190 protein-coding genes and 4 CRISPR repeat arrays (1 of these 194 cut by a window edge) are annotated in these 230,686 nt (G+C 53.3%); of the genes, 86 read left to right on the top strand and 104 right to left on the bottom strand.

Annotated features, from left to right (window positions below; translation table 11 throughout):
- From glpD to AAC086_RS02970, 9 genes are all read left to right on the top strand, one after another.
- Positions 1-1,486, top strand: the 3' portion of a protein-coding gene (glpD, locus tag AAC086_RS03010) for a glycerol-3-phosphate dehydrogenase (protein WP_339775115.1). It extends 56 nt beyond the left edge of the window; the window shows 1,486 of its 1,542 coding nt (coding positions 57-1,542); its start codon lies off the left edge, out of view; it ends in the stop codon at positions 1,484-1,486.
- Positions 1,483-2,583, top strand: coding sequence for an ABC transporter ATP-binding protein (locus AAC086_RS03005; protein ID WP_339775113.1), 1,101 nt, complete (start codon positions 1,483-1,485; stop codon positions 2,581-2,583). Before glpD ends, AAC086_RS03005 begins: the two co-directional genes overlap by 4 nt.
- A gap of 15 nt (positions 2,584-2,598) precedes the next feature.
- The gene (locus AAC086_RS03000; protein WP_339775110.1) at positions 2,599-3,693 is read left to right on the top strand and encodes an ABC transporter ATP-binding protein; all 1,095 of its coding nucleotides are present in this window, start codon (positions 2,599-2,601) and stop codon (positions 3,691-3,693) included.
- A 14-nt stretch (positions 3,694-3,707) separates the two neighbouring features.
- Complete coding sequence (locus AAC086_RS02995; protein WP_339775107.1) at positions 3,708-4,580, top strand: sugar ABC transporter permease; 873 nt, start codon at positions 3,708-3,710, stop codon at positions 4,578-4,580.
- Position 4,581: 1 nt separating this feature from the next.
- Positions 4,582-5,385 (top strand): carbohydrate ABC transporter permease, encoded by an 804-nt coding sequence (locus AAC086_RS02990; RefSeq protein WP_339775104.1) that lies wholly within the window; start codon positions 4,582-4,584, stop codon positions 5,383-5,385.
- 24 nt (positions 5,386-5,409) lie between these two features.
- Entirely contained in the window at positions 5,410-5,682 is a 273-nt protein-coding gene (locus tag AAC086_RS02985) for a DUF2160 domain-containing protein (protein ID WP_339775101.1), read from the top strand.
- A gap of 142 nt (positions 5,683-5,824) precedes the next feature.
- Positions 5,825-7,579, top strand: coding sequence for an ABC transporter substrate-binding protein (locus tag AAC086_RS02980; protein WP_339775097.1), 1,755 nt, complete (start codon positions 5,825-5,827; stop codon positions 7,577-7,579).
- 241 nt (positions 7,580-7,820) lie between these two features.
- Complete coding sequence (locus AAC086_RS02975) at positions 7,821-10,067, top strand: methyl-accepting chemotaxis protein (protein ID WP_339775095.1); 2,247 nt, start codon at positions 7,821-7,823, stop codon at positions 10,065-10,067.
- Between the two features lie 77 nt (positions 10,068-10,144).
- Complete coding sequence (locus AAC086_RS02970; RefSeq protein WP_339775093.1) at positions 10,145-10,999, top strand: sel1 repeat family protein; 855 nt, start codon at positions 10,145-10,147, stop codon at positions 10,997-10,999.
- A gap of 26 nt (positions 11,000-11,025) precedes the next feature.
- On the opposite strand, the gene AAC086_RS02965 is transcribed toward AAC086_RS02970, so the two are convergent.
- Positions 11,026-11,964, bottom strand: a complete 939-nt coding sequence (locus tag AAC086_RS02965; RefSeq protein ID WP_339775091.1) for a LysR family transcriptional regulator — start codon at positions 11,962-11,964, stop codon at positions 11,026-11,028.
- Positions 11,965-12,097: 133 nt separating this feature from the next.
- Between AAC086_RS02965 and AAC086_RS02960 the strand changes: the two genes are divergently transcribed.
- Entirely contained in the window at positions 12,098-12,826 is a 729-nt protein-coding gene (locus AAC086_RS02960; protein WP_339775088.1) for an SDR family NAD(P)-dependent oxidoreductase, read from the top strand.
- An 8-nt stretch (positions 12,827-12,834) separates the two neighbouring features.
- Here the strand turns inward: AAC086_RS02960 and AAC086_RS02955 are convergent, their stop codons facing one another.
- The 4 genes from AAC086_RS02955 to hutG form a co-directional block, all read right to left on the bottom strand.
- Positions 12,835-13,860: a GSU2403 family nucleotidyltransferase fold protein gene (locus AAC086_RS02955; protein WP_339775085.1), complete on the bottom strand. Its 1,026-nt coding sequence runs from the start codon at positions 13,858-13,860 to the stop codon at positions 12,835-12,837.
- A 108-nt stretch (positions 13,861-13,968) separates the two neighbouring features.
- Positions 13,969-14,571 carry a HutD family protein gene (locus AAC086_RS02950; protein WP_339775083.1) on the bottom strand — a complete coding sequence of 201 codons (603 nt, stop codon included), beginning with the start codon at positions 14,569-14,571 and terminating at the stop codon, positions 13,969-13,971.
- Between the two features lie 2 nt (positions 14,572-14,573).
- Positions 14,574-16,247, bottom strand: coding sequence for a urocanate hydratase (gene hutU / locus AAC086_RS02945; RefSeq protein WP_339775080.1), 1,674 nt, complete (start codon positions 16,245-16,247; stop codon positions 14,574-14,576).
- Between the two features lie 3 nt (positions 16,248-16,250).
- Positions 16,251-17,057, bottom strand: coding sequence for an N-formylglutamate deformylase (gene hutG / locus AAC086_RS02940; RefSeq protein WP_339775078.1), 807 nt, complete (start codon positions 17,055-17,057; stop codon positions 16,251-16,253).
- 209 nt (positions 17,058-17,266) lie between these two features.
- Between hutG and AAC086_RS02935 the strand changes: the two genes are divergently transcribed.
- Positions 17,267-18,625, top strand: coding sequence for a formimidoylglutamate deiminase (locus AAC086_RS02935; protein WP_339775075.1), 1,359 nt, complete (start codon positions 17,267-17,269; stop codon positions 18,623-18,625).
- Between the two features lie 96 nt (positions 18,626-18,721).
- A complete protein-coding gene (hutC, locus tag AAC086_RS02930; protein ID WP_339775072.1) occupies positions 18,722-19,465 on the top strand; it encodes a histidine utilization repressor in 744 nt (247 codons plus the stop codon).
- A gap of 36 nt (positions 19,466-19,501) precedes the next feature.
- Here the strand turns inward: hutC (AAC086_RS02930) and hutC (AAC086_RS02925) are convergent, their stop codons facing one another.
- The gene (gene hutC / locus AAC086_RS02925; protein WP_339775070.1) at positions 19,502-20,302 is read right to left on the bottom strand and encodes a histidine utilization repressor; all 801 of its coding nucleotides are present in this window, start codon (positions 20,300-20,302) and stop codon (positions 19,502-19,504) included.
- Positions 20,303-20,514: 212 nt separating this feature from the next.
- Between hutC (AAC086_RS02925) and AAC086_RS02920 the strand changes: the two genes are divergently transcribed.
- The 6 genes from AAC086_RS02920 (at position 20,515) to solA (ending at position 26,574) form a co-directional block, all read left to right on the top strand.
- On the top strand, positions 20,515-21,360 hold the full coding sequence (locus AAC086_RS02920; RefSeq protein WP_339775069.1) for a transporter substrate-binding domain-containing protein: 846 nt from the start codon (positions 20,515-20,517) through the stop codon (positions 21,358-21,360).
- A 148-nt stretch (positions 21,361-21,508) separates the two neighbouring features.
- A complete protein-coding gene (locus tag AAC086_RS02915; protein ID WP_339775066.1) occupies positions 21,509-22,231 on the top strand; it encodes an ABC transporter permease subunit in 723 nt (240 codons plus the stop codon).
- Positions 22,232-22,240: 9 nt separating this feature from the next.
- Entirely contained in the window at positions 22,241-22,975 is a 735-nt protein-coding gene (locus AAC086_RS02910) for an ABC transporter permease subunit (RefSeq protein WP_339775064.1), read from the top strand.
- A gap of 54 nt (positions 22,976-23,029) precedes the next feature.
- The gene (locus AAC086_RS02905; RefSeq protein ID WP_339775061.1) at positions 23,030-23,815 is read left to right on the top strand and encodes an ATP-binding cassette domain-containing protein; all 786 of its coding nucleotides are present in this window, start codon (positions 23,030-23,032) and stop codon (positions 23,813-23,815) included.
- Positions 23,802-25,325: a histidine ammonia-lyase gene (gene hutH / locus AAC086_RS02900; protein WP_339775057.1), complete on the top strand. Its 1,524-nt coding sequence runs from the start codon at positions 23,802-23,804 to the stop codon at positions 25,323-25,325. The genes AAC086_RS02905 and hutH overlap by 14 nt, the downstream gene beginning before the upstream one ends.
- Positions 25,326-25,419: 94 nt before the next feature.
- Positions 25,420-26,574: an N-methyl-L-tryptophan oxidase gene (solA, locus tag AAC086_RS02895; RefSeq protein ID WP_339775055.1), complete on the top strand. Its 1,155-nt coding sequence runs from the start codon at positions 25,420-25,422 to the stop codon at positions 26,572-26,574.
- 171 nt (positions 26,575-26,745) lie between these two features.
- On the opposite strand, the gene AAC086_RS02890 is transcribed toward solA, so the two are convergent.
- Positions 26,746-27,654, bottom strand: coding sequence for a LysR family transcriptional regulator (locus tag AAC086_RS02890; RefSeq protein WP_339775053.1), 909 nt, complete (start codon positions 27,652-27,654; stop codon positions 26,746-26,748).
- Between the two features lie 92 nt (positions 27,655-27,746).
- Between AAC086_RS02890 and AAC086_RS02885 the strand changes: the two genes are divergently transcribed.
- From AAC086_RS02885 to AAC086_RS02870, 4 genes are all read left to right on the top strand, one after another.
- Entirely contained in the window at positions 27,747-28,214 is a 468-nt protein-coding gene (locus AAC086_RS02885; RefSeq protein ID WP_339775051.1) for an ester cyclase, read from the top strand.
- The gene (locus tag AAC086_RS02880) at positions 28,214-29,137 is read left to right on the top strand and encodes an NADP-dependent oxidoreductase (RefSeq protein WP_339775049.1); all 924 of its coding nucleotides are present in this window, start codon (positions 28,214-28,216) and stop codon (positions 29,135-29,137) included. Before AAC086_RS02885 ends, AAC086_RS02880 begins: the two co-directional genes overlap by 1 nt.
- Before the next feature lie 271 nt (positions 29,138-29,408).
- Positions 29,409-29,984, top strand: coding sequence for a UbiX family flavin prenyltransferase (locus tag AAC086_RS02875; RefSeq protein ID WP_339775047.1), 576 nt, complete (start codon positions 29,409-29,411; stop codon positions 29,982-29,984).
- 204 nt (positions 29,985-30,188) lie between these two features.
- Complete coding sequence (locus AAC086_RS02870; protein WP_339775504.1) at positions 30,189-30,434, top strand: aldo/keto reductase; 246 nt, start codon at positions 30,189-30,191, stop codon at positions 30,432-30,434.
- Here AAC086_RS02870 and AAC086_RS02865 read toward each other — a convergent pair.
- From AAC086_RS02865 to AAC086_RS02830, 8 genes are all read right to left on the bottom strand, one after another.
- On the bottom strand, positions 30,385-31,686 hold the full coding sequence (locus AAC086_RS02865) for a mechanosensitive ion channel domain-containing protein (RefSeq protein ID WP_339775044.1): 1,302 nt from the start codon (positions 31,684-31,686) through the stop codon (positions 30,385-30,387). The genes AAC086_RS02870 and AAC086_RS02865 overlap by 50 nt on opposite strands.
- Positions 31,687-31,791: 105 nt before the next feature.
- A complete protein-coding gene (locus AAC086_RS02860) occupies positions 31,792-32,694 on the bottom strand; it encodes an AraC family transcriptional regulator (RefSeq protein ID WP_339775042.1) in 903 nt (300 codons plus the stop codon).
- Between the two features lie 162 nt (positions 32,695-32,856).
- Complete coding sequence (locus AAC086_RS02855) at positions 32,857-34,362, bottom strand: tripartite tricarboxylate transporter permease (protein ID WP_339775039.1); 1,506 nt, start codon at positions 34,360-34,362, stop codon at positions 32,857-32,859.
- Between the two features lie 15 nt (positions 34,363-34,377).
- The gene (locus AAC086_RS02850; RefSeq protein WP_339775038.1) at positions 34,378-34,833 is read right to left on the bottom strand and encodes a tripartite tricarboxylate transporter TctB family protein; all 456 of its coding nucleotides are present in this window, start codon (positions 34,831-34,833) and stop codon (positions 34,378-34,380) included.
- A gap of 197 nt (positions 34,834-35,030) precedes the next feature.
- Entirely contained in the window at positions 35,031-35,981 is a 951-nt protein-coding gene (locus AAC086_RS02845; RefSeq protein WP_339775036.1) for a tripartite tricarboxylate transporter substrate binding protein, read from the bottom strand.
- Between the two features lie 93 nt (positions 35,982-36,074).
- A complete protein-coding gene (locus AAC086_RS02840) occupies positions 36,075-37,301 on the bottom strand; it encodes an MFS transporter (RefSeq protein ID WP_339775034.1) in 1,227 nt (408 codons plus the stop codon).
- On the bottom strand, positions 37,298-37,978 hold the full coding sequence (locus AAC086_RS02835) for an RraA family protein (RefSeq protein WP_339775031.1): 681 nt from the start codon (positions 37,976-37,978) through the stop codon (positions 37,298-37,300). The genes AAC086_RS02840 and AAC086_RS02835 overlap by 4 nt, the downstream gene beginning before the upstream one ends.
- A gap of 26 nt (positions 37,979-38,004) precedes the next feature.
- Positions 38,005-39,027 (bottom strand): hydroxyacid dehydrogenase, encoded by a 1,023-nt coding sequence (locus AAC086_RS02830; protein WP_339775029.1) that lies wholly within the window; start codon positions 39,025-39,027, stop codon positions 38,005-38,007.
- A 173-nt stretch (positions 39,028-39,200) separates the two neighbouring features.
- Here AAC086_RS02830 and AAC086_RS02825 point away from each other — a divergent pair, with 173 nt between their 5' ends.
- On the top strand, positions 39,201-40,106 hold the full coding sequence (locus tag AAC086_RS02825) for a LysR substrate-binding domain-containing protein (RefSeq protein ID WP_339775026.1): 906 nt from the start codon (positions 39,201-39,203) through the stop codon (positions 40,104-40,106).
- A gap of 49 nt (positions 40,107-40,155) precedes the next feature.
- On the opposite strand, the gene AAC086_RS02820 is transcribed toward AAC086_RS02825, so the two are convergent.
- The 6 genes from AAC086_RS02820 to AAC086_RS02795 form a co-directional block, all read right to left on the bottom strand.
- Positions 40,156-41,433, bottom strand: coding sequence for a Gfo/Idh/MocA family oxidoreductase (locus AAC086_RS02820; protein ID WP_339775024.1), 1,278 nt, complete (start codon positions 41,431-41,433; stop codon positions 40,156-40,158).
- A 157-nt stretch (positions 41,434-41,590) separates the two neighbouring features.
- The gene (locus AAC086_RS02815) at positions 41,591-42,433 is read right to left on the bottom strand and encodes a sugar phosphate isomerase/epimerase family protein (RefSeq protein ID WP_339775023.1); all 843 of its coding nucleotides are present in this window, start codon (positions 42,431-42,433) and stop codon (positions 41,591-41,593) included.
- Between the two features lie 44 nt (positions 42,434-42,477).
- Positions 42,478-43,905 carry a mandelate racemase gene (locus AAC086_RS02810; protein ID WP_339775021.1) on the bottom strand — a complete coding sequence of 476 codons (1,428 nt, stop codon included), beginning with the start codon at positions 43,903-43,905 and terminating at the stop codon, positions 42,478-42,480.
- Between the two features lie 8 nt (positions 43,906-43,913).
- A complete protein-coding gene (locus AAC086_RS02805; RefSeq protein ID WP_339775019.1) occupies positions 43,914-45,086 on the bottom strand; it encodes a dihydrodipicolinate synthase family protein in 1,173 nt (390 codons plus the stop codon).
- 3 nt (positions 45,087-45,089) lie between these two features.
- Positions 45,090-46,238, bottom strand: coding sequence for a Gfo/Idh/MocA family oxidoreductase (locus AAC086_RS02800; protein WP_339775016.1), 1,149 nt, complete (start codon positions 46,236-46,238; stop codon positions 45,090-45,092).
- Positions 46,239-46,372: 134 nt separating this feature from the next.
- Positions 46,373-47,041 carry a TetR/AcrR family transcriptional regulator gene (locus AAC086_RS02795; RefSeq protein WP_339775013.1) on the bottom strand — a complete coding sequence of 223 codons (669 nt, stop codon included), beginning with the start codon at positions 47,039-47,041 and terminating at the stop codon, positions 46,373-46,375.
- Positions 47,042-47,764: 723 nt separating this feature from the next.
- Between AAC086_RS02795 and AAC086_RS02790 the strand changes: the two genes are divergently transcribed.
- From AAC086_RS02790 to ugpC, 6 genes are read left to right on the top strand one after another with little or no spacing between them, the layout of a single operon-like run.
- On the top strand, positions 47,765-49,060 hold the full coding sequence (locus tag AAC086_RS02790) for a sugar ABC transporter substrate-binding protein (protein ID WP_339775010.1): 1,296 nt from the start codon (positions 47,765-47,767) through the stop codon (positions 49,058-49,060).
- A 5-nt stretch (positions 49,061-49,065) separates the two neighbouring features.
- Positions 49,066-50,061: a sugar ABC transporter permease gene (locus AAC086_RS02785; RefSeq protein WP_339775007.1), complete on the top strand. Its 996-nt coding sequence runs from the start codon at positions 49,066-49,068 to the stop codon at positions 50,059-50,061.
- A complete protein-coding gene (locus AAC086_RS02780; protein ID WP_339775005.1) occupies positions 50,054-50,932 on the top strand; it encodes a carbohydrate ABC transporter permease in 879 nt (292 codons plus the stop codon). The genes AAC086_RS02785 and AAC086_RS02780 overlap by 8 nt, the downstream gene beginning before the upstream one ends.
- A 45-nt stretch (positions 50,933-50,977) precedes the next feature.
- A complete protein-coding gene (locus AAC086_RS02775) occupies positions 50,978-52,000 on the top strand; it encodes a Gfo/Idh/MocA family oxidoreductase (RefSeq protein ID WP_339775003.1) in 1,023 nt (340 codons plus the stop codon).
- Between the two features lies 1 nt (position 52,001).
- Positions 52,002-53,075, top strand: a complete 1,074-nt coding sequence (locus AAC086_RS02770) for a Gfo/Idh/MocA family oxidoreductase (RefSeq protein ID WP_339775000.1) — start codon at positions 52,002-52,004, stop codon at positions 53,073-53,075.
- Positions 53,076-53,119: 44 nt separating this feature from the next.
- Positions 53,120-54,202 carry a sn-glycerol-3-phosphate ABC transporter ATP-binding protein UgpC gene (ugpC, locus tag AAC086_RS02765; protein ID WP_339774997.1) on the top strand — a complete coding sequence of 361 codons (1,083 nt, stop codon included), beginning with the start codon at positions 53,120-53,122 and terminating at the stop codon, positions 54,200-54,202.
- 82 nt (positions 54,203-54,284) lie between these two features.
- Here ugpC and AAC086_RS02760 read toward each other — a convergent pair whose 3' ends face one another.
- From AAC086_RS02760 to uxuA, 5 genes are all read right to left on the bottom strand, one after another.
- Entirely contained in the window at positions 54,285-55,607 is a 1,323-nt protein-coding gene (locus AAC086_RS02760; RefSeq protein ID WP_339774995.1) for a DUF445 domain-containing protein, read from the bottom strand.
- A 125-nt stretch (positions 55,608-55,732) separates the two neighbouring features.
- A complete protein-coding gene (locus AAC086_RS02755) occupies positions 55,733-56,857 on the bottom strand; it encodes an alanine/ornithine racemase family PLP-dependent enzyme (RefSeq protein ID WP_339774994.1) in 1,125 nt (374 codons plus the stop codon).
- Positions 56,854-58,053 (bottom strand): DUF1611 domain-containing protein, encoded by a 1,200-nt coding sequence (locus tag AAC086_RS02750; RefSeq protein WP_339774992.1) that lies wholly within the window; start codon positions 58,051-58,053, stop codon positions 56,854-56,856. Before AAC086_RS02750 ends, AAC086_RS02755 begins: the two co-directional genes overlap by 4 nt.
- A gap of 415 nt (positions 58,054-58,468) precedes the next feature.
- Positions 58,469-59,920, bottom strand: a complete 1,452-nt coding sequence (locus AAC086_RS02745) for a mannitol dehydrogenase family protein (RefSeq protein WP_339774990.1) — start codon at positions 59,918-59,920, stop codon at positions 58,469-58,471.
- 2 nt (positions 59,921-59,922) lie between these two features.
- On the bottom strand, positions 59,923-61,143 hold the full coding sequence (gene uxuA / locus AAC086_RS02740; RefSeq protein WP_339774987.1) for a mannonate dehydratase: 1,221 nt from the start codon (positions 61,141-61,143) through the stop codon (positions 59,923-59,925).
- 129 nt (positions 61,144-61,272) lie between these two features.
- Here uxuA and AAC086_RS02735 point away from each other — a divergent pair, with 129 nt between their 5' ends.
- From AAC086_RS02735 to AAC086_RS02715, 5 genes are read left to right on the top strand one after another with little or no spacing between them, the layout of a single operon-like run.
- The gene (locus AAC086_RS02735) at positions 61,273-61,983 is read left to right on the top strand and encodes a GntR family transcriptional regulator (protein ID WP_339774985.1); all 711 of its coding nucleotides are present in this window, start codon (positions 61,273-61,275) and stop codon (positions 61,981-61,983) included.
- 26 nt (positions 61,984-62,009) lie between these two features.
- Positions 62,010-62,996 (top strand): TRAP transporter substrate-binding protein, encoded by a 987-nt coding sequence (locus AAC086_RS02730; protein WP_339774983.1) that lies wholly within the window; start codon positions 62,010-62,012, stop codon positions 62,994-62,996.
- Between the two features lie 58 nt (positions 62,997-63,054).
- The gene (locus AAC086_RS02725; RefSeq protein WP_339774980.1) at positions 63,055-63,564 is read left to right on the top strand and encodes a TRAP transporter small permease subunit; all 510 of its coding nucleotides are present in this window, start codon (positions 63,055-63,057) and stop codon (positions 63,562-63,564) included.
- Positions 63,561-64,835 carry a TRAP transporter large permease gene (locus tag AAC086_RS02720; RefSeq protein WP_339774977.1) on the top strand — a complete coding sequence of 425 codons (1,275 nt, stop codon included), beginning with the start codon at positions 63,561-63,563 and terminating at the stop codon, positions 64,833-64,835. The genes AAC086_RS02725 and AAC086_RS02720 overlap by 4 nt, the downstream gene beginning before the upstream one ends.
- 7 nt (positions 64,836-64,842) lie before the next feature.
- Positions 64,843-65,886 (top strand): L-idonate 5-dehydrogenase, encoded by a 1,044-nt coding sequence (locus AAC086_RS02715; RefSeq protein WP_339774975.1) that lies wholly within the window; start codon positions 64,843-64,845, stop codon positions 65,884-65,886.
- A gap of 100 nt (positions 65,887-65,986) precedes the next feature.
- Here AAC086_RS02715 and rhaI read toward each other — a convergent pair whose 3' ends face one another.
- Together rhaI and AAC086_RS02705 are read right to left on the bottom strand one after the other, a co-directional pair.
- On the bottom strand, positions 65,987-67,282 hold the full coding sequence (gene rhaI / locus AAC086_RS02710; RefSeq protein WP_339774972.1) for an L-rhamnose catabolism isomerase: 1,296 nt from the start codon (positions 67,280-67,282) through the stop codon (positions 65,987-65,989).
- Positions 67,283-67,332: 50 nt separating this feature from the next.
- Positions 67,333-69,435 (bottom strand): bifunctional rhamnulose-1-phosphate aldolase/short-chain dehydrogenase, encoded by a 2,103-nt coding sequence (locus tag AAC086_RS02705; protein ID WP_339774970.1) that lies wholly within the window; start codon positions 69,433-69,435, stop codon positions 67,333-67,335.
- A 210-nt stretch (positions 69,436-69,645) separates the two neighbouring features.
- On the opposite strand from AAC086_RS02705, the gene AAC086_RS02700 reads away from it, so the two are divergent.
- The 8 genes from AAC086_RS02700 (at position 69,646) to AAC086_RS02665 (ending at position 77,732) form a co-directional block, all read left to right on the top strand.
- On the top strand, positions 69,646-70,452 hold the full coding sequence (locus AAC086_RS02700) for a DeoR/GlpR family DNA-binding transcription regulator (RefSeq protein ID WP_339774966.1): 807 nt from the start codon (positions 69,646-69,648) through the stop codon (positions 70,450-70,452).
- Between the two features lie 70 nt (positions 70,453-70,522).
- A complete protein-coding gene (gene rhaS, locus AAC086_RS02695; protein WP_339774963.1) occupies positions 70,523-71,512 on the top strand; it encodes a rhamnose ABC transporter substrate-binding protein in 990 nt (329 codons plus the stop codon).
- A 132-nt stretch (positions 71,513-71,644) separates the two neighbouring features.
- The gene (locus AAC086_RS02690; protein ID WP_339774960.1) at positions 71,645-73,135 is read left to right on the top strand and encodes a sugar ABC transporter ATP-binding protein; all 1,491 of its coding nucleotides are present in this window, start codon (positions 71,645-71,647) and stop codon (positions 73,133-73,135) included.
- A complete protein-coding gene (locus AAC086_RS02685) occupies positions 73,136-74,131 on the top strand; it encodes an ABC transporter permease (protein WP_339774957.1) in 996 nt (331 codons plus the stop codon).
- Entirely contained in the window at positions 74,128-75,192 is a 1,065-nt protein-coding gene (locus AAC086_RS02680) for an ABC transporter permease (RefSeq protein ID WP_339774954.1), read from the top strand. Before AAC086_RS02685 ends, AAC086_RS02680 begins: the two co-directional genes overlap by 4 nt.
- 1 nt (position 75,193) lies before the next feature.
- Positions 75,194-75,508 (top strand): L-rhamnose mutarotase, encoded by a 315-nt coding sequence (rhaM, locus tag AAC086_RS02675; protein WP_339774951.1) that lies wholly within the window; start codon positions 75,194-75,196, stop codon positions 75,506-75,508.
- Between the two features lie 5 nt (positions 75,509-75,513).
- Positions 75,514-76,911 carry an FGGY family carbohydrate kinase gene (locus AAC086_RS02670; protein WP_339774948.1) on the top strand — a complete coding sequence of 466 codons (1,398 nt, stop codon included), beginning with the start codon at positions 75,514-75,516 and terminating at the stop codon, positions 76,909-76,911.
- Positions 76,912-76,979: 68 nt separating this feature from the next.
- Positions 76,980-77,732 carry a metallophosphoesterase family protein gene (locus AAC086_RS02665; protein ID WP_339774946.1) on the top strand — a complete coding sequence of 251 codons (753 nt, stop codon included), beginning with the start codon at positions 76,980-76,982 and terminating at the stop codon, positions 77,730-77,732.
- Here the strand turns inward: AAC086_RS02665 and AAC086_RS02660 are convergent.
- Positions 77,729-78,298 carry a peroxiredoxin gene (locus AAC086_RS02660; protein ID WP_339774944.1) on the bottom strand — a complete coding sequence of 190 codons (570 nt, stop codon included), beginning with the start codon at positions 78,296-78,298 and terminating at the stop codon, positions 77,729-77,731. The genes AAC086_RS02665 and AAC086_RS02660 overlap by 4 nt on opposite strands.
- Before the next feature lie 91 nt (positions 78,299-78,389).
- Positions 78,390-79,169 carry an IclR family transcriptional regulator gene (locus AAC086_RS02655; protein ID WP_339774942.1) on the bottom strand — a complete coding sequence of 260 codons (780 nt, stop codon included), beginning with the start codon at positions 79,167-79,169 and terminating at the stop codon, positions 78,390-78,392.
- A 96-nt stretch (positions 79,170-79,265) separates the two neighbouring features.
- Here AAC086_RS02655 and AAC086_RS02650 point away from each other — a divergent pair, with 96 nt between their 5' ends.
- The 3 genes from AAC086_RS02650 (at position 79,266) to attM (ending at position 82,783) form a co-directional block, all read left to right on the top strand.
- Complete coding sequence (locus AAC086_RS02650) at positions 79,266-80,720, top strand: NAD-dependent succinate-semialdehyde dehydrogenase (protein WP_339774940.1); 1,455 nt, start codon at positions 79,266-79,268, stop codon at positions 80,718-80,720.
- A 38-nt stretch (positions 80,721-80,758) separates the two neighbouring features.
- Complete coding sequence (locus tag AAC086_RS02645; protein ID WP_339774939.1) at positions 80,759-81,919, top strand: iron-containing alcohol dehydrogenase; 1,161 nt, start codon at positions 80,759-80,761, stop codon at positions 81,917-81,919.
- Positions 81,920-81,991: 72 nt separating this feature from the next.
- Entirely contained in the window at positions 81,992-82,783 is a 792-nt protein-coding gene (gene attM / locus AAC086_RS02640; protein WP_339774937.1) for an N-acyl homoserine lactonase AttM, read from the top strand.
- Positions 82,784-82,830: 47 nt separating this feature from the next.
- On the opposite strand, the gene eutC is transcribed toward attM, so the two are convergent.
- The 7 genes from eutC to AAC086_RS02605 form a co-directional block, all read right to left on the bottom strand.
- On the bottom strand, positions 82,831-83,622 hold the full coding sequence (gene eutC / locus AAC086_RS02635; protein ID WP_339774935.1) for an ethanolamine ammonia-lyase subunit EutC: 792 nt from the start codon (positions 83,620-83,622) through the stop codon (positions 82,831-82,833).
- Positions 83,622-85,013 (bottom strand): ethanolamine ammonia-lyase subunit EutB, encoded by a 1,392-nt coding sequence (locus AAC086_RS02630; RefSeq protein WP_339774932.1) that lies wholly within the window; start codon positions 85,011-85,013, stop codon positions 83,622-83,624. Before AAC086_RS02630 ends, eutC begins: the two co-directional genes overlap by 1 nt.
- A 252-nt stretch (positions 85,014-85,265) precedes the next feature.
- Positions 85,266-86,249, bottom strand: a complete 984-nt coding sequence (locus AAC086_RS02625) for a TRAP transporter substrate-binding protein (protein ID WP_339774930.1) — start codon at positions 86,247-86,249, stop codon at positions 85,266-85,268.
- 19 nt (positions 86,250-86,268) lie between these two features.
- Positions 86,269-87,609 carry a TRAP transporter large permease subunit gene (locus AAC086_RS02620; protein WP_339774928.1) on the bottom strand — a complete coding sequence of 447 codons (1,341 nt, stop codon included), beginning with the start codon at positions 87,607-87,609 and terminating at the stop codon, positions 86,269-86,271.
- Between the two features lie 28 nt (positions 87,610-87,637).
- The gene (locus tag AAC086_RS02615; protein WP_339774926.1) at positions 87,638-88,153 is read right to left on the bottom strand and encodes a TRAP transporter small permease; all 516 of its coding nucleotides are present in this window, start codon (positions 88,151-88,153) and stop codon (positions 87,638-87,640) included.
- The gene (locus tag AAC086_RS02610; RefSeq protein ID WP_339774925.1) at positions 88,150-88,887 is read right to left on the bottom strand and encodes an aldolase/citrate lyase family protein; all 738 of its coding nucleotides are present in this window, start codon (positions 88,885-88,887) and stop codon (positions 88,150-88,152) included. Before AAC086_RS02610 ends, AAC086_RS02615 begins: the two co-directional genes overlap by 4 nt.
- Before the next feature lie 89 nt (positions 88,888-88,976).
- A complete protein-coding gene (locus tag AAC086_RS02605; protein WP_339774922.1) occupies positions 88,977-89,798 on the bottom strand; it encodes a carbon-nitrogen hydrolase family protein in 822 nt (273 codons plus the stop codon).
- A gap of 128 nt (positions 89,799-89,926) precedes the next feature.
- Between AAC086_RS02605 and AAC086_RS02600 the strand changes: the two genes are divergently transcribed.
- Positions 89,927-90,604, top strand: a complete 678-nt coding sequence (locus AAC086_RS02600) for a GntR family transcriptional regulator (protein WP_339774920.1) — start codon at positions 89,927-89,929, stop codon at positions 90,602-90,604.
- A gap of 163 nt (positions 90,605-90,767) precedes the next feature.
- On the opposite strand, the gene rbsK is transcribed toward AAC086_RS02600, so the two are convergent.
- From rbsK to deoC, 7 genes are all read right to left on the bottom strand, one after another.
- The gene (gene rbsK, locus AAC086_RS02595) at positions 90,768-91,694 is read right to left on the bottom strand and encodes a ribokinase (RefSeq protein ID WP_339774917.1); all 927 of its coding nucleotides are present in this window, start codon (positions 91,692-91,694) and stop codon (positions 90,768-90,770) included.
- Positions 91,695-91,709: 15 nt separating this feature from the next.
- A complete protein-coding gene (locus AAC086_RS02590; RefSeq protein ID WP_339774914.1) occupies positions 91,710-92,795 on the bottom strand; it encodes an aldose 1-epimerase family protein in 1,086 nt (361 codons plus the stop codon).
- 14 nt (positions 92,796-92,809) lie between these two features.
- The gene (locus tag AAC086_RS02585) at positions 92,810-93,802 is read right to left on the bottom strand and encodes an ABC transporter permease (protein WP_339774912.1); all 993 of its coding nucleotides are present in this window, start codon (positions 93,800-93,802) and stop codon (positions 92,810-92,812) included.
- Between the two features lie 10 nt (positions 93,803-93,812).
- On the bottom strand, positions 93,813-94,790 hold the full coding sequence (locus AAC086_RS02580) for an ABC transporter permease (protein WP_339774911.1): 978 nt from the start codon (positions 94,788-94,790) through the stop codon (positions 93,813-93,815).
- Between the two features lie 11 nt (positions 94,791-94,801).
- Positions 94,802-96,304 (bottom strand): sugar ABC transporter ATP-binding protein, encoded by a 1,503-nt coding sequence (locus AAC086_RS02575; RefSeq protein WP_339774909.1) that lies wholly within the window; start codon positions 96,302-96,304, stop codon positions 94,802-94,804.
- A gap of 86 nt (positions 96,305-96,390) precedes the next feature.
- A complete protein-coding gene (locus AAC086_RS02570) occupies positions 96,391-97,437 on the bottom strand; it encodes an autoinducer 2 ABC transporter substrate-binding protein (RefSeq protein WP_339774907.1) in 1,047 nt (348 codons plus the stop codon).
- Positions 97,438-97,602: 165 nt separating this feature from the next.
- Positions 97,603-98,274 carry a deoxyribose-phosphate aldolase gene (gene deoC / locus AAC086_RS02565; RefSeq protein ID WP_339774905.1) on the bottom strand — a complete coding sequence of 224 codons (672 nt, stop codon included), beginning with the start codon at positions 98,272-98,274 and terminating at the stop codon, positions 97,603-97,605.
- 279 nt (positions 98,275-98,553) lie between these two features.
- On the opposite strand from deoC, the gene AAC086_RS02560 reads away from it, so the two are divergent.
- From AAC086_RS02560 to AAC086_RS02545, 4 genes are all read left to right on the top strand, one after another.
- Positions 98,554-99,312, top strand: a complete 759-nt coding sequence (locus AAC086_RS02560; RefSeq protein ID WP_339774903.1) for a DeoR/GlpR family DNA-binding transcription regulator — start codon at positions 98,554-98,556, stop codon at positions 99,310-99,312.
- Between the two features lie 160 nt (positions 99,313-99,472).
- Positions 99,473-100,096, top strand: a complete 624-nt coding sequence (locus AAC086_RS02555) for a hypothetical protein (protein ID WP_339774902.1) — start codon at positions 99,473-99,475, stop codon at positions 100,094-100,096.
- 1,004 nt (positions 100,097-101,100) lie between these two features.
- Positions 101,101-102,375: an aromatic ring-hydroxylating dioxygenase subunit alpha gene (locus AAC086_RS02550; RefSeq protein ID WP_339774900.1), complete on the top strand. Its 1,275-nt coding sequence runs from the start codon at positions 101,101-101,103 to the stop codon at positions 102,373-102,375.
- The gene (locus tag AAC086_RS02545; protein WP_339774898.1) at positions 102,372-103,505 is read left to right on the top strand and encodes a hybrid-cluster NAD(P)-dependent oxidoreductase; all 1,134 of its coding nucleotides are present in this window, start codon (positions 102,372-102,374) and stop codon (positions 103,503-103,505) included. The genes AAC086_RS02550 and AAC086_RS02545 overlap by 4 nt, the downstream gene beginning before the upstream one ends.
- A gap of 66 nt (positions 103,506-103,571) precedes the next feature.
- Here AAC086_RS02545 and AAC086_RS02540 read toward each other — a convergent pair whose 3' ends face one another.
- A complete protein-coding gene (locus tag AAC086_RS02540; RefSeq protein WP_339774896.1) occupies positions 103,572-104,624 on the bottom strand; it encodes a GlxA family transcriptional regulator in 1,053 nt (350 codons plus the stop codon).
- A 283-nt stretch (positions 104,625-104,907) separates the two neighbouring features.
- Here AAC086_RS02540 and purU point away from each other — a divergent pair, with 283 nt between their 5' ends.
- Both purU and AAC086_RS02530 read left to right on the top strand, forming a co-directional pair.
- Positions 104,908-105,765, top strand: coding sequence for a formyltetrahydrofolate deformylase (purU, locus tag AAC086_RS02535; protein ID WP_339774894.1), 858 nt, complete (start codon positions 104,908-104,910; stop codon positions 105,763-105,765).
- A gap of 33 nt (positions 105,766-105,798) precedes the next feature.
- The gene (locus AAC086_RS02530) at positions 105,799-108,360 is read left to right on the top strand and encodes an FAD-dependent oxidoreductase (protein WP_339774892.1); all 2,562 of its coding nucleotides are present in this window, start codon (positions 105,799-105,801) and stop codon (positions 108,358-108,360) included.
- A gap of 87 nt (positions 108,361-108,447) precedes the next feature.
- Here AAC086_RS02530 and AAC086_RS02525 read toward each other — a convergent pair whose 3' ends face one another.
- From AAC086_RS02525 to AAC086_RS02465, 13 genes are all read right to left on the bottom strand, one after another.
- On the bottom strand, positions 108,448-108,999 hold the full coding sequence (locus AAC086_RS02525; protein ID WP_339774890.1) for a sarcosine oxidase subunit gamma: 552 nt from the start codon (positions 108,997-108,999) through the stop codon (positions 108,448-108,450).
- Positions 109,000-109,013: 14 nt separating this feature from the next.
- Complete coding sequence (locus AAC086_RS02520; protein ID WP_339774888.1) at positions 109,014-112,007, bottom strand: sarcosine oxidase subunit alpha; 2,994 nt, start codon at positions 112,005-112,007, stop codon at positions 109,014-109,016.
- A complete protein-coding gene (locus AAC086_RS02515) occupies positions 112,004-112,306 on the bottom strand; it encodes a sarcosine oxidase subunit delta (RefSeq protein WP_339774886.1) in 303 nt (100 codons plus the stop codon). The genes AAC086_RS02520 and AAC086_RS02515 overlap by 4 nt, the downstream gene beginning before the upstream one ends.
- Before the next feature lie 11 nt (positions 112,307-112,317).
- A complete protein-coding gene (locus AAC086_RS02510; RefSeq protein WP_339774883.1) occupies positions 112,318-113,571 on the bottom strand; it encodes a sarcosine oxidase subunit beta family protein in 1,254 nt (417 codons plus the stop codon).
- Between the two features lie 254 nt (positions 113,572-113,825).
- The gene (locus AAC086_RS02505) at positions 113,826-114,845 is read right to left on the bottom strand and encodes an FAD:protein FMN transferase (protein ID WP_339774881.1); all 1,020 of its coding nucleotides are present in this window, start codon (positions 114,843-114,845) and stop codon (positions 113,826-113,828) included.
- A complete protein-coding gene (locus tag AAC086_RS02500; protein WP_339774878.1) occupies positions 114,842-115,405 on the bottom strand; it encodes a nitrous oxide reductase accessory protein NosL in 564 nt (187 codons plus the stop codon). Before AAC086_RS02500 ends, AAC086_RS02505 begins: the two co-directional genes overlap by 4 nt.
- Positions 115,402-116,226 carry an ABC transporter permease subunit gene (locus AAC086_RS02495; protein WP_339774876.1) on the bottom strand — a complete coding sequence of 275 codons (825 nt, stop codon included), beginning with the start codon at positions 116,224-116,226 and terminating at the stop codon, positions 115,402-115,404. The genes AAC086_RS02500 and AAC086_RS02495 overlap by 4 nt, the downstream gene beginning before the upstream one ends.
- On the bottom strand, positions 116,223-117,152 hold the full coding sequence (locus AAC086_RS02490; protein ID WP_339774874.1) for an ABC transporter ATP-binding protein: 930 nt from the start codon (positions 117,150-117,152) through the stop codon (positions 116,223-116,225). Before AAC086_RS02490 ends, AAC086_RS02495 begins: the two co-directional genes overlap by 4 nt.
- The gene (locus AAC086_RS02485) at positions 117,142-118,440 is read right to left on the bottom strand and encodes a nitrous oxide reductase family maturation protein NosD (RefSeq protein ID WP_339774872.1); all 1,299 of its coding nucleotides are present in this window, start codon (positions 118,438-118,440) and stop codon (positions 117,142-117,144) included. Before AAC086_RS02485 ends, AAC086_RS02490 begins: the two co-directional genes overlap by 11 nt.
- Before the next feature lie 12 nt (positions 118,441-118,452).
- Positions 118,453-120,381 (bottom strand): TAT-dependent nitrous-oxide reductase, encoded by a 1,929-nt coding sequence (gene nosZ / locus AAC086_RS02480; RefSeq protein ID WP_339774870.1) that lies wholly within the window; start codon positions 120,379-120,381, stop codon positions 118,453-118,455.
- 23 nt (positions 120,382-120,404) lie between these two features.
- Positions 120,405-122,693 (bottom strand): 4Fe-4S binding protein, encoded by a 2,289-nt coding sequence (locus tag AAC086_RS02475; RefSeq protein WP_339774868.1) that lies wholly within the window; start codon positions 122,691-122,693, stop codon positions 120,405-120,407.
- Positions 122,694-122,989: 296 nt separating this feature from the next.
- Positions 122,990-123,697, bottom strand: a complete 708-nt coding sequence (locus AAC086_RS02470; RefSeq protein ID WP_339774867.1) for a Crp/Fnr family transcriptional regulator — start codon at positions 123,695-123,697, stop codon at positions 122,990-122,992.
- Positions 123,675-124,406, bottom strand: coding sequence for a Crp/Fnr family transcriptional regulator (locus tag AAC086_RS02465; protein ID WP_339774864.1), 732 nt, complete (start codon positions 124,404-124,406; stop codon positions 123,675-123,677). The genes AAC086_RS02470 and AAC086_RS02465 overlap by 23 nt, the downstream gene beginning before the upstream one ends.
- Before the next feature lie 580 nt (positions 124,407-124,986).
- Here AAC086_RS02465 and atpD point away from each other — a divergent pair.
- From atpD to AAC086_RS02360, 21 genes are all read left to right on the top strand, one after another.
- On the top strand, positions 124,987-126,471 hold the full coding sequence (gene atpD / locus AAC086_RS02460) for a F0F1 ATP synthase subunit beta (protein ID WP_339774862.1): 1,485 nt from the start codon (positions 124,987-124,989) through the stop codon (positions 126,469-126,471).
- The gene (locus AAC086_RS02455) at positions 126,468-126,878 is read left to right on the top strand and encodes a F0F1 ATP synthase subunit epsilon (protein WP_339774859.1); all 411 of its coding nucleotides are present in this window, start codon (positions 126,468-126,470) and stop codon (positions 126,876-126,878) included. The genes atpD and AAC086_RS02455 overlap by 4 nt, the downstream gene beginning before the upstream one ends.
- Positions 126,875-127,183: an AtpZ/AtpI family protein gene (locus AAC086_RS02450; protein WP_339774856.1), complete on the top strand. Its 309-nt coding sequence runs from the start codon at positions 126,875-126,877 to the stop codon at positions 127,181-127,183. The genes AAC086_RS02455 and AAC086_RS02450 overlap by 4 nt, the downstream gene beginning before the upstream one ends.
- Entirely contained in the window at positions 127,180-127,470 is a 291-nt protein-coding gene (locus tag AAC086_RS02445; RefSeq protein WP_339774854.1) for an ATP synthase subunit I, read from the top strand. Before AAC086_RS02450 ends, AAC086_RS02445 begins: the two co-directional genes overlap by 4 nt.
- Positions 127,467-128,183, top strand: a complete 717-nt coding sequence (locus AAC086_RS02440) for a F0F1 ATP synthase subunit A (RefSeq protein WP_339774851.1) — start codon at positions 127,467-127,469, stop codon at positions 128,181-128,183. The genes AAC086_RS02445 and AAC086_RS02440 overlap by 4 nt, the downstream gene beginning before the upstream one ends.
- Positions 128,180-128,428, top strand: coding sequence for a F0F1 ATP synthase subunit C (locus tag AAC086_RS02435; RefSeq protein ID WP_339774850.1), 249 nt, complete (start codon positions 128,180-128,182; stop codon positions 128,426-128,428). Before AAC086_RS02440 ends, AAC086_RS02435 begins: the two co-directional genes overlap by 4 nt.
- Before the next feature lie 4 nt (positions 128,429-128,432).
- Positions 128,433-129,170 carry a F0F1 ATP synthase subunit delta gene (locus AAC086_RS02430; RefSeq protein WP_339774847.1) on the top strand — a complete coding sequence of 246 codons (738 nt, stop codon included), beginning with the start codon at positions 128,433-128,435 and terminating at the stop codon, positions 129,168-129,170.
- A complete protein-coding gene (locus AAC086_RS02425; RefSeq protein ID WP_339774844.1) occupies positions 129,160-130,710 on the top strand; it encodes a F0F1 ATP synthase subunit alpha in 1,551 nt (516 codons plus the stop codon). The genes AAC086_RS02430 and AAC086_RS02425 overlap by 11 nt, the downstream gene beginning before the upstream one ends.
- Positions 130,707-131,558: a F0F1 ATP synthase subunit gamma gene (locus AAC086_RS02420; protein ID WP_339774842.1), complete on the top strand. Its 852-nt coding sequence runs from the start codon at positions 130,707-130,709 to the stop codon at positions 131,556-131,558. The genes AAC086_RS02425 and AAC086_RS02420 overlap by 4 nt, the downstream gene beginning before the upstream one ends.
- Positions 131,559-131,681: 123 nt before the next feature.
- A complete protein-coding gene (locus AAC086_RS02415) occupies positions 131,682-132,089 on the top strand; it encodes a hypothetical protein (protein WP_339774839.1) in 408 nt (135 codons plus the stop codon).
- Positions 132,090-132,149: 60 nt separating this feature from the next.
- A complete protein-coding gene (locus AAC086_RS02410) occupies positions 132,150-132,506 on the top strand; it encodes a hypothetical protein (protein ID WP_339774838.1) in 357 nt (118 codons plus the stop codon).
- Positions 132,507-132,630: 124 nt separating this feature from the next.
- Positions 132,631-132,798 (top strand): DUF3309 family protein, encoded by a 168-nt coding sequence (locus AAC086_RS02405; protein WP_339774836.1) that lies wholly within the window; start codon positions 132,631-132,633, stop codon positions 132,796-132,798.
- 124 nt (positions 132,799-132,922) lie between these two features.
- Positions 132,923-134,746, top strand: coding sequence for an alpha/beta fold hydrolase (locus AAC086_RS02400; protein ID WP_339774834.1), 1,824 nt, complete (start codon positions 132,923-132,925; stop codon positions 134,744-134,746).
- A gap of 333 nt (positions 134,747-135,079) precedes the next feature.
- Positions 135,080-137,386: an Orn/Lys/Arg decarboxylase N-terminal domain-containing protein gene (locus AAC086_RS02395; protein WP_339774832.1), complete on the top strand. Its 2,307-nt coding sequence runs from the start codon at positions 135,080-135,082 to the stop codon at positions 137,384-137,386.
- A gap of 69 nt (positions 137,387-137,455) precedes the next feature.
- Positions 137,456-138,913: an amino acid permease gene (locus tag AAC086_RS02390; protein WP_339774829.1), complete on the top strand. Its 1,458-nt coding sequence runs from the start codon at positions 137,456-137,458 to the stop codon at positions 138,911-138,913.
- 98 nt (positions 138,914-139,011) lie between these two features.
- Complete coding sequence (locus AAC086_RS02385) at positions 139,012-141,345, top strand: Orn/Lys/Arg decarboxylase N-terminal domain-containing protein (protein WP_339774826.1); 2,334 nt, start codon at positions 139,012-139,014, stop codon at positions 141,343-141,345.
- A gap of 60 nt (positions 141,346-141,405) precedes the next feature.
- Positions 141,406-142,626 (top strand): arginine deiminase, encoded by a 1,221-nt coding sequence (gene arcA, locus AAC086_RS02380; RefSeq protein WP_339774825.1) that lies wholly within the window; start codon positions 141,406-141,408, stop codon positions 142,624-142,626.
- Between the two features lie 23 nt (positions 142,627-142,649).
- A complete protein-coding gene (argF, locus tag AAC086_RS02375; protein WP_339774823.1) occupies positions 142,650-143,651 on the top strand; it encodes an ornithine carbamoyltransferase in 1,002 nt (333 codons plus the stop codon).
- Between the two features lie 5 nt (positions 143,652-143,656).
- Entirely contained in the window at positions 143,657-144,586 is a 930-nt protein-coding gene (gene arcC / locus AAC086_RS02370) for a carbamate kinase (RefSeq protein ID WP_339774821.1), read from the top strand.
- A gap of 598 nt (positions 144,587-145,184) precedes the next feature.
- Positions 145,185-145,313 carry a hypothetical protein gene (locus AAC086_RS02365; protein ID WP_339774817.1) on the top strand — a complete coding sequence of 43 codons (129 nt, stop codon included), beginning with the start codon at positions 145,185-145,187 and terminating at the stop codon, positions 145,311-145,313.
- 205 nt (positions 145,314-145,518) lie between these two features.
- Positions 145,519-154,122 (top strand): glucoamylase family protein, encoded by an 8,604-nt coding sequence (locus AAC086_RS02360; protein ID WP_339774815.1) that lies wholly within the window; start codon positions 145,519-145,521, stop codon positions 154,120-154,122.
- Positions 154,123-154,225: 103 nt separating this feature from the next.
- Here AAC086_RS02360 and AAC086_RS02355 read toward each other — a convergent pair whose 3' ends face one another.
- The 26 genes from AAC086_RS02355 to AAC086_RS02230 all read right to left on the bottom strand — a co-directional run bounded on the left by AAC086_RS02355 (position 154,226) and on the right by AAC086_RS02230 (position 181,128).
- Entirely contained in the window at positions 154,226-155,716 is a 1,491-nt protein-coding gene (locus AAC086_RS02355; protein ID WP_339774812.1) for a lipopolysaccharide kinase InaA family protein, read from the bottom strand.
- Positions 155,713-157,503 (bottom strand): PP2C family serine/threonine-protein phosphatase, encoded by a 1,791-nt coding sequence (locus AAC086_RS02350; RefSeq protein WP_339774809.1) that lies wholly within the window; start codon positions 157,501-157,503, stop codon positions 155,713-155,715. Before AAC086_RS02350 ends, AAC086_RS02355 begins: the two co-directional genes overlap by 4 nt.
- Entirely contained in the window at positions 157,500-158,561 is a 1,062-nt protein-coding gene (locus AAC086_RS02345; RefSeq protein WP_339774807.1) for a TerY-C metal binding domain-containing protein, read from the bottom strand. The genes AAC086_RS02350 and AAC086_RS02345 overlap by 4 nt, the downstream gene beginning before the upstream one ends.
- Positions 158,561-159,196 carry a VWA domain-containing protein gene (locus AAC086_RS02340; protein ID WP_339774804.1) on the bottom strand — a complete coding sequence of 212 codons (636 nt, stop codon included), beginning with the start codon at positions 159,194-159,196 and terminating at the stop codon, positions 158,561-158,563. The genes AAC086_RS02345 and AAC086_RS02340 overlap by 1 nt, the downstream gene beginning before the upstream one ends.
- Before the next feature lie 45 nt (positions 159,197-159,241).
- Positions 159,242-159,883, bottom strand: coding sequence for a VWA domain-containing protein (locus AAC086_RS02335; RefSeq protein ID WP_339774802.1), 642 nt, complete (start codon positions 159,881-159,883; stop codon positions 159,242-159,244).
- Positions 159,880-160,011 carry a hypothetical protein gene (locus AAC086_RS02330; RefSeq protein WP_339774799.1) on the bottom strand — a complete coding sequence of 44 codons (132 nt, stop codon included), beginning with the start codon at positions 160,009-160,011 and terminating at the stop codon, positions 159,880-159,882. The genes AAC086_RS02335 and AAC086_RS02330 overlap by 4 nt, the downstream gene beginning before the upstream one ends.
- Positions 159,990-161,147, bottom strand: a complete 1,158-nt coding sequence (locus AAC086_RS02325) for a TerD family protein (protein ID WP_339774796.1) — start codon at positions 161,145-161,147, stop codon at positions 159,990-159,992. The genes AAC086_RS02330 and AAC086_RS02325 overlap by 22 nt, the downstream gene beginning before the upstream one ends.
- Before the next feature lie 104 nt (positions 161,148-161,251).
- Positions 161,252-161,830 (bottom strand): TerD family protein, encoded by a 579-nt coding sequence (locus tag AAC086_RS02320; protein WP_339774794.1) that lies wholly within the window; start codon positions 161,828-161,830, stop codon positions 161,252-161,254.
- Between the two features lie 78 nt (positions 161,831-161,908).
- Positions 161,909-162,487: a TerD family protein gene (locus AAC086_RS02315; RefSeq protein ID WP_339774792.1), complete on the bottom strand. Its 579-nt coding sequence runs from the start codon at positions 162,485-162,487 to the stop codon at positions 161,909-161,911.
- A gap of 74 nt (positions 162,488-162,561) precedes the next feature.
- Positions 162,562-163,512 carry a calcium/sodium antiporter gene (locus AAC086_RS02310; protein ID WP_339774789.1) on the bottom strand — a complete coding sequence of 317 codons (951 nt, stop codon included), beginning with the start codon at positions 163,510-163,512 and terminating at the stop codon, positions 162,562-162,564.
- A 62-nt stretch (positions 163,513-163,574) separates the two neighbouring features.
- Positions 163,575-164,024, bottom strand: coding sequence for a tellurite resistance TerB family protein (locus AAC086_RS02305; protein ID WP_339774787.1), 450 nt, complete (start codon positions 164,022-164,024; stop codon positions 163,575-163,577).
- Positions 164,025-164,034: 10 nt separating this feature from the next.
- Positions 164,035-164,628 (bottom strand): TerD family protein, encoded by a 594-nt coding sequence (locus AAC086_RS02300; protein WP_339774785.1) that lies wholly within the window; start codon positions 164,626-164,628, stop codon positions 164,035-164,037.
- 307 nt (positions 164,629-164,935) lie between these two features.
- Positions 164,936-166,036, bottom strand: a complete 1,101-nt coding sequence (locus tag AAC086_RS02295) for a cysteine protease StiP domain-containing protein (protein WP_339774782.1) — start codon at positions 166,034-166,036, stop codon at positions 164,936-164,938.
- Positions 166,036-166,770 (bottom strand): HAD family hydrolase, encoded by a 735-nt coding sequence (locus AAC086_RS02290; protein WP_339774779.1) that lies wholly within the window; start codon positions 166,768-166,770, stop codon positions 166,036-166,038. Before AAC086_RS02290 ends, AAC086_RS02295 begins: the two co-directional genes overlap by 1 nt.
- Positions 166,770-167,975: a phosphoribosyltransferase domain-containing protein gene (locus tag AAC086_RS02285; RefSeq protein ID WP_339774778.1), complete on the bottom strand. Its 1,206-nt coding sequence runs from the start codon at positions 167,973-167,975 to the stop codon at positions 166,770-166,772. The genes AAC086_RS02290 and AAC086_RS02285 overlap by 1 nt, the downstream gene beginning before the upstream one ends.
- A 27-nt stretch (positions 167,976-168,002) precedes the next feature.
- A complete protein-coding gene (locus AAC086_RS02280) occupies positions 168,003-168,650 on the bottom strand; it encodes a DUF1523 family protein (RefSeq protein WP_339774777.1) in 648 nt (215 codons plus the stop codon).
- A 773-nt stretch (positions 168,651-169,423) separates the two neighbouring features.
- Entirely contained in the window at positions 169,424-169,708 is a 285-nt protein-coding gene (locus AAC086_RS02275) for a transposase (RefSeq protein WP_339774775.1), read from the bottom strand.
- A 182-nt stretch (positions 169,709-169,890) separates the two neighbouring features.
- Positions 169,891-170,031 (bottom strand): cytochrome bd-I oxidase subunit CydX, encoded by a 141-nt coding sequence (cydX, locus tag AAC086_RS02270; RefSeq protein ID WP_339774773.1) that lies wholly within the window; start codon positions 170,029-170,031, stop codon positions 169,891-169,893.
- A gap of 18 nt (positions 170,032-170,049) precedes the next feature.
- Positions 170,050-171,213 (bottom strand): cytochrome d ubiquinol oxidase subunit II, encoded by a 1,164-nt coding sequence (cydB, locus tag AAC086_RS02265; protein WP_339774770.1) that lies wholly within the window; start codon positions 171,211-171,213, stop codon positions 170,050-170,052.
- Between the two features lie 5 nt (positions 171,214-171,218).
- On the bottom strand, positions 171,219-172,829 hold the full coding sequence (locus AAC086_RS02260) for a cytochrome ubiquinol oxidase subunit I (RefSeq protein ID WP_339774767.1): 1,611 nt from the start codon (positions 172,827-172,829) through the stop codon (positions 171,219-171,221).
- 123 nt (positions 172,830-172,952) lie between these two features.
- On the bottom strand, positions 172,953-174,599 hold the full coding sequence (locus AAC086_RS02255; protein ID WP_339774765.1) for an ATP-binding cassette domain-containing protein: 1,647 nt from the start codon (positions 174,597-174,599) through the stop codon (positions 172,953-172,955).
- A complete protein-coding gene (cydD, locus tag AAC086_RS02250) occupies positions 174,596-176,257 on the bottom strand; it encodes a thiol reductant ABC exporter subunit CydD (RefSeq protein ID WP_339774762.1) in 1,662 nt (553 codons plus the stop codon). Before cydD ends, AAC086_RS02255 begins: the two co-directional genes overlap by 4 nt.
- A gap of 823 nt (positions 176,258-177,080) precedes the next feature.
- A complete protein-coding gene (locus AAC086_RS02245) occupies positions 177,081-178,178 on the bottom strand; it encodes a glycerol dehydrogenase (RefSeq protein WP_339774759.1) in 1,098 nt (365 codons plus the stop codon).
- Between the two features lie 95 nt (positions 178,179-178,273).
- The gene (gene dctP / locus AAC086_RS02240; RefSeq protein ID WP_339774756.1) at positions 178,274-179,302 is read right to left on the bottom strand and encodes a TRAP transporter substrate-binding protein DctP; all 1,029 of its coding nucleotides are present in this window, start codon (positions 179,300-179,302) and stop codon (positions 178,274-178,276) included.
- Between the two features lie 23 nt (positions 179,303-179,325).
- Entirely contained in the window at positions 179,326-180,615 is a 1,290-nt protein-coding gene (locus AAC086_RS02235; RefSeq protein ID WP_339774753.1) for a TRAP transporter large permease, read from the bottom strand.
- A gap of 3 nt (positions 180,616-180,618) precedes the next feature.
- Positions 180,619-181,128, bottom strand: coding sequence for a TRAP transporter small permease (locus AAC086_RS02230; protein ID WP_339774751.1), 510 nt, complete (start codon positions 181,126-181,128; stop codon positions 180,619-180,621).
- Positions 181,129-181,349: 221 nt separating this feature from the next.
- Between AAC086_RS02230 and AAC086_RS02225 the strand changes: the two genes are divergently transcribed.
- Genes AAC086_RS02225 through AAC086_RS02215 form a run of 3 tightly spaced genes read left to right on the top strand, consistent with a single transcriptional unit; the run spans position 181,350 to position 184,735 of the window.
- Positions 181,350-182,231 (top strand): PfkB family carbohydrate kinase, encoded by an 882-nt coding sequence (locus tag AAC086_RS02225; RefSeq protein WP_339774748.1) that lies wholly within the window; start codon positions 181,350-181,352, stop codon positions 182,229-182,231.
- Entirely contained in the window at positions 182,228-183,268 is a 1,041-nt protein-coding gene (locus tag AAC086_RS02220) for a tagatose 1,6-diphosphate aldolase (protein ID WP_339774745.1), read from the top strand. The genes AAC086_RS02225 and AAC086_RS02220 overlap by 4 nt, the downstream gene beginning before the upstream one ends.
- 21 nt (positions 183,269-183,289) lie before the next feature.
- Complete coding sequence (locus AAC086_RS02215) at positions 183,290-184,735, top strand: NAD-dependent succinate-semialdehyde dehydrogenase (protein WP_339774742.1); 1,446 nt, start codon at positions 183,290-183,292, stop codon at positions 184,733-184,735.
- Positions 184,736-184,774: 39 nt separating this feature from the next.
- Here AAC086_RS02215 and AAC086_RS02210 read toward each other — a convergent pair whose 3' ends face one another.
- A complete protein-coding gene (locus AAC086_RS02210) occupies positions 184,775-185,590 on the bottom strand; it encodes a GntR family transcriptional regulator (RefSeq protein WP_339774739.1) in 816 nt (271 codons plus the stop codon).
- A gap of 177 nt (positions 185,591-185,767) precedes the next feature.
- Positions 185,768-186,520, bottom strand: coding sequence for a sulfite exporter TauE/SafE family protein (locus tag AAC086_RS02205; protein ID WP_339774736.1), 753 nt, complete (start codon positions 186,518-186,520; stop codon positions 185,768-185,770).
- 290 nt (positions 186,521-186,810) lie between these two features.
- On the opposite strand from AAC086_RS02205, the gene AAC086_RS02200 reads away from it, so the two are divergent.
- The 3 genes from AAC086_RS02200 (at position 186,811) to traI (ending at position 192,148) form a co-directional block, all read left to right on the top strand.
- Complete coding sequence (locus AAC086_RS02200) at positions 186,811-188,541, top strand: zincin-like metallopeptidase domain-containing protein (protein ID WP_339774733.1); 1,731 nt, start codon at positions 186,811-186,813, stop codon at positions 188,539-188,541.
- A 77-nt stretch (positions 188,542-188,618) separates the two neighbouring features.
- Entirely contained in the window at positions 188,619-188,978 is a 360-nt protein-coding gene (locus tag AAC086_RS02195) for a ribbon-helix-helix protein, CopG family (RefSeq protein ID WP_339774730.1), read from the top strand.
- Positions 188,975-192,148: a TraI/MobA(P) family conjugative relaxase gene (gene traI / locus AAC086_RS02190; RefSeq protein ID WP_339774728.1), complete on the top strand. Its 3,174-nt coding sequence runs from the start codon at positions 188,975-188,977 to the stop codon at positions 192,146-192,148. The genes AAC086_RS02195 and traI overlap by 4 nt, the downstream gene beginning before the upstream one ends.
- Before the next feature lie 30 nt (positions 192,149-192,178).
- Here traI and AAC086_RS02185 read toward each other — a convergent pair whose 3' ends face one another.
- From AAC086_RS02185 to AAC086_RS02160, 6 genes are all read right to left on the bottom strand, one after another.
- Positions 192,179-192,463, bottom strand: a complete 285-nt coding sequence (locus AAC086_RS02185; RefSeq protein WP_339774726.1) for a type II toxin-antitoxin system RelE/ParE family toxin — start codon at positions 192,461-192,463, stop codon at positions 192,179-192,181.
- Positions 192,456-192,749: a type II toxin-antitoxin system RelB/DinJ family antitoxin gene (locus AAC086_RS02180; protein WP_339774723.1), complete on the bottom strand. Its 294-nt coding sequence runs from the start codon at positions 192,747-192,749 to the stop codon at positions 192,456-192,458. The genes AAC086_RS02185 and AAC086_RS02180 overlap by 8 nt, the downstream gene beginning before the upstream one ends.
- Before the next feature lie 401 nt (positions 192,750-193,150).
- A complete protein-coding gene (locus AAC086_RS02175) occupies positions 193,151-195,121 on the bottom strand; it encodes a TIGR03986 family CRISPR-associated RAMP protein (RefSeq protein WP_339774721.1) in 1,971 nt (656 codons plus the stop codon).
- The gene (locus AAC086_RS02170; RefSeq protein ID WP_339774719.1) at positions 195,118-196,479 is read right to left on the bottom strand and encodes an RAMP superfamily CRISPR-associated protein; all 1,362 of its coding nucleotides are present in this window, start codon (positions 196,477-196,479) and stop codon (positions 195,118-195,120) included. The genes AAC086_RS02175 and AAC086_RS02170 overlap by 4 nt, the downstream gene beginning before the upstream one ends.
- Entirely contained in the window at positions 196,479-198,392 is a 1,914-nt protein-coding gene (locus AAC086_RS02165; RefSeq protein WP_339774717.1) for a hypothetical protein, read from the bottom strand. The genes AAC086_RS02170 and AAC086_RS02165 overlap by 1 nt, the downstream gene beginning before the upstream one ends.
- Entirely contained in the window at positions 198,385-200,043 is a 1,659-nt protein-coding gene (locus AAC086_RS02160) for a hypothetical protein (protein ID WP_339774714.1), read from the bottom strand. Before AAC086_RS02160 ends, AAC086_RS02165 begins: the two co-directional genes overlap by 8 nt.
- 223 nt (positions 200,044-200,266) lie before the next feature.
- Here AAC086_RS02160 and AAC086_RS02155 point away from each other — a divergent pair, with 223 nt between their 5' ends.
- The 4 genes from AAC086_RS02155 (at position 200,267) to AAC086_RS02140 (ending at position 205,083) form a co-directional block, all read left to right on the top strand.
- Entirely contained in the window at positions 200,267-202,090 is a 1,824-nt protein-coding gene (locus AAC086_RS02155; protein WP_339774712.1) for a hypothetical protein, read from the top strand.
- A 137-nt stretch (positions 202,091-202,227) separates the two neighbouring features.
- Positions 202,228-202,827: a CRISPR direct-repeat array (repeat unit 37 nt; unit sequence GTCCGGACACGCTGCCCGCATCAATGCGGATTGAGAC).
- Positions 202,828-203,001: 174 nt separating this feature from the next.
- Positions 203,002-203,973: a DNA cytosine methyltransferase gene (locus AAC086_RS02150; RefSeq protein WP_339774710.1), complete on the top strand. Its 972-nt coding sequence runs from the start codon at positions 203,002-203,004 to the stop codon at positions 203,971-203,973.
- Positions 203,970-204,434, top strand: coding sequence for an NgoMIV family type II restriction endonuclease (locus AAC086_RS02145; RefSeq protein WP_339774708.1), 465 nt, complete (start codon positions 203,970-203,972; stop codon positions 204,432-204,434). Before AAC086_RS02150 ends, AAC086_RS02145 begins: the two co-directional genes overlap by 4 nt.
- A gap of 58 nt (positions 204,435-204,492) precedes the next feature.
- Positions 204,493-205,083 carry an NgoMIV family type II restriction endonuclease gene (locus tag AAC086_RS02140; RefSeq protein WP_339774705.1) on the top strand — a complete coding sequence of 197 codons (591 nt, stop codon included), beginning with the start codon at positions 204,493-204,495 and terminating at the stop codon, positions 205,081-205,083.
- 190 nt (positions 205,084-205,273) lie between these two features.
- Positions 205,274-205,662: a CRISPR direct-repeat array (repeat unit 23 nt; unit sequence TTGCCCGCATAAATGCGGATTGA).
- A 32-nt stretch (positions 205,663-205,694) separates the two neighbouring features.
- Here the strand turns inward: AAC086_RS02140 and cas2 are convergent.
- Positions 205,695-205,985: a CRISPR-associated endonuclease Cas2 gene (gene cas2, locus AAC086_RS02135; protein ID WP_339774703.1), complete on the bottom strand. Its 291-nt coding sequence runs from the start codon at positions 205,983-205,985 to the stop codon at positions 205,695-205,697.
- Positions 205,986-206,744: 759 nt separating this feature from the next.
- Complete coding sequence (gene cas1 / locus AAC086_RS02130) at positions 206,745-208,739, bottom strand: CRISPR-associated endonuclease Cas1 (RefSeq protein WP_339774700.1); 1,995 nt, start codon at positions 208,737-208,739, stop codon at positions 206,745-206,747.
- Between the two features lie 236 nt (positions 208,740-208,975).
- Positions 208,976-209,507: direct repeats of the CRISPR family, unit length 37 nt; unit sequence GTCCGGATAGCCTGCCCGCATGAATGCGGATTGAGAC.
- Between the two features lie 93 nt (positions 209,508-209,600).
- Here cas1 and AAC086_RS02125 point away from each other — a divergent pair.
- On the top strand, positions 209,601-210,221 hold the full coding sequence (locus tag AAC086_RS02125) for a hypothetical protein (protein WP_339774698.1): 621 nt from the start codon (positions 209,601-209,603) through the stop codon (positions 210,219-210,221).
- Between the two features lie 349 nt (positions 210,222-210,570).
- Positions 210,571-211,378: a CRISPR direct-repeat array (repeat unit 37 nt; unit sequence GTCCGGACGCCCTGCCCGCATGAATGCGGATTGAGAC).
- Positions 211,379-212,663: 1,285 nt separating this feature from the next.
- Here the strand turns inward: AAC086_RS02125 and cas6 are convergent.
- On the bottom strand, positions 212,664-213,548 hold the full coding sequence (gene cas6, locus AAC086_RS02120; protein WP_339774695.1) for a CRISPR system precrRNA processing endoribonuclease RAMP protein Cas6: 885 nt from the start codon (positions 213,546-213,548) through the stop codon (positions 212,664-212,666).
- Positions 213,549-214,063: 515 nt separating this feature from the next.
- Here cas6 and AAC086_RS02115 point away from each other — a divergent pair.
- Positions 214,064-214,738, top strand: coding sequence for a BRO family protein (locus AAC086_RS02115; protein ID WP_339774693.1), 675 nt, complete (start codon positions 214,064-214,066; stop codon positions 214,736-214,738).
- A gap of 29 nt (positions 214,739-214,767) precedes the next feature.
- The gene (locus AAC086_RS02110; RefSeq protein WP_339774690.1) at positions 214,768-216,390 is read left to right on the top strand and encodes a recombinase family protein; all 1,623 of its coding nucleotides are present in this window, start codon (positions 214,768-214,770) and stop codon (positions 216,388-216,390) included.
- A 165-nt stretch (positions 216,391-216,555) separates the two neighbouring features.
- Here AAC086_RS02110 and AAC086_RS02105 read toward each other — a convergent pair whose 3' ends face one another.
- From AAC086_RS02105 to AAC086_RS02065, 9 genes are all read right to left on the bottom strand, one after another.
- The gene (locus tag AAC086_RS02105; RefSeq protein ID WP_339774687.1) at positions 216,556-218,007 is read right to left on the bottom strand and encodes an HlyD family type I secretion periplasmic adaptor subunit; all 1,452 of its coding nucleotides are present in this window, start codon (positions 218,005-218,007) and stop codon (positions 216,556-216,558) included.
- Positions 217,991-220,192 (bottom strand): type I secretion system permease/ATPase, encoded by a 2,202-nt coding sequence (locus tag AAC086_RS02100; protein ID WP_339774685.1) that lies wholly within the window; start codon positions 220,190-220,192, stop codon positions 217,991-217,993. The genes AAC086_RS02105 and AAC086_RS02100 overlap by 17 nt, the downstream gene beginning before the upstream one ends.
- A 27-nt stretch (positions 220,193-220,219) precedes the next feature.
- Entirely contained in the window at positions 220,220-226,870 is a 6,651-nt protein-coding gene (locus AAC086_RS02095; RefSeq protein WP_339774682.1) for a S8 family serine peptidase, read from the bottom strand.
- 21 nt (positions 226,871-226,891) lie between these two features.
- Positions 226,892-227,917 (bottom strand): hypothetical protein, encoded by a 1,026-nt coding sequence (locus AAC086_RS02090; protein ID WP_339774680.1) that lies wholly within the window; start codon positions 227,915-227,917, stop codon positions 226,892-226,894.
- Positions 227,918-228,088, bottom strand: coding sequence for a hypothetical protein (locus AAC086_RS02085; protein WP_339774679.1), 171 nt, complete (start codon positions 228,086-228,088; stop codon positions 227,918-227,920). It abuts the gene before it with no gap.
- 29 nt (positions 228,089-228,117) lie between these two features.
- Entirely contained in the window at positions 228,118-228,600 is a 483-nt protein-coding gene (locus tag AAC086_RS02080; protein WP_339774678.1) for a hypothetical protein, read from the bottom strand.
- 745 nt (positions 228,601-229,345) lie between these two features.
- On the bottom strand, positions 229,346-229,537 hold the full coding sequence (locus AAC086_RS02075; RefSeq protein WP_339774675.1) for a hypothetical protein: 192 nt from the start codon (positions 229,535-229,537) through the stop codon (positions 229,346-229,348).
- A gap of 3 nt (positions 229,538-229,540) precedes the next feature.
- Positions 229,541-230,080, bottom strand: a complete 540-nt coding sequence (locus tag AAC086_RS02070) for a hypothetical protein (protein ID WP_339774674.1) — start codon at positions 230,078-230,080, stop codon at positions 229,541-229,543.
- Positions 230,073-230,686: hypothetical protein (locus AAC086_RS02065; protein ID WP_339774671.1), on the bottom strand; the 614-nt coding region annotated here is incomplete at its 5' end. The genes AAC086_RS02070 and AAC086_RS02065, both read right to left, overlap by 8 nt.

Below are 230,686 nucleotides of genomic sequence, written 5' to 3'. Positions count from 1 at the left end.
AGGCATTGCGCGGGACGCAGCCGGGCGCGGATTGGCAGTTTTTCTTTGTGAAAAGAACGACCTTGCCTCTGCGACCTCTTCGGCTAGTACCAAGCTTATTCATGGCGGTTTGCGGTATCTGGAATATTACGAATTCCGGCTGGTCCGCGAAGCCCTGATCGAACGCGAAGTCTTGATGGGGGCCGCCCCGCATATTATTTGGCCGCTTCGTTTCGTGCTGCCCCATGTCAAAGGCCTGCGTCCGGCATGGATGATCCGCCTTGGCCTGTTTTTGTATGATCATCTTGGCGGCCGTAAAAAACTGCCCGGGTCCGAAGGCGTGCGTTTGGCCGCCCATCCTGCGGGGGCCCCACTGGCACCGGGCATGGACAAGGCCTTTGTTTATTCCGATTGCTGGGTGCAGGATGCGCGACTTGTTGTTTTAAACGCGATGGACGCGCAAATGCGCGGTGCCGAAATTAATGTTGGTACCGAATGCCTGTCTGCCCGGCGTGACGGCGATTTGTGGCATGTCACCGTGCGCGAAAACGGGCAGGAACGGCACATCAAGGCTCGCTCGCTGGTCAATGCTGCCGGACCATGGTGCGCCGAGCTTCTCGAAAGCAAGGTCGATGCCCATAAAAAACAGGGCATTCGTCTGGTGCAGGGCAGTCACATTGTTGTGCCCAAGCTGTTTGACCACGATTATTGCTACATTTTCCAAAATCCCGATGGGCGCATTGTTTTTGCCATCCCCTATGAACAGGATTTTACCCTGATCGGCACCACGGATCACGATTACAAGGGCGATCCCGCGAAGGTTGCCATCAGCAATAACGAAATTTCCTATCTGTGCGAACTGTCCAACACCTATTTCGCCCACAAAATCACGCCTGCCGATGTGGTCTGGTCTTATTCCGGGGTGCGCCCGCTTTATGGCAATGCCGATGAAGACGCCTCGGCCGTCACCCGCGATTATGTGCTCGAGATCGACCAGAAAGATGCCGAAGCACCGCTGCTCAACATTTACGGTGGCAAAATAACCACCTATCGCAAACTTGCAGAATCGGCCCTCGCCCGCCTGTCGCCCTATCTGGGCAACACCAGGGAACCCTGGACCAGCGGTGCACCTTTGCCCGGCGGGGACATGCCAAATGGTAATTTCGACGATTATCTTGCCGCAATGCAGCAACGATTTTCCTGGCTTCCGGCAGCACAACTCTACCGCTACGTGCGAAATTACGGCACACTGATCGATAGAATAATGAATGATGCAACGGATACTGCCGGTTTGGGGCTGCATCTGGGGAACGACGTTTACGAAAACGAGCTGCGTTACCTTGTGCAACACGAATGGGCACGATGCGCGGAAGATGTTTTGTGGCGGCGTTCAAAACTGGGACTGCATGTTTCAAAGGACACAGCAACAGCCATCGCAAACTGGTTTGCCAATACCGCCCCCTCCATCCTAACCGCCCCGATGGGCGAAGGAAATGAAGACAAATGACCCTGACGCTTGAAAATATTACCAAAACCGTGGGAGGTGTCACCCATATCGACGATGTGTCGATGACGCTGGAGCCAGGTTCGTTCAATGTCCTTTTAGGCAGGACCCTGGCGGGGAAAACCACCCTGATGCGGATCATGGCCGGTTTGGAACCGCCAACCAGCGGACGTATTCTGGTCAATGGTACCAATGTGACCGGTCAGCGCGTTCAAAAACGCAACATCGCCATGGTGTATCAGCAATTCATCAATTACCCGTCGATGAATGTGTATGACAATATTGCCTCTCCGCTGAAACTTCAGGGGGCCGACAAGGCCGAAATTGACCGCCGCGTGCGCGAAACCGCCGAGTTGATGCATATCGAACATCTTTTGGACCGTCTGCCGCAGGAACTTTCGGGCGGACAGCAACAACGCACCGCCATGGCCCGCGCCATGATCAAGGATTGTACGTTGCTGTTGCTTGACGAACCGCTGGTCAATCTGGATTACAAATTGCGCGAAGAACTGCGCGAAGAAATCCCCAATCTGTTGGCACAGCGCGACACCATTGTTGTTTATGCCACAACCGAACCGATGGAAGCCCTGTTGCTGGGCGGTAAATGTGCCGTCATGCATGAGGGGCACGTCACCCAGTTTGGCCCCACGACCAATGTTTTTCATAACCCGGCAACGGTTGAAACCGGGCTGATCTTTTCCGATCCGCCGATCAATCTGATCCCCGCCCATGTCAAAGACGGTGCCTTTTCGCTGGCCAGTGGCCACAATATTCCGCTTTCCGGGCATTTGTCGGGCATTACGAACGGCAACTACACCGTCGGGGTACGGGCCAATCACTTATCGGTGGTCAATCCCGGCCCATCGGCCATTGCCATGCAGGGCAATGTCGAACTGGCCGAAATCACCGGGTCCGAAACGTTTGTTCATGTGCGTTTCAATGATGCCTCCTGGGTTATTCAGGAAGAAGGCGTTCATAATCCGCGCCTTGGCGAAACATCGACCTTCTATCTCGATCCGTCACGTCTGTTTGTTTTTGATGCCGATAACCGGCTGAAGGCCGCCCCACCTGTTGAAATCGCAAATGGCAAGGCCGCCTGAGCCCGGAGAGTTAAAATGGCACGTATCGATCTTAAAAATCTGGCCCATTCCTATTTCCCTGATCCCCGGGGCGACGAGGATTATGCTTTGCGCCGCATGGAACATGTCTGGGAAGATGGCGGGGCCTATGCCCTGCTTGGCCCGTCGGGCTGTGGTAAAACCACGCTGCTAAATATCATTTCCGGCCTGCTCACCCCGTCGCATGGGCGCGTTCTGTTTGATGGCAAGGATGTCACCCATCTGGCCCCGGAACAGCGCAATATTGCCCAGGTTTTCCAGTTTCCCGTCATTTACGACACCATGACGGTGTTTGATAACCTTGCTTTTCCGTTACGCAACCGTGGTATTGACGAAACACGGGTTAAAAACCGGGTTCACGAAATTGCCGATATGCTTGATTTAACCGGCAAACTGAAACAAAAGGCCCGGGGCCTGGGCGCAGATGAAAAACAAACCATTTCGCTGGGCCGGGGTTTGGTACGCGATGATGTTTCCGCCATCCTGTTTGACGAACCGCTTACGGTTATCGACCCGCATCTGAAATGGGTTTTGCGCCGCAAGCTCAAGGAAATACACAATAAACTGCGACCGACCATGGTTTATGTCACCCATGACCAGATCGAAGCCCTGACATTTGCCGACAAGGTTGTCGTCATGTATGGCGGCAAGGTTGTTCAACTCGGCACGCCGCAGGAACTGTTTGAAAACCCGGCCCACACCTTTGTTGGTTATTTCATCGGTAGCCCCGGCATGAACATCATGCCGTGCAATATCGATGCCGGTGCCGCCTGGATTGATGGGCAACGCATTGCCCTGTCCGATGCGCAAATGACTGCGCTTGGCACTGCAACAGGCAAACTTGAATTGGGTATTCGCCCCGAATTTGTCCGCCTTGAAAATGAAACCGCAGCGATCGGTGATGACGGCATTCCCGTCAATATCGTCAAGGTCGAGGATCTGGGGCAGTTTAAAATCGCCACCACCCGGTTTGGCAATGCCGAACTGAAAGTAAAGGTTGGCGAAGACCAGCAGATTAGCGGGCAAAGCGGCATCCTGCGGTTTCCGCAGGAATGGACCAAAATTTATGCCGACAGTCAGTTGGTCGCGTAAGGGGGGCCTGGAAAATGAACAAGATTACCAATAACAAGGCCTGGTTTCTGGTACTGCCGGTGTTTTTCATCGTTGCAATCAGCGCGATCATCCCGCTGATGACCGTGGTAAATTATTCCGTCCAGGATATTTTCGACCCGAACACCCGGTTCTTTGTTGGCACCGAATGGTTCCAGCAAGTCCTGAATGACAGTCGCCTTCACGAAGCCCTTCTGCGCCAGATCGGCTATACCTTTAGCGTGCTTTTGATCGAAATTCCGCTGGGCATTGGTGTCGCCCTTACACTGCCACGTAAAGGCTGGGGTGTTTCGGCCTGCATGGTTTTGCTGGCCCTGCCGTTGCTTATTCCCTGGAACGTGGTTGGCACCATCTGGCAAATTTTCGGTCGTGCCGATATTGGCCTGGGCGGCTATGTGCTCAACATGGTCGGGGTTGACTATAACTACACCCAAAGCTCGGTTGATGCCTGGCTGACGGTCCTGGTGATGGATGTCTGGCATTGGACCAGCCTGGTGGTGTTGTTGTGCTATGCCGGTTTGCGCTCTATCCCCGATGCCTATTACCAGGCCGCCAAAATTGATGGCGCGTCGCGCTGGGCCGTGTTCCGCTTTATTCAATTGCCCAAAATGCAGTCGGTTCTGGTCATTGGTGTGCTGCTGCGCTTTATGGACAGCTTCATGATCTACACCGAACCGTTCGTCTTAACGGGCGGCGGGCCGGGCAATGCCACCACTTTCCTGAGCCAGTATCTGACACGCATGGCAGTTGGCCAGTTTGACCTTGGCCCGGCGGCGGCGTTCTCACTGATCTATTTCCTGATCATTCTACTGGTTTGCTGGGTTTTCTATACCGTCGTTATGAACGCCGGACAGCGGGAGGAACACTAAAATGAAGTTCCAGAAACGTCATATCGCCCTTTTGGTTTACATCCTGTTCCTGTTGCTGCCCATTTATTGGCTGTTTAACATGTCGATCAAAACCAATACCGAAATTCTCGGGTCAATGACCCTGTTTCCCGATAACCCGACCCTGGCAAACTATGCCACCATCCTGACCGATCCGGCATGGTATTCGGGCTATATCAATTCCATGATCTATGTCGCGATCAACGTGGTGATCTCGTTAACCGTTGCTCTGCCAGCTGCCTATGCGTTCTCGCGCTATAACTTCACCGGTGACAAGCACCTGTTTTTCTGGCTGCTTACCAACCGCATGGCGCCGCCCGCCGTGTTCCTGTTGCCCTTCTTTCAGCTCTATTCATCGGTCGGGCTGTTTGACACCCATATTGCGGTGGCTTTGGCACATTGCCTGTTTAACGTCCCGCTTGCTGTCTGGATCCTTGAAGGTTTCATGTCCGGCATTCCCAAGGAAATCGATGAAACCGCCTATATTGACGGTTATTCCTTCCCGCGCTTTTTTGCCACCATCTTCATTCCGCTTATTCGTTCGGGCATCGGTGTGACGGCATTTTTCTGCTTCATGTTCAGCTGGGTCGAATTGCTGCTGGCCCGCACCCTGACCTCGGTCAATGCCAAGCCGATTGTCGCCACAATGACCCGGACAGTTTCCGCATCGGGGCTGGACTGGGGCGTTCTTGCCGCCGCAGGCGTGCTAACGATTGTGCCGGGGGCGCTGGTGATCTGGTTTGTGCGCAATTACATCGCCAAAGGCTTTGCGATGGGCCGGGTCTGATCGGAAAAGAAAGGAATTAAAACAATGTCATGGATGGCCTGGACACCGGTTACAGCAGTGTTCTTCACCTGCATCGCCTTGATGCTGATTGGGATGGGGATTTGGCAGGCAGTTTCGCCCACCATTCCGCGCCGGGGATTTTTCCCGCTGGTCACGACACGGGGCGACCGACTTTTTATCAGCCTGCTCGGGGCGGCCTATATTCATCTTGCCTGGCTTGCCGTTACCGACATGACCGTCCTGATCGCCTCCGGCATCGCCGCTATCTGGCTGCTTGTCGTCATGCGCTGGGGCTAAATTCATCGGTTGGTGGTGATGTGTCCTACACCATCCCTGCCATCTTTTCGTCCTTCGCCAAGACGGGCATCGGTCTTCCCCCGTTTTGGTGTGCCGGATTTAAAACTGGCAATTTAATGGAAGACCAACAGGGAGGAACGACATGATCGTTACAGCCAAAGGCTCCTCTGCCGTCATCAGGGGTAGCGCTGTTGCAATTGCATTGGGTTTGGCGGTTCTTGCCAACCCGGCAATGGCTGATCAGTATACTGACGCGGCAAAAAAGTGGGTCGATAGTGAATTTCAACCCTCTAGCCTCAGCAAAGAAGACCAGCTAAAGGAAATGGAATGGCTGATTAAAGCAGCCGAACCCTTTCGCGGTATGGAAATCAATGTGGTTTCGGAAACGCTAACCACGCATGAATATGAATCCAAGACCCTGGCCAAAGCCTTCTCGGAAATCACCGGGATCAAACTGACCCACGATCTGATCGGCGAAGGCGACGTCATTGAAAAATTGCAAACCCAGATGCAATCTGGCCGCAATATCTATGATGCCTATATCAATGACTCTGATCTGATTGGCACTCATTTCCGCTATGACGCGGTTGTGCCCCTGACCGATTTCATGGCTGGCGACGGCAAGGATGTTACGTCGCCGACATTGGACCTGAAAGACTTTATCGGCCTGTCCTTCACCACCGGCCCGGATGGCAAACTCTACCAGCTTCCCGACCAGCAGTTCGCCAACCTTTACTGGTTCCGCTATGACTGGTTCCAGCGCGCCGACCTGCAAAAGCAGTTCAAGGACAAATACGGTTACGATCTTGGCGTGCCGGTTAACTGGTCAGCCTATCAGGACATCGCCGAATTCTTTACCAATGATGTTAAGGAAATCGACGGTCACAAGGTCTATGGCCATATGGATTATGGTAAAAAAGACCCGTCCCTTGGCTGGCGCTTTACCGATGCGTGGTTGTCCATGGCTGGCGAAGGCGACAAGGGCCTGCCCAACGGCCTTCCGGTCGATGAATGGGGTATTCGTGTTGATGGTTGCGCACCGGTTGGCGCCAGTGTTACCCGTGGTGGTGCGACCAACAGCCCGGCTTCTGTCTATGCTTTGACCAAATATATCGACTGGCTTAAGGCCTATGCACCGCCCGAAGCTGCGGGCATGACCTTTGGCGAAGCCGGTCCGGTTCCCGCACAAGGCAACATCGCCCAGCAGATTTTCTGGTATACCACCTTTACCGCCGACATGGTGAAGGAAGGCATCCCCGTTGTGGACGAAAATGGTATGCCGAAATGGCGTATGGCCCCCTCGCCGCACGGCCCGTATTGGGAAGAAGGTATGAAACTGGGCTATCAGGATGTGGGTTCCTGGACACTGATGAAGTCCACCCCGCTTGAACGCCGCAAGGCAGCCTGGCTTTATGCCCAGTTCGTCACCTCAAAATCCGTGTCGCTGAAAAAAACCCTGACCGGCCTGACGCCGATCCGTCAGTCCGATCTTGATACCCAGGCCATGACCGACATCGCCCCGAAATGGGGTGGTCTGGTCGAGTTCTATCGCAGCCCGGCCCGTGTGGCCTGGTCGCCGACCGGGACCAACGTGCCTGACTATCCGAAACTGGCTCAATTGTGGTGGCAGAACGTAGCCGAAGCCGTTACCGGCGAACGGACCCCGCAGGAAGCCATGGACAATCTTGCCAATTCGATGGACCGGGTGATGGAACGTCTTGGTCGTGCCGGTATCGGTGGCGATTGCGCCCCGAAACTGAACGAAGAACGTGACGCCCAGTACTGGTTTGACCAGCCCGGTGCCCCGAAACCGAAAATCGCCAACGAAAAGCCCCAGGGCGAGACCGTCAAATATGACGATCTGATCCAGGCCTGGCGTGAAGGCCGGGCAAACTAACCGCCCGTAACATCTCCAGGGTCAGCCGAGGATGCACCTCATCTTTGGCTGACCCGCCTTGTTTTGTGCATAACAACACCACACCACCACGTCATAAAATTCTGAACTTATAATGCTGCCCCTGTTCTGACAGGCATCATCATCAAGACATCTGGCAAACCAGATGCAATCACACCCCGATTTCGGGGCATGTCGATCACCATGCAAATTTGCACCATGCGGGGACGACAGGGAGGAAACCATGAAGACCACTTCCGATACACGCCGCCCTTCGGGTGGGTCGACAACAAACGTGCCTGCCCGCTCTCCGGTTAAAATTCTACGCGGTGGCCCGCGTCGCGGTCTTCGCATCGGCATTCAGGGGCGGCTTATGGCGTCGTTTGCCATTATCCTTCTTCTGGCCGGTGTTTCCTCTGTCGTATCATGGCTGTCTTTTGGCAATACCCGGCAATTGGTGGGCGAAATTGCCACCGAAAGCCTGCCTTCCATCATCGGGCAAATGGAACTGGCAATGGATGGAACGGCTTTGGCCGCTCAGGCGCCGGTTCTGGCGGCTTCACGCAATGGCGCCGAACTCGCCGCCACCGAAGACCGGCTTGACAGCCTGATTGAAAGTGCGCGCAGCCGCCTTGCTCAAATCGCTAGCAACAGCACAAATGATGCCGCGTTTGATGACCTGAGCGCTCGGCTTGACGACATTGTTGCCCGCCGCAAAACCCTGCAAGAATTGACCGAGGCCCGCCTGGCGTTGGAAAAACAGCGCGGCGATTTAACCCTCGACATGGTCTATGCCTATGCCGACCTGTCAGATTATCTAAGCCCGCTGATTGAAGTCATTGATATTGATGTTTCGCGCGGCATCAGCCGGGTCGCCGGGGGCAATGGCGATGCTGCGGGCCCGTTAAAAGAAACCATTGCCTTTTCGCAATTGCTGGCCGATATCCGCGCCAATGTGAACCTTGCCTTTGGTATGCTGACGGCCGCCATTGCCGTGCCGGAAGGCGACGCAATGGACGAAATTCGCAATAAATGGAACTGGGCCGAACTGCGCATTACCGATGCATTGGCCAAACTGCCCGACAATGACGATGGTACAAAAATTCGCGCTCTCGCCAAATCCTTGCTGGCTTATGGTGGTGGGGAGAACGGTGTTTTCGCCCTGCGCGAAACCGAATGGTCCAACCAGGCGCAAACGCAAAAAACCCTGAACGCTACGCTTGCCAGTTCCGAACAACTTGGCACCAGCATTGCCCAACTTGTTGGAACAAAGCGCACCGAAATCGGCGCAAAAGCCGACAATACCCTGCAACAGGTCGCCCGCGACCAGCAAATTATTGCCATCATCGGCGGTGCGGTGCTGGTTGTTTCGTTGCTGGTTCTGGTATTTTATGTGCGCGGCAATCTGATCAAACGTCTGTTGCGGGTCATTGCGGGTTTACGCAAAGTCGCCAATGGCGACCTTGATATCGAAGTTACCGATAACGGCCGCGATGAAATTGGCATCATGGCCGAAATTCTGCGGCAGTTCCGCACAACCGCGATTGCAGCCCGCGACGCCGAAGGCCAGCTCACCCGTGAACGCGAAATTGCCGAGGCCGACCGGCGTACCGCGATGCTGGCGCTGGCCGACGCGTTCGAAGCCTCGATCTCCACCGTTGCCCGCCACGTTTCCGACGAAGCCGAAAATATCCAGGCAACATCAAACCATGTGCGCGACCGTGCCGAAATTGCATCGGGAAATGCCACCGGGGTTGCCGGGGCATCCGAAGAAATTTCCATCAACATGGCTTCGGTTTCACACGCAACCCAGGCCCTGTCGGACCGCGTTCGCGACACCGGAGAACGGGCGCGCCAATCGTTAAATGCGGCGCAAAATGCCGTTGATGCGGCAATCAAAACTAACGAAACCATGCGCGAACTGGAAACAGGTGCCAACGAAATTGGTGAAATTCTCAGCCTGATCCAGGACATCGCCGCCCAAACCAACCTACTTGCACTCAACGCTACCATCGAGGCCGCCCGTGCTGGCGATGCTGGCAAGGGTTTTGCCGTTGTCGCAAGCGAGGTAAAAAATCTTGCCAATCAAACCGGCATTGCAACCGACCGCATTGCAAGGCGCGTTACCGGTATTCAAACGACAACCGGCGTTGCGGTTCAGGCCATTGCCACCATCGGACAAAGCATTTCCGGCATTCATGATACTGTCAACGAAATGTCGCAGGCCGTTGGTGAACAACAAAATTTTGTCACAGAAATCGCCTCGAACGTGGAACAATCCGCCGTTGCCGCGCAAGAAATGAACAGCACAATTTCCCAGGTCAGTTCATCGGCCGACGAGAACCTTTCCGCGATGGAGGACCTGCAACAGGCCACCAATCGCTTGCGCCATCAATCCGATGATCTATCTGCAAGGGTGCGCGAATTTTTAAATTCTATCCGCAACGACCACAGCGCAAATGCTAAAACATCACCAAACTCCGCATTATGAAACCGCCAACCTTTGTAACAATGCATGTTAGAATGCCGACAATGCACTCCAATTTGACTAAACAGGCAGGACATACCATGACACGCCCTTTCACACCGCCCTTTCGCAAAACTTTTGTCGCGGTGGCGTTTATCGTGGCCTTTCCCGGCATTGCCGCTGCGGCATCCTCGCTGGATGATGGGGTAAATGCCTATCGTCGGGGCGATTTTGAAAAATCGGCCAGCGTCTTGACCCCGCTTGCCACACAAGGCAACCCAACCGCGCAATATTTGCTATCCTGCCAAATGATCAATGGCATCGGCATCCCTGCCGATCAGGATGCGGGCTGGCAAATGCTGGACCATGCAGCGCAGGCAGGCAACCCCGATGCCAAAATATTACAGGCCCGCCGCCTTGAAGCAATTCAAGGCTCCCGTCAGGATATTTACACGCTTTATGAAAGTGCCGCCCGTCAAGGCAGTGCCCAGGCTTCGATGTGGCTGGCCCTTGATGATTTACAAAACGACCGCAAAGACGACGCCCGCCAACAACTGGATAACGCCTGGGCCGCAGGCGACCCGCGCGCTGCCACCATGATCGCAACCCGTTTCACCACCGACCCTGTGGAACGTCAAAAATGGCTTAATCAGGCCGCCGAACATGGCGAATTGCACGCCGCGGCCTATCTGGCACAGGATTACGAAAAATCAGACGACCGCGTCAAAGCCGTTGGCTGGTGTGCTGTTGCATCAGGCTTGCCCGGCCATAATGCCAATGTCGACTGGAAAAAAATTGGCGACGCAATTACCAAAAATTGTGCCCGTCTTGATGCCGATATGGAACCCGCCGCCCGCGCTGCCAACCGCGAAAAAGTCGATACATTCCTGCATAATTTCTTCGCCAATTATCAACCGTGGAAACCGTGGCGACCCTGTGTGGTCAAATCCGAATAATCACACCGGCTTTGCACCGATACCCCTTACCGTTGCAAATACGCGGCCCGGCATATATCCATCACCGTGTCGCGCAACCATTTATGCGCCGGGTCGGCATCTCTGCGCGGATGCCACATTGCCGATATCTTGAAGTCAGGTGTGGCAACCGGCAGATCAAAACTGGCAAGGCCCGACATCGCATCATGATCCGGGGTTTGATGATTGCCAACGCAAGATTGCGGCACCAGCGCCACCAGATCCGACTGCCGCGCAATCCGCATCGCATCGGGAAAACCAGGGACAACAACCTTTATCAACCGCTCCAGCCCCAGTGCGTGCAAAGCCGCGTCAATCGGCCCCACCGTATTGCCATCTTTTGATACGGCAATATGATGACATGCCGCATAGGTTTCCGGGCGGATCACGTCGCCCGCCGCCAACAGCCAATGCCCCGTTCGTACAAGCCCGACCAAACGATCATTAAACAAAAACCGGGTGCGAATTTCGGGTGCGGTTGTGCCGATCACTCCTATTTCAAGATCAATCACCCCGTCACGCAAGGGACCTGCATCCTTGTCGGGTTTGGGGGCAAAACGCAGGCACACACCTGGTGCGGTCTTGCTCACCGCAGCCACAACTACGGCTGAAAGAAACGCCATAAAGGCTTCGCTGACCCGTATCGTAAATGTCAGGTCAAGCGCATCGACATCGAGTTTGTTCATCTGCGGGCGCAACACGGCCTGCGCATCACGTGTCAGAATATGAACATGTTCACGCAATTCCTCGGCGCGCGGTGTCGGCACCATTCCCCGTCCCGCCCGCACCAGTATCGGGTCGCCGGTTGCGGCGCGCAACCGCGCAAGGGTGCGGCTCATTGCCGATATGCTCAGGCCAAGGCGCTGTGCCGCCGCCGTCACACTGCCTTCGGCCAGCAACACATCCAGTGCAACAAGAAGGTTCAAGTCAATATCAACATTCTTCATGCCCGCAGCCTATCTCATTCGCTACGCCTGACATAGCGTTTGATGCAACTATAATGTGATTTTGCTGCGTCTGGTGCCCATTATGGAATGATCTATATTTGCGTTAAACCTGACCCGAAAAGGACACCGACCCATGCCTGACACCCCCCCAAACACTCCTGTTCAAACAATTCTTCTCATTGGTGCCTCACGTGGCCTTGGCCATGCGATGGCGGCAGAATTTCTGAAAAAAGGCTGGAACGTCGTGGGCACAGTCCGTGACGGCAGCGGTCAGACCTTGCTGCACGATCTGCAATCGCACTATCAAAACCGGCTTGAAATCGAAATTCTCGATATTTGCAAACCCGACCAGCTTACCGCTTTGCATCAGCGCCTGTCAGATCGAAAATTCGACATTCTGTTTGTGAATGCTGGCACCGCCAACCCGGACCCCAACCAGACAATTGGCGAAATATCGACCAAAGACTTCACCGACCTCATGATCACCAATGCCCTAAGCCCGATGCGGGTGATTGAAAAACTGAAAGCCTGTGTCACCCCCACTGGCACCATCGGGGTTATGTCGTCGGGGCAAGGCAGCATCAGCAACAATGAAACCGGCCTGCGCGAGCTTTATCGCGGCACCAAGGCCGCACTTAATATGTTCATGCGCAGCTTTGCGGCGCGCGAAACCGCTAACGTCGATCCGTCGCGTGCCTTGGTCACTATGGCACCGGGCTGGGTCCGCACCGATCTTGGCGGGCCGGAAGGCCGCCTTTCGATTGACGAAAGCATCCCCTGCCTTGTCAAGGTTCTGCTGGAAAAACACGGTAAACCGGGGCTGGAATATCTTGATTATCTGGGGCGCACAGTTCCCTGGTGAACCATACCTTACAACCGGGCCAAAATGTCGGCAGTCACCGGCATTTTGACCAAGGTGCGCTCAATCCGGTGGCGCCATTTGGGGCCACGATCCTGCGCGTCCTCAAACGCTTCCTTTAAATCAAACGGCCGGTCCTGTGCCAGAACCTCAATCAGCAAGGCTGCCTGTCGCTGGTCCTTACGTTGTTTTAAGGCGGCCTCACTGCCATGGCGTCGGTCAGCGACGATCAGCTTGTGAATGGCAAACCGTTCCGGTCGCGGCACATTCACCAACAGGCCATTACGATACAAAACCGCCGACTTGATCGGATCGGCAATCAAATAATTCAAATGATGCAAGGACAACGCACTAACGCCAAGGGCCGGAAGGTTTTTAACCGTTTCGCGCTCGTCAAAGGACGGGCTTAAAAATTCAACCAGCGATCCATCCTGTTTTTGTTTCCAGCGCCAGAATGTGCGGCCTTCCTGCGCGGGTACTGCTTCAAATTTCAAATCGGCAAAAACCGCTGCCAGATCTTGATCAACATGGTCGCCAATCGCCAGCGACAACCGTTCGAAACTGGCAATATCAACATCCATGGTCATCGCCACATCATCCGCGCCTAACCGAATGCCCAATTCGCCCTCGTACAGGCGAAAGGCATTGGTGCCAACCAAAACACCCCCAAGGCGAAAAACCCCAACCCGCACCATCGCCGCCAGCAGGCTTCCCGTACCCCGATCCACCGGCAACAGGCCTTCGGCACGCAAAATGCGTAATAATCGCCCGCACTGTTTTTCACGGTTTTTCTGGTCGGCCTTGATCGCGGCAATCCGCGCAATACGTTCGCGAATATCGTCATTATTGGGGCCAATAAACCGCGCAATGGTATCTGTCCCCAGCCGATAGCGGTCATACCAGTATTCCCGGCCATTCAGAATGCGCAATTCCGGCGTGCCGCGCACATCCAAAACCTGCGCGTCTTTTAACAATCGCAACAGGTCACTATAGGTCGCAACCGCTGTCGCGCTTAAATTATGGTAAGTTCCAGCCATACCGCACCATACTGCACAAATTATTTGATGTGCAGTATGGTATCAGAAAAAGAAAATACTGCACAAATTATTTTATGTGCAGTACCTGCCGGGTTCCCGATAAATCTGTCAGTCTTGCGGTGTTAAAACAATCTCGTAAACAACGGATAAATCATTCCCTTTTATCACCATTGGCAGGGATTCTTCATCGCTGATCAGGGCGTCATAGGCTTCCATAACGTAATTACCACTCTCACTGCACGCGATGGTAACCGGGCTTTGACATAATAGTATGCGAATGCCGCTGGCAACCGTTTCAAGCTGGCATTTACCGGAAAATTCATGCCGGATCACACTATGATCGCATGTGCCGCGCCGGGTCATCACGTTTAAATCGGTAATCGCACCGTCCAGCAAAATCGCCGATGTCGGCACGTCGGCCGGGAACGCAAAGGGTGGTGTTGCCGGGGTCAGGGCAACCGGCCCGTCATCCCCGATGGTTAGCATCATGCCCGCCCCTTGCAAAATCGACAAGGTTCGGTCAATGCCGGAAAAGCTGGAAAAGGGTCCGTTTGCGGCAACAGTCGCCATACTGATCCGCCAGACAAAATCCTCCAGCCCGGCACTGGCGGGGAAAACGGCGATTTCCACCGTTTCCCCGCCACCGTTTTTCCACGGCATGCGGCGATAATCCTGTGCCTGTAAAATACGACTGGCAGAATGATCGGCCATCCCTAATTCCCCAAAATACCAGGCAGGCGCAGGCCATGTTCGCGCGCACAATCAATGGCAATGTCATAACCCGCATCGGCATGGCGCATCACCCCCGTTGCCGGGTCATTCCACAAAACACGTTCAAGGCGTCGCGCGGCATCTTCGCTGCCATCGGCACAAATCACCATGCCCGCATGCTGCGAAAAGCCCATGCCAACCCCGCCGCCATGATGCAAACTCACCCAGGTTGCACCCGACGCGGTATTGAGCAACGCGTTTAATAACGGCCAATCCGAAACCGCGTCCGATCCATCCTGCATCGCTTCGGTTTCGCGGTTTGGTGAGGCGACCGAACCACTATCAAGGTGGTCACGGCCAATCACAATCGGGGCTTTCAGTTCGCCCGAAGCCACCATTTCATTGAACGCCAGCGCCAGCCGATGACGATCCCCCAACCCGACCCAGCAAATACGCGCGGGCAAACCCTGAAACGAAATACGTTCACGCGCCATATCCAGCCAGTTATGCAAATGGTGGTTATCGGGTAAAATTTCTTTCACCTTGGCGTCGGTTTTATAAATGTCTTCCGGGTCGCCCGACAGGGCCACCCAACGAAACGGGCCAATACCCCGGCAAAATAAAGGACGAATACAGGCCGGGACAAACCCCGGAAAATCAAAGGCATTTTCAAGGCCTTCTTCCTTGGCCATCTGGCGAATATTATTGCCGTAATCGATGGTCGGAATGCCCTGCTCATGAAACTTCAGCATCGCTTCGACATGCACCCGCATTGATGCACGGGCTGCTTTTTCAACTGCCTTGGGGTCGCTTTCGCGTTTGGCTTTCCATTCGCCCATGGTCCATCCCTTGGGCAAATATCCGTTTATCGGGTCATGGGCCGATGTCTGGTCGGTCACCAAATCGGGCTTCTCCCCCCGGCGCACCAGTTCGGGCAATATATCCGCCGCATTGCCCAGCAACCCGACCGATTTTGCTTCACCGGCCTTGGTCCAGCGCGTGATCATCTCAAGGGCTTCATCAAGGTTGTCGGTTTTGGCATCGACATAGCCGGTGCGCAAACGAAAATCGATGCTATCGGGGTTGCATTCAACCGCCAAACAACAGGCCCCGGCCATCACGGCCGCAAGCGGCTGCGCGCCGCCCATGCCGCCAAGGCCCGCGGTTAAAACCCATTTGCCTTTCAAATCGCCATTGTAATGCTGGCGTCCGACCTCGACAAAGGTTTCATAGGTGCCCTGCACAATGCCCTGGCTGCCAATGTAAATCCATGATCCGGCGGTCATTTGCCCATACATCATCAAACCCTTTTTATCGAGTTCGTTGAAATGGTCCCAATTGGCCCAATGGGGCACGAGGTTTGAATTGGCGATCAACACCCGGGGGGCGTCTTTATGGGTGCGAAAAATCCCCACCGGTTTACCCGACTGCACAAGTAACGTTTCGTCATCTTCCAGCGATTTTAACGACGCAATGATCCGGTCATAATCTTCCCAGGTGCGGGCGGCCCGGCCAATGCCGCCATAAACCACCAGTTCATGCGGGTTTTCGGCAACATCGGGGTGCAAATTGTTCATCAACATGCGCATCGGCGCTTCGGTCAGCCAGGATTTGGCGGTAATTTCACTGCCATGCGGCGCGATAATTTCACGGATATTGTGGCGCGGATTGGTCATGGTTCAATTCCCCTTGGCAAGATCAAAGGCGATCTTTTCAATATTGTGCAAAATCTTTGAAAGGTGGCGGCGCAACGGGGCCGCATGGCTGGCGTCATAGTCAAAGGGTGGCGTTTCGCTTGCCAAATGGGATGACTGCGCCAGTTCCATTTGAATGGTGTGAATGTTGTTGGCAATGTCCGAATAATGCCGGGTGGTCCAGCCACCCCGAAACCGGCCATTTAACACCGATGTAAACCCGTCGGCATGTGCGCACACATCCACAACAGCCTGTTCAATGCGCGGGTCGCAGGTGGTGCCGTTATTGGTGCCGATGTTAAAATCAGGCAGCGTGCCCTCAAACAAAAATGAAATATGCGAGCGGATCGAGTGGCAATCATAAAGAACCGCCACACCATGCTGCGCTTTCACCCGGTCAATCTCGGCCTTTAAGGCCTGATGATAAGGCACATGAAACAGCGCATAGCGGCGTTTAATTTCGGCTTCATCGGGTTCTGCGCCGTCGTTCCAAATCGGTTTGCCGTCAAAATCGGTATCTGGCACCAGCCCGGTGGTGTTTTGCCCCGGATACAGGCTTTGCCCCGATGGGTCGCGGTTGGCATCAATGACATAACGATGAAACAGGGCGCGCACCAACGACGTATCTGGCAACAAATCGCCATACATTTTGTGGATATGCCAGTCGGTATCGGCAAGGATCTTGCCATTATCGTTCAGCTTTGCCCAAACATCCTCTGGCACATCGGTGCCGGTATGAGGGAAAGCCAGAATAACCGGTGATGTTCCGGTTTTAACGTCAAAAACACTCATGATGGAATGTCTCCCGCCTCGTTTGCGTGTTTTTCGCCCTTGGCAACAGGGCCTTTTGCAGGCCAGCCATCGTCGGGCTTAAAATTTGCGATCACCTGATTGGAATTGTATCTTTTCCTTGCTTGTTTTTATGTATATACATAACGGAAAGCAAAACAACATATTTCTTGCCGCCCACACAAATCGGGCGCGAAGAGGAGATCAGGGACATGGCAACAGGCACGGCAACGCTGCACGCAAAATCATTATTAGGCGAAAATGGCTGGCTAAAGGATGTCCGTCTGACATTGACGGATGGCACCATCACAAGCCTTGAAGCCGGCTGCAAAGCCCAACCCGGCGATGAATGCCACACGGTTATTGTCCCTGCGATGCCCAACCTGCACAGCCACGCCTTTCAGCGCGCCATGGCTGGCCTTGCCGAAATGCGCGGAACCGGCAGCGACAGCTTTTGGAGCTGGCGCACCAACATGTATCATTTTGCCCTGTCGATGACGCCCGATGATGTCGAGGTCGTCGCCAGCCAGCTTTACATCGAAATGCTCGAAGCCGGATTTTCCCGCGTTGGCGAATTTCATTATCTGCATCACGATAAAGATGGTGCGCCCTTTGCCAATATTGCCGAAATGGCCGACCGTGTTGCCAGTGCCAGCATTGCAACCGGCATTGATCTGACCTTGCTGCCCGTATTTTACGCCCATGCCGGTTTTGGCGGTACCGTCCCTACCGACGGGCAACGCCGTTTCATCAATTCCATCGATCAGTTTGAAAAGCTGATTGCGGCCTGCAACACCACGGCACAAAATCGTGATGGCATGGTCGTTGGTGTCGCTCCGCACAGTCTGCGCGCAGTCACCCCCGATGAATTGGCGGCGGTGTCACTTATGGTTGGCACCAACCCGGTCCATATTCACGTCGCTGAACAACTGCTCGAAGTTAAAGACTGCGTTGCATGGTCCGGTCAGCGCCCGGTTGAATGGCTTTTGGACCATGCCGATCTGTCCCCGCAATGGTGCCTGATCCACGCCACCCATATGACCGATGACGAAACCATTCGCATGGCGCAAACCGGTGCCATTGCCGGGCTGTGCCCGATCACCGAAGGCAATCTTGGCGATGGCACTTTTCCTGCTGCGCCCTTTTTATCAAATGGCGGCAAATTTGGCATCGGGTCTGATTCAAATGTGCAGATCAGCATCCCGTCCGAGTTGCGCCAGCTGGAATATTCCCAGCGCCTGCATCACAATTCGCGCAATGCCATCGCCAATATATCGTCCTCAACCGGGCGCACCCTGTTTGATCATGCCCTTGCGGGCGGGGCCACAGCACTGGCAACCGATAGCGGGCTGGCCGCCGGGAAACCGGCCAATTTCATCGCCCTTGACACGCGCGAAGCATCCTATCTGGCCGAGGATCATATTCTGGATGCCTGGATTTTTGCCGAAACCGTCAAGATTGGCGATGTTTGGGTGCGCGCAAAAAAGGTCGTAAAGGATGGTCGTCATATCGCCCGCGACCAGATTGCACCCCGTTTTCAAAAAACAATGCAAAACCTGCTTTCGCAATAAAAGGAAGATCGGTTTTTACGAGTTTGTTTTCCCTTGCCCTTTGCGATCAGCTAAAAGAACCGCACAGGCACACCAACCGGGACTGAAGCGTTACCCATGCGGGCAAAAAAAACACCCACCCTGCATCAGCAGATCATAAACGACATTGAGGGAAGTATTCTTTCCGGGCAGTGGCCGCCGGGCCATCGCATTGCCAATGAGTTGGATCTGGCCCAGCAATATGGCTGTTCACGCATGACGGTGAACAAGGCCTTAAGCCAGCTTGCCAAAGCCAGTTTGATCGAGCGACGCAAAAAGTCCGGCAGTTTTGTTACCCAGCCGCAGGCGCAATCGGCTGTCCTTGAAATTCACGACATCAAATCCGAGGTCCAGTCGCTGGGCCTGCCCTATGACTATCACCGTACCAGCCGCGAACAGCACCTGAGCACCGCAGCCGACATGAAAAATCTGGACCTGTCTGAAACCGGTAATGTCATTAAAGTGATCGGCAAACACTATGCCGGGCCACGGGTGTTCTGCCTGGAAGAACGCCTGATCAACCTTGCCGTCGTCCCCGATGCCGCCAATGAAGAGTTTATCGAGGCTGCCCCCGGCCCGTGGTTAACCGGGCATATCCCCTGGACCACAGCCGAACATCTGATCAAATCAGTCGGGGCCGACGATCATTATGGCGACGCCCTTGGGGTGAAAACAGGCACGTCCTGCCTTGTCATCGAGCGCCGAACCTGGAGCCATAACGGCCCCGTCACCCATGTGCGTCTGACCTATCCCGGGGATCGGCATGTGCTTGTCGCACGCTTCACCCCAACCGATCCCACCGGAAAATCATCGGATTTTTAGTTCCATATACAACTAAACGCCAATTTTGACCAAATATTAGCCTGGGGTTGTTTTTCCCTGCCGACTTTCAAGCCGATACCGCGTGCCGGGGTAAATAAGGCGGGCCGCAGAAACAATCCCGTTGGCCGACCATGTGCGCCGACGGATCATTAAACAGGGCTCGTTATGCAAAATAACCAGCAATTTTGCCTCCCATGGCTGAGCCAAAACCGACTCAACCACATGCTCCGATCCGGTCAACGGGGCCACCTGTGACAAATACACATTTGGCGTGATCACGGAAAAATCCTGCGATAAATAATCGGGCACCAAATCCGGGTTCACAAAGCGATCCTCGATCTGAACCGGAACGTCATTTTCATGATGCACAATCAGGGAATGCAACACCGGCGCCCCTATCGCAATATCAAGCGCATCGGCCACATCGGGCGATGCCGCCTGGTCGGCCAAAACCACGACCGATGCCGCATGAATATGGCCGCGCTCTGCGATTTCTTCGGCAATATTGCGTACTTCAAACAGGGCGGAATAACCCTTTTTCTGGGCGACAAAAGACCCCACCCCTTGCACCCGGACCAGTTCACCCTCGTGCGCCAGTTCACGCAACGCCCGGTTGGCGGTCATCTTGCTAATACCCAGTTCGGACACCAGTTCGTTTTCTGATGGGATACGATGATTGGGCGGCCATTCCCCGCGATGGATTCGGTCCAGAATCATCTGTTTGACCTCCAGATAAAGGGGGCCAGCCCCCTCCCGTTCCTCGCGCAATGTCTCGCCTGCAAACAATGACGTTGGCTTTTTTTGCCGGGTTGGCCGCTGAGCGTTGATTTTGGTCATTTTCACCCGTTCCTGCGTCGTTTTTGCACTGCACATATAATACACTTTTTATTTGATGCGCGTAAAAAAGTGTCATATGTTACCTATACAACTACTAACGAAAATGTTCCATCCCTTCTCCTGACGCAGACAAGCCGACATAAAAAATATATCAGGGTGTGGTGGAATTTATCAGGGTCAATTCGCTTCAGTCGTTCGCAGGAGATTTCTCTATGATGTTTAAGAAAGTTCTTATGGCAGCCGCTGCCCTTTGCGCGGTTGCCAGTGTTACGCCATCACAGGCAAAAGAATGGAAAAAAGTGACGATCACGCTGGAAGGGGCCTATGCGCCCTGGAACAGCACCAACCCCGACGGGTCGCTGGGCGGCTTTGAACCCGAACTGGCCGATTATCTGTGCGACCACATGAAAGTGGAATGCACCCTGGTCGCGTCGGACTGGGACAGCATGATTACCAGCCTTAATGCCGGTAAATTTGATGTGGTCATGGATGCTCTGTCGATTACGCCGGAGCGTGAAAAAGTCATCGCGTTTTCGATCCCCTATGCCAACACCCATGCCGCCTTTGCCGCCCCGGTCGAAAGCGAATATGCCAAGGCCATTGGCACCGGAGACATCGTAAAAATGGCGCCAGATTATTCCGGCGGCAAAGAACAGATCGAGGAAATGCGCAAAGCATTCAAGGGGGCCACCATCGGCATTCAGGCGGCAACGGTTTACGCCAAATTCATCTATGACAATTTCAAGGATGTCGCCACCATCCGCGAATATAAAACCGGCGCAGAACGCGATCTTGACCTGCAAACCGGCCGTATCGACCTTGGCTTTGATGACACCACCAATCTGTTGGCGTCGTTTAAAACCGCCGAAGAAGAAATGGCCATCACCGGGCCGGAAATTGCCGGCAATGTCTTTGGCACCGGCGAAGGCCTTGGTCTGCGCAAAGAAGACACCGACCTTAAAGCCATGTTTGACGATGCCATCAAAGCAGCCCTTGCCGATGGCACTGTGAAGAAACTGTCGATGAAATGGTTTGAAACGGACGTCAGCCCAGAATAATCGCGAAATACCCTAAGGCAGAAAGCGCGGTTTCACCGTTGCGCTAAAACTGTGCTTTCTGCCATCTTTCCTGCGCCGCTACTGTCGTGGCTTGTTTCATGCGTACAGTAAAGATCCCAAGCCGTCCTGGAACACGAAGGCCTGGCACATGGACATAATTAATCTACTCGGGTTTGGCACCAAAGGCTGGGGCGCACTTATCCTAACCGGTATGGCACTTACGCTTTGTGTCACTTTGGCATCCCTTGCCATCGGGGCGCTTATTGGTGCGATTGTTGCGACCGCCAAATTGTCCGATCGCTGGTGGTCCCGCGTGCTCGGCACGGCCTATACCACCGTTTTTCGCGGCGTCCCGGAACTGCTGATTATTTATCTGGTCTATTTTGGCGGCTCCACGGCGGTTACCGCCATTGGTCAGGCCATGGGCATCGAAGGGTTTCTTGGGATGCCGTCCTTTTTGGCCGGTGCGCTTGCCGTTGGCCTTATTTCAGGGGCCTATCAGGCCGAGGTGTATCGCGGTGCCTATCGCGCGATCCCCAAAGGCGAGATCGAGGCGGCGGCTTCCATTGGCATGCCGCCCATGCGCTGCCTGCGGCGTATCATCCTGCCGCAAATCCTGCGTTTTGCCATCCCGGGGCTGAACAATGTCTGGCAGTTATCACTTAAGGATTCCGCCCTTATTTCCGTTACCGGTCTGGCCGAACTGATGCGCACCACCCAGGTCGCGGCGGGGTCCACCCGGCAATATTTCCTGTTCTATATTGTCGGCGGCCTGCTTTATCTGGTGCTGACCAGCTTTTCCGAACGGGTGTTTAATTCCGCCGAACGCCGCAGCAACAAATCCATGCCGCGCGGCATGGGCCAGGTTTAGGGGCCGATCATGGATTTTCCATTTCTTCTTTCCACGATGAAGGCCCTGTTGGCCGCGACCCCCACCACACTGGGGCTGTTTTCGCTGTCAATTTTCTTTGGCGGTTTGCTGGCCTTGTTGATCGTCACCATGCGGGTTAGCAACAATATCGCCGCCCGCACATTTGCCAAGGGCTATATCTTTGTCTTTCGCGGCTCCCCGCTTTTGATCCAGATGTTTCTGGTGTTTTACGGCCTCGGCCAGTTTGGCGTCATACGTCACAGCTTTGTCTGGCCTGCCCTTCGCGAACCTTTTGTTTGTGCAGTTTTATCGCTGGCCCTTTGCACCGGTGGTTATTCCGCCGAAATTTTTCGCAGTGGTCTGCGCGCGGTTCCCCCGGGCGAAGTTGAAGCTGCGCGGGCGGCGGGTATGTCGGGCTTTTTGCTGTTACGCCGCATCATCGCCCCCATTGCCTTTCGCCATGCCCTGCCCGCCTATTCTACCGAAATCGTGTTGATGGTGAAATCAACCGCGCTGGCAAGTTTGGTTACGGTGTGGGAAATCACCGGTGTCGCCCAGCGGCTTATTTCGCAAACCTATCGCACCATGGAAGTTTTCATGTGTGCCGCCGCCCTCTATCTGGTGCTTAATTTCCTGATTTTACAGGTTCTGGCGCTGATCGAACACCGGTTAAACCGCCATAACCGCCGCCCGGCAGAACGTAAACCCTCCGTCATGTCGGCATTCTTTGGTGCGCGCCCCTAGCTGCGGCCTGCATTTATATTTCACATTCGGCCATTCTTTTAAAAGGATCGTCCCATGTCCGCCATTCCCAGGCTATCCGTTCGCAATATCCGCAAACGTTTTGGTGCCCACGAAGTATTGCGCGGTATCTCGCTTGATGCCCATGACGGCGATGTTATCAGTGTGCTGGGTGCCAGCGGATCGGGAAAATCGACCTTCCTGCGCTGCATCAACCTGCTTGAAACCGCCGACGAAGGCGACATCGTGGTCAATGGCGAAGAAATTGCCATGAAAACCACGCCGCGCGGTCGCGGTGCCGCCAGCCGCAAACAATTGGACCGTATCCGCAGCGATCTTGGCATGGTGTTTCAATCGTTTAATTTATGGTCGCACCTGACCATTCTTGAAAACATCATCGAAGGCCCGGTTCATGTGCAAAAACGCCCCCGTGTCGATTGCGTGGCCGAGGCCGAAGCCCTGTTGGAAAAGGTCGGCATTGCCGATCGCAAGGATTATTACCCGGCCCATCTGTCGGGCGGGCAAAAGCAACGTGCCGCGATTGCGCGTTCCCTTGCCATGAAACCCAAAGTCATTTTGTTTGACGAACCGACATCGGCCCTGGACCCGGAACTGGTTGGCGAAGTGCTCCATGTCATGCGCGATCTGGCGGCTGAAAAAATGACGATGCTGGTCGTCACCCACGAAATGGGCTTTGCCCGCAATGTATCGAACCGCGTTATTTTCATGCGCGATGGCCAGATCGATTGCGACGGCACCCCGCAAGACATGTTTGGCGGCAAAGGCTCGCCTTATTTTCAGCAATTCATCCGCCATATGGAAACCGAACATGACGCCGCATAATATTGTGCTTGATAACAGCCTGACCTGGCGCGAAATTTCGGCCATCGCACAAGGTGCAGCGCTTGAAATTGCCCCTGCCGCCACCGACCGTATCGCCAAAGGCCGCCTGATTGTCGATGCCCTGGTCAGCCGGGGTGTGCGTGCCTATGGCATTACAACAGGTGTGGGCGCGCTGGCCGATACCGTGGTGGACAAAACTGCACAAGCCCGGCTTTCGCGCAACATCATCCTTAGCCACGCGTGCGGCACCGGGCCATTATTATCCGCCCCGGCGGTGCGCGCCATCATTGCCGCACAAATCAACAATTTTGCCCATGGCTATTCCGGCATCAGCCCCGCCACCGTTCGCGCCCTTCAGGCCTTGCTGAAGCATAATTGTATTCCTGCGGTTCCGTCCAAGGGTTCTGCCGGGTATCTGGTTCATATGGCCCATATCGCGCTGGTTCTTATCGGCCAGGGCCGTGCCACGATAAATGGCGAAATGTTACCGGGTGCCGACGCACTGGCAAAAATCGGCGTGACCCCGCTTGTGTTGCAAGCCAAGGAAGGCCTAAGTCTGGTTAATGGCACGTCCTGTTCAGCGGGGTTGGGGTCGTTTGCGCTGGCACGCGCCTATCGGCTGGCCGATTGGGCCGATGCGGTTGCCGCCATCACACTGGAATCATCGGGCGCGCAAATGGCGGCCTTCGATGAAAATATCCTCGCCCTTCGTAAATCAACCGGCATCCAGCAGGTTGGCAAAACCCTGCGTGACCGGCTGGCCGACAGCCGCCGGATCAAGCTTGCCGTTGGTAAACGCACCCAGGATGCGCTCAGTTTGCGCGCCACCCCGCACGCCCATGGCGCGGTCCGCGATGTTTTTGCCAATACCGCCCAAATCGTTAATCAGGAACTGGCATCTGTCACCGACAACCCGATTGTTCACGGCACCCCTGACGACCCCGAAGTCGCCTCCGAGGCCCACGCCGTCGCCCCGGCACTGGCCCTCGCCCTTGACGGCCTCGCCATTGCCGTTTGCCAGCTTTCCATGGTGTCCGAACGCCGGTTGGATCGGCTGGTAAACCCGCTGGTCAGCGGCCTTCCGGCATTTCTGACCAACGATCCCGGTGTCGGCTCCGGTCTTATGATTGCGCAATATACCGCCGCTGCCCTTGCCGCCGAAAACCGCCGTTTGGGCGCGCCCGCCAGCCTGGATGGCGGCATTACATCGGCCCTTCAGGAAGATTACCTGGCCCACCCCACGGCGGCGGCCAACAAATTGCTTTTGGTGCTTGATAATACCGAACAGGTTCTGGCAATTGAATTGCTTGCTGCCGTTCAGGCCGCCGATCTGGTTGGGGCGGATGACAGCGACAGTGCCGCAATGCGTGCACCTGGCACCAACGTTATCTATCAACAAGTCCGCGATCTGTTGCCTGTCTATCGCGACGATCATGCCCTTGGCGACGACCTTGAAACCCTGCGCCATCTGATCGCCACCACCGAACCCGCCCCCATACCGGCCCCCTGAAAGACCATTTTTCAGCAAGCGGCTATTGCCTTTTACCGCCGGTATTGTATGCCAATGGCAAATCATAAACCGTCAGATAACAAGGATTTCCGTCATGTCGAACCCGTATGATGTTGCCGTTATCGGCCTTGGTGCGATGGGAAGTGCCGCTGTGTCCTTTTTGGCCGCACGCGGGGTCCGGGTTATCGGCTTTGAAGCCGCCAGCCCCGCCCATGGCCTTGGCTCCTCGCACGGCGACAGCCGCCTGATCCGGCTGGGATATTTCGAAGACCCCAGCTATGTGCCGCTTTTGCACCGCGCCTATGAAAACTGGCGCAGCCTTGAAACCCGCCTGCGCGACCGTATTTTAAACATCACGGGCGTTTTGCAAATCGGCAAACCCGACAGCAAAATCATCACCGGTACGCGCGCCTCTTGCAACATGCACAATTTATCCTGCGATGAACTTAGCGCGGCTCAAATGCGTAAACGATTTCCGGTTTTCGGGCTGGAAGACGATGAAATTGCTTTACTTGACCCACAAGGTGGCTGGTTAAAACCCGAAGCCGCCATCTGGGGTTATCTGCGCATGGCCGCTGCCGATGGTGCTGCCTTGCACATGGGCACAAAGGTTGATCAGATCGACCCGGATGATAATGGCGTTAACATTGTTGCGGGCGAGCATACCTTTCGTGCCGGCAAGGTCATTGTTGCCACCGGGTCGTGGATCTCGCAACTGATTCCAGCCTTGCAAAACATCGCCAATCCAATCCGTCAGGTGGTGGCGTGGTATCGGCCGGCCAACGGTTTTGCCACCGACCCGGTCCGTATGCCTGCATTCTTACGCGATGAAGGCAAAAACGGTTCGTTCTTCGGCTTTCCCGAAATCGGTCCGGATGGTGTAAAAATTGGCCGCCATGCCCATTTCATGGAAAGCATCAATCCCGATACCCCGAACCCTGCCGTCAATAACGCCGACCGTGCCCTTCTTGACACCTTTGCCGCCAAAAGCCTGCCCGGTATGGACGGACGTCGGGTAAACGAAACCACCTGCCGCTACACCATGCTCCCCGGCGAAGACTTCCTTTTGGACCATTTGCCGGGTGAAAACCGGGTAATCGTTGCCTCCCCCTGCTCGGGTCATGGCTTTAAATTCACCAGCGTCATCGGCGAAATTCTGGCAGACCTCGCGACCCAAGGCGGCACCGACCTGCCGATTGCGGCCTTCACCTTTGAGCGCCTGATGAAAGCCGCCAACAGCGCTGCTTGAACAAGTCGGCAATGCCGCATTTAAAATGTAAATATAACGGCAAATGCGCGCATCCCGGCATCAAACAGCAAAATCCGCAGCGCTGGCTACTTTCCTGATAACTGTGGTACGTGGCATGGCCATTCAGGCCCTGAGCATCTGGCCCTCGACATAACGGCTGTCAATTTCGCGTTAAAAATTTCCGCATAATGTTCCAATCACATCCCGGAACCAGCAATGTGCCGGGTGGGCATCGGTGCGGCGATGCCAAAGCAACTGATAGGATATGCTCGGCAATTCAAACGGTGGCTTAAAAACAGTGAGTTGGCCGGAAAATCCGCTTTCGCGCACAATACCGCTTAAAACGGTTGCCAGCATATCACTTTGCGCCACCAGCGATGGCACTGCATATGTATAACCCACAGTAACCCCAAGACGGCGTTTAAGCCCCTCTTTGGCAAGGGCCGCATCCACAAGACCGCGATCCTCGGCCTCGGGTGAAAACAGCACATGGCGACCTTCTGCATAGTCGCGTGTGGATTGGGCAAACCGTGAAACATCGGTTCCCTTGCGGGCAATGCCAACAAATTCCTCGGTCCATAAATGGCGCGATAAAATGCGCGCTTCGCTGCCCGGCGACACGCCAATTGCCAAATCAGCCTGCCCTTCATCGAGCATACGAATGGCTTCCTGGCGATTACGCAAAGCCCGAATACGCAAATCTACGCCAGGTGCGACGGCACGTAATGCCTTTTCCAGTGGCACCAGCAACACCTGCGTTGGATGCTCCGCCAATGCCAGCGAAAATACCTGTTGCGACAAGGCAGGTTCAAATTCGGTTTGCAAGGACAAGGCACCATCCACCGTTGCCAGTATGGTGCGAAAGGCCGGTGCCAGGTCCATCGCGCGGGGCGTGGGCATCAACCCTTTTGGTGCCCGAATAAAAAGCTCGTCGCCGGTGATATGACGTAACCGGTTCAGGGCAGCGCTAAGGGCGGGTTGCGTCAGTCCAATCCGCTGGGCGGCCCGTGTCACATGGCGTTCCGCCATCAAGGCATCAAACGCAACAATCAGGTTTAAATCAAATCCCGCGTAATTCATAAAATTGATAATTCCAAATAACTATTATTGATTTCAATTATGATAATTCATTCCCTACCTTCAGGTCATCACAATTTGAACCGGAGCCTGAAATGACCCTTCCAACCGTTCCCTCGTCCCAAGCAATGGCACTTACCAACGGCCAAAAACGCGCCCTGGAAAATCTGTATGCGGCCCTTGCAACCGACGATGTCGATCTTGTTGACCATGCCCTGACCGAAAACTGGGATGACATCCCGCTGGGCCCCGGCCAGCAACCGGGCCGCGACGGCATCAAACCCGTCTTTCGCATGTTTCGAACCGCCTTGCCCGACCTTGTTCTGACCATCGAAAACATCATCGCCGAGGCTGACCGTGCCGCTGTGCGCCTGCGCATGACCGGCACCCATACCGGCCCCCTTATGGGCATTACCCCCACCGGCAAGGCCATTAATATCGTTATTCATGAATTTCACGAATTTACCGGCGACCGTCTGTCGCAGACATGGCACCTCGAAGATTTGCTGGGCATGTTCACCCAAATCGGCACCTGGCCCGACCTCGCAAATGGGGGCGCGTGATGAAAGCCCTTCATATCACAGATTACCTGCCAACCCTCTCAGCCCACCTTGTTACCCTGCCGGACCCGGCACCGGACGATCGCGACATTGTTGTGCAGGTTGCAGCTGCTGCCTTCAACCCGCTTGACGCCAAATTGTCCCAAGGCGTCATGCAGGCCTTTTTCCCGCTTACCTTTCCCTATATTCCCGGCACCGATTTTGCTGGTGAAATTATCGCTATTGGCCGCTCGGTTAAAAATTTCGCCGTTGGTGATGCCGTTTTTGGTCGCACCGATCCGGTTGCTGGCGGGGCGCTGGCCGAAAAGGTCTGTGTCGACCAATCCCAAATCGCCCGTCGTCCATCCGGGCTTTCTGGCGCAACAGCGGCCTGCCTGCCTACCCCGGCTGGCGTTGCCCAACAGGCCCTCAATACGTTAAACGCCGGGCCAAACGCCCCCCTGCTTGTAACAGGCACCGGTGCTGTTGCCCGTGCGGCCATCTTGCTGGCACATCGTCAAAACCCGGGGTCTGTTTTTGTGCTAGGCGACGGCCTGGACCGCGTTGCAAATCTGGGTGCAACCCTGCTATCCCCGACCGATCCCGGCCTTGGCGATATCATGGCAAAAACCGCCCATGTCCTTGATACAACCGGCGGGCATCTGCAAGCTGTGGTCCTCGAACATGTTAAGCCCGGCACTCATATTGCCACCGTCGCCGTTCCGATTGACGAGGCCACAGCAACCGGCAAAGCTGTTAAAACGGCGTTTGTCTTCCTGCAAACAGACGCTGCCATTCTGGCAGACCTGATCAACCTGTCGCGGACCACGCCCCTTGCCGTGCCAAATTTTACAATATTCGATCTGGCCGACAGCGTTTCTGTCTTTAACGATTTCGTAAACGGCACGCTCAAAGGCAAACCGGTTATGGTTGCATCGCCGTCGTAATCTCCACGAAATTAACCTGTAACATCGGCGGATAAACAAACATCGCAGGCCGTCGCGCCACACCGGGCGGCGGCTTTGTAATGTTCGCCGTCCGTGACTTTTCTGGCCATAATATTTTTCATTTGTCAGGCAATTAATGGTTGCCGTTTTCAGATTGGGCAAGAAAATGGTTGAAACCAATGCCATCTGCGACAAGATTGCACGTAACAGGGATACCCCTGTTTACCGCACCTGTCGGCAAAAGCAGGATCACAATTGAAAAGAGCATCACATGAAACGGGTTATCATCGCCATTACCGGGGCATCGGGCGTTATTTATGGCATTCGCGCCCTTCAGTTGCTGCGCGATGTGCCCGATATTGAAACCCACGCCATCATTTCGCCCTCGGCCCTGCGCACCGCGCTTTCCGAAGTGGATATGGACCCCGATGAAATCCGGTCCTATGCCGATGTGGTTTATAATTATCGCGATATTGGCGCAGCGGTGTCATCTGGCTCGTTTCGCACCGCCGGGATGCTGGTGGCCCCCTGTTCGATCAAAACGCTAAGTGGTATCGCCAATTCCTATAACGATGAACTGATCGTGCGGGCCGCCGATGTTTGCCTGAAGGAACGCCGCCGCGTGGTGCTGATGCTGCGCGAAACCCCGCTTCATGCCGGGCACATCAATTTAATGCAACAGGCCACCCAAAACGGTGCCATCATCATGCCGCCGGTTCCGGCCTTTTACAGCCGCCCGCAATCGATTGACGAAATGGTAACCCAAACCACCGGGCGCGCACTGGACCTGCTCGACATTCACCTGCCCGTCGTCAAACGCTGGACCGAAGAAAATGATGATGCTTAAACACCGGCATGTGGCCAACACATCGCGGGCACATCGATATGTACAAAAAAAACATTACCCCCCTTGTGTAACCTGTCACGATAATGCCGTTTCAAGGCCGAACAAAACGAGGCCAACGGCGTAGATTATATCTTCGGCCTGCCCCCACGCCGCCTTGTTGATTGCTGTATTGATTATGGGGTTAATTTGTTTGATACCGCGAATATGTATTCAACCGGCTTGTCTGCGAAAATCCTCGGCGAGATTCTTGACGGTCGCCGCGATCAGGTTCTGGTGACATCCAAGGCCCGGATGCGGATTGGTGATGGCCGCATTGACGAAGCGGTTAGTCGCTATCATTTGATCCGTGAATGTGAAAAGACGCTGCAAAATTTGCGCACCGATCATATCAACATTTATTTTACGATCGTGAAGCCACCTCAGGTTCGGGGATCGCGGCCTGAGGGCTGAGCGCAGGATTGGCAAGCGCACGCATATCATAACCGTTGGGCGTTTGATGCACACGCAGGCCAAATTCCGGCAATATCGCCAGGATATGGTCAAAAATATCGGACTGGATGGCCTCGTATTCCAACCATTTAACCGTATTGGTAAAGGCATAAATTTCAAGCGGCACGCCGTCGGGCCCTGGTTGTAAATGCCGCACCATCAAGGTCATATCCTGGTTGATATTTGGGTGATCACGCAAATAAGCCACAAGATAGGCCCGCAAGGTGCCAAGATTGGTCAATCGCCGCCCATTGACCAGCGACGACAAATCAGCATTACGGGTGCTGTTATATTGTTTGATTTCCTTTATTTTTTCATCCAGATACGGGGCGAGCAACCGTCCGCGATGAAGGCGTTTAAGTTCCTGTTCGCTTAAAAACGCGACACTGGTTGCATCAAGATTAAGGCTGCGTTTAATCCGGCGCCCACCTGACTCACTCATGCCGCGCCAGTTTTTAAATGAATCCGAAATCAGGGCATAAGTCGGAATGGTGGTAATGGTATTGTCCCAGTTGCGCACCTTTACCGTCGTCAAACCGATATCAATAACATCGCCGTCCGCGCCATATTTCGGCATTTCAAGCCAGTCACCTACCGACAACATCCTGTTGGCCGAAAGCTGAATACCCGCGACAAGACCAAGGATCGGATCTTTGAATACCAGCATCAAAACCGCCGTCATGGCCCCCAGGCCACTGAGCAAAATAACCGGCGATTGCCCGATCAGGATCGAAATAATCAGCAATCCGGCAAGAATGGACGCGGCAAGTTTCATTCCCTGACATATTCCGCGCAGCGGCAGAATTCTTGCGATCAGGCTATAGCGCAACATCTCAAGCGTGGTATCAAGCAGGGAAAACAGCGACGTCAGCGCAAAGAAAATAATCCACAATTCTGAAAAGATATGAAGCAGCTCAAGAACAAAGGACCTGTCGCTGAGCCATAAACCGGCCTGAATGTGAACAATGATCCCCTGTACAACCAGCGCCAAACGTCCAAACAGGCCACGCCCGGTAACAATTTTTTGCCAGTTTCGTACATGTGCACCGCCAAGGCTTTCAAGCCAGGGCAAGAACCCGCGATGCAGCACCACATGGATCGCCAGTGAAATTGCAAAGATCAATAACAGAACGCTTAAAACCGCCAACGGTTGGGCGAAACTTCCCAAAGGGGGATAATAGCCAAGCAGCCATCCCGTTAAGCGTTCCTGCATTTAGATCTCCATCCCGTTTGATCTTTTGACCCGTCAATTAACCTGAAACGATTGTGCGGCGCAACCACGCGTATACAGGCATCATCAACCTTTACGGGGAAACGGCTAGCCGGTCACCGGGCGCAATTGTTCGGCCATATCGCGCGACGGCGACAAACCAAACAGACGGCTATATTCGCGGCTAAATTGCGACGGACTGTCATACCCCACCAGAAAACCGGCCATGCCGACATCCTGTTTTTCCACCAACATCAGGCGGCGTGCTTCGCGCAGGCGCAGTTGTTTCTGGTATTGCATCGGTGTCATGGCAGTGATTGTCTTGAAATGGTGATGCAATGACGATGTGCTCATCCCGACATGCTTTGCAAGGTCTTCGATGCGCAAGGATTGTTTATAATTTTCGCGTAACCATGCAACAGCCCCGGCAATACGGTTGGCCGGACTTTGCGCCGTGGCAATTTGCAGTAAGTCGCCGCCAAACGGCCCGCGCAGCAAATGATACAAAATTTCCTGTTCGATCAGACAGGCAAGACCGGCAACATCATCTGGTCGTTCAAGCAGGCGGATCAGGCGCAAAACCGCATCAAGCAATTCATCCGGGATTTTGTGCACAGCAATGCCAAAACCCGGGCTTTTATCGAGATGTCTTTTGTCAAAGGCGATCCGCGTCATAACGGTTTTAAGGGCGTCATGATTAATTGCCAGGCTCAAACCATACATCGGTTTTTCGGGGCTGGCCTGCACAACCCAGGACCGAACCGGCATGTCAAGCGACACCACCAGATAATCACCGGCCCCGTAAGACATTTTTTGTGTGCCGACAATTGCCTGCTTGGACCCCTGAACGATCATGGCAAAACAGGGCCATTGGGCTGTATGAACAGGTTGGGTGGTTTGGGTTTTACGACCAATAAAAAGATTATCGACCGCAGTGGGAATTTGGCCATCTTCATTGATGACCCCTTCAATGATACGGGCAATTTCTGCCAATGGTTCGGGTTGGTTCAAACAGTCCTCCGCCGATCAGGTTAGGCCGCAAGAATGCCCGAGACCGTGCAAAGCACAAAGCAAGAACTAACCTGCTTGCAGGATTGTGCATGGATTCCATAGAATCAGACCAAAGCCACATACCCCTTGAGGCGGCGGCATGCCGCCGCCTTAAGATCGAGGTCAGACCACCTTCCCCGCCTTTTTGGACCGAACAAGGCGCAAAATTATCGGGCCGACCACGACCGCAAAGGTAATGGCAATAATGACCTGGCTGGTGGTGTTCTGCCACAGAGCGGATGGGTCCCCCCGGCCAATGCGCAAGGCAAGACGCAGGTTTTCTTCGGCAAAACTGCCAAGAATAAGGCCCAGCACCACAGGCGGCAGTGGAAAGCGCAATTTATCCATGAAATAGCCAACCAGACCAAAGCCCAGTGTCAGATAAACATCAAACATGCGACCATTGATCGAATAGACCCCGATAAACACCAACGCGATGATAATGGCCCCCAATAAAGGCCGCGGAATGCGCAGAACCTGGGCAAAACTGTTGGTTGCCAGCGACCCGCCAAGGAAAACAAGCAAGATAGCCGCAAACAGAAATTGCCACATAAACCCGAAAACCAGATCGGGATTATCGCGGAACAAAAGCGGCCCGGGTTGCAGACCATGAATTAACAAACCGCCTAGCATAACGGCTGCCACAGACGTACCGGGAATACCCAATGTCAGGGCTGGAATCATCGCCGAGGCGGTATCGGCATTGTTGGCGGTTTCCGCCGCAGCAACGCCTTCAGGTTCGCCTTTGCCCCAATCATCGGGGTTTTTGGAAGCACGGCGGGCTTCGTTATAACTGAGAAAGGCCGCCATCGACCCACCGGCACCGGGCAGAATGCCGACCAGTACCCCGATGAAGCTGGACCGGACCCATGTTTTCCAGAACCGCAACATGCTGGGAAGGGCTTTCCAGATGCTGCCGGTGCCAAGGGTGAAGCGTTTGCCGGTTCCGTCAAAGGAAGGGTCTTCGAGCAGGTCCATGGCAGGCGGCAAGGCATAAAGCCCCACCAGTAAAACGACGATGTTGATACCATCAAGCAGTTCGAGGTGGCCAAATGTCAAACGGTCATAGCCAGTAATGGTATCCGATCCGATCAGCGAAACCGTCACGCCAAAGGCCGCACTGATCAGGCCCTTTAACGGGTCACCGCCAAGCAAAAAGACAATCGATGACAGACCAAATACCGCAACCCAGAATATTTCAGCCGGGCCAAACAGCAATGTCACCTTTGCCAGCGGCGGGGCCAGCAACATCAGCACGATGGCCGAAACAATGCCGCCAATGGCCGATGATACCACGGCAACCTGCAAGGCATAGCCCCCTCGCCCGGACTGCGCCATCGGGTAGCCGTCAAAACTGGTGGCGACGGCGGCCGGCGTACCTGGAATACGCAAAAGAACCGCCGGAATCGCCCCCCCATACATGGCACCATTATAAATACCAGCCATCATGCCAAGTGCCACCAGCGGATCCAGCCCGAATGTAAACGGTATTAACACCGAAATTGCCATGGTCGCACTTAACCCCGGCAATGCGCCGACACAAATACCTGCCAGAACGCCGACCACAACGGCGGCCATATTGGCCCAACCCAGAACACTGGGTAGAGCATCGACCAGATTTCCATACATCCATACTCTCCCGGGTTAGCTGGCGAAAAATTCAGGTGGCAGTTCCTGGTTCATTAGAACCATGAAAATAAGGGCAATACCGCCAACGAAAATGATCGTGGCAATGGCAAGCCCAAGCGGTTTGCGATAGCCAAAACAAAAGGCCACAGCAGGCACCATAATGGTGGTTGAGGTATAAAAGCCCAGTGTCGCCACACCAAATGCATAGGCAGCGATGACAAAAACAACCAGCAAGAAGCGCCGGGGGGCAACAAAAACCGGACCGGCCGATGCGGTTTGGGGGTTAAGAATAGTGCGCGCAATCAGGATGACACCCATCAGCGCCATCGCACACAGCATGGCAACAGGTAAAAGCGCGCTCATCGGGGGCATGTCGCGGGTTTCGGTCAGTAACCAGGCACTACATGCAACTATCACAAGACCGGCAATGTTATCGGCCTGCAAAATACGGGAACCGGCTGGGTTCTTCATATTGCGTGTCTTTCGGTTTGGGGAAAACGGCCCTGGCATCGCGGAGGTATTTACCGGCCAATAGATGGCCTGGTACCGTTTAACGGTATCATCGCGAGAATCCGTTGCCAGATCGGGCAAAGTCACTAACGGTTTTACCGGGTCACCGGATGAGTGACGCCGGAATAAAACGGGGCGCAAAGGCCCCGTTCACGTTCTTATTTCCAGGGGGTCGTTTCCCAAACATGCCTGGCAAATTCAAACTGTTCCTGGTTTAATGCCTTGAAGTCATCCCCGGCAGCCAGACTGACCGGGTTGCCCGAAGCGAGCATTGCCTTGGAAAACTCGGGGTCCTGATAGGCTTTTTTAAAAGCATTGACCAGTTTGGTTTCAACGTCTTTGGGCAGATTGGCCGGTGCTACAAATCCGCGCATCGACCCGCTAACGACCTTGAATCCCTGTTCGGTAAAAGTTGGAACATTCGGCGCCAGATCAGATCGTTCAGGACGTGCAACCCCGACAATATTCAAATCATCGCGAAAACCAAGAACTTCGGAAAGATTGAAAATACCCATGCTAACATGGCCGCCCATAACCGCAGTACGGGCCGGTGCAGAGCCCTTGAACGGCACAATGGTGTATTCGGCTTGTGATTCATTTTGCAGGCGGATCAGGAAAAAATGATCATCGCCGCCAAGGCTGGACATCCCAACGGTGATTGCGCCTGGTTCTTTACGTGCAGCTTCAACCAGTTTGTCCACTGTCGTAATCGGGCTGTCCTTCGCTGTGACAATCACGTTGGGATCATCAACAACATTGGCAAGATAGGTAAAACTATCGGCGGAATAACCGGCCTTGCGATCCAGGGTCCGTGCCATCATGCCAGGCAGATTGTAGGTACCGATGGTGTAGCCATCGGGTTTGGCATTGGCAACTTCGGTAACGCCGATCTGACCGCTGGCACCGGGCATGTTTTTAACCACAACCGTGGCACCATTTCCCAGATAACGTTCCAGAAATGGCGCGACAGTACGGGCCATGACATCGGTACCGCCGCCCGCAGAATAGCCAACGATAATCTCGATTTTCTTTTCCGGATATTCCGCCATCGCCGCCGAGGTAAAGCCAGCCACCAGGCATGCGGACAGGATGAGTGTTTTAAGTTTCATTTGTTTCCTCCCTTTTTTCAGGCATAAGCCTATAACAGCAGTTTTTATTTATGAAAGAGAATTAAAATTCATATTTAGATTAGAAATTCTTACTTATCCTCCATTCTCAGCCAAAGATTTCGGTTTTAGCCGTCCGACCACCAGTGTCATGACAAGCACAACCGGACAGCCGACAAGAAACAGTATGTGCAGTGAAACCGTGCTTGCCAGGACGCCCATAACCATCGCCCCAAGTGCCGGAACACCGCGAAAAATCATGGTATACAAGGACAGGACCCGACCACGGACGTGATCGGGCACACCCGTTTGCAAAACGATTTGTGTGACAATGCCGTTGGCAAGAATGGCCCCCGATAATAAAGCCAGGCAGGCCGCCGCCAAATACAAACTGTCAAACAACAAGAACAACAACATGCCGAGCAATGCCGCAGCACCACTGATGACAATCAGATATAACGGTGCGAACCTGGACAGCAGAAACGACACCAATATCGCCCCGGCCATAGCCCCGAAACCCAGGCAAAAAGTCAGAATTGAAAAACCATCCGCCGCACTGACACCTTGAACATCAAGCGTTTCGGCGAATGCAGGCAACAGTTCAAAAACCGGGCGAAAACACAGCGCAATCAGCAGGAAATACGCCAGCAGGTATTTATGACCCGGTGTCAGGGTGCGAAAAACCGCCGCCCAATTGGCCGCAACAATGTCACTGCCAGATATTGCTTTTGGCACGGTCATTAAACGCAACCGGGCCAGGATGGCAGCAAAACCAACATAGCTTAGGGCATTGAACAGAAAAAGCGGCCAGAACAGCTTTTCCGATATTGCCAACCCGCCAAAAACCGGCCCGATCATGCGGGCCAGATTGAACATCATTGAATTAAGGGCAACCGCCCCGCCGACACGCGCCCGTTCAACCAGACTGCCGACAATCACCATCCGCACCGGATGGTCAAAGCCATTGATAACCCCCGTTACAAAGGCAACCGCCACGATCCAGACAATACCAAGATGATCCGATAACGACAGCACCAGCAAAAGCATAGGGGGTGCCACCGAAACCCACTGTAACATCCTTGCCAGACGCAGCCGGTCGTAACGATCGGCGATGGTGCCAGCCAGCGGCGCAATGGCAACCGAGGGCAACAAATCAGCGATTGCCAGCACCCCCAGCACTGTCGTGGACTGGGTGAGTTCCCAGGCAATCCACAACAGCACAATACGCTGCGCCCATGTGCCAACAATGGAACCGGTATTCCCGGCCAGATACCAGGCAAAATTGGCATTTTTCAGCGGACGCAGCGTTTCGGGGCCCCTCACGCCGGGACGATCTCGCATCCCGTTGCTAACAGTGCCTTGTCTACCCAGCTACGATCGTTGGCGCGATTTTCGATCTGGGCCATCTGACGGTGTTCGGCGGCCTGTTTATCTTTTGTCGCCTGCAATACATCTGCTGTATCGTTATAGGACACGGCAACAATGCCATCGGCATCACCGACAATCAGGTCGCCTGCTTCAATCACCATGCCTTCAATGGCGATGGCGGTATTAATTTCGCCCGGGCCGTGTTTGTAGGGGCCTCGATGGGTAACACCCAGGGCATAGGTTGGCAGATTAACCCTGCGAAACGCATCAAGATCGCGCAAAGCCCCATAAAGAACAAACCCCGCCACCCCGCGATTGATGGCATGGGCCAACATCAGTTCGCCGATCAGGGCATTGGTGACATCGCCGCCAGCATCAACAACAATGACATCGCCGGGTTCGGCCAGATCAAGTGCCTTGTGCAGCATCAGATTATCGCCAGGGCGGCTGCGCACGGTTAAGGCAGGCCCGGCCAGCACGCCGTCGCGGTGCATGGGCCGCAGGCGGCTGCCCCCGGCAAAAACCCGCCCCATGCAATCGCTGATATTTGCGACGGGTAATTGCCGAAATTCGGCAACAATATGGTCGGCAACCTTCCGCGTCCGCGGTAAAATCCGATTTCCAACTGGCATGGTTCTTCCCTTTTTTACGTAATTATTTATTCGGCTGCCGCACTGCTGTGCAGACGGGCACTGCCGTTTTCCAAAATTTCAGGATTTACAATTCGGTCCGGTGCAATGTCGCCACCTGACAACAGCGTAATAACGCCTGAAACGGCGGCAATGCCCACTCGCCGCCCCGCCGCCGAAGTAACCCCGGCAATATGGGGGGTGGCAACAAGTGCACGATGTTGCAGCAGGGCATTATCCGCAGCAGGCGGTTCGTGCTCAAATGTATCCAGGCCCGCCCCGGCCAGATGCCCGGTTTGCAGGGCGTCAAGCAAGGCCGCTTCATCAATCAGCCCGCCGCGCGCGGTATTGATCAGGTAACTGCCCGGTCGCATTTGCGCCATGCTGTCGGCATTGATCAAATGCCGGGTGGCAGGCAGCAACGGGCAATGCAGACTGACGATATCGGACGATGGCAGCATTTCTTGCAAAGTTTGACAGCGGGCGACACCGGCCTTGAGGAACAGATCATCGCTGGCAAGCGGGTCATATGCCATAACATGCAGCCCAAAGCCCTGCGCCAGCCTTGCGGTATGCCGGGCAATGGCCCCAAACCCGACCAGACCAAGGTGCATTCCGGCAATTTCGCGGCCCAGAAAACCCGGTTTGTCCCAACGGTTGGCTCGAAGGCCGTGATCTAGCGGTATGATCTGTTTTACCACGGTCAGCATCAGGGTGACGGCATGTTCGGCCACCGACAGCGCATTGGCACCCGGCGCCCGCAAGACCAGAATGCCGCGTTCCGTTGCCGCGTTAATGTCGATATTGTCAATTCCGGCACCGTGTTTGGAAATCACTTGTAAACCGGGGGCGGCATCCATGGCGACATGGCTAAATTGCCCCATCCGGGAAATGACCCCTCCGGGTTTAAATTCCGTCATGAATTGCACCAGAACATCGTCTGACGGATAGGCGGGGGTATGGGCAATGTTAAACCCGGCCTGCGCGATCAGATCCGATGCGGCGGCATCAAGATCGGGGCCGGTGACAACAATCGTTTCGTTTTTGCTCATGAACGCACCCGTCCGTTTTGATGCGGTGTGAAAACTCCCGACATCGTTCCTCCCCGTATTTTATGTCTGATTGACATGTTGATTGTGTAATCTTCTGACCGGAGATTAGCGGTAGATAAATTTTATGAAAGCGAATAATATTTCCGAATAAATTAAGTATATCTGGAGTTACCATGGATACACGTCAACTTCGGACCCTGGTTGCGATTGCCGAACATGGCACATTTGCCCGTGCCGCAGATGCCGTTTATCTGACACCGTCTGCCGTTAGCCAGCAAATGCATGCGCTGGAAACCGAGCTGTCGGTTGCGCTTTTTAACCGGGAAACCCGGCCCCCGACGTTGAATACACACGGGCTTCAGCTTTTGGAAACAGCGCATTCCATTTTGCATATGGTGGAGGATACCAAAAGTGCGCTTTTAGGGCAGCGCAAGACCGGCACATTAAGCATTGGATCAGTGCGCACCAGCACAATTGGCCTGTTACCGCGTGCCATTGTGGCTTTGCGCAATAACTATCCGGGGTTACGAATTAACTTGCGGGTCGGCCTTTCAAGCTCGTTGATTGCAGATGTTCAGGCCGGGCGGCTTGACATGGCAATTGTTGCCGAACAACTGGGGATTCCGCAAAACCTGGTGTGGCGGCCTTTTATTCGCGAGCCACTGGTGGTAATTGCGCCACCCGGCACACCCGATATGTCAGCCCGTGATATGCTTGAAACGCTGCCGGTTGTGCGGTTTCGCAGCAACGTGCCGCTTGCACATCTGATTGACATGGAACTGGCCCGCATGGGAATTGTTACCAACGAAACCGCCGAAATTGATACAATTTCAGCGATTGTTGAATGCGTTGCCGCCGGGCTGGGCGCCACGATTGTTCCCAATATTGCGGTGCGTGAATACAGCGAAAAGTTTCTGATCCGCCCGTTTGGCGAACCGCAGGTTTTTCGTCAGGTCGGAATTGTTCAGCGGGTATCATCTGCCAAAATGGATTTGTTAGAAGAAATCCACGATCAGCTTGCTGTTCTTGCCAATGATTTTGGCGTGCCGCGTACCAGCGTTGAGCATTTACCCACATAATAGCGACCGTGCCCCATTCCTGGATCGTCACGCAAGGAGGTAATCGGTTTTACGTCCCAATATCGGGCATCAAGGCGTCAATTTTCACGATTTCGCCGGTTTGCGCACTTTTGAGCGCGGCGATACCGCAGAGCACGGAATAGGCACCGGCCTTGGCACCGGCGCGCTGATGCAGTTTATCGGTTTGGCCGGATTTAAAGATCATATCGCGCATAAGGTTATCGCCGCCGTAATGGCCGCCCTCGGCGTGCGGCACGATAATGCGTTCAAGTTTTTCTTCGCCCGGAGCGGGAAAATTGCGGATTAACAGGATTTCATCGTGATCGGGCATATCCCAGGGCTGGTTTTCGTGCTGGCGCAGTTCGATCCGGCCGTTGGTGCCGTTAAAGGCAATATGGTGCCCTTCAATCGGCTGGAATGTGTTTAGCGAATAGGAAACCTGAACATCATTGGCATAGCCGATGGTGGCGACCATGGTATCGGGAATATCGATATCTTCGCGAAAAACGCAGCGATCCCGGTAATATCCGTCTTCGGCTGCCGGGTCTTCATACAAGGCATCAAGGAACGGGTCCGTGGAAATATCAAAGAAATAGTCGCAATTGGCACTATGCGGGCAGGTTTGGCAGCGTTCGCCGCGAAACAAACCGTTTTTGCCGTAATTCAGCAATTTGCCAAAAGCAGACACCGTTTTGGGTGTGCTATCGAGATACCAGTTTAAAAGGTCAAAATGGTGGGTGGCCTTATGAACAAACAGGCTGCCGGAATGGCGGGTATAAGCATGCCAGCGCCGGAAATAATCCGCCCCGTGGGTGGTATCAAGATACCAGTGAAAATCAACCGAGGTTATCTTGCCGATCACCCCTTCCATCAGCAATTCCTTGATGCGGGCGGCGGTTGGCGAATAGCGGTAATTAAACGATACATCAATGCGTTTGCCGCTGCGGACCTCGGCATCCAGCATCCGGCGAATTTTGTCTACCGTGGTGGTCATCGGTTTTTCGGTAATGATGTCCGCCCCGGCATCCAGCATTTTCACCACAATATCGTCGTGGGTGTCATCAGGGGTGCAGACCATGGCAAGTTGTGGGGAAATACCCGCTTTTTGCATGTCTTCGACACTGGAAAATATCGGTGCGTTGCTTTTGATCATGCGGCGTGCGCGTTGGGCGCGTAGTTCGTTTGTGTCGATAATCGCCACCAGATCAACATGTTCGGACCAGCCCGCGAGCAAATCACGCCCCCACATGGTGGTGCCACGATTACCGGTGCCGATTAAAACGTAACTTCTTCTTTCTGTTTTTTGGGCGGTTGGGGTTTCAGCCATAACGTCGATCCTCTCTGACAGGTTGCCGCGCGTGCAGAACGAGCTGAAAACGCCCCCGTTACAACGTGATGCGATTCAGGTGCGGCTCGGGAATTGTGATTTTTCATCTTTCGCTGCGAGCAGCAGGATGAATTTCCATTGATGTTTGTTTTTAACCTTAGGCCGGGCTATTTGCCTGACAGCAGGCTTCATATCGTTCAATGCAGGTTTTCAAAACCACGTCACCGGGTTTTAGCCACCAGTTTTGCGCGGAGAAAATTTCGACTTCCTGTTTTGGGGTCACCCCGGCGGCTTCGATCATGCGGCGGATGGCGGGCAAATCAATCACACCATCGCCCATCATGCCACGATCCGTCAGCATGTCGCGGGTGGGCACCAGCCAGTCACAAATATGGTGGGCCAAAATGGCCTTCATTTTACCCGCCCGGGCAATTTGCGCGGCAAGGTCCGGGTCCCACCAGACATGATAAACATCAATGGCAACACCGATCCCGGCACCCAGCACCTCGCACATATCAAGCGCCTGCCCCAATGTGTTGACACAGGCACGATCCCCCGCATACATCGGATGCAACGGCTCAATCGCCAGGGGCACATTGCAGGCGCGCGCATGGGGCAACAATGCATCCAGCCCATCAGCCACCATGTGCCGGGCGGCAACAATATCGCGGGAATTTTCAGGCAGCCCGCCCACCACCAGCACCAGACAATCCGCCCCCAGTTCGGCAGCTTCGTCAACGGCACGGCGGTTATCGTCAAGCGCGGCGGTGCGTTTTTCTGCCGTGGCTGCCGGGAAAAAACCGCCCCGGCACAGCCCGGTAAGCTGTAAATTGTTTTGATGCACAATGCGCGAGGCCTCGGCCAGGCCGATTTTGGCAATTTGGTCGCGCCACGGAGCAATGGCCGTAATGCCATGGCGCAAACATCCGTCAACGGCCTCGGCAAAGCCCCATTGTTCGCGCACGGTCGCCAGATTGATCGACAATCCATCGACAGACATGGTGTTTATCCTCCCTGTTTCGCCCGGTATGGCCGGAACGTGCTTTAAACTGCCAATGGTGTCATTGCCGACCAGTCCGGCGTCACGGCACAGCCAAGGCCCATTGCCGCCGTTACCGTTGCCAATGAAACCTGCCCGTTTTGAATGTTCAGGCGCGCCTGCCCTGTATCACTGGCGTGATAAAGATCGCCATGCTGTGCTAAATAGGCATCCTGTTCGGCCTGTGGTGCCCCGGCCATACCGGCAACATAATGATGGCCGTTGCGTTCGATATGACGCGCGCCGATTAAACTGGCCAATATCAGGTCTTGCTGCAAGGCAAGGCCGCTTTGGGTGGTCAGGTCTTCGGCCGACATGAAAAAACGATTGTCGCCCGCATCGGCATTCCAATGGGCGACACGGGCACAATTTAACAGGGCGCGATAAAACCCCTTGCAGGATTTTGACGAAATACCACGATACCCCAGATCCTTTGCCGCCAGAAAAGCCCCGATGCTATCGTCGCTTTCATCAATTTCAAAGGGCACCCGTGCCCCAAGATCGCCCAGCGGGCGCATCAAGGCATTGGCCCGCGCAATGGGCTGTTCAAGAAACAAGGTGGATTGCCACAGATTTTTCAGGCGCGGTTCAGCCATAATCCGATCAATCAGGTCGGCCACCTGATCGGCATTTTCAAACTGTTCATTGCCATCGATGGTCAGCTGATATTGCCCCACCTTTTGGTCCAGTACCCCGGCAATAGCGATCAGGCGGTGAAGGTCAGCCGCCACATCGCCTGATGCCTTCAGTTTGAAAAAGGTATGACCATAGGCCATAATCACGTCTTGCAATGTTTGCGGCAGGCCATCGTTTAATCGGTCGGCATTGGCAAGGTCGCGGTTCCACAAAACATCGCCCAAACCAACGGTGTGGCGAATGGCAATTGTGGGCTGCGGGGCAAGGTTTGCCAAAAATCTGCTCAGATCAAAGCCGTGTAAATCAGGAGCGGTATCGGTGGTGATGCCAAGGGCATTGCTTTGCACAGCCTGGGTAATGGTCAGGCCGTGTAAACGGCAAAAGCCGTCGATAATGGCGCGATCCACCAGTGCCAAACCATAAGATGCAACCAAACCCGGCAACTGATGGCTGGCACAGGTTTTATGATGGTCGCCCTCAACCCGGGCATGAAGGCCAAACGGGCTGGATTGCCCGGCAGCCTCCATCGCCTGCATGGCAAGCTTAACCGACAGACGCAGCTGGTTGATGTTGTCATCAGTTGAAAGATTTGCCGATTTGTCGAACCATTTTGGCATCATCATTTCGGCGGCCTGCCCGGTGGCGCGGTGCCCCTGCCCGTCCTCTATCACCACGCGGACAAATAATTGCGGGGCCTGCGTAACCTTGGCCACGCCAAAGCGAAAGGGAAACCGAAAGGGTGTTGTGCGTTCAAAGGCGGCAATATCAACAATATGAATGGGTGAATTATCCATCATTTACGCCCCTAACGCCCATTACCAATGCCATGCATGGCAAGAACCGGTTTCATCCGCGCAACGGCCAAATCCGGGTCGGCCAGCACACGGGCCTGATCGGCCAGGCGGAACAGTTCCGCCAGATGCGAGATTGACCGCGTCGATTGCTGCCCGCCAATCATGGTAAAATGATCCTGCAAGCCATTGAGATAGGCCAGAAAGACCACACCGGTTTTGTAAAACCGCGTCGGCGCACGAAAGATATGGCGTGATAACGGCACGGTCGGATTTAGCAAATTATAGAATTGATCATGATTTCCCGCGCCCAGGGCTTCTAATGCGGCTGACGCGGCCGGGGCGATGGCATCAAAAATGCCCAGCAACGCATCGGAATGGCCGTGATCATCGCCCGCAATCAGTTCGGCATAGTTAAAATCATCGCCAGTATACATCCGCACGCCATCGGACAATTTGCGTCGCATGACGATTTCCTTTTCTTTCGACAGAAGGGAAATTTTGATGCCGTCAATGTTAGCAGCGTTATCATTAAGAATGGCAAGGCAGTTTTCCATCGCCACCATGTGGTCATCACTGCCCCAATATCCTTGCAAGGCAGGGTCGAACATTTCGCCCAGCCAATGGATAATCACCGGTTGGCGTACCTGCGAAAGGATACAGCCATACACACGGGCGTAATCATCTGGCCCTTGGGCAATCGCGGCAAGCGCACGGCTGGCCATTAAAATGATTTGCCCGTTATGGGCCTCAATCGCGTCGATCTGGTGTTCGTAAGCCGCGATCACATCGTCAATTGTGACATCGGGTGTTACCGCCAAATGATCGGTTCCTGCGCCGCAGGCGATAAGCGCGCCGGGGCGGTTTTTCGCTTCGGCCAATGACCGCACAATCAGTTCGCGGGCTTCGCTCCAGCCAAGACCCATGCCACGCTGTGCGGTATCCATCGATTCAGCAACCCCAAGGCCCAGATCCCACAAACGATGGCGAAAGGCCAATGTTCTTTCCCAGTCAATCGCCGGTTCCAGCCACGGATCATGTTCGGCCATGGGATCGGCAACAATATGGGCCGCGGCATAGGCAATACGGGGAAACGCCGATGATGTGCGCGGCTTAACAACGATAGGATCACCGGTAAGCTGATAGGAAACCAGTTTACCGTTTTGGGGCAAATCAAGCGCAAGCATGGCTTAAAACTCCAGATCGGGAACATCAAGCCAGCGGCGTTCTGCCCAGGATTTCAGGCCAAGTTCCGCAAGCTGCACGCCTTTGGCACCCGCTTCAAGGCCGTAGGGCCATGGGGCATCTTCGGCGACATGGCGCAGGAACATTTCCCATTGGGCTTTGAACCCGTTATCGAAATTCTGAGTGTCAGGAACTTCGTCCCAAGTTTTGTAAAAATCGATGGTTTGGGGCTGATCAGGGTTCCAAACCGGTTTGGGGGTATTCACCCGGTGCTGGCTCCAGCATTTGGTCAGTCCGGCCACGGCAGAACCGTGCGTTCCGTCAACCTGAAAGGTTACCAGATCGTCGCGGCGTACCCGCACTGCCCAGGACGAGTTGATTTGCGCGATAACCCCGCCTTCAAGTTCAAACGTGGCATAGGCGGCATCGTCGGTATCACAGACATAAGATTGACCGTTTTCGTCAACACGTTTGGGAATATGTGTCGCCCCGATACAAGACAGGGATTTGACGTTGCCAAACAGGTTATCAAGCACATAGCGCCAGTGACACAGCATATCAAGGATGATGCCGCCCCCATCGCCCTTGCGGTAATTCCACGATGGCCGCTGGGCAGGAACGCCCCAGTCCCCTTCAAACACCCAATAGCCAAATTCACCGCGCACCGACAGGATTTCGCCAAAGAAACCGGAATCGCGCAATAATGCCAGTTTACGCAAGCCTGGCAAAAACAGCTTATCCTGCACAACGCCATGTTTCAGGCCCGAATTGCGCGCCTTGCGGGCAAGATCAACGGCGACCTGCAAATCATCCGATATTGGTTTTTCACAATAAACATGCTTGCCCGCGTCAAGTGCCTTTGACAACAATTCGGCCCGCATCAAAGTGGTGCCCGCATCGAAAAAGATGCTGTCAGCAGGGTTGGCAAGGGCGGCATCAAGGTCGGTCGTCCAGCGTTCAATGCCATGTTTTCGGGCCAGCGCGGCAATTTTATCGCCATTGCGCCCCACAATGATCGGATCAACCTGAAGCCGTTTGCCCGAAGGCAGATCGATACCGCCCTGATCGCGAATTGCCAGAATAGATCGTACCAGATGCTGGTTATAGCCCATCCGCCCGGTTACACCGTGCAGGATAATCCCGATAGTTGTCATTTTTTCCTCCCGTCCGTTCGCCCGGTATCGAGATGCCGTTTTGTCGGCATCCTCGTTGCGACGTAACTAACTGGTTACAAGAAGGGCGTCAGAGCATCATCTTGTCAACAGAAAAAATAACAGGAAGGGATATTTTAGCCGATACGCACCGACGCCAGAGTAACCTGAACGATCTGGTGTTCCCACGCGCCCAGATTGTCGTCCGACATCAGATCGCGGCCAAAAATCGTTGAAAGGGTATAGTGATTATTCAGATAAAAACAGGTCATTGACGCCATCGTCAGATAAACATTTAGCGGATCAATACCAGGTGCAAAAACCCCCTCTTCCTCGCCCCGTTTTAAAACACGCGCAAGCTCGCTAATGAAATGAGAATGCATTTCAGGAATATAGGAAAGCTGCTTGAGATATTCGGCACGATGCAGGTTTTCAGTCCCTAAAAGACTGAGAAATTCAGGGTGATCTACAAAGTAATGCCATGTAAATAAAGCAAGTTCCCGAATGCCATCTTCGGGTGTGCGCCCGGCAAGATTGAGTTTCTTTTCGGCATTTCTGATCCCGGCATAGGCATTTCCCAGAACCGCAATATAAAGCTGATCCTTGTCGCCAAAATAGTGATAAAGCATGCGCTTGTTGGTTCCGGCACGGGCCGCTATGGCATCGACGCGCGCACCACCGATCCCTTTTTCGGAAAACTCGATGGTGGCGGCTTCAAGGATCAGGGCACGGGTGCGTTCCGGATCGCGCTGGTTGGTTTTTGGTTTGGCTTTGGCCGATTTCGGCACAGTCTGCGAGTCGGTCATTCATCCCCCGGTTGATTTCTTTCCACGCCAAAAAATGACACATGGAACCATTTTGAGTGCAAAAACGGCCTTACTTGTCAAAAATATCGACAATTCGCGTGCCGTTTGCAAACAACATATTGACAGCCGTTTGATGCACCCGCCTAATTGTAACCAATTGGTTATTTAATTCAAGCTCTACCAGAGGCCTCTCCCCCAAAACGGCAATTCAGGGAGGATAACTTATGAATTTAACCGTCAATCATCGGCTATTTCTTCCCGGATCGACATGCGCAACGGGGCAGGCACTTCATGGCCGGCACCTGGCCCTCGCCCGGATTAGCCGTCGGTATTGTCGATGGTGTGGCCCGGCTGCGCCAAGGGAAAATATGTTGAACTGCCATCGCAATTTCAGGATTGAGGCTGATATTGCAGAATAAACATACAATAAGATGGCAATTTAACAAAGCCGGAACACCGCGTTTATTTGCGCTGCAAAAAAATACCGCAGCGCAAAGACAGGAAAATGCCACCTGGACTATTACCGTCACAATGACAATTTGGCCTTTTCTGTTAACGCTGCCAAAACACAGACCTATACAAAAGCTTTGTTTGGTAAATTACTTGCAAGAAAGTGTTGACACCTGACAAGGCAATCGCCCTAATTGTAACTAAATAGTTATTTAGATCCATCGCACCACCAAAAAACGCCACTTGAATGGCGAACCATCAGGGAGGATAACAATGACGTTTTCAATCAACAGGCGTACATTTTTGGCAAGCGGGGCGGGTGCCCTTGCATTGGGTGTCCTTAATCCCCGTTTTGCCTTTGCCCAGGATGCGCGCCTGCGGCTTTTATGGTGGGGTTCGCAAGCCCGTTCGGAGCGGACCTACAAGGTGGTCGACCTTTTTAAAAAGGCGCATCCGGAAATTGAAGTGGATGGCGAAAGTGCCGGTTGGGACAATTACTGGTCCCGTCTGGCAACGCAAACATCGGGCGGGAATGCCCCCGATGTGATGCAAATGGATTATCGCTATATTTTCGAATATGCCCGGCGCGATGTGTTGCTGCCGCTTGATAAATACATGGCAGACGGCACGCTTGATGTATCAAATTTCAGCACGCAAAGTGTTGCTGGCGGCCAGATCAATGGCAAAACCTATGGCATCAGCCTGGGAGCCAATTCGGTTGCCATGATGATTAACAAAGCCGCCTGGGAAGAAGCCGGGATGGACACGCCCCAGCCCGGCCAAACCTGGGAAGAATTCGCCGATCATTGCGAAAAACTGACCAAAACCACCAAACGGGACCGTTTTTATGGTTGTGCCGACCAGGGCGGGCTTGAACCGGCGTTTGAAACCTGGTTGCGCCAGCGCGGCAAGGAACTTTATAGCGCCGAGGGTAAACTGGGTTTTGATGATAAAGACGCGGGTGAATGGTTTGCGTTTTGGGTTGATATGCGCAAGCGCGGGGCCTGCGTCCCTGCCGATGTGCAATCGCTTGATCAATTGACCATTGAAACCAGCCCCTTGTCTCAGCGCCGTGCCGCATCGTGTTTTGCCCATTCCAACCAGTTGGTCGGGTATCAGGCCATTAACAAGGACCCGCTGACCATGGGGCCTTATCCCGTCAAGGCTGGCAGTTCCAGGCCAGGGCAATACCGCAAACCGTCGATGCTGTTCAGCGTTGCGGGCGACACCAAAAACCCCGAGGCAGCGGCAAAGTTCATTGGCTTTTTCGTAAATGACCCCGATGCCGCGCGCGTGTTAGATGTAGAGCGCGGGGTGCCGGAATCCTCAAAAATGCGCGAGGTTCTTAAAAAAGAATCCAGCAACGCCGACCGCATCCAGATTGAATATATTGGATCGCTGGGCGACAAGTTTGCCGGCCCGTTGCCCCCACCCCCGCCCAAGGGTGCTGGTGAAATTCAGTTGATGATCAAACGCAAAAACGAAGAAGTCGGCTTTGAGACGACATCCCCCGAAGATGCCGGTGCGGCCTTTGTTTCCGAAGCTGCGGCGATCCTTGAGCGGAGCTAGGCACTATGGGTAACAAGATGACAGGTCAGGCTGCGGTGAATATCACCGCAGTCGGCCCGCCACGCCAGCAAACCCGCACCCTGCAGCCCCATCGCAAAGCGCAACCCAAAGGATGGTGGGGCAAGATGTGGCAACATAGCGGCCCTGGCTATATGTTTTTGCTGCCGTGGTTTATCGGCTTTTTCGGGCTGACCCTGGGACCGGCGATTGTCTCGCTTTATTTGTCCTTTACCGATTTTGATTTGTTGCGATCCCCGAACTGGGTCGGCATGGCGAACTATGTACGGATCGCAACGGCTGATCCGAAATTCGCCGCCTCCATGGCGGTGACCCTGTTTTTCGTGTTATTTTCTGTACCGTTAAAACTGGCCTTTGCCCTTGGCGTGGCCGTGGTGCTGAACCGTGGCATTCGCGGCCTGCCGGTCTATCGGGCGGTCTTTTACCTGCCATCGCTTTTGGGCACCAGCGTTGCCATTGCCGTTTTGTGGCGTCAGCTTTTTGCCAGCGACGGCTTGGTTAACAGCATATTGGCCGAATTTGGCATTCAGGGTCCCAGCTGGATCAGCCATCCGAGTTATTCGATCTGGACGCTGATTATTCTCAGCATCTGGCAGTTTGGCTCGCCCATGATCATTTTTCTGGCCGGTTTGCGCCAGATCCCGACCGACATGTACGAAGCCGCCAGCCTTGATGGGGCCTCAAAACTGCGTCAATTCATCAAAATCACCCTGCCTTTGTTAACGCCGGTGATTTTCTTTAACGCCGTTGTGCAAACGATTGATGCCTTCAAGGCCTTTACACCTGCTTTCATCATTTCGGGCGGTACGGGCGGCCCGATCAATTCGACGCTGTTTTATACCCTTTATCTGTATCAGGAAGCATTCGGGTTTTTCCGCATGGGATATGCCTCGGCCCTGGCATGGGTACTGGTGGTGATCATTGCGCTGTTCACGGCATTTTCCTTCCTGACCGCGCGTTTCTGGGTGCATTACGATGACTAGTCTGGCTATTTTCAGCAAGGATGACAGTATTTCACCGCGCCGGAACCGGTTTGTCAGCTTGCTTTTTCATACCCTGCTGATGGTGGTTTCCATCATCATGCTCTATCCGCTTTTATGGATGTTATCGGCATCGATCCGGCCTGAAGCCGAGATTTTCAGTTCGACCTCTCTTATACCGTCCAGCATCGATATTTCGTCCTACTGGAAAGGCTGGACCGGGTTGCGGGTTGAATTTGGCCAGTTTTTCTGGAATTCGCTGGTGATTTCGGTGTTATCGGTGGCGGGCAATGTTATTGCCTGTTCACTGGCGGCCTATGCCTTTGCCCGGCTTAAATTTTTCGGTCGTAATTTCTGGTTTGCCATCATGCTGGGCACGTTGATGATCCCGTATCATGTGACGCTGATCCCGCAATATGTGCTGTTTTTAAAGCTGGGCTGGGTCGATACGATTTTGCCGCTGGTGGTGCCAAAGTTTTTGGCCGTCGATGCGTTTTTCATTTTCCTGATGGTGCAGTTTTTTCGCGGCATCCCGCGCGAACTTGACGAAGCCGCCCGTATGGATGGCTGTAGCGCCTGGCGAATTTACTGGAAAATCATGTTGCCGCTTTCAACACCGGTTTTGGCAACAGCGGCCATTTTTTCCTTCCTGTGGACCTGGGACGACTTCTTTGGTCCGCTGATTTACCTGAATGACATGAACAATTACACGGTCCAGCTGGGCTTGCGGTCCTTTGTCGATAGTTCCGGATCATCGCAATGGGGCGGGCTGTTTGCCATGTCGACCCTGTCGCTGGTGCCGGTGTTTTTCTTCTTCCTGTTTTTCCAGCGTTTGCTGATTGAAGGCATTGCCACAACCGGCCTGAAACGCTGAGCCACCCATAGATTTTTGATGTGACCACATCGATGTGGAGTATCCATGACCGATCTTAAATTTGCCGCCATCGGCATCCAGCACGACCATATTTACGGGCAGTGCAACTGCCTGATGCGGGCGGGCGGAAAACTGGTTTCATTTTATGAAACCGACGAAGGTTTTGCCAAGGAATTTGGTGAAAAATACCCTGATGCCAAACGTGTTACCGACCCTGCCGCCATTTTAGAAGATAGCAGCATTGACGTCGTTGTGACCGCCGCCATTTCAGCACAACGGGCTGCAATTGCCGTTCAGGCGATGCAACACGGCAAAGATGTTTTAAGCGACAAACCCGGCATGACCAGTTTTGCCCAATTAGCCGAGGTGAAACGCGTACAGGCGGAAACCGGCCGGATATACAACATTTTATATTCCGAACATTTTGAAAACCGGGCCACGGTAAAGGCTGGCGAACTGGTTGCGAACGGGGCGATTGGGGATGTAATCCATACCGTTGGCTTAGGCCCGCACCGCTTGCGCAAACCCACACGGCCAGGCTGGTTTTTTGACCGATCCCTTTATGGCGGCATTTTAACCGACATTGCATCCCACCAATGCGAGCAGTTTCTGTTTTTTGCCAATCGCAACCGCGCCAAAATCCTGTCGGCCAGTGTCAGCAACCGCGCCAACCCGGACAATCCCGGCTTGCAAGATAGCGGCGATATTCACATGGCAACCGACAATGCCAATGGCCTGATCCATGTGGACTGGTTTACCCCCGAAGGATTGCCAAGTTGGGGCGATGGCCGGTTGATGATTACTGGCACGCATGGGGCAATTGAAATTCGCAAAAACATCGATATTGGCGGGCGCGAGGGGGCAAACCATTTGTTCCTGACCGATAAAAAGGGGATCACCCATATCGATTGCAACGATGTCGACCTGCCGTTTGGCAAACAGTTTTTGTCCGATATTCGCGACCGTACTGAAACCGCCATTCCGCAAGGCCGGGTTTTTAATGCCATGGAGCTGGCCTTAAGCGCGCAAGAAATGGCCGAAGACATTGCCAGTTCGGAGGATAAATAACATGACCCGCAAAAACGTTGCCGTTATTGGCTGTGGCATTGGCAGATCGCATATTATTGAAGGATATGTGCCCCACCCCGGCAAATTCAAAGTTGCTGCCATTTGCGATTTAAATGAAGACCGCCTAAACGCTGTTGCCGATGAATTTGACATTCCCGTTCGGACCACGTCGTTCGAGGAATGTTTGCAAAACGACGATATTGATATTATCGACATTTGCACCCCGCCAGGCATTCACCGCGAACAGGTGGTTGCGGCCCTTGCCTGTGGCAAACATGTGATTTGCGAAAAACCACTTACCGGGTCGCTGGCCGATGTGGATGCAATTATAGCAGCCGAGAAAACCGCCACAGGCACCCTGATGCCAATTTTTCAGTATCGCTATGGCGATGGCATTGAAAAAGCCAAGCGCATTATCGATGCCGGAATTGCCGGTAAAGCCTATATGGGTTCGGTTGAGACATTTTGGCTGCGCACAGCGGATTATTATGCCGTGCCATGGCGGGGCAAATGGGACACCGAACTTGGTGGTGTTTTGGTCACCCATGCCCTGCATCTCCACGACATGATGATGTATCTAATGGGGCCGATTACCAAGGTTTTTGGCCGGGTTGCGACCCGTGTAAACGACATTGAGGTTGAAGATTGCGCCAGTGCCAGCCTTGAAATGGCCAGTGGCGCGTTCGTTTCACTGTCGTGTACATTGGGGTCACAGGAACAAATCAGCCGCCTGCGCCTGCATTTCGAAAATGTCACGTTCGAGAGCAGCCACGAACCCTATGCGCCGGGCAAGGACCCGTGGAAAATTCTGGCGGCGAACGATGCCGTGCAACGTCAGATAGATGACATCATTGGCGACTGGCAACCGGTAAGCCCGCGTTTTACAACGCAGATGGACCATTTTCATCGTTATTTATGCGGAAATGGCCCCTTGCCCGTAACAAGCACCGATGCAAGACGGGCCCTGGAACTGGTGACCGCCATTTATCAATCGTCTGACAGTGGGGCGCAGGTCGCCTTGCCGATGAATGCCGATAGCCCAAAATACGCGTCCTGGCGTGCAAAAACCAAATAATAACACTGGTCATAACCGACCAGCCCTTCGGGAGGAGGCCTATCATGACGACCAGCGTTGTTCTGGAAAAGGTTGAAAAGCGTTACGGCGTGTTTGACGTGATCCACGGGATTGATTTGCAGATTGACCCGGGCGAATTTACCGTTTTTGTCGGTCCTTCGGGCTGTGGTAAATCCACCTTGTTGCGCATGATTGCCGGATTGGAGGAAATCAGCGGTGGTGCGTTAAAAATGGACGGCGAACGGATGAACGAGGTTGTGTCGTCTGAACGCGGTATTGCCATGGTTTTTCAGTCCTATGCGCTGTATCCGCATATGTCGGTTTATAAAAACCTGGCGTTTGGTTTGGAAACAGCGGGCTATAAAAAGGCCGAGATTGAACCCCGTGTGCAGCAAGCCGCCCGTGTATTGCAAATCGAACCTTTATTGCATCGCAAGCCAAAGGCCTTGTCGGGCGGGCAGCGCCAGCGCGTTGCCATTGGCCGCGCGATTGTACGTGAACCCAAACTGTTTTTGTTTGACGAACCACTCTCAAACCTGGATGCCGAATTGCGCGTGCAAATGCGGGTTGAAATTGCCCGCCTGCATCGCCAGCTTGGCAACACCATGATTTATGTTACCCACGACCAGGTGGAAGCCATGACCATGGCGGATAAAATTGTGGTTTTAAATGCCGGGCGCATTGAACAGGTGGGACGGCCACTTGATTTATACAATCATCCGGTCAACCGGTTTGTGGCCGGGTTTATCGGCAGCCCAAAAATGAACTTTTTAGAAGGGATTGTTGAAGCCACAAATGGCGAGACAACAACCATACGCGTATGCGGGGCATCTGTTACATTGCCACGCGCGCTACACAGTGTTGAAATTGACATGCCTATCACCTTGGGCATTCGCCCCGAACATCTGGACCGGGAAGAAAGCAGCGGGATCAAACTGGCAGACTTGACAATTGATCTGGTGGAAAATCTGGGCGATGAAACCCTGCTTTATACCCGCAGCCCCGACGGACAAACCATCAATATGTCACTGGCCGGACAGCAGATTATCTTTAACGGCAGCACCATTCCAGCCCATTTCGATATTGCGCACTGCCACGTCTTTGGCCCGGACGGGCGGGCGATATAACCCGTCAGAAACGGATATTCTAACGCCCGGAATGGACAAAATATCCGGGCGTTATTTTCAACCGATATCCATAAAGCATGTTTTACATTTGGCCAACCGCCCAGCCAATAAGCTGCATCACCCCGAATAACACACCGCCGATCAACGCCCCGACAAGGGTGCCGTTCAGGCGGATTGACTGCAAATCACTGCCCATGGCCAGTTCCAGTTGGGCGGTTAGTTCATCCGCACTCCAGGCTTTAACCCGCTGCATGATGAAATCGCGGATTTTTTCGCGATATTCATCAATATAAGGATCAATCGTTTCCATGATCCAGCGATTCAGCCAGTTTTTCATATCGGCGTCGGCGTCCAGCTTATGGCCAATATTGCGCGACGCCCCGGTTATGGCGCGGCGAATTTCTGATTGCGGGTTGGCGAAATCCTGCTTGATCCACACAAGCGCCTTGCGCCAGATATGAGCTATATATTCGGACAGTTCCTGATTTTCGAGCATACGATCGCGGAACTGGTCCAGCCTGATACGCAAGGCGGGGTCCGTATTAAGGCGATCAATGAAGGCCGGGATTTTACTTTCAAATCGCTGGCGTAATTCATGATCCTTGTTTTCAGCCAGATCCTGAATAAGTTCGCGCAGACCTACGGCCACCTTTTCGGTAATATTATCGGCCACAGCCTTATCAAGATTGACCCAACGCAGAACCGACCACAGTTCCCCCGCGATTTTATCAGCCAGCATATTGCGGGTTTCATCACTGTCGGTAAAATCGGCTATGTCATTTAACAGGCTGTCGACCATTTCATGATGGCGTCCATCCTGGGTCAGGATGGTTAGAAAACGGGCGGACAAGCGGCCAACATCCATATCGCGCAGTTTTTCGCGGGTGGTTGCGCGTACAAATTCCTGCAATTCGGCACTGTCGAGCAAATACATCAGACGCGGAGCGAATTTAACCACCAGATCGGCGATTTTTGCCGATGTTTCAGGCGAAGCGCAATGTTTGGCCAGCCGGTCTGCCGGGTCAAATTCGCGAATTTTTTCCAGAACATGATCCTTGCCCAGAAAATGATCACAGATAAAATCGGCAAGGTTGCGGGCGATTTTATCCTTGCTGCGCGGAATAATCGCGGTATGCGGAATTTTAAGCCCAAGTGGGCGCCGAAACAAGGCAACGATGGCAAACCAGTCGGCCAGCCCGCCAACCATTGCGGCCTCGGACATTGCAACAAGCAAAGCAACCCAGGGGATTTGATGGGACGGGTCATAGATGGTCAACCCGATGAAACAGGCACAAGCCAACAGCAAAGCCAACAATGCCAGCCTTTTCTTGCGCGCCAGTTTTTCCGCCCTGGCGGCGTTATCCAGGCCAATACGCGGTGCTGCCCGCATCGCTGGTTCTGCCATAAAATATATCCTGCCGTGTCACGATCTGCACAGGGCAACGATACCGCATCGCCCTGCCCTGATCGTGCAGATAGTCTTTTTCCGTTTCTGACGCAACGCAGCAACATGGCAGCCTGTTGACAAATTTATGCTGTGCCAGAATAGTATGATACTCGAAATTGCCCCACAGGTGGGGCAACGGCCATAACATTGCCCCTGAATGTTTGCGTCACATAGGGCGAGGTCATGGCGCGCAACAGCGCGCTATAATCTGGCTGAAACGAAACCTCGGTCCCCAAAACCAGCGGGCTGGCCCCGGTATTTAAAACCAAATGATCGCTGCTGGCCCCCAAAACAGTCACATTCGATAATGGATGCAACCCACAAGGGTCAATATCCTGCTGGCCGATGGCGAGAAGAGATTGAAAAATATTGCCATCATCGCAGGCAACAGGGGCCGGACCAAACGGTGCCAGGCCAATTTCGCCCCACGCTCTGGTTGGTTTTATTTTGCTTTCGATGACTTCTGCGACAAGTTTAATGGCATCGCTATAAAGGCCCGGAATATGACGACCGTGCAACGGATCGCAACCGCACAATATAGCTTCGCCAAGACGCAAATTGTTAATTCGACGCAGATGGCCGCCACCAAAAACCCAGGAAAGATTGCTGGAATTCCCACCCGACACAACAAAACCAACCGGGTCGCCACGATTGTGAACCTGATCGGCCAATGCAGAAAGTGTTTCCATATTGGTGTTATCGGGGGCAACGCCGCTCCGACAGGCAAGGTTAGCCCCTAGCCCCATCAACCTGATATTTGGTAAATGACGCACCGTTTGAACGGTTTTTGCCACATCACATGGCATGATACCTTCGCGAAGGTCGCCCAGTTCGACCATCAAAATAACACCGTGCCCTTTGCGGGCTTTTTGCGCTGATCTGGAAAGTTCCGCAATCACATCAAGTTCGGTATTGAAACTGACATCGGCGGCGGCCACAACCCTGTCTACCTGACTGATCATGGGGGACCGAACCAGTGTCATATGTCCATCAATTCCGCCCCGTCGCATACGTTCAATATTTTCGATCCGGGAATCTCCCAGCCCGGAAACACCGGCACGCTGCAATATCTGTGCAATCTGCGGCGCGCCACGAAAGGCTTTGGTGATCCCGGTAACCGAGATCCCCAGCCGTTTAAGCCGCCCTACAAGGGTTGAGGCATTATGATGGATTTTATCAAGATCAATCTCTAAGCGCGGGGTGATCATTGAAGGGTGACGGTCAGTTTTTTTTCAATCGTGGGAAAGGACGACAACACCATATCAACCAGCAGATCAACCGGGCGCGCCAGGGCATCGGTTACCGGGATACCAAGCTGTTTATGGTAATCGGTGATGCTGGACGCAATTTCGGCATCTGTCATATTTTCATGATTGATTGTCAAACCGATGACGCGGGTATCTGCAAAGGCTTCGATCAAGCGAATTTCAGCCTCGGGTGTCGGCATTGGCATTTGGTCAAAATCGCACCGATGCACACGTTTGGGGGCGTGCTGCAAAATCACACCATTGGGTGTACAGCCACGAAGAATAAAGGCCGATGTGCAAAACGCGGGATGACTTAACGCGCCCTGACCTTCGACAATAATAACATCGGGATGTTCGCCTTCATAGGCTTCGATCACGGTTGCTTCGAGTTCACCACAGCAAAATTGTGACGGAACCGCATCAAGCGCAACACCATATTTGGACCCCTGCATCATGCCGGTTTGCCCGGTTGTGACCATAACCGCTTTTATGCCCCGGGCAATCAAAGCGCGGGTTAGAATGCTGGCGGTTGTGCGTTTGCCAATCGCGCAATCGGTGCCAAGAACGGCAATGCGCGGGCACGGCATGGTGTTGATATTGCCGCTAAACAGGCGCAGATCGTTTTTGGGGCGCGGTTTGCGAATATCGGTAATTTCAACATTGTTGGCTTTGCTGGCGGCAACAAATTCGACGTCGTCATTTAAAAATTCGTGAAGCCCGTTCACGACATGCATCCCCCGGTTCAAGGCATCAAGAACAATATCGCGTTCATGAGCCGAAAGCATACCGGTCGCCGGTGCCATGCCATAAATGAAGTAATCCGGGATGCGCAGCCCTTTGGCAAAGGCCGCTTCAATATTACCCAGAACCGGAATGCCGTTGGTTTTTCCGTCGAGCACAACGCCGGTATCCCGCCCGGTTTGGGTGCTGTCGATCACGGAAAGAATTTCGTATTTTTCCGAATGCCGGACCAGACCGTTTGCAGTTTTGCCATCATCAAGGCCAAAATTGGCTTCGCAATAGACAATTGCCGTTGGCCGGGCCTTGCGGGCGGAAAGTGCTGTCGGCACCGCCGATGATTTGGCGGCCTTCGTGTTGAAGGGCAAATGGACAACATTTTCGTTATTCAAGGCTTTGTTAAATGAAGGGATCGTCATGCTGGCTCCGGGGTTAAACATTGGCACGCCATAGCGATGGGCAAAGTTACCCCATCCCCTCGGCGCCTGTTGCAGGACCACGCAAAGGCCAATATTAATGAAATTACAAATTGCAGCTTAGCCGCTGAGAAACCCCTCACGTCGGGTCAATGCACCGCACGAAGTTTGTCAGCCGGATATTGAATGGGATCTGGTTTGATCAGAAGGAATAGGCCAAATATATTTGGGTACTAATCCAAGTTCAGATCATGTACATCCTGTAAACCATTATCCATTACATCATGCGCCTAAATATACCAACATGCAACGGATAATAAATACTTCATTTATTCACGCAAATACGAAATAAAAATGCCCGTATCATTGTTTTGATCCGGGCATTTATCTTTGGTTACCGCAAAATAATTGCCGAAAATTAACTTAAATCAGCTTTTACGGCATCAAGGGCACTTTGGGTCAGAATACAGTCAAGCCGAGAGATAACGGCTTGCGCCCAGACGGGCGAGGATGTAAGAGCCTGCGGGAAAAGATCCGGCAATTGCGACAGGGCGTTATAAATGCCCTGTGCTGTGGTTTGGCCCGATAGGGCAGAAATAATTTCGACCTGCCGTGGGTCTGAAATATCGTTGCCGTTTTCCTGGGTCACCATTTTGTGCAAAAAGGCCATCCAGAAAGCAATTGCGATGGCGTAAGTTGCAATGTCCTTGCCATCTTTCAGAGCATCTTGCGCCGGGTGCAGCAAGCGTTGCGGTAATTTTTCGGTGCCATCCATAGCAATTTGCCGGGTTTCATGGGCTATGGCCGGGTTTTGAAACCGGGCAACCAGATCATTGGCATAGCTGGCAAAATCCAGTGCCGCGACCGGCACCAGGGTTTGTGCCGCTGCCAGCATGTGGGCATGAACCAGTTTTGCGCAATCGTCATCGGCCATCACATCGCGCACATATTTAAAACCGGCGAGTTGGCCCAAATAGGCAATCAGCGAATGACTGCCATTGAGCATCCGCAGCTTCATATGCTCGAACGGGCGCACATCATCGACCATCAACACCCCGGCCTGTTCCCATGCCGGGCGACCGGTTGGGAAATCGTCCTCGATCACCCATTGCGAAAAAGGTTCGGTTTCAACGGCACAGGTATCGTCATGGCCAGTCATGGCGCGCACGGTTTCATAGGTGTGCGCCGTTGATGCCGGTGTAATGCGGTCGACCATCGAGCTTGGGAAATGCACGTTCTGTTCGATCCAGCCCGCAAGGGCCGGGTCAATATGACGGGCGAAATCAGTAACCCCGGCGCGCAGGACAATACCGTTTTCCGGTAAATTGTCGCAACACAGGCATGTAAAAGGTGCCACACCAGCATCACGGCGGCAGCGCAGGGCCTCAGTCAACAGTCCCAAAACACCTGTCGGATGGCGGGGATCGGCAAGATCATGGGCGATGCCGACATGGTCCGGTGCAATTGTCATGGCGTGACGGTTAATGCCATAGGCCTTTTCGGTTACCGTCAAGGTGACAATGCGGGTTGCAGGGTCACACAGGGCGGCCATCACAGCATCGCCATCGCGTGCGGCAGCAATAACATGGGAAATGGCATGAATGGTTTGGCATTCGTCCCCGGCCGGGTTGCGCACGACGACACAATAGGCCCCGTCTTGCGCATTTAACTGATCGGCAATATCGGTACTGCGCGGTGACACGCCGATAATACGCCAATCGCCCCCCGCGACCAGCATCGCCTGCTGGGTATAAACCGCCTGATGTGCCCGGTGAAAAGCCCCCACCCCGATATGGACAATGCCGTTGCCCCGGTTAGAAAGCGGGTTTTCGGGCCAGTCAGCCGGTTGAATTTGCGAAGTAATTGTCATGATCAGGCTGCCGGTTTGCGGTTGGGGCGTGCCATAAGGGCCGTCATGATGCCGCGCAATTCAGCCAGACCTTTAAGGCGACCAATTGCCGGATAGCCCGGCTGACCTTGACGGTTAAGGTCATCTAGAATGTCATGCCCGTGATCGGGACGGAACGGAATGTTCCAGTCGGCACGACCTGCAGCCTTGCGGACGGTTTCTTCGCTCAAAATGGCTTCGATCAGATCCACCATATCGGTGTCGCCGCCCAGATGGTCGGCTTCATGGAACGAACATGGCAGGCCTTCGGTTTCGCGCAAGGTATTGCGCAAATGAATGAAATGCACACGATGGCCCAGGCGTTTCATCATGCCCGGCAAATCATTTTCAGCCCGCACACCTAGCGACCCTGAACACAGGGTAATGCCGTTTTCGGGCAAATCAACCGCATCGATGATGCGGCGATAGTCATCCTCGGTTGACATGATACGCGGCAGGCCCAGAAGTTCGAAGGGCGGATCATCGGGGTGGCAGCACATGCGAATGCCGACGTCACGGGCAACCGGCACCACTTCAGCCAGAAAATCGATCAGGTTACGGCGCAGGTGCTCGGCATCAATACCGGCATAGCTTGCCAGCAGAGTGCGCAAATCATCCAGTGTCAGTTTTTCGACCGATCCGGGCAGGCCAAAGGCCACGGTGCGGGTTAATTGTTCGCGGCGCGCATTATCCATATTGGCAAAGCGTTCTTCGGCCTGGGCCAGCAGGGCCGCGTCATAGCTTTCGTCCGCACCCGGGCGGGCCAGAATATAACGGTCAAAGGCAACAAAGTCGGTCAGATCAAACCGCATGCAGGTCGCGCCATTGGGCAAACGCCAGTTAAGGTGCGTGCGGGTCCAGTCCAGAACCGGCATAAAATTGTAACAAACAATGTCGATCCCGGCAGCGGCGAGGTGGCGCAAACTTTGTTTATACGCCTCGATATGATCGCGCCACGGGCCTTCCTGCTTTTTGATGGCTTCGGAAACCGGCAGACTTTCAACCACATCCCACGTCAAACCAGACACGGCACCGTCTTTCATGGTGGCGATTTCCGCCTGACGTTTGGTGATTTCGTCCGGGGTCCAGACGGCACCACTGGGAATATGATGCAAGGCGGAAACCACCCCTTCGGCCCCTCCCTGACAAATATCGTCAATGCTGACCAAATCGCGCGGGCCGAACCATCTCCAGGTTTGTTTCATGCTGTTCTCTCTGTGTTGGCGTGGTTGCATGTCCACAGTCTATAAGTCTGAGGGGACCATAACATGACAAAATATGGTTGACTAGTATGGTAGTATGCATCATAAGCAAAAAACGCATGGAGTAAGAATATGACCGATCCCGGCGAGTATAACTGGTCCGTTTCCCCGGATCAGGCGGTTGGCCCGCAGATCCATCGCATCATCCGCGAACGGATTGTCTGCGCCGATCTTTTGCCTGGCGTCCGTATTTCCGAAGCAGAACTGGCACGGTCCTATGACGTTAGCCGCCAGCCGGTGCGCGAAGCCTTTATCAAACTGGCCGACGAAGGATTGCTGGAAATTCGCCCGCAACGCGGCACTTATGTGCGCAAAATTTCGGTTTCTTCGGTGCTTGATGCACGGTTCGTCCGCGAGGCGATTGAAGCCGACATCGCCAGCTATGTTGCCAGCAATCCGGCTAACGGTGCGATTGCCCGCCTGCGCGACCTGATTACCGCCCAGCGCACGGCAATGAAGAACGATGCCAAATCATTTTTAAGCCTTGATCATGATTTCCACCGGTGCCTGGCTGAATCAGCGGGAAAAACCTATGCGTGGAAGATTGTCGAAGATGTGCGCGCCCAACTCGACCGGGTGCGTTTCCTAAGTTATTTCCAGTTTTCGATGGAAGACATTGTGGCCCAACACGAAGCCATCCTGGCCGCCATTGAAGCAGGAGACGCGGTGCAGGCCGGGGCCGCAATGCGCCGCCACACCCGCGAAATTCTACTGACCTTGCCCGATATTGCGCGGTCAAGATCCGAACTATTCGACGATGCCGATCCGGTATTGTCACCCTGAGGCATCACATTATCACGGGAGGAAACATGATGCTTACATTCAAGAAAACAAAAACCATACTTATGGCCGGGGCTGCCGCACTGCTGTTAACGCACAGTGCAAGTGCTGCCGAAATGACCCTGAAACTGGGGCACCTTGCCAACGAACAAAACGCATGGAACAAGGCCGCCCTTAAATTCGGCGAAGAATTGTCCAAACTGACCGATGGGCGCATTGACGTACAGGTTTTCCCCAACGAAACGCTGGGCAAGGAAATCGACCTGATCAACGGCATGCAGCTGGGGTCAGTCGATATGACCATTACCGGTGAAAGCCTGCAAAACTGGGCGCCGATGGCTGCCCTTTTGGCGGTACCTTATGCCTATTCCTCGCTTGAGGAAATGGACGAAGTTGCCAGCGGCGACATTGGCAAGAAAATTGAGGCACAGATTATTGAACGTGCGCGCATCCGCCCGATTGCCTATTTTGCCCGTGGCCCGCGTGACCTGACATCAAACCGCCCGATCAAAACACCGGCCGACCTCGATGGTTTGAAACTGCGCGTCCCGAACGTTCCGCTGTTTGTGGACGTATGGAAAACCCTTGGTGCCCGCCCGACCCCGATGGCATTCTCCGAAGTGTTCACATCTCTTCAGGCTGGTACCATTGATGCACAGGAAAACCCGCTGGCCCTTATTGAATCGGCCAGCTTTAACGAAGTGCAGAAATATGTGAACAAGACCGAACATGTCCGGTCCTGGATCTATCTGACCATTTCGGAAATCACCTGGCAGAAACTGTCTGATGAGGACAAAAAAGCCGTGATGGAAGCTGCCAGCCGGGCCCAGAAATTTGAACGTGGCCTGTTCCTGGAAGATGAAAAGCGCCTGACCAAGGAATTGCAGGACAAAGGCATGACCTTTGTTGATGTGGACCAGGCCGCCTTTGCCAAACAGGCCGAAGCAGCCGTTTTGAAAAACGTGTCTGACGACATTCGCCCGATTGTCGAAGAGCTGTTTGCCAAAAAGAAATAAGAGCCAGACAGCCCGGTTGCCCGCGCAACCGGGCTATTCCCGACATAGGGGAGTTATCGTGATCGCCACCCGTTTATATGCCCTTTTGATTGCCCTGTGCCGGATTTTGACCGGCGTTGCCTTTGGTTTGCTTTTTGTGACCGTGCTGGTTCAGGTTTTTGCCCGTACGTTCCTGCCTGAATCGCCGGTCTGGACCGAAGAATTTACCCGCCAGTGCCTGCTTTATATGGCAGCCTTTGGTGTTGGCTTGTCCTATCGCAATGGCGAACTGGTCAATGTGGAACTGGTAACCGACATTCTGCCAGGCCCGATCCAGAAAACACTCTTATTTGCATCCGCCATTCTGACCACTGTTTTTGCCGGGCTGCTGGTGATGCCCGCATGGCAGTTTGTGGCGATTGGCAAGTGGCAAACTTCCCCTGCTCTTGGGGTTCGCATGGATTTTGTTCATGCATCCGTTTTTGTTTTACTTGTTCTTTTGTCGCTATTTGCCCTGTTGCGTGTTGTGCGCATGATTGCCGGGGTGTCGAATGGCAAACCCGAAGGCCAGTCCGGAGAATTGCCATGAGCCTTGCTGTCTTGCTGGGTGTCTTTATTATTGGCCTGATAATCGGCCTGCCTGTAGCCATTACCCTCGGCCTGTCTTCGATGTGCTATCTGCTGATGCAGGGCATGCCGCTTGTGATCATTCCACAAAAAATGTTTGCCGGGATGGATGTGTTCGTTTTGCTGTGTATTCCCGGCTTTATTCTGGCGGGTAACCTGATGAATGGCGGAGGCATTACACCGCGCATTGTGCGGTTTGCCAATGCCATGGTCGGCTGGATGCGCGGCGGGCTTGGCCTGACCAACGTTGCCGGTTCCATGCTGTTTGGCGGCATTTCGGGCACCGCTGTTGCCGATGCCGCATCGATTGGCGGCATGATGATCCCCGGCATGAAACGTGCCGGATACCCGGCACCGTTTTCAGCCGCGGTCACCGCCGCGTCATCCACCGTTGGCCCCATTATTCCGCCCTCCATGCCCATGATCATTGTTGGCGCCCTTTCGGGCATTTCGGTGGGTAAAATGTTTATCGCCGGAGCCCTGCCCGGGATGATGATGGGCCTGGCGATGATGGTGACCACCTATATCATTGCGGTCAGAAACGATTTTCCCCACCAGCCATGGCAAGGTGTTGGCGAACTTGGTAAATCCTTTTTAGGGGCGTTCTGGGCACTTGCCATGACCGCGCTGATCATTGGTGGCTTGTTAAGCGGTCTTGCCACCCCGACCGAAACGGCAGTTATTGCCAGCCTGTATGCCTTTGTCGTTGGCGCTTTTGTCTATCGCGACCTGCCGATCCGCGCGGTTCCGGGTATTTTGATAGACAGTGCCATTACGGCAGCTGCGATTTTGGCCCTGGTTGGCTTTGCCAATGTCTTTGGCTGGATTTTGGTTTCCGAACGTATCCCGACCATGATTTCCGATGGCGTTCTTGCCATCACAGATAACAAATATGTTGTGATCTTGTTGATCAATCTGGTGTTGCTGATTGTCGGCATGTTCATGGAAACCATTGCCGCCTTGATCATTCTGTTCGTGCCGCTCCTGACACTGGCCCAGAATGTTGGCATTGACCCGATCCATTTTGCCGTATTTGCGGTGTTGAACCTTATGATCGGCCTGACAACCCCGCCAGTTGGTATCTGCCTGTTTATTTGCGCCAATATCGCCAAATCGCCACTCGGCCCAGTGATCAAGGCCCTTGTGCCCTATCTGATCACAAACATCATTATCCTGTTTTTGGTGTCCTATGTGCCGTTCTTCTCGACCTGGCTGCCGTCCTTGATGGAGTAATCAAATTATGGAAACCCGTGTTTGCCGCCTGTATGGGCAGCAAGATGTTCGTATTGAAACCGATACTGTCACACCCCCCGAAAGCGGACAGGTTACTGTGCGCGTGGGCGCAGGCGGCATTTGCGGTTCGGACATTCATTATTTTTATGAAGGCGGCATCGGCCAGATCCGCGTGCGTGAGCCGATTATCCTGGGTCACGAAGTGGCCGGAACCGTGATTGCCGTTGCCAACGGTGTTACCAACCTTGCCGTTGGTCAAAAGGTTGCGCTTAATCCCAGCCATCCGTGCGGCGACTGCGAATATTGTAAAAAAGATATGCAGCAACATTGCCTGAATATGCGGTTCTTTGGCTCTGCCATTCGGTTGCCGCACATGCAAGGTGCGTTTCGCGATGTGATTACGCTGGATGCCAAACAATGTGTGCCGGTCTCCGATGGCACCAGCCTGGCCCAGGCTGCCTGTGCTGAACCGTTGGCGGTTTGCCTTCATGCGGTTAGCCGGGCAGGTGATTTAACCGGCAAACGTGTTTTGGTAACCGGTGCCGGGCCGATCGGTGCGTTATGCGCAGCAGCAGCAAAACAGGCTGGTGCCAGCGAAATTATTGTGACCGATTTGCAAGATTACGCATTGGGTGTTGCCGCCCAAATGGGCGCGACCAAAACCGTAAATATTGCGACCCACGCCAGTGACCTTGCCGTATATGAAGACGGCAAAGGCCAGATTGATGTGTGCTTTGAATGCTCGGCGGCGGCCCCGGCCATTCAATCAGCGATTAAAATGCTGCGCCCGCAGGGTATTTTGGTGCAAGTGGGCGTTGCTGGCGATATTCCGGTTTCATTCAACCCGGTTGTTGCCAAGGAATTGATGATTATCGGCACCCATCGTTTCCATAGCGAATATGCAGATGCCGTTCATGCCATCGACAGCGGCAAAATCGATGTGCGGCCGATCATTACAACCAGTTTTGATTTGGAAGACGCCGTTGCCGCATTTGATATGGCACGGGATCGCAGCAAGGCCGTGAAGGTTCATTTTGCCTTTGCCAGCTAAGTCCGCCGTTAAAGCTTAGGCCCTGGTGCAAAACCGGTGCTGTCATTGAACGACCCCCGAAAGTTGGACATCAACCTTCGGGGGTTTTGTTATGGCAAAGCTAAACAATCCCGCCGCCACTGCCTTTGCTCGCCGGGCGTTGTTTGCCCACCTTTTCGCGGTACCCTGTGGCGCGATACGTTGCAATCGGGTCAATTGCGCCCCCCGCCCGGTGCCGTGCCATCGCCAGAATGGGCGACACATCGGTGATATAGGCTGATTTCAAGGTACGGTTTGCCATCATCACATCATTAGAATCCTGATAGTCCGCCAGCTTGGCGCGGTCCACCAGCAACGCCTGAACATAGGCGCGCTGCACTTCGATCGCGCTTATGATCAAGCTTTCGATCGGATCGGTGACATTGTGGGATTGATCAAGCATATAGGCCGGGTTAAACCCGGACGGATTTGAAAGCTCGGCATCAACCAGTTCGTTAAACACCAAAAACAACTGATACGGATTGATAGAACCTGCATCAAGATCGTCATCGCCGTATTTGCTGTCGTTAAAATGAAATCCCCCAAGTTTGCCAAACTGGAACAGACGGGCGACGATCATTTCAATATTCACACTGGGCGCATGGTGGCCCAAATCAACCAGGCATTGCGCCTTGTCACCCAATTCCTTTGCCGCCAGATAATTACTGCCCCAATCCTGAATTACGGTGGAATAAAAGGCCGGTTCATAGATTTTATGTTCGATGAAAACCCGCCAGTCATCGGGCAAGGCGGCATAAACCGCTTTCATCGCCGCAAGATAACGTTCAAAACTGCGGGTAAAACTTTGTTGACCAGGGAAGTTAGTGCCATCGCCGACCCAGACCGTCAGCGCCTTTGACCCCAGTTTTTGCCCGATTTCAATACAGTCAATATTATGCGCTATTGCCTGTTCGCGCACGGCCCCGTCAGCATGAGACAAGCTGCCATATTTGAACGACAATGGCATGTCGCCATGATCCTGAAAGGTATTGGAATTCATGGCATCAATGCCAAGCCCCCACGATGCCGCCATGTCGCGAAGCGCGGCCGGGTCATCGGGCCGATCCCACGGAATATGCAGTGATACCGTGGGGGTTGCCTGCGATAATTGGGCGATGACCGCGCAATCGGCGAGCTTTTCGTAAATATTGCGCGGTTCGCCAACGCCGGGGAACCGCGCAAAACGCGTGCCCCCGGTGCCAACACCCCATGACGGAATGGCCACGCCGAAATCAACCGCCTTTTGCGTTAATTTTTCAATATCAACATTCTGGCGGGCAAGTTTTGCGCCCAATGTATCGTAATCCGCCTGCATATCGCCAAGAGCATTTTGGTTGTGATCCGCAATCAGCGCCGGATCAATCTGTTTGGCAGCCATTTGTTTTTCCTCCCCGGCCCGTTATTATCTTTTTCGGGCCATGATATGGGTTAGCGCGTAAAGGATGGGGCGTGCCCGGCATCGACGTTCAAGATATTACCGGTCGATTTTGCCGCCATATCAGATGCCAGGAAATAGATGGCTTCGGCAATGTCTTCGGGCAGAACGTTGAGCTTTAACATGCTGCGCTTGCGATAATGTTCTTCAAGCTGATCGGGTTCCATATCATAGGCCTTGGCGCGCTGTTCGCGCCATTCGCCCGTCCATATTTTGGACCCGCGCAAAACCGCGTCGGGGTTAACAACGTTAACACGAATACCATAAGGCGCGCCTTCAAGGGCAAGGCAACGGGCCAGATGAATTTCCGATGCCTTTGCCGTGCAATAGGCCGACGCACCCGGCGAGGCCACCAGCCCGTTTTTGCTGGCAACAAACACCATGCTGGCCGCGCGGTCCTGCAATTTCATAATTTTAAAAGCTTCGCGCGATACCAGGAAATACCCGGTCGACAAAATATCCATATTGCGCTGCCACACTGCCAATGACGTTTCATCAATCGGTGCGGCAGATGAAATACCGGCATTGGAAACCAGAATATCAATACCGCCAAATTCGGTGCAGCTATCATGCATCAGTTTGATCACCGATTGTTCGTCGGTCACATTTACCGGCAAACCGCGCACGACATCCTTGCCAAAGGCCGATTGCAAATCTGAAACCGCCGTTTCAAGGCCGTCGGCATCAATATCGCAGGCAACAACACAGGCCCCTTCGCGCAATAACCGTGCACAGGTGGCCCGGCCAATGCCGCCTGCCCCGCCGGTGACCACGGCAATCTGCCCGGCCAGACTTTTGGGTTTGGGCATACGTTGCAATTTGGCTTCTTCTAACAACCAGTATTCAATATCGAAGGCTTCCTGTTCGTCCAGCCCCATATAGGTGCTGACGGTATCGGCACCGCGCATCACATTGATGGCATTGACATAAAATTCGCCCGCAATGCGCGCGGTTGCCTTATCCTTGGCAAACGACAACATGCCCACCCCCGGGATCAGATAAATAACCGGGTTGGGATCGCGCATGGCGGGGCTGTTGGGGCGCTTGCAGCGATCATAATAGCCTTTATAATCTTCGCGATAGGCGGCAAAGGCATCGGACAGGCCAGCGATAATGCCGTCCACATCGGGTTGGGCCGGGTCCAGATCAATGATAATCGGGCGAATTTTGGTGCGCAGGAAGTGATCCGGGCATGAGGTGCCAAGCGCGGCCAGGTCTTCGAGTTTTTGCGAATTAACGAATTCCAGCACCACCGGGTCATCGTTAAAATGGCCGATTTTACGTTCATCCCGGTCAATGAAGCTGCGGATACGGGGCATTAAGGTTGACGCAATGGCGCGGCGCTGCGAGGCGTCCAGACTGTGATATTTTGCCCCGCCAAACGCGGTTACCCCGTCGGTTTTGGCCGCAAACCAGGCAATGGCCTTGTTAATGATGTTAATGGTGGTGCTATAGCATTCCTGCGCACTGTCGCCCCAGGTGAACAGGCCGTGCGATTCAAGGACAACCCCCTTGGTATCGGGGTTATCGGTAAAGAATTTTTCCAGCATCAGGCCCAGCTCATAACCGGGGCGCTTCCACGGCAACCAGCCAATATCGCTGCCGAAAACTTCCTGCGTTATTGCTTTGCTGTCTTTCGAGGCCGCAATGGCAATAACCGCATCAGGATGCATATGGTCCACATGGGGTTTGTTGATATAGGCGTGAAGCGGGGTGTCGATGCTGGCCGCACGGGGATTGAGGTTAAAAGTGCAATGGGGCAGATAACCCACCATTTCATCTTCATGTTCCGGGCCGCGATACAGGTCCTTTAACGCGCGCAGTTTTTCCATATACAGGGTGGAAAAACCGTCAAGTTTCATGCTGCCAACATCGCCGCCAGAGCCTTTGACCCATAACACTTCAACCTCGGCTCCGGTCAGCGGGTCTTTTTGAAAGACCTTTGCCGATGTATTTCCGCCGCCAAAATTGGTAATCCTCAAATCGGAACCCAGCAGATTGGAACGGTATAAAAGCCGTTCGGGTTCGCTTAGTTTCGCCGCACGGGCGGCGTCCCATTTATTTGGAAGAAGCACATCAGACGAAACAGAAGCCATGACCTGATAACCTGTTGTTTGGACGTTACACCATGATGGCGCGCGTTAAAGGCCCGCCGATTTTTAAAAATGCCTACCGCCGTTTTCAGTCATAGTCAATCATTAACGATCATAATATTTCAATATTGCACCGCAATATGACTGATTGTGACAATTTTGCGATTGACAATGACTGGTTTTGCGGGAATATCAGGCTAATGGAGAAGCAAAATGCACGAACGTGAACGACACAGATTGATCTTGCGCGCCGTTAGCGAGCGCCCGGTGGTAACCGTGGCCCAGCTTGTTGACATGCTTGATGCGTCCGAGGCGACCATTCGTCGCGACATCAATGCGCTAGATCAGGATGGCAAGTTACGCCGTATTCGCGGCGGGGCAGAAGCCTTGCATCCGGTGTCGAACCAATCGTTGCTGGGACGACCGTTTTTCGTCAGCAAAACCATGAAGGTCATGCAAAAATCGGCCATTGCTGCCAAAGCTGTCGAAATGTGCAGTGCCGGTGACTCGATTATCATTCACGGCGGGTCAACCACCTATCAGATGGCCCCTTTGTTAAAATCGCGCAAAATGCAGATCTTGACCAATTCGTTTTTGCTGGCCGAATTTTTGGTCAAACACAGCGAAAACAATGTTGTGCTGCCCGGTGGCACCATCTACCGCGAGCAAAATATTATTTTAAGCCCGTTTGAAAGCGACGTGATCCACAATTTTTATGCGTCCAAGGCATTTGTCGGCGCGCAGGGGATCAACGCGATGGGCCTGATGGAAAGTGACCCGTTAATCATCCAGTCCGAGCAACGCCTGATTGAACAGGCTGAAGAGCTGGTGGTGATGATTGACAGTTCAAAATTCAGCCAGCGCAGCAATATGTTTTTGTGCCGGTTGGACCGCATTGACACTTTAATCACCGATGATGGCATTCGCGATGAAGATCGCACGATGCTGGATAAGGCAGGTGTGAATGTTGTGATTGCGGCGTGTGAAGAGGACGCCTCGAAGGAAACGGCCAGCGCATAATATAAGGGCCGCAAGAGCCTGTGCGTGATGCCGGACAATGAAAACAAACATCAATCATGGAGGAAACGCTATGAAATTCAGAAAGTCTCTTTTGGCGGCTGCGGCACTTGTTTTTGGCCTGGCAACCGTATCGGCACAGGCCGCGGACACTGTTCGCGTTGGTCTGGTTGTAAAATCGCTGGGGAATGGTTTTTTTGAAGCCGCACGCGATGGCGCGATGGAGGCCGCCAAGGAACTTGGCAATGCCGAGGTCATTTATACCGGCCCCACATCGACGACAGCAGAAGGACAGATCGAAAGCATTAATGCCCTGATGGCCCAGCATGTGGATGCGATCGCCGTATCAGCCAATGACCCCGACGCACTGGCGCCGATTTTAAAGCGTGCCATGCAGCGCGGTATCAAGGTCATTTCATGGGATAGCGGCGTTGCCCAGGATGCCCGCATTGTGCACCTTAACCCCTCAAGCAACGCATTGATCGGGGCAATGTGCATCAAGCTTGCCGCAGATGTCGCCGGGCAGGATGGCGGCAAACTGGCAATTTTGTCCGCGACACCAACGTCAAGCAACCAGAATATCTGGATTGACGAAATGAAGAAGGTTTTGCCGGATTATTCGCAACTTGATCTGATTGATACTGTGTATGGCGATGATCTTGCGGACAAGTCTTACCGCGAAACTGTCGCCCTGCTAAAAAAATATCCAGACCTTAAGGTCATTGTTGCCCCAACATCCGTTGGCATTGTCGCAGCCGCCCAGGCTGTCGAGGATCAGGGTCAGGTCGGCAAAGTATATGTTACGGGTCTGGGATTGCCTTCGGAACTTGCAGGGCATGTCGATGCGGGCTCTGTTAAAAGTTTCGCCATCTGGAACCCGATTGATCTGGGTTATTCTGCCATGATGATTGCTTATAAACTGACGCAGGACCCCAAAGAAACCCAGTTCATCGAAGTAGGACGGATGGGCCCGATCAGCTTTGATGCCGATGGCAATGGCGCAATGTCTGATCCGTTTATCTATGACGCTTCCAACGTGCATAAATTCGCGAAAATCTTCTGATTTCGCTGATGGAAACGGTGGAAACTTTTGCCAGTGCAGCAAGGGTTTCCCCATCCGCTTTATGTTCGGCAGTTGCAGGCCTTACGCCTGTTGGCAGCATTCCCTTCTTTATTCGGCAAAGGCTTGAAAGTTATGAACAGGCCGGTTCTTGAATTGCGCGACATTTCCAAAACATTCCCGGGTGTCAAAGCCCTTGATGGCGTTGGTCTGCAACTTTTCCCAGGTCAGGTCACGGCGCTGATTGGCGAAAACGGGGCCGGAAAATCTACCCTGGTCAAGGTCCTCACCGGTATTTACACCCCGGACGACGGGGAAATACGTGTGGGGGACAATGTGGTTGAATTTCATGCCGCCACCGATGCCGTAAAATCGGGTATTTCCGCCATTCATCAAGAAGCCGTGATGTTTGATGAGCTTAGCGTCACCGAAAACATTTTTATCAATAACCAGGATCGCAACTGGTTAGGCTTGTTAGATTGGCCGTTGATGCGCAAACGTGCCCGGCAATTGCTGGAATATCTTGATGTGCCGGTTGACCCGCAAACACCGCTTAAGAACCTGAGCGTTGCACACAAACATATGGTGTCATTTGCATCGGCCATTTCACACAACTCCAATATCGTGATCATGGATGAACCAACAGCGTCGCTGTCGCATCAGGAAATCAACGATCTTTATAAACTGGTGCGCCGCCTGAAAGAAGAAGGCAAGGCGATCTTGTTTATCAGCCATAAATTTGATGAAATTTTTGAAATCTGCGACCGTTATACCGTGTTTCGCGACGGGCAACTGGTGGGATCGGGCCTGATCGGCGATGTAACCCAGAATGACCTGGTGTCCATGATGGTTGGCCGCACGGTTGACCAGGTTTACCCCAAAACCGAAGCCAATATTGGCCCGGTTGTTATGACAGTTACGGGCCTGTCACACCCGACCGAATTTAACGATATTTCGTTTGATTTACGCGCGGGCGAAATTCTGGGTTTTTACGGGCTGGTGGGGGCCGGGCGCAGCGAAGTGATGCAGGCCCTGTTTGGGTTGACCAAAACCAGTGCTGGTTACATGACATTGCACGACAAACCCTATGCCCCGGCCAATACCAGCCAGGCCATTGCCAACGGGTTGGTCTATGTGCCCGAAGATCGCCAGCACCAGGGCGCGATCCTGAGCCTGCCGATTTTTCAAAACATCACCCTGCCCCGGTTAAGCGGCCTGTCGCGCTACGGCTTTATTGACATGGCACGTGAATATGACGTTGCCCGCCATTACGCGCAAAGCCTGAATTTAAAAGCCGCGAGCCTAAGCGAAAACGTTGAAAACCTGTCGGGCGGGAACCAGCAAAAGGTGGTGATTGGCAAATGGCTGGCGACCAACCCCAATGTCATTATTGTCGATGAACCAACCAAAGGCATTGATATTGGGTCAAAGGCCGCCGTTCATCAGTTTATGGGTGATCTGGTGGCGCAGGGATTATCGGTCATTATGGTGTCGTCCGAACTGCCCGAAATTATGGGCATGGCCGACCGTATCGTTGTGATGCATGAAGGTCGTATCGCCGCCCGGTTTGACCGCGACACGGCCAGTGCCGAAGCGATTGTGACGGCTGCGACGGGGGCGGCGTAAATGACAAAAACACATACCGCCATCGGCAAAATTCTCGCACATCGTGAATGGATCCTTGCTGCCATCATTGTGGTGATGACAGCGGGCATCGGCACGCAGGAACCGTTTTTTATCACTCCCAATAACCTTTCCGAACTGTTGGATGACACCGCCATTCTGATCATGCTGGCGATGGTGCAAATGCTGGTGATAGTCACGCGCTGCATTGATTTATCCGTCGCATCAAACCTGGCACTGACCGGAATGATTGTGGCCCTGGTGAATGTCGCCCACCCTGATACACCTGCCCTGGTTACGCTGGCGATGTCGATTGGCATTGGTGCTGTTTTAGGGGCGTTTAATGGTGTTCTGGTGTGGCTGGTAGGCATCCCCTCCATCGTTGTGACCCTTGGCACCATGAGCATCTATCGCGGTATGGTCTTTTTGCTCAGCGGCGGGGAATGGGTGAATGCCCATGAAATGACACCGCAATTTTTGGCCTTTCCACGTGAAGTAACATTGGGCCTGACAACGCTGTCGTGGCTGGCGATAATCATGATTGGGATCATCGCCCTATTTTGCCGCTATAGCGCTACCGGGCGGGCCATTTTTGCCATTGGCGGCAATCCCAAGGCGGCGGTGTATGCCGGGCTTAATGTGGGCAAATATCAGTTCATTACATTTTGCATTTCGGGGGCCATGGCCGGTTTGTGCGGCTATTTGTGGGTATCGCGGTTTGCCGTTGCCTATACCGAGGTGGCGTTAGCCTTTGAATTACAGGTGGTTGCCGCCTGCGTAATTGGCGGCATTTCCATTGCCGGGGGCATTGGATCTGTCTGGGGTGCGGTATTGGGCGCTCTATTTTTAGGGCTGATCAAAAACGCCCTGCCGGTTCTGGGAATATCGCCGTTCTGGCAAATGGCGATTTCGGGCGGGGTGATTGTGCTGGCTGTTATTGTTAATTCGCGCAGTGAAAAACAGGTTGGACGCCGCATTTTGCGAGAGGTGCATCAATGAACCGTCAAACCACCCAACAAACCGCCCGACAGGGCATAATGCCCAACACACAGCACGACCGCTATTTACCCAACACCCTGAACGGGGCATGGCGCGGCCGGGTGCTACGCTGGGAAACATTGTTAATGCTGTTTGTGGTGCTGGCATTTTTCGCCAACACCCAGCTTTCACCTTATTTTCTGGACCCGTGGAGCCTGTCAGACGCGACATTCAACTTTACCGAAAAAGCCATTATTGCCCTGCCGATGGCTTTGTTGATCATTGCGCGCGACATTGATTTATCGGTCGCATCGACCATTGCCCTGTCATCGGTCGCCATGGGGGCGGCCAACAGTGCGGGCATTGACACGGCTGGCATGGTGGCAATCGGCGCAGGCACCGGTTTGCTGGCCGGGCTGTTTAACGGATATATCATTACCCGGTTTGATATTCCCGCCATTGTGGTGACCATCGGCACCATGAGCCTGTATCGCGGCATTGCCTATATTGTATTGGGCGACGGGGTTTATCGTGATTACCCGCCCGCCTTTGCCTTTTTCGGACAGGGCTATGTTTACGGGGTAATCTCGTTTGAATTTACTTTGTTTTTGCTGCTATCGGCGGTTTTTGCCGTGGTTTTGCACAAAACAACTTTTGGCCGCCGCGTTTTCGCCATTGGCAATAATCCAACTGCCGCCCTTTTTTCCGGCATCAATGTTAAACGCCATCGTATGGCGCTGTTTACCCTGGTTGGGCTTTTTTCCGGAGTCGCGGCCATTTTGCTGACATCGCGTATCGGGTCCACCCGGCCCTCCATCGCCATGGGCTGGGAACTTGAGGTAATTACCATGGTGGTTTTGGGTGGGGTTAGCATCATGGGGGGTGCAGGCAGCATTGCCGGGGTGTTTATTGCCGTATTTCTGATGGGGCTGGTGACATTTGGCATGGGGCTTTTGAATGTACCCGGCATTGTTATGTCAATTTTTACCGGCATGTTGCTGATTGGGGTTATCGGCACGCCCATTATCTGGCGACGCATTCTACAGGCCCACAAAATACGTTCCAAAATGAAGAGCGGGTGACATGGAACAAATCGCCTTTAAAATGCAGCTAAATCCTGGCCAGGCAACCGAATATAAACGCCGCCATGATGCGATTTGGCCCGACCTTGTCGTGGCCCTGAAAGACGCAGGCATTTGCGATTACAGTATTTTTCTGGATGAAGAAACGCACATCCTGTTTGCGGTTTTAAGACGCACAGACAATCACGGTATGGATGCCCTGCCAAAAACCGACATCATGAAAAAATGGTGGGCGCATATGGGGGATATTATGGCGACCAACCCCGATAACAGCCCGGCCAGCCGCCCGCTATTACCATTATTCCATTTGCCGTAACTGCCATGACACAGACCAGACCCAATGCTATCGCCGTTTTTGATATTGGCAAAACCAATGCCAAAATCAGTATTCGTGATGCGCAAAACGCACGGTTGTTTTGCGAACAAAAACAGGCCAACACGCCCTTGCCCGGCCCTCCTTATCGCCATCATGACATTGACGGACTATGGCATTTTTGTTTAGCGCAGTTACAAAATGCGGCAGAAAAATTCAACATTATCCGCATTGTTGTCACCACGCATGGGGCGACAATTGTTGTGATGCAGGGCGATAGGGTTGCCCTGCCTGTGGTTGATTACGAAAATGAAATACCGGCAGTCATAAACACCCAATACAAAACCCTTCGCGACCCGTTTGCCCACAGCCTGAGCCCCGATTTACCCGCCGGGTTAAATATTGGTCGGCAACTTTACGCCTTAAGCCAAACCCATAAAGATGCCTTTCACAATACCAGCGACATTTTGCTGTATCCGCAATATTGGGCGTGGCGGTTATGCGGGGTAAAAGCCAGCGAATGCACATCACTGGGATGTCATAGTGATTTGTGGCAGCCAACAACCGGGCAATGGTCAGCATTAGCGCAAAAACAGGGCTGGGCCGCGAAATTTCCGCCGCTGCAAAAGGCGGATGCTGTGATTGGCACGCTTTTACCCGAAATCGCCGCACAAACCGGCATATCACCCAACTGCGAAATTCTGTGTGGCATTCACGACAGCAATGCCTCGCTCGTACCCTATATTCAAACAATGCCCAAACCCTTTACACTGGTTTCGACCGGCACATGGGTTATCTGCTTTGCCGTTGGCAGTTCGGCCACGCACAATTTGCGCGAAGACCGCGATACATTATGTAATGTCGATCTTGATGGCCATGCAGTCCCCAGTGCACGGTTTATGGGCGGGCGCGAATATGAAACCCTGTGCCCCAAGGCCGACACCCCCTTTACCATGGACGATATCGACCATGTCATTGACCAGGGAATTTATGCCATTCCGTCTTTCGCCACGGCGGGCGGGCCGTTTAGCGGACATACGGGCGCGGTTGAAAATCATGCCGGGCTTGCAACACCGGCCCGCCATAGCGCCCTTGCCACCCTTTACGGGGCGCTGATGATTGATTATTGCCTGGGTATGATTGGGGCGAGTGGCCCACTGATACTTGATGGTCCCTTTGCCCAAAACAGGCATTTATGCCAAATTCTGGCATTATTTCGGCCTGAACAGCCGCTACATATCGCATCGGGCAATGCCGGAACCAGCTATGGAGCGGCTTTACTGGCCTTAAGCCCGCAGAACAGGGAAATGCAAACCGGAATTTTGTATGAAATAGACCGTGAGTTAACCGGCCCGCACTATAAAAGTTATCGGCATCAATGGTTTTTACGCTTGCCACGATCCTGACGACTGCGCAAATTTAGGCGGCCCAGACATAGTCAGTCACCAAATTTGATTTTCAGACAAGTACATTGATGAAAATAGCCATTATCGCAGATATTCACGGCAATGCCTTGGCACTGGACGCCGTACTGGCCGACCTGAAACGCCGCGCGGGTGCTGACATGGTGGTTAATTTGGGTGATTGTGTATCGGGCCCGTTATGGCCGCGCGAAACCATGGGAATTTTGCATCAGCTTGGCGCCACTACCGTGCGCGGCAACCATGATCGGCAGGTTGCGACCCTGACACGCGAAACCATGAACGCATCAGACAGCTTTGCTGTGCAGGAAATAACAGCGGCGGACCGGGCGTGGCTGGCGGCACTGCCACAAACTGTGATGCTAACACCTGGCATTTTGGCCTGCCACGCCACACCGGACGATGACGCCACCTATTTGCTGGAACGAATTGAAAATGGCGGGCTGGTGCGCGATGACGAAGCCGCCATTTCAACGCGACTGGGGACCATTAACACAGCAAATATCGTGCTGACCGGGCATAGCCATCGCCCCGATATGCTGCGCACCCAAAACGGCATTACCATTATCAATCCCGGGTCTGTTGGCTGCCCGGCCTATGAAGATGATGCCCCGGCCCATGTTTCTGAAAGCGCTACACCCCATGCACGCTATGCCATAATTGACGTTGCCGAAGATGCCGACCTGCCCGATGTGCAATTTATTGCCGTTGCGTATGACCACGAAAAAGCTGCCAAACGAGCCGAAGAAAACAGGCGCAATGACTGGGCCTATGCCCTTCGAACCGGATACGCCACCCCGGCCTAAGTGGCATTTAGCACGTGGCGCAGGCACAAAAGACGCGATTCATGAATGATCCAGCCATGCCAAAATTTCATCGGCGTGGTTTTCGGGCTGTTCAATCGGACAAAAACCTGACGAATAATGCCGTCTTTAATTGCCAGCGTCAGGCGGCACAGTAATGTCATGCCATCCACCTGAAAAACCGGCAATCCCAATGCTGTTGCCAATTCCAGTTTTTCATCACTTAAAACCGGGAACGGTAAATGCAGGCGATTGACCATTTCGGTCTGATAATCGGTTGATTGGGTGCTAAGGCCAACAACATCGGCACGTTTTTGCTGCAAGTCACGGTAATGATCGCGAAAGGCGCAGCTTTGCGGCGTGCACCCGCGCGCACCGGGGATCACATCCCAGTCCTTCGGGGTTGGGGTGTTGGGCGAACTGGTGCGCGGGTAACAATACACAATCAGCCAGTCAGGCCTGGCTTTGCCAAGGTCAAAAACGCGACCATCGGTTGCAGGAAGTTGTATTTGGGGCATCGCCAAGCCGATTAAACGGTCGCGTTCGGTTATGGTCTTGTCCTGAGGCATCACGGGCACCGCATTTCTTTCATATCACAGCGTCACGAAGTCGGTCACTTTATGCGACGCACACCGCATCCTCAAGCGGGATCAGGCCCCGTTATGCGCCAAGGCGACGGGAAATTTCTATGCCCGCAAGAACAAGCTTGCCCCCCAAATCATCAATCGCTTTGGCGGTTGCCTCGCTGCGCGTTAATGAAATGGCCAGCCCGGCAACCGCGTCCCCCGTATGATTATGCAATGCCGTCCCAAGGCAGATCATCCCTTCACGCACCTGCCCGTCATCAATTGAAAACCCCCGTTGGCGGGTTTCTTCAAGATCGCTGTTGAGTTCGGTCAGGTTGCGCACACTACGCGAGGTTAACGGGGCAGGAAACCCATCTGAAAACAGGTCTTTGACGGTGATTGGGTCAAATTCCGACAACAAGGCCTTACCTGTTGCGGTAAAGGCCGCAGGCAGGCGCATGCCAATGCGAAATGTAACGCCCAGCGGTAAACTGGCATTGGAACAGGCAAGATAAACAACCTTGCAGCCATCGAGCACCGTCATCGTAATGGTGTAGCGGGTAAGGTCGCGAGTCTCCGCAAAGTAGGTTTTAAAAACCTCCACCAAATCATTTTGCGCCAAAAATCCGTTCGCCCAGCGCATCGGGTGTGGCCCGGCACTAAAGGTGCCATCTGAACCCCTGGTTAAAAGCCCCAGTTCAATCATCGCGAGCAAAAGCCCATGCAGAGTGCTTTTGGGCAACGACAAAACGCGCCCAATTTCGGCGGCATTTGGTTGTTTTGATGATCCTGACACAAAATCCATAATCGCAACCGCACGGCGCAACGCAGGCACAGCTGTTGCGCCGGCTTTGATCGTTTCACTCTCTGTCACGTCGTTTTTCCTTCTTGACTTCAAACAGGGTTTGGAGGCACCGTTGGTTCATCTAATTGATACAGGTTCAATATAATGAACCTTTCGGGAGGAACAATGCTAAACTTAAAAAATCCACAGCTTCTAAAAACAGCCTGCCTGATTGATGGCAAATGGGTAACCTCGCCAAAGGGCGCCGCCCTTGATGTGACCAACCCGTTTGATGGCAGCGTTGTCGCCCAGGTTCCGGTTTTGGGCGCTGTCGAAACAGAAACGGCCATCATTGCCGCCGAACGGGCGTTTGCCGACTGGTCAACCCGTGCCGCCAAGGAACGTGCCGCCATTTTACGGCGCTGGTTTGACCTGATTGTTGAAAACGCCGATGACCTTGGCGCCATGATGACCGCCGAACAGGGCAAACCGCTGGCAGAAGCCAAAGGCGAAGCAATGTATGCGGCATCATTTGTTGAATGGTTTGCCGAGGAAGCAAAACGGGTTTATGGCGACACCATCCCGTCACCAACAACCGATAAACGCCTTTTGGTATTAAAGCAGCCGATCGGTGTTTGTGCCGCCATCACGCCGTGGAACTTCCCGGCCGCCATGATCACCCGCAAGGCCGCCCCGGCACTGGCCGCAGGTTGCACCATGATCGTCAAACCGGCCGAACAAACGCCGCTGACCGCGTTGGCTCTTGCCTATCTTGCTGAACTTGCGGGCATTCCAAAAGGTGTGTTTCAGGTCATCACCGGCCCGGCACAGGAAATTGGCGGCGCCCTTACCGCGTCTGACAAAGTGCGTAAGCTGTCCTTTACCGGGTCGACCGAAGTTGGACGCCTGTTGATGGGCCAATGCGCCCCGACCATCAAGAAACTAAGCCTTGAGCTGGGCGGAAATGCCCCCTTCATCGTTTTTGACGATGCCGACATCGATGCTGCCATCGAAGGGGCAATGGTGTCAAAATACCGCAACGCCGGACAAACCTGCGTTTGCGCAAACCGCCTTTATATTCAGGCTGGTGTGTACGATGCCTTTGCCGCCAAACTGGCAGAACGGGTTAAATCGATGCCAGTGGGTGAAGGCACACAGCAAGGCGTTCTAATCGGCCCGCTGATTGATGAAGATGCCCTTGCCAAGGTCGAGGAACATGTTGCCGATGCCCTGTCAAAGGGGGCCAAGGTTGTGACAGGCGGCAAGCGCGGTTCTCAAGGCGGCACATTTTATGAACCAACCGTTCTGGCCGATGTGACACAGGCAATGAAAGTGGCCCGCGAAGAAACCTTTGGCCCGGTTGCCCCCTTATTCAAATTCGAAACCGAAGAAGAGGTCATTGCCATGGCAAATGACACCGAATTTGGTTTGGCGGCTTATTTCTATACCGAAAATGCCCGTCGCAGCTGGCGCGTCGCAGAAGCCCTTGATTACGGCATGGTTGGTCACAATACCGGCCTGATTTCAAATGAAGTAGCCCCCTTTGGCGGCGTAAAGCAGTCGGGTCTGGGCCGTGAAGGCTCCAAATATGGCATCGAGGAATATCTGGAAATCAAATATTTCTGCACTGCCATTCGCTAAACCGACCCAACAAATAACCGATATATACGGAGGAAACGATGACCCTCAATCCTTTCGGCTTTACAACAGCGGCCGATATTTTCGTTGAATGGGGCGGATCAAGCCGCCTTGGCGACCTGCTTGTCGAACGCTTTGCCGAGCGCAAGGCTTTATTGGTTACAGACCGTGGCCTGATTGATGCAGGCCTGATTGCACCGGTTAAAACGGCACTGGAAGCAGCTGGTTTTTCTGTTTCTGTATTTGACGATGTTGTCGCCGACCCGCCCGAAGCCATTGTTATGAAGTGCGTTGAGATGGCACGCGCGCAGAATATTGACATCGTGATCGGCCTTGGCGGCGGATCGTCGCTTGATATTGCCAAACTGGCGGCTGTCATCATCGGCAGTGACCAGCCGCTTGCGGAAATGTATGGCATTGGCAATGTCAAAGGCAAACGCCTGCCCCTCGCCCTGATCCCGACAACGGCGGGCACGGGGTCGGAAGTGACCAATATTTCCATTATTACCACCGGCGAAACCACCAAAATGGGTGTGGTTTCGCGCCAGCTTTATGCTGATTTTGTTCTTCTTGATGCCGAATTAACGGTGGGCCTGCCACAAATTCATACCGCAGCCACCGGCATTGACGCGATGGTTCATGCCATCGAAGCCTATACATCGAAATTCAAGAAAAACCCGCTATCCGATGCCCTTGCCCGCGAAGCCCTTCGCCTGTTGGGCAGCAACCTGCTTGCGGCGTGCAAAGATGGCACCAACCGCGAAGCACGTGAAAACATGCTGCTGGGTGCGATGCTGGCAGGCCAGGCCTTTTCCAACTCGCCGGTCGCAGCTGTTCATGCCCTGGCTTACCCGTTGGGCGGGCATTATCACCTGCCGCACGGGTTGACCAACGCCCTGATGCTAGGCCCGGTATTGCGCTACAACGCAAAGGTTGCCGCGCCGTTATATGCCGAACTGGCCGATGTGATGGGTGTTGACGGCACGGGGGATGCAAATACCCGTTCAGAGGCATTTGTTAATCACATGCTGGCTCTGATGGATGAAAGCGGGGCTCCGCGTCGTTTGCGCGACGTTAATGTCACCGATAACAGCCTGTCCATGCTGGCGAAAGATGCGATGAAACAATCGCGCCTTTTGGTGAACAACCCTGTTGAAGTGACCGAGGAAGATGCCTTGGCACTTTATCGCGAAGCCTATTAAGGCTTCGCATAATTCCCTGGCAATATATCTGGCACAGGCCAGAAGAAACGACCCAAAACGGGAGGTAAACCCATGACTGACATTCGCCTTTACATGTTTCAGACCGGTTCGCTGAAATGCAAAGTGCATAACATTAAAATGAACGAAGGTAACGGTGCCGATTATGAAATTCCGGTTCCGTTCTTTCTGATTACCCATCCTGAAGGTCATACCATTATTGATGGTGGCAACGCCGTCGAAGCCGCCACTGACCCGGTTGGACATTGGGGTGGTGTGACCGAGGTTTATTGGCCGGTAATGGACCCGTCCGAAGGCTGTGTGGCCCAGCTTGAAAAAATGGGTATCAAACCGGAAGATATTCGTTATGTGGTGCAGTCCCATTTGCATCTGGACCATACCGGTGCCATTGGCCGTTTCCCCAATGCAACCCACATCGTGCAGCGCAGCGAATATGAATATGCCTTTACCCCGGACTGGTTTGCCGCCGGTGGCTATATCCGCAAGGATTTCGACAAACCGGGCCTGAAATGGCAGTTCCTGAATGGCACCGACGATGATCATTATGACATCTATGGCGATGGAACGCTGACCACCGTTTTCACCCCGGGCCATGCGCCGGGCCACATGTCATTCAAAGTCAACCTGCCCAATACCGGACCGATGATTTTGACCATTGATGCGGCCTATACCACCGATCATTGGGAAGAGAAATCATTGCCGGGTTTCCTGGCATCAACTGTGGACACCGTGCGTTCGGTTAAAAAACTGCGTGCGTTGGCTGAAAAAACCAAAGCAACGGTCGTGACCGGTCACGACCCGGATGCCTGGGCAACCTTCAAACACGCCCCGGAATATTACGATTGATCAAAACCGTGGCCCCCGCCCGATAAATTTGGGCGGGGGCCACTATTTCAACGCGACGCATCCACCAAAGACGGGCTGAAATTGTCCTTGAGATTTACGCCCGAAATGCTGCTTTTGCAGGCGGCATTCATAAGATAAACAAGCTTTTGTGCCGCGTCATCTACCGGGAAACCGGCAGGGCGGATATTTGAAATGCAGTTGCGCTGTGCGTTGCTACAACCGGGTTTTGGCGCATAAGTCAGATAGGCACCAAGGGAATCCGCACTGGAAAGACCGGGGCGTTCGCCAATCAACATCACGCTGATTTTTGCCTGTAAGCGGCTGGCAATTTCGTCGCCCAATGCCACACGCGCCTGATGGGCCAAAACAATAGGGCCGATGGACCAGTCACGCCCCAACAACGCCAATGTCTGACGCACCATATCGGCACCATTTTCATGAATGGCACGCGCAGACAAGCCATCGGCCAGAATAAAGACGATATCGGGTGATGAGTTGGCACCTGCACTATTTGCCGCATCCAAAAGATCCGTTTCGCTTTGCGGGGCCAGTTTGCGGCCATAATCAGGGCGTTGTAAATATTCCGCCCGATTGGCCGCACGAGACTGAACCGTGATAACAGGCAAATCCAGATCGGCAATGCTGCCACCAACCATCGACGCATCAAATGGCATATGGACGGAATCACGCGCCCGGGCATGGGCCATTTGAAATTCCAGCAACTGGCAGGTTGGCAGGCCATCCCCCACCCGGCCAAGGCCGATCCGCGCACTGGTATGCACCCGCAGGCGCGACCAAGGGTCCAATCGCGGGATGTCGGGATTATCTGACAGGCTCATTACGCCGCCCCCGACCATGCCAGCAAATCCTGTGTCAGGCTGCTATCAAGTTTGGGGCGGGTACGCCCGCTTTGATCAAAAATTTCCATTTTACGTAACCACGCGGCAAATTCGGGGGCAGGCTGCAAATTAAGGGCAGATCGCAAATACATGGCATCATGAAAGCTGGTGCTTTGATAATTCAACATGATGTCGTCAGCCCCTGGCACACCAATAACAAAATTGGTCCCGGCAACGCCAAGCAGGGTGAGCAAATTATCCATGTCATCCTGATCGGCTTCGGCGTGGTTGGTGTAACAAACATCAACCCCCATCGGCACGCCCAGCAGCTTGGCACAAAAATGGTCTTCCAGACCGGCACGGGTGATTTGTTTGCCATCAAACAAATATTCCGGCCCAATAAAGCCAACCACGGTATTGACCAAAAGCGGCGAAAACGCACGGGCGACGGCATAGGCTCGTGTTTCAACGGTTTGCTGATCCAGCCCTTCGTGGGCATCGGCGGATAATGCCGCCCCCTGCCCGGTTTCAAAATACATTACATCTGTGCCAACCGTCCCCCGATTGAGCGACAACGCCGCCTGTTGGGCTTCGGCCAATATGGCCAGATTAATGCCAAAGCTGTCATTGGCAGCCTGGGTGCCGGCGATGGACTGAAACACCAGATCAACCGGAGCATTGCGGTTCATCGCTTCGATCGCGGTGGTAACATGGGATAAAACGCAAGATTGGGTGGGGATTAACAACCGTTCGCGCACATCATCGATCAGTTTTAAAAGTTCGATCATGGCATCAGGGCTATCCGTCGCCGGGTTAATGCCAATCACGGCATCACCGGCCCCGTGCATCAACCCGTCAAGAATAGAGGCGGCAACACCGGCGGGGTCATCGGTTGGGTGGTTGGGTTGCAACCGCACCCCCAAATGCCCTTCAAGGCCAATGGTATTACGAAAGGATGTTACCACCCGGCATTTGCGGGCAACCGCAATCAGATCCTGATTGCGCATCAGTTTGCTAACCGCCGCAACCATTTCCGGGGTGAGGCCCGGTGCCAGCGCCTTAAGGGCGGCGGGGGTGGCCTCGTCCGATAACAGCCAGTTGCGAAAATCGCCAACAGTCAGCGATGATACCGCCAGGAACGCACTGTAATCATGGCTATCCATAATCAGGCGGGTAACTTCATCGCGCTCATAAGGCACCAGGGCCTCGGATAAAAACCGCTTTAGCGGTATATCGGCCAGCGTATAACGGGCGGCAACCCGTTCCTCGTCAGACCCCGCAGCCAGCCCGGCCAATAAATCGCCCGAACGAAGCGGGCTTGCTTTGGCCAGCACCGTTTTCAAATCAGGAAATGTGAACCGGTTAAATCCGGTGACGGATGCAGAATGCAAGATTGCAGCCTCCTGATGATATCAGCCGATTTGCAGCATGGTTAACAATGCCGCAGACATAAGATTTTCAATTTTATCAAAAGAATGATGCCGAGATTTGCACTGCGACAGAATGAGCTATCTGGTTCAAACACTTGTGTTAAAATTTCAGCAGTTTCAAACAAACCCTTAAAAATGACCGTAAAACAGGCACGCCTTAAAAAAAGCAGTCCCGGTAATGGCGAGGCGTGCCATGCCGGGACCCTTCAGGTTTTATTCAGCCGCGAATTTGGCAAGAATTTCATCCGCACGCGAACCGGTTTTTGCTTTCCAGTCATCGATCACCGGCTGTGCGGCGTTCGACAATGTTTTGGCAAAACCGGCATCGACTTTTTCAACAACAGTCATCCCGTGCGACCGCAATTCATCGTATTTGGCGGCCTGATTCTGGCGAATTTGCGTGGCGCGCCATTCGGTTGCTTCTTCACCGGCCTGCATCACGGCTTTTTGCAGTTCCGGCGTCAGGGAATTATAAACATCCATGTTCATGTGAACAAAGGTCAGCGGCATGGCGTAATTGATCTGAGTGAAAACACTGGTGTAATCCCAGAAATTGGCAGCAGCCCCGCCATCTACCCCGGTCAACACGGCAGAGATAGAGCCGGTTGCCAACTGCGGCACCACATCGGACCATGAAATTTGCAGTGGCGACGCACCAAGCGCATTTAACACGCGGGTGCCGGTGGCGTCATAGGTGCGAATACGCAGGTTTTTCAAATCGGCCTGTGATTTGATTTCATTTTCCGCCCAGATGCCTGACGGATCAATCCAGCCTGCATGGATCAGTTTCTGGTCATATTTTTCGAATACTTTTTCGTAATAAGGCCGTGCGATATCCCACAATTTACGAACGTCATCAAAGTCCTTGGCGACGAACGGAAGCGAGCTTAGCAAAAAGATCGGATCAACACCGGCAAGTGTGCCGCTCACCGTGGTCGCAATCGGCAGTGCACCATCGGCAACCGCAAAAAGATGGTCTTTTTCGCGAAAGCCCAGTGCCGCACCGGAATGGATGGTGATGGCGATTTTACCATCCGAAAGTTCTTTAAGCCGGTCGGCAAAGAAAACGTCGGTTTTAGTATTAATCGAGTTGGGGCCATATTCGGTGGATTGGTCCCAGTTATATTCGGCGGCCTGTGCCTGCCCCAGACATAACGGGACAAACGCAACAGCAGCAAACAGCATTGATTTGATCATTTTTGAAGCCTCCATTTTTTTAGTTGAACAGTGTATTTGGTAGATACATAACGATTTCCGGGATGAAGTAGAAAATCGCAACGCACAGGCACATCAAGAAACAGAACGGCAGGGCATAAAGCGCCATGCGCGAAATAGGCACACCGGAAATTGAATGGATAATCATAAGGTTAAAGCCAACCGGTGGGGTAATTTGCCCAATCTCGACCATGATCACGAGGTAAATCCCAAACCAGATCGGATCAATGCCAAGCCCCTGCACGATGGAAAACAGAATGGGCAACGTCATCACGATGATGGAAACACCATCCAGGATCATGCCAAGAAACAGGAAGAAGACCGAGGTTAACAATATAAACTGGCCGGGCGAAATGTCTGATCCAACAATATAGTTGGCAAGCCCGATCGGAATATGCAGATAACCAAGGGCGGTTGAGATCAGCGATGCGGCAATCACCACGGTAAAAATCATGATGCTGGTGTGCAGGGTGCTCATCAAAGACGACTGAAACACATCCCATGTCAGCGCCCGGGTAACTGCCGTTAACACCAGCACAGACACCATGCCGATCCCGGCGGCTTCGGACGGGGTTGCCAAACCGGTATAGATCGAGCCCAACACCAGACCGACAATCAGCATGATCGGCGCAAGATCCTGAAGGCTGTTCCACAGGGTATAATGTTGGGCGGGTTCTTCGAGCGGGGCAACGGCGCGATATTGCGGCGAGCCTGGCGCATTTTGATCCCCCGAAATCAGGCAGCGAATAGCGACATAGACCGAAAACACAATCGCAATAAAAATACCTGGCAAAATTCCCGCCGCAAACAGACGGTCAATCGGCACCTCGGCCAGAACACCATAAACAATCATGACAATTGACGGCGGAATAAGCAGGCCCAGGCTGCCCGACCCCGCCAGCGAGCCCAGCACCAGACTTTCGCGGTAATTTTTATGGCCCAGTTCGGTGATGGTAATTTTACCCACCGTGGCCGTGGTCGCGGCACTGGACCCGCAAATGGCCGAAAACAGGGTGCAGCCAAAAACATTCGAATGGATCAACCCACCAGGAAGACGCCCGACAATGGGGGCCAACCCACGGAAAATGCGCATCGAAATATCGGTTTTCAGGATTAGTTCACCGATCCAGATAAATAACGGGATGGCGGAGAGTTCCCACGACCCGGCACTGCGCAAAATGATAGAGCCAAAAATATTCATCACCCGGTCAAGCGGCATATCACCCAGAAACATCAACGAACCTGCCGCGACCAGAATAAGGCCGACATAAATCCAGATGCCCGATGCAAGAACCAGTAGAATGGCGGCAAGAACAACCGCAGCAGATGTTAACGGGTCCAATTTAACCTCACCTGAAGCCTTGGCTTTTTTAAGCCTTTAATGATTTTTCGGCGTGCACCAGCACGTTGACCGCCAGACGCAGAATATAAAACCCCAGTCCAACAATGATCAGCGATTGCGGTATCCACAGGGGCGTTTCGGCAAAACTGGAACTGGTAATGCCAAAGCGCAAATTGCGGGTAAAAATGTTGTAAAGGGCACCAAACAACAAAAGACAGGCCCCCATTGCCGCCAGATTGGCAAAGGCATCGGCAATTTCGCGCCCGCGTGGACCCAGAAAATTTTTAAGCAAATTCACGCGGATCAGCCGGTCTTCGGTGTGGGTTGCGGCAAGGGCGAGAAAAATCATCGCCCCTAACGCATACCCGACAAATTCTTCCAAAACGAAGGTCGATGTGTCGAAAAAGGCGCGCAGCACAATTTCAAGCGCAATATGGCCCAGCATATATACAATCAATGCCACCGAAACCCACGACAACCAGCGCCCTGATCGCGTCATGGCCCCATCCAGATGCGCGATGAAAGAAATGTTTTTTCCCGTCATTTTCCAGATATCTCGTTCATGTCATTCATGGCAGATTTCAGCCCCTGAAATATCGCGCCGTGCTCCATTATCAACACGGAATAAGCGGCACCATTATTATGGGCAAACGTCTTTTCTTCCGGGCTCCATGCGGGCAATGCCCATACCTTGCCGCTGGCCTTGGCCGCCGCTGCAACCTTGGCAAGATCGTCAAAATCGCCTTGCTGGCGCGCATAGGCTCCCCGTTCGCGGCGTAGCGACAAATCCGACGGCCCGACAAAAACACCATCCACGGTCGGCAAGGACAGAATACCGTCGATTTCTTCAATCGCGCCGTGGTCTTCGATCATGGGATAACAACGGGTTTTGGTGTCCTGGGTGGCAACCCATTCGTCATTGAACCCGGCATAGGAAGATGTCCGGCCGCCCGCAAAGCTTCGATCCCCCAGCGGCGGAAATTTGGCAAAGGCACAAATTTCTTCGGCATGGGTTTTGCTTAAAATATGCGGAATGACAACAGCATCAGCGCCAAAATCCAGCGCCTGCTGGATCGGGCCGCGTTCGGGGCCAAGCACCTTTGCCAGCACTTCAAACCCAATGGCCTTTAAAAACGGAATCAACCGTTCAAGGTCCTGCAAGTCGAACGAACCATGTTCAATATCAAGAATAATAAACTCGTACCCGGCAAGCCGTGCCATTTCGGCAGCAGCAAAATTGGGCGATGACATCCAGAAACCGTATTTGGAAACGTTCATTGCAGAGACCTTTTATATATATATTCAATGCGTGGCGTAAGGGAATTCGAAAAGCATAACGGTGCGCTACACAGGCGCACCGGTGGGGATTACGCTGTTTTCAAATCGTAAATATCAGCGCGACGATTGCTTAAGGACGGCAATTCTTCGCGGGTTTTGGTCTGCATGGAAAAATCCAGATCAGCGATGGCATACCCGACCTTATCGGCCATACGGGTCAAAACATTGCCCCACGGATCGATAATGATGCTGCGGCCATTGCACGCCCCGGCAGGCGGATACGGGCCGAACTGCCCCGGTGCAATCACAAAGCACTGGTTTTCAATGGCGCGGGCGCGCAACAGCACGTCCCAGTGATCTCGCCCGGTATAAAGGGCAAAGGCCGCCGGAACGAACAGAATTTTCGCCCCCTGAAGGGCCTGCAAACGGAACAGTTCCGGGAAACGAACGTCGTAACAAATTGACAAGCCCGCCTTGTGGCCATCGACATCGCCCAAGACAACTTCCTGACCGGGCATGACAGTATCTGATTCGCGATAGGTAATGCGGCCCGGCAAATCGACATCATAAAGATGCAGCTTGTTATATTGCGCAACCACCTTGCCATCGCGCCCAAACAGGAAGCTACGGTTATTGCAGCGCGCAGCGTCTTCGGTCTGAATGCGGATCGAACCCAACAGAATATTGATACCCAGTTCAGCCGCAAGGGCGGAAAACCGCTGGGTGGTTGGGCCATTTTCAGGTTCGGCCGATGCCAGCGCACCTTCTTTGGGACCTTGATAATCGGTGTATTCCGGCAAAGCCACCAAATCGGCCTTATCCGCCGCCGCAGCGCGCACCAGCTTTTCAGCAGTCGCAAGGTTCTGTTCTTTATCATCCTGAGAGTTCAACTGGCAGATCGCGACACGCATTTTATGTCCTTTCGACAAACTTTATTCACCGTGTATACATGACATGTACAAAAAAAATATTTCGTTGTCTACCCCGTCTGTGTGGTGTAATTCTGCTTTGGGACAAAAACGAACCCGAACGAGGAAACATGACGCAAGCAGCCCGCAAGACAAAAAGCCCGGAAGACGGTCCTAAAAGACCCGCCAAAGAACTTGTCTATGACTATGTTCGGGGTAAAATTTTAAACGGCGAATGGCGCGGCGGTGATTTCATCGAAGAACAAATCGTATCTGATGCGGTTGGTGTTTCGCGAACGCCGGTGCGCGAAGCCCTGCATCGCTTGCAAAGCGACCATTATATCAGTCTGACGCCAAGGCGCGGTGCCGTTGTTCGGCAAATTACAGCACAGGAACTGATCGAAGTATATGAAAGCCGCCGCCTGATTGAAGCACACGCTATGCAGCGAATTTGTCAGGAACGCCTGCCAATACCCACCATTCTAAACGATTTATACGAAAAAATGTGCATCACCAGCAAAAGCCAGGATTTTGTTCAGCGTGCCGAATATGATCAGGAATTTCACCGCAACATCGTCGCCACGATCAACAATGCAGTTCTAGTTGAACTATACGGGTCCTTGCAGGTGCGCCAGCAACGGGTTGCCATTGCCGCCATGCGGGTCCAGCCTGCACGCGCCGAAACAATTGACCAGGAACATAAAGACCTGATCATTGCGCTGGAAAATTTTGATGAAGACGCCGCTATTGGCATCATTTCACGCCATCTACGCCCGATCCTTGACGTGGTTTCGCGCTTGCCAGTTTAAAACCCTTTGCCTGCGCTATTGGGCATGCGGTTACCAGCCTTGAATCGGTTATTATCGTAAATCGCCGGGATGTGGCAATTTGGCTGCCACAACAGGGCCCCCTCCAAACATTTCAGGCCCCGGCATTGCCGAGGCCTGTTGTTAACAGGTGATGGCGCCAGAATTAAAGCGCGTTGCAGAACTTTTCAAATTCTTCAACCGTTGCATAGGATTTCTGGGTGCCTGGCCGGGTGATGCTGTCGGCGGCATAGCGAACAGCCATGTTAAGGGCGGCTGTTACATCGTGGCTTTCAACGTAATAGCGGGCAAAGCTGCCGATAAAGGCATCGCCTGCCCCGGTGGTATCAACGGGTTTAACCGATACCGGGTCGATATGAACTGCAGCGTTTTTGCCATCAATCAAAAGTGCACCATCGCCGCCCAACGTCACGATCACGGTTTTAACACCACGCGCGATCAGGCTGCGGGCAGCGGCTTCGGCGCCAGCCAAAGAATTGACCGGCAAGCCCGAAATGGTGGCAAGTTCCGTTTGGTTGGGGACCAGGAAGGTGGCTTGTTCGATTTTGCTACTATCAAGATCCGCCGGGGCGGGGGCAGGGTTAACCAGGGTTTCAATACCGTGTTTCGCGCCAAAGGCAACGGTATGATAAATGGTTTCCAATGGCACTTCGAGCTGCATCAAAATAAGATCGCATTCCTTAAGGGCATCGGCAGCACGGTCCACATCCGCTGGCGACAATTCGGCATTGGCACCCTTGACGATCAGAATGCAATTTTCGCCTGATGCATCAACAAAAATGGGCGCAACACCGCTTGATGTGCCCGGAACACGGTCCACAAAACGCGTATCAATACCGGATGTCTCAAAGTTACGAATGGTATTGTCAGCGAAAATATCATCGCCAACCTTGGTTACCATCATTACATCACCACCAAGACGTGCCGCAGCAATGGCCTGATTGGCCCCCTTGCCACCACAGCCCATTTCAAAACGCGGGGCTTCGATGGTTTCGCCCGGCAACGGCATCCGATCGGTATAGGTGATCAGATCGACCATGTTGCTGCCGACAATGGCGATTTTGCCTGCCATGTTAGTTCTCCTGAATTACAGCGACTGGATCGCCTGTTCGGCCGCATCACTGTCGGCGCGTGTTACATAACCAAGCCGCACCGAATAATGCCGGCTTTCGCCACTTTGCAACGAAATCACATTGCCCTTGCCCTGTTCGGCGCTAAAGCCTTCAGGCTCGCAGGTCGATGGCAGGGCAAATGCGCAAACCTTCTGGTCCGGATTGGCCATAACCCAGCGCACCGTTTTAGGAAAATCGTTGATATTATAGGTAATGTGGAAGGCATCGCCTTCGATCCGGCGCATCATATAGGATGTGTCACCATTGGCATCGGCTTTGCCATTGCGAATGTAAAATACCTGTTCGGGGTCGTAACGGTGCGGTTCGCTCATGGTTTCCATTGCCGCCGGATTTTCGGCCAGGATATGCAAAAAGGCATCGTAATCGGGATTGCGCGGCACATGGGCCGGAACCTCGGTACGGACAATGGTTTCATCGGGCGTGAATTTTGCCGGTTGAATGATCCGGCCCCCTTCGCAGAAGGCGAAATTAACGTGGCACATATACATCAGGTCCATAGCCGCACCCGACAGGTTTTCAACATTCATCTGTATGTCGAAAAGGGTCGAATCCGGCCGCAAAACCACACGGGGCCGGGCAATGTAATGGGCACCAAAACCCATCACATATTCCCGCATACCGGTGATGGCCATATAGGCCCCTTCGTCATCGGAACCAAATTCGATAGCCGCCTTATCCATCGGGGCGCACGGCATTTCACCGTGCAACGGATGGGTATCACTCGGCCCGGGGCAGCCATTGGTCAACAAGCCGGAATGAAAGGCAAAACAGCCATAAGTGCCGACAATGACATCCGCCGGGCGCGGCATGCGAAACATGTTCTGCATGGTCAGATCAACGCCATCAAACACGGCATCCCAGATCATTTGCCCCATATAGGGCAAAATCACCAGGTGCCCGCGCCCGTTTTTCAAGCGGACGGCTTCGATACCGCTTTCATAACGAAACAGGCTGGCCGACATGTTGCCATGCGCCGCAATCACCTGTTCGGCATCGCCGAAATAGCTTTTGCGCAGATTGATTTGGGTCGCAACACTCATCTTTTCTGCATCCCTTAACGTGTACGGTTTTTATAGGCGTTAATGGCAATCACCAGTAACAAAAACGCGCCCCAGATGAAATCGATCAAATGGTTTGAAAACCGCAAAATCTGAAAGCCGCTCGACAGCAGCATCAATGCGGTAACCGCAATCGACACACCCAGAACCGTGCCCCGACCACCAGCCGGATTGGTGCCACCCAGAACCGCAATCAACACAGCCTGAAGCAGATAGGACGTCCCATAATCAGACTTCGCGGCATTGGTGCGACCCGACAGGATGATCCCGGCAATCGATGCCATAACCCCGGTCAGCATATAGCTCATCAGGACCATTTTTTCGCGTTTCAAACCGGCGAACAAAGCGGCTTTGGGGTTGGTTCCGATCAGCATCAGATTGATGCCAAAGGTGGTGCGGCGCAAAATAAAGGCGATCAGGCAGGCCAACACGATAAACAGCACAAACGGCGTTGCCAGACCCAGAATTTTGCCATTGCCAATAAATGCCCAGGCATTGGGAAAACCGACAATGGCAGGGCCGCCGGTCATGACAATGGCAAGGCCGGTAAAGATTTGCCCGGTGCCAAGGGTTGCCAGAATTGGCGTAATTTTAAGCCGGGTAATTAACAACCCGTTTAGCGCCCCGGCAACAAGCCCGGTGCCCAGCGCAATGACTGCACCCAAAAGCACAATGCCAAAACCGGTATCGGCAACACCGGCATCGGTGGCGAATTTTTTAAACATCACCCCGGCAAAAATACCCGACAGATTGGCAATGCCAATGACCGACAAATCGATACCGCCGGTCAACATTGCGATCATCATCGCAATCGACAACAGGCCCAGTTCGGGAAAAATATAGGTGATGGATTCAAAGTTGTAATACCGCAGGAACTTGTCCGGGCTAAGCGCTGTCATGACAACAAAGATCAGGATCGTCATCGCAATCAGCTGAACAATGTTATTGTCCCGGTTGAGCAGGCTGCGAAAATCCATTTGACGTTTCATATCGGCCTCCTCACGCGTTCGCACGGCGGTCACGCCATGCCGTAATGGCTGTGGCAATGACGATGATGACACCGACAACAACCCGCTGCCAGGTGGTGTCGATTTTCATAATGATCAGGCTGTTTTTAACCATCACCAGCATAAACACGCCCAGCATGGTTCCCAGAACCGAACCACGCCCGCCAAAAATGGAGGCCCCGCCCAGAACGACAGCCGCGATCACGTCAAGTTCCAGCCCGACAAAATCGCGCGGATTGGCAAGCCAGATCATGCCGCTGTGCAGCAAACCGGCAAAACCGGCCAAAGCACCGGCAACGCAATAAATAAAAAACGTGATTTTGCGAATGTTAAAACCAACGCGGCTTGCCGCTTCCGGGTCACCGCCCAGGGCATAAACCCCGCGACCGATCATGGTATGACGTAACACAAGATGCAGGGCAACGGCCAGACCAACATAAACCAGGATCATCGCGGTCAAGCCATAGGTCGTGCCGTCGGGTTTGACCATATTGATGATATCGGATTTACCAAAATCAATCAGGGCATCGGGCATTTTGTTAATATTGATCATGCTGGTACCAACAACACCCAGCAGGAAGCCACGCACCATGCTGCCCGTACCCAAGGTGACGATCAGCGGAATCATGCGGAATTTATAAACAAAAAACGCGTTCAAACACCCAAACAAGGCGCCCATTGTTGCCGCAGCAACAAACGGCAGAACCACCCCGTCATAATTGAACCAGATCATCGCCTTGATGGTCAGATACATTGCCGCAACGGCAAAGGCCGGGAAGGAAACATCGATCCCGCCCGATATCATCACCAGCAACACGCCCAGCGCCATAATACCAATAATGACATTGCTGCGCAAAAGGCTGAACATGTTGTCCAGGCTCCAGAAGGCGGGGTTGACCAGCCCGATCAAGATCATGGCAAGCACAAGAATGCCCGCGATGACCACCTCTGATTTTTGAAACCAGGCCATCGAGTTTTTCCTCACGTTAAGTTCTTGAGCTTGTCGCTGATCTGGTCTTCGGAGGTTTCGACAGATGCCATTTCCTCGACAAAGGCCCCACGGTGCATCAGGACAATACGGTTACAGTTATGGACCAGTTCCGGCACGTCATCGGAAATCATCAACACCGCCAGCCCTTCTTTTTCGGCCAGTTCACGAATGATCCGATGGATTTCAGCCTTGGAACCGACATCGACGCCAACGGTCGGGCCATTCAGGATCAGGAATTTCGCCTTGGTCAAAAGCCAGCGCGCGATTACCACGCGCTGCTGATTGCCACCGGAAAGTTCCTTGACCAGTTTTTTGCCGGTCGGGGTTGCGATCTGCATGTCGCGGATCATGGTATCAACCCAGTCTTCGGCTTTTTTACGGTCAATCAACAGGCCCGGTGCCAGCTTTTCATAGCTGGTCGACAGCATATTACGGTCAATCCCCTGTGTCAGGAACAAGCCTTCACTCAAACGATCTTCGGGGACATAGGCAATACCGGCATTAATTGCATCTTGCGGCGTTGAAAGTTTTGTTTGCTGCCCGTTGATCGAAATTGAACCACTGTATCCGGGCATCATGCCAAACAGCGCCAATGCCAGTTCAGTACGGCCAGATCCCAAAAGCCCGGAAACGCCAACGATTTCACCTGGCCGGATCGACAGATTGATCTTATCAAGATCGGTGTCAAAGGACAGGTTTTGTGTTTCAATTCGTGCTGGCTGCGCCCCATATTGCGCCTGATCCCAAACATAGGGTTCGGAAACAATATCCGATCCGGTCATATGCCGCGTGATCAGGGCTTCGTCAAACTCGCTGGTCGGGCCGTCTGCCACTTTCTGACCATTGCGAATAACAGTAATATGTTCGCTGATTTCCAGCATTTCGCGCATTTTATGACTAACGAACAGGATCGCAATGCCCCGCGACTGGATATCCTTGACGATCCGGAAAAGCGTTTCGATTTCCTTGCCGGTCAGGGCTGTTGTCGGCTCGTCCATAATGATCAGACGGGCATCAGACATCAACGCACGGGCAATTGCCACCAGCTGTTTCCCGGCCGTTGAAAGTTTTTCAACATCGGCATCAAGGTCAAGGTCAACGCCAAGGCGGCTCACGGCCTCTTTGGCTATTTCACGCATCCGGCGCCAGTTCAGAATGTGGCGCTGTTCGCGCAACTGCACATTCATCGCCAGGTTTTCCGCGACGGTCAAATTACCGAACAGGGAAAAATCCTGATAAATGACCTGAACGCCATGTTCGATGGATGCCATTGGCGACAACTGGCCAACTGCTTTTCCATTAATGGAAATTTCGCCTGCGTCAGGCTGGTATACGCCCGACATCACCTTGATCAAGGTGGATTTTCCCGACCCGTTTTCACCGGCCAGACAATGAATTTCGCCTTTGCGTATCGTCAGCGAAAGATCGTTAAGCGCGACAACACCGGCAAATTCCTTGCGGACGTTTCGCAATTCAATAAAATTTTCAGACATGACAAGCCCGTCAACGTGAAACAAAGGGCCCGATTTCAAAATAAAATGAAGGCGCCCGTTACGGACGCCTTCATCATCTGATGAAATCAGAAGTTATACTTGTCCATGTTTTCCTTGGTCACGCCTACCCAGCCCTGACCATAAACAAGATTGGCATTGTCACCTTCAGGGGTGCTCAGCTTGGTATAACCCGGCAGGCCAAGATCCAGACCGGCTTTGATCTGATCACCTTTGCCATCAAGCGCCATAACAGCCAACATGTTCATGGCATAACCAGCAACAGCCGGGTCCCAGAACTGAATGTACTGAATGTCGCCCTTTGCCAGATATTCACCGGCAACCGACACCAGCCCCGTACCCGCAAAATGCAGCTTGCCCTGCAAACCACGTTCGGCAATCAAACGACCGGCACCAGCAGAAGTCGGCATCGGACCCCCGACAATACCCGACAGGTCCGGGTAAGTGGTCAGGGTTTCTTTAAGTTTGGTATAGTCGGTGTTGGCATCGTCATAGGTTTCCAGACGTTTGGTGACCATTTCCATATCGGGGAAATGTTCTTTCTGGTACGCAACGGCACCATCAATCCATTCATTCTGGGATTTGGAGGTCAGGCTGCCAACGGTTGCAACATATTTGCCTTTCCCGCCCATCGAATTACCCAAAACTTCCATCAACTTGGCACCATAGGCCTTGTTGTCGAAAGCTTCGAGGATGTAGTCGGCATTTTTAAGATTTGATGCTTCGTGTGCGATCACAACGATGCCACGATCACGGGCTTTTTTCAAAACCGGCTCAACCGCTTCAACAGAAAAAGGCACGATATTGATGGCATCAACGCCCTGAGCGATCAGGTTTTCAATCAACTGAACCTGAGCTGCTGCGTCGGCCTGGCTCGGCCCGACCATCCAGGTGTCGTGTCCGGTATCTTTGCCAAACTGTTTAACGCCTTCGCGCATACGGTCAAACCAGGCAATACCATCCACCTTGACCACGGTGGCAATGGAATATTCCTTGCCAGTGGCTTCGGAGGTGAATTTCTGGATAATATCCGGCGTTTTTACTGCTTCGTCGGCATGTGCGGCCCCTGACAGCAGGGTCCCCGCGACGACAAGCGATGACAGAAACTTGTTCATTGTTACCTCCAAATTAAATTTATCTTTGAGTGGCAGTTTTCTGCATCTTATTGGCACCAATCGCAAGAGTACGATTGGTGCAATCCGCTAAAAAGACTAGGGAGATACCCAAAAGCACAGGTAAAAACCCTTACGGGCCCAACGGAAGGCCCGCCTCAGCCTGTTTTACTGACCGATGATTTTAATACTGGCACTTGCGCCGATGCGCGAAGCACCAGCGGCAATCATTTTCAACGCATCTTCGGTGGTGCGAACGCCACCCGAAGCCTTGACGCCAATATTCGGGCCAACCGTTTTACGCATCAAGGCAATGTCTTCGACCGTGGCCCCACCCCCGGCAAAACCGGTTGAGGTTTTAACAAAATCGGCGCCGGCCTGTTTGGAAAGTTCGCACGCCAGAACCTTTTGTTCGTCGGTCAAAAGGGTGGCTTCAATGATGACTTTAAGAACGGCATCACCGCAGGCTTCTTTTACCGCGGCAATATCGGCACGCACGGCATCGGTATTGCCACTTTTAAGCAGGCCAAGGGCGATAACCATATCGACTTCTTTTGCGCCCTGCTTAACAACCCAGCGGGTTTCCGCAACCTTGGCGTCCACCGGATCGGCACCAAAGGGAAAACATACAACCGAGCAGGTCAGAACGTTCGACCCTTCAAGTTCACGCACTGCCAGCGGCACATAAATCGGGTTCACACAGACCGACTTAAAGCCATAGGTGCGTGCTTCGGCACATAAAGCGATGATTTGATCAGGGGTCGCATCAGCGGCCAGGATGGTGTGATCGATATATGCTGCAAGATCGCTGGCAGCGAGCGAATTCTGACCGTTAGACATTTGGACTGTTCCCCAGTTTGCGGACGACATTCATGCATATTTTGTGAACATCGTAACATTTGTTGAAATAATTTTGTCATCCGCTTAACATTAGGTCAAGCCAAAACATGCTTCTGTCAGAACCCGATTATTTTATTTCCGGCATCCCCGCGATGCGTTATCCACAACAAACGGCATAGTTGTAGTTACTTTCCACCACACTTATCTTAAGCGTGCCAGCGACGCGACAATGCACCTCGATAGCCCCATTGCGCAGGCGCGGCCATGAACGGAGTCTGAATGTCGACCAAATCGCTGGACCGAATAGAAACCCTGACCCGCAGCCTTGAGGTCAGCAATATTATCCGGCTAAAGGATGCCGCTGATCTGTTAGGTGTTTCCGAAATGACAGTTCGCCGCGATGTAGCGGCCTGTGGCAACATTTTCAGCTATCTTGGCGGCTATATCACGTTAAAATCGCCCGCAGCAGGGGGGCTTGGCTATATCCTTGATCGGGAACGCGGGGAACATACCGACCTTAAACGCGCCGCCTGCCAGGTTGCGGCAAGCTATGTCAAACCCGGCGACACCCTTTTTCTCGATTGCGGCACGACCATTCCCTATTTGGCCAATGCCCTGCCCGAAAACCGTGACATCACCGTTATTTGTTATTCAATCAACGTTGCTGAAATTTTATGCAAGAAACGGGGAGTCCGCGTTATCCTGCTGGGTGGCATGTATCATGCGTCATCGGCATCCTTTGCTGACAGCAACAGCGTGAACACGATTTTGAACCTGAATATCAACATCGCCTTCATGTCGGCAGGCGGGGTTAACATTGCCCGCGGGGTCAGTTGCTCCAACCCGCATGAAGTTGACATCAAACGCGCGGCTTTGAAAACGGCAGCCCATAAAATTCTGGTAGTTGATTCAACCAAGTTCGATGTCATAAAGCCGATGCCTTTTGCCAAGCTTAGCCAGTTTGATATGATTTGCACCGATCATCAATGCACCCCCGATCTGGCTTTAAAAATTGAGTGCCCGATAAAAACACCCTAAATACGGGCCGCATTATAAACATGGCGGCACCCCGAAACTGGCTGCCGTGGGATGCCGTTCACCTAATGCTGCCGGGTGTGACACCCTAAAATGTTCACGATTTGTCTTGCAATGGATGGGCCGCGACTCTAAGATTCTGCAAGGTTTTCAAGGTGAGAACATGCAAAATCCATATCTTGATCGTTTACAGGCTGCCGCCCAGCAAAGCACCCGCCCCCGGTTTGCCAGCGCCCTTATTCTGGTGCTGCTGGCACATGCGCGCGAAGACGGGCATATTGATGCCAGCCGCGCCGAATTGGCCGCCGCCGTGGATCGCAGCCACGCCTACCCCGCCCGCAACCAGGCGCGGACCGAGCGCCTTGTCGTGCGTCAAAAAGAACTTGATCACTATTTATTTGGGCTTGAACAAAGCCATGCGACAGGCCGCATTTCGTTTGGCGAAATGAAGCAGGCCCGAGAACGCGCGATCGACAGCTTTTTGAAAGAAGTCCGGTCACCGACCCTTGCCAATGTTTCTCGGGTGATAAACGAGTTCATTCGTGCTGGCATGTTGTCGGCACGATATATTGATATGCAAGGCGCGTATTATGCGACACCGGCCAAAGGGCGCATCGCTGAATATCGGCTAACGCCCCCCAATTTAACACAGCTTGCAAAAATGCCAGCTGCGGCATCGCAAAACCAACGCAACATTCAACATATTTTTTCAGGACGTTTGGCTGCGGGAAAACAGATGCAAACACCGACCCGCGACCAACGAAATCGTCAGCTGGATTTACTCTAACTGATTCCTACCTAAACGAAAAATCAGACAAAATATCTGTTAACATATTGTATTTACGTGTAAATACCAGGGTGTCACAAATGACATGGTTAGAACAAACACAGAAAACAACCCTTCATTGGTGCCCTGAAAAGGCGGTCGTCCTGGCCCGAAACGGTTGCCTCAATGCCGTCCAAACAAGCTGATAACAACATAACTGGGATCATCAGGTTGTTCAGACCTGCGCAAATCTCACACCGTTAAATCTGATCACATGCCTGAGGGCGACAAAGTCTTGAAAATTTCGGTAATGGGCCAGGTTAAGCGAACAATTCTGTCCTGCTTTCGCCTCCCCAAATTGCCGATATTTTACGCCCCGAAATCCTGATCAAGATTGAAACGGGCATGGCACCAAAGCCCATCAGCTTTGTATATTTTGGTCCTGAATTCTGCGTAATGATCTTATGATCGTCATAAGTAAAAGACGTTCGAACCCCTTGATAACCGCCATTTTCGTGCGATTGCGTGCAACCGTCGCATTTCTACTGCCTGTTTGACTTAAGCTTTCTGCCAAACATCGTTCAATCCGAAATAGATTTTCAAATCGCCCTTGTAAACCATCGGCGAACAAAGAGCAGGTTACCTGCCAAAAATACGAGGGAGACTGTGGGTGCGACTGAAAGTCCACGATAAAGCCCGTACTTTTAACGGGACAAGCCCTGTGTATTTAGTCGATGGTCTGAATGCCGCCCGGCTTCCGGCCATTCATGGCAAGGGGCATGTGCAAACTTGCTTTGATCAAAACCCGACCAAAAACGGCAACCCTGGCCCGATATCCTGCGCACAGTCCTTGCAAATCATCGGTTTATATCTTGCGGGCGTTATCAACAGGCACCAATTACCAATGGTACGACGCAGCAGGCATATAAGCGGAAAGACCTGGTTTTATGGTCAACACCAAAGCATCCCCGAAACAGTTTCCGGCCTCTGCTTTAGGCCCCCCTTACAAGTCAAGGTATCCGAACATGCGTTTTTCTTCTGATATTCCAGAACTTGTAAACCGCCGCGAGCCGAACAAAAGCCTGGAAGCGCCGTTCTATAGTGCGTCAGATGTTCTTGATCTCGACATCAGGGTGATTTTTGGTCAGCACTGGATTTTTGTTGCCGTGGAACCGGAACTGCCCGAACCGGGTGATTGTGTTACGGTTGAGGTTGGCAAAGCGTCGATCCTTTTGTTGCGCGGCGACGATATGGAAATTCGGGCCTTTCACAACGTGTGCCGCCATCGCGGGGCACGGCTGATTGATGAACGTACCACCACAATCGGAAACATCGTGTGTCGTTATCACGGCTGGTCCTATAACGAAGATGGCGATCTGATTCTTGCCGAACATATGGGGGCCGGTTTTGACAAAAGCTGCCATGGCCTTAAACCGGTGCATGTCCGTTCGATTGCGGGTTTGATCTTCATTTGTCTGGCAGAGAACCCGCCTGTCGATATCGAGAAAATGGCGCGTGTGATGGCACCCTATCTGGCGCCGCATGATATTGCCAATTGCAAGGTTGCTCATTCCTCTGACTTGATTGAGGAAGGCAACTGGAAGCTGACGATGGAGAACAATCGCGAGTGTTATCACTGCGAGGCAAATCATCCGCAATTAACAGTGCCGCTTTCTGAATTCGGTTTTGGCTTTTCGCCCGACGAAATGGACGAACGCCGGTCGCAAGATGTTCAAAAATACACGGATTCCATTGCACGCGATCACAAACACTGGGAATCCTGCGGTCTGCCCTCGGCAGAGGAAGAACACCTGGCCAGTGTCACCGGTTTTCGGACCATGCGCCTGCCGCTGATGTGGGCGGGTGAATCCCATACGCTTGATACCAAAATTGCTTCTAAAAAACTGCTGGGGTCGTTCACCGACCCAAAACTGGGCGGGCTGAGTTTCTGGACACATCCAAATTCCTGGCATCATTTCATGAGCGACCATATTGTCACCTTTTCGGTTTTGCCGATTGCCCCGAACCGAACGATGGTGCGCACAACATGGCTGGTTCACAAAGATGCGATAGAAGGCCAGGACTATTCGCTTGATAACCTGACCCAGGTTTGGAGCATGACCAATCTGCAAGATGCCATGCTGGTTCGACTGGCCCAGCTTGGCAGCGAACAGCCCGCCTATGAACCAGGCCCTTATTCCAGCTTTACCGAGCCACATGTCGAAGCATTCTGCGACTGGTATATCGCGCGATTAAAAGACCATTTCGCCAACGGCAAAACCGGGATAGCTGTGACATGACCCAAAATCCAAAATCCGAGGCCGAACAAAATCTTGCGTTGCAAACCGAGGATAAGTTTACCGAAATAACCCGCGTTCCGCTGTGGGAACCCGAACAGGACGATGTTCTTGTTTGCCGCCAGGTGCGCCAGGAAACGCATGATGTAAAAACATTTGTCTTTTCCGGGCGAGAGCCCCGCGCGTTCCGGTTCTATCCCGGCCAATATATGACCTTTGAACTGCCGGTCGAAGGGATGCTGACGCGCTGTTATACAATCTCGGCATCGGCCGCACGCCCATACCGCATTGAAATTACGGTCAAGCGCGTTCCGGGCGGCGCGGGATCTAGCTGGCTTCATGACTATATGATTCCGGGCAAGGAAATAACTGTTTCAGGGCCATCGGGCGAATTCACAACCGACGCCACCACCGACGAAAAACTGCTTTTTTTATCGGCAGGCAGCGGCATTACCCCAATGATGTCGATGACGCGCACGGCGTGCGACCTTTCCGAACCTGCGGACCTGCATTTCATCCATGCCGCCCGAATGCCATCCGACATTATTTTTCGCGATGAACTGGCCCTTCTTGCCGCCCAGAACCCGTCGCTAAAACTGGCCTTCACCTGTGAAACCAGCTCTGCCAGCCATTGCTGGAGCGGTTATACCGGGCGGCTCAGCCTTGCGATGCTGTCCCTGATGTCGCCCGATTTCCTGGATCGAAAAATTTTCTGCTGTGGCCCTGCCATGTTTATGGAAGGGGTGCGCAACATGTTGAAACAGGCCGCTTTCAACATGGAGAAATATTACGAGGAGAGTTTTGATTTCGGCGCTGAAACCGCAGGCACGCTAGAGGAACCTGCTTCGGTCGCCCCTGAAATCAGTGATCAGCTTTTCCGTGTCACCTTTCCCAAAACAGGGCATGTGGTTGAATGCGGCCCTGGCATGACCATCCTTTCAGCCGCGCGCGAAGCCGGGCTTCGGCCACTTTCATCTTGCCAGCGGGGTATTTGCGGCACCTGTAAATCGAAACTGATTTCGGGGCAAGTTGACATGCAACATGGCGGCGGCATTCGCCAGCGCGAGATTGATCAGGGCAAAATCCTGATTTGCTGTTCAAGTCCGCTATCCGATGTCGAAGTGGAAATCTGAAGGCCGGGCGTATTGAAGCCCACGTATCTATACCGGCGCACGCCCTAAAAAGATGCTGTCTGACAATCAGTCTTCGGTCATGGCGGGATGACGCAAAGCCTGCGGCGTGCTGCCATATCGACGGCGAAACATCCGGCTTAGATGGGATGAATCACAAAAGCCGCAATCCACCGCAATCTGCGCCACCGACTTTTGACTTTTCGCTATCAGGTGATGGGCCAGATCGAGGCGAATGTTCAAAAAGGCCACCTGCGGCGACGTGTCCAGACTGAGGCGAAAATGGCGTTCGATCTGCCGTTTGCTGTTGCCCATGCGCCGGGCAATTTCCTGCACCGAGATTGGTGTGTCGATATTTTGCTGCATGATCAACAAGGCACGCTGCACAATCGGATCGCGCGTTTTAAGGTCCATCGGGATGCCGGGCTGTGGTTTTTCAGCCTGAAGGGCATCATCAATAATCATGATGTGCAAACTTTTATTCGCCTGCGCCCGCCCGACATGTTTATCGACCAGATATGCCGCCAAATGCGCTGAACTTACCCCGCCCGAACATGTCAGGCGATCCCGGTCGACAACAAAAATCTGATCTGCAACCGGGTCAAGGCCATCGAACTGTTCCATGAAATCGGAATGATGAAACCAGCTGACGCAACAGCGATAACCATTAAGCAATCCGGCCTGATGCAGCAAAAAGGCCCCGGTACAGATGCCAACCAGCGGTATGCCTGCGGCAGCGGCCTCGTGCAGGAAATGATGACAGGTTGAACCAAGGGTCGGTGTTTCATCCATAAGGCCGCCCACCACGACGATATAGTTAAAGCGTCGCGGGTCGCCCAGCCGCTCTTTGGGCTGCACCGAAATACCGCTGCTTGAGGGCACCGGGTCCATCGTATCGGACAGGATTGTCCATTTGCATAAAATCGGTCTGCTGCGATCGCCTTCGTCCGCCGCAAGCCGCAGAACATCTACAAAATTTGCAAATGCACATAACGTAAAACGTTTCGCAAGAATGAAGCCGACGGACAGGCGCGGTGCCTCGGTTTTCGGTTTTGTCGCACGCGAAAGGCCCGCCCGGTGTTGCAGCATGGAAGAACTTCGGGATTGGGGCTTCGCGTCCATCGGGCCTCCGATACAGACAAGGTTGCTGCATTTGTCGTAGCGATAATCTCACTTTGACGCAAACATTCTATTTTTCGGCGTAAAATGCCGCCAGATTATTCATCAGGATAGCAAAAACCAGCTTGAGGCAACAAGACCAGCGATAGCATATGCCGACATAATTTGCAGCACGACGACGATGACATGACCGGGAATTCGCCCGCCTACCCGATCCGGGGCCAATGAAGCCACCGGGAGCATCCGCTTTAGGCGGTTTTCATCTTGTTGAAATGGAACATATCGCGTGATTGACACGTCATACATCCTGCGCATCGCCTGTGAAGACCGGCCCGGTATTGTGGCAGCTGTGACCTCGGCATTGGCATCGCGCAATGCGAATATTATTGAATCCAACCAGTTCTGGGACCGTCAGACAAACCATTTTTTTCTGCGCATCGCCATCAGCACCCCGCAGAATTTTGATAAATCACAGGTCGAACTTACCCTGAGCCCTTCTGTTGATCGCTTTGATATGAAGCTAAAGGTTCAGGAAATATCGCGACGACCAAAGATCATTATCATGGTGTCAAAGTTCGATCATGCGATGCTGCACCTTCTTTACCAGATCAAAGTCGGCTGGCTTGACGCCGAAGTCGCCGCCATTGTTTCCAACCATGAAGATGCCCGCAAGATCGCAGACCAGGAAGGTATCGCGTTTCACTACATGCCGGTGAACAAGGAAAACAAGGCCGCCCAGGAAGCCGCGTTGACCGATCTGGTTAAGGAAACCAATGCAGAACTGGTGGTTCTTGCCCGCTATATGCAGGTTTTGACCAACGAATTTTCCACCCGGTTCTTTGGCATGATCATTAATATCCACCATTCATTTCTGCCATCCTTCAAGGGGGCAAAACCCTATCATCAGGCCTATGAGCGCGGGGTGAAGCTGATCGGGGCGACCGCCCATTATGTAACGCCCGATCTGGATGAAGGCCCGATCATTGAACAGGAAACCGAACGGGTGAACCATTCAATGTCGGCCGAAGATTTTGTGGCAACAGGCCGCGATATCGAAGCCCGGGTTTTGGCCCGCGGGGTTAAGTATCACCTTGAAGGGCGTGTGATGTTGAACAATCACCGCACCGTTGTTTTCACGTCATAAACGCCCCGCTTTTCGAAAAGAAGGAATGAACAAATGGCCGCATTTCCCAACAAGGCTAAAGTCGTCATCGTCGGCCTCGGCGGTATCGTTGGTGCATCGGTGGTTCATCACCTTATTGAAAATGGCTGGGACGACATTGTCGGCATCGACAAATCCGGCATCCCTACCGATATTGGTTCAACCGCACATGCGTCGGATTTTTGCTTTGCCACCAGCCACGATCTTTTGTCGTGCTGGACAACGATGTATTCCATAGATTTTTACGAAAAGATGGGCCATTACGCCCGCATTGGCGGGATCGAAGTCGCCCGGGTTGGCGATGATGAACGCATGGCCGAACTCAAACGCCGGGTAGATTCCGGCAAGGCCTTTGGCACCAATGTCAAAATCATCAGCGCGGCTGAAGCCAAGGAAAAATTCCCGCTTCTGGAAGAAGACCAAATACAGGGTGCCATGTGGGACCCGGATGCCGGCCTTGTTACGCCGCGTTCGCAAACCGTTGCCGGAAAGCTGGTCGATCAGGCGATTGCATCGGGTAAACTGGCGGCCTTTGGCAATACATCGGCACTTGAACTGATCAGCGAAAACGGCCGCATCACCGCTGTTCGCACGGAACGCGGCACCATACAGGCCGATTACGTTGTGGTTTGTGCCGGGCTTTGGGGCCGTTTGATTGCCGAAATGGCAGGCGAAGACCTGCCCGTGATGCCGGTTGATCATCCGCTCACATTTTTTGGGCCGTATAATGAATTTGCCGATACCGGCGTTGAAATTGGCATGCCGCTTTTGCGGGATCAGGGCAATTCAGCCTATATGCGCGATACGGGCGATCCCAAAAGCACCGAAGGCGGGCAAATTGAATGGGGTTATTATTACGAAGAAAATCCCCGTCTGGTGCATCCACGTGAAATTCTTGAAAAACATCAGGCTCGTCTGTCGCCATCGCAACGCGATTTGGAACTTGAAGACGTGATTGCGCCGCTGGAACGTGCGATGGAGCTAACCCCGATCCTGACGGAACTTGGTTTTAACGAAAGCCATTCGTTTAATGGTCTTTTACAAACCTCGGTCGATGGCGGCCCATCAATAGGCGAAAGCCGCAAGTTGCGCGGGCTTTGGTATGCGGTTGGCATCTGGATCAAAGACGGACCGGGCATGGGCAAACTGCTTGCCGACTGGATGACCCATGACCGCACCCATATTGACCATCATGCTATCGATTTTGCCCGTTTCAACGAATTCCAGTTAAACGAGCAATATATCTATGACCGCTGCTGGGAAACGGCAAAAAAGATCTATAATCCGCCGGTGCATCCGCGTGAACCCTTTGGCAATGCCCGCAATATTCGCCGATCCCCTTTTTATCAACGCGAGGTCGAACTTGGCGGCTATTTCATGGAGCTGGGCGGATGGGAACGTGCGCATGGCTATGCGGCCAACGAACATTTGCTTGAAAAATACGCCGATCAGGTTCCGGTCCGTGAAAACGAATGGGACACCCGCCATTTCTGGCGTGTTTCCAACGCCGAGCAACTGGAAATGAGTGCGGATTGCGGCATCATCAACCTATCGCACTTTCATATGACCGATATTGCCGGGCCAGACCACATTGCCCTGATGGAGTGGCTGTGTGCGGCCAAAATTGGCGGGGATGGCAATATCGGCAAAGGCATTTACACCCATATGCTTGATGACGATGGCAATGTTCGGGCCGATTTTACCGTATTTCGCATGAAAGACCGTTGCCGTCTGGTCAATGGGGCCGATGCCGGGCCGCGCGACCATATCTATATGAAACGCATTGCCGAGGATAAGGGTTTTGACGTTACCCTTACCGATGTCACAGAACATGTCACCACCATTGGGATCTGGGGACCAAATGCGCGCGTGAACCTGCAAAAAGTGGTCGAAGACCCGGATGCTCTCAGCCTTGAAAACTTCCCGTTTGCCGCCATTCGCCAAATTAAAATTGCGGGCAAAACCGTTACCGCCTTTCGCATTTCCTATGTCGGTGAACAGGGCTGGGAATTGCATATGCGTTATGAAGATGGCCTTGACGTATGGGATGCGTTGCGACGCGCCGGGGTGATGGCGGTTGGGGTGGAAACCTATGCCAATTCGCGTCGGCTTGAAAAATCCCTGCGCCTGCAGAATGCCGACCTGATCACGCAATACAACCTTTATGAGGCCAATCTCGCCCGGCCCAAGGTGAAAGAAGCCGATTTTCGCGGCAAGGCAAAACATGTGGAGTATCGCGCGCGCGACCATCAACCTGCCATGCTGTGCACGCTGGTGATGAGCGATAATATCGATAGCCACGGTGTGGCCCGTTATCCGCTGGGATCATTGCCGGTTATGGACCCGGAAACAGGTCAAACCCTGATCGATGACCTGGGGCGCCGATCCTATACAACCTCAATCGCTTTTGGCCCCAGTATTGGCAAAAACATCGCGCTGGCCTATTTGCCACACGCCTATTGCCAGGAAGGTCGCAAACTGACCATTTCGTATTTTGACGAGATTTATCCCGTCGAGGTCGCAGGTGTTGGCTATAAACCGCTGTATGACCCGGAAAACCTGAAACCGCGCAGCTGACGCGCATTTTAAACGGCACATCAAGAACGGGGCAGACCGCAAAATCTGCCCCTTTTGTTATGCTTGTTCGCACGTAAAGCGAGCAGATTATTCTGTGGCCAGTTCAATACAACCGGTTTGGATCAGATCAATCACATGCGGGGCGAAGGAACGCCAGATATCAAGGCGAAAGCTGGTTTCACCGTCCCGCCACAAAATGGTTGAAACGCCGTCAAAGACAGTACGGCAACCCTCACCAATAGCGATCTGGTCAATATCGCGCGGGCAGCCGATGCCAAGCAGGTCAATTGCATCTGGCCCGTGAATAACAACAGTAACCTCGCGCTCGGAAATATCGGTCAGGCTGTGCGGGGTTTGAGCATAAATGCCTGCGCAGGCATTTATCAATCTGGCACTGTCGGACGCGTCGGTCTGGACCTGCCATTCATCGGGGCCAAGACACATGATATCAAAAGGTTCTTTGCGGGCGCGGGTGCCGATCCGGGTTGGTAATTCAAGGCCAATCGCCTGTGACAGGGCCGGAACATCACCCGCCCGCAAGCGCAGCGAAAACCGGGCTACTGGCGCCATCAACGAAACCGAAACAGCCGTGCTGGAAAAAAGCGGGCCCGGGGTAAATTCAGGTGTAAGTGCCATCATCAATCGTTCCCGCCTTAAAGTTTCAGCCGTGTGCCATCAGGATCGTAAAATACCGTCCCGGTGACGTCGGCCCGGATCACGCCATCGGGCATTGGAATGTAAACTGTTTCGCCCATGCGGTTATGTCCACCTTCCAACAAGGCAAAAGCAATGGGGCGGCCCACAGCATCGCTGTGATAGGACGATGTCACATGCCCCACCATTTTCATCGGAACAAGCTGGTTCGGGTCCAACACCAGTTGGGCCCCTTCTTCAAGCTTCGTTGTGCCATCTTGCGTTAACAGGCCCACAAGCTGCTTGCGCCCCGGTGCGACAAGGTCGGGCCGCTCCAGCCCGCGCTTGCCGATAAAATCGGGTTTGTTTTTGCCAATGGCCCAACTCATACCCGCATCATGCGGTGTCACCGTGCCATCCGTATCCTGGCCGACAATGATATAGCCTTTTTCGGCACGCAAAACATGCATCGTTTCGGTGCCATAGGCACACATGCCATATTGCTGGCCCGCATCCCACAGGGTTTGCCAAAGTGCGCGGCCATGACAGGCGGGAACGTTCACTTCAAAACCAAGCTCGCCGGTAAAGCTGACGCGGAACAACCGGGCGGGGAAACCCGCCACCCTGCATTCCACAATCGACATATGGGGAAAGGCATCGTCAGAAATGTCCTGCCCCTCGACAAAAGGTTGCAGCAACTTTCGGGCATTCGGGCCATTAAGCGCAATCGTCGACCAGTGTTCGGTAGTTGATGTTAACCACACCTTCAGGTCCGGCCATTCGGTCTGAAGGTAATCTTCCATCATGTTTAAAACGCGCGCCGCCCCGCCTGTGGTCGTGGTGACGTGAAAGCGGTCGGTGCTTAAACGGCCAATCACACCGTCATCGCGAATAAAGCCGTCATCGCCCAGCAAAAGTCCGTAACGGGTTCTGCCCGGTGCCAGCCTGGTCCAGGGGTTGGTATACATACGGTTCATAAACTCAACCGCATCGGGACCAACGATTTCGATCTTGCCCAATGTCGAGGCATCAAACATGCCCAGCGCGGAACGGGTTGTTTTGCATTCACGCGAAACAGCGGCATTCATATCTTCGCCGTTTTTGGGGAAATACCTGGCCCGTCGCCACATGCTGACAGGTTCAAACACCGCACCGTTTTCTTCGGCCCAGCTGTCAATCGGGGTTTTGCGCGTGACATCAAAATGATCACCGCGATGATACCCGCAAAACACCCCGAACGATGTGGGGGTGTATGGCGGGCGAAACGTCGTCAGACCCACTTCCGGTTGTGGCTTGCCCAATGCATCGGCGGCAATATTCAACCCGTTAATATTGGACATTTTGCCCTGATCGGTCGCCATGCCATTGGTGGTATAGCGTTTTACATGTTCGATCGAATGCATACCTTCGCGCACGGCCAGGCGTAAATCCTTGGCCGTCACATCGTTTTGAAAATCGACAAACGCACGGGCCTTGCCGGGATCTTGGTCGGTTGGCAGTTCCGTGTGGCTTACCCCGGTGCCAATGCGGTCATACTCAACCACATAGGGCGAAACGCTGGCAACCTTGTCAAGATTGCGGGCCACCGCAGCCCCCATGGCTGCCCCGTCATTCAAGACCGCTTTAATGCCCCAAAGGCCCCTGCCCGCCCCGGCAATTTCGCATTCTTCGGTTTTGCGATCCGGCAAAAAGGTTTGCATGGCGTCATCCCAGGCGAGCGCGCCTTTGGTATGGGAAAAAAGATGCAGCGATGGCGTCCAGCCCCCCGACATTAACAGGCAATCGCATTCCAATGTTTCGGGCGCACCGACCTTGCCATTCACAACCGGGTTTACCCGCACCGATTTAATGCGCAATCGCCCCTGTGTGCCGGTTACGCTATAGCCCGACAAAACCCTGATGGATCGCGATTTTGCGGCGGCGACCAGCTTTGCGTCGGGTTCAGAGCGGGTATCAACAATGGCCTGAATTTTCGTTCCGGCATCGGCAAGGTCAAAGGCGGCGTACCAGGCACTGTCGTGGCTGGTCATCACAACAGCATTGTTGCCAACCCGCACGCCATATTTGTTCAAATAGGTTTGTGCTGATCCTGCCAGCATCACACCAGGGCGATCATTGCCATCAAATACCAGCGGTTTTTCCAGCGCACCTTGTGCCAAGATAACCTGCCTGGCCCGCACCCGCCACAGGCGTTCGCGCGGCATGTTTGCATCGGGTAAGGGTAAATGGTCGGTCAGTTTCTGGCACAGACCGACCATATTCTGATGGTAATAGCCAATCGCTGTGGTGCGGGTCATAACGCGCACCCCCAGCGATACAAGTTCGGCAGTCGCCTGCGCGACCCATTGCCATGCCGGTAATCCATCAATGACAGTTTGCGGTTCGCTTATCAGGGTACCACCGGCTTCGGGGTTTTCATCGGCCAGTGTCACGCGCAAACCGGACCGCGCCGCAGTTAATGCTGCGGCCAAACCGGCGGGACCAGCCCCGACAACCAGCACATCGGTATGAAGATAGCGCGAGGCATATTTATCAGGGTCATGTTCGCTGGGCGACACACCAAGCCCGGCGGCTGAACGGATAAAAGGTTCATAAACCTTGTCCCAGAACGATTTCGGCCACATGAAGGTTTTATAATAAAAACCGGCAGAAAACAGCATATAGGCCCGGTCATTGACCGCACCAATGTCAAAAGACAGGCTGGGATATCGGTTTTGGCTGGTAACTTCCAAACCGTTCCAGATTTCCTGCACGGTGGCGCGGGTGTTGGGTTCATACTGCCCCACACCACGCCGCGTGCCGACCAGCGCATTGGGTTCTTCCGATCCGGCGCAAACGGCCCCGCGTGGTCGGTGATATTTAAACGACCGCCCCATCAAATGAATGCCATTGGCCAACAGGGCAGATGTAATTGTGTCGCCTTTATACCCCGAAATGATTTTGCCATCGAATGTGAACTGAACCGGCGTTGTAGGATCAATGCGACCCCGCCCGGTAACGCGAAAGAGGCTCATGTCGATTTCTCCGGCAAGTCGGACAATTCGGGGCGTTTTTCACCCGCCTTGTAAGTGATCAGGAAACGGTCGCTAACCGTGTCGCGCACAGCATTAAAAAACCGGCCACAGCCATGAGAATGACGCCAGCGTTCATAATGCGGGCCTTTAACATTGGTGCGGATAAACAAAAAATTGCGCCATTCCTCGTCACTGACCGGGCCTGAGACATCGGGTCGCGCAATATGGGCTTCACCGGCATAGGTAAATTCCAGTTCCGGCAGGGTTTGCTCACAATAGGGGCAATGGATCAGCAGCATATCCGTTCTCCTTAATGTGCAACAGCGGCAGCAGCGGCTTCGTCAATCAGACGTCCGGTGCCAAATCGTTCCAGGGTAAAGGGCGCATTAATGGCGTGGGGTTCGTCTTTGGCGACGGTCCATGCCAGGGTATGTGCCGCCCCCGGTGTGGCCTTGAACCCGCCCGTTCCCCAGCCGCAATTCACATACAAACCCGGCACCGGGGTTTTACCCAGAATTGCCGAACGATCGGGTGTTACATCCACAATGCCACCCCATTTGCGCAACATCCGCATTCGGTTAAAAATCGGGAAGATTTCACAAATTGCCGCCACTGTATGTTCAATCAGCGGCAAGCCCCCGCGCTGGGAATAGCTGGTATACTGGTCGGTCCCCGACCCGATCACCAGTTCGCCTTTGTCAGACTGGCTGATATAGGCATGAACGGTGTTGGACATAACAACACAGGGAAAAATCGGTTTCACCGGTTCGGATACCAGCGCTTGTAACGGATAACTTTCCAGCGGCAGCCGCACACCGGCAGTTTCCATGACAACCGACGTATGACCCGCCGCCGATACCGCGACCTTTTTCGCCCCAATAAAACCGCGCGCGGTTTCAACACCGGTAACATGCCCGTCCGGTCCCCGACGAATCGCAGTCACCGGGCAGTTTTGAATAATATCAACCCCGCGCATCGCAGCGGCCCGGGCATAACCCCAGGCAACGGCGTCGTGCCGCGCCGTTCCGGCCCGGCTTTGCAAAGCGGCCCCCACAACCGGGAACCGCGCATTGGGTGAAATATCCAGCGGCGGACAAAATTCCTTGGCTTCCTGTGCGCTCAGCCAGCGATTATCAACACCGTTAAGCCGGTTGGAATGAATATGGCGTTTGAAACTTTGAACATCATGAACGTTATGTGCCAGCATCAACACGCCGCGCTTTGAATACATAACGTTATAGTTCAAATCCTGGCTTAACCCGTCCCACAGATCTAGCGCATGGTCATACAGACGCGCACTTTCATCGTAAAGATAGTTGGACCGGATGATTGTGGTGTTGCGGCCGGTATTACCGCCGCCCAGCCACCCTTTGTCGATTACGGCAACATTGGTAATGCCATGTTCCCTGGCCAGGTAATAAGCAGCCCCAAGGCCATGCCCGCCCGCACCGACAATGATAACGTCATATTCCGCTTTGGGCGGGCTGTCCGGCCATTGCGGCGACCAGTTTTTGTTACCGGTCAGCGCGTTTTTCAAAAGCGATAGCGCAGAAAAATGGGTCATGAAAAGCCAGCCCCCCAAAAATGTTATTTTGGGACTGTATCAAGGCCAACATAACGCGCACGGAAAGAATGCGACACTTTCATTGTATGATTGCGCCCGCGCACAGATTATTCCATAACCGGTAACCGGGCTTCGCTAAAGCCCTTGCCAATCGCGTCACAAGCCGCGCGGCACCGTCGCGCCTAACCAGATCTATATGAGGCATCCTCATAAAGATCTGGTATAATAATCGCCCTGGATAACAATGCCTGGATCTATATCTTTTCGATCCTGTGCATTCTCACAGGGCGGTCATCCGTCATCGGCATCCCCAAAACCAGCGATATATCTGTTACCGGCAGAATTTTGCGAATTTCAGTTTCTGTCATCATCGAAAACGCCGTCGACAGGGCATCCGCCGTTGTAGCGCTTGCCGATTGCACGCTAAGGCTGCGCCAAATCGCAGGCGACATGCCGCTTCGCGGATCAATTAAATGCGACCGCCCCCCGGCAAGATCAAAGTAAAAACCATAGGCACCAGACGTTGCCAGGGCATTATTATGCAGTTCTATCACCTCGCGCCCCGGCAATCCGCTTTTGGCCGATTTTATCCGAACACGCCAGTTTTCGCCATTCGCCTGTGACCCAATGGCATGTTGTTCGCCCAAATCAACCAGAACATGGTCAAAGCCGCGCTGCCGCAACAGGGCGGCAATACGATCGGTGATATAGCCCTGTGCAATCCCGTTCAGGGTCACCGCCATGCCGGGCCGGGCCAACGAAACACGACCTTCATCAACAATAACACCGTGATAACCAACATGGTGCAACGCACGTTCAACTGTTGCGTCAATATCGGCACGATCCGATGTATTTTGCATCGAAAGGTCAGCCAAGGCCTGCCATACCGGCTGGATCGTGGGATCAAAGGCCCCCCTGGTCAGCGAGGCAAAACCGCACGCGCGGGCCATCAGATCAATGAATTCCTGTTCCGGGTTATCAACCTTGCCATATGTGTTTAACCGGGCAAGGGTCGAGGTTGGCCGATAAAGGCTGAAAATATTTTCAAGTCGGTCAATTTCAACCACAATATCGGACAGCACCTGATCGGCATGTGGCTTATCGGTGCCATCAAGCAAAATTGTTGCCTGCGCACCCAGTGCTGTTCCCTGCCAACGATGCAGCAATGACGCCGATGCCCCACTTGCTTTTGCCGCGCGCGGAATTCCCGCAAGAACACCCGCACCCGCACAGGCAAACAGGGTTAATGTCCGTCTTTTTTTCAGATCAGTCATGATTTTGTCTCCGGCGGTGCACCGCTATCCAGGACATAACTTTGCGGAATTTCGTTGTAGCGCACGATATTGCCGCCGTGATTTTTCACATAATCCTCGGCCGCAGTCCGGGTTGAAAACGGCACAACTTCGCCAACCTGATAGGCCTGTTGGCTGACATTGGTTGGGTCAGCCAAACCTTGTGCCGCCATACCGCTGGTCTGATTGCTGTTAAGGACAAAAAAGGCTGACTGGATTTTGATCCATTTTTGCGGCGGATTATTCCAGTCGGTATAGCCGGTCATGTCTGACACATAAGTGACCACAATTTCTCCGGCCTCGCCGGGAAACAGGCTATAGGCAATCGCATCGCGAACAGAGGGAAACCAGAACGGCTGGTCAGAATTGCGGCGAAAAACCTGCGCTTTTGGCCCGGGATGATCTTCAATAATCATTCCGCAAAAAAATCCCTGCGCATCGCGGCTTACCGACACGGGGGACGGCACTTCAACCTTTTGCACATTGTCGCACCCCGCAAGCAAGACGCACAAAACAGCCATGGCAGACAATTGCTTTTTCATAACGATTTCCGATGAAAAATGCCCACAGCCAAGCCCAATGGCAACAATGTCCAGACCAGCAAAGACACCAGTGCCCCCGACAAGGCCAATCCCCCCGCCATTTCAGCACCCAGCAAGCCCGCCGCAACACGAATGTCTTCAACACCGGCCAGGTTCAGCATGCGAAATGCATCAGCAGGGTTTAGCAACAACAGAAAATTAAACAATGCAGGCCCGATAATAGCGGCCTGATCGGCCACCAGCCCGCCCAGCAAGGCCATGTCATACATCACAACAAAAACCAGCCAGACGATAAACGCCAGAGCCGCAGCCGCACCGCGCTGTTGTGGCAAGCCGCTTATGACCAGACCGATGGCAACAAATACCGCCCCCAGCCAGACAGAACTGGCAACCAAAAGCACATAACCATGCCAATTGGCACTGCCAGGTGACAGCACAGCCAGAAACACGGCCGCAACGCCAAAACCGGTAATGGTTGCCGCGCCCAGACCAAATGTCTGGCCGATAAATTTACCCGCCACCACCTGCCAGCGCGCAACCGGATAGGTCAGCAGCAAAGCCATGGTTCCACGTTCAACTTCACCAACCAGCGCATCGTAGGATAATAACAACGCCATCAAGGGCAGCAAAAAAACCGCAAGGCTGGTCAGGCTGACGGTTGTTACTGCCACCCGGTCCACCCCGACCGAACCCAAAGGTGCACTGCCGACAAAGGTCAAACCCAGGGCAAAAACCATCAAGGCCCCGGTTGCCCCCAAAAACCAGCGATTACGGATACCGTCGCAAAATTCCTTGCTGGCCAGAATAACAATGGCTCTCATGACGGGATGCTCCGGTTCTGAAAGTGCAAATACAAATCGGCAAGGGTCGGCTGATAGATATCGAGATCGTCAAATTCTGAAACGTTGCCAACCAGATAACATAATATTTCCATCTTGCGGCTTGCAGGCAAGGCAAGCTCTAGCGCATGCCCATTGACCAAATTCCCTGTCACCCCGGCAGGCAAGGACGGGGCAAAATTTATGAACCTGTCGGTCTGGTTGCTGGTCAGTCTGATGTGAAGGGGCAGATTGGCCTGTTCGCGAAGTTCTGCCAGTGTTCCCGCTGCAATCAGATGGCCTTTGCGCAAAATGGCAATTTTTCGCGTGTGGGTTTCAAGTTCCGTCAGGGCGTGCGACGACAAAATGACGCTAACGCCGTCACGTTCAAGTTCCGCCAGAATATTATAAAAGCTGTGACGCAGTTCCGGGTCCAGCCCGGTCGTGGGTTCATCAAGCAACAATACACGCGGGTTTCCGATCAATGCCTGGGCAAGGCCCAATCGTTGCCGCATCCCTTTGGAATAGGCACCAACCTTTTTCCCACCCGCATCCCCAAGGCCAACCCGTTCAAGAAGATCCTTGCAATCGCTTACCGGCTGGCGTTTTAACCGCGCATAAAATGTCAACGTTTCCAGACCGCTCAACGCTGGATAAAAGGCGATATTTTCGGGCAGATACCCCAGATGCTGGCGCACTTGCGTTGCCCCGGAACCGGCCGGATCAACGCCCAATATCCGAACTTCGCCAGCATCGGGGCGGATCAGGCCCAGCACCAGTTTCATCAATGTGGTTTTACCCGCACCGTTATGGCCTAACAAGGCAAGGCTTTCACCCGCCTCAATCGACAAAGACAGATTTTCCAGCGCATGCTGGGTATCAAAAATTTTGGTTACACCACGGACGCAAACTGCCTGTTTAGCCGGCATGGTTGGTTTCTCCCTGGATAATAGAGATCGGGGGCGGCACCATTAACGGCGTGCTATCGACCACACCGCCCGGATGCAAGGCGGGAAACCGTGATTGTGCCCATTTCAATATTTGAAATGCAGGCGCATTAATAAGCAGTTTTGCAGACGGGTGCGCCCAGACCACTTGATCAAGCATGTCGTTGGGGCGATAGGGCCGATCCGCAATGCCGTCGCCATCAAGGTCAAAGGCGGCATTATCGCTCCAGTAATTGCCACGACCGTTTTGCGACCATTCCAGCCAGCGCGTCCCGACATATTTTACCTGGGTGCGGTTGCCGATAAAGGCGTTATCAACAATGATATTACGTTCTGAACCGGCGGTGAAATGCACACCAATGCCGCATCCTTCAAACATATTGTCGCGGAAATCGTTTTTGTTGGAATTATAGATAAAAACGCATTTTGTCCCGCCATGTTGCACGACATTTCCGCGAAAATTTGATGCGTTGGCATAGTTCAGCATAATGCCATGATCCTGATCACCATCCGACAGATTGCCGATAACCTGCAAATGGTCCGAATACATCAGGGCGTAGCCAACCGTATTGTCATAAGACCGGTTGCCGCGAATTTCGCTGTGGTTGGTGTACATGTAATGAATGGCAAAGCGCACATCGCGAAAAACATTATCGGCAAAAAGATTTTCGCGACTTGTGGTGACGAAAATACCATCGCGCCCCTGCGATACCCGGTTGCCAATAACCTGCGAACCCGGGGTATTCCAAAGCTGAATGCCATTGCCGCGTTCATTCACGCGCAAATCCTGCCGTCCGACAACGTCGTTATTTTGAACAATCGCGTTATCAGGCCCCGAAAGATAAATCCCGATCAGATTGTTATCGATCCGGTTATCTTCAATGCGGGCATTGTCGCCATTTGGCGTGACAAAAATTCCGGAATCCTGGGTCGCAAGCGTTAACCCCGAGCCCGTAACCTTAATACCATGAATGTAAACACCCGGCGCGTCGACTGTAATGACATTACCGGTCCCCTCACCCCGAATGACTGCCGTGGCCGGGCCGGTTAATTCAACTGCACGCGAAAGAATGATCGAACCCTCATGGAGGCCTGGCTGCAAAACAACCCGGTCACCGTCCTGCGCCCGGGCAAGGACCTGCACAAGCGCACCTGGCAGCGCAGCAACCGAAAATTCAGCGGCAACAACCGGCCCACACAGCAAGGCCAGAATGACCAGCAAAAAGCTGGTCATTCCTCCCATTTTTAATCCCTTGACTACCGGGAACATTGCATGCTCCGATCAGGCCGGTTTAACCAGCATACGACCGCGCATTTCCATGTGCAGCGCATGACAGAACCACTGGCAATAGAACCAGTGAACGCCCGGTCGATCTGCCTTGAACGTGACAGATGCGGTAGCCAACGGTGCCACCTCCATTGCCACACCATAATTTGCGATGGTGAAACCGTGGGTCAGATCATCGACGTCATCAATATTGGTGACAAAGACGGTAACTTCATCGCCCTGGTTAACCTCGAATTTCTCCAGGCTGTACATCGGTGCGCTGGAATACATATAGACGCGCACCTTGTTGCCATCGCGGATAACATCCTCGGCACTTTCAAGGTCAACACCATCCTTTTTCGCCCATGCCCGTGCATCATCCCAGGTCGGATCATTACGATCCCAAACCCGAACCGGGTTCACGATTGAGCGTTTAACGATGATACAGTCGTGCGGTTCGGCAAAGGTTGGGCCATCGTGAACAATAACCGGCACATCACCAGTAATATCCATCAACTGGTCATTTTCAGGTTTCAACGGACCAACATTGATAAACCGGTCTTTGGAAAACTTGTTAAGGCTGACCAGCCACTTGCCATCTGCTTCCTTGGTTTCACCCATGGATGTATGGTTATGGCCCGGCTGATATTCGACATCGACCTTATTCAGGATCGGATCAACTTCTTCGCCCTTGAATTTGCGCAGGGCCTTGTCGATGTTCCATTTGCAAATCTGACTATCGATAAACAGGGTGGTAAAGGCATTTCCCTGACCATCGAAAGCCGTATGAAGCGGGCCAAGACCCAGTTCCGGTTCGGCAACAACCACACCGCGCGGTTTGATTTTGTCGTTAAAGCAATCTTCAAACAGGGTAACGTCAAGAACGGTAACCGTCGGCGACAACTTGCCATTAATCACAATATGGCGGCCATCCGGGGCGGTGTTACAGCCATGCGGGCTGTTTGATACCGGCACATAACGGGTCAGAGGCGACCCATGACGGCCATCAAGCACCTTAACGCCATTCATGATCTTGAATTTGCCATCACGAACGGCCTGCTCGATCCGTTCGATCGAGAAAATAACCGCCCAATCCTGCTCGCTAGCGGTCATCTCGGACAGGGTTGTCCCTTCTTCCGAGTTATAACAGGTCGAAACAGCATATTTACCCTGATAATCGGCATCGCAATTATCAAGGTTGCCATCTACAATCACCTGCCAGGCAACTTCCATGCTATCGCCGTCAATGGCGGTAAAGATGGCATGATATTTTTTGGGTTCATCGAGAATTGAACCGTCATTTGGCATCGGCACACGATGTTCGCCATTGGCAAACACGTACCCGGTCCGCGGGTATTTTTGCGGGCGCAAACCATGAATATCGGACGCATTCGGAATTTCGGTAATTTTGTCACATTTCATGACATCGCAACGAATACGGCCAACACGGGTGTTGGCCTTATCATTCACAAACAAATAGCGGCCATCATAGGTACCATCGGTGAACGACATATGCGGGTGATGCAAATCGCCGTTAACCCAGCTACCACCTTTATCAGCTAGGAACTTTTTGGTGTCGTCGGTCAAACCTTCGGTTAAAATTTTAAGGCTTTCATTGGTCTGTCCCCAACCGGTTGCACTGCAACGGTTAAAAACCGGGATCCGCATCAGTTCGCGCATCGATGGCACCCCCATGATACGCACTTCACCGGCCTGCCCGCTGCTCCAGAAACCATAATATTCATCAAGATCGCCTGGTGCGACGTTGGCGGCACCCTGTGCGGTTGCAGCAACAGCCGGCCGACTGTTGCCCATCAAAACCGAACTTCCGGCAAGGCCTGCGGCCCCGGTTGCTGTTGCAAGACCTGCCAGACCGGCAACCTTTGCAGTCCCGCCCAACAGGCTTCTGCGCGTTAATTTCATGTTCTCGTCATGATTAGACATAATAAAACTCCTGATCGTGCATGTTATATTCCGTCCGCAATATTCAGATCGGAATCCGGCCCAGTCTTTCCTTTGCCACTGGACGTTCCAGTGGCTGGACTATTTTGATTTGGAGAAGCTGGAGTTTTGATTTGCAATGCCAGTCGCCGTTCAACACGGGCCAGTTTTTTAATAACCACCGGGCAATCGTGTTCGTCGTAATAAAGTTCCTGGCAATGCAGGCAATATAGGCATTCATTGGGGTCAATATGCCCATCGGGGTGGATGGCCTGAACCATGCACTCGACCGAGCACCGCTGGCACGGCGAACCGCAATCGCGATAGCGCTTTAACCAGTCATTGATGCGCATCCGCCCCGGAATGGCCAGTGCGGCACCCAACGGGCAAAGATAGCGACAAAAGAACCGTTCGACAAAAAGCCCGATCCCCAGCAAAACAAAGGCATACAGAACAAAAGGCCATTCACGGACAAAACCCAGAATAATTGCGGTTTTGAACGGTTCGATCTCGGCAATGCGTTCGGCCTGATCAAAGTCGTGAAACGCCACGCCAAACAGCACCAGAAACCCGATATATTTAAGCGGCCATAGTCGCTGATGCACAGCAAACGGAATGGTCAGTTGCGGAATGCGAATAACTTTCGCAAGTTTGTTAAGCAATTCCTGCAAGGCACCAAACGGGCACAACCAACCGCAATAGGCCCCGCGCCCCCAAAAAATCATCGCCGCAGCAACGGCAAACCACAGAATGAAGATCAACGGGTCCATCAGGAAATAGCCCCAGTCGAAACCGGACCCGAACGATGTTGCCACTGTTAAAACATTCACAACCGAAAGCTGGGCGTGGGCGTAATAGCCAATCCAGACCACAGTAAACAACAAAAAGCCGATACGGATACGTTCTGTCAGTTTGCGGCGACGCACAAACCAGTCCTGGAAAAAGAACAACCCGGTCAAAAGCAGTATGGCTGTTACCAGAACGGCAATATCAACCACCCGGCTTTTCCAGACCCGCATCCACAGTGCATCGCGGCCCTGATCGTCATCGCTTACAGTGACATCACCGCCCGCTGCCGGGGCAGCCGCGCCCTGCCCCGATGCCGGTGCGGGCGAGGCAATTTTGCGCAGATATTTGGCCGGTGGCGTATAATCCAGCCCAACAGTGGTGAAAATTTTGTCCAACGCACCCAAGGGGCGTTGTACCAGCAATTGAAAATGCCACGGGGCGGCCGGGTCGAATTTTATGTCGCGCGGCACAACAAACAGGGACACTTCATTAAATTCGGGTGCGCCATCGGCGGCGATTTCGCCAAGGCGTTTGTGATGGCGGTCGCGAAAACGAATGCTGGTATCACCCTGAACGACCTGAATACGATCAAATACGCCACCGCGAACATAACCGGACCCTTTGAAGGAATATTCGCCGTTCGCAGCAATTAAAATCGCCTGCTGACCGGGCTGCAGCACTTTTTGCAAGTTGGCATATTCGGCATCCCCCAAAAGGCTGCGCCCGATCGTCGGGATGGAAACCAGCGCCGCATACAGATCAATAAAAGTGGTATCACCCGGAGGGGGCAACGCCTTGCTGGCGGCACGCGGGTCGCCATTGCTGGCAAAAGCCTGGTTCACATCGTCGCGCGTAACATCCAGCCGACGCACCGATCCGTCACCTAACAGGCTTTGCCAGTCAACAATGCTACTTTGTTCTGTGTCGACAACATATTGGTCGGCAACGCCACCAGAAACGACCAGGCCCCCAAGCTGCAAGGCACGGGCCACCTTGATCGCCGAGCGTCGAATGGAATCATCAATCACCATAATGGTGACCGTCGCCCCGCTGACGATGTCGGAAGGCAAGACATCCTGGGTATCGCTTTTGGCATAGGCGGCCACGTCAAACCCGGCATAGCCATCGATGTAATGGGTTATTTTGCTTTCCGGGATGCCAAGCAGAATGATCGGTTCCTTGTGGGCAACCATGCGCCCACTGGTGATTACGCCCGCACCTGTCATGCCCAGCACAACATCAATCGGCTTGCCCGAATAACCGATGGAATTGGACCAGTCGCTGTTTAGAAAGATAAAACCAAGTGGCTGTTGCCCTTTAAACACCGGCGCAACGGGCATGTCGGCACGGATGTCGCCAATACGATCTCCGTCTTTAAAAAAATCAGTGACATTGATTTTGGCAAGATACGTCGAAAGGCGTTCTGCCTGGGCGTTACTGCCTAGCAGTATCACGGCAAAAACGGCCAACAAAGCCAGTGCCCGTCGCTGCCAATCCGATATCCGATATTCTGGCACTTGTGTCATTCCCCGCGCATATGCGGTTTCCCATAAAACCGCGACCACCGAGGGAAAGACCTATACCTTAGAGAGGACTTCTGACTTGACTTTGGTCATTTTTCAAAACAAGTCTGGAATAATTATAAAACCAAAAAATGATATAATTTGAAAAATTTATATCTAATTACAAGGGGATATTATTAAAGGCGACTTAATAATGGCAATGCTTTAGTGCCAGAACACAAACCACTGCCGTTTCATTTAAATCGGTGTCGCCAAAATCAGAAACATACAGCCCCGAACGATAAAAGCGGTAAAACCCGCTATCGGCCTGTGCCAAGGGCGGATTCCGCCAGGATTTTGCGATCAAGAATTTTCAGACGGCTTCCCTTGGCGATTGCACCAGCCGCTTCGAGTTTTCGCAAGGACCGGGAAAAGGTTTCGGGTCGAACGCCGATCCGGCTTGCGATTTGGCGTTTCTCGGGATAGCTGACGCTGTTTTCACAATCAAGCTGTTCACAACAGCAATCTTCAAAATCGATCAGGAAAGAAGCTAGTCGTTGTACCGGTTTGGTATGACGAAGCAGGAAAATTTCGTCGCGCAAAAAGCGTTCCCATTCAATCAGAGCACCCAGAACCTCTGTTGCAACGCGCGGGGTGCTGCGCAAAATACCAATGCAGGCTTCGCGCGGAATCACAACGACATCGCATTCATCCATCACTTCGCAATTTACCGGATAAGCCCGCCCGGCAAGCGAAATGGCCGCAGCAAAGGCGCCGGGGCGGGTTAAAAAATGTATCACCGTTTCGTCGCCCTGCGCCGAAATCCTGACCAGTCGCAATTGCCCCGATAGCAGGAAATACAAATGATCAGCAATGCTTCCTGTCTCAAACAGATGCTCGCCAACACCATAATGCTCAACCCGGCACCTATCGCTTAAATCGCGAAACCGTTCTGCCCCCAGAGCAGCAAATAACGGGGCTGTCGCAACCAGATCGCGTTCAGCGTCAGACAGCAGTCTTGAACTCATTTTTTTCTCCCTCGCGCTCTGCAATGCCACACCATTCGGCCAATGTTTCCACATTCTCAATACGAAAAATACGCCCATTGGCATGTTGAGATACACCAACCTCTGTCAGTTTTTTAAAAGCCCGCGATATGGTTTCACTGGTCATGCCCAGCTTGCGCGCCAATGCTGATTTCTCAATGGTGAGCGGCGTTTCATATATACCGTTGGTCACCACGGCATCGGCCAGCAGGTAAATCCCCAGTCGTTGTACTGCCGACCGGCATTTAAATTCTTCTGCCTGGCGCAACATTTGGCGCAGCCGCTCGGTCATCGCCGACATCATCGTCAACGCGCAATCAAAATGATCAGCCAGAAAATCAGAAAACCTCACCCCGTCAATACGGATGGCCGTGGTGGCCTCCAAGGTTCGGACGGACACAACATAGCGACCACTGGGGATCAGCGCACATTCCCCCACAAGCTGTCCGTCGCCCAGCAGATCAATAAGTCCGCTTTTGCCGTCACAATCTTCAAATGACAGCTCAACATGCCCATTCACAATCAGGTACATTGCCAATGCCGGTTGTCCGGAACAAAACATTTCCGTGTTGGCATCCAGCCGCGCCCATTCGCAAAGACGTGCCAGTTTAAGAATATCTTCCTGTCGCCAGGTTCGAAAATAGCTTGCGAAGCGAAGAACACCAGCGATACGTTCGACATCGTTCATCATGACCTGATCCGTAATGCGGGGACTATAATCCACGCTGAAATCACTCTAACATCATGACATTGCTTACTCTTGTTTCCATGTCAAAATGCCATGGTGCACCAGCGAGATCGAATTTTCGGTACATTCACCAGTGTCTGTCGGGCCGTCACTTCGGGCAAGACATGCGCAGCCGGTCTGCCTTGGTCGGGATTTGATCGAAAACGACCTGAAACAAAATCGCCGCAAGTATTTAAAGCGATGAAGTGGCCGAAAAGTTCAAGAACAGCGAAGATCGCCAGCCCGAAAATGACACCCGCAAAACGGGTGCTTGTCAGCAAGGTGCAACGACAATGTAACATGCTAACGAATAATCAGCGACACATATGATGGCCCGCTGGCTTAATTAAAAGATACGTATCTAAAATTAAGAATGGTTCTGACAGGACGGTCCGAAAACGTATTTAACGACATCAAATCTCATAGTATAAGACAAACCGAATATAAATCCGCACCCCGGCCAGTTTGATGCTATCATGCCAGTGAACGACCTGCTACAGTTTGACTATGCCATAACTGTTTCCGGTCAGGAGGGCTTCCAATCATGCACTCGGATGACGCCCCGGCAAACGACAAAGCCCCAAAGTCACAAGGCATCATACATGCCGTTCGCGGCGCTGTTGTCGACGTGGTTTTTAACGATACTGACCTGCCGCCGATCAATTCTTCATTGATTGTGGAGTGGGATCTGCCAACACCCCTGATCCTCGAAGTTCATAGTCATCTTGACCTGACAACCCTGCGTGCGGTTGCCTTTCAATCGACGGCGGGGTTGGCGCGCGGTGTTACGGTTCATGCCACCGGCGGCGCTGTGACGGTGCCTGTTGGCAAGGCTGTTTTAGGGCGGCTTCTTGATGTCGTGGGGGACCCCAAAGACAACGGACCAGCATTGCCGGAAGATACCCCGCGTCGCCCCATTCATGCGCTTCCTCCGCTGTTGAAATCGCAGACACACACCACCGAAATGTTTGAAACCGGCATCAAGGTTATTGATTTACTGACCCCGATGGCGCAGGGCGGCAAGGCGGCAATGTTTGGCGGTGCCGGGGTGGGAAAAACGGTTCTGGTGATGGAACTGATCCGGGCCATGGTCGAAAAATATGAAGGCATTTCGGTTTTTGCCGGCATTGGCGAACGATCCCGCGAGGGTCATGAACTTTTGACCGAAATGCAGTCTTCTGGCGTTTTGGAGCGCACGGTGCTGGTCTATGGCCAAATGAACGAGCCGCCCGGTGCCCGGTGGCGCGCGCCGCTGACAGCCCTGACGATTTCGGAATATTTCCGCGATCAGAAACACCAAAATGTGTTGTTGCTGATGGATAATGTCTTTCGCTTTGTCCAGGCCGGGGCCGAGGTTTCAAGCCTGTTGGGTCGTTTGCCATCACGTGTTGGCTATCAACCCACCCTGGCAACCGAAGTCGCCGGGCTTCAGGAACGCATTGCCTCGGTTGCCGGTGCCGCTGTTACCGCCATTCAGGCTGTTTATGTCCCGGCAGACGATTTTACCGACCCGGCTGTAACCACCATTTCCAGCCATATGGATTGCGTTATTGTTTTGTCGCGCAGCCAGGCGGCAGAAGGTTTTTATCCTGCCATTGATCCCCTTGCCTCGTCTTCCATGTTGCTTGACCCGCTGGTCGTGGGTGACGCGCATTATGCCACGGCCGAAGCCGTCCGTCAGGCACTGGCCCGGTTCAAGGAACTGACCGATATTATCTCGTTGCTCGGGATCGAGGAACTCGGGGTTGCGGATCGGCAAATCGTCAAGCGTGCGCGGCGTTTGCAACGGTTTCTCAGCCAGCCCTTTATGGTGACGCAGGCCTTTACAGGCACACCGGGAACCAGTGTATCCCTTGCCGATACCCTTGCGGGCTGCCAGGCCATTTTGAACGGCGATGCCGACGATTGGGCAGAAAGCTCGCTTTATATGATTGGCACGCTGGAAGATGCACGGGCCAAGGAAGCAAAAGCAGCGGCGGCGGATAAGGCGGATACAGCGGCGACAAAAGATCATGAGGCCACATTATGAGGCTGACAATCATTACCCCCCTGTCGATTGTCGTCGATGAAGACATAGACAGCCTGCGCGCCGAAGATAAAAGCGGCAGTTTTGGTATTCTGCCTGGCCATGCCCCGTTTCTGACCGCCTTGACGATTTCGATTGTCAACTGGCGTGTATCGGGCAAAGACCGGTTTTGTGCCGTCCGCAACGGCGTAATGACCGTTGCCGGAAGAACAAAAATAGCCATCGCAACCCGCGAAGCCGTCACCGGGGATGACTTAACGACGCTGGATCAGGAAGTTTTGCAACGGTTTCAGTCCGAAGCCGACGACGAACGGGTCGAACATGTTGAGACAATGCGCCTGCAGATGCACGCCATTCGTCAAATGATCAGCCGACTTGGCCCGGGATCGCGCAAGGAATCCTTCCGATGACAGACGACAAGACCCCGTCACCGCCCCCGTCATCGGCAGAAGACGATCCGCTGGTGCGTGAAACCCGCCTGCGCCGGGATCGCCGGGCGCGCTGGCTCAGCGAAGGCGACATGTCTATCGGGCGGCGTCTGGCGCAAATCGGTGTGCTGGGCTGGATCATCGTTATACCAACCCTGGCGGGCCTGTATGCCGGTCACTGGATTGATGCGCGCAACGGCACAGGCGTTTTCTGGACCGGCGCGTTTTTGTTTGTCGGATTGGCAGTTGGCGGCTGGACCGCCTGGAAATGGATGAACACGCGATGATACATCCCGAAACATTGCCCATCATGGTACTGCTTCCTGCCTGTTTTATCGGCGGGGTCGTGCTCGGCATTCTCTATTTTCGCTGTATCCGCATAACGGCGGATCTGATTGTGACGGGGCAACGACCTGTGCTGGCGATGGCGTTGCTTGTGGCCAGGCTGGTTTTACTGGCAGGCGGTTTTTTGCTTGCCCTTCAAACGGGGGGCTTCGGGCTTGTTGCGACACTGGCGGGTGTTATCATTGGGCGCGAATGCGTGATCCGCCGTAAAGGGGGGGCACGCGCATGAAATCGCCGCTTGAATCGCTAACACTTTTTCATATCGGGCCGATACCCATTACACAGGCCGTTGTCACGACATGGGCCATCATGGGCATTCTGGTCATCGGCGCATTTTTACTAACCCGCAAGCTGGATCTGATTGCAACCCGGCGTCAGGCCATGCTTGAACTTCTGGTCGCCACCCTGGATAACCAGATCCACGAAACCAGCGGTGCCAAACCCGCACCCTATCGAAGTTTCATTGGCTCGTTATTCCTGTTTATCCTTGTTGCCAACTGGTCATCCCTGATCCCCGGCATTGAACCACCGACCGCACGACTTGAAACCGATGCCGCATTGGCCGTTCTTGTTTTTCTGTCTGTCATCTGGTTTGGCGTCAGAGGAACCGGAATCACAGGTTATTTACGGTCTTTTACCAAACCAAACCCGATCATGATCCCGCTGAACATGGTTGAAAGTGTCACACGGGCCTTTTCCATGTTTGTGCGTCTTTTTGGCAATGTCATGAGCGGGGTTTTTGTCATCGGCATCGTTGCATCCCTTGCCGGGCTTATTGTTCCTATCCCGCTTATGGCGCTTGATCTGCTAACCGGGCTGGTACAGGCTTATATCTTTGCGGTTCTGGCGATGGTGTTCATTACATCCGCCGTCGAGGATGGCGCACGTCACCCCACAGAAAACGCAAAGCCACCCCTTCCGTTAGAAAAAAAGGACATATGATGGATTACCTGAGCCTTGCAAGCATCGTGTCTGCGGCATTTGCCGTTGCCTTTGGCGCCATTGGCCCCGCACTTGCCGAAGGCAGGGCGGTTGCCGCCGCACTTGATGCCATTGCCCGCCAGCCGGAATCAGCCAACACCATTTCGCGCACCCTGTTTGTTGGCCTAGCGATGATCGAAACAACGGCAATCTATTGCCTGGTAATCGCCCTTTTGCTGCTGTTCGCCAATCCGTTGCTGGCATAACACGATGACTATTGACTGGTGGACCCTTGGACTGCAGGCAGCCAACCTTCTGATCCTGATGTGGCTATTGTCGCGTGTCTTCTGGCGCCCGGTTGCGGGTGCCATTGCCAAACGCAAAGAAACCGTGCAAGCCACGCTTGATGCGGCAAAAACAGCACAGGCCAAAGCCGACGCCGCCCTTGTTGAGGTGACAAAAACACGCAAAGGGATCGCTGCTGAACGCAATTCGATCCTCAATGCCGCCAAGGAAGAAGCTGACGCTGCCAGCAAGGCCATGTTGGCACAAGCGCAGGAAAAAATCGGAAAAAATACAGCGGCGGCACAGCTTGCCCTTGCTCGCGATACCGAAATTCTTCGCAAGAAAATGGCGACACAAGCCGCCGAACTTTCCATAGAAATTGCTGAAAAACTTTTAAAAAACCTGAACGCATCCACTGTTCAGACAGCATTTCTAGACGCGCTGGTAACGGGCGTTAAAAACATGCCGCCAAAAGACCGAACAACCCTGACCGACAGCACAGACGGTATCAATCTGGTAAGTGCGGCAGACCTGGAAGATGCGGATAAAGAAACAATCACGAAAGCCATCACCCGGGCACTTGGCACCAAACAGGATATCCGTTTCGCAACAGACCCCGATCTGATTGCCGGGCTGGAAATCCACACGCCACATTTCATCCTTCATAACAGTTGGCAATCCGATCTTGCCCGCATTCAAAGGGAGATGAAGGATGCCATCTGATGATACAGATTGGCGCGTTTCTGCGCGACGGGCCATTGACACAGCGACGATCGGTCCACAAGCCGAACATAAAGGCCGGGTTGAGGAAATTGGCGACGGGATCGCAATGATATCGGGTCTGCGGAATGTTCGTCTCGATGAAGTGTTGCGTTTTGAAAGGGGGCAAGTTGGCTTTGCACGGGTTCTTGACCCGGATCTGATCGGGTGCGTTTTGCTAGATACAGCAACGGCAGTTGAGGCGGGCGATGCGGTGTATGGCACGGGCGAGATTGTTCAGGTTCCGGTTGGCGAAGCCCTGCTGGGCCGGGTTGTCGATCCGCTGGGCCGACCACTGGATGGCAAAGGCGACATTACGACCGAGGCAAAACTGCCAATCGAGCGACCGGCACCGTCGATCATAGAACGCGATCTTGTCACCGAACCGGTACAAACCGGGCTGGTGGTGGTTGATACATTATTTGCCCTTGGGCGCGGGCAACGCGAATTGATTGTTGGCGATCATTCCACCGGTAAAACCACCCTGGCAATTGATGCCATCATTGCCCAGCGCGACAGCGACATGATTTGTATTTATGTCGCGGTTGGCCAAAAAACATCAAGCGTACGCCGTGCCATTGATGCCCTGCAATCTGAAGGGGCATTTGAAAAATGCATTGTCCTTGTGGCCGGATCGGCCAGTGCGCCGGGGTTACAATGGATTGCCCCTTATGCGGGGATGACGATGGCAGAATATTTTCGCGACAGGGGCCAACATGCGCTTATTGTCATTGATGACCTGTCAAAACACGCCGCAACCCATCGCGAAATTGCCCTGTTAACCCGCCAGTCCCCCGGCCGCGAGGCCTATCCCGGCGATGTTTTTTACATCCATGCCCGCCTTTTGGAACGTGCGGCCAAACTGTCAAAAGAACTGGGCGGGGGGTCGTTAACGGCCCTGCCGATTGCAGAAACAGACGCTGGCAACCTGTCGGCCTATATCCCGACCAATCTGATCTCGATCACTGATGGGCAAATTGTGCTTGATGCCGGGCTGTTTCACCAGGGTCAGAAACCCGCTGTCGATATTGGCCTGAGTGTCAGCCGGGTCGGTGGTAAAACACAAGCCCCGCTATTACGCGATGCTGCCGGAACGCTGCGGCTTGATTATGCCCAGTTTCTTGAGCTTGAGGTTTTCACCCGATTTGGCGGGATGCCGGAAGGCCGGGTCCGTCAGCAATTAACGCGCGGGGCACGAATACGCGAAATTCTGAAACAACCGCAACATACGCCATTTCGTCTGAGCGATGAAATTGCCCTGATGTTTGCCGTTCAATCGGGACTGCTTGATCCTTTACCGCCCCAAAAGGTTGCAGCGTTTCGCACCCGATTACCCGCAATGCTCGACAGGGACGCCGCCGATATTTTGGCGGTAATTGCAAAAACCGGCAAAATAGATGACGCCGCCCGCGCCGCATTGACCCGGGCGATGTCCGATCTTGTTGCGTTATTATCCGATACCCCAAACAGCAGTAACAATACCAGCGGGGGAAAGAAGCCATGACAGAACGTTTGGCCGATGTCAGCGCACGGATCGACGGCATCGAAAAACTTGGTGCGGTTGTAAACGCCATGAAAGGTATTGCCGCCGCTCGCGCCCATGTCGCACGAACACAGCTAGACGCTATTGATGGGTATGCCGATACAATCGCCGCCGCCATTGGCGACATTCTTACCGCCGATGATCGACCGCCAACGGTGAATAATCGGCCAAAAGGCCGCAAGGGATTGCTTGTATTTTGTGCCGAACAGGGCTTTGCCGGTGCGTTTAGTGAACGGGTTCTGGCCAGCATTACCGACGATCCGGCCAGAACAACACTATTTTTGGTGGGTACACGCGGGTTATCCATCGCCACAACACAGGGACGCGCCCCTTTCTGGAGCATTGCGATGCCATCGCATACACCGGGCATTCCAAAAATGGCAGATATGATTACCCGAACCATCTATCAAACTGTGGAAGAAGGCAGAATCGATAGCCTTGATGTCATTTATTCAGCTTGGCATTCGGGACATTCAAAAACCGTGCGACAAGCCCTTTTCCCAGTGGATTTGACAGAATTGTCTTCAAATGACCGTCCGGCACCGTTGATCCAACTCTCAAAAGCAGCCCTGATTGACAGTCTTAGTGCAGATTATTTCCATGCTTTGGTCTGCAAAGCATCCCTGCATGCCTTTGCTGCGGAAAACGAAGCGCGCCTGGAAGCCATGTCTTCAGCAGGCAGTCAGATCGAACACGAACTTGAAGTTTATCGGACGAAATTACACCGCGTTCGGCAAGAAGAAATTACTGCCGAAATTATCGAACTAAGCACCGGTATAGTATCCGCAACTCATAAGATAAAAATATGACTGCTGTTCATTTATCCTCAACTGGTCTATATTAACAAGCATGTGCTTTAATTACCCAGCCGGGAAGTACATTGGGATCGGTCAGTTTGGCTGAACCACACATCGCTGGTTTAGGATCTTGCTTTGGCACATGTTCCAACACCACTTGGCCTGGACCCGCAGTTCGATCAATTTCTGTATACACCCGTTGGCAATGATCAGGCAGGTACCAGCGTTACGGTCCTTTCGATGCTTGCAAGGCTTGGTCTTGACCCATGGCGCGAGGCATCAGACCTCGCTGCTCTTTCCAAAAGTTCCGCCTGGCAACGACTGGACACATTGATGGCACGTTTTACCGATGTTCCATCTTTAGTTGGCGACCGCGCCGACGTTACCACACGCCTTATCGCCTCTTTGCCGCGGGGTGCCTTGTATGACAGCAGCAAACAGTCTGGCAACCAGGCATCAAAAGCATTCGATACACGCATTTATTTTATTGTCGCAGCCGCAGTTGTTATTGTGCAAGTGGGTATCCTGTTATTCAGGGACTAAAATACCCGCCCTATCGCACCCCGTAAGATTGCGCGCGACATCCTGCTAAAAGGGTTGTTGATGGCAGATAAAGACGACTTATGGACACTGGAAAAGAAATTCTGGACGGAAGGTGCTGACGGCATCCACCATTTAACAGCAAAAGGTGCGCTTGCTGTCCTGCCCTACCCGGTCGGCATTCTGCTTGACGAAGCCATTTGGCAAGAAACTGCCGTGGCGCAACGATGGCGCACGGTCGTTTTCACCGAACCTGTATTAACTCAAAAAGGAGATGTCGCGGTTCTGGCCTATCACGTCTCGGCAGAACGGGCAGATGTGCCGATTTACGAAGCACTTTGCACATCCACCTATTTGCGGGATGAAGGCGAATGGTTTCGACTGGCCCATCAACAAACCCCGGCACCTGCAGAAGACTAGAACCCTCAGGAACCGGTAAAAATATACCTGCTTTTTGGTTTTCGATCACCCTCTGAATTGTAACGCAAAAAAGACGCTGGTTGTCGTTTGCGTCCTTGTTTCCACAAAACGGGAGATGACTCAAATGTCGTTATTAGGCACAATTCTTATCGTTCTCGTCGTTATATTCCTGCTTGGTGGCTTTAGTGGACGCTTTGGTGGTTATGGATATGGCTTCGGTCATACCAGCATTGGCTTGCTTGGCGTGATTCTTATCGTCATTGTGGCTTTGGTCCTTCTCGGACGGATATAAGCCCCAAATTTGCGTGCCCTCACCGCAAGTACCTAAAACCTGCGCTGTTGCCGCAGGTCTTAGTATGACCAGACAAGACTGCCATCCGCCTTTCTTCGAGAATTCAATTCCAGGAGCAGCCACGATGGATCGCCGCTTTAAAACCACACCAGCCGCCCAAAACGCCGCCCCACATTTAAAAGTCGTTCCTGCAACGCCCGCCACCCCCGCGACGGAACGCTCAGACATCCCCGATTTTTATCAATCGATAGACCAAAAGGCGCACGCCGCCGTTGCCAAGGCTACATCAGGGCTATCTCCGTCGGTTCTTGGGGAGGCCTGGATGGATTGGGCGGTACATTTGGCGATTTCACCGGGCAAACAATTACATCTTTTCGAAACGGCACTGAGCAATGCGCAGACCCTTTTCACCCAAGCCATATCCGGGGCGTCTGGCAAGGGTGAAGACGGCACAACCGCGCTATCGCCAGATAAACGTTTCGCCACCGACAAATGGCAACAATACCCGTTTAATGTTTGGGCAAAAGCCCATCAAATGAACTGGCAATGGTGGCAAGATGCCATGACCGACATTCATGGCGTTGCCAAGCCCCACGAAGACCTGATGGCATTTGTCGCTGGTCTGAGCGTTGATATGACGGCCCCGTCAAACTTTGCCCTGACCAACCCCGACGTTATTTCAGCCACACGGGAAGAAAACGGGAAAAATCTGGTTAACGGAATGAAAAATCTGGCCCGGGACATTGATCAAAAAATCCATGGGCATCATACAAAAAGTGCGGAAAATTTCGAGGTCGGTCGCAATCTGGCCACCACACCTGGCAAGGTCATTTTCCGTAACGACCTGATCGAACTTATTCAATATATTCCCGTTACGCAAACCGTTCATCCAGAGCCAATCCTGATTGTGCCTGCCTGGATCATGAAATACTACATTCTGGATCTGTCCCCGGAAAACTCGTTTGTCGGCTTTTTGTTAGCACAGGGTTTCACGGTCTTCATGGTGTCGTGGAAAAACCCCAATGCCGATGACCGCGACCTTGGGATGGACGATTACTACAAACTTGGCATCATGGATGCCATTGATGCCGCATTGGCAATTACAGGCGCGCCGAAACTCCATAGCGTTGGATATTGCCTTGGCGGCACGTTGCTCGCGATTGCGGCAGCTGCCATGGCCCGCGACAAGGATACGCGCCTGGCATCCGTAAGCCTTCTTGCCGCACAGGTCGATTTCACAGAAGCCGGGCCTTTACGCCTGTTTATCTCTGAATCCGAAGTTACCATGATCGAAGACATGATGGCCGAAACCGGGTATCTGTCATCCGATCAGATGGCAGGTGCTTTTGCCTTGCTGCGCGCCCGCGATCTGATCTGTGCCCCGGCCATCCGCAGTTATCTGCTTGGCAAAGAAGGCAACAACACCTTTGATCTGATGGCGTGGAACGCCGATGCCACCCGCATGCCCTATCGCATGCATTCGCAATATTTGCGCGAATTGTTCCTTAATAATGACCTGGCCGAGGGCCGATACCGGGTCGGAAAAAAAGCCGTTTCTGTCTCTGATATTCGGGTTCCCATTTTTGCGGTCGGCACAGAACAGGATCATGTGGCCCCGTGGCATTCGGTCTATAAGCTCCATCTGTTTGCCGACACCGACATGACCTTTGTCCTTGCCAGTGGGGGACATAATGCCGGGATCGTCTCGGAACCCGGCCACAAGAACCGCCATTTCCGAATTGCCGACACCGCATTTGATGCCCCTTTTTGCGCCCCTGACGAATGGCTGGAAAGCACAAAACCCACCGAAGGATCGTGGTGGACGGAATTTGCCAAATGGCTGGAAAACCATTCATCCAAACAGATTGCACCACCGCCGCTCGGCGCGCGTTCGGGCCAATATGCATCCCTATGTGACGCCCCTGGCACATATGTCATGCAGAAATGATCCGTCTTGAAAACAAACCAGCCCTGATTATTGGTGTTGCACACGCCCGTTCAATCGGGGCTGGTTAAAGACTCCGGCGCGACGGGTTATTTGTTGTTCCACTTGTTGTAACCAACGAAGAAGTCTTCATGGCACCCCCCGTATACCCGCCAAAACACAATCATAAATAGAAAAACAACTTGCAAACTTTCTGATATTTCATAAAATTACGCTAATTTAACAACTTTTGATATACGTCACAGATGCGGGACAGTTTTAACTGTAGCAGTAACTTGCGCCGTGACGCCTCAATGTTCCCCGAATTTGCTTCCACCACCCACTGGAAGACCCCCCATGTACAACACCCCCATGCCCCCTCACCTTGGGAAAAAATTTCCCGTTTTAATTGTTACTGGTACAAATGGTGCTGATAGCCCGCTGGCCAACCGAGCGCGGGAACTTATCGGTGATATTACTTTATCCGGCTTAACTGTGGACATTGTTCACAGCGACACCGAGGGTGCGGCATATATCGCCGCAACCCCGCAAATGAGCTGCGCGATATTGGGGCTGGATCATGAAACCGATAGCCTTAAACAGTTTGAAACACTGGTCCGCGCCATCCGGCGCCATGGCCGTCACCTGCCAATTTTTGTCGCGACATCGCGCATGGCCATTGGCCGCCTTCCCGTCGCACTCTTAAAGGAAACGGAAGGCTATATCTGGCTGTTTGAAGACTCGCCCGCCTTTATTGCCGGGCGCATTGTTGCCGCCGCACGCCGTTATCTGGACACTGTGCTACCGCCCTTTTTCGGGGCGCTGGCCAATTTTGCCAAGGTCCACGAATATTCGTGGCATACGCCGGGACATACCGGCGGAACGGCCTTTCGTAAAACAGCCGTGGGCAGTGCCTTTCTAAACTTTTACGGCGAAGAAATGCTGCGATCCGACCTTTCGGTTTCGGTAGGCGAATTGGGCTCTTTGAATGATCATTCAGGTGCCTTGAAAAAAGCAGAAGAATTCGCAGCCAAGACATTCGGGGCGGATTTCACGGTGTTTTCCGTTGGCGGCAGTTCGGCCAGCAATCAAATGGTTCTGCATGCCTTTGCCACCGATGGCGATGTGGTTCTGGTGGATCGCAACTGCCATAAATCGCTGAACTATGCCCTGAACATGACCGGTGCCGTTCCGGTTTATCTGATGCCGCGCCGCAACCCTCGTGGTGTTATCGGCCCTGTCCCGCGCGAAGAAATGACACCCGACGCAATTGCGGCCAAAATCAAAGCAAATCCGCTGATCAAAAAAGGCCGGGAAAAGCCCGTTCTGGCGGTTCTTACGAATTCCACCTATGACGGATTATGTTACAACATTACAACGACAACGCAACTTTTGGGTCAAAGCGTTGATCGCATTCATTATGACGAAGCATGGTATGGCTATGCCCGTTTTAATCCCATTTATGCCGGACGGTTCGGCATGCATGATGAACCGCACGAAACCTCGGACCCGACCGTAACCGCAACCCAATCAACCCACAAATTGCTGGCAGCCCTGTCACAGGCATCGATGGTTCATGTGCGTCAGGGGCGCAAGCCAATTGAGTTTGCCCTGTTTAACGAAGCCTTCATGATGCACACCTCCACCTCGCCACAATACAGCATCATGGCATCGACTGATATTTCCACAAAAATGATGCATGATGCCGGCCCGGCCCTAACGGACGAATGCATTCGCGAAGCCATTGATTTTCGTCAGGAAATTGGTCGTATTGGCCAGGAAATCCTTGGTAAGGACGGTAACGGCTGGTGGTTTGAAACCTGGCAGCCCCAACATGCGGGCGAGGCACCCTTTGATGAGGCCAACCCCGACATGCTTGCCACCGACCCCAAACTTTGGGCGCTGAATGCCAGCGATAATAAATGGCATGGCTTTGGCGATCTGGGAGCCGGGTATTGCATGCTTGACCCGATCAAGGTGACGCTGTTAACCCCCGGCATTGACACCGATGGCAACCTTCAGGAAACCGGCATTCCTGCTTCCATTGTATCGGCATTTCTTGATGCGCGCGGCATTGTGGTGGAAAAGACCGAGCCCTATTCCATTCTGGTCCTGTTTTCGATGGGCATCACCAAAGGCAAGTGGGGCTCGCTTGTCAGTGCATTGCTGGAATTCAAGGATGCTTATGACGCAAATACCCCGCTTGGCGATGTTATTCCCAGTCTGACCACAACATTCCCAGAACGTTATCAGGGCATCGGCCTTAAGGAATTTGCATCCGAAATGCATGGGTTTCTCGCAGAAACAGCGCTTCTTGATCATCTCGACGCGGCGTTTATGGAACTGCCTGCCGCCGCAATGACACCGCGTGATGCCTATAACCAAATGGTTCGCGGGGATGTTGAAAGACTTCCGGTTTCAAAACTGATGGACCGGGTTCTGGCCGTACAAATTGTGCCCTACCCGCCTGGCATTCCCGTTTTGATGCCCGGTGAAAAAATCACACGGGTTTCGAAGTCCATCCTCGACTATCTGTCGGCAATGGAAAAATTTGACGCCCGTTTCCCCGGTTTCGAACACGAAACACATGGGGTTGAAACAGACCGTGATGCCCGGGGCCTTCCGACCTATTACACATATGTCCTGAACAAGTCCGGTGCCTGATCGACCCGGAAATATCATTTCCTTACCATACAAATATAAGGGAAATGAGCATGATCAAGGGAGTTTTCCATGACTGACAAACCCGCTACGCAAAATGCAAACCCTGAATCCCGAAAGCTCGGTCTGGCAGGGCTGGCTGCTGTGGTTATCGGTTCAATGATCGGTGGCGGGCTTTTTAACCTGCCGCAGAACATGGCATCGGGTGCTGGCCTGATTGCCGTGGTTATTGCCTGGGTCGTCACCGGTATCGGCATGTATTTTCTGGCAAATTCATTTCGCATTCTTGCCGACGAAAAACCCGATCTCAATACCGGCATTTATGCCTATGCCCGGCACGGTTTTGGCAAATTTGTCGGCTTTGAAATGGCTTGGGGCTATTGGCTTTCGGCGGCATTTGGCAACGTCGCCTTTGCCGTACTTGTCATGCAAACCATGAACTATTTCTGGCCGGTTTTTGGCGATGGGCGGAACTGGCAATCTGTTCTCGGCGGATCGGTGCTGATCTGGTCGATGAATTTTCTGGTTTTGCGCGGTGTGCGGCAGGCAAGCTCGCTTAACCTTGTTGCAACCATTGCCAAAATCGTTCCGATTATCCTGATCCTGATTGTCACCGCCATCGCGGCACACTGGGACCAGTTCACCTTCGACGCCTGGGGTAAAGAACAGGGACTGGGCCCGATTGTTGATCAGGTTAAAAGTACCATGTTGGTTACATTATGGGTGTTCATCGGCATTGAAGGTGCCGTTGTCATATCGGGCCGGGCCCGTAAACCTGAAATGGTTGGCAGCGCCACACTTATCGGCCTGATCGCCAGCCTGACAATTTATGCCCTGATCTCGCTGTTACCTTTTGGCATCATGTCGCAAGAACAGTTAAGCGCCCTGCCTAACCCGTCAACCGCCTATATCCTTGACCAGATCATTGGGGGCTGGGGGGCTGTCGTTGTCAATCTGGGACTGCTGATTTCTGTTCTGGGTTGCTGGCTGGCCTGGACCATTCTGGTTGCCGAAGTGCCGTTTGCGGCCGCCTGTGATGGTGTTTTCCCCAAATCACTATCGTATGAAAACAAACAACACACGCCCGCCCCTGCATTATGGCTTTCAAGTATCGTTATGCAGGTCACAATATTTGTTGTCCTTTTTGCCAATGATGCCTGGATTTTCCTCATCAGCATTACTGGTGTGATGGTGTTGCCGCCCTATGTTGCCAGCACCCTTTATCTGTGCAAGCTGGCCTTCGCCCCGCAATTCAAGACAGCGGGCATTTCTTCGCGCAATGCGGCCATCACAACGGCAGTTTTAGGAACGGTTTATAGCCTGTGGCTTCTTTATGCTGCGGGTCCCAAATATTTCCTGATGTCGACGATTATTTATGCGCTGGGCATTCCGGTTTTTTGGTGGGCACGGCGCAGCTGGGAACCAAATGCACCGGTGTTTCATATCGTTGAAAAAGTCTTTGCCATTCTCATGACCCTGACCGCGATTGTCGCGATCTATCTGTTTGCCAGTGGCAATATCGGGCTTTGATAGCCAAACAGGATGCCGGGCGCGCCCAAATTTGGAGCGACCCGGCGTCATTCTATCACTGCCCCGCCCCGGCCCCCTTCCCTTGAAAGGCAGTCAAAATGAGTTTTTATGACCTGTTCAAATTTCTGGTTGTAGAACCCGAACGCCGCGATCATGACATACAGAATTCAGCCTTAAGCGAAATTCTGTCGGAAATCAAAAAACTGGGTCCCGATGTCGTTCGGACAGCCAGCATTAAGGAAGCAGAAATACAGCTTGCCCGGGATGTTAATTTTGGCTGCTTTCTGATCACCGGGCAAACTGCCAAAGAAATAACCCGGCTGAACAGCTTTCTCGACCAACTTGCCATCATGGGTTTGTCGCCACCGGTGTTTGTGCTGGCGTCGCAATTGGGAAAGTCCGAACTTGACCCTGGCCTGATCGAACGTGTGCGCGGTGTAATTTACCTTGAAGAAGACACCCCCGATTTCATCGCCAAGTTCGTTACCCGCCATTTCCACGACTACGCCAACCAGCACAAAACACCGTTTTTCGGCAAAGTACTGGACTATGCCGAGGCCGGTAACGAAGTCTGGACGTGCCCCGGACATGAAGGGGGCATGTTCTATCGTAAAAGCCCGGTGGGCCGGGTTTTCTTCGATTATATGGGCGAAGCCATTTTCCGCACGGATCTGGACAATTCAGTCGTCGAACTGGGCGACCTTTTGATCCATGAAGGCCCCGCCCTTGAAGCGCAAAAGCAGGCTGCCGAAATTTTCGGCGCTGACCGCACTTATTTTGTGCTGAACGGGACCTCCACCTCAAACAAAATTGCCACCGGTGCGTTGATCAGCCCCGGCGACCTTGTGCTGTTTGACCGCAACAATCATAAATCACAGCATCATGGTGCGTTGATGATGGCGGGTGGCATTCCGGTTTACATTCCAACTATTCGCAATTCATATGGCCTGATCGGGCCGATGGATATGGCGGCATTGGAAGAGGATGAACTGCGCCAGCGCCTCAAGGATCACCCGCTGGTTAAAGACCCCGATGCCTGGAAACGCGAACGCCCGTTCCGCCTGGCGATACTTGAAAATTGTTCCTATGACGGCACAATTTACGATGTTCGCCAGATCATCGAAAAAATTGGCAAGCTGTGTGATTATATTTTGTTTGATGAAGCCTGGGCCGGTTTCATGAAGTTCCACCCCCTGTTTAAAGACCATTTTGCCATGGGGCTGGAAAACCTTGGCGACGACGCCCCGGGCCTGATTGCAACACAATCGACCCATAAACAGCTGGCCGGTTTTTCGCAGGCATCGCAAATTCACATCAAAGACAACCATATTCAAAACCAGAAACGGCTGGTCGCACATCGGCGTTTCAACGAGGTATTTATGATGCACGCCTCGACGTCGCCGTTTTATCCGCTTTTTGCCTCGCTTGATGTGGGCGCACAAATGATGAAGGGGGCGAACGGCACCTATTTGTGGGATCAGGCCATTCGCACGGCAATCGAAATCCGCAAAAAAATCCGCTTTTACAAACGCCGTTACGAAGCCGATGGCGGATGGTTTTTTGACCCGTTCGTCCCGGACCAGATTTCAATATCGGACACCCCCGGCGAACAGCACGCCTGGGAAGATGTTGAAACGTCGGAACTGGCACGGAACCCGGCGGCATGGGCCTTGGCCCCCAACGCCAAATGGCACGGATTTGGCGACATGGACAACGGTCTTGCCATGACCGACCCCAACAAACTGACATTGTTAATGCCCGGTTTTGATCGCGAAACCGGCGACTTTGCCCCATTGGGCATTCCAGCACCCTTGCTGGCCCAGTTCCTGCGCGAACGCGGCATTGTTTGCGAAAAGAACGATATTTATTCCATTCTGTTTCTGGTCACCCCGGCCATTGAACGCAGCAAGGCAGGAACGCTGTTATCGGCGTTGTGTGAATTCAAAAAGCTGTTTGATGAAGATGCCCCACTGGCAAAAATGATGCCCGCCAAGGTCAAGGCCTACCCGGACAGATACGGCACGGTCAGCATCCAGATGCTGGCAAAGGAAATGCACGCTTTTTTCAAACAGCACAAACTACCGTCCCTGCAACGCAACCAGTTTGAATTAAGCCATTTTCCAGAACTGGCTTTGACCCCGCAAAAGGCACATGCCGCCCTTATTGCCAACGAGGTGGATTATATCCCGGTTTCCGAACTGGAAACCCGCATCGCAGCAACCCTGACTGTGGTTTATCCGCCGGGAATTGGCGTGATGGTTCCGGGGGAACGTTATTCAAAACATGCCCGCCCGCAACTGGATTATTTCAGGATGTTTGAGGAAAACGACAATCTTTTCCCCGGCTTCGAATACGAAATTCAGGGCATTTACAAAGAACACGATAACAAGGGCCGTGTGGTTTATCACACCTATGTGGTGCGTGAAGCCTAACCAAAACCAAACCCGAACAGGGATTAAAGACCTCTGTTTTCATCAGAAAGGCCGCGTAAAATGGCAAAATTTTCTGTTCAGTCCGAATGTGGCACCCTGCGCCAGGTCATCGTGCATCGCCCCGATCTGTCCCTGCGGCGTCTGACCCCGGCAAACTGCAAGGAACTGCTGTTTGATGATATTTTATGGGTCAAAAAGGCCCGTCAGGAACATCAGGCTTTTGCCGATGAAATGCAAAGCCGCGGAATCAAGGTCCACCTGGTTCAAGACCTGTTGTCAGACACAGTAGCGGACAAAGACGCCCGCGCATGGCTTTTGGACAAACGCCTGTCGGCAGCACATCTGGGTACGGTTCTGCGCGACGAAATGATGACATGGCTTGGAGAAATGGCGGCAGCTCAATTGGCGGAATATCTGATCGGTGGCATTGCCGTTGCCGAACTGCCATTTAAAAGTGCAAGCCTGCCCATCGCCCTGATGGAACCGCATGATTTTGTGTTGCCGCCCCTGCCCAACCAGCTTTTCACCCGCGATACCACTTGCTGGATTTATGGCGGTGTAACCCTTAATCCCATGCATTGGCCTGCACGTCGGCAGGAAACCACGAACATGGCGGCGATCTATCGGTTTCATCCCATGTTCCGCGATGCCGACTTTTCGATCTGGTGGGGCGAAAACAAACAGGCCCAGGCGGGATTGTCCCTTGAAGGGGGCGACGTTATGCCGATTGGTCACCGGACGGTTCTGATTGGCATGGGTGAACGTTCTACCCCGACGGCCGTTGAATCGCTTTCGCGCGAGCTGTTCCGCCAGGGTGCTGTCGAGCGCGTCATTGCGGCGGCCTTCCCGCGTGACCGGGCCTTCATGCATCTTGATACGGTATTTTCGTTCTGCGACCGCGACCTGGTCACGACATTCCCCAGCGTTGTTGATCGTATTAAGGCATTCTCTATTCGGCCCGGTGAGGCAGAAGGCACCATTGATGTACGTGCCGAAAAAACATCCTTTGTTGAAACCGTCGCCAGCGCGATTGACCTTAAAAAGCTGCGCGTTGTGCCCACCGGCGGTGATTCATATGAGGCCGAGCGCGAGCAATGGGATGATGGCAACAATGTTCTGGCCCTCGAACCCGGGGTCGTCGTTGCCTATGACCGCAATGTTTATACCAACACATTGCTGCGCAAAGCTGGCGTCGAGGTCATTACCCTCGAAGGGTCCGAGCTTGGCCGCGGACGCGGTGGCAGCCATTGCATGAGCTGCCCCATCGAACGTGACGCATGACAGTCTGATCAAGGAAAATGAAAATGGCTTTTAACCTCAAAGGTCGCAGTTTTGTTAAACTGCTTGATTTCACCCCGGCCGAAATTGGCTATCTGCTGCAATTATCAGCCGACCTGAAAGCCGCAAAACGGGCGGGCACCGAACAACCGCGCCTGACCGGCAAACACATCGTTTTGGTTTTTGAAAAAGATTCAACCCGCACCAGGTCCGGCTTTGAAGTGGCCGCCTATGACCAGGGCGCGCTTGTAACCTATATGGGGCCAACCGGGTCGCATATCGGGCATAAGGAAACGGTAAAAGATAGTGCGCGGGTTTTGGGCCGCATGTATGACGGCATCGAATATCGCGGTTACGCCCAAAGTTCGGTTGAAGAGCTGGTGCAATGGTCTGGTGTCCCGGTCTTTAATGGCCTGACCGATGAATTTCACCCCACACAGATTTTGGCCGATTTTCTGACCATGCGCGAACATTTTGAAGGCCCGCTCAATAGCGTGAAGTTCTGTTTCCTCGGCGATGCACGCAACAATATGGGCAATTCGCTGATGATTGGCGCTGCCAAAATGGGTATGGATGTGCGCTTGTGCGCCCCGAAATCTTGCTGGCCAACGCCAGAACTGGTTGAAACTGCCCGGCAAATTGCCCAACAAACCGGTGCCAAAATCACCGTTACCGATGACATTGATGAAGGTGTTGCCGGGTGTGATTTTGTTTATACCGATGTCTGGGTCTCGATGGGCGAGGATGACGCAGTTTGGGAAGATCGTATTCGTCTTTTAACCCCCTATCAGATCAATGACGCCCTTTTGAAACGCACCGGCAACCCGGCTGTCAAATTCATGCATTGCCTGCCCGCATTTCACAATGCCGATACCACCGCAGGCAAGGATATACAGGACAAATTTGGCATCAGTTGTATGGAAGTCACCGAGGAGGTTTTTGAATCTTCCGCCTCGATCGTGTTTGATCAGGCCGAAAACCGCCTGCACACCATCAAAGCCATTCTTGTGGCAACAATGGGGGCCTGAAAGCCATGCGGTTGGTCATTGCCCTGGGGGGTAACGCCTTGTTGCGCCGTGGTCAGAAAATGACCGTTGAAAACCAGCGGGAAAATATTCGCATGGTGGCATCGGGCATTGCCCGGCTGGCGGGCGAACATGAAATTATCCTTACCCACGGCAATGGCCCGCAAGTTGGGTTAATCGCCTTGCAAAACGCCATGTATCGCGCGGTGGAGGGCTATCCGATGGATGTGCTGGATGCCGAAAGTGAAGGCATGATTGGCTACCTTCTGGAAACGGAACTGCGTAACAACCTGCCGGTCGAACGCGATGTGGCAACGCTTTTAACAGAAGTGGAGGTAGGGTCTGACGACCCTGCCTTCGAACACCCGACCAAACCAATCGGCCCGCAATATTCCGATGACGAGGCCAGCGCATTACAGGCCAAATGGGGATGGTCGATGGTCGATGATGGCGGCAAAAAACGCCGTGTCGTCCCTTCGCCACGCCCAAAACGAATTTTGCAGCAACGTTCAATCGAAACCCTGTCGGCCAGCGGTACAATTGTTATCGCCGTGGGTGGCGGCGGCATTCCGGTTACCCTGGATCAAAATGGTAAATGGCTGGGTGTCGAAGCGGTCATCGACAAGGACCGCGCCTCGGCGGTTTTGGCCCGCGATGTCAATGCTGACGGGCTAATCCTGCTAACCGATGTTAACGCTGTTATGTTGAATTTCGGAACCCCACAACAACAATCGATCCGTCATGTGGAACCCGGCACTCTGAACCCGGTCGATTTCGCTGCCGGTTCGATGGGCCCTAAAATTGAGGCCGCGAACAGTTTTGCCGAAACAAAAAAGGGCTTTGCCGCGATTGGTGCCCTGAATGACCTTGAAAAAATCATTCGCAATGAAGCCGGAACACGGTTTTCTATTAAAGCCGATAAATCTGATGCTCTCTAAAACCGCCACGCCTGCATCTGTTCCTGCCGACCAATAAGCAAAAACAAAGGATAAATCGCCTGACAAGCGATACTTCGTCTTTAAGTCGATGAAATCGATAATTTTTCACTTGTCGATTGAACTTGGCGCGCCTATAAATTAGACAAATCAGAAATACCATCCGCTGCTGCCCGGTATGCGACTGTGCTAATCTGAATTTAACCCATCCGCAGATTTCCATGGGCTGTAAACGGGCTATAAAATGCAATCAGGCATCTGATCTTAGCTGTCTACGCCTTGACCACTCGTGATCTTGCCCTTCAACGTTCTTTTAGTACCGCCCACCCGACCCCGAAATCAGCCAATCGGTCATCGTTACCGAACCAGGTATATCCGGCCCCAAACTTGGCCCTTTCGACTTGTGCAACGGCAACGAAACCGGGTTGCCCAATGTCCGCCAAAGAAAATTACCGATACCTGATGTCTTCGCAGCCTGCAGACGTATTCTTTGGAAATCTTCGCCCTGCGCTTTTCCAGGCATCCGGTATCCCTGCGTAATTATGCCTTTCGCCAAACATCACGGTTTTGGCGACACTTTCACACATCACAGGAGATAGACATGTCCAAAGGTCAAGACCGCCGCAAGGAAGAAAAAAAACCGAAAAAGAAAAAGCCCGAAGTCGCCCCAGCCCCAACCTTCAACAAGGGCCTGACCATCACGACGAAGCCAAAACCTAAAAAACCCTGATCGGGGTTTTTGGAACGGTCCTTCCACGTTGAAACGCACAACCCGAAAACGGACCCCGCGCGCAATGGGCAGGTCTCTGCCCGTCGCCACACCCTACCGAAACACCTAAACAACATTGTGGAAATTTCCACGTCTGTTGTTTGGCATACGATTTTTTTAATTCTATGGCCGGTATTTGGCCAATTATTGCCCTGGAGGCTTGCTGATGAGCGGTCGGTTACGTGCATGGTTACCGCTCCACCGTGGCAGCGCGGCCCCCTGGAATGATGTTAACCCCGTCCGGGCTGAACTTTTCGGGATGGAACGGCTGGAGCAGCACGCCGCCAGTCTGGCCCGGGAACAGCATATATCGGCATCACCACCGCGCGTTGCATCGCTGCAGCGTCGATTGGAAGACAACGCCGTCGCCCTGCTTGTCACGCGCCGGGCCTGTAGCCTTGAGCTTGGCGCCGGGCGCCCGATTGTGCCTGCGGCGCAGTGGTTTTTGGATAATTACCACCAGGTAGATGCGCAAATTCGCGAATGCCGCACCGACCTGCCGCCCAGCTACTATCGAATACTCCCCAAGCTCGCCAAGGGACCGTTTCGCGGATATCCACGGGTATTCGAGCTGATCTGGGCCTATGTCGCCCATACCGACAGCCATCTCGACGGCCCTGCTTTGTCGCGATATTTGCGCGCCTATCAGCGCATACAGCCGCTGACCATTGGCGAACTTTGGGCTGCGCCGATTACGTTGCGCCTTGTGCTTTTGGAAAACCTGCGCCGTTTGTCCGATCAGATCGCCTTTGGCCATCAACGGCGACACGAAGCCAACCAGTTGGCGGATCGAATTTTAGGGATCGATGATGCCCGGCCAATCTCGCTTGGCGATATTGATGCCCACCCGGATGATGACCTGCCTGAAGTCTTTGCCGCACAACTTGCCAAACGGCTGCGCGATTGCGATCCGCAGATCACGCCCGCCATCGCATGGCTGGAGGAACGATTGGCAAAGCAAGGCACCGAAGTCGATCTTGTGGTGCAACATGCCCAGGAACGGCAAGGTGCCTCTAACGTTACGGTACGCAACGTCATCACCAGCCTGCGGAGAATCTCCGAAATGGACTGGCAGGACCTGTTCGAAGGCGTCAGCCTGGTCGATGCGAAACTGCGCGAACATCCCGGTTTTTCGTCCATGGATTTCACCAGCCGCAATTTGTATCGCACCGCAATCGAAGATCTTTCCCGGCACAGCGACAGCAGCGAAACAAAAATAGCCGAGCAAGTTCTCGCCGCGTCAACCGCAGTGCCGGAAATGCCTGATGGCCCGCTGACAGAAACCGAAATTTTGCGCCGCAGTGACCCCGGCTGGCATCTGCTGGCCGAAGGACGACCCGCCTTTGAACGCAAAATTGGCTATCGACAGAACTTAAAGCGGCGAATTTCTTTCCGGCCCAGCCTGTCGGGCTATATCGGCAGTCTGGTTGGCGTTACGATAGGAATGCTTGCACTTGCCCTTTGGGCGCTTGGTATCCTTGCCGAAACGGGTGATACCGCACCCTCCCTGGCCCTGTGGGCGCTTTGGTCCTTTGCCGCCCTGGTTCCCGCCAGTGCGGTGGCACAGCTTTTGGTCGACCGCCTGACCGGATGGACCGTGCCCGCTGCCGCATTGCCGGGATTATCGCTTGAAGGCGGTATTCCAACAGCTTTGCGTACTCTGTTGGTTGTGCCCACCATGCTAACCAGTTCACGCGACGATCTGCAAGAACAGATCGAAGGGCTGGAAATGCATTTTCTTTCTGGCGCGCAAGGGGACATTACCTTTGCACTTTTAACCGACGGGCTGGACGCACCGCAACAGGACATACCCGGCGATGCTGCCACTTTGGCACTGATCGCTAAGGGAATACAGGGGCTGAACCAGCGCTACGGGCCTGGTCCGTCTGGCGTACGGTTTTTGCACCTGCACCGCCAACGGCGCTATAATCCGGTCGAACATATCTGGATGGGATGGGAGCGCAAACGCGGCAAACTGCACGAATTGAACCGCCTTTTGCGCGGAGCCACCGACACCGATTATCGCACCCCGGACGGCGGCACCCCGGTTGTGCCCTCAGGTGTGCGGTATGTTCTAACACTGGATTCCGATACACGTATTCCGCGTGATGCCGCACAGCGCCTGATTGGCAAAATGGCCCATCCGTTGAACCGGCCAGTGATTGACACCGCCCTGCAACGGGTCACCGCAGGTCACGCCATTTTGCAACCCCGCGTTACACCGTCCCTGCCTGCCGGGCGAACGGGCACAGCTTTTTTGCGTGCCACATCCGGGCCGGGCGGTATGGACCCCTATGCCACCGCCGCGTCAGACATCTATCAGGACCTTTTTGGCGAGGGTTCCTTTACCGGCAAGGGCATTTACGACCTTGATGCCTTTGAAACGGTTATGGCCGGGCGCGTGCCGGACAACACCCTGCTCAGCCATGATCTGTTAGAAGGCATCTTCGCACGGGCGGGGCTTGCCTCGGACGTCGAACTGGTCGAAGCCTTTCCGGAACGGCAAGACCTTGCCGCCCGCCGCGTACATCGCTGGTGCCGGGGCGACTGGCAGCTTCTGCCGTGGCTTGGTCCGAATGGCGGGCTTAGTGCGCTAGGCCGGATCAAGGTGCTTGATACGTTACGACGGTCGCTACTGGCTCCGGCAACCCTGACAATGCTGATTGTCGGCTGGCTGTTACCTGGGCTGGCTGCGGTATTGGCAACGGGGCTGGCTTTGGTGGTTTTAATGCTGCCGTCATTCCTGCATGCGGCGATTTCTGCTGTGCCGCACCGAACGGGGCTGCATCTGCGAACACATCTGCGACTGATGCACGAAGATCTCAAGCTGGCCTTGCTCCAGACCGGTCTTGCGGCGGCGTTTTTAGCCGATGCCGCATGGCGCTCGCTTGATGCCATTTTACGCACGCTTTGGCGGCTGGGGGTTTCCCGGCGGCACATGCTGGAGTGGACCACAGCCGCATCTGCCGCCGCGGCACCACGCCCCGATCTGCACGGCTTTGCCCGCGCCATGGCGCCTGGCACCGCTTTGGGCGTGGTTGGTGCCTTGCTCGCAGGCATCGTTGCACCTGCGGCACTGCCTTTGATCCTACCTTTTGCCGTGATTTGGCTTGCAGCCCCCTGGATCGCCTTTCGCGTCAGTCAAACGCCCACCCCCAAGCCCGACGCCGCACTCACCCCGGAAGATGCCAAATCCTTGCGCCTGATTGCGCGCCGAACCTGGCGTTATTTTGAAACCTTTGTCACCGCCGAGGATAGCCATCTGCCGCCTGACAACTTTCAGGAAGACCCGCGCCCCGTCATCGCGCACCGCACCTCGCCGACCAATATAGGGCTGTATCTTTTAGCAACAGTCGCGGCCCGCGATTTTGGCTGGATCGGGCGCCAGCAAGGCACGAAACGGATCGCGGCAACCCTTGCGGCGATGGAAGCCCTTCCGCGTCTTAAAGGGCATTTCTATAATTGGTATGACACAAGGGACGGTCGGGTTCTTGACCCGCCCTATATTTCGTCGGTCGATAGCGGCAACCTGGCCGGGCACCTGATTGCACTGGCCAATGCCTGCGACGAATGGGCCGACGTCGAAACACCCAACCTGCAACATCGCGCAACCGGCCTGACTGATCTTCTCGATTTAATCGAGATTGACGCTGCACGATCGCCAATTCCAATTAATCCCGCCCTGCAAGAAACGATCACAGCCTTACGCAACGGCCTGCAAAAAGACGAGATCGACTGGGATATCCTGCAATGCCTTACCGACCGGTCTGACAGCCTGCCCGATGAAACCGTGCCGTCGTGGATGTCCTTGCTATATGACGGCCTGATCGAGGCCGCCGCCGACGCCACCATGACCGAGGCTGATTGTGCCAGCCTGGCGCGACATTTGCGCCAACTTGGCCAAACAGCACGTCGCCTGGCGATGGAAATGGATTTTACCTTCCTGTTGGACCCTGACCGTAAATTGCTTTCGATCGGCTATTCCGTTCATGAAAATGCCCTGGATCCATCCTGCTACGACCTGCTGGCCTCCGAGGCCCGCCTGGCCAGTCTGTTTGCCATCGCCAAGCAAGATGTCCCTTTGCGCCACTGGTTTCGGCTGGGGCGTGCTGCGACAGCCATTCGGGGCGGGACAGCGCTGGTTTCGTGGGCCGGTTCAATGTTTGAATACCTGATGCCCGAACTGGTGATGTCCGAACCAGAGGGGGGCCAGCTTGGCCGCACCTGTCGCCTGGTCGTTGCGCGTCAAATCGCCTATGGCCGCGCGCAAGATGTTCCCTGGGGCATATCGGAATCCGGCTTTAACGCACGCGATGTCGAATTCACCTATCAATATTCAACATTCGGTGTTCCGGGCCTTGGCCTGAAACGCGGCCTTGCCGGTGATCTGGTGATCGCACCTTATGCAACGGGCCTTGCAACCATGCTTGACCCCGGCGCGGCACGACGCAATTACGACACACTGGAAGCCTTGGGCGGGCTTGGTGTTTGCGGTTTTTACGAAGCGATGGACTTCACACCCCGCCGTGTCTTGCCAGGACAACGCGTGTCGGTGGTGCAAAGCTATATGGCCCATCACCAGGGTATGACCATCGTTGCCATCGCCAATGCGCTCAACAACGGATTGATGCGGCAAAGATTTCACCGTGAACCCATGATCCATGCCAGCGAATTGCTGCTGCACGAACGTTTGCCGCGCGACATCGCCCGCGTTCTGCCCCCGCTCGAAGAACCCGCAGCACCCAGCACCCTGCCGTCAGACGCCGAGCGCGGCCGCCGGATTTCGGGTTGTCCCGACGGGCCGCCGGTTAGCCATCTGATGTCGAACGGGCGTTATGCCGTGATGCTCACAGCGACCGGTGGTGGCTATAGCCGCTGGGGCGATATTGCCCTGACCCGCTGGCGCGAAGATGCAACACGCGATGACCAGGGTGCCTTCCTGCATTTGCGCAACCTTACCGAAGGGTCCGAGAAAGGCTTTGGCCCTTGTGGCCATGGCCGAACCGACAACCGCCAGGATGTGCAATTCTTCGAGGACCATACAACCTTTACCGCCCGAACAGGGCAGCTTGACACCATGCTCGACATTCTGGTTTCAGGCGAAGCCGATGCCGAAGTCCGCCGCCTGTCTATTACCAATTCGGGGCGCAAAGCCTGCGAAATCGAGGTTAGTTCCTATGTCGAGCTGACATTGGCCTCGCCCGCCTCGGAAGCCGCCCATCCCGCGTTTTCGCACATGTTCGTCCAGACAGAATTTCTGCCCGAATATGGCGCGCTGATTGCCTGGCGTCGTCGGCGCAGCCCGCAGGAACCCGAAATATGGGCGGCACAATTCACCGTTATTGACGGCGAAATCACCGCACCGCTGCAATATGACAGCGACCGGGCAACCGCATTGGGCCGCGACCACGCACAGATATTGCCGCGCGCTATTGGCAACCCGGCACGACTGGCAGGGAATACCGGCACTGTGCTTGACCCTGTTTTCGCCTTGCGCAACCGGCTGTATATCGCGCCAGGGCGCACCGCACGGGTTATGATCTGGATGGTGGCTGCCAACAGCCGTGCCGCGTTGATCGACCTGATCGACCGCCATCACGACCACAATGCCTATGATCGTGCCCGCACACTGGCCTGGACACGGGCCCAGGTACAGTTGCGTCACCTTGGCATTTCACCGGGCGAAGCCGCCGATTTCCAGCGCCTTGCGGCACCAATCCTTTATCACGATGCCCGTTTCCGGCCACCTGGCGAAATGCTGGCACGCGGTGCCGGGCGTCAGTCGGGGCTTTGGCCACTGGCGATCTCGGGCGACCTGCCGATTGTATTGCTGCGCATCGACGATCCCGCCGATATCGGACAGGTTCGCAGTCTGCTTCAGGCGCATGAATACTGGCGCAACAAACAGCTTACCGTCGATCTGGTCATCCTCAATGAACACCCGGCTTCCTATATCCAGGAACTTCAGCTGGCAATTGACACTGCCCTTCGCAGCAGCCATTCGCGGCCCCGCAATGGCAATCATCTGGCAAGCGGGTCGGTCTTTACGCTGCGCGCGGATCTGATCGAACCCGAGGCGCGCGCACAGTTGCTGTCTGCCGCACGGGTGGTTTTGCTGGCCCGACGCGGTGATATTGCAAGCCAGCTTGGCACATTACTGCATGATCCGGCACCCGGCCCTGCCGAGGTCGGAGGCATCGGCGCGCATACAAACCAGGATGCCACCCCTGACGACCCCGCCAGCCCCCGCATACGGAACAGGCGCACGGCCCGGCTGAGTTCCGTGATCCCGCAGGCCAGTGGCGACGGCCTCGAATTTTTTAACGGTACGGGTGGTTTTGACAAAAACGGACGCGAGTATGTCATCGAGCTTGGCCCGGACAACACAACCCCCGCCCCCTGGATCAACGTTATTGCCAATCCCGGCTTCGGCTTTCAGGTTTCTGCCAGCGGCAGTGGCTTTGCCTGGGCCGAAAACAGCCGTGACAACCAGTTAACCCCATGGTCCAACGACGCCGTGGCCGATCCCTCTGGCGAGGCCTTTTACATCCGCGACGATGTGAGCGGTACACTGATTTCACCAACCGCCCGCCCGCTCGGCGTCACGGGTAAAAACTCAGACCAGGAAATTGGTCTGCACATTGTGCGTCATGGCTTCGGCTATAGCCGCTTTACCCATCAGGCCGACCACATTACCTGCGATATGGTGCAATTCGTCCCGCGTGACGCACCGGTACGCATATCGATCCTGCATCTGGTTAATACCGGCAAAATACCCCGCCAGCTTAGTGTTGCGGCCTATAGTGAACCTGTTATGGGTGTATCACGCGCGGCATCTGCCCCGTTCCTTATAACGTCACGCAACACGGAAACCGGCGCGCTTCTGGTACGCAACCCCTGGAACACCGCCTTTCCCGGCCGTGTGATGTTTACCAGCCTGTTCACACCCAATTGCGATGCCGAAAGCTGGACTGGTGACCGCACGGAATTTCTCGGGTCACATGGCAGCCCCGCCGCCCCGGCCGGACTGCGTCACCAGACAACACTGTCAGGCCGGGTTGGTGCCGGGCATGATCCCTGTTTGGCAATGATCAATACCCTTACCCTGGCCCCGGGCGACAGCGTCGAGCTCGTTCATCTGCTGGGCCAATGCACAGACGAAAACGCAGCTGTCGCACTGGTCAGAGAAATGCGCGCAACCGACCCGCACGCAGAGCTGGCAAAGGTGCAACAATACTGGAACGATACCCTGGGCGATCTTGAAATCGAAACGCCCGACCGCGCCATGGACATCATGGTCAATGGCTGGTTGCCTTATCAGTCGCTCGCGTGTCGCATCGAGGCCCGCGCCGCCTTTTATCAGGCCAGTGGTGCCTATGGCTTTCGCGACCAGTTGCAAGACAATATGGCGCTGACCCTGACCCAGCCCGCACGCACCCGCGCCCATCTGTTACGCGCCGCTGCCCGCCAGTTCCCCGAAGGCGACGTGCAACATTGGTGGTTGCCCCATTCCGGGCAGGGTGTACGTACCCGCATCTCGGATGATTGTGTCTGGCTTGGGCACGCGGTTGCGGCTTATGTCACCATGACCGGCGACACAGCGGTACTGGATGAACACATCAACTTCCTCGACGGGCATCGCCTTTGCGAAAACGAACATGATGCCTTTTTCCTGCCCGACGATGCAGGTCATGGGGCATCCTTGTTTGATCATTGTGCCCTTGGGCTCGACCGCGCCTTAAAGCTCACCGGTCAACATGGCCTGCCGTTGATCGGCACGGGCGACTGGAATGACGGCATGAACCGCGTCGGTGAAAAAGGCCAGGGTGAAAGTGTGTGGCTTGGCTGGTTGCTGTTGCAAACATTGCATTCCTTTGCTGCCCTGGCCGAGCCCCGCAACGCCACCATCGCCCATCGCTGGCGCGAACAGGCAGAGACCCTGCGCCAGTCAATAGAGGCCAAAGCCTGGGACGGTGCCTGGTATCGGCGCGCGACCTTCGACGATGGCACATGGCTGGGCACGGCATCGGCCCCGGCCTGTCGCATAGATTCCATTGTGCAAAGCTGGGCCGTTTTATCTGGTCAGGCCAAGCCCACCCGTGCGGCACAGGCAATGGCAGCCTTCGACCAACAGCTTGTCCGCCGTGCCGATGGTCTGTCACTGCTGTTTGATCCCGCCTTTGGCGTTAACCCCGAAGCAGAGGCCCATGACCCTGGTTACATCGCCGGATATCCGCCAGGATTACGCGAAAATGGCGGGCAATACAGCCATGCGGCCATGTGGGCCATCCTGGCCTGGGCCCGTCTGGGCGATGGTGATCGCGCGGCCGAACTGTTTGCCCTGCTGAACCCGATCAACCATGCACTTACCCGCAAGACCGTGCAGCAATATAAAACCGAACCTTATGTTGTGGCCGCCGATGTTTATTCCATTGCCCCCCATATCGGCCGTGGCGGCTGGAGCTGGTATACCGGTTCTGCCGCCTGGATGCACCGCGCCGCCATTGAAGGGATATTAGGCATCACACGCGAGGGCAATCGCTTGCGGATTGCCCCTGCCATTCCAAAAGACTGGCCGGGCTTTTCCGCCCGCCTCAAAGTCGCAGATACAATTTGCGATATTCGCGTGGAACAAACAGATCAGACCATATCTCGGCTTGATGGACAAGTCATCGCCCCCGCAACAGTGGCCTATCTCCCGCTTGATGGTGTCCCGCACAAGCTGTTTCTGGCCCTTGATCGTGACCGGACCAAAACGCCTGTCGGATGATAAAGTAACATGATGCGCGTGTTTTTCGCCCTTCGTCAGATGAAAAAACGACCGGGCTTTCGAAAAAAGAAGAATATTGCCTGCGTAAACTGTGATGAGCAGATCACACGCCTGCCATCTGTACGTGAATCAGCCGCCCGCCCTCCTGTGCCGACAACAGAACCTGTAATCCATCCTCGAGTTTCACATTATCGCCAATAGCGATTTCTTTATCGGTGGAAATGTTTTTCATGCCCGGCATCGCTTCGTTGACCAAATACCAGTCGCCATCATGCAACTGAAAATAGCCCACCCTTTTTTTCAATGCGGCATTGAGATGTTCATTGGGGAAAATCGTCCGGTTCACATGCCACGGAAAGATTGATTGGCCGTTCCATACCATCACACGATGATTGTCAGCATGAAAACTTCCCTTGGTCCGGCTTGAATACAGATTAAGCACCGGCAATTTACCACGATAGGCGGTGCCACAATGCGGACAGACAGGCGCACGTGAATTATCAAACACAAACCAGCCCATGTCACAGCCTGCCGAACAGGGCTGTATCATATCCATCGTGCGGATTAGCGCACTCTCCCAGTCAGCAGCAGACGGGCGCTTTTCAGGTGCATGCAAACCCGTGATAAAGGCGCGATCAAACAGTTCGGTCAAAAGCGGACCCGCCATTGTATAGGGACGTTCGGACGGATCGCCCCAAGGCAGTGACTGGGGTCTTAACTCGCCGGGGCGAACCCGGTTGCTCGTATCGTCGGGATGCTCGACAAAAAGTGCACGCTCTCCCATGCTTAGTTCCTCGTCGCGCGTGGCATCGGGATCGTTGACCTTTCGCCCGCGCAGCGGATGCCGAAAAAACAGATACATATAAATCAAAACGGCCAGCGCATGGCGATCCGTCGTCCGGGAGGGCAAAACCCTTGCCGGATCATCCTTGGAGAGATGTTGTGTCGCGATGACTTCGGGCGCGATGAAATCAGGCGTGCCAACAACATCAGGCGCGAATTTTCCGGGCACGACCAGCCCGTCAATATCGATCAGGCAAGCTTTGCCCTTTGTGGGGTCAACCAGAACGTTTTTGTAGCTTAAATCTGAATGCGCAAGGCCCGCCATATGCAATCGCCGCACCGCGCGCGAAATCGATAAACAGATCTGAAGATGTGTGAGCCAGTTGCCCTTCTCGCGGGGGTCCAGGAATTTCTCCCGGTTGGAAGCAGAGGCAAACCATTTGCCCTCCTTGTCCTTGCCCCGAATTTTAAGCATGTCATCTTTCACACTTCCGTACTGGAAAAAGAAATCTGACGCATAAAATGGCACGACAACCCCGATCCGACCGTTATGTTCGACGGTGTCTACAGGCCAGCAAAAGTAATCTTTCCAGAAATCGCCACTATCTTTATCAAAAAGATTGTTTCTATACCGCGTGGTAATTTCGCGCAGACGTTCCCTAAGGGCCGCGTCCTGCGCATCCCTGAAAAAACCAACCACATAGGTCTTGTCGGGGCTGACATAAATGTCTTTCATCGCCCCGGAAGCAATCACTTCATCAACAAAAGAAACCGGCTTTCCACCTTCAGATACCAGATTTACAATGGTCATTTGTCATGTGCCCGATTGGCGGGTTCGTGATCGGGTGCTGCGGGCGCCTGGGCCTGGGGTTCTTCAGGTTCGGGTTCAGGCTCGTCCTTCTTTGTCCGCTCGTCGATCTGAGGGTCCGAAACGGGGCGGCTTTGCGGCTTTGGCATCATCAAGGCGATGGTTCTGTCATCGTGATTTCCACGCGACCAGAAATCAAGCCAGGCCATCATTTGTTCCTTCAGGTCATCATTATCCGGATGAAAATCAACCTGTGCGCAAAGATCATTAGCCCAGAAATCCGCCCAGATACCCAAATTGGCAAAGGCGGCATCCGTTGGAAATTTAGGGTCTGTAATACCGTCGGTCATTGCGGCAAGAACAGTGTAGCTTTCGCCAAGGTCCACAAAGACGCGCCCCATGACAGATTGCGGGTCCCGGAACTCTGTCGATGCCAAAAACCGCGTCTGACCGGCAAATTCGCCACTGTCGGGCCGACACATTACAGTGACTGTTTGTACTGCGGCGTTGAAAATTGCGACACCGCCATCACCGATTGTGAAACTTGCGGTAAACCACCGATCCAACACCTTCCGGGAAATCGCAATCACAATCGTCGTTGAAAACTCTTGCGGCTCAAGTTTCATTGCGGCGGCCTTGTCCTCGATCGCGCGGGCCGCTCTGAGGGCCGCCTCCGGGAGGACGGGATAAAGCAGATCACTGCGCACTTCGGTAGCCCAGGAGTCAGGGTCCCGATCATATCGTGCCAGGGTTTCTTCAAGATAAGGATCTATCTTTTCGGCCAAAAGTCCCGGCAATGCCTCCATGACGGTTTCGCAGGCAATCTTGCTCCCCTCCCGGCTGAGTTCGGCTGACCCGGCCCCATCGGCAACGATTAGAATATGCCAACCGGTATCTGTATCGGCACGGATGCGAAAATCATCATCGCGATACTTGCCCTCCTGGGCGTGAGACCGACCACGCTTGCTGGCCGCCACGATAAGACCGTCACCCGTTTGGCTATCGAAATCCTGATCCGGTTTTGCCATCGGCGCCTCTTGATCAGAGGCAATGGTTTTCCACAGATCGCGAGGGTCCGGGATAATCGACAAACGGGCACGAATGACAACGGGCATATCGTGCTTGGTCGCTTTTAAAAACAGTGTGTATTCACCCGCTTGAATATCATGCCCCGAAACCTGACCATCTGACGAAATTGCCAAACCGGTTCCGCCATCATCGGTGATCTCAATGCCACAATAGCCCTCGATTGCGGCTTCATAAGGCTGACGAGACCGACCATTTTTCAGGTTAATCCGATCCGGTTCTAAAAGCGATGCCTCGAAACCCGTTTTCGGAATACCACCTGGCCCATTGATCAACGTTTCGTCCTCCTGAGATAGCGCGCTGCCCGACATCTGACGAGGAGCAGTGCGACTATTTATTTCCTCGGTAATTGGCACAGTACCATCGGCTGCCGTTGAATTCTGTATTGGGGTCTCTGTTTCGCCCGCTAACGATGAGGTCAAAACCGTGGCACCGTCACCTTCATCAACATCATCATTAACGTCTTTAGATAGGGTATCTTCAGTGCCGAAGTCCGCTTGATCGTCATTTGGGGGGTCCGCTTGAGAAGATCGATCCTTCGATACCTCTTGAAGATAGGCCAGAACGGTCAGTTCTTCTTCGGTCAGGTTTTCAAACCCCTTGGGAATATTTGACGGTACCCGATGGCCATTACAGCACAACGTCGAGACAAAAGACCGAAAGGCAATATCCTCGTAGGTTTTTTGCTCGGGACACCTGCTCATCCTCGGCCCCGCCCGATGTCAAAGCCACCATCCGATCCGTCTGAAACACCATAATTCCCGGTCTTTCCACACCAGGGGCAGGTTGCGGGACCATCACCCGTAACGCAGTGAATGCCGCCACAGGCACATACCGCCATGCCAAACGGCACATGGCAATGCGGGCAGTCGGGCTGCCCGATAAGTTGAACAGAACTGACACTTGCGTCAGAGCGCGACCCATCCGACAACTCAAAATAGTCTTCCTGCACCGGCACGGCTGCCTTTAGCAGATAGTCTCGCCTCTTGAAAAGCTCTGCCAGCCGTGGGTCCTGTGAACCGATCTGATTTAAATGACGTTCATATTTGACAACATATGGTGCTCTGTTTTTTGTGCAGCGGCCGACAAACACCGCATAGCGATCATCAACGGACTCAAACGGCAAGCGGCCCGCACTGCCCCCGGAAACATCGTCTCCGATCTTGGCCAAGCTGATACCGCCGCCCGCCGTGACACTGCGGGTTGAGCTTTTAACCGAATTGGTGATCCACATGATGAATCTTTTAAACGCCCCCTCTGCCGTGTCATCAAAGGGGATGATGTCATCGGTCAGGCGCGACAAAATCGCCGGGTCGCCCCCACCCCCGATGGAAACCGCAACAAGGGCAACACGGTGGGCATATTCCTGCTGCCACCGTCGCAGGGCCGGTTCAACATCATCTGTCGGAACGCCATCGGTCATAAGAAACACCAGTGGTTTCCAGTCCCCTTTTTGCCCGGCGGTGTTTACCGATACATTCCGGTCTATTTCGTCCATCAGATGAACAAGCGCACCACCCAACCCGGTGCCACCGCCAACAGGAAGATGCGGTGGCACAAATTCCGGCAGTTCGGTCAGGGGGGTCAGCGTTCTGGCCCGGCCGGCAAAGGCAATGACGGAAAGCCACGCCGTCTCGAGCGCATAAGGGTCGGTCATCAAATCTGACGTGATCTGACGCATCCCGTTCTCAAGCTCGATCAGGGCGTCACCCGCCATTGATTCTGAAACATCAATGACCAAAAAAACAGGAAACTTGCGCATTACAATACCACATTAATTTCCGGCGGCGGCGGCGGCAACCTGGTTGTTGTATTGCTGCCAAGGCTTTTATTCCCTGAAGCGATGACTTCGGAGACCCATTTGAAAAGCTGAGCAAAAGCGCTGCCATCCATCGTATCAAGACGCAAGACATGATCGCATAGCGGTTTGAGATCATCTTCGCGCGCTTTGGGGCCCGCGGCACAGCCAATGATGTTTGCAAAACCCAGCTTACGCATTGCAACACATTGTTCCTGATAAAGCTGCGTATCCGAAGGTTTGCCATCAGTCATCACAAACAAATAAGGTGCCCAATCGCCCTTGGCTTCATCTGTGCTTTTAATGATGTCGATACTAACCTGCTTGCCAAGTACCTCTAGCGCAAGCCCCAGATGTGTGGGGCCAGAGCGCGGCGTGGTTATCTGTGGAAGGACCACATCTTCCAGTGCCGTAAGCGGCAGGATCGTTTTCGCTTCGGCATCAAAAGTTATGATGGTCATATAAACTGTCTCAAGCGCATAGGGGTCCTGCCGAAGCGCGCCGATCAGGGTCTCCATGCCAGAATTGACAGCTTCGATGGGTTCACCCTGCATACTGCCTGACGTGTCGAGGAGAATATAGACGGGAAGTCTTCTCATGTTGGTCCTTTCAAATCTGTTCCTTTGATTCCGGTATCATCAGAATCAGGATTTTGTCAGGTTGACCCCCGCAGGCGTCGGTGGAAGTTCTTCAACACCGCCAACATCATTCTTGCTTAGATCGATCTTGCGCGAAGAAGTCGTGATCGATGCCGATACCCATTTGAAAAAGGATGCAATCGTTGCACCATCCGCCGTATCAAGCGTCACGACAATTTCGGAAATTGCCTGAAGCACTTTCGTGTCCGCACGCGGCCCTGCCGCACAGCATATAACCAGGCCCGGCTTGGCAGCCTGAAACAAGGCAAGACCTTTCTGCCAGCTATCGGTAGGTGCGCCATCCGTCATCAGAAAAACCAAAGGCTTCCAGTCTCCCTTGGTTTCGGCATCCGATTTATGGACCTCGCGACCAATACAATCTGCGACCAGCGAAAGCGCCTCACCCATTGATGTTGCGCCATTGGCCTCGATGTTTGGTGCCTGGAATTCGGTAAGTTCCGTCAAGAGTACAACCTGTTTGGCGGAAGTATCAAAGGTGATCACGGACAAATAGGCGGTTTCCAGCGCATAAGGGTCCTGGCGCAACGTGCTGACCAGCAAATCAAGGCCATCGCGGACGGCATCGATCGCCTCACCGCGCATGGAGGTCGATGTATCAAGCAGAAGGTATACGGGAAGTCTTCTCATGCGATAAACCTTTCTTTGATAAACGGGTCCACTCCGGCGCGGTTTTCAAGGCGTTCCATAATATCGGCACTGGTAACCCTGGCGGGAAATGCCGATGTCGCAGGTGCTATTTTCGGCCCGCGCGCCATGCCAGTCCCCAGCCATACGCGTTATCAACCTGTTCGTGACCATTAAAGAAACGAACCTCGCGGCTGACCCGGATCTGGTTATTGTTGTTTTCCAAAAGGGCAACGGCACACATGCCATCTTTTCTGTTGGTGCTTAGTTCATTCATGCGAACTTCAATTTCGGGTTGACCGGGCACCATCATCCGAATGACACCATCTGTTTCTTGCCAGTTGGCCACACCTTCATAAATAAAAGCGAAAATAAGAACACGCCGAAACTGGGACCATGCATCACCGTTGATTTCAAGCCATTCGCCATCCGCCGATGTTCCCGACCGATCATCGCCCATCAACTGGGTAAATGGCAGATTGTTTAAATCACCAAATGAATTCCCAAGCGCCTGGACGACGCCTTTTTCACCGGTCTGAAATTCAACAAAGGCCCCCAGATCAAGATCAATGCTGCGCTTGCCCATGCCAAAAAAGCCACCAGGCTTTGGTTTCTGATTCCAGTTCAGATTAACCCGGATGCGGCCAAACTTGCCGTCATCCTTTTTCAGCGAAATCGTACTTTCCTTCTTTGTCAACGAAACCTTGGAAAGATTAACACTGGGTTTTGGCGTTGAGGGTACGGATGAACGCTTCGGGGCCGGTGCGGGGCTGGCGGGGGCGGCAACCTCCACACCAAAATGTTCGGCTAAAGCCTGTAACCCGCCATTAAACCCCTGGCTGACATTCCGTATTTTCCATTGATCATTACGCCGGTAGATTTCGCACAGGATCAGCGCTGCTTCCGACCGACCCGTTGTATCCACCGGCATTTCAATACCGTCCGATGTCACAATCTTTACGTCGCGCACAGACGAAAAGGCACCACCTTCAAGCGTCGCGTTCACCGCAATTTTTTCGACATCCCGACCTACTTTGCCCAGATCAAAAGCAAAGCTTTGTCTGTCGGCACGGGTAGTGAGCGATACAGCTCCGCCGCCGATTGTTGTCTGGTTGAAAAAGCACATGTCACCGTCGCCCCGAACCTTGCCGTCGGCATAAAGTTGCAAAGCCGTAACATCGATTTGACTTCCTTGTGGCAACAGAACGTCAAGTTCGAACGTCAGCGATGAAAGCGGGGCATTTGCGCCCATGGCAAGGGTGGTCATAGCGGATCTCCTGGCGTTCGTCCAAATTGCATTCTGTGCAGATTTCCGGTTTTGAAAGTAAAAAGTGCGCGCAGAGATTTATCCGCGCGCACTTAAAACCGGGCTTAGCCCAAATTCACGCCATGGGCGGAGGCTAGCGGGCCGAGGCCGCCTTCAAAACCGGACCCGATAGCCTTGAATTTCCACTCGTCATTGTGACGATAGACTTCGCCGAAAATCATTGCCGTTTCGACAGAATAGTCTTCCGACAAGTCATAACGGGCCAGTTCCTTGTCACCGTCCTGATTGATGACCCGCATGAAGGCATTGCCCACCTGCCCGAAATTCTGCTTGCGCGCGGCAGCCTCGTGAATGGTTACCGCAAAGACAAGTTTCTTGACATCGGCAGGTACCTTGCCAAGGTCAATCTTTACCTGTTCGTCGTCACCTTCACCCGCACCGGTACGATTATCGCCCGTATGTTCGACCGAACCATCAGGACTTTTGGTGTTATTGTAGAAAATAAAGTGGCTGTCTGACAGCACTTTGCCGTCTTCGCCGCAGACAAAAACCGACGCATCAAGGTCAAAATCAGCACCATCGGTCGCGCGCGGGTCCCAGCCCAGACCGACGATTATTTTGCTCAAACCCGGAGCTTCTTTGGTCAGCGAGACATTGCCACCCTTTTGAAGTGATACAGCCATTGTCAGTTCCTTCCATTAATTTACGAAAACATGCCGTCAGTCGAATGTCGGCATTCCTGTTTGTCAGAGAGCTCAAAATTAACCGATATTGACGCCGTACTGTTTGCTAAGTGCGGCGAGACCGCCATTGTAGCCTTGGCCGACAGCGCGAAATTTCCATTCGCCATTGTGACGATACAGCTCGCCAAAAACCATCGCCGTTTCCGTCGAATAGTCTTCTGTCAGGTCATAGCGAACCACCTCTGACCCCGTCACGTCGTTCACAATGCGGATAAAAGCATTGGAAACCTGGCCAAAGGATTGCTTGCGCGCTTCAAAGTCATGGATCGTTACGGTAATTGCAATCGTCTGAACGTCTGCCGGGACCATGCCGAGATTAACCTTGATCGCTTCATCATCACCGTCGCCCTCGCCTGAACGATTGTCGCCGGTATGGCTGACAGAACCACATGCCGAATTCATCTGGTTATAGAAAATGAAATCGGCATCACTGCGGGTTTTGCCGGCTTCGGTCAGCAAAAACGCCGAAGCATCAAGGTCAAATTCAGCGCCATCTGTCTGGCGCTCGTCCCAGCCCAGGCCGACAAGGATTTTCGACAGTCCCGGGTCTGTTTTGGTTAACGAGAGGTTTTGACCTTTGGAAAGCGTAAGGGCCATTTTTTCATCCTTTCTTGTCAGAGAGCGTTGAGAAAATGGTGCAAATCATCTTCTCGGGGAATTTAAGACGGGCGTCAGTACTGGTACTGTGCAACAGTGAATAACAGATAGCTAACAGCCATCAGCGCACCGACCACACGGCCTATTCTGCCCGCAAAAAGCAGGAAGACCGCAAAAAGCAACGTCACGGCAACCACGATCGGCATGTCGAAGCTGGCAAATCGGCTTTCAATGACCAACGGTTTTGCGACCGCCGAAAATGCCATGACAGACAATATATTAAAGATATTGGACCCGACAATTCCGCCAATGATCATGTCGGAGTGGTTCTTCCGCGCCGCAGCCACACAGGCTGTAAGTTCCGGAAGCGATGTTCCAAAGGCAATGACCGTCATTCCGATCACGGCCTCGGGCACCCCAAGCGCCAGACCACCGGCCACGGCACCTTGAACCAGAAGTTCAGAGCCAACGACCAGTGTAATTATGCCAACGACCACCATCACACCAGGGTGAGCGCTACCGGCTTCATGTTCTTCCACTTCATCGATGTCGAGTTTGGAGGCTTTGTATTGGTATACAACATAAAGAATGATCGCCGCGACCATGGCAAAACCACCCCAGCGGGGCAACAGGCCGGACATGATGGCGACAACCATTGCCCCGGTGGCACCGAGCATGACAAGGGCGTCCACGCGCACTTGAGTACGGCTAAAGACAATAGGTGCGATCATGGCGGAAATGCCAATCACCATCAAGACATTCGCAATATTCGAACCGATCACGTTGCCAACTGAAATCCCCGGATAGCCCGACAAGTTCGCGTTCACAGACGTGAAAAGTTCAGGTGCCGAGGTTCCGAAGGCAACAATTGTCGCTGCGATGAAAAGCTTTGAAAGACCAGATTTTTCAGCAATGACCACTGCGTTGTCAATTGTCCAGTCGCCACCTTTTATAAGAAGGTAAATGCCAAAAGAGATCGCGCCAAGGGCGATAACAGTCAGCTGGTATGTGTCGAGCTCGTGCATTTAGATTTCCAGCATTTATAAAACGGGCAGGCGCACAGGCCTGCCCGAAAACTCGCCATGACTTAAAGATCGAAATCCGCCGGATTAAGGCCAAGTTCGCGCGCAATCTCGGCGACCATTGCCTTTTCTTGCGCGTCGAAATCGCCATCAGCAGCACCAATGGCACAGACAACCCTTACAAGCAGTCGTGCTTGTTCATCATTGCCTTTGATTTTGCTGATCGTTTTCAACGCAGAGGCTTTGCCTATCCCGTGATCGAATTCGAAGTCGCCAGCCGCTTTCTGAAAGACTTCAATAATCTGGCGCATATCAAAGTGTTTTAGCTCATCGGCGCGCTCGATAAATCCGGCCATCTTCTGCTTTTCAGACGAATCAATACTGCCGTCTGCTGCCGCCACCAAAGCACAGCCGTTCACAACGGCTTCCATAAAGGCTTTATTTTTAAATTTGGAGGCTTCGGCAGTCAGTTTTGAGCGTGCTTGTGCGGCGTTTTCTTTTAACCAGTTTAGCATGTCATTCTCCTCAAATCGCAGCCAATGCCGCGCCCGTAAGATCCTGCGCGGTGCGCCCGTTAGTGGGGTTGCCATGCGCGGTCAATTGCCAACCGGAACCCGTTTTCTCCATCGAAGCCATCACAACACCGGTGTGACGGCCTTTCTCGGTCAGGGTATAGCGGCAAATCTCTACATTTTTACTTTGATCAACAAGGCGCGCAAAGGCGTTATCAACTTCGTCAAAAGTCTGACCACGAAAACTGTTCACGGTAAAAACAAGGTATTTCGCACGGGCATCCAGAGCCTTGAGGTCGACATAGATTATCTCGTCATCCCCGTCGCCTTCGCCGGTCAGATTGTCACCGCTGTGCTTGATTGCGTTATCTTGTGACTTGAGCTGCTGAAACCACACCAGATCGATCGCATTCTTGTCGGCATCAAAAACAATCACAGAGGCATCAAGATCAATTTCATCTGCTCCGCCGCCGCCGCCTAACAGGCTGCTAAAAAAACCCTTCTTTTCGGGTTTTGCCGGGTCCCAGCCGCAGCCCATAAAAATCTTGGATAAACCCGTGTCTTTTTCGAGGGACAAGGTCTGCCCTTTGGAAAGCGAGATACTCATATTATTCTCCTTGTTCTCCGAATGGTGAAAGTTAACATCAATGGAGTGGTTAACATGTATCCTGATACAAGCTGAGCGAAAGAGAAATCGACTAATTTAATTTTTTTCTTTCCCCTGCGCGTCGGAACATAGAATTTTATTTTCTCTGTTTTTTAAAGACTTAAATAAAACTTGCAACCGCGATAGCTGTGAACTCGATCATCTTTGACAGCTGTCCGGTGGCAATTAACCAGCTGGCATGGCAGCAGCGAGCTCTCCATTTTGCTTGGCTACAGCGATCCGGCAGCGCGATCCCTCGATGCCCGCATCAGGACATTTTCTCAATCAACGTTATCGCACGATACGGACCAGTAAGCGTTGCATTTTCAAGCAGTTCGATGTGGTCCAGCTGGCACAAATGAATGAGTGCAGCAAGATCAGGGTCTTCAAGTGACCTGATTATGACCTTTTTGGGGCGCCTTCGTAAAACGGCCCGCGTTGCCTCGGCAATTCCTGGCTTAACCCGGTTAAGGTCATCGATATCAAACATCTCCGCGACGATATTAATGCAAGCGCGCGCACGGGCGCGCAGTTGCGCCAAATCTATTGCCGGATCTGCGATGGCGTTGCCGCCCCTGTATTGAGGCATGCGCTGCGTAATCCGATCGACAAAATCAAGTGATATGTCGATATCGGCAAGATGGTCTACTGGCACATATCCATGGAAATCGTCGGGGCCGATGACTTGCCGGTTCAGGATCGATCTGCTGATAAGGCCTGAAACATTTGCGCCAAGAATACCCGAGGGGATCAGCCAGTCCTCATACGACCCCGCCATAGAGGCAAAACCGCTTGGATCAGCCAGAACGGCAAGTTCAACATGGGGTCGCCCCGTGATTTCTTGCCACGATTTTGTTAACTCGGTTGAAATCGCACCCTTCCCGGTCCAGCCATCGACAAAAATAACCCCCCCTGCGGGGTGTTTACCAAGAATAAAGTCGATTGCATTGCGATCAAGACCGCGATCACGAATGATTGAAACGCCAAAATGCTGACTATCCACGCCCAGGGCAGATAGTTCCCGTTGCAGTAAAACGCCATAAGGCACCCCGGCGCGCACAAGCGAGCATAGTGTGATGTGACGATCAAGAGAGCCGTTGCCGATACGCGTAACAATGCGCCGGGCCAGCCCCGATATCTCGCGTGCGATCCGGTCCTCACTCTTTTGACGCGCCTTCTCGAAAATCTTCAAATAGCGCGCATCAGGTCGGCGCTCCTCCGAGATCATCTCCGAATAATGCACAGCCCCGCTTTGGATATTTCTTTCCTTGGTTGAAATATCCGTTGGCGCCATCCGGACCCGTTTAAGAAGGAACGTGACGTCCTCAGCGTTATAAGATCCAATGATCATTTGATCGGACTGAGGCATCAACGCTCCTCTGACTGCAATATCTTTTGATCAATTTGCGAATTTTTGGGAATAACCAGCATGTCGCAGGTTGCCATAAAAGGTAAGTCTGTCACGCTGTCGCCCATGCCAAAGACCGGCACGGATTTGTCGCTCAGCAGCTTTTGAGACAGATATTCAACAGCATACCGCTTGGAAATACCCGCAGGTGTGAACGAAAGATTGTTGTCATTGCGGTGCCGCACCAATCCCGGTGCGGCAATGCGGCTCAGCGCATCGTCTATTTCATCAAGCCTTTGAGCATCATCGTTTGATTTGACACAGAAATAAAACCCCGTCCCGAACTCTTCGACAATCCAGTATCTGAACCGGTCTGGTGTGGTTTTCCGGGACATAAATGACATCAAATTTTCAAGTTCCGCCGCCACTGCCTCCGCTTCACGCTTCATCTTTGCGTGCCAGTCCGGATCAGGGATGCCCGAGGGGGTAAGGATCACGCCCCCATTGGTACAAACCTGATAATCCTCAAACGGTAATCTGCAACGTCCCAAGGCTTCTGAGGAGCGGGCCGTTACAGGGATGAACCGCGTCGAGGTCAAAAGCCATTTCATCATAAGGGCCTGGGATGCAGACATATAGGAATGGCTTCCATTCAACGCTTCGGAAGCTAACCTTTCGAGGTCAGGGGCCTCCTGCATCTTTCGTGCCGTTTGAAAGATCGTGTCATCCAGATCAGAGAAAAAAACGGGGCGCACTAGGGCATTCCTTCCGTTGGCTTCAGGACAGAAATGGCGCCCGCACCATCAATCACATCTATTTGACCCAACGCCGACAAAAGCGTATCGCACAGCCCATCCGCGCCGGTCTCGGTAAAAAACAGGATACGATCCCACTCCGATGGCACAACATTGTGCATATACATCCAGAATCCTTGGCCGTAATGGTCGGGGAAACTCAGTTTATGCCGAATGGTGTCGCCAGGAAGGATGGGGGATCGGGTGGTTGTGATAAAACGCGTGTAAAACCCGCGCTCACTCAGCGCTTCTGCGGCAAGCATTGGTTGCCAAACATGCTCTCCGGCGCCGACCACAAGAATGCGATCCCCTGCATCGGGAAGCTGAAAGCCGTTATGTTCGAGTATTGACAGGATATCCTCGCCAGATTGCCTGATCTGACTGCTGGAAAGACCAACACGCGGCGCCGCAAATTCCTGTACTGAGTCGGGAATCCAGGTTTTAACCGAAGGATTACACGAACCCGGCAAAGCTAACGGCGTCTTTGTCTCATCAGGCATCCACGACCAGGTGCCGTTCTGAACGGTGACACTAAACACATCCGCATCATCCAAAATACCCCTGACGGCATCTTCTGCCTGGCCGTCAGACCAATCTGTTAAGGTTACAAGAATAAGGCGACCAAAGGTCAAACCTTTGGTTTTTAATCCGGCAGCCAGTTCAGCAAAGGTTGCGCCCGTCGTCGCTTCGTCATCAACGATCACAAGTGTCGCATCAGGTCCATGGTGAAGGACCCCGGGCCTTGGCTCAAAAATTAAATGCTCAACAGCATGTGAATGACTTTCTTCAATCCTGAACCATTCCTGCGCCCCCGTCGGCGCAAACCGCGTTGTTGTCAGGTACCCCATTTTACGCTCGGGCTCCGAAAGCCTGAGACAATCAAAAACCCCCGCGCCAATGCCGACAGCAGTTTCTGCAAATCCCATAACAAAAACCGGACCAGGCAAAAGCTGTGCCGCCACACCTTCTGCCAACTGCTGCAAGGCCGCCCTGTGTTCTGCGGGGTCCACAGGAATATGTCGTCCAAGGATTGTTGACACAAAGAGAAACGCGCGCTTGGGATTCAGACGTTCCGCAATGCGAAACAGATCCGGTCCTTCTCGCACAGATGTTGTCAGCGTCAATACGCCTGCTTCGAGGTCATAGGTATCGGTTTGCCTAAGCATATCTCTCGTTGCAGCCTTTATTGTTAATCAGTCAGTCTTGCGATCATCGGAGTTCAGAAAAGAATCAATATCTGCATCTTTACGGTGGACATCCTGACGTGCGCGATCAGCCGCTTCTTCGGCCTCACGTGCCTTAAGCGCATCACGTTCCCTTTGTTCGGCCTCGTGTTGCTGCCGCCTTAAGGCTCTTGCTTTTGAGGCGCGTCGGGCGCGCAGAAAGCCGAAAGCCAACAGGCTGACAAGGCAGATTATAACAATAGAGTTAAAAACAGGGATATGCCGGTATCCAGGCTCCACGGGCCAAGCCTTGACAGCATTGGGAAACATGGAAAACGCCGAGATGCGCCAGCCATAACGCCTTATCGCGATGAGCTGCTTGTCGGCGGCAAAAGACTGGACCTGTGCTTGAAGATCGGCAGAGTCAAATTTCCAATAAAGAAAATTATCCTCGTTTCGGTACACCTTCGGCTTTCCGCCTGGCGTTTCCGTCTGCAGAAAATAGACATCCCGCGTGCGCTGTTGTCCGGTCCCGGCATCTTCGGTGTCCAAGCGTTTAATTTCAACGCCAACAGCCCTCACCACGTCAACTTGCGGCAATGCGTAATTGAGAGCCAAAATTATGACCAGCAAAGGAATCGCAATAATAATATTCCGGAAAGTTAGTACGTTCTTCATTGCAGCAACCTCGCACTTTCTTTCTGCTCTTACTTTTCGGATATTCAGCAATATTTAGCTACCGCAAAAAAGGCTTCACGAAAACCTCAAAAATGACCACAGGCCAATTTAATCGAAAATTTTTATTTAGGTAGGTCGAATCTGCCGTGAACGCAAGGCACGTATCTATATCCCATTGTAATGGCACCATTTTGGGCCACAGAAGCCCCCAATTTGTCGGCAAAGTACCCCTTCAAGTTGCTCTCAATCTGAAAGAATCAGTTCCATAGCAGCACATTTGAGACCATTTTTTGCATCTCTTCCGCCATATCATTATCATTGAAACTATTTTTACGGCCCCAAAATGCAGTGACTTCGTAACGAGCTAAATTTACAAGTTGTAAATAAATATTAAATTTGAAAATTATACAACCATATAAATAGAGATAATTAGGTCGATTAAAAAATATCGACACATCAGATACCATATCTATCGGAATGGCATTGAATTCTGATTACCGTACCTGACTTTGACCATCTCATACGAAGTTCAGGACTGGCGCAAAACAAGGCTTTTTCATTTTGGCGAGACAAGCCCTTTGATCAGGCCATGGTAACGTATTTGAAATATGATCAATGGATTAAATTCAATAGAAACGATAATAATGATCGGAAAAAATCAGGCTTTCAAAACGCCTGGAAAACATTTACCTGAAAACCGGTGTTTGGGGATTGTTTCACGGAAAAAGGAAAACATTGCCTGCGCAAACTGTTTCTGCGTCAGGTAGAACCGGTTATGAGTGACGGGCCCTTAGCCGCTCTATCGGGTTGAGATGCGGGGAACTGGCGGGCAGCTGGATCAATCGGATGCGACATTCAGGGTGGGGAAGCCAGCGCCTGGCCTCTTCGCAACGATGATAGGGCGCATTGTCCCGGATCAGGTGAATGGCTGATTTGATTGGGTTTCTCGCCTCAATCCTGGACGGAATCTGCACCGCGCTGTTGCCGTCAACGGTGGGCGGCTCAACAAAAGGCGCATCGGCGAAACAGACCGTCTCATCGACAGTCAGATCGTTCATCAGCTATTCATAAAGGGCGATGAATGCGGCCTGCTTTTCTTCGTCCACCACACGCAGAAGGGCTTTTGGCTAGGGAAATGGATGAACCGTGCCCGACATCAAATACCGGAACTAAACATCGACCCTATAGGAAGGATCGGCAGGGTGGCGAGCCAACGCCCCCTGCCGACATGGTCATGCGGTCAAGTCCGTGTAGGACGTGGCGGCGTACTGTCGTCGCGGTTTAGAAGTTTTTGGTCTTCTTTCAGTTCCTGCCACATTGCGCTCATCACGGCAAAGATGGCGGCCAAAGGAAGCCCGAGAAGCCATGCAAAATACCACATGCTTTCAGTCCTTTCCGGTCAATAGACCGAGTGCGAGTTATCCGTGACGCTGGCCGCAGTGACCTTGCCCCACAGAACCTTATAGACCCAAGCGGTGTACATCAGGATCAGCGGCATGAAAATTGCCGTGACCACCAGCATGATGAACAGCGTGAGGTGCGAGGAGGAACTGTTCCACACCGTCAGCGACGATTGCGGATCAGACGAGGATGGCATGATGAAGGGAAACATCGTCAGCCCGACCGAGGAGATCACACCAAGGATTGCCATCTTGGAAAACAGCAAGGTTGACACCTCACGCCCCGCCCGCAATCCAAGGAAGGTTAGCAGACCACCAATAATGCCCATCGCCGGTGCGATAACAATCCAGGGGCGATCACTGTAAGCGCTCAGCCATGTCGCAGTTTTTTCGACATTGAAATAAAGCGGATTAGACGGCCCGCCGGTAACGTAATCGCCAACGATACGGTAACCTTCGATGCCAAACGCCATCCAGACCCCTGCCAAAGCATAAGCCACCACAGCAACCAAAGCGGCTACCGAGCCGATGGTGCGGGCACGCTGCTGCACCGCCCCTTCGGCTTTTAACGTCAACCATGCCCCGCCATGCATGACCAGCATGGACAGCGACACAACACCGGCCAGCAGTGAGAACGGGTCAAGAAGTCCGATGAACTTGGCATACCAGGCACCCTCATAGATCGAACGAAGGTCTTCGGTGAAATGGAAGGGCACGCCCTGAATGACATTTCCCACCGCCACACCAAACAGAAGTGCCGGGATGGCACCAGACGCGAACAACGCCCAATCCCATGCCGTGCGCCACTGCGGGTTATCGCGTTTGGAGCGGTATTTGAACGCCACGGGCCGTACGATAAAAGCGGCCAGCACCACAAACATCGCCAGATAAAACCCGGAGAACGACACCGCATAAAGCGGGGGCCAGGCGGCAAAGATCGCGCCGCCCCCCAAAATGAACCAGACCTGGTTCCCTTCCCAGACTGGCCCGACAGTGTTGATTGCCACCCGACGCTCAATATCGGTCTTGCCGACAAAGGGCAAAAGTGCCCCAACCCCCATATCGAACCCGTCGGTCAGTGCGAAGCCGATCAGCAGCACGCCCAGAAGGCCCCACCAGATCACCCGCAGCAGTTCATAGCTGATTAGTTCGTGCAGGATCATGGCACTTACTCCGCAGGCATGGCAATGGAGTCAGCATTGTGCCGCCCTGCCAGCCGGTTATTGTGACGTTTCACCCAGGCGTCCGTTTCCGACACATCCTGGAACGGGCCTTTGCGAATGTATTTCAGCATCAGGCCCATCTCGATGATGAAAAGCACTGTATAGAAGGCGACGAAGCCCGCCAGTGTCAGCGCCACCTCGGTGATCGACAAGGACGAAACCGACAAAGCAGTGGGCAGAACCCCGTCCACCGTCCAGGGCTGACGGCCAAATTCGGATACGAACCAGCCCATTTCCGCTGCGATCCACGGCGCGGGGATCATCACCACCGCCAACCAAAGTACCGGGCGGGGATAATTCATGCCCTTGAAAGACGCACGGTAAAACAAATACGCCATGGTACCGATAAAGCCAAAGCCCAACGCCACCATGATCCGGAAGCTCCAGAATAATGGCCAGACGGTTGGCACCGTATCATTCGACGCCGCGACAATCTGTGCTTCTGTCGCCTGGCGCGGGTCATCGACGTATTTTTTCAGCAGAAAGGCAAAGCCAAGATCAGCCGAATGTTTCTCGAAAATCGCCGTTTGCGCGGGATCAGGAGCATCTTTCTCTGCGCGAATATGCATTAGCGCGTCATAGGCAATAATGCCGGAACGGATGCGGGTTTGGGCCTGAGCGACCAGTTCGTTGATGCCAGGAATTTCCGTTGTCAGTGACCGCGTCCCGATCAACCCCATCACCCATGGGATTTCAATCGCATAATGCGTCTCTCGCGCTTCCTGATCAGGAAAACCGATCAGGTTGAAGGATGCAGGGGCCTTTTGGGTTTCCCACATCGCCTCGATGGCGGCAAGTTTCATCTTCTGGCTATGGGTGGCAGAATAGCCACTTTCGTCGCCCAAAAGCACGACAGAGAAAGCCGCTGCCAAACCAAAAGCAGCGCCAACCGTGATCGAACGGCGCGCCAGCTCAATATGACGCCCCTTCAACAGATACCAGGCCGAAACGCCAATCACGAAAACCGAGGCGGTGACATAGCCTGCGCTGACAGTATGGACGAATTTCGCCTGCGCCACATCATTGAACAGCACAGCAAAGAAATCCGTCATCTCCATCCGCATGGTCTGCGGGTTAAATTGCGCCCCCACCGGATTTTGCATCCATCCATTCGCGATCAGGATCCACAATGCCGAGAAGTTCGACCCGATGGCCACCAGCCACGTTACGATCAGGTGCGCGACCTTGCTGAGCTTGTCCCAACCAAAGAAAAAGAGGCCGACGAAAGTGGCCTCAAGAAAGAATGCCATCAGCCCTTCGATCGCCAAAGGCGCACCGAAGATGTCACCAACATAATGACTATAATAGCTCCAGTTCATGCCGAACTGGAATTCCATGGTAATCCCGGTGGCGACGCCGAGAACAAAATTGATCCCGAATAACGTGCCCCAAAACTTTGTCATTTGCCGCCAGATCGGGCGGTTGGTCATGACATAGACCGTCTCCATGATCGCGACGAGGATCGATAAACCCAGTGTCAGCGGTACAAAGAGAAAATGATACATGGCCGTCATGGCGAATTGCAGCCGTGACAGTTCTACGATGCCAAATTCCATATCCTTGGCTCCAATGACCGCAAAGCGAGGCCTTTACGGTGTAAATTATTATTCGCGAATATAATAACATACGCCCCGAACTGGATATTGACCCAAGTCAAAAACGACCGTTTCAGACAAAAATTATTTCAATTCGAGAACCTGATCGGCAAAGGACTTCTCTATTTTCCTGTGCGCCGCAATCAGAAGAGTTACATCAGGTAGAATTTGCCGTATGCCCTGTAAAACTGCGGTTGCCGTGGCATCGTCAAGGCCCTCGGTTGGCTCGTCTAACAACAGAACCTTGGGATTGCGCAACAGCGCGCGCGCCAGTGCAAGACGCCGCGCCTCTCCGCCCGACAGCCCTTCGCCGCGCGACCCGATCAGGGCAGACAAGCCCCCTTTTTCAGCAATGATTTTGTCAAGCTGCACCGCTGCCAGCACTTGCCAAAGGCGCTGTTCATCGGCAGGCCCCGCAATCAGCAGCGCATCGGCAACGGTGCCCGCCATCACCGTACTGCGCTGTGGCAAGAGGGTGAGGCACTGGCGCAAATCAGCCTCTGGCCAATCGGTCACCGCCCTGCCGCCAATGCTGATTTGCCCCGCCACCAGCGGATGCAACCCGGCAATGGCCAAAAGAAGCGTCGATTTTCCCGTGCCACTGGCCCCGGTGACTGCAACGGTCTTACCCGGCTGCACCACCAGTGAAAATGCCGTGACAACAGGCACAGACGTGCCCGAACGATGCAGAGTCACATCCATAACCCGCACCTCAAACTCGTTGGCTGGCGCCATCGGAACTTCGCAGCCAACTGGCACGGGGTGCACCAGATCACGCCCGATCCGGCGGGCCGCATCCGCCATCCGCCCAAGATCAGATACTGCACGTCGCAGAGGGGCAAGGGTTTCGGCCAGCGCCAGCGCCGCAAAAAACCCAAGAGCAGCAAAGGCCGGGCCGATCTGCCCGCTCTGCACCAGCATCATCCCGATCCCCAGGGTTCCAGCCGCAATAATGGTTGCCAATACGGCAAGTGCCCCCCCTGCCCTGCGTTCGGCATCGTCGAGTTGACGCCGCAACCCCAGGCGGCGTTGTTCTGCCGCCTGAACGGCCTTTGTCTGTGCGACCAACCGGCCATAAACCGCCAAATCCCGACGGGCGCGGATCAGGTCGATCAGCCGGGTGCGAAACGCCTGTGCTGTCACCTCTGCCCGACGCGACAAGGGTACGGACACCCGCGCCATCCACACGAAAATCAAGGCAGCCCCAAACAGATATCCCCCCGCCACCCACAATGCTACGGCCGGTGCCACCAGCCACCACAGCGCGATAAAGGCCAGCGCCAGCGTCGATATTCCCGCCAGCACCGGCAAAACCAGCCGCAAAGGCACCCCGTCCAACGCATCAATATCTGCCGTCAGACGGTTTAATGCCTGTGCGCCACGCACCCGGATCATCCGGGGGTAAGGGGCGTTCAAATATGTCGCCAGCACCCGTGACCGCAGTGATTCCAGGGCGCGCAAGGTGGCATCATGGGTCAACATTCGTTCGCCATAGCGCGCAGCCGCACGGCCAAGGGCCAAAAACCGCACCATCGCCGAAGGTCGAAACACATCAAAAACTGCCCCCGCACCAGCCAAACCTGCTGCTGCCGCGGCCGTAATAAACCATCCCGACAAGCCCAGAAGTGCGGCCCCCATTAACAAAACAACAATGCTCAGCGCCGCCCCCCGCAACATTGCCGATCGCTGATCGCGCAGGATAAGCCGGAAAATTACCCAAAGCGCCCTCATGACAAGCCCTCCAGATCAATGATCCGGTCCATTTGTGCCGCAAGGGCAAGGTCATGCGTGGCAACAACCAACGTAACTCCTTGCCTTGCACGCTTTAACAGCCCGCTTGTTACGGCCTGCGCGGTTTGTGCATCAAGGTCGGCGGTTGGCTCATCAGCCAGAATGACATCCGGATTACCAAAGACCGCACGCGCCATCGTGACCCGTCGGGCCTCGCCGCCCGAAAGCCCCCCACCAGTTTCACCCAGCCGCGTGGCAAGGCCCTGGGGCATTGCCTGCACCACCGTCTGTACTGCCGCCGTATCAAGCGCTGCGGCAAGATCGCCGCTGCGTCCAAGTGTAAGGTTTAGATGCAAACTGCCTGTCAGGAAATGCGGGGCTTGCGGCATCCAGCCCAGCCGGGCCCGCCATCCATCCGCGTTATCGGCGGTCAAAGGCTGTTGCGCAACAAGGACTGTCCCCTGTGCTGGCACCTCCAGCCCCGCCATGAGCCGCAACGCACTCGTTTTACCCGCACCGCTTGGCCCGACAAGGGCAACCCGCTCGCCCGCAGCAATAACAATTTCGGGCAAGGCACAGCCCGATAGTGTGAAACAGCCATGCAGGGCAAGACTTGCGGGGCCGGGCAATGGCGCGGCCCGCCCCCCGGTGCCGGGCAATGACCCGCCGGTATCTGACCGATAGGCGGTGATCTCATCAACCACTGCCGTGGCCGCCGCCTTGTCATGCCAGGCAGCCGAAAGGTCGCGCAAGGGCTGATAAAACTCTGGGGCCAGCAATAAAAGAAATATCCCCGCCTGTGGCGTGATCGAAGCCCCCCAGGCGCCGAATGCCAGCACCCCCAAAAGCGAAAATCCGACATAAACGGCAACCATTGCCACACCGATTGCCGCAAACAGCTCCAATACTGTCGAGGATAGAAACGCCACCCCGAGCACCCTCATCGTCCGGCGCCGAAGATCGCCTGCCTGCCGCGCAAACCCTTGCAAAACAGCTGGCCCGGCTCCTAACAGGCGAATATCTGCAAGAGCAGACAGCCGTTCGACCAAAAAATCGTTCAGCGTTCCGATCTCGGTCATTTGCCGGGCACTGGCCTCTTTTGCCGCCATCCCGACCAGCGCCATGAACACCGGGATCAGCGGCCCCGAAATCAAAAGCACGATCCCCACCGCCCATGAATGCCAGAACGCCAGCACCAGAATGACCAGCGGCACAACCATGACCCGTGCACGTGCCGGTGCATAGCGGGTGACATAGGGGATCAGGAGGTCCAGTTTCTCGCCTGCGATGGCGGCCACACTACCGGCCCCGCCAAAAGAACTGTCGGCGGACCGAGCCGCCTCGATGGCAACAATTTCTGCGCGGGCCTTCGCCGTAATGACCTCGGCAGCCTGTTGTGCCTGCCCCTCGGCAAAATAAGTCAAGACAGCGCGCGAAATGCCAAACGCAGCAAAAAGAAGGGCTGTGGTCAGCGGCGAAGCCGTCTGCCCCGCAAGCAACTGCCCCAAAGCCCAGGCCACCACCGCCGCCTGCAAGGGCCAGATCAGCGCAGCGATAACAGAGAGCACGGCAGACCGACGTTGCGTTTGCGCGCCAGGCGCCAGCAGGATGGCCAACCATTCAGATGCGGAAGGATGTAGGACGGAGGACTTGTCCATGGTTTTTCTCAAACTGACTTTCAAGATATGAGTTAAGGCAGTTTTATTCCAGCCCGCATGTCCCTTGTCAAAAAGGCATGAAGTTGGTGGCCTATCTGATCAAGACCCTTGCGGTCAAAAAGTGATTTCGGGACTGACTGAAAAAGTTGAATTTTTTCAGAAGGATATGACTTTTCAGATTTGTTAAAGTTTCAAGGGAAAGCGCTATGGCCCTAACAAAAACCAATCGCCGTCGATATTCTCGCAAGAGCGTTCGTTATGCAAGTGCTCTAACGAACCTCGCATGAAAATCGATTGCGGTTTTTTTTTGCATAACGAGATATGCCGGTTGGCAGCAATTGAATCTCGAAACAACCGCCAGAGGAAGATTTTTACCGACCAGTCCCTTGATCGCGAGATATGTCAGGATGCTCTTGGCCAAAAGCTTTAGGGCCTGCCTGAAATAGTATAAACGCAAGCTGGTTATCCCGCCTGGCAAGCCGCTGCAAAACGCTTATATCAAGCGATATAACTGAACTGTTCGGCATGAATGGCAGGGCCACTACAATACATAAAGCATTGATGAGGCACAAGAGTTCGTTAGCCAATGGCTTTATGAAAGTCCCGTAAAACAGAAGATTACCGAGGCATCCCCCGTAACGCGCAAACCCGGATCAAAACGAATTTCTTGCTCTCGGAGGGCAGTTGCCGGTTTGGCTTGGTACGGCACCAAAACAATGCCAATGGCTCTCCGAGAGAAGGCTTTCAAATTCAATTTGTCACCGAGGAATGAAGGCCGAGCAAGACACTCTAGCGATCCGCCCCCCCCGTTAACCTTTACATCTCATTTCGAATTACGCCAATTCACCACCAGATCAACAGCTGCAGTTAGCGCTTCTACGACATTTTCGGTATTGACCGGCATCGCCATATTGTGAATGCGACTGTTGTCGCGCACGACAAAAGTCGCCAATCGATGCAAGCTCTCGGAATTAGGCAAGTCGTCCATGATGTCCAGTAGGCTGGCCGGCAAACCAAGATCATCATAAAAAGCCAGAATGTCATCCATAAAGGCCTTCTCGCGCTTTTCCAGCATAAACTGAGCAATCAAACCCACGGCAACCTCTTCACCATGCAGTATTCCGGAAACGCCCGGAAGATCACCAATTGCCAAACCAATCGCATGCGCAGCTGCGACGCCGCAACCTTCAAATCCTAACCCGCTCAGCAGCGTATTTGCTTCCACGATTTTCTCAACGGATAAAGAGGTTTTCTGCACTTTTACGTCTTCGACCGCCTGCTTTCCATATTGCCTGACGATTTGATAACAATGGCTGGAAAGACACATGGCAGCTTCAGTCGGAAGTCCACCGAAGAAATTTCTCCCTCCTGAAGCGACACATTGATCAGCTTCAAATTTCGTCACCAGGGCATCAGCTATACCAGAAACGAAAAACCGAACCGGTGCTCTTACGATGACGTCGGTATCGACCAGAACAGCGTCCGGATTCATATCCATTATCCGCGGTCCGACGAATTTACCTGCATCAGTGTACACGATGGCCAAACGGCTGGTCGGAGAATCATTTGAAGCAATCGTTGGTATGACGATGACCGGTAAACCCGTTTCAATTTTGACGGCTTTCGCTGTATCTATTGCCTTGCCACCCCCTAAGCCAATCACCGCATCACATCCCGCTTCACGCGCCTGGATGCTTGCCTTTTCAATTGCCGAGGCGGTACATTCGCCCGCGAAGCTGGCGAATACGGGAACAATGTTCTCCGCTGCAAGAGCTGCAGTCAGTTGATCGCCGTAAAGCCCCCGAACCAAATCATCGACAACTATCAGCGGCTTCGATCCAAATACACCAACATGCTGACCAATTTCATTCAAAATACCGCCACCCTGGCGGTAGATGCGTGGAAATCCCATTGAAAACATTTTTTGCCCTAGCGAATACAGCGGTAAGAAGAAAGAATGGGGCCTGACTATTGCCCCATTCCTATATTTAGCATTGACGCTTCCAACCTCGGTGATCAGGAACGCCCTGCGGCATCTTCCGCTTCCGCAACAGCTTTAAGCATGATGTTCAACCATTCATCACCATATTTGCCCACATACCAATCTTGCATATGCTGACGCGCGCCCAAAAAGGTTGAGCGGTCCTCTTCTGTCGGTTCATAAATTTTACCGCCCGATGCAACAAACTCATTATTGGCACTTTCTTCCGTGTCAGCGTTGAATTTCGTTTGCTTTGCTGCTGCATATTCAAAACCGTCAAGAACAACGCTTTGAAGATTTTCAGGTAAAGCGTTCAGCCACGCATCGCTGACGAAATAATAACCGAAAAGAAAGGTATGCCGATCAAGGATCAGATACTTGATGCTCTCATTGAACTTGTTCGACATAATGTCTGGCGTTCCGTTCTTCGTCCCGTCCACGACACCGGTTGCAAGCGCGGTATAAAGATCTCCCCAAGCAATGGGCGTCGGCGCGGCACCAAGACTGCGGACAAATTCTTGCTGCAACGGTGAATTGATTGTCCTGATTTTCAATCCTTTAAGATCACTGGCCGTTTTGACCTCTTGCGAGGTTGTAAAGAACGAGCGCCAACGACCACCGTCACTGACCGCAACCAGGCGGTCATTGGGCAACTGCGCCATCACAGCATCCCGCATCGTCTGGGTGAAGCTGCCCTTCATAAAAGCGTAGGCAACTTTGTCGCTTGGCAAGACATAGGGCAGATCGACGACACCCAGTTCAGGGACAAACGGCGTGACGCCTCCGATGGAAACATGAACAGCTTCGATCACATTGGCATTCACCTGCTCCATGACTTCTTCATAGCTACCAAGCTGATTACCTGGAAAAATCTGCACAGAGATCTCTCCATTGGATTTTTCCTCGATATACTCTTTCAGCGATGTCGACCCAACGTAGTCGTCATTGTTCATTGTCGCTGGTCCGGCATGAGAAATTTTCAGAGTGTAGGTCTGCGCGAGAACCGGTTGGGAAAACACGCCAACAGCCATTATTATGGTGGCAATTGAAAACGAAAATCTCATTATTTCCTCCCTGTATTTAGATTTTATTGGCCGACTGAAAAACCAAGCCATCTGGGCAAGGTCAAAGAAATCGCAGGAACGTAGGTCACCAAAAGCAACACCACGCCATGTACGAAATAGAATGGAAGCATTGACCGAACGATTTGTTCGACCTTCACGCCAGACACCGCTGAAGCCGTAAACAGGATCAGGCCAAATGGCGGCGTAGCCAAACCGATCGTCAAGTTAAGGCACATGATCACAGCGAAATGCACAGGGTCCAGCCCCAACCCCAAAAGGGTCGGCCCGAGGATCGGCCCTAATATCAGGATGGCAGGACCGGCATCAAGAAACATGCCCGTCACCAGCAACAGCAAGTTGGCCGCCAGCAAAAACAGCAGTGTACTGTCAGTCAAACCGAGCACAGTGCCTGCAAGTGACTGCGGTACGCCGGACATGTTTAAAACCCAGCCCAACAAGGCTGCCGAACCGATCATCAAAAGAATTACAGCCGAAGACTTGGCCGAACGACAGAAAATGTCCGGCAATTCCGACAAGCTCAGCGAGCGCACAAACAAGCTGAGACCCAAAGCATAAACCACAGCAATCGCAGCGGCTTCGGTCGGCGACACAATCCCAAGCAAAATACCCCCAAGAATGATCACCGGAGTTAACATGGGGAAAAACCCCTGGGTGACGGCCTTGCCGACTTCTTTGAAATCAGCCCTTTTTTCCTGTTTGGGCAGATCATGTTTACGTGCGAGAAAAGCCGTCATGACCATCAGACTGACGCCCATCAACAATCCCGGCACGACACCAGCTGCGAACAAAGCGCCCACCGACACATTCATAATGTAGGCATACACAATCATAATGATGCTGGGCGGAATGATCGGACCTATCACGGCAGAGGCTGCGGTCACTGCCGTGGCGAAGCGCCGCGAATAACCATCGCGTTCCATCGCTGGCACCAGCATCGATCCCAGTGCAGATGCATCGGCCACGGCTGAGCCGCTCAAACCCGCGAACAGAATGGAGCTAAGAATATTTACGTGTGCCAATCCGCCGCGCAGATGCCCGACCAGAACCTGCGCAAGGCGCACCAAACGCCGGGTAATATCACCGGCATTCATGATCTCACCCGCCAAAATAAACAAGGGCACAGCCAGCAAAGGGAATTGGTTGATTCCCGCGAACCACCGCTGCAAACTGATTTTCAGCATCGCATCATTGCCCTGCAGAAAAAAGTCCAGCAAAGGACCGAAAGCGAGCGCAAAGACGATCGGCACGCCGATCAAAGCCGCCAATAAGGTAAAAATGATAAAAATTGGCATCGCTTAGGCGTCCTGCCGATTTGAAGAAGCCCCAAGGAAAGGCACAAAAACGCGTTCAAGACTCAGCGGTAGGACAAGGGCAAAGCCAACAGGTAGACACAAATAGAAATACCCTTGGCTCAGCCAATCCATCGACGGGACGATACGCGCCATACCCTGCTCAACCAGTGCAAAGCCGTAAACCAAAACAAGAACAGAAACGAAAAGAACGGCCAAGCCAATCACGGCATTCAAGAGCCTGGTCATAAACGGCGGCATGATATCGAGCACGAACTCCGTTGAAATATGCCCATTTCGCATACCGACAGGTGCGCCGAGCAACGTCATCCAGACAAGTGCCAAAAGCGTGAAATCGCCGCCCCAGGAAATGGGGCTCGAAAAAAAGTACCGGCACAGGACGGCGTAAAAAAGAACCGAGACAATCACTGCCAGCAGCCCCCCAATCAGGATGCCGCATACGCGAACAATCAGGTCGTTTACCCTGACAAGACCATTATAAGCCAACTGGAACATTCTTCCTCCCTAGCTTGATGCCCCCACTTAAAAGCACGCTATCCAAAGCCGCTTCTGCGGAAATCATACCTCTATTTTGACCCGAGTATAAGGTAACTTATATAAAATTAAAAACAGAATTTTCGGCAAATTTCAATCTTGAAATTCTTCTATAAGTTATATAATAGAAATAGCAGTTTTTGGCAAAGCACAACGTCCTAACGACAAAGGGTAACACCGTCATGCCCCATATCATTTGCGCAGGAGTCATTACCGTAGACACAGTTCTGCATCTTGATTCCTTCCCGGCACCCGGCATCAAACATCGCGCAAAATCGTCTTTGATGACTGTAGGCGGCTGCGCCCTGAATGCCGCGTTGGCAATCACAGCACTGGGTGGGAAGGCATCGCTTGCTGGAGCGGTTGGCGATGACAGCCTGGGACAGTTTGTCCGCAATGAACTTCGGCACCTTGGTGTTTGCGACGACTTGCTTGTTACTATACCGGGACAGCAAACCGCGCGGTCTTCGGTTATCGTCACGCGCGACGGAGAACGGACGATCATAAATTACCGTAGTGACGAACTGTTCGAGGTGGACTTACCGGCAACAGAGCCAAGAGAATTTGACGCGGTCCTGGTTGACACACGTTGGCTCCGTGGCGCCTCTCAACTTATTGAAATCGCAATTCAAAATGACAAAGTATCCGTCATTGATGCGGAGTCCCCGCTTGCCGGTCTGGACAATCTTCTGTCAAAGGCATCCCATGTTGCATTTTCCGAGCAGGGATTTTCTGACTATGCCGATATCGTCAACGAAGACAACATCGCCAAAGTCGCCAAACAGCTTGGGAACTGGACCTGTGTTACCCAAGGACCGAACCCGGTATTGTGCCATGATGGAACGACCCTTATCGAAATCCCAACCTATCGCGTCAAGGCAGTCGATACGCTAGGGGCCGGCGATGTGTGGCACGGTGCGTTTACCCTTGCACTTGCTCGCGATCTCAGCACGGTTCGCGCCGTTTCCTATGCCAATGCAGCCGCCGCCCTAAAGACCACGAAAGCAGGTTGGCTACCAACTCCCAAAGAAATTGAACAACTGTTAAAGGAGAACCTGAAATGAATCTTACCGCAGGTAAACTTTGGGGAATGCGGCGCATGGCCGATTCCAGAGGGCTGTTTAAAATGACAGCAGTAGACCAACGCCCACCCATTAAAGGACCGATTTCAAAACACTACGGCGTCGAAACTGCCCCCTATGACGACGTAGCCAAATTCAAATCACTTTTGATCGAAACACTGCAGCCGGAATCAAGCGCACTCCTTTTAGATCCGCACTTTGCCATACCACGTGGAATCAACCTGCTATCGCCGTCCAAAGGGCTGATTGTCACCCTCGAAGATTCGATATTTGAGGATAACGGATCGGGCCGCTATTCATCAGAAATCGACGACTGGTCGGTAAACAAAATCAAACGCATGGGCGGAGACGCAGTAAAGGTTCTTGCCTGGTACCGTCCGGATGCGGACCCGAAAATCAACAGACACCAGCAAGATTTTGTCAAAAAAATCGGTGATGCTTGTGCAAAATACGACATTCCGTTCCTGTTTGAGCTTCTGGTATTCCCTCTAAAATCGGACCTGCATCAGACAAAAGATTATGTCGAAATGGCCGGAAAAAAACACGACCATGTCTTGGCGTCAGTCCAGGAATTCGCGAAACCGGAATACGGTATCGACGTTTTCAAACTAGAGAGCCCGGTCTCCGCCCAAAATGTTCCTGGCGTCGGCAACGAAAACTGGGAAGAAACCCAGAAAATATTCGATGAAATGGGCCAACTTGCCGGACGCCCATGGGTTATGCTGTCGGCGGGAGCAGAAAAAAACCAGTTCAAAAACATCCTCTCACACGCATATCATGCGGGTGCATCGGGCTATCTTGCCGGCCGTGCCATCTGGCTCGAAGCATTCCAGAGTTTCCCTGACTGGACTAAAATGCGGAACGAACTTACCAACAGCGCGTGCGACTATATTGCAGAACTTAACAAGCTGACCGATGACACGGCCCTGCCTTGGCACAAGCACGCATTATTTAATGCTGACGGTCTCAAGTTCTCTCCTTCGGACGCAAGTTTCCGCCACATTTACAGCGAAATGTAATTTCGAAGGCCAGAGGAACACATGACCACCATGTCACGCTACAAGATTGATGCCAATTTCATCGGCGGCGAATGGAAACGCTCCGGCGACAAAAGCATTACCGTCACCAATCCTGCAACCGGCGAAATATTGGGAACGGTCCCGTCATTTGGCGCGACGGAAACCCGGGAAGCTATTTCTGCTGCCTATAAAACTTTTCCGGTCTATGCCGCCATGCCACTTGGCGAACGCATCGCCTTGATGCGAAAACTCCATGATGCACTTCTTGACAACCGGAGCGAACTTGCCGCATTGCTAACAGCCGAACAAGGCAAGCCCCTTGCCGAGGCCGCAGGAGAAATTTCAATCGGAGCGGCTTATATTCTGTGGTTTGCAGAAGAAATCCGACGTGCAAAAGGCGAAATTATTCCTGCAGCAACGCCGGGCCGACGGATGATGGTCACCCATCACCCTGTCGGGGTCGTTGGTGCCATTACTCCGTGGAACTTCCCATCCTCAATGCTCGCAAGAAAGCTTGGGCCAGCGCTCGCTGTCGGCTGCACGACAGTCGTCAAACCGGCGTCGCAGACGCCTTATTCTGCACTGGCTTGGGGGAAGCTCGCAGAAGAAGTCGGCTTCCCCGCAGGCACAATCAACATTGTCACCGGACCGCCACGCGAAATCGCCGAAACATTGATGGCCGACAAGCGCGTCCGAAAAATTACTTTCACGGGGTCGACCAATGTCGGCAAAATTCTGATTCGACAGTCGGCAGACACCGTGAAAAAGGTTTCAATGGAACTAGGGGGAAACGCGCCGTTCATCGTTTTCGATGACGCTGACCTCAACCAGGCAATTGAGGGAGCATTAGTTGCCAAATACCGAAACTCGGGACAAACCTGTGTTTGCGCTAATCGGTTTTATGTTCAATCCGGTATCTATGATGCCTTTGTTAAAAAACTTACCCAAAAGACCCAAAACCTGATTGTCGGCGACGGGACCGGAGCCGGTGTGGATCAGGGTCCACTGATTGATGAAAGCGCATTTAAAAAAGTAAGCGCTTTGGTCGATGATGCAAAGGTAAAAGGCGCGACCATTAATACCGGCGGCCACCCCCATCATCTGGGGCGTACATGGTACGAACCAACGGTGATTTCAAATGTGACCACGACCATGCGTATCGCCACCGAAGAAATTTTCGGACCTGTCGCAGCCATTATGTGCTTCGAGAATGAAGATGACGTTATTGAAGCAGCAAACGATACTGACTTTGGCTTGGCCGCCTATGTCTATACTAATAATATGGTCAGAGTATTTCGGATGAATGACCGCCTTCAGTATGGCATGATCGGCATTAATGAAGGCTTGATCACAACGGTCGAAACACCATTTGGCGGAATCAAGGAAAGTGGCTTGGGCAAGGAAGGCGGCAGCCAAGGCCTGAGCGACTATCTCGACACTAAATATATCTGCATTGGCGGGATATAATATCCATCCAATACGGCCTTAAACATGCAACAGATGGGACTATTCCGATGAGCTGTCCCATCTGTTGAGTTCCACCTGGTATGTCGCAAACGACGTCAAATAGTGGCTTCTGCGAACTTCTATAATTTGCTTCCCAAGATCCAGCGCCCGACGCTCCACCCGAAGTAACGGCGTTCCATTGGCAACCGAAAGCGCCTCTGCAACATCAGCATCGGCAGCAACGGCAGCAACAGATTCCTGGACCGACATCACCGTAATGCCCCAGCGCTCGTTCAAATATGGGTACAAAGAACTGGGTAGCGGCAGGTTATCTTCCAAACCATCACAAAGTTTTGCCGAAAAGACCATATCTTCCAACACGAAGGGGCGATCCTGATTGTGACGCACACGCTTTAGCTGGTACACTTCCTCGCACTTGGGCGCGAGTATTTCATATTCGTACTTGGTAGCCTTACGCCGTCTCAAATCTTCAGAAAGCGTTTGCGGGGTAACGATATTGGCATTCCCATCGCGCAATCGGAAAAAGGCGAACAACACCTCTTCCTGGGTGGTTCGAGCAACCATTGTCCCCCGACCCGGATGACGAACAAGCAACCCCTTTTTTTCCAGCGACGTAAGGGCCTTGCGAATAGTTCCCTGGCTGATATTGAACTCTTCGGCAAGTATGAACTCATTTGGCAATTGTTGTCCTGGCACCCAGACCTTGTTCGCGATCCGCCGCAGCATTTCATTCTCAGCCATGCGGTAAAGAGGCTGCGCAACCAAACTCGACATTTTTGACTTACCAGGTTTTTCCTTGTTTGATTTTGGCATTGTTAGCTTATCCACTTGCATGACATCGGGAATACGAAGCATAAGTTGTTATATCAGATACATGATATCATCAATGATCATCTCAGTCTTGACTGTTTTAATCAGTTGGAAAACACCCTCCAACCTAAACATCTTGTTCTCAAATACACCGAAAATACGATAGTCCCAACATTCCCCAAATCGTCAAATGCACCGTAAAGGATGAACTGCCTCTATATCCTAAACAAGTAAAGCAACACCGGTAAAAATTAAAACGGCGAACACAAACCGCCGTAAGGTAGCGTCGGATACTTTGGGCGGCATGCGTTTAGCAAACCATGTAAACAACAAAACAACAGGCACGGCATACACCGCCATCCCAACGGCCTCAATCGGGACGGCGTCCTGAGTATAGGCAATAATGACGCGAAATGTTGCGATCAAGAAAAAAGCTGCGAGCAATGTGTCGCGAATAACCTCGCGCAACCATGGCTGGCGATAAAAATGAAAAACGATCGGCGGGCCAGACGTTGCATACATCCCCCCGAGAAAACCGGCCAATGCACCTGCAACAAAAAAACTACTGTTTGATGAAGGGGTTGGCTTGGCCGATGGCCGCAACATAAACAATATTGCGCAAATAGCGATCACCCCGCCAAGCAAGCGACGCGCAAGCATAAGCTGCCCGGCCCCCTGCCAATAATGCAACAACCAAACTCCTAACCAGGTGAAAGGCAGGGACATTCCGACGACGATAATCAAATATCGGAAAGCGATATTCCCGGCGTTATTTTTTAAAGCAAAAGACGTATTGACCAAACTCACTAAGGTCACCGCCGCCGTCGCAACATTTAGAGGCACAACGCCAAGCAGCGCAACTCCCCCCATCACCGTAAGTCCTAATGCAAATCCGGTCACCGTTTGGACATAACAACCAACCGCAACAATCGACAAAAACTGAAAAACAGCACCCAACGGCAAATCAATCATCATTTAAATACTCTGTAAAAACGAAAACTCTGCCCTGCCTCCCGACAGCAAAAACCTTAACTTCTGGCACCAGATTTATCGGAAATGCATGACAAAATATTTTAGTATCTTATTTCTTATACATGATTATTTGCATGTCAATAAGCACATTGCGGACAATCGCCTTATTCAAGGAACTTTTGGGAAACCGGCCTGACGGACCAGGACGCACTGGACAGCCATTTTGACGGCGTTGATCCGACGACGAACAAAAACCCTGCGGGAAATAACAACCCCAGCGGGGAGAACGTCCAATGAGCGAGAAAAAATCCTACCGCGACCAGGTGGCCGAAGAACTGCTCAAACAGGGCAATGTGCCGATCTTTCATGATCAGCGGGATCGGGCCTTTTACCGCCCAATGGCCGATGAAATTCATCTGCCGCCACAAGATGCCTTTGGCAGTCAATATGACTATTACGCAACCGCCCTGCATGAGCTTGGCCATGCCACCGGCCATCAATCCAGAATGGCCCGCGAGTTCGGGCCGTTTGGCTCGGAAGTCTATGCCAAGGAAGAACTGCGCGCCGAGATTGGCAGCTACATGCTGAGCACCGAACTGGGGCTGGGCCATTATCCCCAGCGCCATGCCGCCTATGTCAAAAGCTGGATGAAGGCGATCAAAGAGGATCGCAATGTGCTGTTCACCGCTGCGCGCGATGCCGAAAACATCAAAAGCTGGATCATGGAACCGGACATGCGCGAGCAGCTCAAACCGGTTCTGGCTCCGGAAAAAACAAGGGAGGTTTCGCCCATGGAGACGCCAGACAACAGCCCGGCAACAGATCAGACCCCGGCCAAACGCCATTATCTCAATGTGCCTTATAACGAGAAGAATGACGCCAAAGCCTTGGGGGCCAAATGGGACCGGCGCGCCAAATCCTGGTATGTGCGCGAGGATGCCGATCTCAAACCCTTTGCCCGCTGGAATGAAGCAACGGCCCAACAGCCGGAAACGCGGATGCGCCCGGAAGAGGAGTTTGCCCTCGCGTGCCGGGAAAACGGTCTGGTGATCGACGGCCCGCCGACCATGGATGGCAAATGGCACCGGGTCGCGGTTGAAGGCGACCGCAAGGGCCAGAAAAGCGGCTCCTATCGCGGTTTTATCGAGGGCATTCCGGCGGGCAATATCGTCAATTACAAATCCGGCAATGAAGCGATCAAATGGGTATCTTCTGCCGCTGAACGCAACCCCGCCGAGATTGAACGCAGCAAAGCCGAAGCCGCCGCCCGCAAGGCGCAAATGGAGGAAAACCTCAAGACCCAATACAGGCAGGTGGCCAAACGCGCCTATGCCATCCTCCAGGGGGCCGATACCGCCAGCGGGGATCATGTCTATTTGCAGCGCAAGCAGGTGGGCGGCGAGACACTCAAGACCGATCCCAACAACAACCTTCTAATGCCGATGACCACTGCCAAAGGTTTTATTGAAAACCTGCAAATGATCACGCCCGATGGCACCAAACGCTTCCTCAAGGACGGCCGCAAGACTGGCTTGATGCACATGATCCCGGGCACCAACAAAAACAGCACAGGCCCGATCCTGATTGCCGAAGGCTATGCCACCGGCAAAAGCCTCAATATGGCGACGGGCTATCAGACCGCGATTGCCCTGGATAGCGGCAATCTCGCCCCGGTCGCCGAAGCCCTGCACAAGGCCTTCCCCGAGCGCCCGCTGGTGATTGCAGCCGATGATGATCATGGCGTGGAAGCCAGACAGGGCATCAATCCCGGCATCAAGGGGGCTGAGCGGGCAGCGGCGCTGGTGGATGCGTCGGTTATCCGGCCCAACCTCTCGCCAGCGGAGAAACAGGCCGGGCTGACCGACTTTAACGATCTGCATGGAACGCGCGGCATGGAGAGCTTCGCCAAAACCGTCAAGCAGCAGATCAAGGAACTGGGTCTTACGCAAAAAATGCAGAAAACCCGCTCCCTGCCCGCGCCCAAACAACAACAGAAGCAACAGCGCCCGCAAGTGGCGATGTGATCCTTAATCAATGACCGGCAACGGGTGATCGTTGCCGGTCATCCCGCTTCGTTTCTCTCACGACAAAGAACGACCTCATGGCCACCACCCGTAACCTGGTTAAAACCTATCTCGACCCCGCCGAACTGGCCCGTCTCGATACCTTAACCGGCCAACTCCGCCTCAGTCGCTCGGAACTGATCCGCCGCCTGATTGTCGGCACACGCTTGCCCAATGCCCGCGATTTTGCCGCCTCCGAGGCCATTCTCGACCTGCTTAAGGTTAATGCCGATCAGGCGCGATTGGGCAACCTGTTCAAGCTGGCCCTGGATGAACCGTTGAGTGCCGATTTGTTGGCCAAGTTTGATCAGTTGATTGTCGAGATCGAGGGGACGCAAAATGCGTTGAAACAATGCGTGCGCGAAATCAATAACCGGATCGGGTCCCCTTCCGCATGATCGCCCGTAAAATCCCCAAAAAGAAAAACATTCCCGACAATTACAAAAAACTCGCCGACTATATTGCGGCAGCCAAAGAACCCGGGGAAAAGCTCGACCGGTTCTGGATTGCCAATTGCAACGCGGGGGAAAAGCGCGAAGATCTTGATCTGGCCATTATGGAAATCAATGCCATTCGTCGCATGAAACCGGCCATTGATGACAAAAGCTATCACATGATCGTCTCGTTCCGACCGGGCGAGAAAGAACACCTGTCTGATCAGGACTTAAAAGATATAGCAGGAAGTTATGCCAGCGCCCTTGGCTTTGGCGAGCATCAATATGTAGCCGCCACCCACATCAATACCGACAATTTCCATATGCACATTGCCTTTAACAAGGTGCATCCGCAAACACTGAAAGTGCATACACCCTTTAACGATTATAAAATCCGCGACCGCGTCTCGCGCCAGCTTGAAAAGAAATACGGCCTGTTTGTCGATAACGGCATGTCCCCCGAAAACCGCAACAGCCAGAAACTCTCGTCCGAAGCCAGGACGTTTGAAGCTCATACCTGGCAAGAAAGCTTTCAAACCCATGTGCTGGGCCAGCGCGATGACATTCTTGAGCGTGCCGCCAAGGCCAAAAACTGGCAGGCATTGCACGAGGCACTGGCCGATTACGACATCACGCTCAAAAAACGTGGTAATGGTTTTGTCCTGCTCAGCCCCGATGGCCAGTCCATGAAAGCCTCGGCGCTGGACAGAACCATGAGCAAGGCGGCATTGGAAAAGAAGTTCGGCGCGTTTACGCCACCAAAACCAAAACATCAAAAAGCCGGTCAGAAACAGCGCACCAAGCATCGTTACCGGCCCCGCCCCACATTACGCCACCCGGCCATGCCGCCCCTATGGCGCAAATATCTGGGCACCCGCAACCTGACACCAACCCGGACCACCCTGCTCGGGCGAACCCTGTCAAACTGGAAACTGTTTCTGATCAGCGAAGCCTATCGCGATCCGCTGGCCATGGTGTTCCTGATCGCCCAGCAGGAACTGCTGCACCTGGTGTTTGGCGATAACCGGCCCACCCCCGTCACCAAACTGGCCAATCCGGCGCTGGCCGCATGGAAGAAAGCAGGCAACTGGGCGACGGCAAAACCGCTGGCATGGCTGGCAGACAGCCGTTCCACCGGTCGGGGCTGCCGCATGGATGAGGACGGCAATCTGCTGGTGCCGTTCAAGGATCACAACGGCTATATGCAGGCGGTGCGTCTCTACTCCCCGGATGGGAAAACAATGGATATTGGTAGCACCCAGACACGCGGCCTGACCCACCTCATTGATCCGAAAAAACAAGTCAATGCGGGGCCAGTGATCTTTACCGCCGATTATGCCGATGCCGTTAAAATCCACGATGCCACACGGCGACCAGTTGTGGTTCTGGCTGATCCTAATGATATGCGACAGGTGCTGATCGAACATCAAAGGCAATATCCCGACAGCAAAGCAATCATTGCCGATCACAACATCCCGCGCCAGCCCAATGTGCCATCCATTCCCCTGCCCGATCAGGACGATCCCACCGACATTCGCCGTGCCTTTGCCAAAGCGACCGATGACAAAGCCTTTATGGTCTGGGATGCTTGCACCAACTGGGCCAAACCGGATAATTCTGCATGGCTTAAAACAGCAGGCCTTCGCGGTTATGGCGTCAAGCTGACGGCGGATGGCAACGTGGCCGTTCCCCTGAGAGATCGTTCTGGGCGGATCGAGAATGTCATGCTGATTGATAAACAGGGCCAACAAAGCCTGGTGCACGAGGCGGATTCAGAACAACCGCTTTGCCACATGATCGATCCGCAAAGACGCCAGGACAAGGACACCCTCATTATCGCCCGGGATTACGCCGATGCTGCCACCCTGCACCGTGCCACAAACTGCCCGGTGATGGTGCCCGCCATACCCGATGGCTGGGCAGCATTGGCCGAACAGATCCGGCAACGCAACAATGACGCCCATATTGTTGTGGCACTTGATGCCGCCGAACAGCCCGACGACAGGGAGAAATCGACAAAACTGGGCGTGCAGATCATACGTCCCGTCATGGCCACGTCCTTCAAAGCCTATGCCGCACCACATGAAGGAAACAAGGTGTCACGCCTGATCGAAACCGGTCATGCGCCCTACAATTTTGATCCCGAGAAATCACAATCGAGCTTTGTGAAGCTGCAAGACGCTGACGGGTCACAACGCACTCTCTGGGGGGGTGATATTGCTGACAGTGTCAGACAATCGGGGGCCGCCAAAGGCAACTGGATCACGCTTGAAATTACCGAGAAGAAAAAGGTCCAGGTTGAAGAACGTTATCGCGACGAAACCGGGCAGCTACAAAAACGCGTCATCGAGACGCACCGCAATGTCTGGAAAACCGAGATCAAAGAAGATCCGGCCAAAACCCCAACAATGACAGCCCTGCGCACAGAATTGGCCGCAAAAGTGAATGATGATGCCTGGCGTGCCTGGCAGATGGCCTCTCTGGCCGACAAGAAAACCATCAAGGCCCGACCGGAACTGGGCACGACAAAAGCGTGGACGAACTATCGCATAGATGAAAACGGCAAGGTGCTGATCCCGCTTCGTGACGGCGGCAATCGCCTGGCCGCTCTCTATCAAGTTGATTCCGACGGAACAGGCGACATGATCACAGGGCCTGGCAGCGACAAGGGGCTGCACCATGTCATTGGCGGCACGCTCTCAAATAACCCCAAAGACCCGATCCTGATAGCCGATGACCTAGTCAGCGCCATCGAGCTTAACAGACTAACGGGAAAACCGGTTGTGTGGGCAGTGAAGGCAGAGAACCTGAAGGCTGTGGCCGAAAACCTGCGGCGGTTTATGCCCAAACATCGGATCGTTATTGCGGCGACCGATGCGCATATGGCCAAGGAAAACCGACCGATGGCGTTGGCGCAAGAAGCGGCAAAGGCTGTAAAGGGAACATTGGTTGTACCGCCGTTTTCGGAAGGCGGCAGGAAGCAAAATGTTATGACGTTCGGAGAACTTTTACTAAATAAAAACACAAGACAGGTAAGTGAAATATTGCATGAAACTGGTTTGCAGTTTGGTCTTCTCCCTAATCAATCGCAAACCCCCGTCCATAGCCCGGCCCGTCCGGTCCAAATTGATTAGAAAGTCTCGCTTAACATCACCCCAAATGCGTTAAACACCCAAAGGCCAAAGCTGCGTAGCATGTAACACACGCAGTATCCGTATCCTTAGCCCGTCTTCCTGATACACAATAATGTAGTTCCCTCCGACAACAAGTTCCCTGGTATTCTCAACTCGGCCCGAACGGCCAATTCCGGGAAACGTTAGCAGCTTTTCAGCCTTCATTTGTATATCGTCTTTTACACGCTGTGCCGCATCGGGATTATCATCAGAGATATAATCAACAATCCCCAGAAGGTCGGCACGTGCCAGTTCCAGCCATTCCAGTTCAGACACGGCCACGCTTCCGGTCAATCAACGCCTGTGCCTCTTCCATGACCTGTTGATGGGGCACCGCAGAGCGCTCATCAGCCAGGGCCTCTTTCACTTTGCCACGAAACCATGCATCATGAACTTCCGGATCAGCTGTTAACCCAGCAGGCAACCCACCCTCTTTGATAACACGCGTTAAAAGGATACGGACAGCATCTGATACCGTCAGGCCGAAACTGGCGAGCTTTTCAGCCGCATCCGCCTTCAGTTCATCGTCCACGCGAACGTGCAGCATTGATGTTTGAGCCATGATAAATTCTCCACTTGCCATATATGACCTCAAGTATGTATCTCAAATGAGATACAGTCAAGCTGTGTTCATTGTGATCTGCGTGTTCAATCCTTTCAGGGTGTCAGTCCTTTTTCTTCTTCAATTACCGCGCTGACCCAATAAAAGTAGAATTTTCTCGAACATAATGAACGAGGAAATTTGGCGAAGCACATATCCTTTCAATCCAGTGTCAGGCAGAAGATAGCGTTTCTGTGCCATAGCTTTGCAGGAAGCACGGAATAAGTTCGGCGCGTTTTTTAAAAATCACGAGCTAGGCATGGCAGAATGGACACCACCATGATCAGCCAGATGAGACGAGAACCAACGAGACACATGCCAGAGCAGTTTGAAACCTGCTAGCGGCATCGTTAATTGATGGGTCAGAAGTCTTGAAGCTTTAACCCCCTGCCCCTGATATTGGCAAAATCGGTCAATGCAGGATAAGTGAGTTTATTGGCATTCTGATCCCCGTTATTCGGATCGGCATAGGCAAGAAGTTTCTGGATCTGTTCAAGTTTTTCAAATTCTCTTGAATCCTCATCCAAAGCCTTAAGGACATATGCCTTGAATGCGTCGATGGCCGTTTCGGCCTTGTCTTCTTCGTTTGAAACAAGCCGGGTGATTTCTGTTTTCATACTGCCATAGCCATGCCCTTTGGCCCGGCCAATAGCATGACGATATTGGCCGGTATTTTTGCCGTTACCAAAACAGATCGCCCACAGCAACAAGCCAAGCTCTTCCTGCCTGAGATTCTTGAATTTGATGGTTTGGGTGAATTTGGCACCGGATTTTAAAAACCGCACGGCTTCCTGCGTGTCAGGATTGTCATTGGGAATGACAAACTCGTTAACCTTGCTGCGTACCGGGTATCGTTTGCGCCCGCTTAGACGACTGTCGCCGTCATTATAGCCATCGGCACCAGTCAGATAATATGGTTCAAACGACGGTCGCGGTACGCCGAACACCCCTTTTTTGACCTCCCCTGGCTCTGCATTTGTCGAAATCGCAAAACCAAAAGAAACCCGCCCTTTCAACGCAGCACGGGCCGTATCATCCTGTTTGGAAAGCCTGTCCTGATCCACACCTTCGACCGCACCAAACATTGCAGTGGGCATATCCCACCCCAAACCGCCCTGTGAAAACGCGGGCACACGATAGGTTTCGGCCTCCTGCCCACCATAAGTTCGCTTGGCAATATCGCCGACCGTGTAAATATTGGGTTTCCGCAACACCGGCGACAAGCCAAAGCATACACCTGCGTCATGCATAGTTCTGGCATCTGCGAAGGAATGTAATTCAGATCCGTCAATCGCCGTATAAAACACCGGAATGCGTCGCCCGAATGCCTTGTCATAAGCACGCTTATCAACGCTCTTAGCCTTTGAAAGCCATTTTAAATGGCCAATCTGGCTAAGCCAGAACCGCCAGCTTTCCAGTGGAACCCCGCCGTCATTCGACGGCGTTGTATAAAGCTTATTGAACTCGTGCATAATTTCGGGATGAACATCATATGATGCAGCATCCCTTTTCGGCGGCAGAAACAAATATTCGTGGGCTTTGGGTTTATCTTCGGAAACTGTCGCCCCTGTACACACAACATACCCGGTAACAGCAACGGAACCGGTTTTATCAAGCTCGCCCACAAAAGGTTTGTGGTAGCCACTTCTTCCTGACGGCGGAGTACCAATAAAGTTAACCTTGGAAATCAAGCTGGCCTTTGCAAGCAGCTTTGCCTTTTCAGGCGACTGCTTATGCGCCCAATCGGCAACATCAACCTGAAAATATCGGCTCAGTTCGGCGAATTTGACAAGATAGATATTATCGCGCGTCCGGCTGTCACCGGCATGATAAATCCGCCAACTGCCTTCACCGCTTTTCATCGTGATTTCAGTATCGGTGTCGGGTGTATCGGGCACCCATTCAAGCCATGCCATTCTTATCTTGCTTGCCGAGGTGTCGAGACGAACATCGTCATCGCCGCCTCCAGCCGTGCTATTTTTACCGATCATTGCCCGCGTACCGTATTTCCGATCCGCATTGATCGGCCCCAAATGCGCGAAACCGGCAATTTCCGACACCGCACGAATGGCCCCGCCGGTCGTACTTCCGGGCAGCACATATGTCCGGCCCTTGCCCTTTTCATCATCGGCAATAAAAACGTTCTCGTGCTCGCCATCGGCATTCTTCACACCCGACGCCACACATAACGGTGTATCTGCCGTCCATTCAACCGTCATTTCGCCGGTCAGGGTGCCTGGCACCGGGCGGTCGTGGCGAATTTCATCGAGCGCAATCGGGGCTGGAACAACCTTGTTGTTCAAAGGGATAAAACGATAACCGGATTTGCTCATTTCTTTTCTCCCTCAACCACGTTGAACCATCCAAAACCACTATTGGTGCCATGTCCGATCTCCAGTCCATCCCTGATCACCGCTTTGACCAGGCGCGAGACGAACGCTTCTTCTTCCTGTGTTCCCGATCCCCGGGCACATAATTTTAGCCCGACCCTGAAGGCCGCATGGCAAAAGGCCTCGACCGAAAACAGGGCGCCGTCAATAACCCCGCCGGAAAAGCGGTCAATGGCAATACCCGAAAATTTTTTGACATAGCCGTTATCCGCCGTATCAACGATAGCGTCCAACTCCAGCGTCCCGCGCCAGCCACTAACGCCAAACAGGCGCTCGGTCACCGACAGATCCGCGCCAGACGACCACGCCGATGGCTTAAGATCGGGATCATCGCGATGATCGGGGTTTTCAAGGGATGCGAGCCAGACCGCCCGCGCCCGCAGCACCCCGAACAGGGATGACGGCGGCAAGGCCGGTCCGCCCTGCGGCGTGCGCAAGGCATGGATCACATTGTTCGCGCCTTTTTCGTCGTCCTCACCGCCGCGACCATAGGGATCGGCAATTAGAAACGGGGCGGTTGCGCGCAGGGCAAGGTGCCAGGTTTTTTGCGGTGCGGAGACAACATCATCACTTTCAATCGGCGCAACGCTCATATCCTGGTTTTTGATGCTGAACGTTACCGGGTCAAAGGTTGTCATCATTCCCTTGATGCACGTGTTGCCCAATTTGATCCGCCCACTGCCAAAACGACTGCCCTGGCCGATTGCCAGATAGCCCGCCTTTTTGATCAAGCCGAGCAAGATGCCAAGATCGTCGGCAACTTCTTTTGCGGTGCCGGTAAAAATGCAGTCAACCTCAAACCGGGTCTGCGCCACAACGTATTCCCGATTAAACAAATGGTGGCGTTTTACGGTTCCAGTCGCCCCGTCAATACGGGTCCGTGTCGAAATCCAGCACCGGGTTTTGGCATCATAAAGCGGCAAAGGCGGAAGCTCTGAGCGGGCATGAACCATACGGCCATAGCCAAAGGACAAACGCCCCATACGCCCTTCATTGGTGCTGACCTCGACCGCGCCCTTGCGATAGGTTGGTGTCGAATTGATTTTGCCAAACAGCTTGTCACACAGATCTTCCTGCCCGGCACCAAGCACCAGCCGCCGGGCGGCGGCCTTAATCGCTGTTGCGGTCAGATAAGGCATCCCGGAGCCATCTTTGGCCGTTACCGAAACCTCCGGGTCGGCATCATCGCTCGCCCCGTGGTTGGATTTTCGTAATTCCGATAACTTTACTGTCTCACCGGTGCCAAGATGAAGATCGGACAACAGTTCAAGTTCCAGCGTAAACCTGTAATGCGATAACATTAGCCGATCTCCTCATGCTGCAAATCAGGATCAACGGCATCTGCGCTTACTTCGCCAAATCCCAGTCGCGGCGAGAACGGAAAACGCTGCCAGTTATGCGCCACAGCCGGGTTATCATGCGCAGCAGGCAAACCGGACCGGCACAGCACAGCGATAAACGCATTGGCCGCCCCTTCAAGGTCAAGCCGAAAGACACTGCCGACCTCGGTCACGAAATAGGGATAGTATTTATCATCGCGCAGCGGATAGCGCGCAGCAAGATAGCCCCCGGCATAACGCTGGGAGGCATAAAAATCGAAGCTGCCATCGTTAAAGCGTACCTGACTTTCCGGGTTACGGCTGTTCCAGTCGTCAACCAGACCGGACCAATAGTCGATATAACTTTGGCGCAACCAGCGCGCCGTTCCAGCACCTTGGCGTTCAAGCATCGACATGGAATGAAGAATGGCGTCACTTTGCAATGTCACCCGCCATAAACCCTTGTCATCGGGTTTAACAGGTCTGATCACGTTATCAAGCGGATAGACCACCATATTGGCAGACGCGCGCGTGCTGCCGATCCCTGGCAGCCCCCCATCGGTAATGATCGCCATCATACGAGCAAATTTCGCACGATCATCACCGGTCAGATCATGAGAAATGATTGTCTGCCATACCCGGTTTTCCGGCACAATGCAAATTTCGCTAAACAACTGACTGGTCGCCGCAATGCCTTGCTGTGCGTCAATCGCGGTGCGGGTGCGCACTTCGCGGCCAACAGGTTCCGGTGCCCCGAATCTGGGTGCGATTTTGCCCCATTCCGGGTCTTTCCAGTCCAGGGAAAAACGGCATCCGCCAAGTGCGCTATAGAACTTGAAATCGTCTGCATCACAAAAACCGTCCAAAAACCGTTCCGTCGCTTTGCCCGCATCGAAGGCGGCGGCATCCGCATAAAGTGCCAGTGACCTGGGAATTGTCCGGGGCCGATGCGCGATGCTGCTGCCGTCTTTTCCATTTGGCAACAGCACCGCATTGCGCACAATAATCGCATCAAGAATGTCGGAATAGTCGCTATAAGTCTGTGCGCCATGCGATTGCAGCTTGGCCGCCATCGCCCCCTTGATCACAGCACCCGACGGGTTAACATCACTTTTCAAAACATTGGTGCCCAGTTTTGTGCTGTTCACCAGAAAAGGCTGGTCAAATGTCAGTGCAACACTGTAATCCGAGGCCGAAGACGCCGCAAAATCAAACCCCGGGACCGGTGTTTTTTCGGCAACGTCGTTATCGACTGTTACACGCGCGAACCTGATCCCCACGACCCGTCCAAAGCCGCTGCTTTTATTCGCGCCGAGTGCCGGTATCAGACCGCCCGCAACCTTGAAGATTTTCACAACATCTGTAACATCGGCGCCTGCTCCGACGCGAATATCACCTTTGAATATTGCGCATTCACCAACGGCAAACGGGCTTTCAATCACTTGCAAGGCACCGGTTCTCACCGACCCCGTTTCTTCGTTGATCGCAATGCGGGTTAAGGCCCGTGTTGAATCGGGCTTTGCCGCATCGTCATTCGCGACCAGAACAAGATCGGAAAATTCGAGAATGCCGCGTGCCGGTGCCCAATTGGGCCGCCCGCCATCCGCATTATCATCTTCCCCATCCGTTTCCGTTTCGGTTTCATCGGTCGTGCTGGTTGTTGCCCGGCCAAACAACACGTCGGGATGACAGCCATCGGCAAATTGCGCCCCTTGTTGCAACATTTCGCCAATAACATGGCGCATATTTCCACGCAGAAGACTTTGCGGCACGATCATCTGACCCTTGGCATTGCGCAGCATACCATTATTGATCCCGAAAGACGGTGCATTCAGACCGCTAAACAGAAATGGCGCTCGCACAGTCAGCTCAACGCTAATCACATTGTCAGCCATTGACCACTTCCCTTGCATCGTCTGACGTAGCTTCGGAATATTTGACATCCCCCAAATAATCCCAAAGTTCGGCTAAACGTTTAAATGGTAAAAGCGGATGAACAGAACCACCAAAGGCGGGATCAGAGCGCAACTGTTCAAGGATGTTTTTTTGCGGATCACCAAAAACGGCTGTATTTTCCATCCAGTCTTCGACCAGAGCAATATCATGATCCGTGCTGTGGCCCAGACAGTCTGATTGCGCCCGTGCCCGCCGCAACAGGTTATAAACCTGTCCGCGTGAAATAATACCGTCTGCTTTAATCGCTCCCACCGTATCCGCCAGTGACCGGTAGCCCTCTGCAAAATCTATGGTAAAGGCACCAATATCACCCGTGCCGTAAAATGTTTTGCGCCAGGTGTTAATCTCGGGCGGCGGGGCCTCGCTTTCGAGGATAAGATAGGTAAAGCCCGAAAAAGACTTTGGCGTCTTTTTTGCGTGATCCTTACCCTGATCGGCAATGGTGCGCACCAAGCCCTGAATTTCACGGATGGGTGTTTTGGCGTTGCAAACCACAACGCCCCCGCCATGGGTTAACATTTCACCGGTAGCAGGCAGTTTCCAAATCGGGTCACACAGGTTTTCGGCTACACAATCGAGAACGGTTTCAAGCAACCAGGACGGAAAAACGAACATCATTTCGTCACCACCCCACAAAAGCGTCTCGAAGCGGAACCTGGGTTCGAGGTTCGTGTCCTTGTCGGCGTAATAAACCGCATCCATACCATCCGCATCACGCTGCGCGATCGCGTTAAACCGGGTCAGGATTGCGCAAAGGAGCGCGCGCCGTCGTGCCTGCACATGATCGGAAAATGCCTTGGCCCGCGCCATCCCTTGTTGATAGGAAACCGGCGTATCCAGGGATAGAATATTGCGCCGCGCCTTGCCAAAACTGTTACCGTCCAGATACAAAACAGCCATCTTGGCCTGCAGGGATTCCGGTAACCCTTTGGGCGGGTTGGCAACAATATCCTGAAACGAATTAGCAAAATGCTCCGGTATAATATCGTCGTCCTGCCCCGAAAGAACCCCGGCAAGTTCGTGCGGGTAAAAGTTCTGGCGCATGTCACGGCCAAAGGATCGACGCTCCTGAACACTTTGCGACACAAACCGTTGCCCAGAACCGGTTATGATTTTGCCGCCATCTGCGGGGCGAAACTGGTCAATGCGACAGCGCCCGGCATTGTCGAGACGTGGATCTGGCACATCAATTGTTACAGATTGCAACTGACGTTTGCGAATAATCGCCTGGGCAAGGCTTTCTGCCTCCAGATACCCCGCGTCAACCGCAACCGCCGCACTGGCAAAACCAAGATGGCGATAAATCGGTGGAACATCCTTGTCCTGTCCCGTTTGCAAACCGTCAATCAGATCAAGCACGACCTGATCAAGCATTGCAGCATCACACCCCTGCACATTAAAAACGCCCCCCGACGCCCCGGTATAAACAATCTCGACCTCAAGATCGGGACATGCTTTTTGCAACGCAGCAACCAGAATGTCGGGTGCATTCAAATAAGCCAAACTTGCGCCGCGATTGGTACTCAGGTCATCTGTATCAAACAGGGTGTTTTGAAAATTCACCCCTTCTATTCTCAATAAAACGTTCACACGCCCCCCAATTGGCACAAGCCATTCCCTCACATAACGGAAAGATCATTGGTATCATACAGGGTGGCTGCAAAATTAACGCCCTCCAGCCACATGTAAAACTTCTGCGCTGCCGTCATCCCCTTGCCCGCCTCCCCTGATTGCGGATACTATCCAAGCAACAAAACTCTAACGTGTATTGACCGGCCTTGACCAGCAAACAAATGCAACCTCGGGGAATTTTATGACACATCCGGCACCTGCCAGGGCAACCGAAATTCCGGTCAAGGATTTTCGACAAATATTTGTCTGGCCGCTAGTCCTTGACAAAAAACCGGGCGAAAACTGGTTCAACGATCTTTCAAAAAAAATCTGCGGGCCAAACTGGAAAAAGGTTTCCGATCTCTGGCAACCCGTCACCGGCAAGCAGGATGACAATGACAACAGCATCCTGGGAACATACGAGGAAGCCGTTTATTTCCACGATTTTGTCCGCGATTTTCTGTATCAAAAGGATGGTGATGCGCAACAAAAGGTTTTTCAGCGCAAAGACCTGAAAACCCTGACCGCGACAATCGGTGATGGTACGTCAGACAAAGATTATCACTTTGCTATTGACCATTGCACGCTCCATTTTTTCCCGTTCGGCGTCGCGATCCTTACGCTGGAACTGGGTTTTGATGCAGGCGCAAACACACCGCTGACCCTTGATCAGGCACAAACCCTGATCGATTATCTGCGCCGCGCCTATGCTCCGTTCTGGAAAGATGGCGCACCTGGCCTGTCCCCCAAAAATGTCACCATCAATGACGTGCCCTGTGGTCTGGGGGACTTACAGGACCGCACCACAGCCAGCGCCGCAATGCACAAAAGGGGCTTTCGCGAACCCATGTTCCCGTGGTGGGAACACATCCTGGCCCCGCTGGTGATTGAAGGCACAAAGGCCGCCAAAGAAAACAAAGAACCCGTTTTCCGCCAGGTTCTTGATGAACGCATTCCGGTCATGACAACCCTGTCACTGACACGCGGGGAAGGTCATCGCTCCAATCTGGAACGGGTCTCCGATGGCGACTGGTTCCGCCTCGCCGCCGCCGATGCCGCCGGGAATGATCCCTATCCCTATAACCCCGATTTTCTGGAGCACTACCGCGACAGCTTTTTTTACGACCGCTTTCATGCCCATCGGGACGGCGGCCAGAGTGGTGCCACCCGCTTTCTGTTTGCCGGCTATCATTTTGCCGCCGTCGGGGCAGGGTGGTTCTTTGATAATCTGGTCACAGAACATATGCGCCGTCACTACCGCCAGATGGTGTTTATCGTCCAGCTCGAACATGCCACCCTGCTCATGCTTTCAAGCCGCCTGAGCCATGCCGCCAAACACAAAAACCTTAAAAATGAGACCAAAAACTTCCGCACAGAAGTCATTGAAATTGAAAACGAATTCCTCAACTTCACCCATCGCTATCGTTTCACCGGGGTTTCGAACCAGCTTCAGGGCACCGAGATTTACGACAAATTGCGTCAAAGCATGGGCATTGATCGCCTGTTTGACGATGTCCGCACCGAATTGCAACAGGCCAGCGAATTTGCCCTCGCCCTGGAACAGCACGAGGCAACCGAGGCCTCACACCAATTGACCGAAGTCGCCACACTGGGCGTCGTGATTGGCATTGTTGTCGGCGCTTTGGGCATGAATGTCCTGATTGGCAAACCCCTGGAATCCTGCTTAACCAAAATTTATAATCTTACCAATTTCGGGCTTGCGTTTGACCTCCTGCAAGCAGGCGCGATTTTGGCAATCACCGCATTTTTAACCTTGCTCTTTGTTTTTAGGAACGCCCGATGCAAACTGAAAATATCGCTGATCATTCTGGTTATGTGCGGGCTCCTTACTTCCGGTTTTAGCTGGTTTGGCCTGCACCCCCAAAATGCCGCCGAAACCCCACCCGCGCAGAACCAAACAACGCAAGCGGAAACAAACGAACCAGATAAAACCACACAACAAACCCCATCAACAAACGACCTAAAAGCACCTCCAGCCCTCAATTCACCCGTGGAAAACAACTAACGCTCTGCCATGATTATGATTTTCAGCAAAACAGCCCCAAAACGTGCGCTAAAACACCCGGACCAAACGGAAATTTCTCGTCATTCTTGGAAACCGGTTGCTTTTTGCCCGAAAAATCAGGATATTGCAGAAGGTGAGTCCGGACACGCTGCCCGCATCAATGCGGATTGAGACGTTGACCGTGTCCTTGTTGGGCAGGTGTTTAAGTCCGGACACGCTGCCCGCATCAATGCGGATTGAGACACGAGACGCCGTGTGGATTAACGCGAGGTTGTGTCCGGACACGCTGCCCGCATCAATGCGGATTGAGACGTCAGACGCGTTGCGCAAGGCAGCCGCGTGTTTGTCCGGACACGCTGCCCGCATCAATGCGGATTGAGACCGTTCACGCATACGCTCCCGGGCTTCCGGATCGGGTCCGGACACGCTGCCCGCATCAATGCGGATTGAGACTGACGGACCCGTACCGTATTTGTCGCCTGGTTAAGTCCGGACACGCTGCCCGCATCAATGCGGATTGAGACATTAATACCTTCCACAGTCATGATAGAGTGGAGTGTCCGGACACGCTGCCCGCATCAATGCGGATTGAGACTCGATCTTACGACGCGTGCTTTCGAGAACTTCCAGTCTGGACACGCTGCCCGCATCAATGCGGATTGAGACAGAATGAGGGTACCGTCATTGATATGGGTGATGGGTCTGGACACGCTGCCCGCATCAATGCGGATTGAGACTTCCGGCTGTTGCTGGCCGTTTGAAGCATCAGCCCCGGCACTCCACCCGCCCTTTATGTCGCCTGCCTTGTGCCTGGCGAAGCGGGCTTGACCTGTCTGCGCACAAAAAGTAGAACACATGTGGAACAGATGTGTTCCGTGCCCGGTCTATCGCCCGCTAAAGGAAAAACAGCAATGCAGCAGAACCTGACATCGGTTGAACTTTGTGCGGGGGCCGGGGGGCAGGCGCTGGGGCTGGAGCAGGCCGGTTATGGCCACGAAGCCGCCGTTGAAATAGACAATCACTGCCGCAACACCCTGATGCTCAATCGTCCCCGCTGGAACATTATTCAGGGTGAACAGGCCGATGTAACCCGATTTGACGGGCGACCCTATCAGGGCGTGGATTTGCTGGCCGACGGTTTGCCCTGCCCGCCCTTTTCCGTGGCAGGAAAGCAACTTGGCGATGCCGATGAACGCAATCTGTTTCCCGCAGCATTGCGCATTGTCGATGAAATTCGCCCCCGTGCCATCATGATCGAAAATGTGCGCGGCTTTCTTGATGCCGTGTTTGCCGACTATCGCCAGGGCCTGAAACAACAACTGCACAAGCTGGGTTATCACACCGAATGGCATTTGTTTAACGCATCGGATTTTGGCGTGCCCCAGCTCAGACCACGTGTTGTCATTGTTGCCATTCGCCAGGATATGGCGGAGCATTTCTCCTGGCCCGTGCCCACGGGCATCAATCCGCCAACCGTTGGCGAAACACTCTATGATCTGATGGCCGAAAAGGGCTGGCCGGGGGCTGCGCGCTGGAAACAGCGGGCCGATGATATTGCCCCCACCATCGTTGGCGGCTCCAAAAAACACGGCGGCCCCGATTTGGGACCCACAAGGGCCAAGCGGGCCTGGGCAAGCCTGGGCGTGGATGGCATGGGAATTGCCAACGACACCCCCGAACCCGATTTTGTCGGCATGCCGCGCTTAACGGTGCGCATGGTCGCCCGTTTGCAAGGCTTCCCCGATGAATGGCAGTTTTCGGGCAAAAAAACACCCGCCTACCGCCAGATCGGCAATGCCTTTCCCCCACCCGTTGCCAGGGCGGTTGCCCTTAAAATCAAACAGGCCCTGACGGCCCGCAAATCCTTTCAGGTCGTGGCATGATGACAGAAAGCTGGCTTACGGTCGCAAGGCGGGAATTTCACGCCACCCTGCTGGATAATATCCTGACCAAAAGTGCTACCGGCATTCCCAGCAATGCCGACAAATCCAGCAAACCCAGCATCGCCATCGCAAATTCAATCCTGGAGCAACTGGGACCGGCCAAAACCGCCCCGAAACTCCCCGGTCAAACCGCCGGAGCAGATTTTGAAGGGGTTTGCGCCCGCTTTGTCAGCCTTTGCTTTGAGCATATGCCCCATCTGCGCCCTGGCACCTTCCGGGTGGCCAAAGGCGGTGCAATTGCCTCCTTTGACCAATATGCCCACCTTGATGAACTCGAGGCCATCGCCAAATCCAACCGCGAAATCGCAACCGCCCTTGGCTCCGATTATCTGATAAAACCCGATATTATTATTGCACGCACCCCCGAAGACGACAGCACCCTTAAAGTATGTTTCCTTTAATATGACCCATTTTGCCAGCGCAGTCTGCCGCCTGGTAAGGAGAAGTCCGCAGGGCGTAATGGGTTTACGGACAAGGATTTCGACGCGGCCAGGCGGCAGACTGCGCTGGCCCGCAGGGTTTGTTTTTGGCGGTGTTTGGCGGCGTTACACCGCTCGCCCGATGCGCCGCATCGCGCAGCGCGCTGTGCCTTGCCAAACGACACGCCAAAAACAAACAAAATGGGTTATATTAAAGGAAACATGCTTTAATGCCCGGGAATTTCTGGTCGATACATCAACCGCCCGGCTTAGCAGCCTGCGCCGGGCCAATCAGGGGCTTGATATTCTCCATGCCTCAATCAGTTGCAAATGGACATTGCGCAGCGACCGGGCGCAAAATGCCCGGTCCGAAGGCCTCAACCTTGTGCGCAACCGCAAAGGAAGACTCCCCCATATCGCCGTCATTACCGGCGAACCCACACCGGGCCGGGTCGCATCCCTCGCACTGGGTACCGGCGACATTGATTGCGTTTATCACTTCGCCCTTTACGAATTGCGCAGCACCCTGATCGCGCAAAACCGCGAAGAGACCCTGGAGCTGCTCGATACAATGATCGAGGGCAAACGCCTGCGCGATATTTCCGACCTGCCGCTCGATCTGGTAACATGATTTTGTTCTCGCAAGGCCGCCACAACACCCAATCGCCCGTGGAAAACACCCAACTGGCTGATATATTGATGATTTTGAAAAAAATGATCGCCAAACCCGGCCAAACCCGCCCCGCAAAAATCACAAATTCCCGTCACCTTTGGAAAGCGGTTGCTTTTCATCCGAAGAATCAGCATATTCCAGAAGGTGAGTCTGGACACGTTGCCCGCATAAATGCGGATTGAGACAGAAGCTGTTCGCAGTTCTTTTTAGCTGTTTCAGAGTCTGGACACGTTGCCCGCATAAATGCGGATTGAGACTGGTCTGATTTGCGCGCAAAGTTGGGGGATGTTTTGTCTGGACACGTTGCCCGCATAAATGCGGATTGAGACATAGTTCTTTTGCTTACCCTTGGCCTTTTGCTTCGTCTGGACACATTGCCCGCATAAATGCGGATTGAGACCGCTCGCCCACGTTCACACGCAAGAGTTCGGCGAGTCTGGACACGTTGCCCGCATAAATGCGGATTGAAACTTCTTTTGTTGAGAGACGGCAACTGAGCTTGAATCCGGACACCCTGCCCGCAGGGAGACGCTGCCATGATGAATCAATTGGGCCTCAGAACCAGCCCATCACACCAGCCAATAGCCCTCTTCACTTTCAAAGGGGGCGGCATCGCCATAAACACGACTGCGAGCGCGGCCATCGGCACCGATGACATAAACCCGCAAACTGTCGCCCTCCCCCAACAGGGCGGCGATGCGCTGGCCAAGGCTGTTCGCATCGGCTTTGCCCATCGCAACCTCGAACACCGAATATTGCACCCGGGTCGCCGCATCCTCCAGCAACCGGGCAATCTTGCGACGACGTTTATTGTCCGACACGTCATAACTAAAAACCGTCAGCATCTCCCCGCGTGCCATATCACCCTCCCCTGTTCGCCAGACGTGACATTCCGCCTGCCAGCCGCCATAATGCCCACACGGGCCGTCCAAAAACACCCAAAACAGCCCGTTCGCCCGTGGAAAAATGATAACCACCTGCCATGATTATGATTTTTGTCAAAATGACATGCAAAACCCGCGCAAGAACACCCGACCAAACGGAAATTTCCCATCTCCGTTGGAAACCGGTTGCTTTTTGCCCGAAAAATCAGGATATTGCAGAAGGTGTTCGGACGCCCTGCCCGCATGAACGCGGATTGAGACTCACCTCTGACAGCTGAAACGGGGTTTCCTTGGGTTCGGACACACTGCCCGCATGAATGCGGATTGAGACAGATGCTTCAGCCAGCACCGCCGCAACGTTCGCGTTCGGACACACTGCCCGCATGAATGCGGATTGAGACTTTTACCCGCTTAGCGAAGGTGTAACCTTCCAAGGTCCGGACGCCCTGCCCGCATGAATGCGGATTGAGACCTTGATGGTTAACTGATGGTTGATTGATGGTTGGTTCGGACGCCTTGCCCGCATGAATGCGGATTGAGACTCTTCAAACCCTTCCGGCTGTTCCTGATACACCTTGTGTCCGGACGCCCTGCCCGTATCAATGCGGATTGAGACGCGCCAATGTTCTGTTGGCTGTAGTAATTGATGGTCCGGACGCCCTGCCCGCCTCACATTACCTCATCGCCAGCAAGCGGATCCCTGCTGCCAAAACAACCACATACCGGGCGGCCTTCTCAAAAATCCATATGATAAGGCGCAAAGGCGGTGTCGGCGGGCGACAGGCAGTGTTTGCCATAGGCGCGGGCTTCCTCGGCCATCAGGCTGCGCCAGGTTAGTTTGCGATCCGACCGCGGGCTTTTAACCAGGCGCGCGGCGGCGGTTTCATAGCCGCGAATAATGGCCCGCACCGCCTCCCGGCGGATATGGCAGGTGCCGTCATCGCGGTTTGAAAACATCTCCGGTTTTAACCGCCCCTGGTTAAACAGGGCCACGGCCAGCCCCTCTGTCAAGGGCGCGCGAAACCCTTCCATCACATCCCAGACACAGGCTTCATGGCCATCGGTGCTGACATGCAGCACACCAAAGCCGGGATGCAGGCCACCGGCCAAAATCGCCGCCCGCACATCGCGGGTCAGCATCGCGGTCAGATAATTGATCGTGGCATTAAGCGGATCACGTGCGGGGCGTTGCCGATGGAAAGGTTGTGTGGCATGAGCGCACAACCGGCCAAGGGCGGGCCAATACCGGGCCGCTGCCGCCCCTTCATGGCCGCGCAAACTGGCAACAGTGCCATTTACCGGCAATTTGCGGATCATGCGGCCCATATCGCGGGCTGCCACAATAACATCGGCATCTTTGGCCTGCCGGTTCAGGCGGTGCAGCTGGGCGCGCTGGTTATGCAGCCGCGCCCTGACAATGCAGCGCGCCAGCGCAAAGGCGCGCGCCGGATCCAGCACAATCGCCGCCTGGGCAAGATGCAGCGCCGCACGGTCATGATGCGGGCGATACAGCCAGCCCTGCGTTTCCCCATGCCCGTTCATAAATGAGATGCCGGTATCTGTCGCCAGCGCATGGCGGATCACATCGCTATCGACCCGCGCATCGGGGCCAAGGTCGATCCGGTCTACCCGCTGATGGGAAATCGCCAAAAGCTCCCGGTCCTCCTGTGCCGTTTTGACCGTAAAGCTCATATTGCGAAGCCCCAGGCGACGCCCCGGTTCGGTCACATAAAGCACACGCTGGCCCCGGTCATAGCCACTGGCCCGTTCTTCAGCCTCGGCCTCTTTTTGCTGCTGCATGTCAAGGCTGGCCTGCAGATCGGCGGCGGCAACATCCTGCATCACCGAAACGGGGTCTTCTTGCGGGTCGCCAACCTGCTTAAGGATCATGGAACGGACAAACAAATGGCCGAGAAAGGCAAAGCTGCGGTCAAAATCGACAATGCCGGTTTTATCAGACTGCAATTCCAGACCATACCGCCCCAGAACCGCACCGGAATGCGCCAGCGCCTGCCGGGCGGCGGCTTCGTTGCGGCACAAAAGCACAAAATCATCGGCAAAGCGGACAAAGGCGATGCCCTTTGCATCCAGGGCATCGTCAAACATATCCAGATACAAATTGGCCAAAAGCGGCGATAACGGCGCGCCCTGGGGCAGCCCGATACCGGGCGTCTGAAATGCCAGGCCCGCATGTTCAAGCCACACCCCCACCAGATCAACCAGAGGGCCAGCCCCCGGACGCGGCCCCAGCCCCTGCTCCAGCCGTGCCAGCAATGGCTGATGCGCAATACGTTCAAAACAGCGCACAATATCGGCTTCCACCACATGGGTAAACCCGCGCTTGCGCCATTTTTCAACCGCCCGCACCGCCATCATAACAGAGCGACCGGGACGATAGGCAAAACTGCCATCCTCAAATTGCGGGTCCAGAATCGGCGATAATATCTGCGCACAGGCGGTTTGCGCGATACGGTCTTCAACCGGTGGAATGGCAAGCGGGCGCATCTCGCCATTCTTTTGGGGAACCTGCAAAAGGCGCAACTCGCCGGGGCGATAATCCCCGTCGCGCAATTTGGCCGCCAAAGCCCCAAGGCGGCTTGCGCCGCGACGCTGAAATTCCGCAATCGTCTCCCCGTCCCCGCCAGCACAACCGCCATTATGCCGCACCTTTTCCCACGCCGCCGCCAAATTATCGGTCGCAACCAGTGCGGCAAAAAGGTCTTCGGGCATAACGGGCCTCCTGTATTTACGAAAAATGAGCAATAATGACCGCGACAAAGGATATATCAGTCCCCTAAAAACACAATTCGCCCGTGGAAAATTTGCAAGCACCTGCCATGATTATGCTTTTCACCGAAATCGCCCCCAAACCCGGCGCAAAAACACCCGGACCAAAGGGAAATTTTCCGCCCTTCTTGGAAACCGGTTGCTTTCTGCCCGAAAAATCAGGATATTGCAGGAGGTCAGTCCGGATAGCCTGCCCGCATGAATGCGGATTGAGACGCGTATCAACACATTCAATGATAACGAAATGAGTCCGGATAGCCTGCCCGCATGAATGCGGATTGAGACCTAAAGCATTCATACCTGCTTTATAAAAATCATCAGTCCGGATAGCCTGCCCGCATGAATGCGGATTGAGACTAAGTGTTTGGTGCGAAAATCACGGCTGTTTGTCCGGATAGCCTGCCCGCATGAATGCGGATTGAGACACAATGTTATACACCACAATGCCGTGTCCGGTTGGGTCCGGATAGCCTGCCCGCATGAATGCGGATTGAGACTTTAACAAACCTGTTTCGACGGGATTTGCCATATGCGCGTCCGGATAGCCTGCCCGCATGAATGCGGATTGAGACGCGGTGAAGGTCGCACCCGGCTCGACATAGAGTCCGGATAGCCTGCCCGCATGAATGCGGATTGAGACCAGGTGGGCACGGCGCAGGTTGGCACCGCGCAGGGTCCGGGCGCCCTGCCCGCATCAATGCAGATTGAGACGTTCCCCTATCGCCCTGATAGCAAACGGAAATAGATCTGGACGCCTTGAGTGCATGAATGAGGTTTAAAATTGACAGCAGCAGTTAAACTTGCATGACCAAAACCGGAAGAATTATCGGGATGTTAAAGGCAGTACCGGCTTTGATGCTCATAGGGTCCTTATCTGCTTGTGCAACCGCACCACAGCAAAATCTGGAAAATATTCGCGAGACACAGGCAAACCGCCAGACCGCCGCAACCCGGATCTACAGCCAGTCTCCCGATCAAATCTACAATGCCGCGCAAACTGTGTTTAACGCGATGGACGGAAGCGACTTCATCTATAATATGCAACAAGACAGATTGCTGGCGTCACGCATGTGGACATTTTTTGCCGTATTTTCTTCTGGCTGGGGACGGCAATATTTTGAAGTTCTCGCCCGACAGGAAGACGGCAAAACAGCTGTGACGCTTGGCGAAAGTGAAGAATCAAATGTCGGCATGTTTTCTTTACCGGTTTCAACCAGATTTAAAGATCATTTACCCATAGGCGGAAACACGACCGTTGGTGCAACCATTGGCGATTACAACCTGTTTTTTGATCGTCTCGACTATGCCCTGGGTCTGTCTGCCCACTGGCCGTCTTGTGATAACGCTAATTTCTATCGCAATATGGAATCAGGCAAGCGTCTGGTCTTTTGTGATCTGATCGGTATCGACGACAAAACCCCTTAAGTCCGGTTTGGTTGTTGCAACCAGCCTGCCGATCACACCAGCCAATAGCCCTCTTCGCTTTCAAAGGGGGCGACATCGCCATATACCCGCAAACTGTCGCCCTCCCCTGTGACTGCCAGACGTGACATTCCGCCTGCCAGCCGCCATAATGCCCCACACGGGTAGTCCCAAAACACCCAAAACAGCCCATTCGCCCGTGGAAAAATGATAACCCTCTGCCATGATTATGATTTTTGCCAAAATGACACGCAAAACCCGCGCAAAAACACGCCGACCAAAGGGAAATTCCCCATCACCGTTGGAAACCGGTTGCTTTTTGCCCAAAAAATCAGGATATTCCAGAAGGTCGGTCCGGACGCCCTGCCCGCATGAATGCGGATTGAGACCGCCTTCATCCATAGGGTTGGACACCCCATCCCGTCCGGACGCCCTGCCCGCATGAATGCGGATTGAGACTCATCCAGAATTCAGGATCGTAAAACCGCTTGTGTCCGGACGCCCTGCCCGCATGAATGCGGATTGAGACGCAAAGGCATCTTTCGACCAATCGATATCAAGGTCCGGACGCCCTGCCCGCATGAATGCGGATTGAGACTATGGCCGACACATATATCCGTTAAATTACCCCGTCCGGACGCCCTGCCCGCATGAATGCGGATTGAGACCCTTTGTTGTTGTCCCCTTCCATTGCCTTCTTTGTCCGGACGCCCTGCCCGCATGAATGCGGATTGAGACTTTATCACAGCAGGGGCAGGTAAAGCTGGACTGTCCGGACGCCCTGCCCGCATGAATGCGGATTGAGACTAGCGTGCGTTTGCGACATTCCGCCATCCACTGAGTCCGGACGCCCTGCCCGCATGAATGCGGATTGAGACTTGCATATCATCGCGTGAACCGCACAGGATCGAGTCCGGACGCCCTGCCCGCATGAATGCGGATTGAGACGCGTACGCAAGCAGAAGGAGAGACCAGTTTGAGTCCGGACGCCCTGCCCGCATGAATGCGGATTGAGACCGAAGGGCCTTGCGAAGGGCGACCGCGCCATTGGCCCGGACGCCCTGCCCGCATGAATGCGGATTGAGACTCTTCCGCCGGGGCCGAACCCGAACCGCCGACAATCGTCCGGACACACTGCCCGCATGAATGCGAATTGAGACCAAACTTGCCTCGGCTATGTCTTTGTCCTATAAGTGTAAGCGTCATAGGGTCGGCAGTTCCTGACCGGACCTCAACTCCCAGATCCTGGCAAACCGCAACGGGTCAGCGTTGCGGTTTTTATTGTGCACGCCGATACAGCCCGATACCCATTCGAATCTCTCGCAGATAATCTTCTGCCGTTTGAAATGTCATCCCCCCTTGTCCAGCCATCACGTCCCCATTCAAACACAGAAATGCCCGGCTGCTTTTCCCCTTCGACCAGAAACTGCGCGATATAACGACACTGCAAAACCGGTTTATAGGTTGCGCCGTGAAACTCGCCTGCAAGCCATATCTCATCGGGCGCTTTGATTGCATCCATACACCCTGCCCGCATCAATGCAGATCGAGACTTAAGGAGATCGAATTCATCCCCGCGCCTTGCGCGTTTGATCCGAATCCGATATCTGCAATCTTGCTCCAGCCACCTCTTTCTCCTATAATTTTTAACAGGGTTATTGCACGAGAAGACTGTTTCGCCGAGCTCCCTCATGTGCAAACCGGCTCGGTCGCGGCGACGACCGGGCCTTAAAGCACGTTTCCTTTAATATGACCCATTTTGTTTGTTTTTGGCGTGTCGTTTGGCAAGGCACAGCGCGCTGCGCGATGCGGCGCATCGGGCGAGCGGTGTAACGCCGCCAAACACCGCCAAAATCAAACCCTGTGGGCCAGCGCAGTCTGCCGCCTGGCCGCGTCGAAATCCTTGTCCGTAAACCCATTACGCCCTACGGACTTCTCCTTGTCAGGCGGCAGACTGAGCTGGCAAAATGGGTCATATTAAAGGAAAAGTGCTTTAATCCCTCCGATACGGCAAGATGCCGTTGCGAAAATCCCTGATATAATCTTCGCTTGAATCGAATGTCGTCACACCGACCCAGCCATCGCGCCCCATTCAAACGCCGCTATGCCCGGCTGCTTTTTCCCCTTCGATAAGAAACTGCGCGATATAACGGCACCGCAAGACCGGCTTGTGTCCGGACACATTGCCCGCATCAATGCAGATTGAAACGGTCAACCAGCGGCACAGCAACTGCCTCTGGATTTTTGAAATTCCAAATATAATTCTTGCGCGGTTGCCGGAAATTCAGGTGAAACTCGCCAGCCCTGAATGCTGGCCATCAGGCCAGTAGCAGCAATATCCATGTGGCGTATGGTCGGCAATCGCACGTGTCCGGACACCCACACACGCAATTTCCGGCTTCCTGGCATTGTTCCCCGACAACAGCCGGGCAAAATCTGCGATTTTCAAAAAGGCGAAAGCGCCAGCCGGTAATGGCCCATGCCAAGAGCAGCGCGAGACCCGACATGCGCATAAGCCCCCAAGGACAGCAGGGTTGCCATAAAGGGCGACAGCGGCGGCAGGGCCAGCGTGCCCAGCACACCTGCCATATCCATGCGGCGTTGTTGGGCAAGGGATCCCCTGCGCCAGACCGGCTGATCGTCGATGTGCCAAACGGCATGGTGGCCCAATAATTCGGCTTCCTGCGAAAAACGGGCGGGGTCGAGATCAATCGACATGCCATGCCAGCGGGCCAGCCCCTCCAGACGATTACCCAGACTTTTAATCAGGCTGGCCGGACGCACATGCAACTGTTCGCCGCTGCGCACCACCACCGGGCTTGTGAACACCAGGCTTGCCCCATTGGCCATATCCGCCACCGGCAGGCCACTGGACACCCCGATATTTCGGTCGATAACATCAAGCGGGCGGCGGTTGTTCCCGGCCTCGTCCAGACCATGGCGCAACCCGCGCACCAGGGCATCGGCGGCCTCGCCTGCCCAATCGCTGGCAATGCCAAACAGGGTCAGGTTCACCACAAGGTTCCCTCCAGCCGCCTCAGCCGACAGCACAAAGGGCTTGGGAAGTTCAATCCGCCCGTCAACACGCCCGAAACTGTTAAAAAACAGGTCATAGGCACAGGGGGCTGGCCACGGGCAGGGCTGTTTGGCAACCGCTTCAACCGATGCGCCTTCGGCAAGTTTGCGCCCCCATGCCCCGCGTATCCGGGCGATGGTGTTGGGGACGCGGGCCAGATCGGCGGCACGGGTGCAGACCACACCAATCCGGGCCATCTGCCATGTGCTTGCCAGATGCGCCAGTGTGACGCGGTTGTCGGCTGCGTCATTCACATAGGCCCTCAGGCCAAATGTCTCTTCTGGCGATTTTCGGGGTTCAACATACTGACCGGCCAACGACTTACTCCAGAAACGGGTTGCCGCCAGACAATCAGGCAGACATCGAAAGTTGTCAATCTATCGCCGGGCACCCCCATATCTGCTGACCCGGTTTTGGGCTCGCCGAAATTTTCTGATCGAATGATAACACCATTTCGTTGAGCATGGCTTGCCATGCGAATAAGCAGGACGCCCGTCTGGGCGGCTTGGTGGTCCCACCAAGCATGTCCTGCCAGACCCACGACAGGGTAAAGTTGTGCAATCTCGTGCAAAGTCCTGCAATCTTATGCAATCTCCTGCAAACTCCCGCAATCTCATGCAAACCATTGATTTAAAATGAGTATCCCATTTATTTCTCTATGAGGAAAAACCATTTTCCAACTTGCTCTTTGGCTTCCAATGTGGATGATGAAAAAGGTCTGCTGCTAATAATTTTCTACTTTTAATTGATTTTCAGAGAGGCTATCTACATGACAGAAATCTTCACTTTCAGGTTCGATAACCTTGATTTCCGGGCAGTTGAAATTGATGGACAGATTTGGGCTTTGGGTTCCGATGTGTGCAATGCTTTAGGTTTATCCAATTCACGAAAAGCAATTTCGCGATTGAAAGATGATGAAAAAAATACCGTAACCATCAGTGACGGTATTCCGGGCAACCCAAATCGGACGATCATTAACGAGACCGGCATCTATCGACTGATTTTTACCAGTCGGATCGAAGCTGCGGAAAAGTTCAGGCACTGGCTGGCGCACGAAGTTCTTCCCAGCATCCGAAAAACCGGCGCTTATCGAACGAGTGAAAATTCTCCGCAATCGGGCACCGATGACACCATCACCCAAAAAATGCTCGAGCTTCAAGAACGGGAAAACGACCTGAACCATCGCTGGAACCGCTACAATCTGGCGCAAAATGAAGACCTGGCAAAGCAGTTCACCGAAAAAAATATGGAAAACCAGGTCATTGTCGGTTCCGCCGATATTCTGGTGCGGCATTCCTCTCTTGGCGATGACGAAATTTCCGGTTTTATCACCCCTCTCGCCTCCAGCCACAAATACCCGCCTGAATGGGTTGCCTGGCGGCGGCGGCTCGCCAATGAAGCCCGCGGAGCCGAGGCAGCCCCATCACAGTCGATCCAGCACTAAAAACCCAAAACACAATCAGGCCAGAATACGTGAGAGTTGCCATTTATGCCCGTCATTCGACGGATCGTCAGGCCACCAGCAGCCATGACCAGATTTCAAGATGTGAAGCCTATTGCAAGGCCAAGAACTACCAGATCACCGATATTTATCACGATGAAGCCTTTTCGGGCGCGATGATGGAAAACCGGCCCGGGATTGCCAGCCTGCTGATGGCGGCTTTAGATAACCGCTTTGACCGCATCATTTGCGAAGACCTCTCGCGCATCAGCCGCGATCAGGCCGATACCGCCCATTTCTTCAAAAGAATGGTTTTTGTCGGCATTGAAGTCGAAACCATCAGCGAAGGTGTGATCAACGAGCTGCATATCGGCCTGAAAGGCACGATGAATGCGCTGTATCTGAAGGATCTGTCCGACAAGACCCATCGTGGCATGGTGGCTGCTGTGTTGCGTGGCAGTGTGCCGGGTGGCCGCACCTATGGTTACGACATCGTTCGCGGACTGGACGAGAATGGCGACCTTTTGCATGGCAAGCGCAAAATCGTTCCGAGCGAGGCCGAAACCATCCGCAAGATCTTTGCCCTGTATCACAGTGGCGAAAAACTGCGCCATATCTGCAATGCGCTGGACCGCATGGGCATTGCCGCCCCCTCTGGCGGCAAATGGGCACCGACCACGCTGGTGGGAACACGGGTGCGCAAAACCGGCCTTTTGCGCAACACCCTGTATCGCGGCCTTGTCACCTTTAACCGGATGCATTATCGCAAGAACCCGGAAACCGGCAAAAAGCTGTCGGTGATCCGCCCGCAAAGCGACTGGATTCATGTGCCGATCCCGGAATTGCAGATTATCGATGATGCAACCTTCGATGCGGTGCAGGCGATGCTGGATGAACGTTCCAGCAAGGCTGCCGAATATCGCGAAACCATCAAATTGCGCGATCCGGTCGAAAGCGACGCCATTGCCAAATCGCGCATTCGCGACTGGCGGGAACGACAGATTAAAACCAGCGGCAAAGTCGCGGCTGTTTTTGGCGGTCGCCTCAAATGCGCCCATCACGGCATCAGAATGGGCGCGCACTGGGGGGATCGTTATTCCTGCAAGCATCATCAATGCGCCAATCGCTCGGTCCGCTATAGCGATCTGATGGAAGCGGTGCTGGCAGCGGCCCTGCGGCTTAAACCCGGCGACATTGCGGATTATTATGAAAACGACAAGATGCAGCGCAAACGCCAGCGCCACATAAAACATCGCGAGAAGTCAAAACAGAAACTTGAAGAACTGCGCCATCGGGCCGAACATGCGCTCAGCACCTTTGGCCTGGGCAGCGACACCACCGAGCTTAAGGCCTGGTTCGAGGACAATACCGAACAAATGCGCCTGACCCGCCTTGATATCGACCGGGAAAAACGCGCCCTGGCCGACCTGTCACCCCCCGCCAATATTCGGGAAATCCATTCGCGTTTCGCCAAAAACATCGAAAAACTGCGGGTCTGGAGCCGCGATCCCAAGGCTGTTACCCAGTTGCGCAATACGATGAAAAGCTACACCATCACCGCGCACTGGGACCCGGACGGCAAACGCTGGTATCGAACCTGCGAGATTGAATATGACTTTCCAGCCATGGTACGTATTCTCGGCCAAAAGAAGTAAACCGGCAAAATTTTGCCGGTTACAAACAGACCTTCATGGCGATTGATCGCAAACCTGATTGCGTAATCGCAGGATTTCAAGTCCCATCTGCCAACATCCACACAAAAGAACATACGGATCAACTAAACCGGAGGTAAAATGAAATTTGCACTCCTAAAGCGACATTCAACGCTCTCTTAACGCCTCATCTCCATATTTGAGAATAGGAGATAATAAAAATTCGATGATCTTGCGTTTACCCGTTTTAACTTCAACAACCACCGTCATCCCGGGAGCCAACTTAACCCTTCTCCCGTCTGCATTGATTTCCATCTTTCGCATCACAACTCGTGCGTCATAAACAAGCCCCAGATCTTCATTCTGAATGGCATCCCGGGAAACACTTTTGACGTCACCATCAATTTTTCCATAACGTGTAAACGGAAAACTGTCGATTTTAATCACCGCTTCCTGGCCCGCAGCAACAAAACCCACATCTTTATTAAGCAATTGAGCCTGAACTTCCAGAGACACATCATCAGGCACAAGAACCATCAGGGTTTCAGCAGGTGAGACCACCCCGCGTACAGTATGGACAACAAGTTGCTGAATCGTGCCACTTGCAGGGGCTCGTAACTGATGCCGGTTTTCCCGGTTCTCGGCCTTACGGAGGGCAATAATTGCTTCTTCAAACCTGTTTTTTGCATCAAGAAGTTGCTCAAGCGCCTTTTGCCGGGTCTGTGCAACCAAATTCTCTCTTTCTTTGACCCCGCTGGTTATTGAGGCATCGGCTTCTTCCAGACGGTGCCGATATATTTCGAGATCGCTTTGCGTTTCAATGAGCTGTTGTTTGATCTCAAGCCATTTTGGTTTGGTGCTAATACCGTCGGCTACAAGCCTGGAAAGCGATCCTTCTCGCTCAACGAGCAGCGGAAGCAATTCCCGTTGTTTGGCAATTTCCGCCTGGATAGATGCACGCTCAGCCTTCCGCCTGGCCGCTTCCGCTGTCATCGATGCCATCTGGGCAGAAAAGGCCGAAAGATCACTTTGTAATTTTTGCTCGGCCATTTGCAAAATATCCCTATTTAACAAAGTCGTAAGCGGCAATGTCTCTACGACATCAACATCAAGCTGCCCCAGAAAGGCCCGTAACCGCGCAATCTCAAGAGCGGATGAATCCCGCTCGTATAAAAGCTGTCCCTTATCCACTTCGCTATCTGTTGGATCAAGTTCCAGCAACAGGTCTCCTGCATCAACATGTTGGCCTTCTCGCACATGAATAGCGCGCACGATCCCGATCTCGAGCGGTTGAATCTGCTTCACCCCACCAGCCGGAACAATGCGTCCCTGCGCAACCGCAACCACATCAATCTCACCAATCACCGCCCACGCAATGGCGATTGTAAAAAAACCTGCCAGTGAAAGTGCAATTGTACGCCCAAGAGGATTGGCTGGTGTTTCCATTATTTCCAGCGCAGCCGGAAGAAACTCCCTCTCATGACGCCCTCCAGCGCCAAATGACGAACCGGTTCGTCGAGAAAACAGTGTCGTTATTCTTGCCTTAAACACGTCACAACCGATAACAAATCTGTCGCATACAAGCGTAACATACCGCATCACTTTATTCTGCTGCGACATCAGACAGTGCCCCGGATTGCAATTTATAAAGCTTGGAGTAACGCCCTCCCTTAATGATCAATTCTTCATGGGTACCATCTTCAATGACCTGACCTTCTTCTACCGTGATAATCCGATCTGCACGTCTTACAGCTGCCAGCCGGTGAGCAATGATCAGGACCGTACGGCCTTCACAAATCCGGCGCATATTGTCCTGGATAACTTTTTCAGACTCATAATCAAGCGCGCTGGTGGCTTCATCAAAAATCAGAATACGGGGATTGGAAACCAGCGCCCGTGCTATCGCCACACGCTGGCGTTGCCCGCCAGACAGGTTCGAGCCCCGCTCGCCAATTTTCGTGTCATATCCATCCGGAAGAGATAAAATAAACTCATGAGCACCCGCAAGGTCCGCAGCCTCGATAACCCGATCCATCGGCATCCCGGGATCCGCAAGAGCAATGTTTTCACGCAGGGAACGGTTAAACAGGATGTTTTCTTGCAAAACCACCCCAACCTGACGCCGCAACCAAGCGGTATCGACCATCGACAGATCAATCCCATCAATAAGCACCCGACCACTTTCCGGAACATACATACGCTGAGCCAGTTTGGTCAGTGTACTTTTGCCAGACCCGCTCGGGCCGACAATCCCGACAACTTGCCCCGCCCTGATGTCAAGATTAACCCGGCGTAAAATTTCCGGCCCGTCAATCCGATAGCGAAAAGTTACCTGATCAAAGCGAATATGCCCCTTAATCTGGTTTAAGGTGGACCGGTTAGGATTGTACGTTGGTTCCGTCGGGCTATTGAGAATATCCCCAAGGCGATCAATCGAGATCCGCGCTTGCTGGAAGTCATTCCACAATTGTGCAAGCCGCAAAATAGGACCGGTAACGCGACCGGCGAGCATATTAAACGCTACAAGCTGGCCAACCGACAAGTCACCTTGCACAACTGCCATCGCCCCAAAATAAAGCGTGAGAGCCGTCGTAATTTTCGAAATTAACTGTGTCAGTTGTCCCGCGACATTACCAAGGTTGGCAGTCCTGAAACTGGACCCAACATACCCCGCCAGTTGCTCTTCCCAACGACGTTGCATTTGCGGTTCAACCGCAAGCGCCTTCAAGGTTTCAACGCCCGTAACACTCTCGACCAGAAATGCCTGATTCTCGGCCCCGCGCTGAAACTTCTCATCTAGCCGAGCACGTAATATCGGCGTCACAACAAACGCGAGGACAACGAAAAACGGAATAGATCCCAACACAATCATTGTGAGCAGGGGGCTGAAATGCCACATGACGATAAAGAAAACGACGGTAAAGAAGAGGTCAATCACCAGTGTCAGTGCGGACCCGGTAATGAAATTGCGTATGTTTTCGAGCTCACGAACCCTGGCAACACTTTGCCCAACAGGGCGTGCCTGAAAATAGCCTAATGGCAAGGCCATCAAATGATGAAATAATCTGGCACCAAGTTCGACATCAACCCGATTGGTGGTGTGAGAAAAGATATACGTGCGTAATGTGCCTAACAGAACTTCAAAGACGGAAACAACAATCAGCCCGAAGACCAGAACATCAAGCGTTGTTAGCCCCCGGTGTACCAACACCTTGTCAATGACAACCTGAAAAAACAGCGGGGAGATAAGGGCAAAGAGCTGCAAAAAAAATGATGCAACCAGCACCTCGACAAATATCTTCCGATATTTTGAAAGAGCACTGACAAACCAGGATATATCAAATTTTCCACCCCGACCGAGTACCGAAGACCGCCGGGTTGCCAGCAGCATTTGCCCGTTCCATTTTCGCTCAAACTCGTCCCGGGCAACCGCAATTGCTTTGCCCGAGGCCGGATCTTGCAGCAACAATACCGACTTTTCAGGGTTCAGTTTGGCAACAACAACAAAACCACCCCCTTGCAAAGAAGCAATCGCGGGTAATGTTGTTTTTTTCAGGCGTTCCCAGTTTGTGCTGACCACCCGTGCTTTTAACTGCAAACGCCGAGCGGCCAGCAAAAGATCATCAGTTGTAAATAGCTTCCCGGGATTGCCAAACTGATGGCGGATTTGTTCAATATCCGCTGGCAAGTTATGGAACCTCAGGATTGTAACAAGGGCTCGCAAGCCGGTATCAACCGAGCTTGATTCAGCCGGTTTTTCGGTCGCCCCGTTTTCCACGAATATCTCCAAATCTTCATCAGGCACAAAATAGCCCCTGGTCCCCAAGATCGATTAGATACTCTGCCAGTTTGCCGCAATAACGGCCTGAACATTGCTAAACTCGGTACTGTTATGATCAAGGGTGTCCGCACTGACATCGCCAACGCCAAAGACAGACATAGCATCGACAAGAGCCTGAACATTCCCGGCAACCAACTGTTCCCCATCCGAAAGCCCGATATGATCAAGCTGATGATTTCCCGTACCATCAAACCAGCCCGCAACCGTTAATTTGTCCTCTGTACCCAGCAATTGAACGACAAGATCGTTATCATCCCTGAACAGCCAGACATCATCCCGGTCCAGTCCCGATTCCAGCGAGAGGGTATCATTGGCTTCGGCGTCAGTTATAACGTCCTGATCATATCCTTCGCCGAAGACAAATCTGTCAGAACCCTGCCCGCCCGTCAGGGTGTCATTTCCTTCCCTCCCGGCAAGGACATCATCACCTGCTTGCCCATTCAGATTATTGTCGTAGGCGTCTCCTTCCAGCCAGTCATTCCCGCCGTTACCATCGAACACTTTGGCTTCCCCGGAAATTACAAGACTGTCATCACGCACAACGTCGGTAGAAGCAAAATCATTTCCGTTTCCGCTTGTGTCATTACCAAGATTATTACTGTCGGAGAAATCAAGTTGAAAACCGTTAACACCAAAATCGATGTTACCCATTTCGCTTGGAACCCATTCACCGTCACTGGTTTGATGACCGAAAAGTGACGGATCGTTTACGGCGGTTCCATCAAGCAATGTTGTCAGCGCCATGCCACCATAAAACGTTTGGATCCCATAGGCCGAACCAATACCTAAGGAATACCCGTCGGCATTTACGTGGCTCATCGTGTCACCACGCTTATAATAATACCCAGCCACCTGACTCGACGAACCTAACTGAATGCCATCAGCCCAGACTTTGACTTCATAACCTTCAGCTAAATAATCTGAGAAAGACACCACAATATTAGATTTACGATCAAACACATCACTGGGTAAATCAAAAGAATAAGACATACCGAATGCTGGCTGAGAGAAATCTGCTTTTGTTACATTTACAGTATAATCATCATTAACAGAAATGACGGTCAGCCCTGAAGAACCTGAATCACCATAGGACGACATTAATATCTGACTTTCGTAGCCTAAACTCAAATCCACCCACGAAGAAAAGGTCCATTTTGTTAAGTCGCCGTCAGCCTCCTGCAATCTGCTTAAAGATGAAGTTGTATCAGGAAAGCTCACAAAGGGATTCTGTACGATCTGGTTAATATGAGTGATCGCCTCAGCCGACAGTCCATCCTCATCTGTAACGCGGTAAACGAAGCTGTCATCCGCCGTATCACCGGGTAAAGCATTGTAGCTATAGGAACCATCAGAATTTAACGTTAGTGCGCCATGTGTCGGACCTTCAACCAGTTCAAAGGTCAGGGCGTCCCCGTCAAGGTCAGTACCATGCAAATAGTGTTCGATTGTGCTGCCTGCCTCGATCTGGACGGTGCCTCCAAAGGCAACAGGCCGGTTATTTACCGTGCCATCAAGGTAAACAACTTCATTGTCAAACATGATCTGTTCAATATTAACAAGTTCACTATACCCGGACTGTCCACTTTCTGCATCAAGCAGGCCTACATTCCAGGCACCAACTCCTGTCTGAACAAGCTGATAGTCATTCAGGCTACCCGTAAAGACAGCAATATCAAACCCGGTGCCACCATCCAGATAATCGACCCCACCATTCCCTGAAAGGATATCATCACCTGCCCCGCCATAAAGGGCATTGGAAAACGCATCGCCGATAAGTGTATCACCCTGGTCTGTACCAATAATTGTTTCGATACTGACAAGCTGATCGCCCTCGGCATCGCCTCCCGATCCCCTTCCCTCGGTCAGATTGATGTTAATCGCTTCCAGAGACGAAGAGTAATCGGCTGTATCTCTGCCCTCTCCACCAATTAAAACGTCCGCGCCAACATCTCCCAAAAGCGTGTCGTCTCCAGCTCCACCATCCAGGGTGTCATTGCCGGTCGCGCCGTAAAGGGTATCATCCCCCCGACCACCCGAAAGCAGGTTGTCCAGCTCGTTGCCATGGAGTTCGTCGAAACCGTCCCCGGCATAAACATTCTCGATCTCGGCTGTTTCGCTCAGGGTAAGGGTGTTTTCCGCGATCCATGATGTCGCACCGGCATTCAGGTCGACAAAAATATCAGACCGGACCATGGCAGCGTTAATGGCATCAATGCCGCCATCATGATCATCAAGCATCCGTCGGTCGGCGTCATCCCGCTCTGAGAAATTCTTGTATTCATCACTAAAGAAATAGGTGTCGTTGATGTCGGCGGCAGCACCATACAGCGACAACGTCCATGAATTCAGCGTGCCAGACAAATCATTGCCATTGGCATCTTCCACTTTTAACCGCCAGGCACCATCGGCTGCTTCTCCCCGGTGCCGGACAGAATTGAGGGTATAATGCAAATTGGCCGTATCAAGACCTGTATCATTCGGATCATCCGGGTTCTTACCCGCACGATTCATAAGAATGCTTTCGGTACCATCCGGAGAAATCAGCGTGATGACAAGATCACCAATATGCGGATGTGTGATATCAACAACGACTTCGACCTGCTCGACGGTGATATCGGATGCGATATTCAGCGTCTGTTCTACGCTGCCGCCATCCCCGATGGTTGCCGTGGCAGAGCTGGTTGCCACAATACTTTGCTCATTTGCCGATGTACTTTGCCTGGTCCAGGTTTCTGCCAGGCGAACAGCGGCACGCGCATCAATCAAACCATAACCATAATTATGATTGACATGCATTCCCCCGCCGTTCCAGTTGGTGGCCCCATTCCAGACCCAGTCCGCCTGGCCGGGATCGGTCTGAACAGCAGAGAGAGCAAAAATTTCCTGAACATCGCGCCAGCCAAGGGCACTGTTGGCTTCAAGGATCAACGCGGCAACACCAGAGACAACCGGCGCAGAAGCCGATGTCCCCCCCAGCCACGCATATGCATACTCGTCATCAAAGAAGCCATATGGCTCCGTTGCGTTGGTTGTGTCAATGTTCTCACCTGGCGCTGTCAAAAGCATTGCCGCACTTGGAGCACTATAAGACGCATATGCCAGATCCATCGCCACAGAGCCAACCGCTACTGTATATCGGGAGCCAGACCGATTATCATAATTGGCATCGTATCCATCGGCGCGATCATTGCCTGCTGAAAAAACCATAATTGTTCCAAGGCCGCCCCGACCCTGTTCGGCACCAAGCTTCAAGCCGTTTGCAATTTGTTGATGATTGCTATCGGCTAGAAAGTTCATCTTTAAATAGATCTTTGAGCTGTAACTATTGTTGGTTACGTCAAAATCTTTATGTGATGAATTCCAGGCAATCGACTTTGACCATGTCCAGGCCCCCGTAGGACCAACGGCTCCGCGTGCTCCGGCCACGGTCGCACCATAGGCTACACCAACAATACCCTGCCCGTTACGCTCGCCCGCAACGATACCGGCAAGTGCTGTCCCATGCCCCTCATTATTGTATGTTGGATAAGGATCTGCATCTCCGTCCAGATAATCCCAATCCTTGGACGTATCGTAATTATCGTCTATATCCGGATGCGTGTAATCAACACCGTTATCGACAATCCCAACCAGAACACCTGCGCCGGTATAATCCTCCCAAACTTCATCGGCATTAATGGCACCATGATGCCACTGATTGCCAAAAAGGTCGTCCGTGGGTTTATCGGACAACACATTGACATAAGCCGTCGCCACAGTTTCGGCGCCGTCAGCATCTGTCAGCACATAATCAAACATCGCCCGCCCGACATACCCTTCGTCCGGCGTAAATTCGACATTGCCATTGGCATCGGAAACCAGCGTGCCATGCCGGGCATTTCCAGCCAGTTTAACGCTGACTCCGTCGCCATCAAAATCACCGGCAGATGAGAGTAAATCCTGTGCGGTGACAACAATTGCTGTGTCTTTATATGTCCGCGACCAGTTCCAGCGTTCTGCAATCGGTGCGTTGTTCTCTCCATCCAGGGATACCGTGCGGTCCAGGAACTGAAGCTTTTCGGTATCAATGATAGTATTGATACCTTCATCGCCCCAGGCTTCCGGGCGCTTGTCGCTAACTGTTACCGATCCATCCTGATTACGGGTAATCTGATAATCACTAAAGACTCCCATAAACACGGCAGTGTCTTCACCTGCCCCACCATTGATCAGGTCATGTCCCAATCCGCCCTGTAAAATATCATTGCCAGCACCGCCGATCAGCGTGTCGTTCCCGCGCCCACCATCAAGGGCAATACCTTCCACCCCGTCATAGCGCAGCGTATCATTGCCATTATTGCCATAGACATGCTCAACAGACAGTCCCGTCGCATCAAGCTCGATACCGGTATCATCGGTAACATACAGACGGTCATTGCCCGATCCGCCATTGATCTCGCCGCTCGCCACGTCTTGGGCATCGACAAAAAGCTGATCATCGCCAGCTCCGCCAAATAAGGTATCCGCACCTGCCCCACCGGAAAGCAGGTCATCTCCGCCGCCCCCGACAAGCGTATCGGCACCCTCACCGCCCTCCATCACCAGGTCGGCGGTAAAGCTGTCCGTTGCATGGAAATAATCATTGCCCGTATCGCCACGCACCATTTCAATGCTGCTGGCACCCAGATCAAGTTCGACGTCATCGGCTGTGTGATATAAGGCAATATCATTACCACTACCGCCATTGAGCACATCATTGGCACTGTCAGCAAACAACACGTCATGGCCTGCCCCGCCATAAATCGTGTCCGCCCCACTGCCACCACTCAGCCAGTCATCGCCCTGGCCACCAATAATAATGTCGTTTCCGGCCCCACCATCTATCAGGATGTCACGAGACACACCGGACGCCGAAATACGATCATTCCCCGATGCCCCGAAAATGCCTTTGCTGTCGGTTGAAGTAATCGTCACGTCATGGTCAATGCCATCAACAAGATAACGATAATCGCCACTATCCGCCTGAAGCTCGAGGATATTGCTGTTTCGAATACGATAACCAAATTCGCTATAGACAAAGGTAGCATCCCCGACAAAACCGCTGCCTGCTTCATCCAGATAGGTTGCAATCGCACCAATCCTTGTGCTGTCCGGTCCCGCTTCCGGGTCTTGCACCGGCGTTCCCGCCAGGTTAATCTCGGTAATGCCCAGCTCATCGAGCGTATATATTTCACCCGCATCGCTAACACCATCCTGATCCAGATCCCGCCAGACACGAAACTCCGACCACCTGGCATCCTCGGATGTCAGCTTGCCATCCTGGTTACTGTCAAACGCAACAGCAAGAGCTTCGAGATCACTGGTTGTCCCATCGGCATGAAAGGTAAAAACAATCTCGTCGGCACGAGAAATCACCCCATCCGGCCCCGCGGTTCCATCTGCAGCAAGATCCAGCGCCAGAATACCGTCAGAGGCCCCGGCCCAACCGGTATTTTCCAGATACCCGTCATTATCCAGATCATAAAAAACCGCCGAATTCTCAAGCTGGACAAGATCAAACCCGTCCCCGTCCAGATCAAGCACAACGGGCGGTGCACCAACACTGCTTTTATTATGAACACGCAAACCGGCGGCAATATAGGTGTGAAACTGGTCAACCGTAAAATTGTAAACGGTTTCCTTGCGCCCCGTTTCTTCCAGCGAAACTATCTCGGCGAAATTACCTTCATGATCATAAATCAGGTCATCAACAGCCAGCGTCTCCAATTCCCTGAAAACACCGCCTTCGGCAAAAAATGGGTGCTCCCCCGTCGCCTCAAGTGTCGTAACGGCACCCGAGGCAAGGCGAACGGTCAGGCTGAGAATGGGCCTGTTTTGATGCACGAATACTTCGCTGACAGTTGAGGCCGTAACCGCACCGGCCCCCTCAAACGCCAAAACCCGGTCGCCGACAACGATTTGTTCAATGGGTTTTTCGGTATGATCCGCAAGCAGAATGGCCGTACCCGCAACAAAACAGCTCGCCGTTTCGCTGTAATGAACTTCAAAATTCTTCGATTTCTCACTAAGGTCTTCTGCCGTAATGGTAATCGGATCCAGGTTAACTGACGTTTCGCCAAAATCGGTCCCGAACACGCTTGTGAAGAAGTCGGAAATAGCCGTTCCCAAAGACAAAATTGCATCTACAATCGGATCAAACACGGCAACAATGACGTCAACGAACGAACTAAGGCCGGAACCAATTAATTCAACCAAATCCGTGAGATGCTCGGCAACCGCACCAACAAACGCCGTTGTTCCCAATCCGGCGATAAGAAGAGCTTCTGGAGCCGAATCAAGACCATCATTATAACCGACTTTCGCTTCAAATCCGGTAATGGCCAATTGCCGATAGCGTAAACCTTCAAAATCAAGCTGCGACAATTGTTCCGGCGTCATGTCCCACATTGCATTTAAAAGGATAATGTCTGCTTCGAGCTGCAAATCTGAATCACCAGCAGCGTCGCGATATGCCTTATCGTGAGCCTGAAACAATCGATCCAGATCATCGATTGGCTCGACCAAATAATCTTCTTTCGTGAGGTCTTTGTCGCGAGTACCGCCAGTCCAGCCTGGACCACCATACATTCCGTAGGTGGGTACAATAATATCGGTCATCCCCATGACAGTTCCCCTAAACTATTGTTAATTCAGTCGCCCTGAGAGCCCAAGACTGCGTAAACCCGTTCCGTCCGAATTCATGATAAACATTTCATAATTCCCTCGACGTTTCGGGTGATCGTTCGCCAGCAGGACAATTTTTCTCCCATCAGGCGAAATGGAATAAGTCAATATTGAAGATTTCAAATTAGTTAATCTTATTTCCTGCCCGCCAGATAAGGAAAACAAATCATAATTCCAGGAGCCTCGAGCATTATCAATGCGGTTAGTCACCGCCATAAAAATGATATCCCCGCGCCTGCTTATCGATGGTTTGGTTGAATAAGGGTACCCTTGCACTACAGGCACCAATTCTTGGTGATCCAGTGACATTATAAAAATAAAATTTGCTCCAAATTTTCTCTCATATTCACGATAACCAATAGGTTTTCGTGGCCCATCACCCGAAAAAATAAACCTCTCTCCATCGGGAAAATATTGAGGATACAACAATTGGTAAAACTGAAAATCAGTTAACTGCCTGATATCCCCTGAAACCAAGTCAATTTCGAAAATATCCTGGTCCACACATTTTTTTGTCGATCCCGTTTCGGGTAATGGAGAAAAAACAAATAGAATTTTATTACCATTTGGAGAGAAACTGGGAGTAGTACGACAGCCTTTTCCTTCAGTAAGCTCTACCTCTTCCCTACCATTGGCATCAAGAACAACAATCTGTGACTGATTGGGACCGTAAGATTTTGACGCTACAATGTGCTTCCCATCAGGCGAAAATGATGGATAGGAAAGTCTGGAGTTTTCAGGGGTTTCCATAAAGGTATGAACATTGGTCTCAATATCCAGAAAACCAAGGCCGTTCTTCCCCCTCACATTTCGCTCCCGGAATACCAGTGTTTTCCCGTCAGGCGAAAACGAAGGGTCGCCATAAACCGGGTCATTATCAAAAAACATCGCATACGATTTGGACAACCCACCCCCCATAACAGCAATCGCAACGACTGCTATTATAAATGAAAAAATCATTTTTTTAAAAAAAACAAAACAAAACATTTAAATCTTACCAATGCTATTTTTACCAATCGAGATATTTCCATTCGAGACATCTCGACTAATAACAGCGTAAGCCTTGTAGTAGTCGGCAGTACCACCGGCGGTAACCAGAGACAATTCCTCGATTATCGGCTGGCTTAAAAGAAACTGATTATCATTGGAATTGCTCATTACCCGCTTCCTCAATATTAATGCCGTTTTCAAAGCTTCCAGCTATGATAAACATCCAGAATTGCCTCGGAAATTTCTTTCCATTCACTCAATTGATAGGAAGGAAAAAAAACAAAAAAATGAAGTCCGTCATTCAAGTTAAACAAGTGGCCATGACAGCTAGGGTTTGCCACAGACCTGTCCTCGTCTGTACGCCAACACATCAATTGAATTTGGATATTTCCGCTTATTTTAAAAAATTGATCAAAATTTCTATTTTTTGTTAATTTATAAGACAAGAGGCCATAATGACTTTCAAAATATTTTTCTCTCTCAGAATCTATTTGCCAATCCGTAAGTCGATAAAGGTTTTTCATCATTTGACGCGGGTATGTAATCCCCCAATTAGGATGAACTGGAGGGGATTGAAGATTTGCATGCACAACAAATTCATTTTTAGCTGGGCGTGGCCGACCATTTTCACAAGGCCGAAACGAAGGACTGACCCGTTCGACATAACGTCTGGATGGCATCCAGAAGGCGATTTTTATTTGTGAACTCCGCCACGGCTTGTCAAAATCATGCCCCTCATGACCATATTCGGACTTGAAAAAAATTGATGGCCAGGGATCCAGATATCCTACCGGCAGGCGATAATTCTGCCCCTAATATTGAATCGTGATCAACTGGTCCAGCGGGATGCCCCCGGTCCCGTAATATCCGTGAAAAGTCTTTTCCCGACGCGGATTATCCGGCGAAATCCGGGCCGGACAATCGAACACGTCATCCGGAATCTCCTGGCTGAGAGCTTTTTCCGCAAAGAAACAGCAAAACAGCCATACAGAGAGCACGACAGACTTTACATTCATCAAGCTTTCGACCTTTCCATACGGACAAAGAACGGCTGCATTTCTGGTTCGGAAAATCAGATTTTCGCCGCGCAGATGATAGTAAGAATCAAAATCATTATTAAAAACCAGCTTAATTCTAAATTTGAAATTATCAACTGCTCAAATGGGTAGTATCCTACATTTTAAGTCAAAAACGGTCACAGCCACGACACCTTCCCTATGGACCACCATGACCACTTGATTGATATCCTTATGGCTCGAAACAATTCATCACGAATTGCAGAAACCCTCGGCAAACGTCTGATTTTTAACATTTTTCCTTGAACTTTTTAATTACTTCATCTGTAATCAAATACAGTTCGGAGTTTTGCATCCTGAGACTATGACGAACACAACAACCAGATTTCTGACAATCATGGAAATAATTTCATTCACTGCTGACAAACCGCTCGGACGAAAAATAGCCATAGGTATTCTTCTCACGCTGCAAGGTGATCAGACAGGCTGGCAGTTTGTTCTCAAACAGACCTTCATTGAAATGACTGAAAGCTTTTTGTAATTCGCCATAAAATTCAACACTTGGCAGGGCTTCGGCCAGTTTGTGGATTGCACAATCCATTGTTCAGCCCTCCCACGCCGGAAACAGTCGCCCGGCGCGATCCAGAAACTGCACCTCGGCCTTTTGCGGGCTCCAGGGCAGCAAATATTCCAGCAAAGGTGCGACCGAACGCGGCACAAAGCCGCGCACCAGGCCCAGGTCAACCGCATCGCGATATTCCGTTACCTGCAAACGCTGATCAATGCTGGCAACTTCCGCCACCACATCGGCAGGCCACGGCCAATTCAACCCGGCAAGTTCCGTGTAAGACTTGCGGATCGGCAGCACGATCTCCGCTTCAAAACGGTGCCATATCCCAAGCTCCCGCATCTTCTGCTTAACCGGTGTGAGCAAGTCCCCGGTTTCATCTTCCTCGATGTCGTGGATCAGGGCATAGGGCGCGGCCCGCTGAGAAACGTTGTCGCACGCCATCACACAATGCTGGGCGACAGAGACATCACAAGCCCCGTTCCAGCGCCTCAAATGCGCCAGTCCCCGGGCCTTGCGGGCGAATAAAAGCTGGCAGTCAGAAGGATGTTTTACGGCAGGAAGAAGATCATGCACGACCACTCTCCTGCTGCTCAATGGCGCGTAAATTATGGCGCACGGTATCGCGCAAACGGGCCGATTTAAGCATGGCATAGAGATAGCCCGCCGGATCGCGCACACCCTGCCGGTCAACCGCCACCATCACAGCGGCCAGCGCCGCCCAGCCATGTTTGGCCAAAGCCACCTGCCAGACAGCGGGCCGCAATTTGATCTGGCGGGAAAGAGTCGATTTGACTGCCGTGGCAACCGCCTGAATGGAGGCACGAGACGGTTCCGGTCCCATCAGGTCGCACAGCTCCGCTGCCGTAAGCTGTTTTTGCAAGGTCGGCGAAGCCTGAACCATCAAAAACAGGATCTCCCGATCCACATCAAGACTGGAAATTGTCGGGCACGATCTCTGTCCGGGCGTTGCCTGCGCAGCCCCGCTTTGTACAAGGTTCGTAGAACCGGGATTTAACTTGTAGGATTTAAGGGGGACAGAATTGTCCACCACCCCGGACTCTTTTGTCACCTCTTCTGACACATTCATCGTCGCCAGATCATCTCGTTCGGCCTTCGCCTGTTCACGGGCGGACTCTATCTTCCGTTCAAGAAATTCCGCCGCCTGGCGCAACTCATGCA

Source organism: uncultured Thalassospira sp. (genome assembly GCF_963976115.1).
GTDB lineage: Bacteria > Pseudomonadota > Alphaproteobacteria > Rhodospirillales > Thalassospiraceae > Thalassospira.
This window is presented reverse-complemented; position numbering and strand designations above follow the sequence as displayed.

Bases quoted from the DNA above. Each gene is read 5' to 3' on its own strand.
- AAC086_RS03005 (WP_339775113.1), top strand. From the start codon at position 1,483: ATGACCCTGACGCTTGAAAATATTACCAAAACCGTGGGAGGTGTCACC.
- AAC086_RS03000 (WP_339775110.1), top strand. From the start codon at position 2,599: ATGGCACGTATCGATCTTAAAAATCTGGCCCATTCCTATTTCCCTGAT.
- AAC086_RS02995 (WP_339775107.1), top strand. From the start codon at position 3,708: ATGAACAAGATTACCAATAACAAGGCCTGGTTTCTGGTACTGCCGGTG.
- AAC086_RS02990 (WP_339775104.1), top strand. From the start codon at position 4,582: ATGAAGTTCCAGAAACGTCATATCGCCCTTTTGGTTTACATCCTGTTC.
- AAC086_RS02985 (WP_339775101.1), top strand. From the start codon at position 5,410: ATGTCATGGATGGCCTGGACACCGGTTACAGCAGTGTTCTTCACCTGC.
- AAC086_RS02980 (WP_339775097.1), top strand. From the start codon at position 5,825: ATGATCGTTACAGCCAAAGGCTCCTCTGCCGTCATCAGGGGTAGCGCT.
- AAC086_RS02975 (WP_339775095.1), top strand. From the start codon at position 7,821: ATGAAGACCACTTCCGATACACGCCGCCCTTCGGGTGGGTCGACAACA.
- AAC086_RS02970 (WP_339775093.1), top strand. From the start codon at position 10,145: ATGACACGCCCTTTCACACCGCCCTTTCGCAAAACTTTTGTCGCGGTG.
- AAC086_RS02965 (WP_339775091.1), bottom strand. From the start codon at position 11,964: ATGAAGAATGTTGATATTGACTTGAACCTTCTTGTTGCACTGGATGTG.
- AAC086_RS02960 (WP_339775088.1), top strand. From the start codon at position 12,098: ATGCCTGACACCCCCCCAAACACTCCTGTTCAAACAATTCTTCTCATT.
- AAC086_RS02955 (WP_339775085.1), bottom strand. From the start codon at position 13,860: ATGGCTGGAACTTACCATAATTTAAGCGCGACAGCGGTTGCGACCTAT.
- AAC086_RS02950 (WP_339775083.1), bottom strand. From the start codon at position 14,571: ATGGCCGATCATTCTGCCAGTCGTATTTTACAGGCACAGGATTATCGC.
- hutU (WP_339775080.1), bottom strand. From the start codon at position 16,247: ATGACCAATCCGCGCCACAATATCCGTGAAATTATCGCGCCGCATGGC.
- hutG (WP_339775078.1), bottom strand. From the start codon at position 17,057: ATGAGTGTTTTTGACGTTAAAACCGGAACATCACCGGTTATTCTGGCT.
- AAC086_RS02935 (WP_339775075.1), top strand. From the start codon at position 17,267: ATGGCAACAGGCACGGCAACGCTGCACGCAAAATCATTATTAGGCGAA.
- hutC (WP_339775072.1), top strand. From the start codon at position 18,722: ATGCGGGCAAAAAAAACACCCACCCTGCATCAGCAGATCATAAACGAC.
- hutC (WP_339775070.1), bottom strand. From the start codon at position 20,302: ATGACCAAAATCAACGCTCAGCGGCCAACCCGGCAAAAAAAGCCAACG.
- AAC086_RS02920 (WP_339775069.1), top strand. From the start codon at position 20,515: ATGATGTTTAAGAAAGTTCTTATGGCAGCCGCTGCCCTTTGCGCGGTT.
- AAC086_RS02915 (WP_339775066.1), top strand. From the start codon at position 21,509: ATGGACATAATTAATCTACTCGGGTTTGGCACCAAAGGCTGGGGCGCA.
- AAC086_RS02910 (WP_339775064.1), top strand. From the start codon at position 22,241: ATGGATTTTCCATTTCTTCTTTCCACGATGAAGGCCCTGTTGGCCGCG.
- AAC086_RS02905 (WP_339775061.1), top strand. From the start codon at position 23,030: ATGTCCGCCATTCCCAGGCTATCCGTTCGCAATATCCGCAAACGTTTT.
- hutH (WP_339775057.1), top strand. From the start codon at position 23,802: ATGACGCCGCATAATATTGTGCTTGATAACAGCCTGACCTGGCGCGAA.
- solA (WP_339775055.1), top strand. From the start codon at position 25,420: ATGTCGAACCCGTATGATGTTGCCGTTATCGGCCTTGGTGCGATGGGA.
- AAC086_RS02890 (WP_339775053.1), bottom strand. From the start codon at position 27,654: ATGAATTACGCGGGATTTGATTTAAACCTGATTGTTGCGTTTGATGCC.
- AAC086_RS02885 (WP_339775051.1), top strand. From the start codon at position 27,747: ATGACCCTTCCAACCGTTCCCTCGTCCCAAGCAATGGCACTTACCAAC.
- AAC086_RS02880 (WP_339775049.1), top strand. From the start codon at position 28,214: ATGAAAGCCCTTCATATCACAGATTACCTGCCAACCCTCTCAGCCCAC.
- AAC086_RS02875 (WP_339775047.1), top strand. From the start codon at position 29,409: ATGAAACGGGTTATCATCGCCATTACCGGGGCATCGGGCGTTATTTAT.
- AAC086_RS02870 (WP_339775504.1), top strand. From the start codon at position 30,189: ATGTATTCAACCGGCTTGTCTGCGAAAATCCTCGGCGAGATTCTTGAC.
- AAC086_RS02865 (WP_339775044.1), bottom strand. From the start codon at position 31,686: ATGCAGGAACGCTTAACGGGATGGCTGCTTGGCTATTATCCCCCTTTG.
- AAC086_RS02855 (WP_339775039.1), bottom strand. From the start codon at position 34,362: ATGTATGGAAATCTGGTCGATGCTCTACCCAGTGTTCTGGGTTGGGCC.
- AAC086_RS02850 (WP_339775038.1), bottom strand. From the start codon at position 34,833: ATGAAGAACCCAGCCGGTTCCCGTATTTTGCAGGCCGATAACATTGCC.
- AAC086_RS02845 (WP_339775036.1), bottom strand. From the start codon at position 35,981: ATGAAACTTAAAACACTCATCCTGTCCGCATGCCTGGTGGCTGGCTTT.
- AAC086_RS02835 (WP_339775031.1), bottom strand. From the start codon at position 37,978: ATGCCAGTTGGAAATCGGATTTTACCGCGGACGCGGAAGGTTGCCGAC.
- AAC086_RS02830 (WP_339775029.1), bottom strand. From the start codon at position 39,027: ATGAGCAAAAACGAAACGATTGTTGTCACCGGCCCCGATCTTGATGCC.
- AAC086_RS02825 (WP_339775026.1), top strand. From the start codon at position 39,201: ATGGATACACGTCAACTTCGGACCCTGGTTGCGATTGCCGAACATGGC.
- AAC086_RS02820 (WP_339775024.1), bottom strand. From the start codon at position 41,433: ATGGCTGAAACCCCAACCGCCCAAAAAACAGAAAGAAGAAGTTACGTT.
- AAC086_RS02815 (WP_339775023.1), bottom strand. From the start codon at position 42,433: ATGTCTGTCGATGGATTGTCGATCAATCTGGCGACCGTGCGCGAACAA.
- AAC086_RS02810 (WP_339775021.1), bottom strand. From the start codon at position 43,905: ATGATGGATAATTCACCCATTCATATTGTTGATATTGCCGCCTTTGAA.
- AAC086_RS02805 (WP_339775019.1), bottom strand. From the start codon at position 45,086: ATGCTTGCGCTTGATTTGCCCCAAAACGGTAAACTGGTTTCCTATCAG.
- AAC086_RS02800 (WP_339775016.1), bottom strand. From the start codon at position 46,238: ATGACAACTATCGGGATTATCCTGCACGGTGTAACCGGGCGGATGGGC.
- AAC086_RS02795 (WP_339775013.1), bottom strand. From the start codon at position 47,041: ATGACCGACTCGCAGACTGTGCCGAAATCGGCCAAAGCCAAACCAAAA.
- AAC086_RS02790 (WP_339775010.1), top strand. From the start codon at position 47,765: ATGACGTTTTCAATCAACAGGCGTACATTTTTGGCAAGCGGGGCGGGT.
- AAC086_RS02785 (WP_339775007.1), top strand. From the start codon at position 49,066: ATGGGTAACAAGATGACAGGTCAGGCTGCGGTGAATATCACCGCAGTC.
- AAC086_RS02780 (WP_339775005.1), top strand. From the start codon at position 50,054: ATGACTAGTCTGGCTATTTTCAGCAAGGATGACAGTATTTCACCGCGC.
- AAC086_RS02775 (WP_339775003.1), top strand. From the start codon at position 50,978: ATGACCGATCTTAAATTTGCCGCCATCGGCATCCAGCACGACCATATT.
- AAC086_RS02770 (WP_339775000.1), top strand. From the start codon at position 52,002: ATGACCCGCAAAAACGTTGCCGTTATTGGCTGTGGCATTGGCAGATCG.
- ugpC (WP_339774997.1), top strand. From the start codon at position 53,120: ATGACGACCAGCGTTGTTCTGGAAAAGGTTGAAAAGCGTTACGGCGTG.
- AAC086_RS02760 (WP_339774995.1), bottom strand. From the start codon at position 55,607: ATGGCAGAACCAGCGATGCGGGCAGCACCGCGTATTGGCCTGGATAAC.
- AAC086_RS02755 (WP_339774994.1), bottom strand. From the start codon at position 56,857: ATGATCACCCCGCGCTTAGAGATTGATCTTGATAAAATCCATCATAAT.
- AAC086_RS02750 (WP_339774992.1), bottom strand. From the start codon at position 58,053: ATGACGATCCCTTCATTTAACAAAGCCTTGAATAACGAAAATGTTGTC.
- AAC086_RS02745 (WP_339774990.1), bottom strand. From the start codon at position 59,920: ATGACAATTACTTCGCAAATTCAACCGGCTGACTGGCCCGAAAACCCG.
- uxuA (WP_339774987.1), bottom strand. From the start codon at position 61,143: ATGAAACAAACCTGGAGATGGTTCGGCCCGCGCGATTTGGTCAGCATT.
- AAC086_RS02735 (WP_339774985.1), top strand. From the start codon at position 61,273: ATGACCGATCCCGGCGAGTATAACTGGTCCGTTTCCCCGGATCAGGCG.
- AAC086_RS02730 (WP_339774983.1), top strand. From the start codon at position 62,010: ATGATGCTTACATTCAAGAAAACAAAAACCATACTTATGGCCGGGGCT.
- AAC086_RS02720 (WP_339774977.1), top strand. From the start codon at position 63,561: ATGAGCCTTGCTGTCTTGCTGGGTGTCTTTATTATTGGCCTGATAATC.
- AAC086_RS02715 (WP_339774975.1), top strand. From the start codon at position 64,843: ATGGAAACCCGTGTTTGCCGCCTGTATGGGCAGCAAGATGTTCGTATT.
- rhaI (WP_339774972.1), bottom strand. From the start codon at position 67,282: ATGGCTGCCAAACAGATTGATCCGGCGCTGATTGCGGATCACAACCAA.
- AAC086_RS02705 (WP_339774970.1), bottom strand. From the start codon at position 69,435: ATGGCTTCTGTTTCGTCTGATGTGCTTCTTCCAAATAAATGGGACGCC.
- AAC086_RS02700 (WP_339774966.1), top strand. From the start codon at position 69,646: ATGCACGAACGTGAACGACACAGATTGATCTTGCGCGCCGTTAGCGAG.
- rhaS (WP_339774963.1), top strand. From the start codon at position 70,523: ATGAAATTCAGAAAGTCTCTTTTGGCGGCTGCGGCACTTGTTTTTGGC.
- AAC086_RS02690 (WP_339774960.1), top strand. From the start codon at position 71,645: ATGAACAGGCCGGTTCTTGAATTGCGCGACATTTCCAAAACATTCCCG.
- AAC086_RS02685 (WP_339774957.1), top strand. From the start codon at position 73,136: ATGACAAAAACACATACCGCCATCGGCAAAATTCTCGCACATCGTGAA.
- AAC086_RS02680 (WP_339774954.1), top strand. From the start codon at position 74,128: ATGAACCGTCAAACCACCCAACAAACCGCCCGACAGGGCATAATGCCC.
- rhaM (WP_339774951.1), top strand. From the start codon at position 75,194: ATGGAACAAATCGCCTTTAAAATGCAGCTAAATCCTGGCCAGGCAACC.
- AAC086_RS02670 (WP_339774948.1), top strand. From the start codon at position 75,514: ATGACACAGACCAGACCCAATGCTATCGCCGTTTTTGATATTGGCAAA.
- AAC086_RS02665 (WP_339774946.1), top strand. From the start codon at position 76,980: ATGAAAATAGCCATTATCGCAGATATTCACGGCAATGCCTTGGCACTG.
- AAC086_RS02660 (WP_339774944.1), bottom strand. From the start codon at position 78,298: ATGCCTCAGGACAAGACCATAACCGAACGCGACCGTTTAATCGGCTTG.
- AAC086_RS02650 (WP_339774940.1), top strand. From the start codon at position 79,266: ATGCTAAACTTAAAAAATCCACAGCTTCTAAAAACAGCCTGCCTGATT.
- AAC086_RS02645 (WP_339774939.1), top strand. From the start codon at position 80,759: ATGACCCTCAATCCTTTCGGCTTTACAACAGCGGCCGATATTTTCGTT.
- attM (WP_339774937.1), top strand. From the start codon at position 81,992: ATGACTGACATTCGCCTTTACATGTTTCAGACCGGTTCGCTGAAATGC.
- eutC (WP_339774935.1), bottom strand. From the start codon at position 83,622: ATGAGCCTGTCAGATAATCCCGACATCCCGCGATTGGACCCTTGGTCG.
- AAC086_RS02625 (WP_339774930.1), bottom strand. From the start codon at position 86,249: ATGATCAAATCAATGCTGTTTGCTGCTGTTGCGTTTGTCCCGTTATGT.
- AAC086_RS02615 (WP_339774926.1), bottom strand. From the start codon at position 88,153: ATGACGGGAAAAAACATTTCTTTCATCGCGCATCTGGATGGGGCCATG.
- AAC086_RS02610 (WP_339774925.1), bottom strand. From the start codon at position 88,887: ATGAACGTTTCCAAATACGGTTTCTGGATGTCATCGCCCAATTTTGCT.
- AAC086_RS02605 (WP_339774922.1), bottom strand. From the start codon at position 89,798: ATGCGTGTCGCGATCTGCCAGTTGAACTCTCAGGATGATAAAGAACAG.
- AAC086_RS02600 (WP_339774920.1), top strand. From the start codon at position 89,927: ATGACGCAAGCAGCCCGCAAGACAAAAAGCCCGGAAGACGGTCCTAAA.
- rbsK (WP_339774917.1), bottom strand. From the start codon at position 91,694: ATGGCAGGCAAAATCGCCATTGTCGGCAGCAACATGGTCGATCTGATC.
- AAC086_RS02590 (WP_339774914.1), bottom strand. From the start codon at position 92,795: ATGAGTGTTGCGACCCAAATCAATCTGCGCAAAAGCTATTTCGGCGAT.
- AAC086_RS02585 (WP_339774912.1), bottom strand. From the start codon at position 93,802: ATGAAACGTCAAATGGATTTTCGCAGCCTGCTCAACCGGGACAATAAC.
- AAC086_RS02580 (WP_339774911.1), bottom strand. From the start codon at position 94,790: ATGGCCTGGTTTCAAAAATCAGAGGTGGTCATCGCGGGCATTCTTGTG.
- AAC086_RS02575 (WP_339774909.1), bottom strand. From the start codon at position 96,304: ATGTCTGAAAATTTTATTGAATTGCGAAACGTCCGCAAGGAATTTGCC.
- AAC086_RS02570 (WP_339774907.1), bottom strand. From the start codon at position 97,437: ATGAACAAGTTTCTGTCATCGCTTGTCGTCGCGGGGACCCTGCTGTCA.
- deoC (WP_339774905.1), bottom strand. From the start codon at position 98,274: ATGTCTAACGGTCAGAATTCGCTCGCTGCCAGCGATCTTGCAGCATAT.
- AAC086_RS02560 (WP_339774903.1), top strand. From the start codon at position 98,554: ATGTCGACCAAATCGCTGGACCGAATAGAAACCCTGACCCGCAGCCTT.
- AAC086_RS02555 (WP_339774902.1), top strand. From the start codon at position 99,473: ATGCAAAATCCATATCTTGATCGTTTACAGGCTGCCGCCCAGCAAAGC.
- AAC086_RS02550 (WP_339774900.1), top strand. From the start codon at position 101,101: ATGCGTTTTTCTTCTGATATTCCAGAACTTGTAAACCGCCGCGAGCCG.
- AAC086_RS02545 (WP_339774898.1), top strand. From the start codon at position 102,372: ATGACCCAAAATCCAAAATCCGAGGCCGAACAAAATCTTGCGTTGCAA.
- AAC086_RS02540 (WP_339774896.1), bottom strand. From the start codon at position 104,624: ATGGACGCGAAGCCCCAATCCCGAAGTTCTTCCATGCTGCAACACCGG.
- AAC086_RS02530 (WP_339774892.1), top strand. From the start codon at position 105,799: ATGGCCGCATTTCCCAACAAGGCTAAAGTCGTCATCGTCGGCCTCGGC.
- AAC086_RS02525 (WP_339774890.1), bottom strand. From the start codon at position 108,999: ATGATGGCACTTACACCTGAATTTACCCCGGGCCCGCTTTTTTCCAGC.
- AAC086_RS02520 (WP_339774888.1), bottom strand. From the start codon at position 112,007: ATGAGCCTCTTTCGCGTTACCGGGCGGGGTCGCATTGATCCTACAACG.
- AAC086_RS02515 (WP_339774886.1), bottom strand. From the start codon at position 112,306: ATGCTGCTGATCCATTGCCCCTATTGTGAGCAAACCCTGCCGGAACTG.
- AAC086_RS02510 (WP_339774883.1), bottom strand. From the start codon at position 113,571: ATGACCCATTTTTCTGCGCTATCGCTTTTGAAAAACGCGCTGACCGGT.
- AAC086_RS02505 (WP_339774881.1), bottom strand. From the start codon at position 114,845: ATGACTGATCTGAAAAAAAGACGGACATTAACCCTGTTTGCCTGTGCG.
- AAC086_RS02500 (WP_339774878.1), bottom strand. From the start codon at position 115,405: ATGAAAAAGCAATTGTCTGCCATGGCTGTTTTGTGCGTCTTGCTTGCG.
- AAC086_RS02495 (WP_339774876.1), bottom strand. From the start codon at position 116,226: ATGAGAGCCATTGTTATTCTGGCCAGCAAGGAATTTTGCGACGGTATC.
- AAC086_RS02490 (WP_339774874.1), bottom strand. From the start codon at position 117,152: ATGCCGGCTAAACAGGCAGTTTGCGTCCGTGGTGTAACCAAAATTTTT.
- AAC086_RS02485 (WP_339774872.1), bottom strand. From the start codon at position 118,440: ATGTTCCCGGTAGTCAAGGGATTAAAAATGGGAGGAATGACCAGCTTT.
- nosZ (WP_339774870.1), bottom strand. From the start codon at position 120,381: ATGTCTAATCATGACGAGAACATGAAATTAACGCGCAGAAGCCTGTTG.
- AAC086_RS02475 (WP_339774868.1), bottom strand. From the start codon at position 122,693: ATGACACAAGTGCCAGAATATCGGATATCGGATTGGCAGCGACGGGCA.
- AAC086_RS02470 (WP_339774867.1), bottom strand. From the start codon at position 123,697: ATGAGTTCAAGACTGCTGTCTGACGCTGAACGCGATCTGGTTGCGACA.
- AAC086_RS02465 (WP_339774864.1), bottom strand. From the start codon at position 124,406: ATGATGAACGATGTCGAACGTATCGCTGGTGTTCTTCGCTTCGCAAGC.
- atpD (WP_339774862.1), top strand. From the start codon at position 124,987: ATGCACTCGGATGACGCCCCGGCAAACGACAAAGCCCCAAAGTCACAA.
- AAC086_RS02455 (WP_339774859.1), top strand. From the start codon at position 126,468: ATGAGGCTGACAATCATTACCCCCCTGTCGATTGTCGTCGATGAAGAC.
- AAC086_RS02450 (WP_339774856.1), top strand. From the start codon at position 126,875: ATGACAGACGACAAGACCCCGTCACCGCCCCCGTCATCGGCAGAAGAC.
- AAC086_RS02445 (WP_339774854.1), top strand. From the start codon at position 127,180: ATGATACATCCCGAAACATTGCCCATCATGGTACTGCTTCCTGCCTGT.
- AAC086_RS02440 (WP_339774851.1), top strand. From the start codon at position 127,467: ATGAAATCGCCGCTTGAATCGCTAACACTTTTTCATATCGGGCCGATA.
- AAC086_RS02435 (WP_339774850.1), top strand. From the start codon at position 128,180: ATGATGGATTACCTGAGCCTTGCAAGCATCGTGTCTGCGGCATTTGCC.
- AAC086_RS02430 (WP_339774847.1), top strand. From the start codon at position 128,433: ATGACTATTGACTGGTGGACCCTTGGACTGCAGGCAGCCAACCTTCTG.
- AAC086_RS02425 (WP_339774844.1), top strand. From the start codon at position 129,160: ATGCCATCTGATGATACAGATTGGCGCGTTTCTGCGCGACGGGCCATT.
- AAC086_RS02420 (WP_339774842.1), top strand. From the start codon at position 130,707: ATGACAGAACGTTTGGCCGATGTCAGCGCACGGATCGACGGCATCGAA.
- AAC086_RS02410 (WP_339774838.1), top strand. From the start codon at position 132,150: ATGGCAGATAAAGACGACTTATGGACACTGGAAAAGAAATTCTGGACG.
- AAC086_RS02405 (WP_339774836.1), top strand. From the start codon at position 132,631: ATGTCGTTATTAGGCACAATTCTTATCGTTCTCGTCGTTATATTCCTG.
- AAC086_RS02400 (WP_339774834.1), top strand. From the start codon at position 132,923: ATGGATCGCCGCTTTAAAACCACACCAGCCGCCCAAAACGCCGCCCCA.
- AAC086_RS02395 (WP_339774832.1), top strand. From the start codon at position 135,080: ATGTACAACACCCCCATGCCCCCTCACCTTGGGAAAAAATTTCCCGTT.
- AAC086_RS02390 (WP_339774829.1), top strand. From the start codon at position 137,456: ATGACTGACAAACCCGCTACGCAAAATGCAAACCCTGAATCCCGAAAG.
- AAC086_RS02385 (WP_339774826.1), top strand. From the start codon at position 139,012: ATGAGTTTTTATGACCTGTTCAAATTTCTGGTTGTAGAACCCGAACGC.
- arcA (WP_339774825.1), top strand. From the start codon at position 141,406: ATGGCAAAATTTTCTGTTCAGTCCGAATGTGGCACCCTGCGCCAGGTC.
- argF (WP_339774823.1), top strand. From the start codon at position 142,650: ATGGCTTTTAACCTCAAAGGTCGCAGTTTTGTTAAACTGCTTGATTTC.
- arcC (WP_339774821.1), top strand. From the start codon at position 143,657: ATGCGGTTGGTCATTGCCCTGGGGGGTAACGCCTTGTTGCGCCGTGGT.
- AAC086_RS02365 (WP_339774817.1), top strand. From the start codon at position 145,185: ATGTCCAAAGGTCAAGACCGCCGCAAGGAAGAAAAAAAACCGAAAAAG.
- AAC086_RS02360 (WP_339774815.1), top strand. From the start codon at position 145,519: ATGAGCGGTCGGTTACGTGCATGGTTACCGCTCCACCGTGGCAGCGCG.
- AAC086_RS02355 (WP_339774812.1), bottom strand. From the start codon at position 155,716: ATGACCATTGTAAATCTGGTATCTGAAGGTGGAAAGCCGGTTTCTTTT.
- AAC086_RS02350 (WP_339774809.1), bottom strand. From the start codon at position 157,503: ATGAGCAGGTGTCCCGAGCAAAAAACCTACGAGGATATTGCCTTTCGG.
- AAC086_RS02345 (WP_339774807.1), bottom strand. From the start codon at position 158,561: ATGCGCAAGTTTCCTGTTTTTTTGGTCATTGATGTTTCAGAATCAATG.
- AAC086_RS02340 (WP_339774804.1), bottom strand. From the start codon at position 159,196: ATGAGAAGACTTCCCGTCTATATTCTCCTCGACACGTCAGGCAGTATG.
- AAC086_RS02335 (WP_339774802.1), bottom strand. From the start codon at position 159,883: ATGAGAAGACTTCCCGTATACCTTCTGCTTGATACATCGACCTCCATG.
- AAC086_RS02330 (WP_339774799.1), bottom strand. From the start codon at position 160,011: ATGGCGCGCGGGCCGAAAATAGCACCTGCGACATCGGCATTTCCCGCC.
- AAC086_RS02325 (WP_339774796.1), bottom strand. From the start codon at position 161,147: ATGACCACCCTTGCCATGGGCGCAAATGCCCCGCTTTCATCGCTGACG.
- AAC086_RS02320 (WP_339774794.1), bottom strand. From the start codon at position 161,830: ATGGCTGTATCACTTCAAAAGGGTGGCAATGTCTCGCTGACCAAAGAA.
- AAC086_RS02315 (WP_339774792.1), bottom strand. From the start codon at position 162,487: ATGGCCCTTACGCTTTCCAAAGGTCAAAACCTCTCGTTAACCAAAACA.
- AAC086_RS02310 (WP_339774789.1), bottom strand. From the start codon at position 163,512: ATGCACGAGCTCGACACATACCAGCTGACTGTTATCGCCCTTGGCGCG.
- AAC086_RS02305 (WP_339774787.1), bottom strand. From the start codon at position 164,024: ATGCTAAACTGGTTAAAAGAAAACGCCGCACAAGCACGCTCAAAACTG.
- AAC086_RS02300 (WP_339774785.1), bottom strand. From the start codon at position 164,628: ATGAGTATCTCGCTTTCCAAAGGGCAGACCTTGTCCCTCGAAAAAGAC.
- AAC086_RS02295 (WP_339774782.1), bottom strand. From the start codon at position 166,036: ATGCCTCAGTCCGATCAAATGATCATTGGATCTTATAACGCTGAGGAC.
- AAC086_RS02285 (WP_339774778.1), bottom strand. From the start codon at position 167,975: ATGCTTAGGCAAACCGATACCTATGACCTCGAAGCAGGCGTATTGACG.
- AAC086_RS02280 (WP_339774777.1), bottom strand. From the start codon at position 168,650: ATGAAGAACGTACTAACTTTCCGGAATATTATTATTGCGATTCCTTTG.
- AAC086_RS02275 (WP_339774775.1), bottom strand. From the start codon at position 169,708: ATGAACGATCTGACTGTCGATGAGACGGTCTGTTTCGCCGATGCGCCT.
- cydX (WP_339774773.1), bottom strand. From the start codon at position 170,031: ATGTGGTATTTTGCATGGCTTCTCGGGCTTCCTTTGGCCGCCATCTTT.
- cydB (WP_339774770.1), bottom strand. From the start codon at position 171,213: ATGATCCTGCACGAACTAATCAGCTATGAACTGCTGCGGGTGATCTGG.
- AAC086_RS02260 (WP_339774767.1), bottom strand. From the start codon at position 172,829: ATGGAATTTGGCATCGTAGAACTGTCACGGCTGCAATTCGCCATGACG.
- AAC086_RS02255 (WP_339774765.1), bottom strand. From the start codon at position 174,599: ATGAGGGCGCTTTGGGTAATTTTCCGGCTTATCCTGCGCGATCAGCGA.
- cydD (WP_339774762.1), bottom strand. From the start codon at position 176,257: ATGGACAAGTCCTCCGTCCTACATCCTTCCGCATCTGAATGGTTGGCC.
- AAC086_RS02245 (WP_339774759.1), bottom strand. From the start codon at position 178,178: ATGTTTTCAATGGGATTTCCACGCATCTACCGCCAGGGTGGCGGTATT.
- dctP (WP_339774756.1), bottom strand. From the start codon at position 179,302: ATGAGATTTTCGTTTTCAATTGCCACCATAATAATGGCTGTTGGCGTG.
- AAC086_RS02235 (WP_339774753.1), bottom strand. From the start codon at position 180,615: ATGCCAATTTTTATCATTTTTACCTTATTGGCGGCTTTGATCGGCGTG.
- AAC086_RS02230 (WP_339774751.1), bottom strand. From the start codon at position 181,128: ATGTTCCAGTTGGCTTATAATGGTCTTGTCAGGGTAAACGACCTGATT.
- AAC086_RS02225 (WP_339774748.1), top strand. From the start codon at position 181,350: ATGCCCCATATCATTTGCGCAGGAGTCATTACCGTAGACACAGTTCTG.
- AAC086_RS02220 (WP_339774745.1), top strand. From the start codon at position 182,228: ATGAATCTTACCGCAGGTAAACTTTGGGGAATGCGGCGCATGGCCGAT.
- AAC086_RS02215 (WP_339774742.1), top strand. From the start codon at position 183,290: ATGACCACCATGTCACGCTACAAGATTGATGCCAATTTCATCGGCGGC.
- AAC086_RS02210 (WP_339774739.1), bottom strand. From the start codon at position 185,590: ATGCTTCGTATTCCCGATGTCATGCAAGTGGATAAGCTAACAATGCCA.
- AAC086_RS02205 (WP_339774736.1), bottom strand. From the start codon at position 186,520: ATGATGATTGATTTGCCGTTGGGTGCTGTTTTTCAGTTTTTGTCGATT.
- AAC086_RS02200 (WP_339774733.1), top strand. From the start codon at position 186,811: ATGAGCGAGAAAAAATCCTACCGCGACCAGGTGGCCGAAGAACTGCTC.
- AAC086_RS02195 (WP_339774730.1), top strand. From the start codon at position 188,619: ATGGCCACCACCCGTAACCTGGTTAAAACCTATCTCGACCCCGCCGAA.
- traI (WP_339774728.1), top strand. From the start codon at position 188,975: ATGATCGCCCGTAAAATCCCCAAAAAGAAAAACATTCCCGACAATTAC.
- AAC086_RS02180 (WP_339774723.1), bottom strand. From the start codon at position 192,749: ATGGCTCAAACATCAATGCTGCACGTTCGCGTGGACGATGAACTGAAG.
- AAC086_RS02175 (WP_339774721.1), bottom strand. From the start codon at position 195,121: ATGAGCAAATCCGGTTATCGTTTTATCCCTTTGAACAACAAGGTTGTT.
- AAC086_RS02170 (WP_339774719.1), bottom strand. From the start codon at position 196,479: ATGTTATCGCATTACAGGTTTACGCTGGAACTTGAACTGTTGTCCGAT.
- AAC086_RS02165 (WP_339774717.1), bottom strand. From the start codon at position 198,392: ATGGCTGACAATGTGATTAGCGTTGAGCTGACTGTGCGAGCGCCATTT.
- AAC086_RS02155 (WP_339774712.1), top strand. From the start codon at position 200,267: ATGACACATCCGGCACCTGCCAGGGCAACCGAAATTCCGGTCAAGGAT.
- AAC086_RS02150 (WP_339774710.1), top strand. From the start codon at position 203,002: ATGCAGCAGAACCTGACATCGGTTGAACTTTGTGCGGGGGCCGGGGGG.
- AAC086_RS02145 (WP_339774708.1), top strand. From the start codon at position 203,970: ATGATGACAGAAAGCTGGCTTACGGTCGCAAGGCGGGAATTTCACGCC.
- AAC086_RS02140 (WP_339774705.1), top strand. From the start codon at position 204,493: ATGGGTTTACGGACAAGGATTTCGACGCGGCCAGGCGGCAGACTGCGC.
- cas2 (WP_339774703.1), bottom strand. From the start codon at position 205,985: ATGGCACGCGGGGAGATGCTGACGGTTTTTAGTTATGACGTGTCGGAC.
- cas1 (WP_339774700.1), bottom strand. From the start codon at position 208,739: ATGCCCGAAGACCTTTTTGCCGCACTGGTTGCGACCGATAATTTGGCG.
- AAC086_RS02125 (WP_339774698.1), top strand. From the start codon at position 209,601: ATGACCAAAACCGGAAGAATTATCGGGATGTTAAAGGCAGTACCGGCT.
- AAC086_RS02115 (WP_339774693.1), top strand. From the start codon at position 214,064: ATGACAGAAATCTTCACTTTCAGGTTCGATAACCTTGATTTCCGGGCA.
- AAC086_RS02105 (WP_339774687.1), bottom strand. From the start codon at position 218,007: ATGTCGCAGCAGAATAAAGTGATGCGGTATGTTACGCTTGTATGCGAC.
- AAC086_RS02095 (WP_339774682.1), bottom strand. From the start codon at position 226,870: ATGGGGATGACCGATATTATTGTACCCACCTACGGAATGTATGGTGGT.
- AAC086_RS02090 (WP_339774680.1), bottom strand. From the start codon at position 227,917: ATGTTTTGTTTTGTTTTTTTTAAAAAAATGATTTTTTCATTTATAATA.
- AAC086_RS02085 (WP_339774679.1), bottom strand. From the start codon at position 228,088: ATGAGCAATTCCAATGATAATCAGTTTCTTTTAAGCCAGCCGATAATC.
- AAC086_RS02080 (WP_339774678.1), bottom strand. From the start codon at position 228,600: ATGCCATCCAGACGTTATGTCGAACGGGTCAGTCCTTCGTTTCGGCCT.
- AAC086_RS02075 (WP_339774675.1), bottom strand. From the start codon at position 229,537: ATGGATTGTGCAATCCACAAACTGGCCGAAGCCCTGCCAAGTGTTGAA.